Consider the following 229145-nt stretch of genomic DNA (forward strand, 5'->3'; position numbering starts at 1 on the left):
ACGTCGCGCTCCCGACGCTGATCGCGCTGCTGGAGGCCACCCTCCGGTCGCTCGAAGCCTTCCAGCGCGGGCTGGCGCTCGTCCGCCGGGAGCGCCGCGCCAGGGACCGCACGCGCGAGACCGCCGAGACGACGCGTGCGCGCGCGGACGAACTGGGCGAGCGGGCGCTCGACCAACTCGACGTCGCGCTGTCGGAACTCCAGCGGGCGCTCTCCGGCGAGGGCGCGGACGTCCCCGACGACCGCGCGCGCGACCTGCTCGTGGACGCCCGCGAGTTGCGCGACGAAGTCGACCGCCGCCTGCGCGACGCGACGGCCGGCCCCGAACCGGGCGACGAGCGGGGTCGCGCCATCGAGATCGAGGACGGATCGGACGACGCCGACGAGACCGAGGCGGACCCCTCGGTCGACGTGGACGCCGAACTCGAGACGCTCCGGGAGCGGTACGGGCCGGAGGAGGACGCGGAGGGCGGAGAGGGGAACGACGAATCGGACGACGAGGACGGCGTCGCGGAGGACGGCGACGAGGAAGACGAAGCAACCGACGACGGCGGCGACGAGGAGAACGGAACCTGACCCTCAGACCGGTTCGAACCGGTAGCCGTCCCACTCCTGGCTCTTCGGTTCCTTGATCCCCGCGCCGGGTTCGCGCAGTTCCTCGACGTAGACGGGTCGGACCTCGTCGCCGACCTCGACGTCGTCGGTCGTCAGTTGACCGATCGCGCGGACCGGTTCGCCGTCGACGTCGAACTCGACGATCGCGATGTGGTTCGGCTCGCGCACGCCCGGCGGCGTCGCGGTGCTGGTCGTCCAGGTGACGACCTCCGCGGTGTACTCGCTGAGGTCGATCGTCTCGACCGATTCGGAGCCGTCCGGACCCAGCGGGTGGCCGGGGTAGCTGATCGATCCGTCCTCGTACCGGTAGGCGTCCATCGTCATCGTGCTGCCTCCATGATGGTGGTGATCACGCAGTTACCGAACCCGCCGACGTTACACGCGAGGCCCACGTCGGCCTCGACCTGTCGCGGCCCCGCTTCGCCGACGAGTTGTTCGTATATCTCGACGCCCTGGGCGACGCCGCTGGCCCCGAGCGGGTGACCCTTCGACTTGAGTCCGCCGGAGGTGTTGATCGGCAACTCGCCGTCGCGGTCGGTGTAACCCGCCTCGACGAGTTCCCACGCCTCGCCGTGCTCGGCGAAGCCGAGCCCCTCCATCTGGAGGAACTCGAGGATGGTGAACATGTCGTGCAGTTCCGCGACGTCGACGTCGTCCGGCTCGTAGCCGCTCATCTCGTAGGCGCCCCGACCGCTCTCGACGACGCCGCTCATCACCGTCGGGTCGGGTCGCTCGTGGACGACGTGGGTGTCCGTCGCGCCGTCGATGCCCGCGATCACGGCGTACTCGTCGGCGTACTCCCGGGCGACCGACTCCGGGCAGAACAACAGCGCCGCGCTCCCGTCGGTGATCGGGCAGAAGTCGTACAGCCGCAGCGGGTCGGCGACGACGGGCGACCCGAGGACCGTCTCGACGTCGACCTCCCTGCGGAACTGCGCGTTCGGGTTGTCGACGCCGTTTCGGTGGTTCTTCACCGCGACCTTCGCGAGGCTCTCGCGGGGGGCGTCGAACCGGTCGAGGTAGTGACGGGCGGTGAGTCCGGCGAACGACGGCAGCGTGACGCCGTGTTTGTACTCGCAGGGGTGGGTGATCGACGCGATGACGTCGGTCGCCTCGGCGGTCGTCCGGTGGGTCATCTTCTCGCCGCCGACGAGCAGCGTCATCTCGCTGGCGCCGCTGGCGATCGAGCGCCAGGCGGCGTAGATCCCGGCGCCGCCGCTCGAACTCGTCTGGTCGACGCGCTCGGTGTACGCCGGGAGCGCGCCGAGGTCGTGGGCGAGGCCGTTCATGATCCCGCCTTGCCCCTCGAACTCGCCGCTGGCCATGTTCGAGACGTACAGGTGTTCGATCTCGTCGGGGTCGACGCCCGCGTCTTCGAGGCAGTCGATGCCGGCCTCCGCGAGCAGGTCGCGGATCCAGGCGTCGCGCTGCCCGAACTGGGTCATCGACGCGCCGATGATCGCCACGCGTTCCATACCCCAACGGACTCGGGACACTACTTTATATGATAGGGATTTTCCGACGGAACGAGAGGCCGTCGCGGGGACGGGCCTTCCGGTGGAACGGTTACGGCCGTGTGGCGGACGACCCTCCGTCGGGTACGTCCACTCCCGGGACGGACGTCGGTCGCGGCCCTCAGCGCACCGACCGCGTGAGCACGAACACCAGCAGCGCCATCAACAGCGACCCGAGCAGCGACTCGACGCCGGCGATCGTCCGCGCGACGGTCCCGATCGGCTGGATGTCGCCGTAGCCGAGCGTCGCGAACGTGACGATGCTGAAGTAGAGGCTCCTGAAGAACACCGACAGCAGCGCCGCGAGCGACGCCTGCGTGGGGTCTTCGAGCGAGTAGGTGATCGCCGTGTCGACCCCCACCTCGCGGATGCCGCCGGTCAGCGGGTACAACAGCGCACAGACCAGTATCAACACCAGCGAACTGGCGACGACCCGCCACGGACTCGTGCCGTAGCGCATCAGCCAGTGAGAGCCCGCGAGTTTGATCGCGCGCCGGTACGCCCCCGTCTTCCAGGCGACCCGGCGGCGCAGGTCCATCTCGCGGCGGTAGTACTCGATCGACCGGTCCGGGAGCGCGTTCTCGTCGAAGATCCGCTGGAGTTCGCGGTACGTCCAGGTCGCCCCGTCGGCGAAGTCGATCACCGCCTCGCGGTCGTCGGCCTCGTCGATCAGTCGCTCGTAGACGAGACGGTCGCCGAACGCCGTCTCGCGGTCCATCGGCGCGTCCGAGAACAGCGTCCGGTCGAGGCGCGCGTCGAGGAAGGTCGCCTCCCGCAGGTCGGCGTTGACGAACAGCGCGTCCTCGACGACCGCCCGCTCGAACGTCGCGCGCCGCAGGTCGACGTCCCGGAACGTCGACCGCCGCAGGTCCGCCCCGGTGAAGTCGACGCCCCGGAGGATCGCGCCGGTGAAGTCCGCGCCGATGAGTCGACAGCCGGCCAGCCACGTCACGCCCGCGAGCGAGACGCTCCGGAGGATCGCGCCGTCGAGGCGCTCGCCGCGGCGCGGCCGGTCCGCCTCGAACGCCTCGCGGGGTTTGCTCTCGACGTCCGCGTGCCAGACGCAGCGCTCGCCGTCGCCCCAGCGCGGCCGCCAGCAACAGACCGCACCGACGTTCCCCCTCGTCAGCTCCGGCTGCACGTGTCCGCACCGGCCGTCCGGCGGAGTTTCGTTCATGTGACACGAACGCCGGCGAGCGTATAGAATCGTGTCGGTGGACCGAGCGGACGTCCGGCCTCAGGCCGATCCCGCCGCCGGCCGCAGTTCGCTCGCCCGCGAGCGCGCCCGCGAGATCACCGACGGGCGCGCCTCGAAGGAGACGACCACGTCGTCGTCGCCGTAGGTGACGTCCTCGACGCGGGCGTTGTCGTGGATCCACGAGACCAGACTCATCGTGTCGTCGGTCATCGGGAGCACAAGCCGCTCGCGCTCCCAGTCGGGGAGTTCGGCGTCGATCCGGTCGAGCAGGGCGTCGACGTTCGTCCCCTCTTTCGCGCTCACGGCGACGGGGTTGGGCGCGAGCGCCGACAGCGCCGCCCGCTTCTCGGCGAGTTCCGCCTCGTCGACCCGATCGATCTTGTTGAGTACCGTCACGATCGGCGCCTCGTTGCGCTCGTAGAGCGTGTCGTGGCTGGTGACGAGTTTCTCGTGGATCTCGTCGACCGGTTCGCTCACGTCGACGACGAGCAAGACGAGGTCCGCCCGGTAGACCGAATCGAGCGTCGACTTGAACGACTCGACGAGCCAGTGGGGCAGGTCGCTGATGAACCCGACCGTGTCGGTGACGAGCACGTCGCGGGAGTCGACGTCCGCCCGGCGGGTCGTCGTCCCGAGCGTCGTGAACAGCCGATCCTGGGACTCGGCGGTCGCGTCGAGGTCGGGGTGGAGGTCCTCGTTCTCGTCGACGTCCAGGTCGTCGGCGAGTCGACGGAGCAGCGTCGACTTCCCGGCGTTCGTGTACCCCGCGAGGGCCACGAGGTCGAACCCGGAGTCGCGCCGGCGCTCGCGGCGCTGCTCCTCGGTGTGCTCGATCCGGTCGAGTTCGTCCTTGATCCGGCTGATCTGGGACTTGATGTCCTGCTCGCGGCTCTCGTCGTACTCGCCCAGCCCCATGAACCCGGGGTGTTCCTCGCGCTTGGCGAGGCTCACCTTCGCCTCGACGCGGGGCAGTTCGTACCGGAGTTCGGCGAGTTCGACCTGTAGCTGTGCCTTCCGGGTCTGCGCGCGCTGGCCGAAGATCTCGAGAATCAGCGTGAACCGGTCTATCACCTCGACGCCGTCGGGGAGCAGGCGCCCGAGGTTGTACGTCTGGTACGGCCCGAGTCGGTTGTCGAAGATGACCGTCGTGGCGTCGGTCGCCTCGACGGTCCGGGCCAGTTCGTTCGCCTTCCCTTCCCCCAACTGGAGGGCCGGGTCGGCCTTCCGGGCCTGGGTGACCTCGCCGACGACCTCGTAGCCCGCGGCCTCGGCGAGGTCACGGATCTCCTCGGTGTCGGGCGTCCCGGAGTCGACGCGCTTTGCGATGATCGCTCTCATGTCAGTAGGGGTGTGAAACCGCCGGGGTCGTCTTCGCTCGAACGCCGCGGGACGCACGGACCGACGGGTCCGCGGTCGCCCGGACTCGCGCGCGACGCGGGGTCGACGCTACGGACGGCGGCCCCTCACCTCGGTTGCGAACGCGACGCTCATGTCCCCGGTTACGGCCCCGACCGTCTTGAATCCCGTGCCGGAACCGGTATCGGTCCCCCGACGTGACCGATCGAGAGACAGTCGTATCACCATAACAGTCTTGTCGAACGAACGCTTCCTTCCGGTCGATGGTGGACATCGATCCGACGGCACTGGGTCTCGAGTTCGGCGGTGGCGCGGCGATCGGTGCGCTGATGGGATTCGCGGCGAAGAAGATCGCGAAGCTGATCGCCGTCATCATCGGGATACAGCTCGTCGTCTTCCGGTTTCTGGAGTCGAAAGGTATCCTCGTCGTCGACTGGGAGCGCCTCTCGGCGGGTCTCCTCAAGACCAGCGAGCGAGCGCAGAACGCGGACGCACAGTGGATCGAGCCGATCCTCTCGACGCTGTCGGTCGGCGCGGGCTTCGTCGGCGGTTTCATGATCGGCTTCCGCCGGGGCTGACCGTCGCCGGTCGGTCGCCGATCACCGGGTGCTCAACTCGTCTTTGTCCTTGACGATCCGCGTCTCGGCGGTCCCGCTCGTGTGCTCGTTGACCACGTCGTAGAAGTCGTTTTGCAGTCCCGCGGGGAACGTCACGACGCCGATCCAGGAGCCGTCGGGCTGCCACTCCTCGCGCTCCAGGTCGCCGTACTGGCGGACCTTCGCCTGGGCGCTGCCGGCGTACTCCGGCGGGATCTGAACCGCGACCGTCACCTCCTCGAATCGGATCGGGATCACCGGCCGGAGCGCGTCGAGGGCGTCGTCGACCTGCTCGCTGACCGGATCCATCGGGTCGACGGTAAAGCCCGCCTCCTCCAGGGCGTTCTCGATGCGCTCGGGCGGGTGGGGCGCGTCGTCCATCTGCGGGTTCACGGCGTTGCGAGCGATGGTGTTGATCAGCTGTTTACGCTTTTGCTCTTGCATCTCGCGGCGCTGCTCGGCCGTGATCTGGATCTCGCCGCGTTTGATGACCTCGGGGATGATCTCGAGCGGTTCCGTCGTGTCGAAGACCTTTTCGAGGTCGTTCTCGGCCGGGCGGTCGCCGCGAGAGGCGTCCTCGAAGACGTCCTCGGCGGCGATCACCTCTTCGAGGTCGCCCTCGAACTCGCCGCGTTTGATCGCGAGCGCCGCGTCGGGGTCGACCAGCACCTCGAATCGTGCCCCGTGGGACTCGAGTCGCGCCGTCACCGCCTCGTCCAGTGATATCATACGCTACGGTATCTCCGCCAGTTAAAAGAGTGTTTCCCGAAAACGCGCCTCGACGGCGATTACTCGTCGGCGGCGTCGCCCTCGTCGAGCAGGTCGTTCTCGACGAGGTACTCCTCGATCCGATCGTCGTCCAGCTGTTCGAACGACTCGGTTTCGGCGTCGACGGTGGCGAGGCCGACCTCCTTGGGCAGCAGCGAGCCGTCGTTGACCGAGGCCAGCGCGTCGAGCGCGAGGGCGACGCCGCCCTCGAGGTCCGCCTCCTCGTCGTAGTTGTCCTCGAGGAAGCTCTGGAGTTCGCCGCGGTCGGCGCCGACCGCCAGCGCCTTCCACTCGTAGGGCGTCCCGGAGGGGTCGGTCTCGAACAGGCGGGGCTCGCCGTTCTCGATGCCGCCGACGATGAGTGCGACGCCGAACGGTCGAGCGCCGCCGACCTGCGTGTACTGCTGGATGTGGTCGGTGACGGTCTTCGTCAGCGTCTCGACGCCGATCGGCTCGCCGTAGCGCAGGCGGTTGACCTGCGACTGCCGGCGGGCGAAGTCGATCAACTGGCGGGCGTCGGCGACGTGGCCGGCGCTCGCGATGCCGATGTGGTCGTCGGCCTTGTGGATCTTCTCGACGCTCGTGTCCTCGAGCAGCGGGGAGGGGATCCGCTTGTCCACCGCGAGGACGACGCCGCCGTTCGTTCGGATGCCGATGCTCGCGGTGCCGCGTTTGACCGCCTCGCGGGCGTACTCCACCTGGTAGAGTCGGCCGTCTGGCGAGAAGATCGTGATGCCGCGGTCGTACGCCTGCTGTTGGGCTTGTCCCTGCATAGTATCACGCTAAATCGTAATCGAGGTCTGTCGCGCCCGGGCCCGCGTCATCGAGCCGCGGTCGCACGCCTGCAGATCCATTTCGCGCGACGGCGACTCGGTCTGCGGTTCCGAACACGACGTTTCTCTCCTCGGAATCTTGCCCGCGTCGACCTAAATACTTTTCTTACCGTGGTGGGTTTCTCCGCTACCTCGGCCGATTACTCTTCCGGACGGGCCGGTCGGTCCGGCTCAGCGCCCGAGGTACTTCTCCTCTGCGGCCCGGATCGTCCCGCTGACGCCCCGTACCCGCACTCCGAGGGGCGCGCCGTCGATCCCGTCGATACAGGCCAGCGCCGCCCGCCCGGCCTCGACCTCGCCGTGGCGGACCCGCACGATGGCCTCGCCGGTCCCGTCGGCAAACGAGAAGCGCATCACCGTCAGGTCGGCGTCGGCGCTGCCCGGGTCCCCGAGCAGGTTCTGTCCGGCGTACCAGAGTTCGCGCTGGAACGCCCGCCGGTCGAGTTCCGTCTCTGGCGGCGTCCGGAGGTCGACCGCGAGGTAGCGCCAGTGCGGGCGCAGGTGTTTCGGCAGGTGTTTCATTCCGCGTCGGCCTCGCGCCCGCGCTCGGCGACGAGGACGCCCACCTGGTCGTGGACGCGCTCGACGGCCGTCAGCGCGAACCCCGCGTCGGTGAGCGCGTCGGCCAGCGTCCCGACCGTCGCCGGATCGTCGACCTCGGGGCTGTAGAACGGCTCCTCTGGGTCCGGTTCGCCGAAGAACATCACGTCCCCGAGGACGAACCGTCGGGGCCCGAGGGCGGCGATGGCGTCGATCGCCTCGCGCTTCTCGGCGTCGGAGAGGTGGTGCATCGCGAAGTTCGACGTTACCACGTCGACCGGGCCGTCGTAGTTCGGTTCGCGGAACGTCCCGTAGTCGAACGCGACGTTCTCGATCCCCCGCTCGTCGGCCTTCCGACGGGCCTCCTCCATCATCCCCTCGCTGATGTCCCGGCCGACGACGCGGTCCGCCTCGGACGCCAGCGCCAGCGCGATGGCGCCGGTACCGGTCCCGAGGTCCAGCACGACGCCGTCGACGTCGGCGGCGTGTTCGATCACCAGATTCGCGCAGGCGCGGTACTCCTCGGAACTGGAGTCGTCGTACTCGGTCGCCTTCTCGTCGAACCGCGCGGCGTGTTCCTCAAGGTTCCTCTTCATACCTACCGCGTTCGACCCCCGGTTCAATGAAGGACTCGGACCTGATCCGTCGGTTGCGCTCGGCCAGCCGTCCCCACTCGCGCAGGCCGTCCTCGATCCACTCGCCGGCGAAGCCGATCCGCTCCCCGACGGCGGCGAGTTCCCGCGGCGCGCGCAGCTGGAAGCGGTTCGTCGGTCCCGCGCTCACGACGTACGGCGCGTCGTAGTAGGCGACGATCTCGCGGAGCTTTCGCAGCGACTGGAGCGCCTGCACCCGCCGGCCGCCGCTCTCGCGCAGGGCGACCGAGAGGTCGAACTCGATGCGGACCCCGTTCTCGACGGCCGCCTTCGCGAGGACGTGGTTGACGTCACCCTTGCCCGCCATCGGGTGCGAGAGTACGTCCACCTTGTCGTTCTCGACGGCAAAGCGGTTCATCGCCGGCGTCCCGCCGCCGACCGCGACGATCGTATGCGACGTACGGAAGTTGCCGACCGAGCCGCTGGCCCGCTGGGGATTCTCCGCGCGGATCTCGACCCCCTCGACGACGTCCACGCCGTACTCGTCGGCGAGTTCCGCGGCGTCGTAGTCGGCTCGCGAGCCCGCGTGGTTGCGCACGACGACGCCCTCGAAGCCGTACTCGGCGGCGGTCTCGGCGAACTGGGCGACCGTGCTGTCGCCGTCGGGGCTGGCGCGGACGGCCTCGTACATACCCGGATCGAGACGGGGCTCCGACTTGGGGTTTGCGTCACGCGACAGACCGTCATCGACGCTCACCGCGGGCGACCGACGGGAGCGCGGGCCGAACTACGGAGTAGAGACTCGATCAGTTGAGGATAGATTGCGCCACCGTCGCGAGCTGGCCGTTGTCCGCTTCTTCGAGGCGTTCGTCGCCGATCTTCAGGCGCAGGCGCGGGCGGCCGACGTCGATGGGCACCTTCTCGGTGTCGATGAGACCCATGTCCTCGAGTTTGGTCTTCGTCCGGCTGAAGGTGGCCTTGCTGGCGATCCCGACGTCCTCGCCCCACTTGCTGATGTCGTACAGCAGCGCCTCGTTCTTGGCGGCGACGAGCAGCGAGATGGTGACCTCGTCCAGACCGTCGCCGTCGCCGCGGGCGGTCTCGAGCGAGTCGAGGATCGCGGTGAAGTCGGCCTCGGCCTCGGGACTGATCTCCTCGGCGAGGGTCTCCTTGACCCGCGTGATCGGCGGCGTCCGGAGGTTGAACGCCTCGGCGTCGGCCCAGCGGCTCTCGTAGGTGTCGGCCGCGGCCGCGACGAACTCCTCGTCGTCGGTGACGAGGCCGCCGACGCGGTCGCCGGCGTGGACGACCGCGACGACGCGGTCCTCGGTGACCAGCAGCGAGTTCTCCGGCGCCTGCTCGAGGGTGCGCAGTTCGAGGGCGTCCTCGGCGATGAGGTCGGCGGCGTTCGAGGCGACGATGAAGTCGTCCATCACGTCCTTGAGGGTGCGCTCGTCGGCGAGCATGTGGACGGTCGGCAACTCGCCGTCGAAGGCGGTGGCGACGGAGACGAACTCCTCGATCGCGTCCCACGAGGGATTGACCATGTAAACGTCGCCGCTGGCGTCCTCGAGGACGGTTTCGAGGATATCGTCAATCTGATGGTTAAGTAAATTCGAACCCATTTCTATGCAGAAGTAATCGCCAGCAATCTACTTAATTTTGTTGGCCGTTCGCACGTCAGAACTTCGCCTCAGTACCGTAAACCGGTGATTTTTGTCGGGAGATTTCGTCATTTCTCGATTCGCGACGCAACTTCAGCCCGAACGCCGGATAGTTCACCGCCGTTCGGTTCTGGGAGTTTCGACGTTCGGCGACCGGCTAGCGCGTGAGCGTCGAGGCGAGGTCCGTCGACCAGCGGAGGTCGCCGTCGTAGACCACCGGCGCGTCCGACCCCCGGAGAAACGCCACGAGGTCCTCGCGGGGCAGAACGGTCGTCTCCTCGGTCCCGCAGAGCCGCGCACGGTCGCCGTCCCCGACGCGCGGCCGGTAGACGGCGCCGGCCGCCCGGGTCGAGTAGCGGTCGAGCGCGAGCAGGAAGCGGTCGCCCGCGAGGGGTTCGACCGTCGCCGTCGCCGGCGGTAACCCGGCGGCCGGCGGCAGCGAGTGGGTGCCGTCGCCGACGACCGCGTAGTCTTTGCCCATCATGATCCGTCGCCGGGCGAGTCGCATCGCCCGCTCGATGCTGAAGCCGCCGACGAGCAGCCGCGCGAACGTCGCGCCGACCTTGACGGCGTGCTCGTCGAGCACCTGCGCGAACGTCACCGCGCCCGCGACGCTGCCGCGCTCGATCAGGTCGAGTCCCTCGTAGAACGAGCCACAGGCGTTGAGGAAGAACGTCTCGGCCCGACATCGGTCGAGGCTCGACGCCGAGAGGGTCCCGTCCCGACAGCGCAATCCGTCGGTCTCGCAGTGGCCGACGTAGTGGACGAAGTCGTACTCGCGCTCGAAGACGCGGGCCAGTCGCGCCGTCGTGAGCGACTCGACGACGTCCACGTCGATCGGCCGCTCCTCGCTGCACTCGCGGTAGATCGGGGCGACGTGCTCGCGCTCGCCGGCCATCTCCGGTTCGTTGACCACGACGCAGACCGACGTTCCGTCGTCCCGCCGGCGGAGGTGGTCGAGTCGGTTCCGGTAGGCCGCCGGCGCCGACTTGAAGACGTCGATGGGGACGCCGTCGGCGAGCCAGCCGTGGACCTTCCCGCCGCGGAGGTCCGGCTTGAGGACGTCGACGCTCGCGACCCGGCTCGAACTCGCCCTGACGGGTCGCTCCCCGAGAAACTCCGCCAGCGAGCGGTCGATCAGCTCCCGGCCCTCGAGTTCCGACGTCCGGGGGGTGTAGATCAGGCTCAGCCGGTCGAGCAGGAACGGGAGCGCCTCGACGTTCGCCGGCCCGGGCTCGACGTACGTCGAGAGGTGCCACTCCGGCAGGCGCCCGTCGAGCGCGCCGTCCGGAAGGTCGAGGTACGCCGCGAGCCGTTCGTGAGTCGGGGCGCGACGCAGCGACTCGGGGTCGAAATCGAGATCGGCGAGCAGGTCCCGTTCCGCGAGCCGTTCGCCGAACGGGTCGGCCTCGCGGACGAGGCAGTCGAGGAAGAACGTCTCGCGGAGGAGCCTCTCGACGTCGCGTTCGAGCCCCGGGACGGCCGAGAGCCGCCGCTCGATCCCGCGGCCGGGGAGCCGGAGCGTCGGGACGGCGCCCTCGCGGACCGCGACGGTCGCGCCGAGGTAGTACGCCAGCGGCGCGAGGACGAACAGCGCCTCGAACGACGGCGGGGCGACCAGTTCGACGCCCGCGTCGGGCGCCCGGAGGTCGTCGGGGACGTCGAAGTCGGCGCCGACCTCGACCAGCGGCGGGTGGCCGCGGACCGCCGGATCGGACCGGTCGGGGCCGTCGGTCCCGCCCGCGGCCGCGAGGTACGGCAGCGCCTCGGCGACCCCGCGGGGCGTCCCGGGGACGGTGATCGTCCCGGACGGGAACTCGCGCCGGGCCCGGAAGCCGAGGGTCGCACGGGTGCGTCCCGGAAACGAGACGGCGAGTCCCGACCCCACCGCTGGTCGGATCGTGGCCGGCCCGGAGAAACGGGCGTACGTCCGGACCGCGGCGTCGACGTCGACGAGGTACTCGCCGGCCGGCAGGTCCAGCGGTCCCGAAGCCGGGTCGAGCCGACGGCCCCCGGAGCGGCCGGCGGCGACGACCCGGGCGTCGCCGGCGGGGAGCCGGAGGCCCCGTCCGTCGGCGCGTGCCGTCCGGTCGACGGGGCGAGGGAGCGGCGAGGTCGGGCCGTCGTCCTCGACGGCGAACTCCGCGTCGGCCCCGCGGACGCGTAGCTTCGCGTCGGTTGCCTCGACGCGAAGGTGGTCGCCCGCCACCTCGCACTCGATCATTCGAATCGCCGAATGTCACCCGGGGTAGTTAGTTGTAACGGACGGTAACTTTTACCGGATACCAAAACGACGACGGCCCCCGGTTTGCCGAAGACGGGTACACTTATACATCGGCCTGTCCGGATTTCGGGTATGGAGCACGACCACGTCCGGGAGGTCGATCCCGACGTCGCCGACGCCCTCGAAGGCGAGATCGACCGACAGCGCGAGACGCTGTCGATGATCGCGAGCGAGAACCACGTCAGCCGGGCCGTCCTCGACGCACAGGGGAGCGCGCTCACGAACAAGTACGCCGAGGGCTACCCCGGCAAGCGCTACTACGGCGGCTGTCGGTACGCCGACGAGGTCGAGCAACTGGCGATCGACCGCGCGAAGGAGCTGTTCGGTGCCGAGCACGTCAACGTCCAGCCCCACTCCGGGACGCAGGCGAACCAGGCGGTCTACTTCGCCGTCCTCGAACCCGGCGACAGGATCCTCTCGCTGGATCTGACCCACGGCGGCCACCTCAGCCACGGCCACCCGGCGAACTTCACCGGCCAGCTGTACGAGGTCGAACAGTACGAGGTCGACACCGAGACGGGCTACATCGACTACGAGGGCCTCGCCGACCTCGCCGCGGAGTTCGACCCGGACGTTATCGTCTCGGGTTACTCCGCGTACCCGCGCGAGGTCGAGTGGGAGCGCATCCAGGAGGTAGCCGAGTCCGTCGACGCCTACCACCTCGCCGACATCGCCCACATCACCGGCCTCGTCGCGGCGGACGTCCACGCCTCGCCCGTGGGCGTCGCCGACTTCGTCACCGGCTCGACGCACAAGACGATCCGCGCCGGCCGCGGCGGCATCGTCATGACGAGCGACGAACACGCCGACGACGTCGACTCGGCGGTCTTCCCCGGCGGCCAGGGCGGCCCGCTCATGCACAACGTCGCGGGCAAGGCCGTCGGCTTCAAGGAGGCCCTCGAACCCGAGTTCGAGGCGTACGCCGAACGGACGGTCGCCAACGCGCGGGCGCTCGGCGAACGGCTCTCCGAGCACGGCTTCTCGCTGGTCTCCGGCGGCACCGACAACCACCTCGTCCTCGTCGACCTGCGCGAGAGCCACCCCGAGACGAGCGGCGGCGACGCCGAGGAGGCCCTCGAGGAGGCGGGCATCGTCTGCAACGCGAACACGGTCCCCGGCGAGACGCGCTCGGCGTTCGACCCCTCGGGCATCCGCGCCGGCACGCCCGCGCTGACCACCCGCGGCTTCGACGAGGACGACCTGCGGACGGTCGCCGACCTCATCGCCCGCGTGATCGACGCGCCCGACGACGAGGGGGTCAAAAGCGAGGTCCGCGAGGAGGTCGCCGACCTCTGTGCGGCGAACCCGCTGTACGAGTAGGAGTCGCGTTCGATCGTTATTCGTCGTCGCCGGCCCGGTCGACCGCCCCGTCTCCGCCCGCGGCGACGTCGAGACAGCAGTCGACGCTCTCCCTGAGCTCCCCGATTTCGCCGGCGTCGACCGACGCGACGAGGCCCGCCGTCTCGCTCACGGCGACGTGGAACTCGATGGCCCGCTCGAAGCAGCGCACCGTCGCTTCGAGGCGGCCGTGGGTGAACAGCGACTCCTCGTTCGGCCTGTCGAGGGCCTCCAGCCTGAGGTGGCGGAAGACCCGCGTGCGGTCGCTCGCGTCGTACTCGGCGTCGACGTCCTCGCGAACGAAGACGAACTCGCCGCCGTCGGCGTCGTAGTGACCGACGCTGCGCAGGGCGTCGCCGAAGCGGTCGGCGAGTCGGTCCGAGAGCGTACGAGCGAGGTCGCTCGTCATACCGGCGGTATCAGTCAGCACGACTATAAGTCCTCGGGCCGGCGCGTGGGTCACCGTGCGTTCGCGGCGCGCTCGTCCCCGTAAACGTCCGCCCGTTCGCGACCGTGCTGTCCTCCTGCACGGGGTGGAGTTCGACGGCGCGACGCAAGATGCCGCCGTGACGACCAACGGCCGTTGCACGTCCGTGCCCATTCGATCGCCTCTGACGACCTGATCTGGGCACGAACCCGAGCGTTGATTAGGCTCGCCGCCGCCCTCACGAGTATGGCCGAGATCATCGACGGGAACGCCGTCGCGAGCGAGATCCGCGACGACCTCGCGGACGCGATCGAGACGCTGGCCGACGCCGGCGAACGACCCACCCTCGCGACGGTGCTCATGGGCGAGGACCCCGCGAGCGAGACGTACGTGAACATGAAACAGCGGGACTGCGAGGAGGTCGGCATCGAGGGCGTCCACGTCGACGTCGACGGCGACGCCCCCGCCGCGGACCTGTTCGACACCATCGAGGACCTCAACGCCGACCCGGAGGTAAACGGCTACATCGTCCAGGCGCCGGTCCCGGACCACGTCGACTACCGCGAGGTGATCGGCCGGATCGACCCGCTGAAGGACGTCGACGGTTTCCACCCCGAGAACGTCGGCCGCCTCGTCGCCGGCGACGCCCGCTTCCGGCCCTGCACCCCCCACGGCGTCCAGAAGCTACTCGAGGCCGCCGGCGTCGACACCGAGGGCGCGGACGTGACCATCGTCGGCCGCTCGGACATCGTCGGCAAGCCGCTGGCGAACCTGCTGATCCAGAAGGCCGACGACGGCAACGCGACGGTGACGGTCTGTCACTCCCGGACCGAGGACCTCGCGGCGAAGACCCGCGCCGCGGACGTCGTGATCGCCGCCGTCGGCGTCCCCGAGTTGATCGACGGCTCGATGCTCTCCGAGGGTACCGTCGTGATCGACGTCGGCGTCAACCGCGTGGACGCCGATACCGAGAAGGGGTACGAACTCGTCGGCGACGTGGCGTTCGAGAGCGCGAAAGAGCAGGCAAGCGCCATCACGCCCGTCCCCGGCGGTGTCGGCCCGATGACGCGCGCGATGTTGCTCTACAACACGGTGAAGGCGGCGAGTCTCCAGACGAGCGTCGACGTCGACCTGCCCTGAACCGCGCCGGTCACGCCACCGCCAGCGAATCGAGTCTGTTTTGCGCGCGCGCGAGCGCCGCCTCGTCGCCGCGGACGCCGTCGGCGAGGTCGCGCGTCGCCGCCACCAGCGTCTCGACGGTCCGGGGTTCGACGTCCCCGTCGAGCATCTGGATGCGCTTGACGTGGTCGCCGAGGATTTCGAGGCCGCTCCGCGCGTCCGGGTCGAGCGACCGGTCCTCGGCCCACGTCCGGACGTCGCGGCGGTACTCCCGGACGGCGTTCGCGTAGGCTAACCCCCGCGCGGCCCGGAGCGATTCGGGGACCTCCGCGACGGGCGGGCGCTCGCTCTGGTCGGCGTCGCGCAACAGCGAGAGGAAGTACAGTTCCTCGTGCTCGGCGAGGCGCATCTCGCGTGCGACGACGTCCGCGACGTGGAGGAGTTCGATCGCCGCGAGGTAGGTGTCGTCGAGGTCGCGCAACTCGCCGCCGCGGACGAACCCGCGCTGGCGGACGTACTCGCGACAGCGGTCGCGGGCCCTCGCCGCGAGGTCGTCGGTCGCGACGTCGTCGACGTCCGCCCGGACGGGCGTGAGGTCGAACGTCGCGGCCGCCCCCATGTCGGTGTGCTCGGTTCGTTCGTCGAGGCCGACGCTGCGGAGGCTTCCGCAGGCCGGACAGCCCACGCTGCCGGTCTCGTAGTACGACCAGCGGGTCCCACACTCGGTGCACTCGCGCTCGCCGCGAATCTTCATCACCGGGACGTACTCGAGCGCCGGCAAAAGGCCCATCGACGCGACCGCGTGACGGTGACGGACGCCGACCGGTCACGTCGGGCGACGGTCAGCCGACGGTGACGGTCCTCGGCTGGTGACTGAAAGACAACAGGATATTAACGTTCGGCTCTTGCAGGCCACACGGCAACGTATCGGACCGTCTTATCGAAGAATATGTCCCATCGACGAACCAGTCGACGGACGTTCGTAGCCGCCGCCGGAACCGCAACCACGCTCGTCCTCGCCGGCTGTGCCGACGAGGGCCCCGGTGGAGACGACGAGACGGAGGACAACGAGACCGAAGACGAGGAGGAGGAGGGACTCAACGAGACGGAGGACAACGAGACCGAAGACGAGGAGACCGGAGACGAGACGTACACGCTGACGGTCACCGTCGAGGACGACGCCGGCGACCCGGTCGAAGACGCCACCGTCCGTCTCGAAGCGGGCGGGACGATGGACGACGGCCTCGGCGACGACGAGACGGACGAGAACGAGACCGAGGGCAACGAGACCGAGGACGGGACGGGCACCGACGACGAGATGGACGCACAGGAAGACGAGACGGACGAGGACGGCGTCGTCGAGTTCGAGGACCTCGAGGACGGCGAGTACACCGTCCACGCCGAGTCCGACGGCGAGGAGGCCGAGGACGACGTCGAGGTCGACGGCGACGACGAGGAGGTCACCCTGACGCTCGGCGACGGGATGGACGGCAACGAGACCGAAGACGACGGGTCCGACGGCGACGGCGAGGACGAAGGCGAGTAAGCGTCCGCGTCGGCTCGCGACGCACACCGCCGACGACGCGTTTCTTTTCGGCGACGCCCGCCCCGAGCGACAGCCCCGTCTGTGCGACCGGAACCGTTTTGGGGGGCGCGGTCGACCCTTCCGGTACGATGACACGGAGTTCCCGCGCTCCTGGTCGAGAAATTCTCCGCCAGTGACGACGTTCGCGTCGTCCCGTCCGACGGGTCGGTCCGCGTCGAGGTCGGTGCCGAAACGTACGAACTGAGCAGAGCGGACGCCGTCGAACTCCGCGAGGGGCTCACCGAGGCGCTGACCGACCGGCGGGAGTTCGTCGACACCGCCGCGACCCGCCGGGCCGACGGGACCTACGTCGTCGAACGCCGACGGGCGAGTTCCAGCGGTCACCGCAAGGTGTTCGACTCCTTCGACGACTGCGTCGCACTCTACGATGGCCTCCCGGCGGAGTTCACCGCCGAGGACGTCGCCGCCGGCGGCCTCTCGGGCGGGCGTCGTCACATGCTCGTCCGGCACTTCGCCGAACACCCGGCGTTCGACTGCGACCTCGTCTCGAGACAGCCGCTGACCGCGCGAAAACGCGTCGCCGACGTCGACGCGACGACGGAGGGGATCCTCGAAGCGGAGTGACTCCCGGTCCGATCGGGCGTCGTTTTTTGCCCCTGGACCCGGTACCGTCGCCCATGCGAGACGAAGCGGAGATCCGCGAGCAGTACGAGTTCCTCAAAGAGCACCTCGAGAGCGAGGAGATGCGCCACGAGGGCGTCAGGGAGATGTTCACTTATTACCGTCGCGCGCTCGGATGGGTACTCGAAGAGGAGCACATATGACCGTTTCTCGCCGACGAAATTCCGTGTAAACGTATCACGAACCGGTCCGTTGTCGGTACCTTTAAGTTCCCCGAGCGAAATGCTTCAGGTGACGCTTCGCTTGGAGGGCCGAAGCGTCAGCGGGGACCAATTCAGGGCGGCAAGCGATCGCGTGGCACTTTTCCCGCCACGCGGTTTGCTTTCCTGTTTCGTACTCACGCCGTCGAGCCACGGCTCAGTCCGGCGACCGCTCGACGGCGCCGACTCAGCGAGGAATTGTACCCGGTGAAACGCTCTGAACCCTAAACATGAACTGACGGTTATGCGATCGCCCGAAGTAATCGGTCATCACGGTTATCATTCGAGGTGAGCGCAAACGTCCGTCGTCGATAGTAATAGCGCTGTTTGCCCCGTAACGACCCGACATATTTATTAAAATTAGACAGGAACTACGATCGGTACTTACCCAATGTACGACCTGACAGGATTCCAGCGTGACTTGCTCTACGTCATCGCTGGTGAGGAGGAACCGCACGGACTGGCGATCAAGGAGGAACTCGAGGAGTACTACGAGAAGGAGATCCACCACGGACGGCTCTACCCGAACCTCGACACGCTCGTCGACAAGGGTCTCGTCGAGAAGGGGCGTCGCGACCGGCGGACGAACTTCTACACTCTGACCCGGCGCGGCCGCCGGGAACTCGAGGCGCGTCGGGAGTGGGAGGCCCAGTACGTCGACCTTTGACGCGGTCGCCGCGACCGACGTCGCCCGCGAAACGGCCGCCCGACGGCGCCGTGAGCGGCGCGATTCGCGGCCGCCCGCCGATCCGAGGTCGTACGCCGGGTACGGTCCAGAATTGCTCGAACCACAACGAATATTTTTAATCGTTGGCCGGTCCAGCGTTGGTATGGACCGAGATACGGTCGAACCGCAGGTCGACACTGTACCCGGGGAGCGAGCGAAGCGGTGGGTCGAGCACCACCATCGGTTCGCCGCTCCGAGCACCTACGTCTACGAGTTCGTCTGGGACACGCAGGCCGACGCGATCGGCCCCTTCTGCACCGACGTCGACGGCAACGTGCTGATGGACTTCACGAGCCACGTCGCCGCCGCCCCGCTCGGCTACAACAACCCCGCGGTTCGCGATCGCCTCGCGGAGTTCGACGTCGTCGACCCGCTGAAGATCGCCGGTCAGGACTTCTACGTCAGTGGCGGTTCCACTCCCGAGGACACCGAGTTCCCCGGCCCGACCCAGCTGATGGAGCGGCTGGTCGACCTCACGAGCGAGTACGACATGGACCGGGTCTTCCTCTCGAACTCCGGCGCCGAGGCCGTCGAGAACGCGATCAAGATCTGCTACGCCCGCGGCGGCCACCGCGCGTTCACCTTCGACGGCGCCTTCCACGGGCGCACCCTCGGTGCGCTCTCGCTGAACCGCTCGAAGGCCGTCCACCGGACGGGCTACCCCGAGGTGCCCGGCGTCGTCGCCCTCCCGTACCCCTCGACCGACGAGGCCTACGAGACGAAGTGGCGCACCGACGGCCCCGGCGGGAACGTCCTCGCGGACAAACTCGACCCCGAGCGGGGCGTGATCGACCCCGACGAGGTGGCGTTCGTCATCCTCGAACCGCTGCAGGGCGAGGGCGGCTACCGCGTCCCCCACCCCGAGTTCGCCCGCGACCTCGAGGCCGCCCGCGAGCGGTTCGATCTGAAGGTGATCGCCGACGAGATCCAGTCCGGTCTCGGCCGCACCGGCGAGATGTGGGGCGTCGACCACCTCGACCTCACTCCGGACGTCATCACCAGCGCGAAGGGCCTGCGCGTCGGCGCGACGATCTCCCGCTCGGACGTCTTCCCCGAGGAGACCGGACGGCTCTCCTCGACGTGGGGCGCCGGCGACGTCATCGCCTCGCTGCAGGGCGTGTTGACGATCGACGCCATCCGCGAGCAAAACCTGCTGGCGAACGTCCGCGAGCGCGGCGAGCAGTTCCGCGCGATCCTCGAGGAGAGCGACGCCGAGGGGATGATCGACGTGCGCGGCCGCGGCCTGATGCTCGCCGTCGAGTTCGACACCAAGGCCCGCCGCGAGGCGGTCGTGAAGGCGGCGATGGAGCGTGGCCTGCTCACCCTCGGCTGCGGGCACAAGACGCTGCGCCTGCTGCCCCCGCTCGACGTCACCGAGCGCGAGATCGACCTCGGCGCGGGGCTGTTCCTCGACGCCGTCGAGGACGTCGCCGAGGAGATGACGACGACGGTCTGAACTCGATTCTCAGCGGTCGCTCGGCTCGCGGTCCGTCCGCACCTCCGTCTCCCGCATCGACTCGTCGTACGTCGACCCCACGGCGATCAGGAACCCGGTCATCGCCGTCACGAGGGCGACGGCACCGATGGCGACGACAGCGACCGAGACGGCATCGCTCGGCAACACGTTCGCGGACGTGAACAGCGAGACCGCCGTCACGCCGGCGATGAGGGTCAGGAGGCGGGCGAACCGGCCGACGTCCACGCCGGTCGACTCATCCGACATATCGGGAGATGGTCGAGAGGACGCCTTCGTACTCGCCGTCGGTCGTCGAGTGCCCCAGCGAGTGGACCGACTGGCAGACCCACACCCCGGCGGTGAAGTTGAGGAACGCGACGAACGAGAGGACACCGAGGTCCCCCTCGACGAAGAGGCCGGACAGTATCGCTGCGACGAACGTCACCGCCATGATCGCGTGGGTCACGAGCGAGCGCACGCCGAAGTCCTGTAGCCGCACGAGGAACTCGAACGCCATAGCCACGACTCTCACCGCCGGCCGGTATATAGCTTGAACCAGCGACTGACCCGGAACGACCGACGCGGGTGAAATGGAGAGGGGGTCCGGTCCGGCTTCCGCCGAGGCTGGCGAAAAGCGAGCCCACGGCGCAAACGCCGGGTCTTCAGAACTGGTAGCGGCGCTCGTCGTCCAGTTGGGGGTAGTCGTCGGCGCCGGTCATCTCCTCGAAGGTCATCCCCGAGAGGTACTCGTCGTAGGTCACGTCGTAGCCGGAGCGAAGCTGGAAGTCGAGTTTGCCGGTGTCGACGGTCGTCTGGAAGAGCATGTGGATCGCCCGGCGGACGAGTTCGTCGGTGGACTCGGGCTCTAGGGCCGTCTCCAGCAAGGCGAGTTCGTTGCGGGTCTCGCGGTCGAGCGAGACGGACAGTTCGTCGCCGAAGGCGGAGTAGGACGCCTGCATCTCGTCGTTCAGGTCGTCGAGGCTCATACGGGAGTGGACTGGAGCGTGGCGTTTAGGCCTTTCGTGGTTCGACGCGGCCGCCCGGCCGGGCCGTTCCCTTTCCGAAATCCTAAACCGGCCCCCTCCCAAGGGCCGTCGATGACCGACGGGGAGTGGACGCTGCCGGACGACCTCGACGCCGTCCGCGAGGCGTTGATCGAGTGGTACGAGGCCGACCACCGCGAGTTCCCGTGGCGCCGGACCGACGACCCGTACGCCATCCTCGTCAGCGAGGTGATGAGCCAGCAGACCCAACTCGAACGCGTCGAGGAGGCCTGGGCGGCGTTCCTCGACCGGTGGCCGACGACCGCCGACCTCGCGGCGGCCGACCGGGCGGACGTGGTCGGCTTCTGGACGGCCCACAGCCTCGGCTACAACAACCGGGCGAAGTACCTCCACGAGGCCGCCCGGCAGGTCGAGGAGGAACGCGGCGGCGAGTTTCCGACCACGCCCGACGGACTGCAGGAACTGATGGGCGTCGGCCCGTACACCGCGAACGCGGTGGCGAGTTTCGCCTTCGACGCCGGCGAGGCGGTCGTCGACACGAACGTCAAGCGGGTCGCCTACCGGGCGTTCGACGTCCCGGACGACGACGGCGCGTTCGAGGCGGCCGCGAACGAACTCATGCCCGAGGGCCGCTCGCGGGTCTGGAACAACGCGATCATGGAACTCGGCGGGGTCGCCTGCACGAAGGCGCCCCGCTGCGACGAGGTCGGTTGCCCGTGGCGCGAGTGGTGTATGGCCTACGCCAGCGGCGACTTCACGGCGCCGGACGTCCCCACCCAGCCCGCCTTCGACGGCAGCCGCCGGCAGTTCCGCGGGCGCGTGATCGCCGCCCTGCGCGAGTACGACGAACTCGCGCTCGACGCGCTCGGCCACCGGATCCGCGTCGACTACGCGCCCGACGGCGAGTACGGCCGGGAGTGGCTCGTCGGGTTGCTGGCGGACCTCGAGGACGACGGGCTGGTCGACGTCGAGGCGGGGCCCGACGGCGAGCGCGTCGCGCGACTGCGGCGGTAACGGACTCGCGCCCGTCACGCGAGCAGGAGGACGCCGATCGCGACGAGGATGAACGCCGCCTTCAGCCCGACGTTGACGAGGATCACCTTCGCGCCGAACTCGGGGCCCCAGATGCCAAACTGGAAGGGGATCGAGCGCTTGACCGTCCCGACGGTCAGCGAGAACAGGCTGCCGATCAGCAACGCGACGACCGCCTGCGCGGGGGTGAGGACGTCGCCGATCATCGGGGCGACGGCGACCGCGCCCGAGGTCGGGTCGACCAGCGAGACGAGGATCGCCGGCACCGCCGCGCCCGGCAGGCCGACGAGGCCCGCGACCGGGTCGACCAGCGCGGCGGGCTCCCGGAGTCCGGCGGCCGCGAGCAGCGAGCGCAGCGCGTCGGCGCGTTCGAGCGCGACGAACACCAGCGAGTAGACGACCGCCAGCCGCGGGACGATCGAGCGCAGCCGATCGGCCGTCTCGTGGCCGGCCTCGCGGACCCGGTCCCGGTGGGTCCGCTCCGCGCTCCCGTCCTCTCCCTCCCCGCCGTCGGTGACGGTCGGATCGACGGCGTCGGCGTCGTACTCGTAGCCCCGCAGCAGGACGGCGCCGGCGACGAGACCGACGAGCGAGATGGCAAGCGAGATGCCGGCGCGCGCGCCGACGTACAGCAGGCCGGCGTGCAGGCCGAGGATGGGGACGATCACGGGGCCGTAGTAGGTGAACACGTGCTGGACGAAGCCGAAGAACGTGTTGACGACGACGGCGACGAGCGTCGCGCGGTCGTCGAGCAGCCCGGACTCGCGAAACTCCGCGAGCATCCCGTAGCCGGCGGTGACCGAGACCGCGTTCGTCAACACGGCCGCGCCGACCTCGTCGGGCAGGTTCGCCGGGTCCGTCAGGTACCGGCCCGCGCGGGCGACGACGTCGACGAGGCCGTACGCGACGGCGAGGTTCGCGAGGCCGACGCCGGCCCCGACGAGGAGCGTGATCGACAGCACGCGCGGCAGCGCGTCGGTCAGCAGGACGGAGACGATCGACGCCACGGCGATACGTAGCGAGTCGACGGAGAAATGTTCGTCGGATCGCTGACGGATCGCGGCTGGCCCCGCCGGACCCGCGGGCCGACACCGGTGTATTTGGCCCGCGAGTCCGTTACCACGGGCATGGCCGACGTGCACGTCCTCGCGATCTGTGGCAGCCTGCGCGAAGAGAGTTACACCCGGATGGCCCTCGAACGGGCGCTCGAAGAGGCCGCCCGCGCGGGCGCGACGACCGAACTGCTGGACCTGCGCGAGTACGACCTGCCGACGTTCGACGCGGACGTCGACCGGGCCGACGCCGGCGACGCGGCGGAACTCGCCCGCCGGGTCCGCGGGGCCGACGCCATCCTGCTCGGGACGCCGATGTACCACGGCTCGTACTCCTCGCCGCTGAAGACGGCACTCGACTACTGCGGGTTCGACGAGTTCCGCGACGAGACCGTCGGACTGCTCGCGGTCTCCGGCGGGGCGTTCCCGGTGACGGCGCTCGAACACCTGCGGTCGGTCTGCCGGTCGCTCAACGCGTGGGTGATCCCCCACGAGGCCGCGGTGCCCGACGCCAGCCGCGCGTTCGAGGACGGCGCGTTCGTCGACCCGTCCCTCGAAGAGCGCGTGGCGACACTCGGCGGGCGCGCGGTGCAGTACGCGAACATCGAACCGGACCCGGACTCCTTCGAGAGCGACCACAACGTCGGCGCGACCGGCAAGTAGTCAGGGGGCGAGCGTCCGCTGGAACCGCCGCTGCTGGGCGAGGAACGCGAACGCGGCGAAGACGACGAGGCCGACCTGGAACGCCTCGATACGGACGACGAGCGACCGCGGCCCGACCGACAGCGGCGCGGTCGTCACCGTCCAGTCGATGAACCACGTCGCGGCCAGCAGCGTCGTCGCGCCGACGGCGACGAGCAGCGCCGGGCCGACGGCGTGGACCGGACCGCCGCGGGGCCGGCGGGAGCCGAACACCCGCCGTTCGAGGACGAACTGCCCGGCGAGCACCGCGGTGAGTACGGCGCCGCCGGCGACGAGCCCCGAGGTTCCCCCGACGACCTCGGCGACGAGGAGCCAGAGGTGCCACGTTCCCGCCAGCGCGAGCGCGGCGGCGAGACGCCGGGGCTGGAGGGGGTCCGTCGGCGCGCTCGTCGTCGCCCCGAAGACGCCCGCCCTGAGCAACGACCCGCAAAACAGGATGCCGAGCCCTGCGAGGGCGGTCGACGTGGTCCGGGGGCCGACGACGACGAGCGTGAACCAGGCGCCGACGCCGACGGCTTCGGCGGCCGCCGCTGACGCCGCCGCGCCGACGCCGACGAGGCGCCGCCGGGTCGTCCGACCGAGCACCCCCGGCGGCCGGAACACGCTCATACCGACCTTTCGGGGACCGGGGAGTTTCGTTATGTGACCCATTATCCGGTTTCGTCGCGTCGCGTACGAACACCGTCACGATCGCGTGAATTGGCAAGCAATTTAACGCAGGCTTTCCCCGCCTAGACCGGATGCACGCGATCACGAACAGCGGGTGGATCGAGGTCATCACCGGGAGCATGTTCTCCGGGAAGACCGAGGAGTTGCTCCGCCGGTTGCGACGCGCGGAGATCGCCGGACAGGAGGTCGCCGTCTTCTCGCCGGCCCTCGACGACCGTTACGGCGAGGACCACGTCGGCACCCACGACGGCCGCCGCTGGGAGGCCGTCGCGGTCGACCCCGAAATCGAGTACGGGACGGTCGCGGCCGAACTCAACGGCGAGGAGGTCGTCGCCTTCGACGAGGCGAACTTCTTCTCGACCGGCCTCGTCGACGTCTGCGAGCGCCTCGCCGCCGACGGCCGGCGTGTGATCGTCAGCGGAATCGACCAGACGTTCCGCGGGGAGCCGTTCGAACCCCTCCCGCAGTTGATCGCCGTCGCCGAGTACGTCGAGAAGTACCGGGCGATCTGTGCCGTCTGTGGCGAACCGGCGACGCGCAACCAGCGGCTGATCGACGGCGAACCTGCGCACGTAGACGACCCGACTATCCTCGTCGGCGCCGAGGAGTCCTACGAGGCGCGGTGTCGACACTGTCACACGCTCCGGACGGACTGATCGAATGACTCGCTGGATCGAGCGACCCGAGGGCGGGCGCGAGCGCGGCCCGCGCGGACTCGCGGGGGCCTGGGTCGAGGTGCTCGTCCGCCCGCGCCGGTTCTTCCGCGCCGGGATCGCGCCGGGCGATCAGGGGCCCGGACTGACGTTCCTCGTGGCGGTCGTCCTCGCCTCGGAGGCGACGCGGTTCCTCCTCGTCGACGGCTCCTACCCCTCGCTGCCGGTGTCGCCGGCGCTCGCGGCCGTCTTCTGGCTGAGTCTCGTCGCGTTGCTGGTCGCGCCGCTTGCGCTGCACTTCGTCTCGGCGCTGCAGGCCCTGCTTCTCGCGGCGCTCGTCCCCGAACGGGCCGGAATCAGCCGGACGGTCCAGGTGATCGCCTACTCGACCGCTCCCTGCGTCGTCTCCGGACTGCCGGTCCCGGCGCTCCGACTGGTCGCCGCCGCCTACGGCGCGACGCTGCTGATCCTCGGCCTGCGGATCGTCCACGGGACGTCGCTGCCCCGCGCGGCGGCCGCCGGGGCGCTCCCGGCCCTGCTCGTCTTCGGCTACGGCTTCCGTGGCGTCGACGCCGCCCGGACGCTCGCGCTCGGGTGACGCATATTTATACTCCCGGCGGGCGGCGAGGGCGGGGGCCGACGCCCGCTTTCTCGTCCGGTTAGTCCGGTATTGTCCGGCCGGAATCGGCCGGGTAAGTGAGGTCTAACGCCGCGACGTCCGGGAGAACGGATCGAAACGTTGGACAGAACTATTTACGGGGATGTGGTCGACCGCATTATGCCCGACAGGGAACAACAGGTCAAACGCCTGTCCGAGCGCGTCGTGAAAGAGGCAGTGGGCGTCGGCATGGAGTCGTCGATGCGCGAACCGATCGTCGAGGCCGTCGAGGAGGCCGGCGGAACCCAGCCGGCGGTGCGACGGCAGCTACCGCTGGCAGGGGTCTTCCTCGGCATCGGCGCGGCCATCGGCTACCTCGCGGGGCGCGAGGAGGTCGCCGAGCAACTCGGGGCCCCCGACCTCGAATCGGTCGAGGAGCCGGAAATCGTCGAGGAGGTCACCGAGGAATTCGTCGAGGAAGCCGAGGAGGAGGAAGCCGAACCGGAATCGGGGTCCCGGCGGCTCCCCCGACTCGCGCTGGTGCTGGCGCTCGTCGCCGCGGGCGCGCTCGCCCGCCGTCGGCTGATGGGCGAGGAGGAAGAGGAGTGGGAACCGATCGAGGAGTTCGAGCCCGCGGTGGATCAGGAATCCGAGGAGGAAGCGGAGATGGAAGCGGAAGACGAGGGCGAGGCCGAAGAGGAAGAGACCGAGGAGTAACCGACCCGTTCCGGCGGTTCCGTTCGTTTTTCCGCCCCTCGTTCTTTCGTCCGTCGTCCTCGCGTCCTGCCGTCGAGTCTCGCCCGTCGAACGGCGACGCCGGAACTCGCCGCGACGAAGGAGCTAAGGGGCCGACGCCGACACTCTCCCCCAATGCAGACGACCCACCGCGTCGTCGTCGGGGACTCCCGCGACCTCGCGTCAGTCGCCGACTCGTCGGTCGAACTCGTCGTCACGTCGCCGCCGTACCCGATGATCGGGATGTGGGACGACCTCTTCGCGGACCTCGATCCCGCGGTCGCCGACGCTCTGGCGGAAGGCGAGGGCCGGGCGGCGTTCGACGCGATGCACGCCCAACTCGACCGCGTCTGGAACGAGGTCGAGCGCGTGCTCGTCGACGGCGGCATCGCCTGCGTCAACGTCGGCGACGCGACCCGGACCGTCGACGGGAGCTTCCGCGTCTACCCGAACCACGCCCGCGTCCTCCGGGCGTTCGAGGAGCGGGGGTTCGACCCCCTGCCGGACGTCCTCTGGCGCAAGCCCGCCAACAGCGCCGCGAAGTTCATGGGCAGCGGGATGGTGCCGCCGAACGCCTACGTCACCCTCGAACACGAGTACGTCCTCGTCTTCCGGAAGGGCGGCGAGAGCCGGTCGTTCGAGCCCGGCGCCGACCGCCGGTACGAGGCCGCCTACTTCTGGGAGGAGCGCAACCGCTGGTTCTCGGACGTCTGGACCGACGTCCGCGGGGAGTTGCAGGCGCTCGACGCCGCCGACGACCTCCGCGAGCGGTCGGCCGCCTACCCGCTCGAAATCCCCTACCGGCTGATCTGCATGTACTCGGCCTACGGCGACACCGTCCTCGACCCGTTCTGGGGGACGGGGACCACCTCGCTCGCGGCGATGTGCGCCGGGCGGAACTCGATCGGCTGGGAGCGCGAGGAGGCGTTCGTCTCGGTGTTCGACGACCGCGTCGAGGAGGTGCCGGCGCTGTCGCGGCGGGTCTCGCGGCGACGGCTCGAACGCCACCGGGCGTTCGTCGCCGAGCGCGGCGAGGCGGACCTCGAGTACCGCGCCGACCACTACGACGTCCCCGTGATGACGAAGATGGAGGCCGGCATCCGGCTGTTCGAGGCCGTCGCCGTCGAGCGCGACGGGGACGGCTACCGACTCGAACACGCACCGGTCGAGGGCGAGTAAGCGGGCCGAACGGGCCCCGGAGAGGCTGTACGCGCCGGCTTCGCCGTCGTACGCCGGACCTATCGATCCGTACGACCCACCGAAAATCGAACAGTCGTCCCGACTAACTAACCGATTTTTGCCGTCCGATCCACCTTTCATCCCCGTACCATGACGGTATCACGACGCAGGACGATTCAGGCCATCGGCGGCGCGGCCGGCCTGCTCGCGGCCAGCAGCCCCGTCTACGCCCGCGGCGAACACGAGGACGACGAACGCAAGCCGAAAGACGCCGGCGACCGCGCCGACGGCGGCGACGGCCCGACGCCCCCCACGACCGCGGTCCGGGTCGCACACTTCTCGCCGGACGCACCGAACGTCGACGTCTACGTCGAGGGCGAGCGGGTGATCTCCGACCTCGCCTACGGCGACGTGACGCCGTACCTCGAGGCCGAACCGGGCACGTACACCGTGACGATCACGGCCGCGGGCGACCCCGAGACGGTCGCCTTCGAGGGCGACGTCTGGCTGGGTCGCGCGTTCTACACCATCGCGGCCATCGGCGAACTCGGCGCGGGGACCTTCCGGCCGAAGGTGCTCCGCGACGCCGGATCGGCGCTCGTCCGCGTCGTCCACGCCTCCCCCGACGCCCCGGCGGTCGACGTCGCGGCCAACGGCGCGCTCGTGGCCGAGAACCTCTCGTTCGGCGAGTCGACAAACTACGTCGCGGTCCCCGCGGCGACCTACGACGTCGAGGTCCGCCCCGCCGGTTCCACGGACGCCGTCGCCACGTTCGAACTCACCCTCGAACAGGGCGTCGCCTACACGGCGTGGGCAATCGGCTACCTCGGAGGCGACGAGGGCCGCGAGTTCACGCTGCGACCGACCGTCGACGGGCCGATGGCGGCGGACGGCTGAGACGCCGACCGCGGCTCAGGCGGTCGGGCGCGCGCGACGTAACAGGGTCGCGATCCCGAGGTACGCCGGCAGGCAGACGGCGAGCACCCCGACGAGCACTCCCCAGTCCGCGAGGCCGAGCGGCACCGTCCCGAAGTACCGGTTGAGCGGCGTGTAGAGCACCGCAAACTGGAGCAGGACCGAGACGGCGACGGCGCCGGCGAGCCACGGGTTCGACAGCGCGGGCGTCTCGCGCAGCCAGCGGATGACGTACAGTTTCTCGAACTCGAGGACGACGAACCCGGTGAACACCATCGTCATCGCGTACGGGGTGACCGAAGCGGCGCCGTCGAGCGTCAGGAACATCAGCCCGAGCATGACGACGGTGGTCACGAGGCCGGTACCCCCGATCAGGCCGGCCATCTCTCGGTCGAGGATCCCCCGCTCGGCGTCCCGCGGGGGCCGGTCCATCACGTCGCCGCTCTCGGGGTCGGCTCCGAGCGCCAGCGCCGGCAGGCCGTCGGTGAGCAGGTTGATCCACAGCAACTGGACCGCCGGCAACACGAGGTAGCCAAACAGCGAGGCGACGAAGACCAGCGCCACCTCGGCGACGTTGGCGCTCAGGAGGTAGGCGACGAACTTCCAGATGTTGTCGAAGATCGCCCGCCCCCGCTCGACCGCACGCTCGATCGTCGCGTAGTCGTCGTCGAGCAAAACGATGTCCGAGGCCTGTCGCGCGACCTCGGTGCCGCGGATCCCCATCGCGACGCCGACGTCGGCGTTCTTCAGTGCCGGCGCGTCGTTGACGCCGTCGCCGGTCATCGCGACCTCGTGGCCGCGATCCTGTAGCGCGCGGAGGATACGGACCTTGTGCTCCGGCGAGGTGCGCGCGAAGACGTCGACGGACTCGACGCGCTCGCGAAGCCGGTCGTCGTCCATCGCCTCGATCTCCCGCCCTTCGAGCATCGTCGTCCCGAGGCCGAGCGACTCGGCGATGGCGGTCGCCGTCCGGACGTTGTCGCCGGTTATCATCTTCACGTCGACGCCCGCCCCCCGCGTCGTCGCGATGGCGTCGGCCACCTCCTCGCGCGGCGGATCGATCATGCCCGTCAGTCCCACGAAGACCAGTTCGTCTTCCAGCTCCTCGCCGTCGGCCGGCTCCTCGACGTAGGCCATCGCCAGCACGCGGAGAGCGTCGTCGGCGAACGCGTGGACCCGCTCCGCGATCCGCTCGCGGGCCGCCGGCGTCATCGCCGTCGGGCCGTCCTCGGTGAGCACCCGGTCGCAGCGCTCGACGACCACCTCGGGGGCGCCCTTGACGTAGCCGACGTCGTCGTGGACGGTCCCCATCCACTTGCGCGCCGAGGAGAACGGCACCTCGTCGGTCCGCGGGTTGGCCTCCCGGAGGGCGGCGACGTCGAGGCCGCGGCGCTCGGCGGCCGCGACGAGCGCGCGCTCGGTCGGATCGCCGTCGTCGGCCGTCGCGTCGTTACAGAGCGCGCCGATCCGCAGGAGGCGTTCCTCGCGGTCGGAGGGGGCCTCGTCGGTCCGCGCGTCGACGACCGCGTCGTTCACCCAGAGGCGGCTGACCGTCATCTCCCCGCGCGTGAGCGTCCCCGTCTTGTCGGTGCAGACGACGTCGACGGCGCCGAGCGCCTCGACCGACGGGAGCCGGCGGACGAGCGCGTTCTCCTCGGACATCCTGCGGACGCCGAGCGCGAGCGTCAGCGTCACGACCGCCGGCAACCCCTCGGGGATGGCGGCGACGGCAAGCGACACCGCCGTGAGCGCCGCCTGAAGCGCCGACGTCCCCCGGAGGAGCAACAGCGGCGCGACCAGCGCCGAGAGCGCGAGCACCCCGAGCCCGAGGGTCCGCCCCAGCGAGTCGAGTTCCGTCTGGAGGGGCGTGCGCGTCGCCTCGGTCGTGGCGAGTTCCTCGGCGATGTCGCCGACCTGGGTGTCCATCCCGGTGTCGGTGACGACGGCGATGCCCCTGCCGCGGGCGACGTTCGTTCCCTTGTAGATCATACACTCGCGCTCGGCGAGGGACGCGTCGGGGTCGACCGCCGCCGGCGACTTCGAGACCGGGGCGCTCTCGCCGGTGAGCGGGGCCTCGTCGACCGCGAGGTCGGCGACCTCGAGGAGGCGGGCGTCGGCGGGGACGACGTCGCCCCCGCGCAGGACGACGACGTCGCCCGGGACGACCGCCGTCGCGTCGACCTCGACGTCCTCGCCGTCCCGGCGGACGGTCGCCGACGGGGCCGCAAGCTGGCGGAGCGACTCGAGGCTGCGCTCGGCCCGGTAGTCCTGGACGAAGCCGAACACGCCGTTGGCGACGACGATGATCGCGATCAGGACCGCGTCGACGGTCTGGCCCGCCCAGACCGAGAGCGCGGCCGCCCCGAGGAGGACCCAGATCAGGGCGCTGTCGAACTGCGCGACGAAGATGTCAACCGGCGACCGGCCGCCGCCACGGACGATGTCGTTCTCGCCGTACTCGTCGAGCCGACGGCGCGCCTCCTCGGCCGTGAGCCCGTCGGCCCGCGACTCGAGGTCGTCGAGGACGCGGTCGGCCGACCGGCCGTGTGGTCGCGTGGACACGGGTGGACCTTTCGGCGGAACGGATAAAACTCCTCCCGCCGCGGAAGCCGTCGATCGACTATCCGTGCGGCGGTTTCCGGCCAGTCGAGGTGGGCACCAGCGGAGTTAATGCCCGTCCGACGAATGGTCCGCGTATGACGTTCGTCGTCCCATTCGACGCGTCGGAGCTCGCGGAGGCCGCGCTGGAACGGGCAGTCGAGTACGGCCACGCCCTCGACGAGGAGGTCGTCGTCGTGACCGTCGTCCCCGAGCGCAAGCGGTACGCCATCGAGAAGGGGTGGATCGACGAGGACGGGTCGTTCGACGTCGACGCGGTCGTCGAACGCCTGTGCGACCGCGTGGCCGCGCTGGCGCCGGACGCGTCGTTCGACTGCGAGTGCATCCGCGAGTTCCCGCCCGAGGCGGAACTCGCCGAACGGGTCGAACGGCTCGCCCGGAAACACGACCCGTCGGTCCTGTTTCTCGGCACGGACAACGTCGGCCGCATCGCGACGCCGCTGACGAGCGTCGGCGCGCACGTCGCCGACGAGGAGGTCTGTGACGTCCACGTCGTGCGCCGGCCGACCGCGCGGGGCGACGCCGACCTCGACTCCGGGGCCGACGCGGCGTCGGAGTAGCCCCGCCGGGTCGCGCCGGCCGCACCCGCCGAGCCGCCAGCCGAACCGCGTCTCCCGGACCGCGCCTCGCCGTCGAACGGCGACGGCACGTCCGCGTCCCGACAACCGCAGGCACTAGCGCTTTCACCGGCGACCGGGTACCGCGCCCGAAGGCATGAGCGACACACCGACCGACCGGTCCGCCGAGACCGGCGCGACCGCCGACGTCGAGCGGGGGCGCGACTACCTGAACACGGACGTGATCCAGTGGGTGAGCGCGCTGGCCGCGCTGCTCGGCCTCTGGCTCGTCGCATCGCCGTTCGTCTTCGAGGCGACGGAGACGGCGGTGTGGAACGACACGATGACCGGGACGGCGATCTTCCTGCTGGCCGGCTACAACTTCTACCGGCTGTCGAAAGACCGGCTGGCGAGCGTCGGCGTGGCGTCGCTCGCGGTCCTGCTCGGCCTGTGGGCGCTCGTCTCGCCCGCGGTCGTCACGATGGGCAGCAGCCAGTTGGCGACGAGCACGGCCGTCTCCGGGCTCCTCGTCGCGGCCCTCTCCGGCTACAACGCCTACGCGAACAGCAGGGCCGACGCGCCGGCCCGCGCGCGGACCCGCGCCTGACGCGCCGCGACGTCGTTTCGTTTTCGGACCCCCCGATCCGCCGGCCCCGATCCGGGGTCGGGCCTCGCTACTCCCGCCCTCGCCCGCCGACGTCGGCCGCTCCCGGGATCCGCCCCCGGGCGAGTCCGTCGCGACCGTAGTACGCGACGATCGCGACGACGACGAGGAGGTGGACCAGCAACTGCACCCCCACGACCTCCCCGACGGCGGCCTCGTCGATGACCCCCTCGACGACGATCTGATCCGGGGCGAGCGGGAGGATCACGTCGGCGGAGTTCGCCATGGCGTGAAGGACCATGACGATCAGCACGCTCCCCGTGCCGTTGTACGCCCACGCCAGGATGACCGAGAGCAGGAGGATTCCGAAGAACCAGCCGATCTGATTGACGAACGGGAACCCGGAGTGGGGCGTGACGGGCGCGAGGAAGTACGGCAGGTGCCAGCCGGCCCAGACGACGCCGATCACGAGACTCGCCGTCAGCGCGCCGTACCGGTCGTTCAGCCGGGCCTGCGCGAAGCCCCGCCAGCCGGGTTCCTCGTTCAGGCCGCCGCTCACGGTCAGCCCGAAGAGGAAGATGACGGCGAACAGGACGGGCGACGGCAGCGCCCGTCCCAGATCGACGGGGCCGCCGATCACCGCGAGCACGCCGGCGACGGCGGCCGTGATGGCGAGCGGGAGCCCCAGCGCGACGACCCACCAGTACCAGCCGACCCGCCAGCGGGTGATCTGTCGCGCCCACGCCCGGACGTCGTCGCCCCGCAGCCACGTCACCGCCGCGGCGCTCACGGGCGGGCCGAAACTCCCGACGTAGACGAGAATCGCCGCGATCCAACTCGGTTCCATGAACACCGCCGGCGCGGAGACGATCCACGTGTAGGCGTACGCGCCCACGAAGAACGCCGCGACCGGGTGGTCGTCGACCAACGGGAGCCGATCGTTCGACATCGGCGGTACCGTCGCGGACCGGGAGGATAAACGTGTCGTTCTAAATATATGTTGTCGGACCCGTCACGGGACCGCGTTTGAGATAGAGGGCTGACAGGAACCGGGGACGTGCCGGTCGTCCTCGGCCGGTGACCGCCGCGCCCTCACTCCGGGAGCGTCACGGGTTCGAACCGGCGGAGGCCGAAGTACGTCAGGACGACCGCGCCGAACCCCGTCAGCAGGAGTCCGATCGCGAGCAGGTCCCCGACGACCGGGACCGCACTCGACGCCTCGAGGAGGACCACCACGACGGCGACTCCGAGGGCCGTCGCCAGACCGACCCGCGGCGTCTCCAGTCGCCGCCCGACGAGGTATCCCAGAGCGACGACGCCGTAGGCGACCGCCGCGGCGCCGAGCAGCAGTCCGAGGAGGCTCACCGGGACGAGGACCAGCGTGAACGCCATGAAGACGAACACCGACAGGAACGTCACGAAGACGAGGCCGCCGACCGTGAGACTGATCAGCGCGTGGTCGCGCGCGGTCGCCCCGACGTTCTCCAGCAGCGTCGGCCACCGCCGGGAGAGCCACGCGCCCGCGAGCGCCAGCGCGAGCGTCGCGAGGGCGGTCGGCAGGTACGCGGCGACCGGGCCGGGATCGTTCCGCGTGACCTCGACGGCCGTCCGCTCGGCGACGACGGCCCCGTCCGCGGTACGTTCCGTCCCGGCGACGTGCTGGAGTCGTCCCTCGATCGCCGCGCCGTCTTCGAGGGCGAGCACTCCGGCGAGTTGCGTCACGTCCCCCGCGACGGTCCCCTCGACTCGCAACTCGCCGCCGATGACGTAGACCGGGCCCGGCACCTCGGCGTCGGGGGGAACCGTGACGGTCGCGTCCCCCACGATCAGCGCCCCCCGGTGGTCCGTGACCTCGTGATCGCCTTCGATGACGAACTCGGCGGTCTCGACGTCGGCACCGCCCGCCGAGAGCAGCAACAGCGCGAGGATCAACAGCGGGATGAGTTCCAGTTTCACGACGCGGACACCCCCCGGGCCAGTTCAACCATCCGGTGGACGTACAGCGCCACCGGCAGCGAGACGACCAGCAGCAGCGCCAGCGCGTTCACGTACGTCAGGTGAGTCAGCAGCGGCAGGCCGATTCCCTCGGAGTACAGCGCCAGCGCCGTGCTGAGAAACGTCGCCAGCCAGCCGGCGATGCCGACGCCGAGGGCGGTGTGCGTGCCGACCGTCTCGGGCGTCGAGAGGTCCGGCCAGAGCGCGAAGTTGAGCGTCGTGTAGAAACTGACCGCGAGGACGTAGAACATGGGCATCAGAAGCGGCGGGGTCCCGTCCGAGCCAAACCGGATGTGGAAGACGTACTGGAGGTGGGTGAACGCGAACAGGCCGAAGACCCAGAGGAACAGCCACTTCCGGTCGAAGCTCGTGTACAGGACCCCGGCGACGAACGCGCCGACGAGGTGCACGCCGGCGATGAACAGCCGAGTCCCCACCTCCGGAGACTGCCACGACGTGTAGATGTAGATCGGTGTCTCGATGATCCTGAGGAAGCCGAGGCTGTCGACGAAGAAGACGCCGAACATCAGCGCCACGAGCCCCCAGAACGTGGCGCTCGTCGTCCGAATCGGCTCCGGGCGGCAGAACCGGCCGGTCCCGAACGCCTCGTGTTGTCGCGCGAGGGCGTCGACGAACGGGACGCGACGCAGGGACAGCACGCCGAGGACGACGACGGCGGGGGCCATCGCGGCGGCCATCACGGCGCTGAACTCCTCGATGCGCCACTCCATCGGGTACAGCGCCGCGGCGAAAAACGAGAGGCCGGCCACGGCCGCGGCGACGTACCCCCGGTCCCGGACGGGAACGAAGTCGATCATGAAGCTGAACGTCACCGGAATCCCGACCCCGAGCGGCAGCGCACAGACCGCCACCCAGAGCCCGAACTGCCACGGGGAACGCACGTACGGCGCGGCGGCCGTCAGGACCAACTGGACGAGGACGACCGCGAACAGCAGGCGCAACTTCGCGTACAGGTCGGCGCTCGTCCCGCGGCGGTCCATCAGGACCCCGCTCGTCACGGCGACGACGAGCGTCAGGAGCGCGAGCGCCGCCATCGCCATCGAGACCGTTCCGGGGGGCAGGCCGACGAGGCGCGTCCCGAGGTCGATCAACCCGAGTTGGACGAAGGTGAGGTTGTAGTAGTAGCCCGCCGCGAGCGCCGCCACGTAGATCAGGTACCCGGAGACGGGGACCCACCGGCGCTCGCGAACGAACTCGATCAGTTTCATTCACCGAGTGGTGGTCGGCCGGGGAGATAAAATCATCCGATAGGGAACACGTTGTCAGCCGAGACACGTTACCGCGTTCGAGAGACGGAGTCGACAGGACCGCGTGAACGGGCAGCCACGGGCGGATGCGTCGGTGGGCTGTGAGGCGGACGGTCGCTTCGCTTCGGAGAGGTCCGTCGAGACCCGGGAACGTGACATCGAACGGAGCGCCTCGGCGGCGTCTGAACGCACCGTCACACCCGCCGTCGGCGAGTGGCGGGTTCGTCACGTCGCCGTCGACGACGTGGGTCGACGCCGTAGAAGTCCCGCAATCGCCGCGGGTGACGCAGTTGGTCCCCGGAGAAATACCGGGCCATGCTATTTGAGGGTCACACGTGTTAGACCACTTATGCCCCCGGATGGGCCTCCTTCCGACGGGAATTCCCGTCTCTCTACGGACTTACAGGCGGGAGTACGACACTGGGGTCCAGCGATCGCCGTGAGTCTGACGACGTTCATCGTGGTCCTCAACGCATCCCTGATGAACGTGGCGATCCCCACGATGGTAGACGACTTCGATACCACGGTCACCGTGATTCAGGGGGCGGTTTCACTCTACTCGCTGGTGACGGCTGCGCTGATTCTCCCGGCCGGTACGCTGCCGTCCCGACATAGTATTCGGCGTGTACTGACGGTCGCACTGATCGCCTATGCCGGCGGGACGGTGGTGGCGTCGATTAGCTGGAGTACGACGGTCCTCTACGTCGGCTGGTCGCTCATCCAGGGTGCCGCGGCCGCCGTGATATTCCCCCTGACGTTTACCGTCCTGATAGTCAGTTACGAAGACGACGACCGGGCGAAGGCGTTCGGACTGTTGGCTGGCGTTGGCGGGGTTGGATCGACTCTCGGACCGATCATCGGCGGCGCACTGACCACGTACGCGAGTTGGCGGTGGGGATTTACGCTGCAACTCGTCGGTGTGGGGGTTGTTCTCTTCTTCGCTCAGTACGTGAGTCCGAACCCGCTCTCAGAAACGCGCGATTCGCTGGACAGCGGTGGGACGGCGCTATCCATCGTCAGCGTGACGTCGCTCGTCACTGGATTCGTTCTGAGCGGGAAGTACGGGTGGGTAGTCCAACGGCGGCCCTTCTTCGTCGGCGAGATGCAGTTCAATCCGCTCGGGACGTCGCCGGCGATCTGGTTTCTCGGGGGCGGACTCCTCGCGTTCGCCGCGTTCGTCCAGTACGAACGCCGAATGGAACGTGCCGGGAAGTCACCGCTCGTTCCGCTGCACGTACTGACGAACCGGACGTTCTTGTCCGGTGTCATCACGTACAATCTCCGTTCGATAGTCTCGGCTGGCTTCCTGTTTATCGTCCCGGTCTATCTCCAGGCGGTACTCGGATACACCGCCTTCGAGACTGGGCTCGCGTTGTTACCGTATTCGCTCGCATCGATCCTCTTCTCGACGTTTTCGACTAGCTGGCGCAAGTACATCTCGCCAAAGACGCTCATCCAGATCGGTATCGTGTGTATTGGCGTTGGACTGGCGCTGTTGTACGAGCAGACGGGCCCCGATCAGACGATCAGCAGGATGGTTATCCCGGTGGCGCTGTATGGAACCGGCGTCGGACTCATACTGGCACAGATCACCAATATGACGATGTCGGCCGTGCCGACCGCGGACTCCGCCGCGGCATCCGGAGTCCTGAACGTGAGCTACTCGATCGGGTTCTCCCTGGGGACGGCAGTCGTTGGCTCGTATTTTCTCGGACACTTCTACGGCGGCGTCGTCGATAGAGTGCTCCGAGCGGAACACGTGACCCTTTCGACGGAGCAACGAAACGACCTGGTGATCGCTCTCGAAGATGCCGCAGAGACGGCGACCGAAGCCACGCAGCAAGACTTCCTGAACCAACTCACTCCCGTCCAGCGACAGTTGCTCGAGGGCATCTTCGAGGCTGCGATGTTCGACGCGCAACGGGCGGGGCTGCTCCTCCTCGTACTGGTCGTGTTGCTCCTGCTCGTCGCATCGACGTTCTTGCCGCGGCAGATACCGGGAGGCGACGACGAAACCGACCAGCCCGAATCGTCCCGGGGTTCGACGCGTGAGTCTCCCGACACGGCCGTGGAGGACTAACCGAACCCACCAACCCGGACACCGCGGATGCGAGCCGTCGTCCTCTCGGTCGACTCGGGGCGGTTCGAGGGATGTCAGACGGTTACTACCGATCCACTCGGGACGACGTCGGCCGTGACCGCGCCGGAGTCCGGTCGTTTGCCTCCAGGAAGGAACGAGTGGGTCGGGGTGGATTCGAACCGCCGACTTCCCCGGAAATTCGGCCGTACAGGCCCGCTGTGGCGCGATTCGGAATCAAACAATGCCCGAATCAATCGCGCCAGACGAAGCAGTCGAACTGTACCTACAAGACCGCAAGCCCGAGGGAACGAAGCCGACGGACAGGAATCACACGTATCTCAACCGCTTCCTCGAGTGGAGTGTGTTGATCGCTCACAGTCACATCGACCGCCCGTAGGAGTGTCGTAGCGTATACAGTTACGACAGCCGGTATGAATTGCAGTATATATCCTGTAAAACGTTAGCGGCGGGGACGTTCTATCTCCGACTGCAATGAAACGTCAGGCACACCCGTTAGGTCGGCAGCGATCCGGTGGACGAGCCATGACTCCACTACCAGCAGTTCAGGCGAGTACAGACCGGAGGACGGCCCACGATCGTTCCCGAACGAACGTACCGCTGGAGGGATCGTATGCCCGGTGAACGGACGCCACACGTCGCCGAGCGCGAAGCCCACGTCGTCGGCGGCGGCATCGCCGGACTGGCGGCCGCCGCGTTCCTGATCCGCGACGGCAACATGCCCGGCGAGAACGTTCATCTCTACGAGAAACTCGACGTCGTCGGCGGGGCCCTGGACGGTGCAGGCAACCCCGACGACGGGTACGTTACCCGCGGTGGGCGCATGTTCAATTTACCCGTCTACGAGTGTACCTGGGACCTCTTCCGGACGATCCCGTCGCTGGAGGACCCGAGTACCTCGGTCACGGCGGAGATGAAAGAATACAACGAGATCCACGAGACCTACGCGGAGACGCGGCTGGTTGAGGACGGCACCCGCCTCGACGCCTCGCAGTACGAACTGAAGATGCGCCACCGGATCTCGCTGGTTCGACTTCTGCTGACACCCGAGGACCGACTCGGAGACACCCGGGTCGAGGAGTGGTTCGACGACGACTTCTTCGAGACGAACTTCTGGTACATGTGGGCGACGATCTTCGCCTTCCAGCCCTGGCACAGCGTCGCCGAAGTTCGGCGATACATGTACCGTTTCTTCCACGTATTCCCCGGTCTACACACGCTGGAAGATGTCGACCACACCAGGTACAACCAGTACGATTCGATGGTCCTGCCGCTTCGGCGCTGGCTCGAAACCCGTGGCGTCGACTTCCAGCACGACTGTCGCGTGACCGACATGGACATCGTGACTTCGCGAGCGGGTCGAACCGTCGAGCGACTCCACTACGAGACCGACGACGGCACCGAGAGCGTCGTGGTCGACCCGACGGATCTGGTCTTTTTCACCAACGGTTCGATGACCGACGGCTCGGACCTCGGATCGTGGGACGAAGCGCCCGAAACGAACGAGACGGGTGCCTCCTGGGAGTTGTGGAAGTCGATCGCCGAGGACAACCCGCAGTTCGGCGATCCCGAGGTCTTCGCGGGCAACGTCCAGGAGACCAAGTGGGAGTCGTTTACCGTCACGCTGGAGAACACCGACCTGTTCGATCACATCGTCGAGTTCACCGACGAGGAACCGGGCAACGGGCTGGTGACCTACGTCGACTCGTCGTGGCTTCTGTCCACCGTCCTCGTACCCGACCCGCACTTCGCGAACCAGCCCGACGACGTGAAAATCCTCTGGGGGTACGCGCTGTTCCCGGACCGGGAGGGTGACTACGTCGACAAGAAGATGTCCGAGTGTACCGGCCGGGAGATCCTCGAAGAGATCGCCTATCACGTGCAGTGTGAGGACCGCCTGCCGGAGATCCTGGAGGACGTGGACTGCGTGCCGTGCATGATGCCGTTCATCACGGCCCACTTCCAGCCCCGCGAGCCCGGCGACCGTCCCCCCGTCGTTCCCGACGGCTCGAACAACCTGGCGTTCCTCGGGCAGTACGCCGACCTCCCTCGGGACGTCGTGTTCACCGTCGAGTACTCGGTGCGGACGGCGATGACTGCCGTCTACGAACTGCTCGACCTCGATGCGGAGATTCCACCCGTGAACAAGCACTACCGCAAGCCGGGCGTACTCGCGGATGCAGTGAGCGCCTCGTTCGATTGACTGACAGCGGCCGTGCCGTTTCCTGTCACGGCCCGTTGCCCGTTCGATGGGTTGGGGCGGACAGAACGCGAGGAACGAGTTGACTCTTCGATGTCGTTCGTGCGTCGGAGACGCTCTCTACTGGCGGTCCGTGAGAACGATGAGCACGGACAAAGACGATCTCGAACCGCTCGATCCCGAGACCGGGGTTGAGCTGTTCCTCGAACACAAGGCGACCGACTGCACAGACTCGACCGTCCGGAACCACCGGTACCGGATGAAGAAATTCCTGAACTGGTGTGACGCTGAGGACATCGACAACCTAAACCACCTGTCGGGCCGTGACGTTCAGCGTTTCCGACTCTGGATCGCCGACGACGACGATGTCAACGCGCTCACAATGAAGAACCTGATGTCCGGGTTCCGCGTCTTCCTCAAGTGGGCTGGCTCAGTAGAAGCGGTTCCGGAGAACCTCTACTCGAAGCTGATGATCCCTCGCGTTCGACGGAGCGAACAGAGCAGCGAGAAGATTCTCGAAACCGAACGGGCAGAGGAGCTCCTTGAGCATCTCTCACGGTACGAATACGCGTCGATGCATCACGTCCTGTTCGCCCTGCTCTGGGAGACCGGAATACGCATCGGAGCCGCGAATTCGCTCGACTTGACCGACGTGGACTTCGAAAGCGAGCGAATCGAACTCGTACACCGTCCCGATCAAGGCACGACGCTGAAAAACGGGAAGAGCGGTGAGCGGCTAATCGCTCTGTCGCCCGAACTCACGGAGGCACTCAAAGAGCACGTCGAAACGTTCCGACACGACGTCGCTGACGCCCACGGACGAGACCCGTTACTGACCACGGAACAGGGACGGATGACTCGGAGTACGATCCGTCGGAAGGTGTACCAGGTCACTGCGCCGTGCTACCTCCGGAAGTCGTGTCCCGACTGTCACCAGGGCCAGGATAAGAAATGCCAGGAAGCAGTCGGTCCGCACGCGATTCGCCGCGGCAGCATCACGCACTTCCTCACGGAAGACGTGCCGGTCGAGGTAGTCAGCGACCGAATGAACGTGAGCCGGAAAGTGCTCGATAAGCACTACGACAAGCGATCAGCGGAGGTGAAACTGGAACAACGCCGCGGATACCTCGACGAAATCTGAGGACACCGTCCAGTAACCACTTGCCCCAATTTTCTGAGGGTCCACATCACTTTGCGCCGATCACACCGTCTCGGAAGCGTAGCGAGTGACCACTCGGGTTCTTCTGTTGCCCGGCCTCACCTATCGATATGTCATCTACTGAACCCGGCTCCGAGTGGCGCGTAGAATGGGCCACACCGACGCCAAGCGACGACGGCTATCTCGATAACATCGTACTGAGCCGCGAACAAGCGGTCGAGTACGGCGACGAGCTCGTGATGTCGCTACGAGTGGACGGGTCGATGCTGCGGGAGCGAGGACTCGATCCTGACGAACCGTTCGCCTGGAAGATCGAGGATGGAGAGCTACTAACCAAACAAATCGCTCGCCAGACGTTTGAAGAAGTCGCGGAAGCCGACCGTAACGACTCCTACCACGCTCGTCAAGTGCTGGAACACAGGGCCAAGCGACGGATTCGGAATTCTCAGTAGTAATCGTACACATAGAGCATCGTGATGGTGGCGTTCGCCATTCTGCATCGTCTCGATCCCATGCATATGACGTCAACCTGTGACTGATTCACAGCGTGCAGGTGCCTCAGGAGCTGGTTAGAGCACTCCGCTGGGAACCAGACCGAGGTTCACGAGGTTGAACGCTATCAACCCGACGAACAGCGTGTAAGCGGTCGCACCTTTTAGTACCCGTCCGCGGCTCGGCCGAAGCGCCGTCCCGGGACTGGAGGTCAGCGCTCCAAATTCCCGGCGGAGGCGACGTAACATCTGCCCACTAGCAGCGATTCCAGCGAACACCGGTACGAGTACCGGGTGCAACGGGCTCGTGAACCCGTCGGAGAACCGGTCGAACGTCGCCTGATCCTCAGGCGGCGACTCTTCAGTCCCTTGTTCGGACTGCTCCTTCGCTGTTTCCGTCTCCTCCGCCTTCGACTCCGTCGATGCACTGTCCTCTCTGTCTGCGTTGTATTCTACGAGCGCTTCCGTGTCTACGGTCCCGTCGCTGTTGAGGAACATCTCTACGAGCTCCCCTGCGTCGATGGTTGCCTCAGGGTCGCCGTAGCCGTCGAATATCTTCTCCAGTACCTCAAGGCGGTGCTTCCGTTTCCGCTCTTCAGATCGCCTATCGTAGTGTTTGTTCAACACCGGGACCGACACATCAACGCGGTCGGCGAGGTGATCTTTCGGTTCACCGCTCTCGATCTGGTGTTCTATGGACCACCGCCGAAGTGGGTGTGGGCTGTGACTGGACGGACAGTCGGACGCGTATCGGCTCTTTGTGGCTTTACACGTGTCTATGCTCCGGTCGTACGGACACTCCCCCGAGAACTCGCAAGGGCGTGTGAGCTTGTACAGGTCACGTCGAATCGTCGTGATTTCTGGTCGGCCGTTCTCCGTGGTCAACAGTGGCTTCCGCCCGAACTTGTCTTCCACGTCGTGACGCTGCGGGCTGTTCAAATAGCGACGGATCAGCTCGGCGAGCCCCCTCGAAATGTTCTGATGGCGTTGCCCGTCCGTGCCGTTTTTCAGCGGCGTTCCGCGCTCGTCCGGAAACCCTCTCTCGGGGCGATGTCGAAGCCGAATCACCTGCTCCTCAACGTCCACATCCCTAACGTCGATTGCACGGATCGCGCCGACTCTGTTCCCGAGTTCTTTGATTAGGCGGTACTCGACGTGTCGACGTGAGCATGGTTCGTGTGTTTCGAGGTAGTCGAGCGCTGCCTCAACGAGTTCGTCGCTCGGCTTCTCGTCCGACACGTCTTCATCGTCAGGAACATTCGGAATCGGTGTCTTGTTCGGCACGCTCGGATACACCGCTTCGATCTCGACACAGTAAACCAGAAACCGACGCACGGCGCTCATAATCCCGTTGAGGCTCACGGTGTTGTTGTCGGAGGTGTTCTGACACCAGTTCTTGAACTGTCGCAGCTGACGACCTCTGATATTGTTCATGTTCTCAATCCCATCTTCCTCGGTCCACTCGACGAAGAGTTCAACGACGTCTTCGATGGTCCGTCGAGTCGCGTACCTGGCGTTCTCCCGCTCATCCAGATACGTCTCTTTGGCCTCCTGAGGAGTGATTGGTTCCAACGTATGTTCTCTCATCGTTCAGGTGCACCGGCATATTAACCAGTTGTATATAATGGCTGGCCCTGAGCCGATAATATATAAAAACCCAGGCCAGGAGGCCCCGATATTGAGGAGTTCTACAGTCGTAACTGATCTGTGTATCGCCCCGTAGTCATGCGATTACAAAACAACTGTCGCACAGACATCGTCCAGGAGCCTTTCAGCGGCCGAGTATATAAACGAACGCAATGATTCGGAGGAACGAGTCGATGGTTTCCTCTCATTATCAACTAGGAAACAATCACCACAACTTCTTCTTCAGAACCCTCGGTAATGAAATCGTGATTTCCAAAATTAGATCTTAAAAACGCCGCTGACACGCGTGATGACATCCGACTCTTGGAGTTATCTGACCTGCTGGCCACTGATACGAACGCGTAGCAGGGAGTGTCGGTAGCCTACAGGAACTCATCAACGGTGACGTCTCTCCAGTCGGGGAGGACGTTGTTCAATTCCTCTCGGCGGAAGATGCCGTCTCTCGTTCCGAACACTGCCCGGATATCATCTAGATTCAGGTACGGTTCCCGGAGACGGAGTACCATAAGTTCCTCAAGTAAATCAGCACTGAGGAATACGATACTCTCTACGGCAGTCGTCTCGCGGAGCTCACGGAGCGTGCCCTGATCGGGATTAGTGAACGTGGAGGATACGATAGCGAAGTAGATGCGACGAACGCCTTGATCGCGCAACTGCCGCGCGTGGGTCTCGATGTACTCTCGAATCGCCCGGTCGTCCGTGGCGATGGAGTAGCCGTCACCGCGGACTTTTGCGTCGTAGATGATGGCGTAGTCATTTCGAACGGCGGTAGCGATACCGTCAGGCTGACGACCGGATCCCTGCCCGAGTTCTTCGACATCGAAGCCGAGGATTCGGAACGAGTGGTGGAGCTTCTCCTCGAAGACGACGGCTAGATCTCTGTCTTGCTCTTCGTATTCTGCTTCAGTCTCACTGTCTCGTTCTGCGACAGCGCTTAGGTCAGAGACGATAGGTGGGAGGAAGCTGGCGAGAACATCTTCCTCCTGAGAACTGCCCGTCGGATCTACGTCCTCTTCCTCATCTGCTTCCCACTCTGGGCGGAGTTCTCGATCCCAGTAGATCGCATTCGAGATGTCTCGGTATTCCCAGTCGGCATCTGTCGTTTCTGTGGCACGGTCGATTAACGCGTCCAGTGCTTCGATGAATTCGACGTAGTCCTCACCGTATTCTCCATCCTGTACGAACCGGTCGTGATCTTCTAAGTAGCGCTCACTTGTGACGTAGAAGACAGGATACTCGGTCGGCGCTTGAAGATGCCAGAAGTAACTGAGAAAGAACATCGCAGGCTTGTAACGAGGCTCTGCATCGATGCTGTTGTCGCGGTAGGTTTGCGCCAAGTCGGCGTGCGCATTGATTCGCTCCGCAGCCTCGGCCCTTGACTCGGGCTTGGGGAGAATCTCTCGTAGGTGGACAGCGAGCTCCTCCTGATCGGGAGTTGCGTTCCACATCTGGTTGAAATGCATCTGCCCGTTGAACCCATCAAACCCCCAGTACGGGTGTTGCTTGTTGAGGCCGTCGTTGCGCGGTTTAAATTCCTCAAGCGCAATTTCCCCGTCGAGAAACTGATTCAACAATGGAAGGAGACGTTCATCCCGAACCTGATCGCGCTTCTCATTGCGCTCACGATATCGTGATTGCGCTCGGTCGCTCTGAAGAAACGCTTCGAACAATTCAGAGGGATCGGTCATTGTTCCCACAATATCCCGGCGGAGACAAAAACCCACGCGGCAGAGATTGTAAGCTCCGCGCGCGTTTCAATCCGGTTCTTGAGTTGACTCACTGTTGTTTATCGAACTCCGCAGCCTTCTCTGAGAGTTCTTCCAGACGCTCTGAGAACTCGTTGTCCCACTCCGTTCCAAATGCACGGTCGTACAGTCTCGGCACGAGTAACAACCCCATCCACATCATTCGTTCCTCTATCTGAGAACGGTTGAGTTGCTGTATATCCTGACTTAGAACGTCGGCGTCACCGGTATTATCGAGAACAAGGGCGAGCAAATTGACGTCCTCAACAAGAGCCACTGTCGCAATATCCGCCAACCCAGCTCCGATATCTCTAGATAGGTTCGAGTAGCCGACTGTCCCAGAATCCAGTTCCCGTTCCTCACTCAGTATCTCGGTCAGGTACTCCATTGAACGCCCGCTAAGGAACCCTCGGCGACTCGCTGCCGTCCCTGTCGGAGGTATCTGGTCTGTGTCGCCCCCGATCTCAGCGAGCGGGTGGCCACATTGGCCGCAGTAGTAGTGCTCATCCTTTACCTGCTGTCCACAGTTCGGGCAGTATGACATACGCTAACAATGGCTTTCTTCGTTCTTAGCGATGAGCATAGCCTGCTGAATTCAATCCGACCTGCGGTACTGCAGCCACGTGAACCGTATCTTACCAGACGATGACCGATAATTGCAGCCACCACGGTCATGACTACACCCTCGTCACCATCGGCGTCATCTCGTTACGTAGACATCGGTGTAAAACAGCATTAGAATCCCGAGGTGCGGATTTGGAACATTCGTCACATCCGTAATGTACGGACGAAACAACCGTGATATGAGTATCAATAGCAGACTGAGAGCACGACCATATTGCATAGATTTCGCTTGCAGCCCTTCGGTTTTGGACGATTCACGCGCAGTTCCAATTAGATCGGAGAGATCCGGTATTGACACCACACGGACAATTGCCAGTCACCGGTAGATCTTCCGCACCCAAAACCAACTGCGGAACCCCTTCAGACTACTGTGGAACGGAACGTGAGCATCGCCTCAGAGACCAGTATAACTAGTGTATTGTACCCCATTTAGGGGTGGTGGCGTGGGTACCGCGGAAGGTGTGATTACCAATTTTTTGATAGTATGTAGTCGGTGTCGATGGTTGTGTCGGCGTCGCCGAGTGTGTCGTTCCAGAGGGCAGAGGTGGTGGTCCAGGTTGGGATGCTCCAGTTTGTGCGTTCGTATGCGTCTTCGATACGCGCTTGGCCGGTGGTGATGTTCGGGTCGGAGCCGAACGGTCCTTTTGGAAGTTCCGCATTCAGTGACTCGTGGGTATGCCAGTGATTGAATACGCGGTAGGCCGTCGTTCGGGAATCGAACACGACGTAAGGTTGCATCCCTTCGTCATGTAGCCGGTCGAGTTTTCTGTACGTGTCTCGGTGAAGTTGCCAGTTATTGTGGTCTGTCATCGCTTCTCCGACGTAGATGACGTCGTCGTCGTCCTTGCTGGCGATATCAACGGTGTATCCACGGATGTCACGGTATGTTTCGACGACACGGCCGCGGTGGCGTTCTCGAACGGTTGCGAGGCCGACGGCGACGCGATGAGGCAATCCTTCGTTGGGGTCGCCGCGGAGAGACGGGAGGTCTGAGTGCTGGTTGATGAGAGTTTTCCCTTTCAGCGTTGGACTGTACCAGACCTTCTTTCTGAGGATGGATTTCGGGGCCGTGTAGACTGACGCACTTCGTCTGTACCACGAGTGGTCACCGAACGCGCGTGCGATCTCATAGTCGTGTTCGGGGTCGACGACGAGGCGCTTGAGCTCAGTCTGATCGAGGTCTCCGAAGATGTCTATCCAACTGGGTAGCTTGTCTCTGAGGAGGTGGTGTCCGCGGACAAGTTCACCGTTCCACAGGTTGGCAAGTCGGGTTAATGCTGTTTTTCGGTCGGGGGTGATGTCCATCGATCTGATCGCATCGTTGGTGGCGACCACGTCGACGGTGCCGTCTCTTGTTGGGGTGTCCGGGCGGTGCCAGGGTGGGAGCTCTTCGATGTCGATAGTTTGTCGAGTCGGGTCGTAGCCTTTGAGCGCTTTGAGGTAGTCTCTGGTGACCCACGCGACGTTCGGAGCTGGGGCTGAGCTTGTGATCAGGACGAGGTCGTCAAGGTCGGCAGGGTAGCCGGGGTCGTAGTCTTCCAGCGGCCACACGTCGGGGTTCGGGTCATCGGGCTGTGGATTGAAGTCCCCGAATTCATACACTTCGTCTGGTGATTCTCGAACCATCCCGCCCCATCCCGGGAGGAGGCGGATATCCCTGTCCGGGAAGTCTAATTCTGGAGCCATACTCTCCCAGTCCAGTGACGGAGTGCTCGGTTCGTCCGTATCGTACGGTGGGCCTCTCGACATACACTCGGTATGACCGTTTGACGTTTAATACTCAGGACTGGGACGCTCCAAAGAGAGATTAGACTGGCTATAGGCGTCTGAGAAGGCTTCGATAGGTACGTTGATTCCGTCGGTGTTGCTGGGTTATGGAGGTTTCATCGCAGAAACTTTCTCACCAATTACTCGGGTGAGTCGGGTTGGTTTCGCACGTGTGATGACTGACGGTGCGTGAGTTGAGCCAGCTACCCACCGAAGGATTTCTTCGCCCGATATTGGAGCGTTCCTTTCTCACAGAGTTACCATCGAGAGCCGCTCTAACGCAGAAGCAACGCAGAAGCAAGTACACTCGGCAGTAGCGAAGTGTTATTTACACGGCGTACCAGACCGATTTGATCAAGTCGGGTCTTGGAGGTGGTTTCGAACGCCGAGCGTGATCGACTCGACACACCCGGCGATGCCTTTTGCGGGCGAAGAAACGTTTCACCACGGGCCACTTCTCGTCAACGACAGGAGGAGTGGTGAAGCGTTTCTTCGGCTCCTGACGGTCAGTCATCGTCTCCCCAGATGTCCAAGTCGATGATCAGCGCCTTCTGTTTCTGCTCGTGGTTATTCTGCGGGCTTGGTTTCTCGTGCGGTCGGTGCGTGACTCCGTCCTTCTCATCAGCGAACCGGTCGATGTAATTCGATGCCATTCGCTTCGTCTTCCCCGTTGCTTGAGCGATGTTGTCGCAGTGGAGTCGGACGCGATTCTCTGAGAGGGAGTGATCTGGGTTGGATTGTAATCGGCGTGCTGCTTGGAGCGTCGCGTACCATGCTTCCGCTGGCCCCGCTGCTTCTCTGCTCCCTAATTCATCGATGATGTCATCGTGGCGAGCGACCGTTCGCTCTATCTCATCAATGTCTTCGCTGAACTCACCGACCACTGCTCGCTGCTGGAGTGGACTGTCTGAGTAGTTGTCTAGCTCAGTGCCTGTCAGCACCTGTAGCAGGTGGTTGATCTCGACGTTCCCGGGCTTTTTCGAGTCAAGTTCCTCAACTGTTGCGCGGAGGTCCTCGATCTCTTCTCGCAGTTGCTTCCCGGGCTTTTTCGAGTTAAGATCCTCAACTGTTGCGCGGAGGTCCTCGATCTCTTCTCGCAGTTGCTCTATTTCATCCATTCGCAACCCATCTTATTGCCCTTGGGGGGTACAAAAGTGAGCCGTGAGATCTAATCCGATCTTTGCAATTTACCCCCTCGATTCACCACGGAAAATCCGGTTCCATACTCAAATATAAACTCTGAGAAAACAGCCGAGTTAGCTGGTTCACACCTATCTCTTTCATACGCTTAACGCCACTTTCAAGATCTCAGGCACTCGATCTCGGCACTGCGGTACATATCACGTTCCGTGGAATTAGAAGCGAATAAGAAAGGGAATCAGAACGCAGAAATCGCAGTTCTAATTCCTCGTTTCCATCAGCGGTTTCCTGCGTGCCGTGTTGTCCGGGTGTCGACAGGGGGTCTCTCCAATCGTCGCTTTCCACAGGGCCTGTGATGCGAGGCGCATCGCCACTGCGGACACAGGATCCTCCGCCGGGGTGTCGGGCGAAGAATAATCACACAAAGCGTCCACGGTCAGTATATGACTAATTACCCTTCTGAGTCGTCGCTTCTGGTGAATGCGACGCAGCAACAGCTAGCAAAGGGTGACTTTGATGCAGGGGTCGCTATCGTCCCGACGCAGCATGAGGAAGCCGAGGGGGGATACGACATCGAATTCAGTACCGCATCACGGCTCGAACTCCAGTACAAGGCCGTCTACAGTGAAATCGACGACCGCACCTTCGACCCCGGACACCCGCAGACAGCAGTCAAATTCCCGTTTAACGGCCAACAGGCCAAAACACTACTCGGCCGCGCTCCGCTCCCCGGACTCACGTTCTACGCACTCCCAGTCGTCACTGACCTCACCGGCCTCGGCGACGTGCTAGGCACGACCGTCTTCCTCGACGTCGAAGCATTCGCCACACTCCCAAAACACCAGGACGACCTGCACGAGTACACAGCGTTCTGGGTGCCAGTACGCGGATCCAGCCCGACATTCTCATCGGTCTACCTCAAAGACAAAACCGAACCGCGGTACTCAGAGCCACGCGCGTACCATCGTATCGACTCCGACTTCCTCTACACGTGGTCGGAGATCAAGACGCTCACACGCGCGACGCTCGTTGGTGCCCCACTCCGAACACACAGCAGTACAGCCCCAACTGCGGGGTACCAGCAGCTACGCGGATACGAGAGTCAATTACTGGACTCCCGATTCCCAGGGAACCTGATAGATAGAGAACCGCTGTTTGAGCCCGATAATGGGGACGTCCTTGGAGCTGTCGTCAACGATGTTGAGCGTCGTGGTCGAGAGGTACGCGACGCGATTACTCAAGCACGGCCGACGCGGGACTCCCTTACCCAGTCTCAAAAGGAGGTCTTGCAATCGCACGAGTACTTGCTTGAACCCGAGGAGCGGGATGTGAGCCGGCGTGCTTCAATCCGTGCGGCGCTGCTGACGTACCCAGACGACGAGCAGGACGGAGAAGACTCAGACGAGCCGTCACCGGTAATCGATTACTCTGGCCTGGATCCACGACAGGGATCACGCTACCGCCAGTATCGGTACTTAGCATGGGGCGAGGCCGCTACTCCACTCACCGTTCCAATCGGATTCACATCGGACTGAGGCTCACAGACGCGGCCGGGCAAACTCTCCCGCAGGTTACACTGAGACGTCCTCCGCGACTGTCGCCTCATACAGCCGGTCGATACTCTCGACCAACTCCGGGTTTTCGACAGCAACTTCCCGGACAGCTTGGGCCAAGGCGTCCACGTACGCGTCGAAGAAGTCGGCGTGGGCATCGACGTTGATGGGGTACTCAGCACGGAGGAGATTCGACTTGTTACCCGTAATCGTGAACTTCGTTCCGTCAATCGCCTCCGCGATTTCCGCGTGGGCGTCACTGAACCGCGTGGCGAAATTATCATAGAAGCTATCGTGGCCCGACGGCGCGTTTCGAAGGTACACAACCAACGTGTGATCCCGGACCGCTTCCGTTTGATGCCAGTCAAGCCGGTGGACCAGTCCAACCCGCGCGTTCGGTTTCGTCGCATCCGCAACCGCTCGACTCTCATCCAGTTTCGTCCACCACTCCCTGGGGAATAGCCACGACCAGTCGGACTTCCCTTGACGGAACGTCCACTGCCGACGCTCACCCGACTTCATCTCCACCCGGACCGCGGCGTACTCCTCCGGCACATCTGCATCCTCAATTAGTTCAGCATCATCCAGCGTCTGCGCCAGCCGCCGCCCCCACGCCGATTCAAACTCCGACCACTCCTCCTCAAACGCCGCCTCTAAGTCAGAGATCACACCGTAGTTTTCGACATACAGTTCCACCATCTCTTGCTGATTCTCCTGGTACTCAGTCATCGTGAGTTCACTCCGAATCGTGTCGACGAAGTCTTTCAACTGCGCCGTGGTTCGCGCCGGATACTCATCGTAACTCTCCATCAAGAACGACTGCAACTCTGCCGCCAGCCACTCCCACGAAACATGCACAAATTCGTCTGCAGCCGGCGACGACGCCGACTCAGGGGCCAAAAACACGTAGTGCTGGCCGTCAGTAGGTACGTCGGCTTTGTCAAGCCCGATCCCGCCGAACGAATCGACGCCAACGTACCGATCTGTCTGGTCTTCTCCTTCTGCCGCGTGGACTTTCAACTCCCAGCAGATGAACCACTCATCGGACGCCCACATCACGACGTCTGGAACGCCATCCGACGTGGACACCTCTTGTGCAATCTGTATCTCATCGATGTCAAACCGCGAAAACGCGTACTCCGAATCATCACGGGCAGACAGCGCAGCGAGTACATGTTCTAAGACAGCGTGGTCGAGCCCATGTGAAGCGTCAGGCGTCAGAAAATGAACGAGGAACTGCTGCCAGTCACGCTCTTGCGTGCTCCGGCCAAGTACCTGCAGCGTGGTCGGTGGAGGCTCTTCGGCCTCCGGGAGCGCAGCAAGTCGCCGCTGTATCTTCGTCAGTTCCGTTGCGATGCTTCGGCTCATACCCTTCAGTCTCCTACGACGAAAATCAAAGTGACGCCGTCACATCGCAGAACACCACTTTGCCACGAGGCATAAACACCTGGACCGCGCGGACCGGTGAAGCCGAAACCGACGAATCGCTCCCCAACCGCTCCATCAAGTATGCGGACACCCACCCCAACAGCAACGCCCATTTGTCGCAGAGAGACATCTCTAGTGCCACTCAGAAGGATTACTGACACAGCAGATACCCGGCGGAGAGAACGCTCAGTATACATCGTCGATACCGGGCACTGTTATTACACAGCGGACGCAACGACCCTGCTAGCATGCAGCGCAGGTTCCGCGTCGGCGAGCAGTACCGCGACACCGGGAGTTATCGCAACTCTGCCGACCAGTTCCTGCGCTGGATTCGCGGCCCACTCGAAGCGGGCATCAAAAACACCGGCGGCATCCGAGATCTCAGCGCCAGTCGATCTGAGACGCCCGCAGCGCTCGTCCTCGTCTCGAACGACAGCGGCATCTCCCAACACGACGATCCGTGGGAAGACACGCTCGCCGTCAACGCCGGCTACATCAGTTACTGGGGCGACGCCAAAGCCGACAACCCGTACGACGACTCCAGCAAGAACCAGAAAATCAAGACGGCATTCGACCGGGCCGCAGCTGGTCAACGCGAGGAGGTCCCGCCAGTCCTCGTGTTCCGGAAACCCGAATCCGGCGTCGTCGAATTCTGCGGGCTTTGCATCCCGGACCACTTCGAAGTCCGCTCCTATCAAGACGACACCGGCACGCAGATCCCGAACTACCTCTTCCACTTCTCGATCCTCAACACCCAGTCCGTCCCCGTCACATGGCTGCACGACCGCGCCCAACTGAACGATGACAACCACGCCCCAGACGTCTGGACACGTTGGGTCGAAACCGGGAACGTCGCGCAATGGCCGACCGGTGAAACCCTCGACCAAAGCGGTCGGATCCGACGCTACGAAACCGCCGAAACCATCGTGAGCGACGCCTTCCGTGACAACGCCTTCGACCGCTACGGCCACGCCTGCACCATGACCGGCATACGAGAAGCAGACCTCCTGGACCTAGCACACATCCTCCCACGAAGTCAACACCCCGACCTGGCCGAGCACCCAGAAAACGTCCTCGTCTTGAACTCGCTCCACCACCGCGCGTTCGACGCCGCCCTGTTCACTATCGACAGCGACCACCGCATCCGAACCAGCCCATCCTTCGACCCCGCCCACCCGTTCCTCCAAGAAACCATCGTCAACCGAGATGGCGAGCAACTCGCATTCCCGCCTGACGCGCAAGTACGACCGACATTCCTCGAAGAACTCAACACCGGGCTCTCGTGGCTATAGACGAACATAGAAATAGACCGCATCAGCGAGCAATTGAATTAGTTTCTCAGAATTGGAGGTCCGGTGGTTCCTCAAACGGAAGTGCAGTGATGATCTGATCCACAATATCAGCCACTGGCTTGTTATCTTCAAGTGCCTCCTGGAGAGCTTCGAAGTACGCGTCTGGATCGCCGGGTGTGTATTCATAAGCGCCGTCTTTTGACTTCAGCATGTATTTGTTCCGACGGCTGGGCGAACCGATCTCCATAGTCTCCGGTGTCCGACTCTGGATAACGCCCTTGTTTTCATTCCAACATGATTTAATCGAGTCGTTTGCGTCACTCCCTCCTTCGATTTCGAGGTTGAGAACTAGTACGCCCTTTTGAAAATGTTCCCAACGTGGTTTGTGCTCGAAATGGACATCGATATCTAGGTCGTCGTTCTGCTTCCAGTCTCTGCGATATATTTGTCCCCAACCCGGAGAATCACGGTTTTCTCTATAGTGAATTGCCCAGTTTTCATCCCAGAAGTCCGGTTGGTAATCGCCAGTGGATATGGTACTAACCCATTCGTGGGCTAAGTTCCGAGCGACAAACTCCTTGCCCGCCTCGTTAGCAGCGCGGATTTCGTCTCGATGTTCAATGTACTCATCTTTCAATTTCCGATAGGTTCTGTCGTCCTGATCCATGTTTGTCTTGTATGAAATTAGCTCACGATAGTCTCTCAACTGCTCAATGCTTCGAATGGGATAGTGACCGTTTGGAGGGGCCGTTACCGTGTCTATCGCTCTAGCGATCTCGTTCCAAGTAACCATCGCAAACTCGTGGTCGGCATCGGCATCTGGCGGGAATCCTGTTGGTTTCTCAGTATCAATATAGATGTAGAATCGTCGTTCAGGGTCATACTCTGTTACATCCAAGTTGCTGAATTCGGAGGCTTCAATATACCTTCTCAGCTGTCCAGGGTCGTAGCTCGCGTTGACTTTCAATTCAAAACAGATGAACCATCTCTCGGGCTGGTAGATGAGGATGTCTGGCCGACCTTCGTCGCCACTAGCTTCAGTTTCTATTTCGACAAGATCCCAGTCGGGATGCAACAGATTTCGCGTAAAGCCCGTTTCCTCTGATACTATCTCTAGAACTTCTTCTAAAACAGCTCCTCGGAAGCCATGAGGTTTGGATGGGTCAAGGAAATACGCAAGATACGCCTGCCAGTACCGTTCTCTATTCCGTCGTCCGAGGATACGAAGTGTTGGCCAAGGACGGCGAATGTCTCCACGCTCAGTAAGCGCTTCCACCCGTTGAGCGAAATCCCGAAGATCTGATACGGTTTTGTCTACGTCCCGAGACTCCACATCCACCATGCGAACTTCATTGAACAGACCATTAATAAAACTGCATAGCGGGGTTCGGAAATTGACTGACGCTGATATGAGCGTTCTTTCCGCGCCGGTATCACTCCAACATGAGTTGCTCTGCCAGTGATTCGAGTTCCTCGGCCGCATCGAGAGCAGCAAGCCACCGGTCAGGAAGTGTTGATGCTCCGAACCGTGCACCGGCGACTGCGCCCGCTACCGCGCCAATCGTATCGGTGTCGCCGCCACGGTTGACCGCGGTCACAATCGCCTCCTCAGCACTCTCGGCGAATAATCCATCGTGGAGTGCTGTTTGCAGCGAATGGATGACGTACCCTGACGTCTCTAACGTGCGGGGTGACTCACCGCGGGCGAGTGGTTCGAGCGCTGCTACGAGTTCGTCAGGTGCGTCGGAACCGACGTAGTCGAGAGCGTCTTCCAACGGCGTAGCTACGCTGTCGAGCAGGCCGGCTATGGTAAGATTCAGAACTGCACACCCGTACGTGCACCGCGGATCAGCGTGTGTGATCTGCGAGGACTGCCGGCTCACTTCGGCGAGTCGTTGCCAGTCCGTCGCGTACGGGATAGCGAGCGGCGCGCACCGCATCACGCTCCCGTTCCCCGCGTTCTGGCCTTCCGGACTTTGCTCCCAGACCTGCTGACCGGCCTCGTCCCACTCGTCACCGCGTTTGAGCCGGGTGAGCGCCCGCCTTGTCATCCCTCCAATGTCGAACGGGCCAGTGTCGTACCACGCAACGAACTGATCAGCGACATCCGCCGGATCGAACGTTTGTTGTTCGACGAGACTACGAGCGATACACAGTGCCTGTTCGGTATCGTCAGTGATTGTCCCAGCGGGCTGGTTCCATGTGCCGTGCCCAATCATCTCGTCGAACCGCCCGTGTTCAGCGCTGATTTTCGATGCAGACTTGAACTCCACCGGTCGGCCAAGCGCATCCCCACACGCCAACCCCAGAAGAATCCCACGGGCTCGGTCCGAATCCATACCTCACTCAACGACTACCGCTGAGAAAAATGTAGGGCGGCAGTCACTCGTCGGGTTTTGTGCCGGTGCGGAGGTTCTCTCGGTAAGCCGCCCACGCTTGATACATCTCGACTTTCTCGTCCTCTGTCATCGTGTCGTGTTCATCAGGGTCGTAGAACGGGAGTTCGTCCTTGTCGGGCATCGCCATCACTCGCCCGAGTGGGTACAGTTGCTCGTAGTAGTGTTCCAGCACCCACTCTTCGCCGTGCTCCTCAACCGCTTGCTGGATGTACGGGGCAGCCTCCGGGTAGTCGTCCGTAAGCGAGTCAGTCATTGTAAGCGGGTGGTCGTGCCGCGGTGTTCGTCTCCGATTCGTCGTCCATACTGCCGGTCACGTGTCCGTGTATTCGGCGAGTGAATGGTCGAGACTATCGGTGACCCACTTACCGATCTGGATGAGGTCAAACGCCTCAATCGGGGTGTCGAGCGCATCGGCGAGCGTAGACCGAACTCCGGGTGCGAGCTCGTCGATGGGGATCGCGGTGAGGGTGTGCTGGGTGAGGAAGTAACTGCTCGCCAAGCTCGTCGGGGCGATGACGATGACGTTCTCCCCCTCAGCGTCGGCAAGCGCGAGTTCCGCATCTCGACGCTGGAACACCGTCGCATCAAGCTCCTCAACGGGGAACAGCACGCTCGCATCCCCGTGCTCAATACTCGCCCCCGCCGACCGAAAATGCCCATTGAGCATAACTATTGAAGAATATATTCCTACAGAGTATTATACTTGTGGTGGAATGCTGTACGGCAACAGGCCTCAGCCCTCAATCGCTTACCGTGGTCCCACGAACTGTCAATCACAGAGAGGCAGCGGCCACGAACCCTACGGACGTCTATCGGGCAGTCGCTAGACTGTGTTGGCGATACCGGTGAAGTACGAATGAGCGATGTCCAACTGATCCCGATCAACTTCATCGGCTTCCGCACGGAAATGGAATAGCGCGTTTCGAGTCTCCCGAATATCCTCAAGTAGATCTTCCACCATTGAGCGTTCCTGCGTTAACCGAGATGGAAGCTGCTCCAGGTTCCTCGTCATGAACAGGCGATACTCGTCGAACGAGAAATCATCGAGCCGCTCAGGGGGATCGTATCGGTCGTCATTCTCAGCACGGGGAGCGAACGCTTCCTCCATGCATTGGTCTAAATCATCGACCGACTCCCGGAAGATATGCCGAAGGCTTTCCTCAATCTCACCAATCTTCAGAAACGGATCGACTTGAACTTCAAGGAAATACAGGATATCATACCGCGTCAGAATCCCTTCAAGCCCATCCGAATCACCAATGAGGACAAAATCATCCTCAGCAAATGTCTTGAACAACTCGAAAATATCGTGGTCAGGATTGACAAACTTCGGTGACGTATTCAACGCAATCTTCACCGAAGTTTCCTCGACACTCACATCCTCCATCGATTTCACGTACCTCGCAATCGACTTGTACGTCACAACGCCCTCGACCCCGTACTCGCTCTCCACCGGGAGCTGGTCAAAATCGTTGTCCAGCATCATCTCCAACGCAGTCTGAATCGAATCGTCGATATCGACCGTCACTGGCTCATCCGGCGACGCGGCTGTACTATGAGACAAGACATCGTCCGCCGTGAAGAACTGCATATCTACGCCAACCCAGTGTAGAACTAATTACCTTATGCAGCCACCCCAATCTCACACGGCGGGGGTCAGGGAAGGTAGACCGAATAGTCCGACGGATTCATCGACTCCAATTCAAACGACGTGAGCCCGTCGAAGAACTCCTCAATAACCGTGATGAGATGGTGGAAATCAGCGATCAAGGCATGCATCATCTCGTTCGGATTCTGCTCCTCAACCTCATACCCCCAGAAGTCCTCAGGCGGAATATCGAATTTCCCGACCGACTCGTACGTGATCGTCATGTCGAAATCGCTGACGAAGTTCTCCTCAATCTCGAACTCGTAGCTTCGACTCCCAATCCCGGTAGAGATCGTGAACTCGCGCCCGTCCCCAGTTCCCCGGTAATCTGCGATACGCCACTCATTCAGCTCTGGTGTTCCGGTCGTGTGGAACGAGACGCGTAACCCGTTGCTATCATCGCTCGTGTCCCCACTCGCAGCCTTCACCTCTGCTACCTCCCATGGGTGGTCGTCGTATTCCTGCAGACGAGTCTGTAGGTCGGGGACAAGGGAAAGAGACTCTCGATACTCAGACCGGGTCGTGTAGTGCAGATCAAACAGTCCACCATCTTCGTCTGGGTCGTAGTCGTCGTCTTTGATGCTCTCGGGTTCCCACGCATCCAATCGTTCCTCTACGTCGTCGCTGAAGCTGGGCTTGTCCGACAGTTCCTCCAACAGGCTCGTGATCGAAGGCGGTGTGGTCCCGCTGGACTCGTCACCAGACTCATCGGTGAATTTCTCGCGGAGATTCTTGACCCGGGACTGGTACTGCCCTCGGTAGTCCTGGGTGAAATCCAAGATCTCAGCAATATCTCCCTCTGTCAACCCGGGGCCTGCTGCATCACGGAGGTCATCAGGATCGAGGTCTGACGGGTCTCCCTGCGGCCCGGATTTCTCCGTCCAGTGCAGTCCGACGTCGTACAGCGTCCACGTCAGGTCTTTCGGGACTTGAACCCCACCGCTCGGACCTTTCCTCGTTGGTTTGTACCCGATTTGCCGGTAGATCTCCTCCGTGACCTCCGGTGCCTGCAGCGGAATCGGATGGCTCCGACCAGACACCCGTGCATGAACGTAATACCCGTCCCTCTCATTCGAATCAGCATATTCCTTCAAAACCGCCATACGGCCACCTTGTCGTGATGTGTCATATACCCCTAGTTCTCCCGCGGCCGACTCCCCCAATGCCCACCAGGAACTCCTGTACGAGACCACCTGCGAAAACGAGTGGGTGAAACTCTTAATTGATGATCGGTTCCAGCAGTCGTGCTGAATGGAGCGCGCAAGTAGGTCACCCCTCTAAATACTGCTATGCCAACGGTGGTCTGCTTCCATAGACAAATGGTTCAGGATTCCGATCACCCCTACCATCCCTCCGCTTAAATGTCAGTTACTCATATATGCCGGCAAAGACGGTGCCACGTGGCCATGTTCGGAAAGATGCAGTCCGGGCTAACTCAACTTTACGCACAGAATCGGGGAGGAGTCACAGATACCGGAGAATACTCTGCCCGCGGGATTTCACGGACTGTGTACTGGTTCCACGACGAGAGCAAACGGATGGGTGACTACTCTCCCTTTGGCACACTATTACTGAACGAGCAAGCCAAGGAGGATTTCTCAGAAGACGTGGTCGACTACGTATTCCTCCACGAGGTCGGTCACGACCAGATGGGATTCATCGGAAGGACCCTGTTCTGGATATTCTACCTCACGTTCGGCCTGCTCCTTCTCGCCGGGATAATAGCCTTACCACGAACCCTCGTTGCAGCCTTCCAGTTCGCACCTTCCACAGTTATGGTACCCGCGTATCTGGTCGCAGGGATTGGGATCACCGTCGCCGCCATGCTTCCGTTCGCAGCCGTTTGCTGGATCGATGAGACACTGGCCGAACTCTTTGCTATCTCCAAGATTGGACGATCACAGTATCGGTCCGTACTCGACGAGGTTAAGGAGGAGTCAGATGCTGGACTCATTCGCAGGATTCGCCTCCGAATTCAGTACCCACCTGAATCATTGATCCTCTGGATCGCACGTAAGCGAGGAATCGGCAGCCAATAGAATCCTGGATTCGTGAGAAAGTTTATGAGAATCTATCTGAAAAAGACCAGGTAAGAAATGGTGGGTGTGTTCGGGTCGATCCGATACGTCATCAATACCTATCTCAGTAGTGCCGTCGGGAACTTCTTCCAGTTCGGCCGCCAGCAACTCGGTCTTCTCGTAGTACTCACTCTCGCCGGATCAGCACTCCTCGGCGTCTCACCGGTAGAAGCCATCAAAACAGTTGGAGCGATAAGTCTACGCCGAACTACCGCTCTCTGGGGGATTACCTCTGTGCGACGAGCTGTCACCACCGGACTAATCGAGATTCTAGTCTGGGAAGGAATTGCCTTCCTCGGGTGCGCTGTCAGCGGCTTCAGGCTGTATCAAAACACGGACTGAACCACAACAATCCCTGAATTCAATTTCTGGACTGTCCGAGCATGGCCGAGTTCTGACGCTGAGGGTTTCAATAGGGCCGAACGGTGAAAAGAGAAACCTGTGGATTTGGGCCAAAGGGCAGCAGGCCGCGAATCTGATCAGTCGTCGCTCCCGACTGGTCCGAGTCGTCGAACTCGCCCGGCCTCCACGAGCCGTTTCAACCCGTCTCGGGTCGGCCACCCCCACGGTGCTTCCTCCACCTGCTGATTTGGCGCAATGGCGCGGAAATGGGACCCGTAGCCGTTCGTGACGAGGCGGCGTTGACACCCGGCGATCTCGAACATCCCGAGATCCAACCCGTCGGCGAGCCGACCGATGTGAGCCGCACCCGCTCGATACCCCAAGATCAGCTTCGGACGGAACTCAGCCATGCTTTCTACGGGAAACTCGTAATTCTTGTACGTGATTGGCGTCCCCAGTTCCAACACGTCTCCCCACGGGTCGTACACGCCGAGTTCGAACGGCTCCGCTAACTCAGGTTCGAGCGCCTGTCGGGCTGCCCGTCGCTGATCGTCGTGATCCGTGTGGAACACCCAGTACATCACGAACCCTAACCGGAGTGCCTCCCGCGTCTTCTCCCGGTACGGTTGCTCCGACCCCGCCACGAACTCAATCCACCGATTCACCCCTTCACCGAGAATCATGCAATCCGGCACCCGATCCGCGACCGTCCGCTCAAACCGATACTCCCCCGGGAACCACGGGTCTCGCTTCTCACGTTTCCGCCGGTCCAACGCCACCTTCCCCCACAAATGCTCCGGCGACTCACTGCCCGCCGACCGCAACCGGTCCGGACACCCCCAGATCTCAAACTCACGCATCCACAACCCACCCCGTCAACACCCAGCTCATTCGCCTGCCCTCGTTGGTGTCAACGACTTCACGCCGAAATCCGACTTGCTACAGTACCGTTCAGCGACCCGGCCAAGCGCCTGCGTCCGCAGCACGTCCGCCACGTTGTGCAAGGTGAGCTCTGCGAACCACCCGTTCTCGAACGCCGCCACAGCCGCCTCACTCCCATCGAACGGATCCACAGCACCGTACTCGCCATCACACAGCACCTCGTACACTCCGGCCAGGTCTCGATGCTCCTCGCCGTCAACGGTCGTGTTGAACCGGTCGGCGACGACCGACATCACATCCGCGTACGCCACATCAGCGAACGGCCACGCCACCCCGAGCCGTGCGTACCGCGTCCGGAGGAACGGCACGTCGAACCCGCCGCGCCACCGCTCCCCATTATACGCGACCAGGAGCACGTCCGACCCGCAGAGCCGATCCGCAACGAACCCAGACACGGCCACGAGCAACCCTTCCTCAGACGCGTGCGTCGACACGTTCACCACCGCATCCGTCGCTGCCTCCACCTCACTCGTCACGTCACCGGGCGGCCGACCGCCCGTCTGCACGAACACGCGCACCCTCATCGACAACCCGAACCCGACCACCGTCACTTCGTCCTCGACGTCGAATCCGGTCGTCTCGATGTCGAACGCCACTTGCTCCAGCACCACTACGACTCACCTCCTGCCGCGGCAACTCCGCGCTCCGGAACCCGATCCTCACCCGCCGGGCGAACACGGAACTCACCGAACCCGAGGCGAGAATGCGTCCCCACACGCAGCACGCCGTTCTTCGCCGTCTCCACCGGGTCATCACCAGCATACCGGACGACCTGTCCGTGATCCACCGTCTTTACCGCGTACGTCTCATCACCATCCACGAGCCGCGTCTCCCGACGACGCAGCCCAGTCGATGACGGGGCATTCGTCTCCCCTGTATCGACACGCCACCACCACGGCACGCTCTGCGAATCGCCACTCGGATGCTCCGAATCCATCACGTACGGAGACACCAACTCGATCCGGCACGACTCCGCGCTCGACTGCGCTGCTTCCAACCGCGAGTAGTCCAGCGACTCCAAGTCCACGAGTTGCGTGTCGACTAGCGACAGTTCACCGAACCCGTAGTTCCGCGCGCCGCCGACCTGCAGCCCGTCGAGCACATCCTCAGCGACCGGCACAACCTCGTCATCGCCCCGGCCTCCGTGCAGGTAGCAGTGAACGTACCACGACACTGAGCGCCGCCGATTCCGTTGCCCGGCCGGTCGCCCAAACCAGCACGTCCCATCGAACGACACCCGATCACCGTGCCGTTGCAGATCGTAAGCGTTGTGCGCGTCCCGCGACCGTGACGACAGTAACCATCGTTGCGCCGGGTCACGGAACACGAATAAATCCTCGTACGAGGTAACGTCAGGCAGCGACTGCCCGAGTTTGCCTGCGTACCCGTCTTTGGAGTGTTGCTCTGGGTACTCTCCGTACTCGCCCGGTAGGAACACGCCGTGACTCACGTGCAGCGACCGACGCGTCTCAGCATCGACCTGCCGCGCAACAGCGTTGAACAACGCGTTCCCCGTCACGAAGTACGGATGCCCGAGATACTGCCCATCCAGCTCGAACAACACCTGCTGGAGCCGCGTCATGCACAACCCCCCGTGTTTCCAGTCCACACACTGATACGACGCGACACAACTTCGACGACACCCCACGGGACACACACGCTCTTTCCAGCGTCACGACCGGGACAGCGGCTGTAGCTAGCGAACCATCGAACCGGGGCACGACGATCTCGACCGGTGCGTGTCCGGACCCCCCACACCCTGTTTCCAGTGTCTTTCACCACTCGCCGCGACTCGACACACACCCCATTTCCAGTGTCCTCACACGCCTCGTTTCCAGTGCCACGGGCGCGAGACCGGCTCTCGTCATCGAACACGGTACACACGTCACGCATCACGCCCATCACCTCCCGTACCAGCAGCCACTGGATCCAACGCCGCGACGTACTCTTCGATGAACTGGAGCGCCGCCGACCACGACCGGACCCGTCGTAGTTGCGCATCGAGCACCCGCCACCGACGCGCCCTATCCACATCGAACGGGACCGCCGGCAACCGCGCCCACACGTCAGCAAACGACCGCGCCGGCGCGCCACCAAGCCGCGCCGCCGGACGATCACCCGGCTCACCAGTCACGTGCACCGCGAACCCCGACGTTACCAGCACCGTGCGATGCGGCACGACCGCTGGCCCAGTAGTCCCGTCACGCTCGCTGACCGCAAGGAACAACTCATCGAACTCGAACCCCGACCGGTAATTATCCAGCAGGGCAGCTGCCAGCAGCGTGTGGTACTTCAACGACGTGTACGGATAGTACGGAGACTCACTGAACAACGACGTCACCACCGAATCCAGCCACGCCGAATGCAACGCCTCGGCATCCTCCACGCTGATCAGTTCGGTTAACGACCCGCCGACATCACCGACCGGCTCCACCGTCGACGCCACCTTTCCGGTCAGCAGCGACACCCGAAACCACGACTCGTGCGCATCCAGCGTCTGTTCTGGTTCTCCGCGCGGCCGGCTGAGTAACGCCGCATCCCGATCCGCACCCAACGGCACCTGCTCGTTCACCCGCATCCCCCGGAACGAGTCTTCAGCGTGCTCGTGACCACGCATCCGCGCCTTGTGGATATCGTGCCTGTACACCGCGACCATCGGATCCACACCCGAGTCACCCGACTTCTGCTTCGACACGAACGGGCGGATCGACTCCGACGGCGGCTGCAACGACTCCTCACCCGAGTCACCAGGATCCGTCACGCCGACCCACCTCCCGGCACCGCAACGTCCCCATCACGCGCCGCCACACGCGCCTGCAACGCCCGCACGAACGCCGGACGACACTCAGCCGCCCACATCTCATCCTTCTCCTCCATCGCCTGCGTCACCGCCTGTGCCCTGTTGAACACACGGCGGACCTCCTGCTCACTGTACAGCGGGTTAATCACCCAGACGTCAGCGATGCCAGCACCGAAGTTCCGAGCGCCACCGACCTGGAACTCGAACTGATCACTATGCGCGTCGAGGAACGACACCGCTTCTAACAGTAGGCCGACGAACTCCGGCTTCAACTCTCGGAGCGTCAGCTTCCACGTCCCCTCGACGTTCCCGAGGACATCCCGGTCCGCTTGCCGGAGCGGCTGGCCACCGTCCTCCTTGTTCCGCGACCGTACCTGGTTCGAGATTTGTCGGAAGTGTGCCTCCGCCTCTCCGTCCAGGACATCCACCTGTCTCCGGATTGGTGAAAACGACACCGGGCGACGCAGCAACGTCCCCGGCTTATCACCGAACCCACCAAACAGGTCGTAGATCACACACCCATCGTCGTGTTCGTCGAGACACGAACCCTTCTCGTGGTAACCCGAATCGAGGTCGCGCTCGTACACGTTCGCACGCATGTAATCAGCGTCCGGTTCACCCGGATGACACGCCGTCGTCCCAGCAATCTGGAGCACCTGCTCACAGCCGTGCCGCAGCCACCCAGACAGCGTGAACGGGCTGATTTGTCCTTCAATCTGATTCATCGGATCGTCCGCCTCGTACCGATCCGCCGACGCATGATGCCGATCCGTGACGATTCCGTCTCCTGGGGAGAGCAGATCAATTTCGAGCCCCACGTACACGTGCGGTAGCAACATCTCCTCCACCGACCGCGGCAGGTCCAACTCGACATCGAGATGCGAATCCACGAGCGCCGACTCGCTCGACGTCATCGCTCACCACCCCAGAACAACCCGCGAACCACGCCGCCATCTGGTCGACCCGCACGACGTTGCGCCTCACCCAAAGACACCTTCGCAGGCGATTCAGGCGTTTCCTGTGCCTCAACATCAGACGCGACGTTTGCAACCGAACCACCATCTGGGACCAGACGGACGGACTTCGTCGCCGCCGCACTTACCGCCACAACTTCCGGCGAGAGCAACACCGGCCACGACGACTGCGTCGCGCCATCGCTGCACCATCCAACACGACCCTCAACCACCAGTTCACGCACACCCAGCGTATACTCCTCGGGAAGCTCGTGCGCTTCACCACTGCACACCACGTAACCGACCTGAAACATCACCTCTCCGGCTGGACGAAACACGTACACAACAACCGATTCACCCTCACGAAGAGGCGAGCCGCACACTTGACACGTCGCGACCCCTTCCCCGAGCGAAATTTTTTCCAGTTGGTTTATTTCTTCAGTGAAATCTCGATCCGTGCCTTCTTGTCGGTCTGGAATTGAATCCTCCATTGGGGTTACCTCGGATTACCAGGAAGCCCCGCCCGCGTGCTCCACCACGCGGGTATCCTCTACGCTGGATCTCCCGTTGGGCCGGGCTTCCTTATCCAATGCATTAGCACGCATTGGTAAAAGCGTTACCATTGCATTAGGATGCATTGGGTGCAAGAGATTAAACCCCTTCTACAGGTAGATGCAATGGATGGAGTAATGCCCAAAGATCGAGATGAGGAGACGGGGAAATACACCGAGCGGTATACTCGGGAGCAATTTCTCTCTGCCTTAGAATCATTAGGGGGATCAGCGGGTACTCAGGAAGTAGCCGACGAAGTTGATTGTGCCTACAGAACTGCTCACGCTAAACTCACTGAATTGGAGGAAGAAGGAAAACTCACTTCTCGAAAGGTTGGGAACGCTAAGCTATGGGAACTAGATTCTTCTGAAGATGGATAACTCCGATTCTCCTTCGAGCTCACGGTGGGGTGACCAATTGTGAAAGTCGTGAATATGGTCGGTTCGGGCTCGCTCCATCTTGAGATTGATCTTGAAACACTCTCTGACGAAATCGGTCAACCTCGGGCTCGATATGACCCTGATAAGTATCCTGGCATGTATCTTCGATTCGAGGAAGATGGCCCGCTGATCACTGTATACAGGACTGGCAAATACATCATTACTGGACCAACTTCTGAGGAGGAGCTGTTCGACCTTCGGGAACAGTTCCTGAAGTTCCTGTCCGATATGGACGTCACTGGAAATGCGACTGACGAGTGGTTCTCCGTTCAAAACTACGTCTGTACTGAAGACCTCGGCCAGACTCTGAATCTTAATGCACTCGCTATCGGATTGGGACTGGAACGGACGGAGTACGAACCCGAACAATTCCCAGGCCTCATTTACCGTCCTGAAGGATACGACGGGGTAGTTCTGCTCTTTGCTACCGGCCGCGTCGTGATTACCGGGTGTCGGAGTACAGATGCGGCAGAACAGATATTCACCGACCTGAAGGACGATTTGACGGAGTTTGTTTGAATCGGGTAACTCGCGTTCGCATATGGGATGCTTCTCCGATCAAATCAACATTTAAGTCGGGTGCAGGAGCAAGGTGCTGTATGTCCATTTGCCTCGTCCAATCGAACATTTCCACCAAACTCATCATCCATGACTGACGAGCAAACCAAAGAGATTCGGCGGCGTTTAGACGAGGACCTCTCTCTAGGTGAATTCGAACGCGATTACCGCTCCACGGGAGAGGCAGCAACGCAGTTCTTCCAAGACCTCTTCGTTCAGGTCCTCAACTTCGAAGAGACGACGTCACCTCTTGGTGACGCAACCTGGCAGGACATCCCTGTTCACGAGTGGCCGAACACAGCTCGGGCAAATGCCGCTCGGCTCTTCGCCGAATCAGGGAACTTCCGCGTGATCTATGTCGAACTGGAGAAGCTGACCCGGACAGCCGAACGGAATGCGATCCAGAGCCTCACTCGGTCGGACAAAACGAGTGGCTGGGCTATCGATGGTTCCTTCCTAACTGTATTCCACGCACCTGATGAGGACGTCTGGCACCTCGTCACTCCCTACGAGGAGGGGACGGACGACATCACGACTGGACGTCCAGTGCTGCGCAGGTACACGCTCGGTGAGGGTGAAACTCACCGCACCGTCGCCGACGCGCTGTCGAATATGGACGCCAGCAAGGGGCGGCTGGCAGAACGTATCGACGAGGCATTCCGAGTCAAGCCAGTTACCAAGGACTTCTACGAGAATTACAAGAACGCGTTCGACACGCTCACAAAGGAACTTCGTAGGAAAGGACTAGGAACGGAGGATGCCGACCGGTATGCGCACGTGACGCTTAACCGGTTGATGTTCTTTTATTACATTCAAAAGAAGGGCTGGATCGGTGAGCGGAAAGACTTCGTCCGCTGGTTCCACGAACAGTATGAAGAGTCCAAAGATGAAGACGTATTTCATGAGAAGTGGCTCTCGGCACTTTTCTTTGATGGGATGAATCAGCCAGAAGGGAAGAGTACTGATGCGAACCTCCCCCCCGAGGTAGAATCGGCCGTTACTGGATTACCGTATATGAACGGCGGACTCTTCCAACCAACTGATGAGGACGAGCTTGATGCTTTCTTATCTGATGCTGCGTTGAATTCGGTTATTCGTGGGTTCCTTGAACAATACAACTTTACGATCACCGAGGAGAGTCCGTACGATATTGATGTCGCTGTGGACCCAGCGATGCTCGGGAAGATCTATGAATCTCTGATCGCGGAGGAAGAACGCGACGAGGCGGGCATCTTCTACACGCCGCGTATTGAGGTTGACCTGATGTGCCGACTATCTTTATATGAACAGTTCTGTGATCACGCTAACGACCTCACGGCCGAACATCGTCACCAAATTATCCGGTTCATATTTTCCGAGCCTCAGAACTGGGACTCTGAGGAAGCAGGTCAGACTGAAGCTCTGGAGGCCATCCTATCCGATCTTCGTATTGTTGACCCGGCGTGTGGAAGTGGTGCGTTCCTTGTCGGGATGAAACAGGTCATCCTCGAACTATACCGGAAATTAGGCGTTGAGCCGGACTACGAACTGAAAGAACAGGTAGTTAATGAAAACCTCTATGGCGTGGATATAAAGGGTTGGGCAGTCCGAGTCGCGGAGTTCCGATTGTGGTTATCTCTAATTGAGAGCGCCGACACTATTCCGGAAACACCCGTTTTACCGAATTTCCGATATAAATTGCAAGTCGGAGATAGTATCATACAAACGATTGATGAAGAACGGGTGTCGTTGGACAGTCTTGAACGAACGGTCTCTGGCCAAACAGGAGAACTGATAGAGGAGTTGACTAACCTGAAAGATCGATACTTTGAGGGTGAAAGTGGCCTGTGGGACGACATCCAGGCCAAACAACGCGAGGTCCTTATACAACATATTGAATCGCGGATTGAAGAATTAGAGAATACGACCAGCCAGCAGACATTAACTGGGGGAATTACGGAAGAGTCCGAAGCTGAAGAAGCAGAAATTGAGCAACGAATTGCATCTTTGGAGGAAACCAAGACAGCCGTCGGTGAAGCTTCTGATGATGACTTATTCCTCTGGGATCTCGGGTTTCCCGAAGTGATGTTAAACGGTGGGTTTGATATTGTCATCGGGAATCCGCCGTATGTCCCAAAAGGCCGGATTAATGACGTGAACGAATCTCGGTCCGATTACAAGTCTGATCTGCAAGCATTTGTCGAGGACACGTATGGAGAATCGATTTCGGGCCATTCTGACCTATTTGTCTACTTTTTCTACAAAGGTATTGACCTCTTGCGACCCAACGGAACGCTCACATACGTAACGTCAAACGCGTGGCTTAGTCAGAACTACGGGTCGGACTTACAGGAAAGTCTGCTTAAGCATACCTCACTCAAGCGAGTGTTGGATAATCAAGTTCAGCGTACCTTCTCTGATGCGGATGTGAACACAGTCATAACGAACCTGAACAAAACTCAAAACAGCGAGTTGGATGACTCAGTGTCGTTCATTTCACTTGACCGTCCATACGAATCTCTTATAGATTTATCCACTATTGACCGGATGCTGTCGACAGATGCCTCTACGGACTCAGTGGCGTACAATGGCGAGTCTTTCCCCGTACATAGTGAGGACGAATTCCACCGGTATCTCATCCCAGAGGATACCCTCTGGCGGCTTGGTGGAGGTACTGTTCTTGACCCGAAGGATGGCCAGCGTAATCACCTTCACAACGGCGATCAGGTCCAGCCAGCAGGAACCTACTCAAATGGGAACTGGGGTGTATTCTTCAGGGCACCACTCATCTATTTCGAAATTTTAGAAAAATGTGAAAATATCGAAGACGCAGAATCAGTCGCAGCTAAGATTAGACGTGGGATCACAACTGGTGCAGATGACTTCTTCTATCTCCCACTACCCGGACATTCATCGAAGTTCTTTGAGTCCGAGTTTGACGATCAAACTGGTGATCTCCATCTCTATCTGAAGGATGAAGAGGTTAAGACCAATTTCAAAGAACAAGGGTTCACCGTTACCGAGCCTATGTTCACAGTCGAGCGTGAGTACGTTGCAACCACAATTGATGGTCTCCCCGAAGAATTTGTTGACAGTTCGCTTACTTTCTCTGCTAACGGTCAAACGTACATACCGAATGTAGTATTGCAATCTCCAGAAGAGACCTCTGGTGTTTCGCTGTCACCAGAGGAGTTCAACTATCTGGTTCTCATGGCTCATGGGTCCAAATCAAGCCTTCAGTCAGGTGTACAGGAATATATTGAGTGGGGTGAATCTTGGGAGCCGGCTAGGTACAGCAAGTATCCAAATCGGAACTTGGTACAGGGCCGTGGTGGTAACTGGTACGACCTTGCACAGGAGAAGTTCACCCCTGATGTTGTAACCTCCAAGAGAGTTGATAAGCGTGTGATTGCCGCTGCAAATGAGATTGGAGCTTATGCAAATCAAAATGTGCAGTGCATTAACTATGATGGGCCTCCATCCGGAATAGCGGCTGTAATGAACTCGTCATTAGCCTGGTTGTCAATCGAAATAGTTGGGAATCGTGGTCTTGGAGGTGGTGCACTTGAGATCGGTGTATCACCCCTAAAACGTGTAAAAATCCCTGTCCCCGATGATAACATATCTGCGGAGGAGTACCGAGCGGCGTTGGATGATAAGGATCTCTCACAAAGTATCTACGAACAATTCGGGGCCGAGGAGCCGGAAGATGTAACGTTGGAGACTATGTCACCTGGACGGCGTACTGTTGACGAGCTTGTACTTGGAGAAATACTAGGGCTCTCTGAGGATGATCAAGTTAAAATCGCTCAAGAATTGCTTCGAATAGTCAAGAACCGTATTGCGAAGTCAGAGAGTACGTAACTGTGAGCGAAAATATTCAAATAATCGATAACAAGCGCTACTCCCACCTAGACGAGGTATTGAAATCAGGGCTCGAAAGCGACGGTGTTGACCGGGTAAGAATCGCTGTCGGATACCTCTATATGAGCGGTCTGAAGCGACTTCGTCCTGAACTGGATGAATTCCTCGACAATGGCGGTACGCTCCAGGTCCTGATGGGGAATCCGGATCAGCAGGGTTTGGACGAACTCATAGAGGCCCATCAGAACCTCCGTCTCACTGGAACGAAGTTCAAACAATCACAGAATGTCAAGTGGAGTGAGCGCACAGAGATTCGCGCTGAAACTGCGAATAACTACTCGAACCAACTGCTCTACGAGAATCCTACTGCGGAGAATCAAGCGTTTTTCACAAAACTGATCGACTGGCTGGAACAGGGACGTATTCAGCCTAAGTTGTATCTTCAGGAGCGGTTTCACGCGAAGGCGTACCTCTTCGAGAAAGACGAAGGAGACATCTTCACCCCCAAAGACGTCGGCGTCGTTGGCTCGTCGAACCTCAGCCTCAGCGGCCTCCACAGCAATACAGAACTCAACGCCCCGGTCTACAACGAGAGGGTTACCCAACTGAAGGAGTGGTTCGATGACTTGTGGGACGACGCCGTTGAATTCGATGCCGATCTGCTGGACGCGTTTGAAGACTCGTGGGTTTCGAACAATCCTGGGCACGTCTCAACAGATGATGAACCACCGGCACTTCCGGGTGAGTCGCTTCCAGACGACACGGTAGAAACACTTCGGGATGTCAGTGCGGGAACTGGGCTCCCTGCACCGTACTTGGTGTACGCGAAGATCCTCTATGAACTGTACAAGGAGACGTTGGAGACTGCTGAGGACTACCTGCAGTCGTTCGACGTGTACGAGGACCTCTACGAGTTCCAGCAGTGGGCAGTGAATCGCGGGATCCGAATCGCCAACAAGTACGACGGGGTTCTGGTCTCCGACGTTGTCGGGATGGGGAAGACGTTTGTTGGCCTCGGGCTTCTCGAACACTTCCACGCCCGGAATCGGCTCCGTGGGAACAAGGGGAAGATGCTGATCATCTCGCCGAAGCATCTCCAGCCGATGTGGGAGCGGATGGTCAACAAGCAGTACAACTTCAACGCGGAGGTGATCAGCCTGGGGATGGTGTCGAAGGAGGATTTCCACGAGACGCTACTTGAAGAGCACGACGACGCGTCAGTGTGTCTCGTCGACGAGGCGCACCACTTCCGGAACGACGATACGCATCGGTACAATAATCTACAGGCGTTCCTGCCGACGGTCAATCAGACGATTCTCCTGACTGCGACACCGTATACGAAGAGTGCGTGGGACGTGTATAATCAGATCAAGCTGTTCCACATCGAAGACCTCACGCAGATCCCGATTACGCCGCCGAACCTCTATGACTTCACGAAGATGGCGGAGAACGATGAAACGGATCTCTCGAACCTTCTGAGTCACGTGATGGTGCGGCGGACTCGACAAGACATCATCGACCAGTACGGCGAGGAAGACGAGGAGGGTCAAGTGTACCTCCAGATGGGTGGGGAACGACGGTACCTCCCGGACCGGAACTTACAAACGGTCGATTACAATCTGCACGAGACGTACTCGACCGCAGACGGCGTCAATGATTCTCTGTATGATGCGATTGTGGAGACGCTGGAGGACCTCACGTTCGCTCGGTACTCGCTTGGACAGGAAGACTACCTGAAGACTGGGTACGCGAACCAGGACCCGTATCAAAACCTCTCCTCGATGGGGAGGAGCATTCGTGGGTTGATGAAGTCCAACCTTCTGAAGCGGTTGGAAAGCAGTGTTCATGCCTTCTACACGTCGCTTACCCGGATGCTGCGGAGTTACCGGATGTTCCGTGATCTCCTTGATGAGGGGACTGTGGCTGTCGGAAGCGATGTCTCGGAGCTCATCAACAGTGGCGAGCAGATCGACACCATTCTTGAGGAGATCGATGAGATGGTTGAGGATGGAGAATACGCGGCTTACCAAACGGAGGCCTTCCATCTCGAAGAGCTGAAGCGTGATCTTGAGACTGACATCCAACTCTTGGCTGAACTGCAAGACACCTTGGAGCCGTTCCATCAGGACATCCAGGATGACTACGCGATGGATGACAAGGTTGAGCAGCTCCGGCAGCTTCTCGGGAATCTCCGTATTGGGTCACATGAGATTCTCCAACGCGGTGACCGCGCTGAGAAGCTGATCGTGTTCACCCAGTTCACAGATACGGTGAAGTACCTGGAAGCTGCGTTTGAGCAGTTCCAAGATCGGGGACTGCTCTCTGATGACGTTCGGTTTGCAAGTGCGACCAGTGATACCTCGAACGTCGAGAAGCTCATTCAGCGCTTCGCCCCTGAAGCGAATGATGCGCGAGACAAAATCGACCCGAGTGACGAGATTGACGTGTTATTTGCAACCGACGTGGCAGGGGAGGGGGTCAATCTTCAGGATGCGAATTTAGTGATCAACTACGATCTGCACTGGAATCCTCTCCGTCTAATTCAGCGGATTGGTCGTGTTGACCGTCTTGGAAGCGGGCACGAAGACATCTATGCACTCAATTTCCTGCCGGAAACGGAACTCGAAGAGGAACTCGGTATCGTTGACCGCGTTGAATCTCGGGTTCAAGAGATTAGTAACGTCCTCGGTGAAGACGGGGAGATTCTGAGTCCGGAAGACAACGTGAACCGGTCGTACATGGAGGACATCTACGCCGAGGAGGACATTGAGAAGGTCGAAGACGACGTGAACGAGATTATTGGGAGCGACGACCTTATCGGTCCCGCGAGTAGCCTACAGGACCTCAAACAGGAGTACCCAGATCTCCTTAGTTGGTTGGATGATCGTGACGGGATTCGGAGTGCGATGGAGTGGGATCGAGAGTACGACGGCGTCGTCATTGTCTACCGGCAAGGAGACTACACGACCCCATACCTCGTGACGTTCCCAAGCGAAGGAGGGCAAGACCTCGCCTCACAGGAAAAAGACACCATCGTCGAAACCATCACGTGTCCCGTCGATGAACCAGTCGCGTCCGTTGACGCAGAGACGTTCGACAGTCGCTACGAACGGGCTGTGCAAGTGGCGCGGACGGAGTTCGGCGATGACATGGGTAAGCGCCGTCAATTCCAGCGAGAAGCTCGCCAAGGTGCAAGTATCGACCGAGACTACGTGGTTGACGAACTCGGAGAGGTTGCGTCGTCTGTAGAGAACACCGACCAACAGCGGACACTAGCGCAGTTCCAAGATATCGTTGAGACTGTCTCGGCAGACCAGATCCTCAACGAATTCAGGGACCTTCGGAACGGGGAAGTTACGGGTGAAGAGCTGGTGGCTGCTGTCCGGGAGATCATCTCTCGGTACAATCTGCAAGAGAAATACGAAGAACGGCAGGAGTGGGCGGAAGAGCAGGAAGAGCCTCCGCACGTCGTCGCGGGGATGTACCTGAAGGGCCAAGAGTAGACCACAGCGCGCCGCGCTGAGGTTCAAATACGATTACGCTCAACTTGGTTGTGTGAGTCAGTTAGAGCAACTTCCCACGACCGATTCTGGGCACGTAGTGAAGCGACACGCAATCGACTGGCTGAGTGGTCTTGATGAGGCTTCTGAACAAGAGATTCGAGAGTCAGTCATCGAGAAACCTAACGGCTTCACCGGGAGCAAATACCCAACCGAGATATCTGACATTCGAGTCACGGGGTCCCCAGATTTTGTTGAAGCAGTCGGAAGCCTGTTCAAACCGCTCCTAAAGTTCGAAGGAGAAGAGACACGGCTCGAAATCAATCTTCAACGGACCGAAGACCGAGACACAGGGGAATTGACTGATAACTACGCGCTCTATTTGTCTGTAGCCGAACGGGGGTAGGAAACGGAATTCTCGTTCGGTTGATGCTCTTAATCGTTGATGTGAAGAGGGAACCCATTTTCCGACCGGATTCGTAGATCTCCTTAGAATACGTGCATCAACGCACAGGAGGTTCAATAATACCATGTTGGAATGTTTAGGACGGAGCGTACCGCAGTCACTCGTTACCCACTACTCGGCGAGGAAGGACCGCCGTGTTAATTAATCAGATTGGGTCTATAGCGGTGCTATTCGTCCGGTTCTGGTTCCAGTTGTTTTCCGGGGAATACTGGATCGCGGTCTGCCTGTCCAGCCTTTCCGATCAGTTCGGCACTGACAGCACCAGCGATGTCTGCCAGCATCTCTCTGTGGAGTAGCTCGCCTCCGTGCGCGAACGCAACGATGTCTATCAGACTGCGAAGAAACGACTGTGTATCGTACGTCAGGAGATCTCTGTGAACGATAATCAGTTCATCGTCGTGTTCGCAGGTCACCATCCTCGATGGATCTGTTGCCCGCAGTGATTCCGAAACTTTCGCTTCCCACTCCTCACCCGGTAGGGCAACCCACGAGAACACGTCGTGGCGCAACTCCCACGTCTCCAGTTCCTCATCGTTGAGATCATCCTCGCCGACAAACTCGTAGCTGAACGACTCTTTGTACTCCTCACGGTATTCTTCGGCCCCACGGATCGGGTCGCCGTTGACGTCAGAGGTGTCCTCGATATCCGGCTTGATTCGGTCCGGAATAGTTACAATCTCATAGCCGTCCGCGCGAGCATTGTCGAACAAGTTCTGACTACGATGCTGCTCGTCATGTGTCGCCACCACGACGTCCCGTTCCGCGTTCAGAATCTTGACCGCGTGGACCTGCACCGGTTTCCAGTCTAACTCGTCGTGTGTCTCACCCGTCACAAACGCGTTCAAATCATCGACTAGCCGCGATGCCACAGTCTCTGATTCACATGCTTGCAGGATTTTCTTCACTCGCGTTGAGTACGCTGTCCGCCCCACGTTCGACCGCTCACGATTCAGTGCGTCGTTGATTTTCTTCGTCGTGTTCGTGATATTGTAACTAAACAGGAAGTTCGGCTCTGACGCCACACGAAGCCCACTCACGAACACCGACGCATCCTCAGTCTCAGAGACTTCGTATACGTCACCGAATCGGGTCTGTTCCAGTAGTTCTGCGTCAGTGTAATCAATGAAGTTCTGCTTTGCCGCCTCGATATCTTCGTCCGTGATCCCGTCCAGCACGACCTCTGTGCCTTTGATATCTTTCTCCGGAGGGTGTATCTCGACGTGAAGGGTCTCGATTTCTTCGAATCCGTGTTTCGGGGCTTCCTTTACCGTGAACGTGTTGTGCGGTGAATGAATCGTAATGTCGATGCCGTGCCGGTGACAGGTCGCAATTGCGTCCTTGATCCCGACGCCGAACTTCCCGATCACTTTGTCAGGGTTGTTCAGCTTCTCTTCGTCTTCGGCTTGGGTGAGATGCTCGTACCGGAATCCGCGCCCATAGTCTCGGATATGCCATGTGCCGTCGTCGCTATAGATATCAGGATCATCCGTGTCCGTGAGGGCGGCTTCGTCCAAGGCGTTTGCAATGATTTCGCGTGCTGCGTCTGCTGGCCCCCACGCCTCAAGGACTTCCTCCATATTCAAGTCAAATTCCCGTGTTGAAGTTGACATACCAATCTGGTCGCTATACAGTCAGATAATACTAATTATCGGAACGGATGTCTGAATCGTACTGTTATGAGGCAGCCTTTATTGAATCCCTATTCACGTCTGGTGAGTTGCTGAGAAGGCAGTCTCTCACTAAGGGAGATCACGTCCGGAGCGTATTCCTGATGATCAGGATCTGCCTCATCAGGAGTATCACAGGGCACACTGGTAGGTCGTTGTAGTACTGAGTGACGATGTGGATTCAGTCACTGCTGGCGTGCGAGATGCTCAGATTTCCTGGGTCGCATTTGATTCATGTGAGACGGATGACTTTCCGTGGCGTGATTTGCGGCCACGAGTCGGTGACTCCTCACAAGCGTAATTTCCGCAGCTCTCGACCAGCTTCAGAGTTGCTCTTCCTAGGGAAAGGATCATCATCCAGCTCTGTCACTGTTTCTTCATGCCTCCGGATCGGCTCCGTAGTATCGTTCCGATGTTTGGTGGTGGGACAAGGTACGTTGAGACGCTGGATGTGATTCTTGAGTTCGTTGAAGCGCATCAGCCGACGACCGACGAACTCGTCGGATGGCATCGGGGCTCATTCCAGAACGTGTCCAGTCGAGACTCAATTATGCGGCGGGTGAGTTATCTCCAACAAGCCGGGTTTCTCCACCAGACGAACGACTACTGGAATCTCGGAGATGCTGGTCGGGAGTACGTTGAGCAGGGTGATGTGGCGACGCTGCTGCGAATTATGTGTGATCGGAACGTCGGGCTACGGAGTCTCATGTATGCGTTGGCTGCTGGTCCGATGACGCTCGGAGAAGTGAGTGAGCAGCAGCTCGATACACATCCAGAGTTAGGGTGGAGCCGTGGGGAGACAGATATGGCGAAGCAGCGGGTGAACTGGCTGCGGAGCATGGGACTCGTTGAGAAGCGTGGCGACGAGTACGCGTTGACGGATGACGGTCTACAGTTCGTTGAGCGTGCGGTGGAGGAGTGGGCGGATTCTGACTGGACACCATCGGTGAGCGATGACGGGATAGTTGCTGGGACGTACGAAACGACTGCCCACGCACGGTCGGTCGATCCGGAGTTCCGTGCGGCCGTGTTGTCCCGTCATGACCGGAGGTGCCCGGTGTCTGGGGTGGATCATCCCGGCCTGTTGGACGTGGCGCATGTCCTGTCGTGGAGTGACTACCCGGAGTACAGGGCCGATCTTTCGAACGTGTTGGCGCTCAGTAAGACGCATCACGCGGCGTTTGACCGGGAGCTGTTCACGATTGACCAGGACTACCGATTGCGTGTGAATCCTGAGTTCGAGACTGAGAGTGACGTGTTACAGCGGACGATTATTGACCGCGAAGGGGAGCGAATCTCGATTCAAGAAGAGAGCCTGAACCCGCAGTACGTCACACAGCACAATTCATCGCTTGCGTGGCTGTGAGAGCGAGTATTGGTGGTAACACTGAGCTGATCAGAGAGGTGGAGAGAACGTCGCTCTTGCCGGTAAACGTGCGAGGGATTTGTCGTCAAAGGTGGTCGTTGTACCAGGCGAGTGTTTCGCCATATTGGAGTCCATCGGTCGGGGTCTCGATTGTAATCGTGGCGTCAGCGTCATCGAGCAGCGGGATTAGTTCGTCGTAGTAATCGCGGCCGGCGTGGAACACCAATTGCGTTCCGTCTGTGAGCAACCCATCATCTTGGAGCTGAGTGTAGACCGTTTCCGACCAGTCTCGTTTCCGTTCGACCGATGCGCCGCTTAGAGTGTCGTCGTATGGCTCGATAGGTTCGCCATCGGGTTCGAGCAGGCCGTGTTTCGCTGAGAGGATGTACCAGTCATCGTGATTTGCTCTGGCGTACTGTCGTGCTTTCCTGAAAAACGCAGATTCGTCATACAGGTCTTGTGGTGGTGCTGCGTGCTCACGCTTGCTCTTCGTGCAACTCAAGAGACCAATTTCCATATGGTGCACGGTAGCGCTGGACTGAAATAAACCCGGGTGGGAATCGCCCAGTAAATCACCTACCGCACTAGTTTGAGATGGTGTCGTGCTCAACGGAGTGTTCTAGTGCCCACTTGTTGGTGAGGACGGCGTCTTTGTCGTCTGTTCCGCCATGTGTGAGGAGTCCGATGTGACGGAGGTGGTATTTGAATTGGAAGTGAATGCCGGATTTGTACACGGTCGGATCCGTAAGGACTGATTCGTTGATTTCGCCGTCGGCGGTGAGCACGTCTTCACGCCGGGATTGGGTGAAGAACACTTCGACGGTGAGGGGTTGGTTGATGCGGGAGGCTTCTCGGGCGACGGCGTCGATGGTTGCGGGGTTGATGCCGCGTTGGTGGAGGCGTTCGAGGGCTTCGATGATGAGTTGTGTTGGGTCGTACTGGATGGCGACTGAGCGTGCGAGTTGCGCCCAGCGGGGAGCAAGTGTCGTGAATCGGGTTGACCGGCCTTTCCACGAGTCGAATTCGTTGAGGGCGGCAGCAACGGTCCCGTGTTGGGCACGGGCGAAGCGGACGACTTCTGCACCGAGGTGCGTGAGTGTCTCTCCACCGGGCTGATTATCGACGAGACCGAGAAGGATTGCCCCGCGGCGACCACCTGAGACGCTGTTGATCACGTGTTCGGAGTAGATGTCAGCGGTGTCGCCATCTGCAGCGAGGGCGAGTGCGTACCCGAGGTAGTTCTTCGGATGGTTCACCGGGAAGCTGCCTTCGGTAAGTCGGTGCGTCGTGGCCTGAAATCGGATGGCGTCGATAGTAGTGGAGAAGTCACCGACGCCGGTGATGCGGGCAGGTTCAACGAGCGTTGCGTCATGCGGGCTTTCGACACCGATGACGCCGATGTTAAGATCGCGGGCGAGGGCACGTGCCTGGTCAGAGATGCTCTGGATGGGGGCGGCGACGTACCCGATGTTAACTTCGGACAGGTGGCCGTGCGCCTGGTTGATTCCGGTTCTGACGTCGGCGGCGCTCGGGTCGGTGTTGTGGCCTTTCGCTTCGATGACGGCGACAGGGGTCGTCGCGGCGTCAGCGTTCAGCACTTCGAGAGCAGGCATCCCCACGCCGAGGAGGTCAGGCTCACCGTCGGCAAGACGAATCGTGTTGTATGGTGCGAGACGACGACGCAGATCGTCCGGGATTTCCCACCCGCCCCACGTCGGCTTGGTGAACTGGGTTTCAGTGACAGCGTAATGGTCTGGGCTCGTATCCAGATCAGGGTAGAGAGTGTCCTTTGCGGCAGCGAGAACGGTGGGTTCGGTGAGAGTAGCTGCCATTGCTACAGCCGTTCTCAACCTGTCGTCATTAAAGTGGGCTGTGCAGGACGGTTATCGACGCGAGTACAGGCCCTGATTCGAGTGCAGAACGGTGAGAGGAGCGTTACTTGTCGTTCGGGTCGTAGATCTTCCGGATCCACGCGCCTTGGGCGAGCTTCAACTGTATCTCTTCGCCGGCTGGCCAGAGGTTGTCGAAGCCGCCGAAGACGTAGCCGCAGCCTTCGTCGAGGGTGATGTCGTCGTTGAAGACGACGCAGGGGCGTTGGACGTCGCCGCGGTCGCTGTTGCCGAGCATGACTTTCTGGTGTGGGGTGTGGCTGTTGAGGTCGATGGTGTAGTTGACGAAGGCTTTCGTTTTGATGAAGCCGTTCGTGCCGTCGAACTCGTCGATGTGGAGGAACGGTGGGCTGCTCATCGGTGCTCACCTCCGCGGATGACGGTGACTTGCCCGCAGGTTTGGACGGCGGGTTGTGGTTCTCCGCAGGTTGGGCAGCGCGTGTCGGTGATCGGGTCTACGAGGTCGTCGCAGGCGTCGCACATCACGAGGCCGGTCGTGTTGAGGCGACCGTCGTTGATGAGGACGGTTCGGAGCCAGCCGTCGCGGACGAGCATGAGTGCGTCGACGGGTTCGTAGAGGCGGGCGTGGCTGCAGCGGGCGGCGGGAGCGTCGACGGGTTTGGCGGCGCGCCAGGCGGCTTCGAGCGGGCGGTCGGTGGTGAAGCGTTCGTGCCAGCGGTCGCGGGCGTGCTGTTTGATCGGCGGGAGATACGTCTGGTCGAGGTTGGTGTAGCTGGACATTGGTCGTAGGAGCCGCGTGTGGTGGTGCGTCGCCGTTTCAGTGCCAGTGGCTGCTTAGGGGGTGTATCTGCGCTGGCCAGTGTTGCCACTGGGCGCGGTGATACGAACTGGTGTAGAGACCCTGCGAGGTGAGCCGTCGAGAGGGATGGAACTCTCTGGGGGGAGTGTCGAAGGGTCTCTAAGGGGCGTCGCTGGCTAACGACGAGAAGCGATGCGTGAACCTCGCGCGTACGATGGAGTGTACATCGAAGCGGTTGGCTGGGTCGAAGCCTCGAAGCTCGCGTGCGTAATGGAGTACCCCTTCGTAGGTGAAGCAGAGTCTTCGTGAACTGGCCACTTCTGAAGAGGAGTTACGAAGGGGCCAAGTTGGACACCTTGCTTGACGAAGGGCTGGCGAACTCCGCGCGTTAATTGGCAGCCGGGCCGTCGTCCCGCCTTATGGCGGAACCGACGACCGACGACCCTCATCCCGCATATTGTCGCAGGGAATACTTAAAGGAAAATCACTCATAGACATTCCAACTCCCTAATATAATTACCACCGAGTATTTACCGGCAGAGGAAGGGGGTATCTATATCCGATGAGACTTCGTTAGCGGATGCAACGGGCAGGTAGCCGCAGTCACAGTGGGAAGTGATCGTGTTTTTTGAGTTCCCGTTTGACGAGCTGGGATACGCTGTAGAGATCGGATTTCGAAACCTCTTGTTCCTCCAGCAGCGTTTGGAACTCGTCTTGTTCCAGCATCCGCGGCGGGAGTCGGTCGGCATCGAGATCCGGCAAGGCCTCCTCAGGGATCCGATTGAACCGGTCCCACTCGACGACGACTTTGATCGTGGCGAGAGCAACTTTTGACAGGCGTTTCTGCCGACCGAACCGATCAAGATTCATCGTCGTCATCGCGGTGACTGCCGCTTGTTGCTGATGAGCGGGGAGATCGAGAGCCGAGCAGAACGCCTCCGTCACACGAACCTTATCACGGACTGCCTCACGGGTGCTGTGATTGCCGTCGGAACGATGCCGGCCTTCATTATGCCGAATGAGTTTCTCTACCTCTCCGCCAGCACTACCGATACCGACGCGAGTCTCACCAAACGGATCGTACCCCGAGGAATACGCATCCGGGGAATGGTCGCGCTCCTGTTGACGGGAGGGCTGGAGCTCTGGAGTTTCATCGACTTGAGAACCGTCTGTCTCCTCTGACTCAGTTTGATCTCCGGCGGTGACTTTCTCACTCACGACTATGTACCAGCTATAAACAAAACAACTACCAGGACACCCTATAATTCTTGCTCGGCCTGATTCGAAGGCAGACCCCGGCCCTCCCCGTCGTACTGCAGGAGTGATTAGGAGTAGAAGACGACGGGGCGGCGGTCGCCGCCGTGTTCGTCGTCGGGGAGGTGTTCGGCGAGGTCGTCGCGGTCTTCGTCGCCGAGGAGTTGGTTGAGGACGTCGATGGCGGAGGCGCGGAGGAGGGGTTTGTTGTCGTTGCCGCAGTTTTCGTCGAAGGTGCAGGCAGGGCAGCCGTTGGGTTGGCCGCAGTTGCAGTCCCGGAGTTGGTCGCGGGCGCGTTCGGCGAGGGCTTCGAAGTTCTCGTAGATGGCACGGGCGAAGCCGAGGCCGCCGTCGACGCCGTCGTAGATGAACCAGCCGGAAGCGGTTCGACCAGTAAGTTCCTGGGTGCGTTGTTCGAGGGCGTGCGTGGCGGCTTCGAAGGAGTCGCCAATGGAATCGGTGATGTCGTCGTATTCAGGATGGCTGTAGTGGGTGTCCATGACGAGCGTGGCGAGACCGCCGAGGTCGTTCTTGTCGACGCGGAGTTCGAGCGGGGCGGTTTGGATGGTGGCGTGTTCGGCGGCGTGGAGCCCAGCGATGTACCCCAGGTGGGCGATGCCGGTCTCTTCTGGATCGACGCCGGTTTCGACGCCGTAGTCCTGGTATTTGTGGGTGAGGGCGGTTTCGACGTCTTCGGGGACTTCGACCCAGCAGAGCTGTGTGTCCATCAGGATCGGCGGGGTTTCCGTCGGGATTGCTTGTTGTTTCGGGTCGCTGTTGCCGATGTAGAGCTGGTCGTATGAGTGGTGGTGGACGAGGACGGTGCCGCGGCCGAAGTGGAGTGTGAAGCCGTTGACCTCGCGGGATGCTTCGGATTCGGCGTCGAGGACGTTGACCTTGTTTCGGGTGCGGGTGTAGTACTCGCAATCGACTGGTTGGAGTTCGATGATGGGTTGCGGACGGTCCTCGTCCATGTTGACGACTTCGAACTGCTGGCCGTTCTGGAGGCGGACTGCGCCTTCGTGGTAGTCGCGGTAGGCGCGGTTCTGTTCGATTGGTTCTAAGTCGAGATCGTCGGGGAGGCCCCATTTCTCGCGGTCGACGTCGTCTGCGAGTTGGAGGCGGTAGTCCGTCCCGGTGGTGCCGTACAGGTTGACGCGTGTCTGTGGGCGGCTTGGGCCGGAGTAGTGGACGGCGGCGTCGAGGTAGCCATCTACGAACCCAGCTTCACGCCACATCTTCACGGCGGCACGGAGTCGGTCTTCGTCGGCGAACGTGTCGATGTCTGATTCGCCAAGGGCGATTTCGTCGGCGGCGGCGAGGACGTGGGTTGCGAAGACGGAGTTGTTCGAGGTGTCGACGACGGCGTCTTCGACGTCGTTTTCGAGGAGGTACTCGGGGTGGGTGAGGATGTACTGGTCGAGGGTCCGGTGGTCGCCGACGAGGACGGCGACGCTGCGGCTGGCTTCGCGGCCGGCGCGACCGATGCGTTGCCAGAAGGATTGTCGCTGGCCCGGGTAGCCCATGAGAACGGTCGCGTCGAGGCTCCCGATGTCGATGCCGAGTTCGAGCGCGGATGTCGTGGCGAGCCCGGTGAGGACGCCGGTTTTGAACTGGTGTTCGCGGGAGTGCCGCGTGCGGCGACCGAGCCCAGCGTTGTACGCTTCTCGCCCAACGGTGGTCGAGCGGTCGTACTCCCGTGGGTTGGTTCGGCGGTGTTCGTCTGCGCGTTGGATGCTGAGTTCGGTGAGTTTGCGGCTCTCGCAGAACAGTAACGTGCGGATGTCGCGCGAGGTCAGATGGTTGAACACTTTCGGCGCTTCGACGCTGGCCGGAACGCGCTCGGCGACGAACTCCTCGTCGTCTTCCGCTTCTGAGTCGGTTCCGTCGTCGATGTCGATCTCGAATGACTCCTCGTCGGGCGTGGCGTCTCGGGTTTTGTCCCGTGGCGGTGGGTTCCAGAGGATAACGTCGCGGGGGCCGTGTGGTGAGCCGTCGTCGTCGATGACGGTCACGGGGGCGTTGATGAGTTCCTCGGAGTGGTCGCGCGGGTTGCCGATTGTGGCGGAGGTGAGGACGTACTGTGGGTTGCCGCCCCAGTAGTCGGCGACGCGTTGCATCCGGCGGAGGATCCACGCGACGTGCATGCCTTCGATGCCGGTGTACGTGTGTGATTCGTCGATGGCGATGAGGTCGAGCGCGCTGTAGAAGCGACTCCACTTGTCGTGGTGTTCGAGGTAGACGTTGAGCCCGGCGAAGTTCGTGAGGATGACGTCAGCTTGCTCGCGGATGGCGCGCCGCCCGTCTGTGACGTCCCCGTCGTAGATTTCGACGCGGATGTCTAACCCGAGTTCGTCGTACAGGTCGTCGAGGGCTTCCTGCTGGTCTTTGGTGAGCGCCTTCATCGGGTAGACGCACAGCGCGGTGGAGGCGTCGTTCTGTTCGGTGGCTCTCGTCCCGTCGGGGTTGAGGACGCCGGCGTCGAGGAGGTTTCGCGCGATTTGCAGGCCGTAAATGTGGGTTTTCCCGCTGGAGGTGGAGGTCGTGACGGCGACGTTGTCACCTGTTTCGAGCGCGTTGAGGGCGTCGGCTTGGTGGCTGAACAGGTCGTACGGGTACGGGTCGGCGAGTTCCGGGCGGAGGACCTCCGCGGTTGGGGTGGTGTCCGCTGATTCTGCGGGGAGTTCGATGGTTTCGATGTACTCTGAGTCCGGGGTGAGACCGACGCGGGGGAACGTGTCGATGATGGTGTCGGCGTCAACGTCGGTGCGAGCGGTCGCGTCGGTTGAGGTGGTGTGGTCACTCATTGTTAGAAGTCGGTGAGGCCGGCTTGCTGGCCGGTTGCGCCGCCGGTGCCGCTGTCGGTCATGTCGCGGCGTGTGGCGTTCGTGATGGCTTGGTAGACGTGCCAGAGCGCTCGGCAGTCGTCTTCACAGTAGGCCCTGTGACGGTCCCAGTCCAGTTCGGCTGCCGGGGAGTCGGGGTTCCGCATGAATTCCTGGTATGCGGCTGCGGTTTGCGCACCGGTCAGTCCGGTTCCGGCAGAGTCGTAGCCGAGCGCGCGAGCGACATGGTCGAGTTTGTTCGTTCGACCGGGGAGGAGGGCGTTCCCGTCGCGGACGGCCCATTTGTACAGGTCGTAGGTCCAGACGTCCTCCCATGCATCGACGTACTCGGGGAGGTGCTGTTCAAGGAACTGGGAGATGTGCGGATAGTCAAACTTGTACCCGTTCCATGTGAGCACCGTCCTGTCCTGGTGGTTGGCAATGAACCACGTTATGAACGCTTCGAGGACTGGTTTTGGATCCTTCGGGTGTTGCTTCTCGATGAACGCTTGGTAGGTGTCGGTTGCCGGGTCGTAGACGCCCAACTGCCAGATAATGGTGGGTGACAGGCCGTCGGTTTCGATGTCGAGGCAGAGCGGTGGGCGGTCGTCGCGGGTCTTGACTGGTGTCTTGTTCGTGAGGACGATTGGTTCGCCGGTGTCGATGACGTCGGCGTGAGCGTGTATCTTTTCCGCCGTTGTCTGCCCGATTCCGGGCAGGTCGGTGAGGGTACTGAGTGCGAGGTTCTGGACGTCGGTCGTTGTTTGACAGCCCTGTGTGCGGAGTCGCTGGGCAGTGGATTGGCCGACGCCGTTCAACGCTCTGAGGCCGAACTGGTCGGCGTCGACGGCTTCTGCTGCGATGGACCCGCGGGCCGTACAAGTGTACTGTGCGAACATCGCACCGCCGTGGTCTGTGGCACCGAGTCCGGACATCGGGACGTGGACTGAGGAGTGGTTGTGTGGCAGCTCCCATTCGTGGTAGTACTCTGCTGGTTGCCCGCCGGCGAGGACCGTGACTGGTTCGGGCAGGGTGGCGCTGATCGCCGCCAACTGCTCGGCGTGCGGCAGGGTTGTCGAGAGGGTCGTTGTATCCCACTCGACAGTGAGTTCGGGGACGAACAAGAAAGTCGCCGCCCCGGAGCCTGTCTGCCGCTCACCTGCTTCCAGTTGGGTCTGGAGGCGAGGGAGGACATCCCCGGTTTGGATGGCGAGGATGTCTATCGTCTCGGATGGTGGAGCGGCGTCGGGGGCTTCGTGAACACCGGCATCGGGGGAGTACCGGTAGTGGTGGACGCGGGTTTCGCCACGACCGAGTTGTGGGTGCAAAACGGGGATATCCCGGGCCGCATCACGGGCGGTGGCCTCTGCAGTCGGAGTTCGGGGCCCCGGGATCGTGATGAGTCCCGGACTGAAGTACCGGACGGCGTCCCGGACTGCGGGCTGTGACACGCCGTCGAGCGTCGCTGCGGGGAGTGACAGTAACTCCAAGGGTGTATCGCCGTCCGTGGTCCAGTCAGTATCGCCTGTCATGGGTGTCGGTTAGATGAACCCGATTTTGTCGCGGAGTTTGTTCGTCGGTGGGAGGTGTTTGCGAGCGGCAGCGGCGCTTGCCAGATCGGCGTACATCGTCGTGATGGGGAGACGCGCGGTGGCGTTCGATGCGCCGATGTGCGCTTGTGACAGGAGGTACGTTTGTGCAGCTAACGTCTCGATGGGTGTCTCGCCTTGGACGCGTTCGACGGTGATAGGTTGGGGAAGGCCGGTGCCTTCTCTGCTAGCGAGGGTTTCGGGCTCACCGAAGGTGGCGACGATGGCTTTGGGAAGGTCCTCGTAGATGGCTGCGGTCGCTTTCTGTGGCGTGTCGAAGTGCGCGCCGCTGTATTTCAGGACGCGGGCTGGGGCCTGCTTTCGGATTTCGACGACGTCGTACGCGACATCGAGTTCGGTGAGGAATGTCTCGACGTCGCTGAGGTCTTCGTTGGCGAACCCGTCCCGGTGGATCGTGATGTGGTTCGGGTACCGGTCGTACCGGGTTCGGAACCCCATCACGGCCTGTTTGACGATCTCTTTGAGTTCCTTCGGCGGAATCTTCTCCCCGGACTGCGGTCGGGAGGAGGTGTACCCAAGGACGGCCCCGTCAGCGTGGATCGCGGTGGTTGCGGCAGCGAGATGGATGTGGTTCCCGTCGGCTGATTCGTCGTACTGGTGGGTGACGTCGATACCGAGGTGGAGTTCGGAGTCACCAGGCAACGCACGCTCGATAGTGAACGGGATTCCGCCGGCAGCCGCGACCAGTCCGAGGGCGATGTTGATGATCGTGAAGGGCTCGTCGAGCGTCGCTTCGTGGGCGAACTGGCTATTGAGGTCTTTCGTGGCGAGGACCTTCTTCACCTCGTCGTACACACGTCCCGGTTCAACCGTGTCGAAGTACCCGGTGTTCTTCGGCGGGAGCGTGCAGAACACGGCGTCGTAGTCGTGATCGTCCGGGATTTCAGCGGCGATCTCCATGCCGAGCTGGTCGGCCGACATCGTCGCGTCGAAGGTGACCTCTTCGACGTCGTCTGGCGGGGCCCCGATCTGTTCGAGCTTGCTTTTGAGCGTAGACCAGCCCCGTTGGATCCGGTCGTCCCGTTTTTCCATCCGGATATGGCACACGCGGAAGGGATCCGGTGCTTCGTACACGCCGAGGCGGGTAACGTCGCTCGGGTGTGTCCCGGTCTGCCCGTTACTGAACTGGAGCACGTCTGCTTCCGGGTCGAAGAGCCCTTGAACGGAGATGTTCTCATCGCCGAGCAGCGGGTCAGGTTCGAACTCGATGGTGTGCCCGTCGAACTGGAGTGGGCCGAGCTGTTCGACGAAGCTCTCTGCGTTCGAGATGCACTGCTGTGCGGACAGGCGTGTATTGAGCCGCTGTTTTTCTGCGAAGTCCGGTGCGAATCGAGAGAGGTTCTCAGGGTGCCCTTGGAGTGCGAGGAGTTCCGGTGGGAACGCCATCTCGGTTCCATCGCCGCGCTGACGGACCGTCCAGATGACTTCTCGGTCTGCGTTCTCGATATCGTTGACTTTCGCTGGATCGACCCAGGGCTCTTCGCGGTGATACTGGACGAGGCTCTTGTTGCCCTCGATGTGGAGCTTGTCGGTGACGGTTTCTGGGCCGACGCCGATGACGTACAACCCCCTGTCTCGGTAGGAGGGTGTCACCCGGAGTCCCGGGTGAATCTCGTCGTCGTCGAGCTGGTCGAGCGTCCGGTCGGAGAGGATCCGGTGGCGGTAATCGACGTGCAGGTAGGCGGCACGCGAGGGGAGTACCTCGACGGTGAGGTTGTACCGCTCGTGGAGGCGGAACCCTTCCTTCTCGATGACCGGGTCGATCTCCAGGATCTTGTCGATGCCGTGGATATCGTACTGGTCGCGTTTCGCGTCCTTGAGGACTTCACCGAGCATTTCGCCGAGGATCTCCCGGTCATCCGCGTCCGCGTAGACGACCGGTCGAGTGCCGACCTCGTTGATCTCGAAGCGAGGCAGGTCCACGCGTTCGTGCGCGAGTTTCACCAGGGACACGAGCTTGAACGCGCTGCCGACGACGACCGGTGTTACATCGAGTTGCTGCCGGACTTTGCGGCGTGCTTTGTACGTCGCGCGGAGCGTGTTCTGCCCTGAGGGCCGGTATCCTCGCTTCGGAACAAGTTCGTACTCGTAGACGTCGTAGTCCGGCAGATTATCTGTGGCACGGAACGTCGTGAGGCCGTGGTAGCCGCTGTCCGCGGACGTATCGGGGGTTTCGGCGAGCCCGTCTTCAAGGGCTTCCTCGGTGGTCGGGGGACCCTCCAGTTCGAGGAGTTTAGCATCGCTCTGGACGGTGAGGTTCTGGTATTTCGTCCCGTCGTTGCCTTCGTCGATATCGTACTCGACAGCGGTGATGAGGTACGTGGCTCCTCTGTCGTAGTCTTCGTCGTAGATCTCCGCTGGTGCGGAGTTCTTCCACATCGTGATGGTCCGGTCGTCGCCGCCGCCGTCTGTGAATTTCAGGTTGCGGCGTGGGTACTGACCTTCGTTCTCGAAGACTGTGTCGAGGGTGAAGCGGACAGCGTAGGTGTCTCCGACCGGTACGTCGTTGAGTGAGTTCTCGTCGAGGTTGACTGGTTTCATTGTGCGGCCTCCGTTGCTGGGAGACATTCTGCAGGCGCTTCGACCGTGACCTGTTTCCCTTGCAGCTGGTCGAAGTTCACAACAGCGTCCTTGGTCGCTAGGATCTGACCCCGGACACCGAGCACCTCTGACTGTAGTCCTTCGTCCACGGTGAGTCCTGGGAGGGTGCTGACGGTCGCATCGTCCCCGGCGAAGTGAGCGGGGATTCGAACAATTCGGTCTTCGAGAGCGGTCTCGTCACTGGGGAGCGTCGAGAACGGTTCCAGCGGCCCTGTGAGGACATCGCGGCACGACTCGACGGCTTCCGTAAGCGCGTGTTTCGGCTCGTCCAGCGGGTCGTACCACTCCTTCGTCGATGCTGTGGACACGACGGCTTCCAACGCGTCCTCAACGGTGCCGGCGACGCGGCGGTTCGGTGTTCGTGCGACGATCATGCCGTGCGTCGCGCCCTGTTCCGCCCAGCGACTCGCGGCACGATCTGCTTGCGTGATGCCGGCTTTCACGCTGTCTTTGGCGACGAGGTACACGACGAAGTTGTGCGCACACGACCGTCGTTTAAACGATGGGAACGGGCAGTCCTGATACGTACAGGCTGTTCCGGGCGTGTAGACGCACTGTTGGAACGGTGGCTTCGACTGGCACTCCTCACACGGAGAGGCGTCAGCTCGGTCACCGCAGTGCTGGCAACGGAATCCGGGCTGGACGTCGATGCGAATCTCTTCTCCGACGAGTCCGGCGAGGTCGATTGGGCCGTCAGTGTCAGCGAGGTACAGTCGGGGTTTCCCCCGCGACCAGGAGACCATCGTTGGGTGACCACTCACGGTCGCGCGCGAGGCCAGCTTGGTCGGGTGCTGACCGGTCATTTGTACCCTCCGAGGGTACCCTGGAAGTCAGACGGGCTCCTGTACGGGTCGATGATCTCGTCGGTCAGGTATCGCATCGCCTCTGCCTGGATCGCCATCTCGATTTCGCGGCCGTAGAGCGTGATGCGACCGGTGTCGTCGAACCCGACTTCAACTTCGATGTTCCGGTTCGGAAGGTCGACACGAACCTGTTCGAACGTGTCCCCGAAATACTGCTCCCACCAGTCCGTCTCCCGCAGGTCGCCCCGGTCTTGTGCCGACACGTGGTCCGGTCGTTCGCGTTTGCTCGGACTGACGTCGACACGCTGGACGCGGCTGGATTCCTCGATGACTGTCCGAAGATCCTCCTCGTCGAACTCCACGGTCTCGAATTTTACGTCCTCATCGAGAACCGCAGCGAGTGTCGTGAGAATCTCCTGTTCGACCTCCTTGGTTGCCTTTGCGATGGCCACGTACCCGTTCTGGAGGAAGAGGACCGCGTACCGGTCGGCGCGTTTCGTTTGTTCGGTGCCTTCGAGCGTGGTCAGGTCGGTGTACGTCTCACGACCGTATTCCGCCCAGCAGATCCCGTCTGCGCCCACCTTGAACGTCTGTGGAAGCATTCCGCTGCGAAGGTCGGCGTCCGAGTTGAATGCCGAGGTGGCCTCGATTCCGGCTTCGATTGCTTCCGTGTCGATGCTCTCGTCGCGTAGTGGCACAATCTTGTAGCTAGCCATCGAACTCGGCCTCCTGGTTGATTCGTCGTTGGATGAACGGTTCCAGCGTCTCGGTCACACGATAGAACGCGCGCCGACCCTCTCGGTCGCGTTCGACAAAGCCTCCGTCGCTGAGTTCCCGGAGGTGATAAGAGATGGTCGATTTGTCGCGGTGGAGTTCCTCGACCAACGTGCCCGGTTGGACACCTCGATCATTTGGCAGCTGGAGGATCTGTTTCAACACCGTGAGCTTCGACTCCGAGAGGTCCTGGACGCGAGCGCTCGCATCGACCAAGTGGAGTCGGTCGGCAGCCGAGTTCGTGGCTGCGACGTCTCCTGGCTCCAGTTCTTTCCGAAACGCCTCTTGAAGCGACTCCAAGGCCAGGGTGTGAATCAATCGCGGGATCCCCTCACTTAGCTCGTGGATACGGTCCACGGTTTCCGAGGGGAGTGTAAATTCGTTCTCGGAGAGCACCTCGAAGATGATTCGCAGCGTCTCGTCGGTGTCTTTGCGGGGGAACGCATCGAGGTGGATCTCGTTCGAGGGCGGGAGCGCATCTTGCACACGCCCTCGGTTGACGGCCCACCGTTCGGGCGTCCAAGTCGTTACGAACAGGCCGCTGTCTACGGCTCCTCGAAGTTCGTCGAGTGAGGTTTCGATTCGTTTGTCTAGCCCGCAATCATCGATGCAGACGATTGGGGTTTCGAGCTCGGTCAGATCGTGAGCGAACTCATCGAGGAAGAATCCGTCGTCGGCCTTCTTTCCGAGAGCCGTCGCGTCGATGAGCTTCGTATCGATGTCTGCGGAAAGTTCCGTGAGAAACGAGACGACCGTGTGGAGTAACTGGGTCTTCCCGATCCCGGACGGTCCGATTACAGGAGTGTGGTAGACGTCCTGTTGCCGGGTTACAAAGCCCGCGTACTCACCGATCTCGTCTAGCGCGTCGTCGTGATTGACCGCTTTCTCAGGGTGATTTTGGAAGTATTCTGTGAGTCGTTCGTAGCTAGCTTGCTCTGGTTGGAACTCGTGATCGGACAACCAGACTTCGTAGCTCCCGACGCGCCCCTGTTGCCCGCGTTCGAAGGCTTCTCGGAAGCGGTTTTTCTTGTCTTCGTCGTCGTTACCTGGGTCCATCAGTTCCAACGCCTCAAACTATCCAAGTTGAGCAAAACTATTAAAACCTATTGGTTAGATGGACTGTATGTGGAAGCCACCATGTTAACGCTGACTCACATCGCGGATACGCACCTCGGCCACCGACAGTACGGGTTGAAACAACGAGAAGACGACATGGTGTCAACGACACGCGCGGCACTGCAAGAGATGGTCGGCGAGCGCGACACGGACGCCATCCTACTTCCCGGGGACCTGTTTCACTCCCGGGATCTCCGCCCGAAAGTCCTCGACCAGGTCGAACAAGAGCTCAGCCGAGTACCGGACGACGTGCCGGTACTGGTGTCCCGAGGGAACCACGACGAGAACCTAACCCCGCGCGAGGTGACGTGGCTCAATTACCTCCACCGGCGCGGCCACATCGTGTTTCTGAAGGCGGATCTGGAGGCAGACTCGGAGACTGCCCGCTTCGAACCGTACAACCCGGAGGATCCCGGTGATCACGCCGGGTTCTACGACATCGAGGTCGCGGAGTTCGACGGTCCAGTTCGCGTGTTCGGGCTCCAGTGGCGAGGCGCACGAACAGGGCAAGCGTTGCAACAGGTGGCACACGGGATTCAAGCGACGAACGCCGAGCACGGCGAACCGGCGGCGACCGTGCTACTGGCACACTTCGGCATGGAGGACGAGGTCCCGACGTTAGGCGGGACGGTGACCCACGCCGAACTCCGCGACGTGAAAGAGCACGTCGATTACCTCGCACTCGGGCACATTCACAAGCGGTACGACGCTGCTGGGTGGATCTACAACCCCGGATCCCCAGAAGCCCACAACACGCGCGAGGGCCACCACGACTGGGAGCACGGCTACCATTCGGTCGCGTTGACAACCACCGAAGACGAGGCCGAGACCGCAGTCGAGTACGAGGTGGACCACCACCCGACCAAACGGCGACCGTACTGCCGGGTTGAGTTCGATGTCACGGAGTACGACTCACCAAGCGAACTCGAAGCCGGGTTCCAGGACCACGTCCGCGGGGAGCAATCGCGGATTGATGAGTACTGTCGGAAAGAGGAGTTCACGGCGCAGGGTGACCCCAGAGCGCCGATCATCGACCTGCGGTTCAGCGGAACGTTACAATTCAGTCGCGGGGACTTCCGGACGGACGAACTCGCGGAGTGGGCAAAAGAGGAATGCAGTGCCCTGTACGTGCAGGTGAACACTGGGATCCGGACGGCGGACGTCCAGCAACTGATCTCGGAGATCGACGAGGACGAGGTCTTTCAGGATGGCCGGTTGAACACGGCGGCGCTGGAACACCGCGTGTTCGAGACGATAGCGAAGGAATCCATCTACGACAAGCAGGCCGAAGATGTCGCCGAGGTCCTAGGGAACGCACACCAGATGGCGCAGGCCGAAGAGGCCATCGAAGACATCCGTGATTCTGTGAGTTCCGCACGGCGAGACTTGTTCCCGGAGTTAGCTGACGATGTTGTGCTCGACATCGATGAGGATCCGTTCTCGGACACGGATACTGACGGCGAGGAATCGGGTGATGGTGGAGCGAGTGGAGAAGCTGACGATGAGGCGGAGGTGATGCAACAATGAAAATCACCGAGGTTGCGTTAGAGGATATCAAGTCGTACGAGGGACGGACAGTCGTGCCGATTGAGGGTGGTGTGACGGCGATTCTCGGTGAGAACGGCGCAGGGAAATCGACGATTCAGGAAGCGATTGGCTTCGCGCTGTTCGATTCGCTGCCGTTCAACAACAAGGACTTCGTGCGCGAGGGTGCGAGTTCCGGAACTGTCGAGGTTACCTTTGAACAAGAGACCTCGGAAGGCCGGAAACGCTTCCGTGTGACGCGCTCGGCAGGGCGTTCGAGCTACGGTGTTCACCGCTACGATTCCGAGAACGACGAGTGGATTGACCAGGACATCGATTCCAAATCCCAGCTCGTCAAGTGGTTGTGCGCCCAGTTTGGCGTTGAAGACAAAGACGAACTGCAGAGCCTGTGGGAGTCGTGTATCGGCGTTCCGCAGACGCGGTTCCTCTCTGACTTCGCGCAGCGACCCGCCAGTCGGAAAGCGACGTTCGATGCGCTGCTGAACCTCGACGCGTACGAAGAGTCCTGGAATCGTCTCAAGGACATTCCGGACGCGATTGAACGGGAGGAGCAGAAGCTCCGTGAGGAGATAGCAGGGCTCACGAGTACGGTGCAGGACCTGCCAGACGAGCGGGCGAAAGCGGAATCGCTGGCTGATGAGGTCGAATCAATCGAAGCCGAGATTGATCGGAAGACCGACGAGCTGGCTGAGAAAGAAGCGGAGCACGAAGAGTTAGAGGCCGTCCAGGACGAAATCGAAAACCTCGAACAGGAAGTCCGGTCACAGGAGCAAGAGATCGAGGCGACCGAGGGAGAGCTGGAAACTGCTGAGCAGGAGCTTCGCGCCGCTCAGAAAGCACAGGAAAAGTGTGAGGAGAACCGTGAGGGGTATCAGCGGCACGAGGAAGCGAGCGAGCGGCTGGACGAGCTAGAGGAACGAGAGAGCGAACGAGACGCGCTTGCTGAGCAGAAAGCCGAACAGAAACAAGAGGTCTCGTCGGTCGAATTCGAGGTGAACCAGCTCGAAGACGACTTAGAGACGCTGCAATCGGCGCAGGACACGCTGGAGGAGCGCGAGGACGAGAAACAGCGGTACGAGGAACTCGACGAGAAAATCAACTCGCTACAGCAACGTGAGGACGAGGTCGAGGAACTGCAGGACCAAATCGACGAGTTCGCTGGAGACATCGCCGAGAAGCAAGCGGAGGTCGAGTCGCTCGAAGCGAAAGTCGAGGCCATCGAGGAAGAGTGGGAGGCGACGACGCATCCGGAAGAACTCGACGACGAGATTAACCAGCGGAAGGCGCGTCGACAGCAACTGCAGAACGAACGGGAACGACTCGAAGAGCAGTTGGAACGGTTACGAGATACGGATGTGGATGCGCCGTGTCCAACGTGTGACCGGCCACTGAAGGAAGAACACCGGTCGGACGCAATCGACCAGCGCGAAGAACGGATCGAAGCCATCGCCACAGAACGTGCGGAGTTCAGCGAGGAACTCTCCGATCTGCGTGACCGTCGGGAGGAAGCGCGAGACGTCAAGCGACGCGCCGACAAGCTCCCGGTCCACCGTGAGAAGATCGAGTCGTTGGAAGCAGAGATCGAGGACCTCCAGTCAGAGAAGTCGGAGACGAAGGAGACGCTAGAGGGCCTCGAAGAGGAACTGGCGGAACTGCCAGAGCTCGAAGCAGAGCGAGAGGAACTGCAGGAAGCGCATGACGAATACGAGACTGCGGAGTTCCGAGTGCAGGAGCACGCGGACGTCCCTGACGAATTAGAGGAGAAACGCGCAGAGCTTGAGGCTGCCAACTCGCAGTTGGAGGACATCAACGACGAGTTGGCGGAATACGAAGGGCTGGACGAGAAACTGTCTGAGGTCAAAGAGACACTGGAGGAGACCGAGTCGGCGCATCAGACGTACATCGAGCACAAGCAACAGGCGTCTCAGGTAGAGGAGCGGCAACAGGCCGTTGACGAGACGGAAGCGGAACTGGCCGAGCTCAAAGAGGCTCTCGACGAGACGGAAGCCGAACTCGAAGAGACGAGAGCAGCGTTCGACGAGGAGCGGCTTCAGACGCTTGAGTCGGACATCGATGACCTCAAAGGCGAGATACAGCGGGCGAAAGGATCCCTGGGTGAGAAGAAAGAGAGCCTCCGCGAGGCACGCGGGGAGATCGAGCGTCTGGAGGCGAAGTTAGAGGAGCGGCAGGAGACGCTCCAACAGTTGAAGGAGTTGAAAGCTGATCAGCAGTTCGCGGACTGGGTCCGGGAGAACGTTCGGGAGGCCGGGCCGAAGATGCGAGAAATCATCACCGACCGGATTGGGGCGCGGGCCAACGAGTTGTTCCGGACGATCCGCGGTGCGTCTGCCGAGACGCTTGAGTGGACGAGTGACTACGAGATCGTCGTTCACGACGCGGACGTGACGAAATCGTTCTCGACGCTGAGCGGCGGTGAGAAGATGGCAGCCGCGCTCGCAGTGCGGCTCGCCATCCTCGAACAACTCGCATCCGTCGGTGTCGCGTTCCTGGACGAACCGACGGCGAACCTCGACCGGGAGAAGAAACGAAACCTGGTCTCGCAGCTGAAGCAACTGGATAGTTTCGAGCAGCTCACCGTCATCAGTCACGACGAGACGTTCGATTCGATGACGGACTACACCATCTCGGTGACGAAAGACCGGCAGACGTCGGAGGTGACGGTGAATTAATGCCGATTGACAAACGCGGGGTCGCCACTGAGTTAGAGGCCAACGTCGAGACGATAGAAGCGTACCTGGAAGACGACTCTGGAATCGTCGAACGCTACCAGGACGCGTTCCAGCGCCTCCCTGACGAGTGGACGAGCGGGGAGATACGGGCGGCCTTACAGGACGTGTCGTATCCGGGCGCGCACCCGACAGACGCGTTCGATGACGCGACCAGCATCATCGTCCCGCACGACGAGAGTGACGAGTGGGAGAATCACGAGGAGGTCAACGAGTGGGCACGGAGCATCGTCCGCGACATCCCCGTGATGGCCGTCGACGGATCCCAGTTACCGCCGACGACGCAATTCAACGTTCCTCTCGCGTACGTACAGTCGGCGTGGGCGGTGAATCACCACCACGCAGAAGGGCGGCTCGACCGAGGTGTCGAGGGTCGGTTGCTCACCCCTGACGAAGTGACGCAGGAATCGGACGACGGCGACTATCGGTTCGTCGACTCACAACTCGTCGGCCATCATCGCTACGAACACGAGGGACAGCTCCTGATCGAGAAGTTGTCGGATCTGGCCGCTGCCCGAGATGCGGGCGATATCGAACACACGCCAGTCGTGTTCTACGACGGGCCGTTGATCGCGTCGTTTGCGAATCCATTAAAGCCTGAAACCCGGGATCGATACCTCTCGACGCTGAGTCGAGTGATTGCCGCGAGTCAACATCACGAAATCCCGCTGGTGGGGTACGTTGCTGGGTCGAGCGCAACGGAACTGGTGAAGATGACGCGCCTCCTCTGGCGTGAGGAGTTCGAAGATGATCGCGTCATCCCAGACGCGCACGTGCTGACAGAGTTGATGAGCCCCTGGGGAGACACGACACTCCCGTTCATCTCGAAACGCGACGGGAGTATCGACGCCTTACAGGCAACCTACGAGGGTGAGTCGTACGAGTTCCGCGACGACATCCTGTTCTCATACCTGAATGTGCCGCCAGGCGCTGGGCTTGACCGTATCGAGTTCCCTGGGTGGCTGTGTCGAAGCGACGGCCCGGCCGAGTACGAGTCGATGTACGAGTACACCGTCGAGATCGTCCGCGCAGAGGCCGGTATCGGGCGCGGTTACCCGGAAATTCTCCAGCAGGTGGACAGCGATGCGGTGCTGGATCACCAGGACCGCCAGCAGTTCCACCGAGTCGTACAGCGCTGGGCCGAATCGAACGACGTCCCGTTGGAATGGAACGCCAAAGCACTGAGCAAGGAACTCCGCCGCCGATGACAAACGAGATCACCATCAAGACGACTGACGCACCGCTCGCTCGACCACCACGCAGCACTACGGAGGTGACCCTATGACAGAATCAGCGACAGACTCGGACAGCCCGGATCTCGATTCGTGTGTCCGGATTGGGAGCATCGTTTCCTCGAACAGCCATCTCGACTACGTCGTCGAGATTTTCAAAGAGCGTGACTGTGACCGGCCGCCAGAGCTCCACGAGCGCGAGTTCGGGCAACCCGTGTTCATCAAGAAAGTCATCGATGGCACGGAACACGCGGTCATGGGCGTAATCTATGACACGAAACTCGTTGATCCTGACCAAGGCCGCACTGGTCCGCGGCTAGCCCAAGACGACCAAGCCCAGTTCACGCCGGGATACATCGAGGAGCGAACGACCCTCGCAGGCGTAGCGTTACTCGGGACAGCCGTCATCACCGACGACCGAACAATCACGGATCCAACCCACCGGATGCCGCGGTGGACCTTAGAGGTCGACGACACCGTCTACCAGTGCCCGGACGAGGTGACAGTCTCCTTCCACACCGTCGACGAGCAAATCCAACTGGCCTACCTTGACCGACTCGTCGATATCGCGGGTGACCTTGGTGCGGAAGTCATCGTCGCCCTCATCGACCGGCTCCGGGGGATGCTCCCCGAGGATGACCCGAACCAGCGAGTGCTGGACGTGGTGGAACAGAACATCGAGTGGCAGGCCCACGAGCGCCGGGGGGTGGTCTGATGCCCCGGAAGCAATCGGTCGTCGGCACCGTCGCCGGACCTGGAGAGGATCCGAACGAGTTTGTCTTCGTCACCCCGGCGGACAAATCCATCAAAACGGGGGAATTCATCACCTACACGGTTTCCGTCGACGGGGAGAACCGGTCGGTGTTCGCCCGCGTGACGAACCGCGAATTGATTCGCGGACTCCCGGACGGCTTCCTCGCAGACCCGGAAGTCGGTCCAGATACCGTCGCAGCAACGCTCGGCGTGCAGACCGACGACACCGAACTGTACCGACTCAGGGCGACGGTCATCGGGTACTACGACACCGACATGACCACGTTCGCCAATCCGCGACAGCTCCCGTCTCCGGGAACGCCCTTGTCGATTGCACCTGATCAGCAGCTCGAAACCGTTCTTCCGAACCTCGGGTGTGAGACGGACAGGGCAGACGTGACCGAGCTGGACGGAACTGCGTACCTCGGCTGGCTATTGAATCGGTCGCCCGAAGCGACGAACATCCACGTTCCGATCAAGGAATTCGCCTCGACGCACCTGGCGATTCTCGCATCCACGGGCAGCGGGAAATCGTACACAGCGTCCGTGTTGATTGAGGAGATGATGCGTCCGAGCTCCCGTGCATCCCTGCTCGTATTCGACCCGCACGGAGAGTATGATACTCTCGCAGAAATGCAGGGTGACGAAGCGTTCCAGGGCGAGGACGGATACGAACCAGAGGTCGTCTACTACGACCCCGAGCGGCTTCGCGTACGCATTTCGGAACTGGACATTGGCGATGTTATGGCCGTCTTGGACAATCCGAGTAACCGAATGCAAGAGCGACTGTCGACGGCATGGCGCGCGATGCAGCGACAGGAGAGTCGGACGTGGGGCGTCGATGAACTCATCGCTGAGATGCACCGAATATACGACGACGATGACGCGAGTGTCGGTGCACTAGAGTGGCGGCTCCGCCGCTCGATAGAGCGGAACGATCTATTCCACCCTGAAGACAACGTCCCACTGGACGAAATCGTGGACCCTGGCCAGTGTACCGTCCTGCAGATGGATACGCTGGATCGGTGGAACCAGCAACTCATCACGACCGTGCTCCTGCGACGGATGTACCGGGAACGTCTCGATGCCGTCCGAGACCGCGACTCCCAGATCGAGCACCCGATCTTCGCGCTGTTCGAAGAGGGGCATCGGTTCGCACCGGCCTCGGGTGACGCCCCCTCGCTAGATATTATGCGTACGATCACGTCCGAGGGGCGCAAGTTCGGATTCGGGCTGGGAATCATCAGTCAACGTCCTTCAAAGATCGATCAGGACGTGCTGTCGCAGTGTGGCACACAGATTTCGATGCAAATCAAGAACCCGAACGACCAAGACGCGATCAAGAACTCTGTCGAGGCGGCAGGTGAAGATGTACTCCGCGAGTTACCCGGCCTGACGCCCGGACAAGCGGTCGTCTCTGGTGACGCGATGAACACGCCAGCGCTGATTCAAGTCCGGCGTCGACACACATCTCACGGGGCAGAGAGTCAGGACGTCATCAATGCTTGGCGTGAGGCGTACGATCAGCGCCAGCGTGAACCAACCCATTCGGAGTCCGCTGACTTCGGTGAGGGAGATTCGACGGGGGTACAGAGTCTTGATTGAGCGAGATCGGCGGTTCGAGACAGCCGCTGCGGAGCGTGACTCCTGTCGAGACACCGTGAGCAGAACGAGCGTCCCACGTATCGAGTAAACACAGTCAGGACAATGGATGAGATAACAGCGAAGATTTCGTTCGATAAGTACGCTGATATGCCGGAGTTCTACGGGTCCGGCGAGGCGGGGTATCGGTTAGCGATGGTGAAAAAGCGCGAAGACTTTCTCGACCTGTTCGAGGGAGCCCGCCACGTAGATGCGGTAACGTACGCTGAGACACCGGAACTCATGGTTCGGATGCTGACCGAGTACGACATCGATTCGCTCGACGTGCTGGTCGGGAATGCTAACGACTACGCCAATCAGGTCAACGATGTCTCAACCGCGCGGTCGCTCGTTCAGCTCCGGCAGGACGACCGGCTGACTGTTCGACTGAAGAATCGGAAGATCGTCCACTCAAAGATGTACCGTATCGTCATGCCGGACGATACGGTGAAGCTCGTTCATGGGTCTGCGAACCTGTCCGTCAACTCGTGGGAGTACCACACGAACCAGATCTCGATCATCACCACTGAGGTCGGGACGGAGCTTGATGAGGAGTTTGCAGCGTTTATCGACGAGTACCGAGAACGCTACAGTAGCCAAACGCTTCTTGACGGGCTGGTCGAAGCCATCGAAGACGCAGATACTCCCGAAGAGCGCGAAAACCGCATCGAGTACTGGGTCGGGTCAGGAGATTTAGACGTGAGCGATACGGCCGCGCTCAACCAAGACGCGACGGAGGACCTGAAAGAGATCGCAGATCGAGTAACGGCAGCAGTCGATGACCCTGAGGAAGCGGATGAAACAGTCGCATTCGTCGATGAGCCGGAAAAGGCCGACCGGACCGTCGTCAAACCAGATGGATCGGGTGACGACGATGACACAGATCCGAACGACCCTTCGGAAGCAGAGAGCGACAGCGAGGAATCACCCGATGTGGGACTCGTCGAATCAGACCACGAAACGGCCCTTACCAAGACGTTAGACCGACCCCGGGTTCGGACGCCGGAGAAGAAAATCCGAATGGGGACCAGTAAAGTGGACAGAGACGTCGCCGACGAGTTCAGCTCTACGCTCCGTTCTCGCGGTGCGACTGTCGAGGATCATAGTATTACAGCGCCGCTGAGCGCCTACAACAACCAAGTTCGGGAATCAACGGAAATCCCCACTATGTCCGTCGTCCCTGAAGCCGAGCAGGTGATCATCGGCGATGATGAGGACCTAATCTTAGTCGCTACGGATCCGCCGACCCCCGAGGTTCTGGACCATTGCCTCGATACTATCGAGTCCTACGTCGAGACGGTGGAAAACCACGGGTACACCCAGACACCGACCGCCGTAATGGCCCAGATGTACGAAGCGTTCCTCTACGGCTTCTGGGCTCCGTTCGCCAACCAATACGCCGAGGCGCTCTCGTCCCCATCGCGGACCCTCGACAACGTCCTGCAGCACCTGTACATCGAAGGGAACAGCGACGCCGGAAAAGACAAACTCACCGAATACATCCTCCGGCTGGTTTCGGACAACACAGTCATCTCCGGAGTTGATGCAGACGACGTGGGTGTTGATGAGATTCGCGGAGTTCGGGAGTGGGACACCTGTTTCCCGTACGCGATTATCGACGCAGAGAAGGGCAAGATCGAGGGGTGGAGCCCGATCCGAAACTACTGGGGTGATTGGACGCCGACCAGTGTCGATCAGCCGTGTCTGATTTTCACGACCAACGATTCACTACCGAAATCGGAGTTCCGGAACCGAATGAAGATTCTCAGTATGGGCGTGTCATTCCCCTCGAACCCAGAGGATCCTGGGTTCCATGCGGCGCAAGACGATCTCGCAGAAGTGTTAGAGCGGGAAAACCCGATATTCAGCTACGTGGCTCGCCGGATGCTAGCAGAGCAGCCGTGGACCGAAGGCAATGGCACCGTGGAAGACGTCCGCCAGATCTTCTGTGACTTCTACGAGGAGGCGGGTCGAGAACCTCCGGAGTACTTCCCTGCTAACGAGCCAGCGGAGCAGATGTACGATACAGGGCGGCTCAAATGGCAGCGCGACATCCAAGGTGGTCGTGTCGAGTTCGAATCAGAACCCGATGGCATGAACGCTGATTTCGACCGGGAGGATTGGGAGGTCTACGACTACGAGAAACGACTGGACAAGCGGTTTATGTCCGATAAATCCGGGACGAGTGTCTACATCGGAGCACCGGAAGATTTCGCTGAATGGGTTGGTTACTCAGTGGACGAACTCCTCGATGGACCCGCAGAAAATGGTGAGGTCACCAACCAGCCGGCAGAATCAAACGAAACTCCCGATGAAGCAGACTCACCTGGCTTCTTCCGACGACTACTCGGCAGCTGACTCACGGTACATACTTCACCACTACTGAGCAGGATAGCTGACTGTACTTGACATCACCTTCAGTTCGGTAAGTAACCCGGCTCGATTCCCAATAGGAGTGCGTTGTCTGTCCATCCGGAATGAGTTGAATGGGGCGAATTTTCCTGCCGGAGTAGGTGACTCTCAGCCATCCGACACCCATCATATCTATTACCTGAATAGGGAACGGGGGGTGTCCAGAATTATTTGAGGCCTACAGCCGATCTCAAGCAGTATCTTCGGACAGCCCCACGGGGTGTGTCCAGAAAAACCCGACAGATGAATATCAGAAGATTTCGATTCTACATCAGGCGATTCCGAACATTTCATTGCGGCCCTGCGTAGGACAGACGCCCCGTCGGAGAATGTGGCATAATTTCGCGTCGATTTTCGCTTTAGAACTGGGTAAATTGGGGGATTCGGGGGTTAGAGGGCTGAGTTTTAAAACGGGGTGGCTCATGAAGCCGAAGCACTCCGATGACAATTCAACGGGACAGATTTCGCCGAGTAACATATCACACCTATGCGGCTGTCGATAGGGAACCAGAAATATCTGTAACCGGTATCGCCGCCACGTCACCACTTGCTCAGTCACAATCAGAGCCGCCGAGAAGCGACTCTGTGAGTACTGGGTTGAGGAACGAGTCGGCCTACACCGACGACCTCGTCAAGCGATTAGAAACAACTGCTGCAGATCTTGAGTCCAGAATCGCGGACCCGTCACCCGAAATGCAAGCAGCAGTCGAGTCATGGTGTGGCCTCAACGGATACGTTCCCAGTGACGACGCGACACCTTCGATCATCGCTAACCAAGCGGTGTTCGGACTCCTGTTGAAGGCCACGCTCCACGAATGGTACCATCGACGCGGCGACCTCCCGGAATTCGAAGGCAACGCACACGAACAGTTCAAGATCGCTTACGAGGAAACCGGTGACTCGGCGTTTACTGCGTGTGCATTAGATGAGATCCTCTGGGGTGTCGAAGCTAACACCGTCGCCGTCACAGAAGCACGAACTCAGCTTCTGGATTCCACGCAGCCAGCAACGGATATCGGACGTCTGTACGAGACGTTGGTTGCCAGGGAACATCGTCGGGTTCTCGGGCAGCACCGAACACCGACGGAACTTGCAGAGTTGATGCGAACTTGGGCAATCAGCAGTGAAGACACCGTACTTGATCCTGGGATGGGTGCTGGCCAGTTGTCGGCACCGTTCCATCCGGATTGGGAGATCAGTACTGATCCAACCCGTGTGTATGGGGTTGATCGCAGTCCACTTGCAGCGCTCATGGGAGGAGTTGCACAGGCGATTTCCGGGCAACAGCACGAGACCCGTAGAACTGATTTCTCCGAGTTGGATCCAGCGGACTTAACTCAAGATGTGGACGCAGTCCTGTGTAATCCGCCCTACACGCGTCACGAATCGCTCCCCTCGGCGTACAAAGACAAACTCAACGAGCAAGCCGAGAATCAAACGGGATTAGAGATCCCGGAAACGTCCCCGCTGTACGCGTACTTCTACTACCATCTCGGACAGTTCCTCGACACAGGGGATCGGGCGGCCGTCCTCACGCCTCATCACTTCCTCTCACGGGGTTTCGGTGAGCCCCTCAAGCAATTCTTGCTCCGGGAATTCGACATCAAGGCGCTTCTTTTGGACAATCCAGAGAACGAGTCGAAATTCGACACGGCGCAGACGACCAGTATGGTCGTGCTCCTCAAAGCGATTGATAATGAAGCGGATGTCGGGGTAACACGGTTCATTCGTGTCGACAGGGATCCTGGCGTTCAGACGAAACTGGAGGCAGCTCGGGATGGTAACTCTGGAAAGACGGACTGGGGGGTCATCAACTGTATCGAGCAGTCGGAGCTGAGCCCAGAGGGGCGATGGGATAATCTGTTCTATCCGAACGCTGTCGAGTTGCCTGACCTACCGCCGCTTTCAGATATTGCGGATGTCCATCGCGGGTTGCAGACCGGTGAGAACGATTTCTTCTGTCTCTCTCCGGATCAAGTCGATGACTGGGGAATCGACCCGCAGTACCTGTCACGAATCGTTCCAAGCCGGCGGTACGTCGATGGGTATGATATCCGCTCAGACGACTGGGACGACTACGATAGACATGGGCGGCCAACGTGGCTGCTCTACCACCTTGACCAGATAACGGGAGTCCCCGAAACGACCTATGACGACGACACTGGGTGTGCCCACTGGACAGAAGACTCACTGACCACGGATGCAGCAACCCCGATTATCGAGTATTTGCGGTATGGCCTGACCGGCCACGAATCACTCTCGACGAGGTCAACAGTACATGGGCGGAATCCATGGTACCGAGTAGAGCGCGGTGATACCGCACCGATCCTCGTGACGTCGACAGGCCGATCAGGATTCCGCGCGATACACAACGAGACAGACGCTAAGCATCTGAACAGGTACTATGGAGTCTATCCGGATCCTGAAATAACTCAGCAGGGCCAGAAGGCGCTACTGGCGTATCTAAACTTTGTCTTCGGCGATATCGGAATCTCTCAGCAGCGACGGGGACTCGTAGATGGGTTACCGAAGGTTGAACCTGGGGACGTGAAAGACATCCCAACAATTGACCCGAGAGAACTACCCAGTAGCGTCGTTGCCACGCTTGCCGGGTGTTTCGATGATCTCTGTGAGGCAGCGAGAAATGACCGAGATGAAGCGCCGACAATGGATCGGATTGAGTCAGTACTTCACCGTCTCCTGTGACGTACGGTAGTTCCGGTTCACGTAACTAGGTTCGTTTGGTCTGAGGGCTGCCCGTACCTATCGGCTTACAGTGCCACTTGACTACGTATCTATGTACTTGAGTATGTACGTGGGTACGTACACGGCCGTGTACATGGCCTCGACACTGAGTTTTTTCAGGGATGGTTTCTTTGTCGACGCCGATGTTTCGACGGTCGTTCCTCAAGACTGTCTCGGTGGTATCGGCATTGCCGTTAGTTCCCGATAGGTTCGCACCCAACAATCCGCCGGCGATACCGTCGGAGCGAAACGTCCTCTTTTGGTATCACTTCTATTCGGCAATTCAACGCGACCGTCCGATGAGTACTGAACGGGCGCGACAGCAGACGGTGTCGGAAGTAGCGCTTGAGGACATCTCTGAGGAGAAAGCTACTCATCTCCTGAGACTAGCGAACGATGGCGTGTACGAGACAGAAGACACTCCAGAGTGCTGGCGTGGAATGTTCGAAGAGATGGAACAGAAGCTGTCACGGTGAGAGAGCAGTATCATCGTGTTACTGAGACGCCGTCGCAGTCTGCCGACACCGAGATACGTACTCACTAACGCTCATAAATAATACACGAGTGCGTATGCGAGGATGTAGATGTGTCGGTGGTTCACTTTCGAGAAACCATTCGCTTTGTGGAGGCATCGTATCGATGCTCGTTCTTCCTGCCGTCGAAGCGGATCGGGTGATGACAAATTGGGCGCTCCGTGTGAGCGAACATTCTGATGCTACGCGGGCAGTCGAGAACAGATCAGCACCTCCTTTTTTATGTGATGGGGCACTGTCAATAACTGGATCGCCGTACGGAGGTACTCCGCGTGCAACGAGCGAATGAGTTCACGACCTCGAAATCTACGCCGTTATTGCCGACTCTTCCGTTAGAACCTTTGAAAGTCGAGATAACGGCCGAATACAATCCGTACGTGCCGCGTATGGGTTGGGGCGGATTTGAACCGCCGACTTCCTCCGTGTGAAGGAGGTATCATAACCGGACTAGATCACCAACCCGCGTCCGGTCGTACCCGGTCGCGGGACTTAAGAGCTTCCTTTCGACGGGAGCGGCTCACGCCGTCGCACGGCGCGTCTCGAACCGGCGGCGGGCGGTTCCGAGCGTCTCGCGGGCCCCACCCTCGGCCCGGCGCTCGACGGTTCGAACGCGCTCGCGGACCCCTTCGATTCGGCTGGGCTCGGGGTCGGCCTCGGGTTCGCGGCCGAGCAGGCGGCGGACCCGGGCGGCCGCCGGCGCGAGGGACTCCTCGACCCCCAGCTTCGCGTGTTCGGCGGCTCGCTTCTGGTAGTAGACGGCGTCTTCGAAGTGCTTGTTCACGATCGTTTCACGCAACAAATAGGTCGCGAGAGTATAAAGTCCTTTCGCAGAGAACGTAATTCGGTACGGCGGGCGAGGCCGTGCTCTATGCGACTCTCGCAGGTGAAAGAGTGGTCAGTACTCGGGTTCGTCTTCGCGTTCGCCGTCGCGCTGGTTGACGACGCGCGCGAGCGTGAACAGGCCGTCCGAGAGGCGGTTCAGGTACGTGACCGCGTGTTCGTTGACGTTCGCCTCGGCGGCGAGCGCGACGGCGCGGCGCTCGGCCCGCCGGCAGACGGTCCGTGCGTGGTGGAGTTTCGCGCCGGACTCGCTTCCCGTCGGGAGGATGAACGACCGGAGCGGTTCGAGTTCCTCGTCGTACTCGTCGATCCAGTCTTCGACCGTCTCGACGTGGTCGGCGCGCACGACGGGGTCGCCCTCGTCGGGGTCGGGATTGGCGAAGTCGGCCTGCACGACGTGGAGGTGGTTCTGGACGGTGGCCAGCCGTTCGTCGACGTCGTCGTAGCCGGTCGGCCGGACGGTCCCGACGAGCGCGTTGAGTTCGTCGACCGTCCCGTACGCCTCGATGCGCGGGCTCGCCTTCGAGACCCGCGTCATGTCCCGGAGGTCGGTGTGTCCGTCGTCTCCCCGGCCGGTGTAGATGGGCATACCCGAGCGGACGGAGGCTCGTCACTTAACTTCGGCGTCGAACGGATTTCCCGTCGCCGAGGACTCGGCCGGGACGGATGTCTCACTCTTCGAGCACGAGCCCCCTGACGAGCATCGAAATCGACACGTCCCGGACGTCTTCGTAGTAATCACGCGACGAGGCCTGATGGTCGCTGATCAGGAGAATTATCGGCTTCAACAGCCGGTAGACTGTCGTGGGATCGAGATCCGATATCGGGCCGTTCGACCGTTCTTGAACGGCCTCGATCAACGGAAGGCCGCCGTCGAAGAGGTCCTGTCGCGTCTCTTCTAACTTTTCGGGGGAGACACCGCGGATCGCATCGCGGGGGTGATTCTGCGAGAACGCCTGTTGCATGTACGGATTTTCCTCGTAGAATTCGACGTGGCTGTGAAAGAACTGTTCGAGTTGCTCCCGGGGGTCGTCTCTCTCGGCTAGGTCCGCACGCAACCGATCGGTGAACGACTCGATCTCCTGTCTGTAGATTTCGAGGTAGAGTTCCTCCTTGCTGTCGAAGAATCGGTAGAAGGTGGGCTTCGCGATGCCGACCGGTTCGGTGACGTCGATAACTCTGGTCCGATCCGGACCGACGGTGAGCAACTGCTCTCGACCGGCCTCGATCAACTCCGTCCGTATCTGTTCCCGTTCCTCGTCGCTGAACCCGCTCATATCTAGCGGTGCGTGCTATAACTTCATAATTGATTCGGTCACGGGGTAGAACCTCATGACCGAAATAGTTATGGAGTTAACGAGCCACGTCTAACACATGAACGTCCAGGGGAAAGACGAACCCACGCTCCGGTTGACGGAGCCCGCGGCCGCCGACCTCCCGAAAACCGGCGGTAAAGGGGCGAACCTCGCGAAACTCGTCGACGAAGGACTGCCCGTCCCGGACGGATTCTGCGTGACGACGACGGTCTATCGAACCCTCGTGGACGACCGGGAAATCGCCGCCCGTATCGACGACCTCGAGGACGTAGCCCCGACGGCGACGGACGAATTGCGCGAGATCGCATCGGAGATCAGGGAGCGAATTCGGTCGAAGGAGTTGTCCGAAGGCGTCGAACGGGCGATTGCGGACGAACTGGACCCCGGGCGATCGTACGTCGTCAGATCCAGTGCGACCGCCGAGGACCGACCGACGGCCTCGTTCGCCGGTCAGCACGAAACGATACTCGACGTGACCGGCATCGAAGACGTTTCCGAGGCGGTTCTCGAATGCATGGCCAGCCTGTTCGCCGATCGGGCAGTCACCTACCGTGGGACCAACGACGTCCCCCACGACGAGGTGGCGATGGCAGTCGTCGTCCAGCGACTGGTCGACGCCGACGCGTCCGGCGTGCTGTTTACCGCCGATCCGACGACCGGTAAGCGGACGACCGCCAGCGTCGAAGCGGCCCCGGGACTCGGCGAGGCGGTCGTCTCGGGAACGATAGCGACCGACAACGCCCGTGTCGATCGAGAGAGCGGCGAACTCGTCGAGTACCGCGTCGGCGATCGCACCGACGGTTCTGCCAGCACCGAGACCGGTCGCGTTCTCACCGACCGACAGGTGACAGAACTCGTCTCGTACGGCGAGACGATCGAGCGAGCGTTCGAAACGCCACAGGACGTCGAGTGGTCGATCGCCGACGGGCAGTTTTGGATCCTGCAGGCGCGGCCGATCACCACGCTCTTTCCGATCCCGTCGCCGTCGCCGGACGACGACGGACTGCACGTCTACTACAGCTTCAACCACCGGCAGGGGATGACCGAGCCGATGCCGCCGCTGGTCGCCGACTACTGGCGGCGCGTCACCGCCACGACGACGGCCAGGATCGGCTACGACCTGCCGACCGGCCCGGTCTCCACGACGGCCGGCGGGATCGTGTATCTGGACGTGACGCCGCTGGTCCGCTCGGATCGGCTCGCGTCCCGACTGTTCGACTCCCTCGCGGAGTTCGACCGCGAGGCGATCGGCCCGCTCGAAGACGTCCGCGAGCGCCGGGGCGACGACCTCGCCGAGATCTCGCTGCTCCGCGGCGTCTCGCCGATACAGTCGCTCTCGACCGCGAGCCGGCTTCTCCCCGCCGTCGTACGGTCACTGGGTGCGATCGTTCGGGGACTGGTGACCCGCTCGTACGACCGGGTGCCACGGCGAAGCCGGGAGTGGGCGGATCGGGCTGCAGCACGGGCGATCCGCGACGTTCGCGAGGGGGAGACCCGCCGCGACCGCATCCGGCTGCTGATCGACACGTACGAGGAACTCTCCCTCGAGGGCGTGGAACAGGCGTTCAAGCTCTGGAACGTGTACTTTTACAGGGCGGCGTTGGAGCGGCTCTGTCCCGGCGCCGACGCGGAGTTCGAGGCGCTCCAGCGGGGCCTGCGCGGGAACGTCACCACCGCGATGATGCTCGAACTGGGCGACGTCACCGACGTGGCTCGCGACCGTCCGGCGGTCGAACGGGCGCTGAAAGACGGTCGCGATCTGGAGGCGATCCGCGAGGTCGACGGCGGCGAGACGTTCGTCGACGCGTTCGAGGATTTCCTCGACGGGTACGGGTTCCGGGCGCCCGCCGAGATCGAGTTCAGCAGGCCGCGATACCGCGAGGATCCCGCGCCACTGCTGGACACCGTCCGCGCGTCCCTCGAAACCGGCGATCGGGGCGACCACCGAAACCACGTCCAGCGGCTGGAGGCCGAAGCCCGGGAGGCCATCGACAGTCTCGAACGGAACGCCGGTCGCGGCCGCTTCGGATCGATCCGCCGGCGACTCGTCCGCCCGTTCGCGCGGCGGTACCGGAGCTACCGCTCCATGCGGGAGACGCCCAAGTACGCCTTCTCGCAACTCCTGGCGGAAACGCGCCGACAGGTTCTCGCGGCCGGCGAGCAACTGGAACGCGAGGGCGGCCTGGAAGACGCCGAGGACGTCTGGCTGTACGACTTCGACGAGTTGCTGACGGCCCTGGAGACGCCGGACCGGCCGCTCGACGTCGACCTCGACGCTCGTCGGGCCGAGTACCGGCGACACCAGCAGCTTCGCGCCCCTCGCGTCATCGCGAGCGACGGGGAGATCCCTCGTGGGGAGTCACCCGCCGAATCGGACGCCGATCGGCTCGTCGGGACGCCGACGGCCGGCGGGGTCGCCGAAGGAACCGCCCGCGTCGTCCGCGACCCGAGCGACGCGACCATCGAGTCGGGTGAGATTCTCGTTGCCCCGCACACCGACCCGGGCTGGACACCGCTCTTTCTCAACGCGGCGGGCCTCGTGACCGACGTCGGCGGCGAGATGACTCACGGGTCGCTGGTCGCACGGGAGTACGGGATCCCGTCGGTCGTCGTCGCCGGAGCGACCGAGACACTCGAAACCGGACGACGAGTCCGCGTCGACGGCGACAGCGGCGTCGTCGAACTGCTCGACGAGGAGTGACGACCGCCGAGGGATCCCCATGGGACCGATCGCCGCGGTGATTCGGATCGTCTCGAAGCGGATCGAGCGCGACGATCTGGTGGCCACGTTCAAATTTCTCGGCATCGTGACGGTGCTCCCGTTGCTTCCGAACGAGGGACTCGACACCCTGTTCGGAGTGAACCCCCGCCACGTCTGGCTGGTCGTCGCGTTCGTCGCCGGGTTGAGCTTTCTGGGCTATCTCCTGTCGAAGGTCGTCGATCCGAAACGGGCGATCTGGCTGTCCGGGGTCGTCGGCGGCTGTCTCTCCTCGAGTTTGGCGATCGTGTCCCTGTCGGAGCAGGCGAGGAGATATCCGGAATTCGCCGCCGTCTACACGGTAGCCGCCGCGACAGCGTCGACGATCCTGTTTCCGCGACTGTTCGTCGTCGTCGGCATCGTCAGTCCGTCGCTCGCGCGCTCGCTGGCGGTTCCGTTCGTCGCCATGACGGGGGTCGGTGCCATCGTGACGGTCCTCCTGTGGCACCGCGTCCGCACCGACGACTTGCCGCCGATCGAACTCGACACGCCGTTTCGCGTGCGTCCGGCGCTGGCGTTCGGCGCGCTCGTCGCAGTCGTCATGGCCGCTCTCGATACGTTCGACCCGGCAATTCCGTCGGCCGCCGCCCGGAGTGGGGTCGTTCTGATAGTGGCCGGGAAATCGGTGAAGAACGTGGGCATCGCGTGGGTGGCCGGTGCGTCGAGAATGGCGCGGGCGGTCGCCGCGCTGTCCCTGTGCAGTACGGCCCTCGGAACGGCCCTCGTCTTCCTCCCGTAAACGAGTTCGCCGCCCCGCGCTGGGTTTGGGAGTCGAGCCGTCGTAACTCGGTGACGAGTTGCTCCGGATCGGGTGCCGGAGCCAGCATCGCTCCTTCACGGCCGGGCAGTACGCTCGACCGTGATCGGGTCACCACCCCGTCGAGTGTGTCGATCCGAACGGGTTGTGGGTCGACTCGTGGCCGGCCGACGCGCCCGGTTACGTATATCGGAATGTGGTTTATTTTCCGCCGGCCGTGTGGCTCGGCCGCGAAAATCAGTACGTTAAACTCGCTCGGGCCACGACGGGCGGGTATGGCTCTGGAACTCGACCACGAGTGCCCCAACTGCGGCGAGCGGACCTTCTACCGCGCCGCGAGCACGACCCTGCACCTCGGCGAGAAGGTCAAGTGGCACTGCCCGGACTGCGACTACGGGTTCGTCACGATCAACGGCATCGACTCGAGCACCACGTAATCGGCCACCCGTTTCGCTCCTCGCGGCCGCGCACACGACCCGCGTACGCGCCGGATCGACGACCCTTTTCGAGGCGTTCACCCCCGGGTACGAGGCCGGAGGACGGGTTTCTCCGGCGCCCCGGCGATCTCGCACGACCCGCTCTGCCGTCGGGTCGACGGCCGCCGCCCGTCCGAGCCGGCCGCGTCGACCGGGGGACTGACCGGCCGTATCGGATCTCTTGGGACGTCTGTCGTAGGTTTTCGGGGACGTCGCCCGCGTTCACCACGACCTGAATAAACTGCATACGGCTATACGAATTCGGCCGGCGACCCCACCCGGTTCGCGAGCGCGGTCGCGCCGCGAGGGGTGAAACCGCCGGCGGACGGGCGTCTCGGCGGACGACGTCTCGAACGGAAAACGACGGGCGATCGGGAGCGGTTCGGCCTACGCCTCGTCGAGCGCCTGCCAGGAGAGCCGCGGGTTCCGCGCGGCGCTCGTCTGGTCGATCCGGCGGGCGGTCGTCCGCTCGGGCGCGGCCTCGAGGCTCTCGTCGTCCTCCCCGGCGACCGCCCGGAAGGCGGCCGCGAGGCGGTCGAGGGTCTCCTTGCTCTCGACCTCGGTGGGTTCGGTCATCAGCGCCTCGGGGACGATCTCGGGCCACTTCGTCGTCGGCGGGTGGACGCCGTAGTCGAGCATCCGCTTTGCGACGTCGGCGGCGTCCTGCTCGCCCGCGCTGGCGACGAACTCGTGGTGGAACGGCTCGTAGGGCACCTCGTAGTCGATCCGGCTCGCGAGGTAGTTCGCGTTGAGGACGGCCTTCGCGCTCGCGTCGCGCAGTCCCTCGTCGCCGAGGCGGGCGATGTAGGCGAACGTCTTGACGAGCACGAGCCAGTTGCCGTGGAAGCCGTGGACGTGGCCGATCGTGTGTTCGGGTTCGAACAGTTCGTAACTCGTCTCGCTCCCGCTCGGCCCGTCTTCGCGCACGCGGGGTGCGGGCAGGAACGGCGCGAGGTCCTCGACGACGCCGACCGGGCCCGCGCCGGGGCCGCCGCCGCCGTGGGGCGTCGCGAACGTCTTGTGGACGTTGTAGTGCATCACGTCGAAACCCATGTCGCCGGGGCGAGCGCGCCCGAGAAGGGCGTTGAGGTTCGCCCCGTCGTAGTAGAGCAAGCCGCCGACGTCGTGGACCATCCCGGCGATTTCGGCGATGTCGCGCTCGAACAGCCCCAGCGTGTTGGGGTTGGTGAGCATGAGCGCCGCGGTGTCCTCCGAGAGGGCCGCTTCGAGGGCGTCGAGGTCGACCCGGCCGCCGTCGTCGCTGGGCAGCGAGACGACGTCGTAGCCGCCGAGCGCGGCGCTCGCGAAGTTCGTCCCGTGGGCGCTCTCCGGGACGATCACCTCGTTCCGGTCGCCCTCGCCGTTGTGCTCGTGGTAGGCCGCGGCGACGCGGATGCCCACGAACTCGCCGGCGGCACCCGCCGGCGGCTGGAGGGTGACGGCGTCCATCCCGCCGATCCGGCCGAGGTAGTCCTGCAGCCGGTACATGAGTTCGAGGGTCCCCTGGATCGACGCCTCCGGGCGGTCGGGGTGGACCGCGGCCGACGGGAGGGCGGCGACGTCCTCGGTGAACTTCGGGTTGTACTTCATCGTACACGACCCGAGCGGGTAGGGACCGGTGTCGATCCCGTAGGTCATCTGCGAGAGGCGCGTGTAGTGGCGCGCGAGTTCCGGTTCGGAGAGTTCGGGCAGTTCGAGCGACTCGCGGGTGAGGTCGTCGGGCAGCGGCGAGTCGTCATCGTCGATCTCGACGCGCGTGCTGTCTTTCTCCGAGAGCAGCGGTTCGTAGCGGCCGTCGCTGACGTACCGCGCCTGATCGTACCGGGCCCGGTCGTCGCTCATCGGACCACCTCCGCGAACGTCTCGGCGAACGCGTCGAGGTCCTCGTCCGGCACCCCCGCGACGCAGAGTTGGAGTTCGTGGTCGCCGACGACGTGGACGGCGAAGCCGCGCTCGGCCAGATCGTCGGCGATCGCCCGCGCGGGCTGGTCGACGCGGGCGACGAACTCGCGGAAGTGGCGCCGGTCGTGGACGGGTGCGATCGCGCCGACGACGTCGTCGACGCGGTCGGCGAGGTCCTCGGCGCGGGTCACGCCGCGTTTGGCGAGGTCGACCAGCCCCGACGGGCCGAGGACGGCGGCGTGGATCGCCGTCCGGAGTGCGACCCACGCCTGATTCGTGCAGATGTTGCTCGTCGCGCGCTCGCGGCGGATGTGCTGCTCGCGCGTCTGCAGCGTGAGGGTGAACGCGCGGCGGTCGGTGGCGTCCTCGCCGACGCCGACCAGCCGCCCCGGAACCTGCCGGAGGTACGCCTCGCGCGTGGCGAACAGGCCAAGCCCCATCCCGTAGCTCGTCGGGAGGCCGAGGACGCTCGCGTCGCCGACGACGACGTCGGCGCCGACGTCGACCGGCCGCTGGAGCAACGAGAGCGCCACCGGGTCCGAGCCGAGGACGAACAGCGCGTCGTGGTCGGCGGCGAGGCCGCCGACGGCGTCGAGGCGCTCCTCGATCGTCCCCCTGATCGTCGGGTTCTCGGCGTAGACCATCACGACGTCGTCGTCGACCGCCGCTTCGAGGGCGGCGACGTCGACGTTCGCGTCGTTGGTGGGGTACTCCTCGACGACGAGGTCGGTGCCGGCGACGTAGTTCTCGAGGGTGCTGCGTCGCCCCTCCAGCAGGAGGTCCGGGACGAGCACCCGGTGGCCGCTCGCGTCGCGGATCCGACCTGCGAGCGTCGCGGCCTCGCCGAGCGCCGTCGCGGCGTCGTACATCGAGCAGTTCGCGACTTCGAGGCCAGTCAACTCGACGAGCAGCGACTGGTACTCGAACAGCGCCTGCAGGAACCCCTGCGAGACCTCCGGCTGGTACTGGGTGTAGGAGGTCAGAAACTCCGAGCGGTCCGCGAGGTGGTCGACCAGCGAGGGGACGTAGTAGCCGTAGTGGCCCCTGCCGAGCAGTTCGGTCGGGTCGTCGTTGCGCTCGAGGATCGAGCGCACGAGCCGACGGGTCTCGCGTTCGCTTCGCGCCTCGATGCCGAACTCGTCGTCGAACCGCACGTCCTCGGGGATGTCGAAGAGAGCCTCGACGGAGTCGACCCCGACCGCATCGAGCATCGCCGCGGCGTCAGCGTCCGTGTGGGGAGCGTACGGGCTCCCCGTGGCGTGTGATCCGTTCATGGTACCTGAGAGAGTCCCGGCCGAATAGCGCTATTGGTCGCCCGCAGTCGGCCGCGGGTTTCGTTCCGAGACACGTTACGCGGTACTTGTGAGCACGGGGTAATGAACGCACCTCTTTCGCACCCGGTCGGCGCGGTCGAAAAGAGAAGCGACGCGGGAGTTCGAGGATCGCCGGCTTACTCGACGTAGCGGTACTTGCGCTCGCCCATCCGGCCCCAGCCGTCGAAGACGAACTCGGCCTCGGGGGTCGTCAGCTCCTCGATGTCGACGTCCATCTCGTGGTTGTGCGCGTCGTGGATCTCCTCGTACTCCTCCCAGGCGAGTTCGTACCGGGAGTCGAGCTGTTCGTCGACGTTGAGCTGAGCGAGCTCCTCCTCCCAGCCTTCCCGGACGGTCTCGGCGTGGATCTCCGCCTGCGCGCCGCTGCCGTAGGAGCCGAGGAGCAGGGTCTCGCCGGCGAGGTCGGTCCCCCGCTCGAAGGCGGACTTGAGCGCGCTCGCGCGCGCGACGTGGACCGAGCCGGTGTACCAGTTGCCGACCTCGCGGGCGATCGACAGCGTCGGTTCGATCGTCTCGGCGTACCACTCCCGGTAGGGGTCGGTGCCCTTGAGCCCGTCCATGTAGTCCCGCAGGGCGTCGTGGTAGGCCTCGTCGTCGTCGAACGCCTCGGGGCGGGGCTGGCGGCCGATCTCGTCTGCGAGTTCCTCCTCGATGGCGGTATCGCGGGTCATGTGCCGGTAGCCGAGTAGCGCGGCCTTCCGAACCATCCCCGGGAACGGGGTGTGAAACGGGATGAACGCGAAGTCGTCGGGGTGGGTGTCGCCGGCGACGCTCTCGTAGTCTTCGAGGGCCTCGCGCATCCGGGCGAGGTAGACCTGCACCGAGCGCTTGCCGTCGACGCTCGGGAACTGCTGGTTCGGCTTGAGGAAGTCGGTCTCGTCGGCCGAACCGTACCCCTGTTCGGGCGAGAGTTCGACGAGGGCCGGGTCCTCGTCGATGAGCATGGCGACCGCGCCGGCGCCCTGGGTGGCCTCGCCGGGGTCGTCGCGGGCGTACAGCGCGGTGTCGGTCGCGATCACCAGCGCCGCGCGGCCGCGGTTGCGCCCCGCGCGGATCCAGTTGTAGGCGTCGTCTAGGCTCTGGGTGCCGGCGATGCAGGCGAACTTGCGCTCGCCCTTGTTGGCGTGGTGGAAGTCACCGTCGAACACCTGTTCGAGACAGCCTGCGACGTACGTCGAAACCGGCTTCGAGTTGTCGAAGGCGCTCTCGGTCGCGACGTCGATCCGGCCGATGTCGTCCGGTTCGAGCCCTTTCCGGTCCATCAGCCGGTGGGCCGCGTTGGCGGCCATCGTGACGATGTCCTCGTAACTATCGGGGAACGAACTCGCGTTCAGCCCCAGTCCTTTCGTGTACTTCTCCGGGTCCTCGCCCTTCTGTGGCGCGAACGTGCCGGGAAGGTCCAGCCGCAGGTTCCCCGTCCAGACCTCGATCGCGTCGATGCCGACTGCCGTCATATCAGTACCATACGAGAGAACCTACAAGGTATTGTCGTTCCCGGTTTCGACGATCGACGTATATCGTTTCCGGATACGACGGCCGGCAACTATCGATCCGGTCCCGCTGGCGGCCGCCGGGCGCCGTCGCTCGGGGGCGTCGGATCGAGAAGAATCGAACGGGACAGAGCGGTTACTCGTCTTCTTCGACGACCTCGGGGTCGCTCATCGCGCTCTGGAGGCTGTCGAGGCCGTTGACCCACTCGGTGACGAGGCCGTACTCCAGTTCCTCGGCGAGGGACATGTCGAGGTCCTCGCCGTCGATGATCAGCGTGCCCGCCTGGGCGGCGTAGCTGAGCGCGGCGTCTAAGTCCTCCTCGGCCTCGGCGTCGGCGGCCGCGCCGACGAAGTCCCGGACGCTCCCCTCCTCGGCCGGGCCGCTGGCGACGTACTCCTCGGCGGCGACGAAGACGCAGACGAGGCTCGTCTGGACCCCGTCGACGAGCATTCGCTTCTCCTCGTCGTCGATGTCGACTTCCGAGAGAACGATCTCGCGGACGTCGGCGAGTTCGTCGAGGGCTTCCTCCCGGTCGAGTTCCCCGTCCTCGTAGGCGGCGACGATCTTGGCGACCGCGATCGCCGTGTCGTCCTGGAGATTCAACAGCAGGCGCGCAGACGACTCGTCTTCCGGATCGATCTCCTCGTCGTCGATCCGGTCGATCCAGTTCTGCCACCGTTCTGCCGAGTAGAACTCGGTGGGGGGATTGCTCATACAGCAACCTACACCGGCCGCTTGAAATGCCTTTCTCTACCCGTACGCGCCCGAACCCGTCGGCGCGCTATCGTCCGTCACGTCGCGCGGTTTCACGGTCGAGCGTCGCCTCGGTGTCGATCCCGTACACGCGCCGGGGCGTCTCGACGTGTGCGTTCCGGACCGCCTCCTCGTGGCCCTCCTCCAGCAGCCAGGCGACCCGCCGTGGCACCGTCTTCGGTCCCAACACCGCGCCCGGCCGGTCGGGGTCGTCGACGAAGTCCGTCTCCATCAGGAACGGCTCGCCGCGCTCGGCGGCCACGCGCAGGCGATCCTTCTCGCTCATCACGCTCGGCGTCGGCCCGGCGAGGCGGCCGCCGGCGTAGTGTTTGACGACGCGGTGGGGTTCCATCCCGGCCGCCGCGGCCCAGTCGGCCACCTCGGTCATGTCCTCGCCCGCCTCGGCGTGCAGTTGCACCGCGCAGTCGAGTTCGGCGCCGCGCTCGAACGCCCGGCGCATGACCGCGTTCGAGGCGTCCCAGACGGCGTCGTCGACCTCGTAGTGGGGTCGACCGGACTTCAGCGCGAGCGCCTCCCCGCGCTCGACGTACGCCGCGGCGACGTCGATCCCACCCTGCATGATCTCGCGGGCCTCGTCGGGGTCGTAGCCGCGCTCGTCGACCAGCCGCGAGATCAGCCCGGGGTGGACGCCGAGCACCGGCCACGCGCGCCCGGGGAGTTCGGCGGACGCCTCCTCGACGATCTCGATCGTCCGCTCGAAGACGGGCCGGAAGTCCTCGCCCTCCTCGGCCTCGACCCCGAGGTGCCACGAGGGTTTGTTCACGACCAGCAGGTGGGTCCCGCCCACGCGCGCGAAGTCCGTCACGGCCGCCAGCCCGTTCCCGCGGTCCGGGTCGAGGTGGAGGTGGTCGTCGAGCACCGGCGTGTCGACGTCGATCATACGCGCCACTGGGCGGTCGGCGGGGGAAAAGGCTCCGACTCGCGACTCACGATTCCAGGGTGACCGCCTCGTCGGCCGCGTTCCGCAGGGCGTCCGAGCGGCCGTACGCGCCGGGGGCGATCGCGACGGTCGCGACGCCGGCCCGGCCCGCGTACTCGAGGACGGGCTTGAAGTCGGTGTCGCGGGAGGCGACCGCGAGGACGTCGACCGTCCCCTCGGCGACCAGCGCGGTCGCGTCGACGGCGAGTTTCACGTCGACGTCGCCGCTGGTGACCACGACCTCGAAGCCGCGGGCCTCGGCCGCCTGCACGAGCCCCGGGGTGGCGTGCTCGTTCAGGTAGAGTCTGATGACGCCGACCCGGCCGAACTCGCGGGCGACGCGGCGCAGGTCGTCGAGGTCGACGTCGAACTCGTCGCGGAGCACGTTCGGCCCGTCGACGACGAGGCCGACCGTGCGATCGGCGCTCTCGGGGGCGAGACGGGCGCGAACGCGGTCGAACATACGCCGGCTTACACCGAGTCCGGGATAGGTGTGACGAATCGCGCCGCGATTCGCCCGCCGGCGGCCGGGCCGCCCCACGTTTCGGGAATTACTTCCGGAAATTATTAAATCTAACAATCGTTTACCGGGGCTCGAAGCGACGGGATTCTCCGCGAGCGGCGAACCGAGGATTCGGCAGAGACGTTCTCTCGAAACCGATACTCATAGCTGTCGGGAACTCGACATTAAATTTCACAACGTTTAGTAACGGTTTAATACCAGTTCGTGATCGATTCTGGCGTCCTATGTCAGAGGACACCACGGGTAACGTAGACAGGCGAAGCGTACTGAAAGCCGCGGGCGCCCTCGGCGCCTTCCTCGGGTTCAGCGGGACGGTCTCGGCGACGCCGGGACGGGACCCCGGACCGAAGAAAGACGAGATCCTCGTCGGCGTCTCGGCGTCGGCTACGAGCACCGAGGCGGCGGTGGCGGGAGCGATTCCGTCGAACGCCGAAATCGTCCACACGAACGAGACCCTCGGGTACGCCGCGGTGAAGGTCCCGTCGGACGCCTCGACGCAGGCTCGCGAGGACTTCAAGCGCAACGTCCGCAAGGAGAAGCACGTCGAGTACGCGGAGGAGAACGCGACCGTCGAGGCGTTCTACGTCCCGAACGATCCGCGGTACAGCGAGCAGTACGCGCCCCAGCAGGTCAACTGCGAGGGCGCGTGGGACACCACCCTCGGCGACTCCGGGGTCACCATCTCCGTCATCGACCAGGGGATCCAGTACGACCACCCCAACCTCGCGGAGAACATGGACGGCAGCGTCTCGAACTACGGCCGGGACTTCGCCGACGACGACGGCGACCCCTACCCGGTCAACGCCGACGAGAACCACGGCACCCACGTCGGCGGCATCGCCGCCGGCGGGACCGACGACGGCGAGGGCCACGCCGGCATCTCGAACTGTTCGATGCTCTCGGCGCGCGCCCTCGACGAGAGCGGCGGCGGTTCGTTGTCGGACATCGCCGACGCGATCCAGTGGTCCGCCGACCAGGGCGCCGAGGTCATCAACATGTCGCTGGGCGGCGGGGGCTACTCGGACACGATGGCCAACGCCTGCCAGTACGCCTACGACGCCGGTTCGCTGCTCGTCGCCGCCGCGGGCAACGACTACGGCGGCAGCGTCTCCTACCCGGCGGCGTACGACACGGTCGTCGCGGTCTCGGCGCTCGACGAGACCGAGAGCCTCGCGTCGTACTCCAACGTCGGCCCCGAGATCGAACTCGCCGCGCCGGGCAGTAACGTGCTCTCGACGGTGCCGTTCGACGGCTACGAGGAACTCTCGGGCACGTCGATGGCCTCGCCGGTCGTCGCCGGCGTCGCCGGCCTCGCGCTCTCGGCTCACTCCGGGCTCTCGAACGAGGAACTGCGCCAGCACCTGAAAAACACCGCCGTCGACGTCGGCCTCTCGAGCGACGAGCAGGGTTCGGGCCGCGTCGACGCCGACAACGCGGTCAACACCGACCCCGGCGACGGCGGCGGCGACGACCCCGACGACCCAGGCGAGGAGACGACCACCGTCCAGGACTCGCTGTCCAGTTCCTACGACAGCGACTGCTGGTCGTACGCCTGGACCTTCGACACCCCGAGTCAGGTCGTCGTCGAACTCTCCGGGCCGGCCGGCGCCGACTTCGACCTCTACGTCAACGAGGGTCGGGCCCAGTGCCCGTCGACCTACGACTACGACTACGCCTCCTACTCGTGGGACAGCCAGGAGGAGGTCGTGATCGACTACCCCGACACGTCGACCGACCTCTACATCCTCGTCGACTCCTACAGCGGGAGCGGCAGCTACGATCTGACGGTCACGGAGTACGAGGGCTGACGCGACCCCGTCGTCGGCACCCGACGCCTTCTCGCCGTTTCTCGCGCCTTCGATGTCGCGACCGACGAAAAGAACTTACTACCCCGAGCGTGTCGGTCCGAGTATGCCGCTGCAGACGCCGCCGTTGCGCGGGTTACACGCCGACCGGGGGGCGAAGTTCACCGAGTTCGGCGGCTGGGACATGCCCGTCGAGTTCGACTCGATCCGCGAGGAACACGAGGCCGTCCGGTCGGCCGCCGGCATCTTCGACGTCTCGCACATGGGCGAGATCCACGTCACGGGTCCGGACGCGACGACGCTGATGGGGCGGCTCACCACGAACGACGTGACGGCCCTCGACGTCGGCGACTCCCAGTACGCGGCTATCACCGACGAGGACGGCGTCATCGTCGACGACACCGTCGTCTACCGGCTGCCCGACGAGGACGACCGGCCGGCGTACCTGTTCGTCCCGAACGCGGGCAACGACGAGGCGACCCACGAGCGCTGGCTCTCCTACCGCAACGAGTGGGGCCTCGAAGCGACCGTCGACAACCGCACCGACGAGTACGCCATGTTCGCGGTGCAGGGACCCGACGCCACCGGCCTCGTCTCCGACGCCGCCGAGGGGTCGGTGACCGACCTCTCGCGGTTCGAGGCGCGGTACGCCACCGTCGCCGGCGTCGAGTGCTGGACCGCCCGCACGGGCTACACCGGCGAGGACGGCTTCGAGTTCGTCGTCCCGTGGAACGACGCGGAGACCGTCTGGTCGGCGTTCGACTGCCAGCCCTGCGGGCTCGGCGCCCGCGACACGCTCCGGATCGAGGCCGGCTACCTGCTGGCCGGACAGGACTTCGACCGCGAGTCGAACCCGCGGACCCCCTACGAGGCCGGCATCGGCTTCACCGTCAAACTCGACACCGAGTTCGTCGGCCGCGACGCCCTCGAACGCGTCAAGGAGGAGGGCGTCGAAGAGAAACTCGTGGGCTTCCGGCTGATCGACCGCGGCGTCCCGCGCCACGGCTACGACATCACGAACACCGAGGGCCGGGTGATCGGCACCGTCACGAGCGGCACCATGAGCCCGACGCTCGGGTCGCCGATCGGCATGGGCTACGTCCCGGTCGAGTACGCAGAGCCCGGAACGACCCTGCGCGTCGTCGTCCGCGGCCAGTCGAAAAAGGCAAGAGTTGAAACGATCCCCTTCATCGAAACAGTATAATGAGCTTCGACGTTCCCGAGGACCGACGGTACATGGAATCGCACGAGTGGGCACTGGAGACCGACGACGTCGTCCGCGTCGGCATCACCGAGTTCGCACAGGACGAACTCGGCGACGTGGTCTTCGTCGAACTCCCCGACGAGGGCGACGACGTCGCCGCCGACGAGGAGTTCGGCGTCATCGAGTCGATCAAGGCGGTCTCGGACCTCTACGCGCCCGTAAGCGGCGAGGTCGTCGGCGTCAACGAGGCGCTGTTCGACTCGCCGGAACTCGTCAACGACGACCCCTTCGGCGACGGGTGGATGCTCGAAATCGACCCCGCCGACGAGTCGGAACTGGCGGACCTCCTCTCGGCCGACGAGTACGAGGACCAGATCGCCTGAGCGCCCGTCGCGGCCGCTCGCCCTCTTCACTCCAGCCGAACCAACTCGTCGAGTACGTCTTCGAGCGGCGCCGTCGTCAGCGACAGCGAGTAGCCGTCGATGCGCGCGAGGTCGGGGGCGTGTTCCCACAGCGACTCCTCCTCGATCCCGTGGAGGACGACGGCGTTCGGCGTCGGGTTGACGACCCGGAGGGCGACGGCCACCGACTCCCCGCGGGTGACGCTCGTGAACACGAGCGCGCGGTTCGTGCTCTGGCCGTAGAGCCGGAAGAACTCCTCGCTCGACAGCTTCGTGATCGCCCGGACGCTGTCGACGACGGTGTGGCCGCTGACCCGGTCGGTGTCGCCGCGGGTGATCTCGGTCGCGTCGATCGCGTCGTAGAGGCGGCCGAGGCGGATCGACGTGGCGTACTCGCGGAGGTCGTAGACCACGTCGCTCTCGAACCCCGCCGAGAGGACGCGGCCGTACTGGCGGATGCGGTCGCCGCCGCGGCGCTCGTCGATCGCGAGCAGGCCCTCGACGAGGCGCCCGACGACGCCGATGCCGGGGCTCTCCCGGCGGCCGCTCTCGTAGTCGGAGATCACCGACGAGGAGACGCCGAGTTCGTTCGCGAGGTCGGTCTGGGAGACGTCGAAGTCGGTGCGCCACTTGCGCAACGTCGCCCCCGGGTCGTCGCTGAGAGTGATCTCGCCGGCGATCTTCTCGGCGAGTTCCTCCTTCGGTCCACGTCCGCCCATACCGGGGGGTCGCCCGGTCCGCTCAAGTAGCTACCGGAGACGCGCCGGGTCGCGCGAACCGGTCGGACGCACGAACAGTCAAGGGGATCCACGCCTAGGCGGTCGGGTATGCCGTCAACCGTGGTCCACGTCGCCCTCGCCGGGATGATGGGCACCGCCCTCCTCGGCGAGGAGTTCGACGCGAAGGCCGTCGCCGTCGTGATGGCCGCCTGCGCCGTCGTCGACCTCGACACGCTCGTCGGGATCTACGTCCCGGGAACCCACCGCGCCGCCTTCCACAACCTCTGGATCGTCCTCGTCCCCGCCGCGTTGCTGTGGTGGGACTGCCGACTGCGCGAGGCGTCGGTCGTCCTCGGGCGGTGGGGCACGCGCGGGCGCCGTATCGTCTGGGTGACCCTCGCGACCCTGTTGTTCGCGCACGTCCTGCTCGACGCCTTCTTCAACGGCGTCAACCTCTTCTGGCCGCTGCACGACCGCTTCTACGACCTCTCGGGGGAACTGCTCTACAGCGACCAGCGCGGACTCGTCCAGACGTTCGTCGAGTTCGAGTCCGGCGCGGGCGGGACCGCCGTCTCGGAGTCGACCGTCCGCGGGACGACCGCCGACGTCCACTACTCGACGGGCTTCGACCCCACCCGCGACGACCCGCCCGAGGACGTCGAGCGGATCTTCCCCATCGCCAACGGCGGCGAGCGGTTCGTCCTCACGGTCGCCGGCTTCGTGACCGTCCTCGTCCGACTCTTCGAGGAGCGGCGCAACTGAGCCGGGGCGACCGACAGAACCACGACCCCGCGAGGGAAACGCCGACCATGGACGCGGAGTACGAGATTCGACCGTACGATCCCGACGCCGACCGCGAGGGGCTGTGGGCCCTCAAGCGGGCGTTCGAACTCGGCCTCGGCGCGGGCACCGGCGGCGACGAGAAGGCACGGACCTACGAGGACAAACTGACCGACGACTACCGCGCGGGCTACCTCGAATGGGTCGACCGCTGTGTCGCCGAGGAGCCGCGGGCGGTCACCCTCGCCGAGTCGGGGGACGACCTCGTCGGCTACGTCTTCGTCCTCCCGGAGTCGCTGTCGTACGTCTGGGACGCGGCGATCCTGAACGAACTGTTCGTCCGCGAGCCCCGCCGCGGGACCGGCGTCGCCGACGACCTGCTGGAGGCCGCGCTCTCGGTCGCGCGGGAGCAGGACCTGCCGCTCGACCGACTGGTGCTCGACGTCGACGAGGAGAACGAGCGCGCGCGGGCGTTCTACCGCCGCCACGGCTTCGAGGGCTGGGGCGAGATGGTCGCCCGGAAACTCTAGTCTATCGCCGTCGCGAGCACGCCGCCCATCGCGCCGAAGACGAGCGGGTAGACGACGCCGGCGAGCAGGACGGCCGGGATCGGGTCGGGCCGGATGACGCCGGCGTCGACGGTCACGCCGAACGCGACGACGCCGACCACGGCGAGGACGACGTAGCCGAGACAGACCGTCGCGCCCGCGACGGCGGCGTCCGCGACCGTCTCGAACTCGGCGCGGCGAACCCGCGCGACCGCGAAGCCGGCGACGAGGAGCAGCGCCGGCGGCAACAAGGCGAGCAGCCACAGCGAGCCGTCGTCGGCCGCGACGTAGTTGGCGCTCGACGGCGACCCGCCGAGAAAGCCCGGCACCTGCACGTCGACGGCGTGGGCGTTGTAGAAGACCCAGCCGACCAGCTTCCAGTCGGTCGCCTCGTCCGTGAGGAACGCGAGCAGGTCCGTCCGCCAGTCCGCCCGGAGGTCGTCGACCGTCGCGAGGTACGTGACGAGGTAGCCGAGCGTCCACGCCGCGACGCCCGCCGCGGCGCCGCTGGGGAGGGGAATCGGGGACCGGTAGCGTTCCGTCATGCGACCGCCTTCCGCCGACCCCGACAAGTGTTTTCCGGAACGGGTCGAAACGTCACGGTCGGCTGACATTCAGACGATCCGACCGGTCACTCGCCGGTCGCGTCGCCTTCCTCCGGCCGCTCCGCCTCGTCCGCCGGCGTGACCCGCTCGCGGATCCACGCCAGCGCGGCGTCGACCTCGGCCTCGTCGGTGCCCGAGACCCGGATCCGCCCCGGCGCGTCGCCCTTCGTCGGGTAACTTCCGAGGGAGACGTCGAACCGCTCCGGCGCGCCCGCCAGCACCGCCCCGAGCGCGCCCTCGGGGGTCGCGGTCAGCAGCGACTTCGAGACGACGTCGCCGGCGAACGCCTCGGACACCCGGTCGAACATCTCGCGCATCTCGTCGGGGAAGCCGGCGAAGACGTAGACGTTCTCGACGACACAGCCCGGCGCCCAGCCGCTCTCGGTGAGCAGCGCCCGCGCGCCGGCCGGGAGCGTGGCCCCGCGGTCGAGGTCCAGTTCGAGGTCGTGGTCCGCGAACAACTCGGGTCGCTCCTCGCGGAGGCGGGCGGCCTTCTCCTCGAGGCGGTCGCGCACCGCGGGCCGGACCTCGAGGTCGCGGTCGAGGGCCGCCGCGACGGCCTCGACCGTCACGTCGTCCGGCGTCGCCCCGAGGCCGCCGGTGACGATCACGGCGTCGAACGCCGCGCGCCACTCGCGGACGGTCTCGGCGATCAGGTCGCGGTCGTCCGGGATCGTCAGGATGCGGCGGACGGTGCCGCCGCGCTCCGCGATCCGCGCGGCGAGCCACGAGGCGTTCGTGTTCGTCGTCTCGCCCGCGAGGAGTTCGTCGCCGACGGTGACGATCGCGACGTCCATGGCGAGGGCTTCGGCGCCCGCGCAGTTAGCGTCTCCGCCGGGTGCCGGCCCGCCCCTCGCCGGCGGGCGTTCGCGAGGGCCGCGGCCCGTCACTGGAGCGCCTTGTACGGGACGTACGCGGCGAAGAAGCCGACGTAGGCGGCGGCGACGGCGGTGGTGATCGGCGAGCGCCCGAGGACGACGACGAGGGCGACGACGAGCGGGCCGGTCAGCAGGAGCGAGTCGAAGACGGGGTCGTTGGGGCCCGTCTCGGACACCCAGTCGACGACCAGCGACAGTCGGGCCCTCATCGGTACACCCCTCCGCGGCGGAACAGCGACCGCAGCGTGACCAGCACGGGGATGATCTCGAGACGGCCGATCCACATGTTGAACAGGAACATCACCTTGCCCGCCGTCGGGAGCGTCTCGGGACCGGTGATGCCGGCGGAGAGGCCGACGTTGCCCTGCGCGCTCGCCACCTCGAAGAAGACGTTTTCGAGGGAGTACTCGCCGGCCGGGAGGGCAGCGAGGAGGACGAACACGCCGACGACGAGGAAGACGAACCAGAGGACGGCGATGATCGCCGCCTCCTCGATCTCGCGGGCGGCCTCCTCCTCGGAGAGGCGGCGGCCGTTGATCTTCAGGCGGCGAACGGCGGTCTTCGGGTAGAACACGTCCGAGATCCGGTGCTGGATGCCCCGCATGAGCGTGAGCGCCCGGATCAGTTTGATCCCGCCGACGGTCGACCCGGCCGCCGCGCCGATCACCATCGCGAACGTGACCGTCAGTTGGGCCTGCGCCGGCCACCGCCCGAGCGCGACGTTGGTCGCGTCGACGGCGGTCTGAAAGCCCGTGCAGGTGGCCGCCGAGACGAACTGGAAGAGGCCGTACCGGAACGCCTCGAACGGCGAGTCGTACGTCCCGCTGGTGTAGACCAGCGCCCAGAGCAGCAGCGATCCCGCGCTCATGTAGATGAACACCCACCGGGTCTGGAGGTCGCGGTAGAGGTTCCGCAGGTCGCCCCGGAGGATGAGGTAGTGGACGGGAAAGGCGATGCTGCCGGCCAGCATCACGGGCACCAGCGTGAAGTCGATGACGGCGCTGTCGTAGGTGGCGATCGACTCGTCGGTGACCGAGAAGCCGCCGGTCGAGAGGCCGGTCATCGCGTGGTTGATCGCGTCCCAGATGGGCATCCCGGCGAGCCACAGCAGGAGGATCGCGACGAACGTAAAGAGGATGAAGATCCACCAGATGGTCTGGACCGTCGAGACGATGCTGGGGTGGATCCGGTCCGACCGCGCCTCGCTCTCGTAGAGGGTCAGCGACCCGCTGCCGGGCCGTGCGAGGATCGCCGTCGTGAGGACGATCACGCCCACGCCGCCGACCCACTCGCTGAACGTCCGCCACCACTGGAGCGTCCGCGGGAGCACCGCCTCGTCGTCGACCATCGTCAGTCCGGTCCCGGTGAACCCGCTCATGCTCTCGAACAGCGCGTTGAGCGGGCTGGTAAACGCCGCGAGCGTGCCCGTCCGCGCCGGCGCGCCGAGGACGGCCGGCGCGAGCGCGAGTTCGGCCGTCCACGCGATAAACAGGAACGGGAGCGAACCGAAGACGGCGACCGAGAACCAGCCCAGCGCGGCGATGATCATGCCGTGGAGTTTGCCGGGATCGGCGGCCTCGCGGAACGCGTTCGCGAGGGTCCGCCCCAGCGCGAACGGCAGCAGGCCCGCGGCGACCATCGCGGGGACGGCGTAGTACTCGCCCCACGCGAGCGAGACGAGCGCCGAGGCGAACATCAGGCCGGCCAGCGCCTGCAGGATCCGGCCGACGTCCCGCGCGATCGTCTTCGTCGCCTCCTTCATGCTGAACTCGTGGGTCCGCCCCCATTATATACACGCCGAAAGAGACGTTCCGCGCGCGACCCGCCGGGGCCCGGCGGCGCGGTCGTTTCTCCCGACGACGCGAGTCCCGCCATCGTTACCGGCCGAACTGTGCGGTGAGTTGCGGATCGGCGCCGAACGCCGAGTAGACCGTGACGAGGTCCCCGGGGTGAATCCTCGTGTTCCCCTTCGGGGTGATCGGCGTCTCGGCCTCCTCGCGCTCGACGGCCACGATCAGGACGTCGTCGGGGACGATCCCCGCTGCGGCCGCCTCGGTGAGCGTCTTGTCGGCGATCGGGGCGCCCTCGGCGACGGAAATCTCGAACACCTCGGCGTCCTCGGTGATCCGCATGTAGTCGACGATCGCGGGGCGGTCGACCGCCCTGAACAGGTGCTCGGCGATGAGTTCCTGCGGGTTCTCCATGATGTTGACGTCGATCTGCTGGTACAGCGCCATGTGCTCCGGGTTGTGGACGACCGAGACGATGCTCGGGACCTCGAACTCCTTCGCCAGCAGGCAGATCATGATGTTCGTCGCGTCCTTGTCGGTCGTCGTGACGATGGCGTCGGCCCGCTCGATGCCGGCGTCCTCGAGTGTCCCCTTGATCGTCGCGTCCGCGTTGAGGACCAGACAGTCGTAGCTGTCGGCGATCCGGTCGGCCCGCTGCTCGTCGTTCTCGATGACGACCACCTCGTTTCCCGAACTGGTCGCGATGTCGATGAGCGGTCTGCCGATGTCGCCCGCCCCGACGACGATGATGTACATACGGACGTGGTTGACGCGGTTCCGTTGAAAACGTATCGTCTTCCCCGTCCGCCCGACGACCGCCGGCCGGGAATCGGCGCGGCACCTAAGACGGCGGCTTCCCAACGTGGGGGTATGCCCGACGACGTCGACGCGTCGGCGGCGGAGCAGACGCTGCCGGACGACGTACGCGAGACCATCGACGACCTCAACGAGGCGGAACTGCGCGCGGTGATCGACTACGCGCAGGCCCGCCGCCAGGAGGTCCACTCGACCGTGACCGACCGACTCGAAGTGGGGCCCGGCGAGGAGATCGTTCGCGCCGAGGAGCGGCCGGGATACACCGAAGTCGTCGTGCGACTGACCGGCGAGAACGAATCCGACGACGACGCGGCGAACAGGTACCTCTACCACGTCCGCGAGGAGCCCCACGTGAACGGGGAGACCCGCCTCCACTGGGAGTACATCGGCCGGGTTCGCGAGTGAAGCGGCCGTTCGGTCCCGGCGACCCGTTCGCGGTCCCGCCGCTCCGTCTCAGAGCGAGACGTCCTCGGGGCTCACTCTGACGAACTGCCGACTCTCACAGAGTCCACACTCGGGCGGAGGGTCCACCCGTGCGTAGACGACGCCACACGTTTCGCACGCGTAGAACGGGCGTCGTTCGTGTTCTCCCGGTCTCGTCATGCGTGTCTGGTCCGTTGTGTGGTGCGCGGTTCGGATCCGGACGGACACGGTCGACTGACGGGATCCAGCCTCATTATTCTCTCTCCGACGGGTTCCTCTCCGGGACGCGCCCCAGGAGGACGACGACGTCGTCCACGAACCCCGCTATCAGGGGATCAGACGCGACCTTTCGAGGCGACTCTACGAGCGGATGGCCGAGACCGACGATCCGCTCCTCGACGGCCCCGTCGTCCCGGGCGATTACGACGAGATCCTGTCGTGGCCCCACGACGCCCCGTGAGCGCCCGCCGCCCGGTGAGCGACCGCGTCTCCGTCCCGCCCCGGTCGCCGCGGGTGCGACGACCCGCTCACGACCCCGGCCCGATGTCGTCGGCGACGGCCAGTTCGAGGAGGAAACTCGACGCCGACACGACGTCGCCGATGCCGACCGTCCTCGCGGGATCGTCGACGACGCGGTTGGGACAGGCGACGACCGTCGGCGTCCGGAGCGCGCCGTCGTCGGTCGTCGCGCCGACGTGGTCCGCGAGGAGTTCGATCGCCTCCCGTCCCTTCGCCGACGGCTCGTACGTCGCCCCCGTCGCGAGGTCCTCGGGAGCCGCGACGTCGCCGCGGGCCGCCTTGGTCGCGGCGTTGACGGCGGCGAACGCCAGTCCGCGTCGGACCGCCTCCGGAGGGAGGTACGAGTCCATCACCGCGAGGTGGTACTGCATCGCGTGGACTCGAATGCAGTCGACGCCGAGGGCGTCCCGCAGCGCGGAGAGCATCCGGTAGTGGGTGACGATCTCGCTCGCTTCGAACGGCGTCTCTTCGGTCGGCTCGGCCCCGGTCACGTCGAGGTCGGCGTCGTCGTGGAGGAGGGCGAGTTCGCGGGTGTCCGTGCCGACGACGTTCGCCTCGGGGAGGATCCGCTCGTAGATGCTCGCCCTGAGGTCGTCGTCGTGCGTGACGGCGTACTCGACGTGGACGTGGAGGTCGCCGCCGGATCGCAGCCGGCGGACGACGTCCCGCGCGTGCCGGTGCGCCCGCGCGTAGTCGTGGTGCTCGGGGACGAGGTTGTGGTACCCCGCCAGCAACGCCCCGTCGACTACCTCGCCGACCTGATCGGCGTGCGCGTCGAGGTCGCCGGCGCGCAGGTCGAACTCCGGCGGCCTCGACGCCGCGATGAACCGCCCGTTCTCGGTCGCGCGAACGCCGAAGAGTTCGTCGCCGACGGTGAACTCGAACACCCAGTTCGTCTTCGTTCGCTCGGCGGTGGGGGCGTCGGCGAGCGGAACGAACCGCACCCGGCCGTCCTCGACGCGCGGATACCGCACCGCCTCGGGACGCCGAAACAGCGATCGCTGGCGGTCCGACAGCAAGTAGGTGTACGCGACCGGCGACGCCCCCAGCGTTGCGGCGAGGTCGGTCATGATCCCCGTCTGCCCGCCCATCCGCCGGCTGTCGGGTTCCAGCTTCGACTCGATCCTGCCGGCGAACGCGTCCGTCATCGCGGCTTCGTCGCCCCGTCCGGCCGCCATCGCGTGCGTGATCCCCGCGGCGAGGTCCCGCGTCGAATCCAGCCGACTCGGGGGCGGCTCCACCCCGGGCGCGGCGGGTCGTTCGAGGGACGACGCCAGTTCGTCGTCGACCCGAACGATCGCGTCCACGTTCGCGTTGTACGCGACGAACACCGACAGCCCGTCCAGCGCCCGCACGTCGGATTCGAAACCCGCGTCGGGTGACATGGCACGACCGACTCCCATACCCAGCGGGTTAACGCTGGCCGGTGGTCCGGCCGCGAGGGTCGTCCGTCCCCGCCGGTCGGTACCCGCGTGTAAGGTTTACCACCGAGGTCATGGGAATCGACCCCGAAGACGCTCTTCCCGCTCGGGGACGCGGCGGTCGTCGACGAGGGAGCCACGCTCGGCGGGATCGACCTGTACGACGCGATGACCGGCGCGTACACCCGGATTCCCGGCGTCCCGTCGGAGTGATCGCCGCGGCGTCGTCGACCCGACGCGGCCGTCACGGGGACGCGGCGCTCACGGGAACGCAAAACACCGGAACGTCGGCCCCCCGGACGACGTTTTCGGTGACGCTCCCGAGGAACCACTGCCCGATCCCCGTCTGCCCGTGGGTCCCCATGACGATCAGATCGGCGTCGCGGTCGCTCGCGTACGCGAGGACCACCCGCGCCGGCGGCCCGGTCGCGATGGATTCGGAGACGCCGACGTCAGCCTCCTCGGCGCGCTCCCGTACCGCCTCGAGCGCCGCTTTGCCGTGGCGTTCGAGCGCGCGAATCAGGTCCTCCGGCGCCCGGTCCCCGGAGAGGCGGCTCGTGTCGACGGAGTACACCGCGTGGACCATCGATTCCAGCCGGGTCGCCAGAGCGATCCCCCACTCGGTCGCGATCGCGGCCCCGTCGCTGCCGTCCGTCGGCAGGAGCAGCCGTTCGAGCGCGACCTCCCCGGGTTCGGAAACGCCCGCGTCCGGGGGAACGGCGAGGACGGGCGTTCGCGCCGTCCTGAGAACGTTCTCGGTGACGCTCCCGAGGAGCACCCTGTCGAGCCCCGTTCGGCCCTTCGTTCCCATGGCGATGACGTCGATTTCGCGGCGGACGGCGTACTCCCTGATCGCCTGGAACGGGGTCCCCCACCTGACCGCGGTCGTGACGTCCAGTTCCTCGTCGTAGTTTCGCGCCGCGTTCGCGACCGCCTCGACCGCTTCTTCCGCGCCCTCTTCGAGCGACGAGCGCACCGCGTCGTCGGACTCGACCGGGCCGTTTCGTGGCCCCACGACCGAGAGAACGTGCACGTCGGCGCCGATCCGCGAGGCGAGTGCGACCCCGACGTTCGCTCCGGCGAGCGCTCCCGTACTGCCGTCCGTCGGTATCAACGTCGATTCGATGGGCTCGCTCATGGTAGTCGTTCGCCACCGCCGTGGATAATTGTGTAGGTCCGCGGCCACGCCTCCGGGCGCCGTCGCGTCAGCGATCGCGGTCCAGAACGTCGACGAACTCCTCGAAGAGATCCGCGATCTGACGGGGGAGGAGAAAGCGGTCGCGGACGTGCGCTCGCCCGTTCGCGCCGAACGCCGTTCGCCGGTCCGCGTCCTCGAGGAGGGTGACGAGGTGAGCGGCGACGCCCGGGACGTCGTCGGGGTCGACGAGGTAGCCGTTTCGCCCGTGTTCGACCTGCAGCGGGATGCCGCCGACGTTCGAGCCGACGACGGGCGTGCGCTTCCAGAGCGCCTCGGAGACGACGAGGCCGAACCCCTCGCGCAACGACTTCTGGACGACGACGTCGGACTCCCGCTGTAAGACGTTCACCCTCGTATCGGGGAGGTCGGCAAGCACGTGCACGTCCGGATCGTCGACCGCCGCCTCGGCGACCCGTTCGTATATCTCCAGTCCTTCCGGATCGTCGCCGGCCATCCCGCCCGCCAGCGCCAGCTGGAGCCCCGGAACGCGCTCGCGGGCCCGGCGAAACGCCTCCAGGGTACCGAACTGGTCCTTCCACGGGTCGAACCGCGAGACGTGCGTCACGAGCGGCGCGTCGAACGAGAGGGGGTCCATCCGGTCCCGTTCGGCCGCGATCGTCTCCTCGTCGAGCGAGCGGTTCTTCTCCGCGAGGGGATCGATAGACGGGTGGACGACGCTCGTCGTCGGCGCCTCGACGTTCGCCTCGTACGCCGACCGGCTGACGATCGCGTGATCGACCCGGCTCGTATAGCCGGAGACGAACGTCAGGTACTCCTCGACCGGGTCGGTGAGGTCGACGTGACAGCGCCAGACGCAGGGCGCGTTCGGCATCGTCTCTCGGAACTGCTCGAGCATCCCGAGTGGCTGTGCGTCGTGGATCACGACGAGATCGTACGCGTCCCCGATCTCGGCCGCGTTTCGCTCCGTCACCGCGCGATACGTCGCTTTCATCGCCTCGGTGAGCGGGGACTCGGTCCCCTGAAGCCCGTTGTGGATCGCCTTGGTCACCTCGAAGAACTCGTCGGTGGCGTCCATGGCGAGCCAGTCGGTGCGGACGCCGAGCGATTCGCAGACGGGAACGATCGACCGGAGCAACTCCGCGACGCCACCGCCGGTCGCCGTCGAATTGACGTGGAGGACCCGGACGTCCGACAGGGAGTCGGCGAGCGTTCGCAGTCGCTCGATCCGGTCGCGATCCGTCACGGAGGCGTACATCTCGATCGATCGCTCCGGCAGTGACGGAGTGTGCATCGTCCGTACCCGTGGTACGACGGCCGCGGTATCAGTTGCTTGGGTGGGAGCGAACGCCGTCAGTCCGTGGCGTCTCTACTCGACCGCTCGTCGTACGCGGGCGGGCGAACGGCGTGACTGAGGCCCGTCCACTCGTCGACCTCGAACTCGTAGAACTCGGTCTCGATCCGCTCGCTCGCCGTCTGGATCAGTTCCGGCCGCCACGCCGGGGTTTGCGACGCCGAGAGCGCCGCCCGTTCGTCCTCCGACAGCCGTCGAACCGTCCCCGTGAGGAGGACGCTTCGCCAGTGAAACATCGTCTCGGCGTTGTAGACGAGGAAGCTACAGCCGTCGGCCCGGTCGGCGAGGTCCGCCTTCCGGCTGTCCTCGTCCACGAGAAACGAGAAGTAGAGACTCGTTCCCCCGTCGTATCCGAACGACATGGGGAGGAGATACGGTACCCCCGGCGCGGGGAGCCCGAGCACTCCCACGTTCCGAATCGAGAGGAAGCGCTCGATGTCCTCGTCGTCCATCCGTTCGATCCCGTACGCACCGAGTTCGTCGACGGTCATCCCGAGTCGAGGTACGGTTCCGACCGCCATAAACCGAACACGGGGGTCGAATCCGCGCTCACCGCAGGTGGGCCACGAACCACTCGCCCGCGTGATCGGCGACGAAGTTGTTCCGCGGACTGTGCCTGCTGTGCCGCTTCCGTGCGCGAACAGGACGAGGCCGGTCGCTCCGTCCGGTACGATCAACTCCCCCTCGAGTTCGACGCCGTCGACGGCGACCGTGACGATCGAGTTGTCGTTTGCCCCCATCGACGATGGTTCGAGAGCCACGCTATTGAGTCCGGAGGGGCGGTCCGTGACGGCTACCCTCCGAACTGGCCGACTCCGGGGTCGCTGCTCACCCGACCGTCAGTATCGGGTGTGGCGTTCGCCGGAGGACCCGGGCCGTCGTACTTCCGAGAAAGCCCCCCGCGGCGCCGCCTCGGCCTCTGGTCCCCATCACGACGAGATCACCACCGACTCCGTCGGCGTACTCGACGATCTCGTCGTGGGGGACCCCCCGGAGAACGTCGATCCCCACCGACAGGCCGCGGTCGCGCCCCTCCGTGGCGATCGATTCCACGGCGTTCCGGCCGCCGTCTTTCAGCAGGCCGACGATGCTCCGCGGCGCGTCCGCGAGTTCGTACGTCGTCGCGTCGACGACGTAGGCGACGTACACCGCCGAATCGTACGCCTCGGCGGTTTCGAGCCCCCGTTCGGCGGCGCGCTCGGCGGCGTCGCTCCCGTCCGTCGCGATCACGACGCGGTCGTACTCGATCGAGTCGACGTCGGTCCCGTCCCCGTCGGCCACCGGGACGGCAAGCACCGGTGAATCGGTCCGGGTGATCACGCGTTCGGTCGTGCTCCCGAGTCGCACTCGTTCGGGCCCGGTTCGACCGTGGGTCCCCATGACGATCAGATCGACGTCGTGCTCGTCCGCGTACTCGAGGATCGTTCGGGAGGGCGTTCCGTCGCGGACGGTTCGCGTCGCGTCGACGCCGAGTTCCGCCGCCCGGTCCGCGATTCGTGCGGTGGCCTGCCGTCCCCGTTTCTCCAGCGGTCGGCGCACTCGTTCACGCTGCGTGCGGTCGAGACCGGCGGGCCCGGGTTCGGCGTCCACGACGTGAAGAACGTGTACGGCGGCTCCGAATCGCCGCGCGAACTCGAACGTTCGGCTCACCGCGCCGTCGTCACCGCCGCTTCCGTCTACCGGAACGAGAATGGTCGAGTACATCCGGATCCCCGGTCACGGTACGTTCCCGACGCACATGAAACGACCACGGTGGCGGTCGTCCCGGTTCCGACTCCGCCGGTCGCGGTTCGTCGAAGCCACGTCGGAGGTGCTACGTTTCGATGGGTGGCACTTTATTCGGCCGGCGAGCGTCGGTATCCGCGATGGCCCGAACGATCGAACTCGACGACGCCCTCGCGGAACGAATCGAAAGCCACCTCGAAGAGGACGAGACGATCGAGGAGTTCATCGAGGAACTGGTCGCGATCTACGAACAGGAAGGCCGGTTCCTCCAGGAGGGAGCGTAGGCCGACGGGTCGTCCCGTCGGAGGTGACGACGGACCCGGCGTCTCGACGTCGAGACAGCGGTCGAACCCGACGGCGTCCACGAGGCGCTCTCGCCGGGACGCCCCGGTGAGTGCATCCCAATCTTCTTTTTGTGACTCGGCGACTACACCGTGTATGCGCACATCCATCGCCGAACGGACCTTCTCGAACGAGTTCGACCGATCTACGCACACGGTACCCGTACGACATGACTGACTGGACGGAGAAGTACCGCCCGACGACGCTGTCGGAGGTCCGCGGGAACGACAAGGCCCGCGACCAGTTGCGCGAGTGGGCGCAGACGTGGGACGACCACCGGCAGTCGGTGATCGTCCACGGCAGCCCCGGCGTCGGGAAGACCTCGGCGGCGCACGCGCTGGCCAGCGACATGGGGTGGCCGGTGACGGAACTCAACGCCAGCGACGACCGGCAGGCCGAGGTGATCGACCGCGTCGCGGGCGAGGCCTCCAGGAGCGGCACCTTGTTCGGCGGCAGCGGCGGCCGCCGACTCGTGATCCTCGACGAGGCGGACAACTTCCACGGCAACGCCGACTACGGGGGCTCGCGGGAGGTCACCCGCGTCGTCAAGGACGCGAACCAGCCGATGGTGCTGGTCGCAAACGAGTTCTACGACATGAGCAAGTCGCTGCGCGACGCCTGCGAGACGATCGAGTTCCGCGACGTCTCCGCGCGGTCGATCGTCCCCGTCCTGCGGGACATCTGCCGCAAGGAGGGCGTCGAGTTCGAGGAGGAGGCGCTGCGAAAGATCGCGGAGGCGACAAGCGGCGACCTCCGGTCGGCGGTCAACGACCTGCAGGCGATCGCCGAGGAGACCGAGAAACTGACCGTCGACGACGTCGTCACCGGCGAGCGCGACCGCACCGAGGGCATCTTCGACTTCCTCGACGCGCTCATCAAGGAGGAAGACGCCGAGGGCGCGCTCCGGGCGTCGTACGACGTCGACGAGAACCCCGACGACCTGCTCAACTGGATCGAGGACAACGTCCCGAAGGACTACGCGGGGGCGGAACTGGCCGACGCCTACGAGTTCCTCTCGAACGCCGACCGCTGGCTCGGCCGGGTGCGGGCGACGCAGGACTACTCGTTCTGGCGGTACGCCTCGGACAACATGACCGCCGGCGTCGCGGCCGCCCGCCGCGAGCAGAAAGGGGGGTGGACGCGGTACGGCCCGCCGAGTTACTGGTCGAAACTGGGCCGGACCCGCGGCACGCGCGACCGGCGCGACGCGATCGCAGAGCGCGTCGCCGAGCGCGAGGGTGCCAGCGTCGCGACCGCGCGCAACGAGGTCGTTCCGTTCCTCGCGGCGATGACCCACCACTGCAAGAACCGCGACCTCACGGTGCGGATGGCCGCCGCCTACGACCTCGACGCGAAGGAGGTCTCGTTTATCACCGGCAGCGGCGCGGACACGAACAAGGTCCAGTCGATCGTCGAGGAGGCCGCGGAACGACGCGAGGAGGAGGCCGTCGAGCACTCCGGGAGTGCCTTCCACGGAGCGACCCGCGCGGACGACGCCGGCGACGCGGACGGCGACGACGAGTCCGACGACGGCCAGCGGACCCTCGCCGACGCGGGCGGGCCGGACGGGAGCGAAGACGCCAACGTGGACGCGGACGACGCCGAGGCCGACACCGACGACGACCAGTCGGGCCTGAACGACTTCTTCTGAGGCCGCGGCCGGCGTCGACTGTCGGCGAGCGGACTGGTCCCCGCGCCGACCGACGACAGTATTACGTCGGTCGACGGTGACGGTACGCCTGACCATGGCACCGAGTAGCAACTGCCCGCTCTGTGGCGAGTCGTACGGCGAGAAGGGCGACCTGCGGGTCCACCTCGAGGTCGAACACCGGAAGTCCGAACTCGCGCGGTACCTGCTCGCGGCCGACGACCGGTCGGCCGATCCGGTGGCGTCGCGGGAGGCGGTCGACGACGAACCGCCGGCCCCCTCGCTGTGAGCGCCGGCCGACAGGTCAGCGCGCGTGACGACACGCCGAAGTGCGACCGCCTCCAACCGACCCCATGGAGTTGCTGTGGGCGCTCGCGATCCTGCTCGTGTTAGCGTTCGCGCCGACGGCGTGCTTTCTGCTGCTCCTGCGGGGCCTCGAGTACCTCCGGGACGACGCGCTCATCCAGGAACTGCAGGCCACCCACGACCTCGAGGTGACACACCCGTTAGACGCCGGCGGCCGCTCGGACTCGTCCGACGGCGCCACGCTCGTCACCTGTCCGGCGTGTGGCTCGCGCACGCCCGCGGCGTTCGAGGTGTGCGTCGTCTGCGACGCCCGACGGGGGTCCCCGCCGAGCCGTTGATCGGCGGTCTCACGTCGGGAGACGTGACGTTTCGGGTGCGACGACGGTCGGATGCCAAAATTTAAATCTTTTGGCCACTCTACCGCTGGTACGTACTGACATGACCGACAGCACGACCGACGAGAAGCCGGGCGGCGGGGGGGTCGAACTCGGTCCGAGCGCCGACGAGCTATTCGGCGAGATCGAGTCGGAACCGGTCGAGGGGCGGGTCGAGTACGCGTCGGGTGACGGGGACGACGAGGCGGTCGAGGACCAGACGGCGGCGGACATCTTCGACCAGCTTCGCGCGGAGGCCGACGACGACGCGGCCGACGACGTCCTCGCGGACGAGACCCCCGAGGACATCATCGCCAGCGCCGACGACCCCGACCCCGAACCGGACGACGACCTCGTGGCCGACGGGGAGGCGCTCGACGACCTCCTGCTGACCGGCCGGACGGAGGGCGAGGAGTTCCTCTGGGTCGACACCGGCGACGGGGACGCGTCCGGGGAGGCCGCGGAGGACGAGGCCGAATCGGCGGCCGACGACGCCGAAACGGGAGGTTCCGACGCGGTCGACGGGGACGAAACGGCCGTCGACGCGGCCGACGACGCCGGGTCCGAACCGGGGGCGGGCCCGAGCGCCGATGCGGCCGAGACGGCCACGGGCGACGGCGTCGACGAGACCGTCGAGCGACTCGCCGAACTCCGGGCGGCCGCCGACGAGGGCGAGAAGGGGGACGACGGACGCGACGAACCTGCCGCCGTCGACGCCGACGCGGCGGCGTCCGCGACCGACGCCGGCCCCGAACTCGACGTCGGCGAGGCGACCGGCGCAGCCGTCGACGACGAACCTGCCGCCGAACCCGAGGTCGACGGCGAATCCGAACCCGACGTCGACGGACTCGACGTCGACCTCGACGACGGATCTGCCCACGAGGCCGCCGACGACGGCGAATCCGAACCCGAAATCGAGGTCGACCCCGACCCCGACGTCGACGCCGATCCCGACCCCGACCCCGAACCTGATCCCGAACCCGACGTCGACGCCGACGAATCCACCGCCGGCGACGAGCGCGCCCGCGACGACGCCGACGCGACGAACGACGGCGATTCCGACGCGACGGGCGGCCTCGGGTCCGTCGTCACCGACGTCGAGAGCGACGTCGACGCGGACGAATCGAGCGACGACGAGTCGGGCGGGTTCTTCGCCTGGCTCCGCTCGAAGCTTCCCTTCTGACCGTCCGGTCTCTCGGTCGTACCCGTCGGATGCGAGCGGTCGCCGCGTGCGGTCGTCACGGCTCACGGACTCGAGTAGCGCGTCGGGCGCGAAAACGAGGGAGAGACGGACCGCGGCGTCAGGAGAGGAACTCTTCGATGTGGTCGGCGACCTCCTCGGGGGTGTCGCCGACGGGGACGCCCGCGTCGTTCAGGGCGTCGATCTTGCTCTCGGCGGTGCCGGTGCCGGAACCGGAGACGATGGCGCCGGCGTGGCCCATGCGCTTGCCCGGCGGGGCGGTGCGGCCGGCGATGAAGCCCGCGACGGGCGTGTCGACGTGTTCGTCGATGAAGCGGGCAGCTTCCTCCTCGTCCTCGCCGCCGATCTCGCCGCACATGACGATCGCTTCGGTCTCGGGATCGTTCTCGAACAGTTCGAGAGCGTCGACGAAGTCGGTGCCGATGATCGGGTCGCCGCCGATGCCGATGGCGGTGGTCTGGCCGATCCCGCGCTGGGTGAGGTTGTCGACGACCTGGTACGTGAGGGTGCCCGAGCGGGAGACGAGGCCGACCTCGCCGTCGGCGAAGATGTTGCCCGGCAGGATGCCGAGTTTGGCCTCGCCCGGCGTGATCAGACCGGGGCAGTTCGGCCCGACGAGGCGGGTGTCGGTCTCGGTGAGGCGCTTTTTCACGCGCGCCATGTCCTGGGTCGGGACGCCCTCGGTGATCGCGACCACGAGGTCGAGGTCGGTGTCGAGGGCCTCGAACATCGCGTCGCCGGCGAACGCCGGCGGGACGAAGACGACGGAGGCGTCGACGTCCTCCTCCGCGACGGCCTCGTGGACCGTGTCGTAGACGGGCACGCCGTGGACCTCCTGACCGCCCTTGCCGGGGACGGCGCCGGCCACGACGTTCGTGCCGTACTCGAGCATCTGTCCGGCGTGGAACTTGCCCTCGCCGCCGGTGATTCCCTGTACCACCACGCGCGTGTCGTCGTCGACCAGTACGCTCATTGGTTCACCTCCTCAGCGTACGCGACGGCACGCTGAACCGCGTCCTCGAGGGTCTCCTCGACCGTCACGAGGTCCTCGTTCAGGATCTCCATGCCTTCCTCCCAGTTCGTCCCCGCGAGGCGGACGACCACGGGCTTTGGGATCTCGTCGAACCGTTCGAGCGCCTCGTTGATCCCCTTCGCGACCTCGTCGCCGCGGGTGATCCCGCCGAAGATGTTGAAGACGACGGAGTCGACGTTCTCGTCGGAGAACACCATGTCCAGGGCGTTGGCGATCCGCTCGGCCTTCGCGCCGCCGCCGACGTCGAGGAAGTTGGCGGGTTCGCCGCCGTAGTAGTCGACGAGGTCGAGGGTCGTCATCACGAGCCCCGCGCCGTTGCCGATGATGCCGACGTTGCCCGAGAGGCGGACGTAGTCGAAGTCGTACTCGTCGGCCTTCCGTTCGAGTTCGTCGCCGCCGGCCGCCTCCTCTTCCATCTCCGCGAGGTCGGGCTGGCGGAAGAGGGCGTCCTCGTCGACGTTCATCACGGCGTCGGCCGCGACGACCTCGTCGTCGGCCGTGACCATCAGCGGGTTGATCTCGGCGTCGGAGCCGTCCTTCTCGTCCCAGAGGTCGTACAGCGTCGCGAGGACGCCCGAGACGTCGCGGGCGACCGCCCGGTCGACGCCGGCGTCGTAGACGGCCTTGCGGGCCTGGTAGGGGTGCATCCCGAACGCGGGGTCGACGTGCTCGCGGGCGATCGCGTCGGGGTCCTCAGCGGCGACCTCCTCGATGTTGACCCCGCCGCGGGTCGAGACCATCGCGACGGGCTTGCCCTCGCCGCGGTCCATCGTGATCCCGACGTAGAGTTCGTCGGTGAAGTCGACGGCCGCCTCGACCAGCACGCGGTCGACGCGGTAGCCCTTGAGGTCCATCCCGAGGATGGCCTCGGCCGCCTCGCGAGCCTCGTCCGCGTCCTCGGCGAGTTTGATCCCCCCGGCCTTGCCTCGGCCGCCGACCTGTACCTGCGCCTTGATCGCGACCGGGTAACCGATCTCCTCGGCCGCGGTCAACGCGCCGTCGACGTCCGACGCCAGTTGTGACTCCGGCGTCGGGATTCCGGCGTCGGCGAAGACCTCTTTCGCCTGATACTCGTGAAGCTTCATTGCGCACTCGAAAGGCGGTTCCGCCGTTGCTTAAATCATGGCAGTTTCGTCTCGCGCCAGTGCCCGCGACCGCGTTCGACACCGCCGGCCCGTTCCGGAACCGCGGGAGCGACCGCTACCTACTACCCCTCCTCGCCCCGAGTGTCGCGTATGCAGGTCATCGGCGTCACCGGCCCCTCAGACTCCGGCAAGACGACGCTCGTCGAGCGACTCGCGGCCCGACTCGCCGACCGCGGCACCGTCGCGACGGTCAAGCACATGACCCACGCGCCGGACGTCGACACCGAGGGCAAAGACACCGCACGCCACCGGGAGGCCGGCGCGGGGACGACCTACGGGATCACCGACGAGGAGGGCTGGTTCGCGACCGGCGAGCGCCTCGGTCTCGTCGACGCGCTCGAACGCCTCGCGCCCGCCCACGAGTACGCCCTCGTCGAGGGCTACGGCTTCGCCTCGCTCCCCCGGGTTGCCCTCGACGGCCGGCCCGTCGAGGGCGACGACCGGTGGGGACGGATCGTCGCCAGCGGCGACGGAGTCGACGACGTCGACGTCGCGGAACTGGTCACGACCGTCGACGCCCTCGCCCCCTTCGAGACGCTCGCGTCGCTGCGCGCACGGACGGCGGCCGCCGACGGCCGGCCGGTCGTCGGCGCGCGCGCGACGGTCGACGCGTCGGCGGGGAGCGACGGCGCCCTCGCCCGCGTCAGCGCCGCCCTCGACCGACTCGACGCCCGCGACGTCGCGGGCGTCCGGACCCTCCGCACGCACGTCCAGCCGGGGGTCTTCGAGGGGGAGCCGGCGACCGCGCTCGCCGTCGCGACGGTCGACCGGCCGGACGCGCTCGGCGGGGCCGCGGCGGCGCTGGTCGACGCCCTCGACGGAGTCGGCGACGCGGCGGACGTGACGGTCACGACGGGGGACGGCTCCTGACGCAAACCCAGAGTTGAAGGCCGCGCCGCCCGTTCTTTCGTCCGAGTAACCGTCCCGTGATCAGCCGGACTTCCCAGGGACTGCGGCGGTGGGCGTCGTCGCCGACGACCCTCCTCCTGTTTCTGGTACACAGCAACCTCCTCATCTCGCTGTCGGCGGCGAGCGTCGCGGTCACGACGGTCGTCCTCGCCGACCTCCCGCTCCGGCTCCTGCCCGTCTGTATCGTCTTCGCCGTCACGCTGTTCGTCTACAGCTTCAACCGGCTGGCCGACCTCGACGAGGACGAGCGAAACGTTCCGGGCCGGGCGGCGTTCACGCGGCGGTACGGCCCCGTCCTGTTCGCCCTCGGGGTCGCCTGCTACCTCGCCGTCTTCGTGCTGGCGGTCGTGTGGGACCTCCCCGGCGCCCCGCTGCTGGTCGTCCCGTTCGTCGTCGCCATCCTCTACTCGACGGTCGGGTTGAAACGGCTGTTCCTCGTGAAGAACCTCACCGTCGGGGTCGCCTGGGGGCTGATCCCGCTCGGCGTCGGCGTCTACTACGACGCTCTCGGCTCGACCGAGATCCGGTTCCTGTTCGGCTTCGTCACCGCCGTGCTGACCATCGCCGCCGTCGTCTTCGACGTCAAGGACATCGAGGGCGACCGGGCCGAGGGGATCCGGACCGTCCCCAACACGTTCGGCCCGCGGGCGACCCGGATCGCCACCGCGGCCGCGACCGTCGTCGTCTCGGTCGTCGTCCTCGGGTTCGTTCTCGCGGGCGTCCTCGGCCGGGGATTCCTCGTCTTGCTCGCGTTTACCGCCTACGTCTTCGGGTACTGCCTCGCGGCGACGCCCGACCGCGGCCCCCTCTTCTACGGCTTCGTCGTCGACGGCGAGCACGTCTTCCTCGCCGCGCTCGTGCTCGTGCTGGATGCGACGGCGTGGTAATTCCGAAACCATTGGTTATCGGTATATGCTATAACCAAAAGATGTATGTCGTCCGGGTCCGACCTACGGACCGTTCGCAGGGGAGTCGGTAGGTGGATACGGTCTCGACGCATCGCCTGCGGACCGGTTCGCGTTTTGGCACCGACGACGGCCCAGAGCCCCGCCTCCGCCGCCGAACCCGGTGTTTGCCCGGTAATCTCGAATTCGACGGGGGTAAAATAAGTCGAATATGGAAAAATATAAGGTCGGTCGAGATTACCGCTGCCCATGGGCATACTCAATGACCTGCTCGACCGGGTGACCGGCGACGGAGACGACGAATCGACCGACGACGAACCGGAGGAAGAGGAGTAGCCGTCGACTCCGGTCCCCCGTCGCAACGGCCCTCGGCGGCGGCCGGACGGGCCCTGTCCCGTCGGCCGTTCACACGCGCGACCGACGGTCCCGTCCCGCCGCCGACGCGAACATCGATCCCAACGTCACGTCCCGGCCGCCGGACTCCCCACCCTGTTCCCGGCGGCCGGACACGACGGGCCCTCGCCCGTCACCGATCCTCGAACGTCGGGCCGTCACCGCGAGCGTCGCGGCTACCCGCCGACGGCGCCGACGTTCGTTAGCACAATTTACCCCACCGTGAACAAATTGAACCACAGAAAGCTATAATACTATCCAGTATAGCTCACCGAATATGCGGCTCATCGACAGACTGCTCGGCCGGAACGAGGACGAACCGAACGAGAAAGCGGAGCAGGAGATCGAAGTCGAAGAGGCGTAGGCGCCGGTACCGGACGCTGCCGGAGTCGTGACGGCGTTCGTGGACGCACGCGGCGATACCGGGCCACGGCGCGGGAGACCGCGCCCGGCGCGGGCGCCCCGCGTCACGCGGACGTCGCGACCCCGTGGGGACCGCGGTACCCGTCCGATCAACGGCCTGTCACCGTGGACGGGCGCTCCCCGGCGCTCCTTTCTGCGCGAACGCCTGCCGATCCGAGACCCCGATCCGTCGTTCGAGCGCGACCCGCGAGCGGCGCCCGCCGCGACGCTCGCCGGTCGAAAACCGTGCGTGGGCGTCGGGCGACCCTCGATTCAGTCCCGGGCCAGCGCCGTCCGGACGAGGGGGAACCACGCCCCGAGGACGGCGCCGAACCAGACGAGCGCGACGTAGCTCTCGAGGTGGCGGTACGGACGCGGGTAGGGGATGCCGGCGACGACGTCGAGCCAGAGGGGTACGCCGTAGGCGACCACGCCCAGCCAGAGCAGAGTGCCGTAGGCCACGCCGAGGCAGGCGCCGAGGAACGGACTGCGCAGCGCCGCCACGACCGGCAGCGGTGCGTACCGGAGCCGCGCGACGGTCGTGAGGACGGCGACGAATGCGGCGCCGACGACGAGGCTGTGGGCGAACACCAGCGCCCACCCGCCGAGGGTCCCGTCGATCCCGTACAGGCCGGCGAGTGCCCCCAGCAGTCCGGTGTCGACGAGGACGCCGGCGACGGCCACGCCGGCGATCAGCGCGGCGACCACCGTGCTGACGGCGGTCGCCGCCGCCGATCGTTCGTGGGATCGTGACTGTCCGTACGCCATGAACGATCCATACCGGCAGGGCCGCAAGAATCTATCTAAATCTCGCGTGACTGTCTCGCGCGTCGAGAGTTCCGGCGTCGAGACGGGCCCCGGCCGCGCCGAAAAGCGCGCCGGCACGCCCGCGACGGCCGACCGATCGGTTCTGGAGACGGTCGCGGCGGTGGGAAGCTTTATCCGACGGCGATAGAGAGTGAAGACGCATGGACACGTCGAGACGGACGCTGCTGCGCGTCGGCGCCGCCGCCGGCGCGGCCGCGCTGGCCGGGTGCATCGATTCGATCGGGGACGTCGGCGGCGACGGAGGACCGCCGACGAACTTCTCGTGGCTGTACGACCCCACAACGCTGACCGACGTCGGGAGCCACGGGTTCCTCACGGTCGACGTCGACGCGATCCGCGAACACGAAGAGCACGTCCCCGAGGAGGTGTGGAACGAACTCGAGGCGCTCGACGAGGAGGTCGAGAACGTCGACATCGAGGAGTTCGACCACCTCACCGGGGTCGGCTTCGCGGGCAGCGACTTCGCGAGCAACGGGGCCACCGTCGTCGCCTCCGGGTCGTTCGACGCGGCGGCGATCCGCGCCGAGTTCGAGGCGGACGCCGACGCCGACGTCCTCGCGGAGACCGAGTGGTCCTACGAGGGCTACGAGGGCTACCACGTCGAGGAAGCGGTGGAGTCGTGGGAGTCGGGGGCCGACGACGACCGCTACCAGTCGTTCACGGTCGGCCTGACCGACGAGCACGTCGTCGCCGGCTACGTCCTCGACGACGACCTCCGCAGCGACGAGGCGGTCGAGACGGCGATCGACACCCACGGCGGCGACGGGACGCCGTACTACGAGAGCGACGACGCCGTCCGGGCGCTCGTCGACGGCATCGGCGACGCCGAGATGGGGGCCGGCGCGGCCGTCGACGAGGACCTGCTCGCGGAGGGGATCGCACAGGCCGACCCCGAGGTCCGCGACGCCCTGCGCGACCTGACGGCGTTCGGCCTGCGGACCGCCCTCGGCGAGGACGTCGAGACGGGGCTCGTCCTCGTCTACGCCGACGCTGACGCGGTCTCGGCCGACGCGATCGAGTCGCTCGTCGACGACCTCCGCGAGGACCCGACGTTCGACGACTCGGTCGAGGACGTCTCGGTCGCCGTCGACGGACGGACGGTCACCGTCACGGCGACCGTCGACGGCGAGACGTTCTGGGAGGGCGTCCAGACCCCGCTGCAGGGGACCTCGACGAGCGCGCAGACGGCGATCGGGGAGGACACCGTCGAGGGGTCCACGACGACGCCGTCCGTCCCGATGGTCAGCCTCGAATTCGACTACGATCCGGCGGCCGAGACGGTCACGATCACCCACGCCTCGGGCGACGCCTTCGACGCCGACGCCGTCTCGCTCGCCGGCGACGTGCAACGCGACGACGTCCCCGGCTGGGAGGGCGAGGTGACGGTCGGCGACTCGACCGACGGGATCCCCCTGCACTCCGGCGAGATCGTCACGGTGGTCTGGGCGGACGACGGGGCGACGATGGTGCTCGGCCAGTTCTTCGCACCCTGACGGTCGCCGGACTACTGACCGTCCTCTCGTTCGGCCGTCGGACGGACGACCCGCCGCTCGGGGTACAAGCTATAACTCCGACTCCGGTGTGAATTGCGCTGGTACGCATGTACGATACGATCCTCGTTCCGATCGACGGCAGCGACCGCGCCAACCGCGCCGTCGAGTACGCGCTGTCGCTCGCCGACCGCTACGACGCCACACTCGACTCGCTGTACGTCGTCGAGACCCACCGGTACGGCGAACCCGCGCTGAGCAGCGCCGAAATCGTGATCAACGAACTCGAAGACCGCGGCGAGGCGGAACTCGAAGCGATCGCCGAGCGGGCCGACGACGCCGGCATCGAGTCCGCGTGGACCCTCCGTCACGGCGCTCCCGCGGCCGAGATCCTGACCCGGGCCGACGAGGTCGACGCCGACCTCGTGGTCCTGGGCCACCAGGGGCGAAGCCACACGCGCACCGACCGCATCGGCAGCGTCGCCGAGCGGGTCGTGCGCGACGCCGACCGGCCGGTGCTCACCGTCTGAGCGGCCGGACTACCCGTCTGCGGGCTCTTCCTCCCGAACGATCGTCACCGATCCCGGCGAGCGGCGGGCGACGCGCTCGGCGACGCTCCCGAGCAGGAAGCGCGCGAGTCCGCGGCGGCCGTGGCTCCCGAGGACGACGTGGTCGACGTCGCGTTCCTCCGCGCACCTGATTATCGTCGGCGCCGTCCGTCCGATCTCGGCCACCGTCTCGACCTCGACGTCGTACTCGCCCGCGAGCGCCTCGGCCTCGGCCAGCAGTCGCTCGGCGGACTCCTTCGACCGCTCGAACGCCTCCTCCGAGTAGTAGAAGCCGTCCATGCCGTCCCCGGTGGACCACTCGCGGGGGTCGTTCACGTGGAGCACCAGAACCTCGGCGTCGGGGTACGTCGAGAGCGCGTGGCGAAGGGCGGCGGTCGACTGGGACGATTCGTCGAACGCGACGAGGATTCGGGTCGCCATGGGCGTCCGATCGACGCCCGAGGATAAAGTCCTGACAGCGTCGGACGGAGATCACCGGATCAGCGTGACGCGAACCGGCGCGCGGAACGCCACCGCCTCGGTGACGCTCCCGAGCAGGAGCCGCGACTCCTCGTCGCGGCCGTGGCTGCCCATGACGATCGCGTCGATATCGTGATCGACGGCGTAGTCGACGATCTCCCGGTCGGGCCGGCCGACGACGGTCTCGGTCTCGACGTCTGCGCCGCGGTCGGCCGTCGTTCGCCGGACGTCCTCGAAGAGGTCCGCGGCGTGTTCGCGCGCACGTTCGTACCATTCCGCGGAACCGTGAATCGGCTCGACGCCGGTTTCGAAGGGGACGCCGTGGACGCTGTAGCCGACGTCGGTCGGGTCGACGACGTGTAACGCGACGACCGTCGCGTCGGGGTGCTCTTCGAGCGCGACTTCGAGCGCCCGTTCGGACAGCGGCGAGCCGTCGACCGGAACGAGGATGCGATCGACCATCCGGTCGGACTCCACCGGGCAGTGGCAAAAAGGTCCCGTGCCCGCGGCCGAGGTCCGACGACGGGCCGTCGTCGGTCACCGGGCGTCCGCCGCCGCGGCCTCGACGACCTCGCCGGTCATCGACCAGCCGTCGTCGGCCGGTCCCTTGCGGCCGACGAGGATCGCGTCCCCGTCCTCGCTGGAGACGAACCGGTAGGTGGCGCCGGCGTCGTCCTCCCGGGTCGCCTCGGCACGGAACTCCCGCTGGAAGAACTCCGCGGACGAGACGCGGAACACGGCTTCCGTGCCGTCGTCGAGCGCGAGCCTGACGGGGTCGGGCGTCACGTTGTGGATTCGCTTCGCGATCGGGTTGAGGTCGGCCATGCCGGACGAGACGCTCGACGCGGACGAGACGGTTTCGGTCGGAATCGACACGTCTCCGCGGAACGAATTGCCGGTATCTGTGACGATCGCGGGGTCCCGCTTCTCCCGCAGACCGGGCGCTCGGGCACCCGAGGGCGTGGCCGGCCACCGCTCGCCCGTCACCGATCCCCGCGTCGACGTTCCGGGACCGAGTAGTTGATGAAACTTCCCAAGAGTTGTTAATTTATGAGTGAATCAGAGCGGCTGGAGCGTTTCGCGGTGACGGCGACGGCCGAGAGCGGGACGAGGACCGCGGTGACGACCCGCGGGTTCGAGTTCGTCGTCGACGAACCGGACGACCTCGGCGGGACGAACGAGGGGCCAAACCCCGTGGAGTACCTGCTGGGCGCCTGGGCGGGCTGTATCAACGTCGTCGCACACACCGTCGCCGACGAGCGCGACGTCGACCTGCACGACGTCGACGTCGAACTCGAAGGCGAACTCGACCCCGCCGCGTTCATGGGGATGGCCGACGACGTCCGCCCGGGCTACCAGTCGATCGAGGTGACCGTCCACGTCGACGCCGACGCCGACGAGGAGACGCTGCGCGAACTGCTCGCCGAGGTCGAGGACCGCTGTCCCGTCGGGGACAACATCGAGAACGACACGCCGGTGACTCTCACCCTCGACGCCTGACCGTCGCCGGGCGGCGCCGGACAGTCAGGCGTCTTCGATCCGTTCTATCGCCTCGTCGAACCGCTCCGGCGGCTGAGCGCCGACGAGCGTCCCGGCCGTCTCGGACGCCGGGTCGAAGACGACGAACGTCGGCGTCCCCGTGATCCCGAACGAGCGCGCCAGTTCCGCGTCGGCGCCGACCGCTTCCTCGAACGTCGACCGGCGATCCGCGAGACACGTTTCGAGCGCGTCGGCGTCGACGCCCGGGACCGAGCGCGCGTACCCGACGAGCGCGTCGGCCGCGGCCCACCCCGAGTTCTTCTCGCCCTGTTCGTCGAAGACCGCCGCGTGCCAGTCCCAGTAGACGTCCGGCTCCGAGCCGCGAACCTGCTCCCAGACGCACCGCGCGGCGACCGCGGCGGTCATCGAGTCCGCCCCGAAGTACGGCACCGGGACGAAGACGATGCGGACCCGGCCCGGTTCCACGTGCGTTCGGACGACCTCCGGGAGGGTCTCCCGTTCGAACCGCTCGCAGAACGGACACTGGAAGTCCGTCCAGTAGTACATCTCGAGCGGCGCGTCGGGCGACCCCATGATCGGCTTTCCGGTCAGGTCGACGCCGAGTCCGGACGTCTCGTCGCTCGCGTGAAACGACGGGGACAGGTCGTGTGCCGCGTCCTCGTCCGACCGCGCGCGGTAGTAGGCGGCTCCGCCGCTGCCGAGCGCCACGACCGATCCGGCGAGGAAGGCGCGACGGGACGGCTGATCGAGCGTCATTCGTCGTGTCCGGTTGCCGTCGCCGCCCCGTAACGGACTCGCCGATTCGCTGGGTCAGCAAATCGGAGTCGAACCTTTCAGTCGGTCGGCCGTTCGTTCGGACCGGATGTTCGCCCGCGACTCGATCCGGCGATACCTGACGAACCTCTCTGCAGCACTGTCGTACCCGTTCGAGACGTGGCGGGGGACGGTCGGGCTGGTCGTCGCGACGCTGGCCGTCTACGTCCTCCTGATCCTGAGCACGATGCCGACGTTCTCGCTCCAACTGCTCGGCGACGGTCTCCGCTGGTTCGACTACGCCCTCCTCTCGCTCACGGAGACGGTGTACCGGACCGACGGGGCGACGGGTCTCGCGGTCGTCGCCCTCTACGCCCTGCTCTCGGGCGTCGCGATCGTCAACACCGTCGCACAGCTTCGACTCGTCGGCCCCTCCGGCCTCGCCGACGTCTCCGGCGTGCTCCCCGGCGTCCTCGCGTCGGGCTGTGCGAGTTGCGGCGCCGGCCTCCTCGGCTTCCTCGGGTTCGCCGGCGGCATCGCGGCGCTCCCGTTCGACGGCGCGCTCCTCCGCGTCGGCGGCCTCTTCCTGCTGGCGTTCTTCCTCGGGCGGGCGGGCCACCCCGAACGCTGCGCGCTCGCGACGGAGGTGGGCGAGTGACCGACCTCGCCCCGTCGATCCGGCCGGGTCGACGCGCGGTCGCGTGGGGCGTGGCCACCGCCGTCGGCGTGTTCTCGCTGTTCGGACTCGTCACCGGCCTCGTCCCGAACCCGCTCTACGTCCGGATGGTGCCGCGGACGCCGACCGACTACCTGTTGCTCGCGCTGACCGCGCTGCTCGCGGGCGCGTACGTCACCCAGCGGCTGGCGGCCGCGTCCCGCGAGGACGCGGACGGACGCCTCGACGGGGACGGCGCGGACCGCTGGGCGGTCGGCGGCCTGATCGGCGGGTTCCTCGCCGTCGGCTGTCCGGTCTGTAACGCCGTCCTGCTCGCGCTGTTCAGTTCGTCCGCGCTCATGACGTACTTCGATCCGCTGCGGCCCCTCCTCGGCGCGCTCTCGGTCGCGCTGCTGGCCGGGCTGATCGCCGTCCGCCGCCGGCGGTCGTGTCCGACCTGCGAGCCGTGACGGCTCGACCGTCGCTCTCGGGCGACCGTTCGCGGGTTCCGAAAACCGTCGGCTATTTGTCCGCGCGTCGTGACCACGAATCCGTGCAACGGGAGGGAGACGCGACCCCGGGGGACGTATTTCAGCTCCTCGCGGACGAGTACGCGCGGCGGATCCTCGTCGCCGCGGATCGGCGGCCGATGACCGCGAAGGACCTGAGCGACGCCTGCGACGCGTCGCTCGCGACGGTGTACCGTCGCGTCTCGACGCTTACGGAACACGACCTCCTCGAAGAGCGGCGGTCGATCGGACCGGACGGCACGCACCGAAGCGAGTTCGAGACGGTGCTCGAAGGGCTCCACGTCGACCTCTCGGAGGGGGAGTTGACGCTGACCCTCGATACGCGCGACGAACTCGCGGACAACTTTACGTCGCTGTGGGACGACCTCCGGGGGAGTAGATGATCGAGGCGCCGCTCGTCGTCGCCAAACTGATCACGCTCGCGCTGAGCCTCGTCGTCGCGTATCTGGCCTTCCACGCCTACCGCCGACACGGGCGCGAGCCGATGCTGTACGTCTCCGCCGGCTTCGTGCTCATCGGCGCCGGCGCGATCTGCGAGGGGCTCATCTACCTCGTCTTCGGGACCTCGATCCTCTCGGCCGGGCTCATTCAGGCGGCGATCGTTTCGAGCGGACTGGTCCTCGTCCTCGTGTCGCTGACGAAGTGAGCGTCGACTCGCCGGCAGGCGGCGCGTGCCGTTCGCGCTACCGGACGTGGACGCGCGTCACGTGGCCGCCACAGCCACACTGCTCGACGTACTCCCAGTCGGCGTCGCCGCCGAAGGCGTCGGCCAGCGTCTCGTACAGGTACGTCGAGGGGTGGCCGTGGTCGCCGTGGGTGACGAGGTTGACGTGGTTCCCGGGCGCGGTGTGCTCGACCGCCTCGACGGCCTGCCGCTCGACCAGCGCCCGGTTTCCCGCGTGCCGAGGTTTCTCCAGGTTCGCCGACCAGGAGTTGTCGTGCGTTCGGTCGGTGACCGGTTCGGCCTCGTCCTCGTGTGCGGCGGTCATACGCGTCGGTAGGCCGTCGCGACCGAAAGGCGGCGTCCCGAATCCGTTCGGCCACACGACGTGGTTCGGAGCCGCCGTCGGTCACCGCTCCCCGCCGTCCGGGGAGGACGGACACCGACGCGCGAGGGTCGTGCCGAGGACCGCCGCGGCGCCGGCGAACGCCGCGAGTACCGCGAACAGGACCGTCGGCGTCGCGTACGTCAGGACGATGCCGGCGAGGGTCGCGCCCAGCGCACCGACGCCGAACAGCGCGGCGTAGGTGTAGCCAAACGAGAGGCCGCGCACGTCGGCGGCGGTGTACGCCGAGACGACCTCCTGGTTGATCGGCGAGACGCCGAAGACCGCGAGGCCGAGGAGACCCGCGACGACCGCCAGCGGGACGAGCCCGGCGGTTGCGGCCGGGACGAACGCCAGCGCGAGGGCCGCCAAGAGGCCGTAGGCGCCCACGAGCGCGCGCTCGGCCCGCACGCGGTCGACGACGCGCCCGCCGACGTACTGGCCGAGGCCGCCGAGCAGCAAGAGCCCCGAGTAGACGTACTGGCCGGACTCGAACTCGCGGCCGGCGAGTTCGACCGCCCCGAGTCGCGGCACGTCCGCCAGCACGTCGGGCAGGAACGTCAACACCCCGCGGTAGTAGAGCCCGTAGAGGATTCCGATCGCGAACACGACCGCGAACCCGCCCGCGAACAGCGCCTTCGTCCCGGCGACGAACGCGCCGAGGTCACGGATCTCGCCGCGGCCGTCGCCGTCGCTCGCGAGCGCCGCGTTCCGGGCCTCGCTGCCGGCGGTCTCGTCGAACTCCAGGCGCACGACGAGCAACAACGCGACGGCGACGGGCGCGACGAGCGCGGCGGCGACGACCCGCCAGTGGACGAACGCGAGCAGGGTCGCCGCCAGCAGCGGGCCGACCGCGACCCCGACGTTGCCCGCCGCGCCGTGGTAGGCGAACGCGGTCCCCCGCGCTTTCGCCCCGCGGCTGAGCAGCGACAGCCCCGCCGGGTGGTAGAGGCTCGCGGACGCGCCCCACGCGAGCAGGGCGACCGTCAGGACGGCGAGGTTCGGCGCGACGCTGACGGCCGCAAACGAGGCACCCATCCCGGCCAGACAGCCGACGACGAGCCGCTTCGAACCGTACCGGTCCGCGAGCACGCCGCTCGGGAGGGCGCCGAGCCCGGTCAGCGCGTAACTGGCGCCGACGACGGCGCCGAGCGACGCCGCCGTCGTGGTGTAAACGTCGAGCCAGACGACCACGAAGATCGGAATGACCAGTTCGTACGTGTGGAACGCGGCGTGGCCGACCATGGCGAACGCCGTCAGCGCCCGGTCGTTCGCGTCCATGGGTGTCCCCTTCGAACGATCGACAGTAAAACCCGAGGTGGGGCCGGCGGCCCTTCTCGCATCGATCCCCCTCCCGCTCTCGCCGGCCGCCCCTTCAAGAGGAGCGCCGTCGTAGCCCGATACATGTCGGCCGACGACCCCCTGATTCGGACGCTCCTGATCGTCGTCGCCGCGATCGTCCTCCTTCCCGTCCTCGCGATGGCGTTTATGATGCCGATGATGGGGCTGTGGGGCGGACACGTGTGGAACGGGGGGCTGTGGGACGGCACCGGTGCGGTGTGGACGTGGCTACTGCTGTCGCTTCCCCCGCTGATCGTACTCCTCGCGCTCGGCTACCTCCTGTACCGCGCGCTCCGCGGGTCCGGCGGACGGCGGCCCGACCCCGCGATCGAGGAACTGCGGGCCGCCTACGCCCGCGGCGAGATCGACGACGAGGAGTTCGAACAGCGGCGCCGGCGCTTGCGCGAGGAGACGTGAGAGGGTATCCCCGGTCTCCCCCGGCCCCCGACCTCGCGGGTCGGCTTCGACAGCGGCCCGGAGTCGCCCGATCCGGACGGCGCCCTTCCGGCGGACCTCCTGTGGGTGAGTCGGGAGGGGTGCCAGCCGACGACCCCGAGGGCGGCGAGGACGCCGATGGCGACGGAGACGTCGAGTACCTCGACGAGGTCCGCGGTCGGCCCGACGGGGTGTGACAGCCCATTGACTCAAACACAGTAACGTGAATCGTCTGACCAAATGTTAGATATACGATACATTTATCAGCGTCGCATACGACGTCTTCGGTGTGACGAGCAGACGGATACCCTGGATCGAGGAGTCCGGTCGCGAACTCCTTCGCTCGCGGGGAGATATCGGGGACGGCCTACAGCAGGGGGAACACCGGTGATCGTGAACGCACCGCACCGACGGTACAGCGGCGAGCAAGCGATGGAGGGGCGGTAACCGTGGCTCCGGTCGAAATCGACGACGTTCGGCTCTCGTACGGCGACGTGACGGCACTGGACGGGCTCTCGATGGCGTTCGATCCGGGATTCAACGTCGTTCTGGGGCCGAACGGCGCGGGCAAAACGACGCTGTTTCGCGTCGGCGCCGGCCTGCTTCCGCCGGACGGCGGCGACGTAACGATCGACGGGACGGATCCCTTCGCGGACCCGTCGGTGAAGACCCGAATCGGGTACTTGCCACACGGCACGCCACTGAACGGCCAGCTGACGGTCCGTGAGAATCTCGACTACTGGGGGCGCGTACTCGGCCTCGACGCACGGACCCGGGCGGAACGGATCGAGCGGACGACCGCCACGATGGTCGTCGACGGCCTCCTCGACCGGTCCGCGACGGAGCTGAGTCGCGGTCAACGCCAGCGGGTGACGATCGCCCGGCTGTTGCTCGGCGATCCGCAAGTGCTGTTCCTCGACGAACCGACGACCGGACTGGACCCGAGCGCGGCGAAGGCGCTCCGGAATCAGTTAGCGGGCCTGGCTTCGGAGGGGCGAACCCTCTGTTACTCGACGCACAACCTCTACGAGGCCGAACTCCTCGCGGACGAACTCGTGGTCATCAAAGACGGGCGGGCCGTTGCCCACGGACCGAAAGACGAACTCGTCGGGCGCCTCAGAGGGGAGGGGGCGCGGGAGATCCGCATCGAGGCCGCCGTGGACCCCGAGACGTTCACCGAAATCGGGGTCGAGGCGCGTGACGTGCGGGACGGCTGGGTCGTGACGCTCCCGGCAGAGTGGTCCGTGAGCGATCTCGTCACGTCGCTCGTCGGGCACGGCGTCGCCATCGAAGCCGTCCACGAGGAGGAGGCGTCCCTCGAAGAACTGTACAGTCTGCTGACCGAGGACGAGGAGGTGAGGGCCCGATGAGCGCGACGCCGGGCTGGCGGACGCTCGCGAGAGCCGTGGTCTGGAGCGAACTCCGGGGGCGCGGCTGGCGGCTGTTTGCCTTTCCGGCCGGAGCGGGCCTGCTCTTCCTGGGTCTGCTCGGCGTCACTGCCGTCTCTCCCGGCGTACTCACGGGTACGACCCGCGAAACGCTCGCCGTGCAGGCGGGCCACTACTTCACCGGGATGGACAGCGACACGGCGCTCTTACTCGCGATGCTGGTCATTCAGGGGCCGTACTTCGTCGCCATGACCGGGGCGGTCCTGTCAGTGCTCATCACCCAGACCGGCGTCGGACAACGGCTGGCCGCCGGTGAACTGGAACTCCTGTTGAGCGGCCCCTATCGCGAGCGGGAGGTGTTCGTCGCGCTGGTCGCCGGATCGTTCGTCCTCGCGTTGCTGATGATCGGCGTGCTGGTGGCCATCGCCTTCGGAGGATCGGTACTCGTTCTCGCGTGGGCCGACGTGTCGCTGACGACGGACGCGTTCCGGCTCCTCGGAACCGGTCTCCTGACACCGATCCCGCTGGCGCTGTGGACGACGTTCCTCGCGGTCGTCGTCTACCTCCGGTTTCCGGACACGCCCGTCAACGGCACGGAACCCGGCAACCTCCTCATACTGGTCGGCATCCTGCCGGCGGTGTCACTCGTCGTCGTGCCCACCGCGGTCCCCTCGATCGACCCGCTCCTGCTCTCGGTCGGTGGAATCGCCGTCTCGCTGGCGGCCGTCGGAATCGGCTGGGTCAGCGTCAGACAGTGGCTGGACGTAAAGACGCTCTTGTAGACACTGTCAGCAAAGTTCTATATTTATAAGTTCTTTTAGCCTGTCGAATCTTTATGTCCTCTACCCGGAATTATGAGGTATGTCCAGTGCGGCGGCACTCTCAGAGCCACAGGTCCTAGCTCACGCCAAACGTCGACTCTTTCCTAACCCTGACGAGCCGAACACGTACTCGGTCGTCGATACCCAGTTCGCGATGGAGGAATGGCTCTCGGGCCAGCCCGTTTCACCCGACATCCGCGAGCAGCTCGCACCGTTCAATCACGTCCGGCTGGGAACGGGCTACCCGGATCTCGTCGGTGTACGCCCCCTTGAGTCGGACCTCCTCGCCATAGAACGTTTCGGTGACCAGCCGCCACTGGTCGCTGTCGAGGCGAAGGGGTATACCGGCTCTGATACGGTCGATGTCGAACGCGGCATCGTTCAGGCGTATGATCGCCTCCACGAAGCGAACGCCGCCTACGTCGCGGCACCTAGCCGAGCCATCTCACCGTCAGCGCAGACGCTCGCTCGTGAACTCAACGTGGGTGTCCTAGGCGTTGACACAAGTGGAGACGTAGAGCCGCTCGAAGTCCCGCGCGTCGTCGGCAACCGGACCTCCGACGACGCGACCGCCATCCGCTTCCAAGCTACGGCTCAGGGCGTTGCCAACAAGTCCTTCGGGCTGAACCACCCGAAGAATTACCTTGGCGTTCCGCTCGCGCTGTATCACCCTGACGACACCGACGAAGTACTCGCCAAATACGTTGTCCGAGCCACAGACGATGCTCGTCGAGGTGCTGCGTTCCTTGGGCTGATTGAAGAGCGTCCTGATCGTGTTGATCTCACACCACTTGGCGAGGAGGTGGTCCGGTTTGCGTTGAGTCAATACGAATCAGTCGGCGCTGCACTGAACGTCTTTGAAGAGTGGCAGGGTTCACAAAAACGGTTCTCCGACCTGGCCCCAGAGTGGGGATTGCTTACCAGACGGGTGGTCTGGACGTATCCGGCGACGCAGATCCTCGTCGAAGAACTCCAAACGATGCACGATGATGGGATCCACGAACCGTCACTCGTTGACCTTGTTGAGTGGTTGCACATCCATCATCCAACGTTTACAGTCGAACTGTTTCTGCGCGGAACGGATGACGTCCGGAGCCGAGTGCTTGACGCAGAGGGTAACATTCAGGCGGACGAACTTGTAGACGGAAACGTTTTTCATTCACCGACGGTCTTCCAGCTGAAAGCGATGCTGTATCACGGCGGAATACTTACCGAGCGAGGTGCGGAGCCTCATCGGCTCACTCCCCAAACTGACGTCTGGCAATTACGCGAACCATTGGATTTCAATCCCTCTAATACTGAGTAGCAGAGCAATCCATGATATTAGTCCAACATTATGCAGAATCTGATAGGAGGGTCGTGCGAGATACAACGCGCATATCGGTCACAGCTAAGTAGCTAATCAGCGCCAACTTCGAAGTTCCGGCCTTGTTTAGACGCGCGGAGTGACAGTCTGTTCCTTTGAGGTGACATGATTGTGCCACCTTTCTGTCACGGACAAACCCACCGGAACGCGGAAAGGAAGGAGTGCTCCGACGGGGATTCGAACCCCGGTCATTGCCTCGAGAGGGCAATATGATTGGCCGGACTACACTATCGGAGCCCGTCTGACTGCACTCGTCCGTTGTCCGGTACGATGTTTAAGGGTATCGTTTCGGTCCGGGAATGCAGACCGTTCGCACAGCGTCACTCGTCGAACGGCGACTTGGTGGCCTCGGGTTCGAACCCTTCGAGGCTGATGATGTTCTCGCGGCCGACGCGGAGTTTGCTGATGGTCCCCTCGTCCTCCATGTCCGACAGCAGCATGCTCACCTTCGACTTCGACCAGCCGGTCTCCTCGACGATGTTGACCTGCTTCATCCGGCCGCCGTTCTCGCGGATGAGTTCGACGACGCGGTCCTCGTCGGTGAGCAGTTCCTCCTCGGAGATGGGATCGGGGTCGGACGCCGCCCGGTCGTCGGCGGCCTCGGCTCCACCGGCGGGGGCCTCCGGCGGGGAGCCGTCGTCGCCGCGCTCGCGCGAGCGGAACCAGACGAACGCGCCGCCGAGGCCCGCGACGACCGCGAGCAGGCCGCCGACGAGCAGCCACGAGCGCGACTCCCCGTCGGGGCCGGTCCCGTCGCCGCCCGGGGACGCCGTCGGCTCTTCGAGGACGATCCGGGGCTGGCCGTCGAGGAACTCCCGCTCGCCTTCCCACGTGATGGAGGTGGCGTCCTCGATCGAGGCGGTGTTGTACTCGGGTTCGGGCAGGGCGCTCGTAACGACGAGGTCGTCGCCGGGGACGATCACGAGTTTCTGATCGGCGCCGATGTAGAGGCCGCCGTCGAAGACGTCCCCGACGACGACCCGGCCGTCGTCCTCGACCTCGGCGAAGCCGGTCCACGTGAACGACATCTCGACGACCCCCTGCGTGTTGAGCCGCCGTTCGACCCCGGCCGAGCGCTCGAAGTCGGTCGCCTCCATCTCCCGGCCGGTCTCCTGTGCGCCGGCGTCGGTGAGCGCCGCGGCCTGCTCGGTGAAGCTGACGTAGAAGTCGGTCTCTTCCTCCTCGAAGCGATCGGCGAACGTCTCGAAGTTCTCCCGTTCGGTCTCGTTCGTGAGGAGCCGTTCGTGGCGGAACGTCCACTCGGCGGTTCCGTTGCCGTGGACGGTGATCTCGAAAGTCGTGCTGTCGAACTCCGGGGAGGAGACGGCCGCGGTCCGGTCCGTCGACGTGACAGTCGCCGCGCTCGCTGGCTGGCCGTCGCCGAGGCCGACAGCCGCGACCGGGCCGCTCGCGCCCGCGACCAGAAGAAAGAGCGCGACGACCCCGGCGAGGACCGACCGATTCATTCGTCTACCACTTCGTGCCGCGAGTAAAAGAGCTTGTGAATGGCCTCCGGCGCGACCACTACGTCCGGTGAACGGTTCCGTCGGTCAGCACGTGCGTCGGCGCCTCCCAGGCGGTCGGATCGTCGAGCGGGTTCCCGTCGAGGACGACGAGGTCCGCCCGGTAGCCGGCCTCGACGCGGCCGACGTCCGACAGGCCGAGCAGCGAGGCGGCCTCGACGGTGGCTGCCTCGAGCGCCGCCGCCGGCGAGAGGCCGTGGTCGACGAGGTACCCGAGTTCCGCGGGGATCGAGCCGAACTCGTTGAACGGCGTGCCGGCGTCGGTCCCCATCGCGATCCGGACGCCCGCCTCGCGGGCGTGGTCGAAGGCCTCGTCGAACGCGTCGAGCGCGGTCTCGGCCTTCGCGACGGCCTCCGCGGGGATGCCCGCGTCGCTCCCGGCGTCGACGATGGAGTGGAGCGCGCTCGCCGTCGGCACCCATCGGGTGCCACGCTCGGCGAGCAGGTCGGCGGCCGCCCGGTCCATGAACGTCCCGTGTTCGACGCTGTCGATCCCCGCCTCCGCGACGGCGACGATCCCCTCGCGGCCGTGGGCGTGGGCGGCCGACGGCACGTCGGCGGCGTCGGCGACAGCGGCCGCGGCGTCGAGTTCCGCGCGGGTCAACTCGGGCGCGCCGGTGCGCGTCCCGGGCGTCAGGACGCCCCCGGTCGCGATGCACTTGACGACGTCGGCGCCGCGTTTGAGCTGTTCTCGCGCGGCCGCGCGAACCTCGTCGGCGCCGTCGGCCTCGCGGCCGAACCAGTGGCCGTGACCGCCCGTCATGGTGACGGCCTCGCCGGCGGCGACCACCCGCGGGCCGGGGATGGTGCCGTCGGCGACGGCGCGGCCGGCGTCGACGGCCATCGACCCCCAGCTTCCGAGGTCGCGGACCGTCGTGACGCCCGCGTCGAGCGCCCGCCGGAGGTTCGCCGCGACCCGGTAGGCCCCGGCGTACGGGCTCTCGGTGCGGTAGGTCGAGACGTCGGGCCGGCCGTCGAACGCGAGGTGGACGTGTGTGTCGATCAGACCGGGCGCGACGAACCGGTCGGAGACGTCGAGTTCGCGGTCGGGGTCGGCGTCGACGTCGCCGACGGCCGCGATCGATCCGCCCTCGACCGCCACGTCGGCGGTCCGTGCGCCGTCGGCGTCGACGACCGTCCCGCCGCGGAGTACGAGCATGGATCACACAGTACGCGCGGGCGACAAAATACTCCCGGCTGACGCCGGCGCCGGCACCGACGCCGACGTGTCGACACCGACAAACCCCCGGGTTCCGTACCGGTGGCTATGATCTCGAACGTGGCCCAGGGCGTTCGGGCGTTCACGAGCAACGTCTTCCTCGTCGGCGGCGACCGGCCCGTGCTGGTCGACCCCGGGGCGAACTTCGACGTCGTCGAGCGACTCGACTCGCGCGTCGACGACCTCGACGCGGTCGTACTCACCCACACCCACCCGGATCACGTGGGGAACCTCGCGGCGGTGAAAGGGGCCTTCGACGTCGAAGCGTGGGGGTTCGACCCGTCGATCGACGGCGTCGACCGCGCGGTCGACGACGAGGAGACGGTCCGGCTTGGCGACCACGAGTACGTCGCCCTCCACACTCCCGGCCACAAGGACGACCACCTCTGTTTCTACGCCGAGGAGCCGGGAATCCTGTTCGCGGGCGACCTCGTCTTCCAGAACGGCGGTTTCGGTCGGACGGACCTCCCCGAGGGCGACCGGGAGACGCTGATCCGGAGCATCGACCGCGTGCTCGACCGTATCGACCCCGACCTCGCCGAACTCCACACCGGCCACGGCCCGAGCGTGACCACCGACCCCTACGGCCACGTCGAACTCGCGGCCCGGATGGCCCGGCAGACCTAGCGGCCGGCGACTTCGAGCATCGCGTCGTAGGCGTCCGCGTACGCCCGCGCGACGCGCTCCGGGTCGCGCCGGTCGTCGCTCCCCAGCGGCGGGAGGGGGACGCGTGCGACGGGGTCGAGGTAGTCGATCACGTCCGGCACCCGCTTCTCGAGGCGGCCGTCCTGCGGGCTCGATCGGGCGACCTCGCAGGCGCGCCAGTAGCGGTCGCCGCGGTAGATCCGCGCCCGCCGGGGTTCGACGACGGCGACGGCCGCCACGCGGGCGGGATCGAGCGACCGGAGCGGACGGGCGACGTCGCCGTAGGACTCGACGACCGCGAGGTCGGCCGCCTCGACCTCGGCGGCCAGCGCGTCGAGCGCGGGGGCGTGGCGTCGCTCGACGGCCGCGTTCAGTTCGTCGACGGTCTCGACGGCGTCGGCCGCCCCGAGCGGCAACCGTTCCTCGACGGCGGCCGGGAGGTCGGCCGTCGCGTTGACGACGTACGTCTCCTCGCCGGGCCGGCCGATGCGGTCGACGACGAACTCCCGGTCGGACCGGCCGAGCAGCCCCGTGCCGCCGTCCGGCGCCGGCTGCCAGAGCCGGTGGACGGGGTTGAGCGCCTCCGGCTCCCGGCCCCGACCCTCCGCGGCGGCGAGTCGCGCGGCGTCCTTGCCGTAGAGGCGGCCGTCGGCGAGCGCGCGCCGGCAGTCGTCGTGGTCGAACCAGAAGTCGTTGCCGGCCCGGGGCTTGTAGCCCGCGCCGCCGACCCGTTCGAGCAGGCCGACCGAGAAGGTGGTCTTGCCGGCGTCGACGCGGTCCGCGCCGGCGACGAGGAAGATCATTCTTTCAGGCCGTAGAAGCCGGGTTCGTCGTCGCTGCGCGGTTCGGCGACGACGAGGTCGTCCGCGTTCGTCATGATCCACGGGATCGCCCAGTCGAGCAGGACGTCCTCGGTCTCGCGGTCGATGTCGGCGTCGGGGTCGAGCCCCTGCAGCAGGCGCGCGATCTCGTAGACGGTGTACATCCGGTCGCCCTCGAGCAGTTCGTCGGCCGTGTAGAAGTCACAGGGGTGTAGCTGGTCGAACTCGTCTTTCGAGACTGGCATACCCATCGATACCCCCGTGAGGTCCCTAAACGGTGCGGTTTCGACGCCTCACCGTCGGGCTCGCTCGATCCGGACGAGCCCGTCGTTCCACACTCGGAGCAGCGGTTCTTCGTCTCGTACGTGCACCCACAGACCGGACAGCGGAGGACCGGTCCGTCCCAGCGCCGTCACCGCCTCGATCGGCCCCGCACCCGATCGACCGAAGGGGTCGATCCAGCGAGTGGGAATCACGGGTCATCATTATTCACGTCCGTTTCCTTCCCCCGCGTATGGGCTACTGGAAACGGCTCCTCGAAGTCGACCTGACCGGCGGCGACCACGGGACGGAACCGCTCTCGGAGGAGTTCGTCCGGACGTATCTGGGCGGGGCGGGCTTTACGACGCGGCTCCTCTACGACGAGGTCGGCCCCGACGTCGACCCGCTCGACCCGGAGAACGTCCTGGCGATCGCGCCGGGACTGCTCGTCGGCCCGTCGGTGCCGACGGGATCGAAGACGACCTTCGGGTTCAAGTCCCCGCTGACCGGCGGTTACGGCAAGTCGCTGGTCGGCGCGAAGATGGGCGACCAGCTAAAACGCGCGGGCTACGACGCGCTCGTCGTGAAAGGGGCCTGCGAGGGGCCCTCCGTCCTCGTCGTCGACGACGAGGAGGTGCGCATCGAACCGGCCGACGACCTCTGGGGGCTCGACACGCGGGAGACCCACGAGCGCCTCGAAGAACGGTACGGCTCCGGCGTCCGGTCGGCGGTGATCGGCCCGGCCGGCGAGGCGGAGTCGCGCATCTCGATGATCGAGTGCGAGGACCGACAGGCCGGCCGCGGCGGCCCGGGCGCGGTCATGGGCTCGAAGAACCTCAAGGCGATCGCCGTCAGGGGCTCGAAGGACGTCCCCGTCGCCCGGCCCGAGGAACTCGAGGAGCTAAACCGGAAGTGGCGCCTCGAGACGACCGGCCGCGGCGAGATCGAGATTTCGGGGACGGGCGACGCCTCGGTGGACGTCCAGTACGGCACCGGGGAGGCCTTGGACGCGAAGAACACCGCCCTCGGGATCTTCCCGACGCGCAACTGGCAGTCGGGGTACTTCGAGCGGGCCTACGAACGTCTCGACGATCGGTCGGCGGACCGCATCTCTATCGACCCCCGCCACTGGACCGAGGAGTACGTCGAGACCAAGCGGCCCTGTCCGTACTGTAGCAAACCCTGCAGCCAGTGGTTCGAGGCCGAGGACACTGCGTACGGCGACGTCGCCGTCGACGGGCCCGAGTACGAGACCCAGTACGCCCTCGGGGGCAACGTCGAGGTCGACGACATCGAGGCCGTCGCGAAGGCCAACGAGATCTGCGACCGCCTCGGTCTGGACACCATCGACGCGGGCAACGCCATCGCGTGGGCCATGGAGGCCGCCGAACGGGGGCTACTCGACGAGTTCGACGCCGACGTCGAACTCGAATTCGGGAACGCGGAAACCGTCCTCGAACTCCTCCGGCGGATGGGCCGCGGCGAGGGCGACCTCGGCGAGTTGCTGATGGACGGGCACGTGCGGGCGGCCCGGCGGGTCGGCGCCGGCGAGGAGTTCGCCGTCCACGTGAAAAACCAGTCGCCGGCCGGCTTCGAGCCCCGCGGCATCAAGGGGATGGCCCTCGCCTTCGGCGTCTCACCGCGCGGGGCCGACCACCTCACCTCCTGCCTGTACGCCCTCGAGATGAACGGGAACTTCTGGGAGTTCGAGAACTACGACCGGACCCGGATGGACGGGAAGGCTCTGGCGCTGAAGTCGATGGAGGACCTGATGGCGGTCTACGACGCCACCGGGATCTGCAAGTTCACCCGCGGGCTCACCCTCGCGGAGGGGGTCCGCGAACTGGTCAACGCCATGACCGGCTTCGACCTCACCCGCTCGGAACTGCTCACCGCCGGCGAACGAACCTACAACCTCTCGAAGGCGTTCAACGTCCGCGAGGGGTTCGGCCGCGAGGACGACCGGCTACCGCCGCGGTTCACCGAGCCGGTTCCCAACGGCCCGAACGAGGGCGAATCGATCGACGAGGAGCGCTACGAGCGGGAACTCGACCGGTACTACACCGCCCGCGGCTGGAACGTCGAGGGAGTGCCGCTGGCCGAGACCCTCGCGGAACTCGACCTCCCCGACGTGGCCGAAGCGGTGGGCGTGACGAACGAACTCCGGGCGTAGGCCCCCGGTGGCCGACTCACTCGGCCAGCGCCGCCGCCACCGCCTCGACCGGGTGCGGGGGCCGGTCGCGCCCGTCGAAGTCGCCGATCTGGGTCCGACAGGAGGCGCCGGGCGCGACGACGACCTCCCCGTCGCTCGCGTCGAGGCGCTCGCGCAGTAACTCGCCGATCGCCAGCGAGAGGTCGTGGTGTTCGGCCTCGTAGCCGAAGCTACCGGCCATCCCGCAGCAACCGGAGTCCAGCGGGTCGACCGCGTAACCCGCCCGCCGGAGGACGCCGACGGCGTGGTGGTCGGCGCCGCGGGCCTTCCCGTGACAGTGGCCGTGGTACGCGAGCGACGTCGCCGGCGCGTCGAACGAGAGGCGCTCGTCGAGGCGCTCGCGGTCGAGGTACTCGCAGACGCCGTAGGCGTTCGCGGCGAGGCGGTCGAGGCGGTCGTCCGAGAGCAGCGAGGCGTACTCGTCGACGACCATCGACGCGTCAGACGGTTCGACGAAGAGGACGGACCACCCCGCCTCGACCCGCGGGGCGAGCGCGTCGACCAGCGCCTCGGCCCGCTCGGCCGCGAGGTCGAGTCGTCCCTGCGAGTAGGCCGCCCGTCCCGTCGGCCCGAGGTCGGGGACCTCCACGCGGACGTCGGCGGCTTCGAGCACCTCGACGGCCGCCTTCCCCGGGTTCGGGTACGAGTAGTTCGTGTACGTGTCCGGGAACAGGAGGACGCGGTCGGTCGCCCGCGCGGAGTCCACGCGCGGGCCACCCCTGGCGTCGAACCACCCGGTCAGCGACTGCCGGCGGAACGCGGGGAGCGAGCGGTCGGCGGCGACGCCGAGCGTTCGCTCCAGCAGCCCGCGGGCGCCCGGGAGGTCGGCCGCGCGGTTCGCGACCGGGGCGAGCGCGCTCCCGAGCGCGGACAGGCGGTCGACGTTCGAGAACAGCCGCTCGCGGAGGCTCACCCCCTCGCGGTCGTGGTACTCGTGTTTCACCTCCGCCTTGAGTTTCGCGAGGTCGACGCCGGTCGGACAGTCGCTCTGACAGCCCTTGCAGCCGATACAGAGGTCGAGCACCTCACGCTGGAACCGCTCGTCGTACAGTTCCTCGGGATCGAGTTCGCCCGAGATGGCCGCCCGGAGCAGGTTCGCCCGCCCCCGGGTCGTCGCGATCTCTTCGTCGGTCGCGCGGTAGGTCGGACACATCACGTCGCCGCCGGTCTGCCGGCAGGTGCCACAGCCGTTGCAGAGTTCGACGAGGTGCGAGAACCCCCCATCGTCCGCGAAGTCGAGGGTCGTGGCGGGTTCGAGCGAGGCGTAGTCCGGGCCGTACCGGAGGTGTTCGCGGACGTCGGTCGGGTCGTCCTCGCGGTAGACGACCTTCCCCGGGTTCATGAGCCAGTCGGGGTCGAACGCCGACTTCACCTCCCTGAACGCCGCCCACAGGTCGGGGCCGTACAGCTTCGGGTTGAACGCCGTGCGCGCGAGGCCGTCGCCGTGTTCGCCGGAGAACGAGCCGTGGTGGTCCAGCACCAGCGAGGTGACGTCCTCGGCGATCGAGCGCATCGTCTCGACGCCGTCCTCGGTCTTGAGGCTCAGCACGGGCCGGATGTGTAACGTCCCGACCCCCGCGTGGGCGAAGTAGGCCGCGGTCGTGTCGTGCTCGTCGAGGATCTCCTGAAAGCCCGCGACGTACTCGGCGAGTTCGTCCGGCGGGACGGAGGCGTCCTCGACGAACGGGTACGGCTTCGGGTCGCCCTCCATGCTCATCAGCAGGGGGATGGCCGCCTTGCGGAGCTTCCAGAGTCGATCCTGCTCCTCGGTGGAGAAGGCCTCGACGGCCTCGAACGCCGCGCCCCGGTCGACGAGGTCGGCGGTCGCCGCGGCGACCGCGTCGGGGAGGGCGCCGACCGTCTCGTCGTCGAACTCGAGCATCAGCGCCGCCTCGGTGCCGTCGGGGATCGCCGCGGCGTACTCGGCGTACTCCGGGGAGTCGGCCGCCAGCCGGAACACCTCCCGGTCCATCAGTTCGACCGCGCTCGTCCCGAGGGAAAGCGCGTCGGGCACCGCCGACAGCGCTTCCAGCAGGTCGTCGTAGCAGGCGACGACGAGCGCGGTCTCGTCGGGCCGGGTGACGAGCGAGAGCGTCGCCTCGACGACGACGCCGAGGGTCCCCTCCGCGCCGACGAGGAGTTTCGAGAGGTTGACGACCCGCTCGCCGCCCTCGCGGTCGTCGTCGGCCGCCCCGGTCTCCCGCTCCCGGATCACCTTCTGCAGGTTGTAGCCGCTGACGCTGCGCTTGAGCTTCGGGTACCGCTCTTCGATCTCCTCGGCGTTGTCCTCGACGACGGCCCGGACGGTCCGGTAGATGGCGGCCTCGCGGTCGTCCTTCGAGACGATCCGCTCCCACTCCGGGCTATCGAGGACGACGTCCCGCGTGCGGATCAGCGAGCCGTCGGCGAGGACGACCGCACACTCCTCGACGTAGGCGTCGGTGATCCCGTAGCGCACCGAGTGGGCACCCGTCGAGTTGTTGCCGATGCCGCCGCCGATCGTCGCCCGGTTCGAGGAGGCGGGGTCGGGCGCGAACCGCAGGCCGTGGGGTTCGAGCGCGTCGTCGAGGTCGTCCTGAACGACCCCGGGCTGGACGACCGCGCGCCGTTCCTCGGGGTCGACGTCGACGATCCCGTCCATGTGCCGCGAGAGGTCGAGGACGATACAGCCGGGGCCGACGGCCTGCCCGGCGAGCGACGACCCGGCCCCCCGCGGGAGTACCGGCACGCCGTGGTCGCTCGCGACGCGGACCGCCGCCCGAACGTCGTCGACGTCCCGCGGGAAGACCACGCCCGCCGGTTCCGCCCCGTAGACGCTCCCGTCGGTCGCGTAGAGCACGCGGGTGTACTCGTCGAACCGGACGTCGCCCTCGCAGGCCCGTCGGAGGTCGGCGGCCAGCCGACGCGACGCGCCCTCGCCGCGGTCGTCCGAGGTCGGTTCCGTCCCCGCCGTCGCCGGCCGCGTCGCGTCCGACGGACCGGAGTCCTGCGCTGCCATAGGCGCCCCATCGACGGGGACCGTGTTAAAGTGTGGTAGCCGCTGGCACGTGACGGGGGTGGCAGCCGCGACGCTGGGCGGCGCGACGTCGAAAAAACGTGAGGGCTACGGCTCGTCGCCTACTCGAAGTGGTCGAGACACTTCTGGTACTCCTCGCTCACCTTGTCCCAGTTGATCACGTCGAAGAAGCCCTCGATGAAGCTGCCGCGATCCGGGCCGTAGTCGTAGTAGTAGGAGTGCTCCCAGACGTCACACGCGAGGATGGGGTGGGCACCCCACAGCGCGTGGAGGTCGTGGCGGTCGACCTTGAGGTTGCGAAGCCGCTTCGCGACGGGGTCGTACACCAGCAGGGCCCAGCCGCCGGCGGCGCCCGCGGCGGCCTCGAACTCGCCTTTCCAGGCCTCGTAGGAGCCGAAGTCGGCCTCGATGCGGTCGGCGAGGTCGCCCGAGGGCTCGCCGCCGCCCTCGGGGGACATGTTCTCCCAGAACAGCGTGTGCAGGTAGTGCCCGCAGCCGTTGTGGGTCACGTTCTCCATCGCCGCGGGCGTCGACTCGAAGTCGCCCTCCTCGCGGTTCTGCGCGAGTTCCTCCTCGGCGGAGTTCAGGCCGTTGACGTAGCCCTGGTGGTGTGTGTCGTGGTGCCAGGTGACGACCTGTTCGGAGATCGCCGGCTCCAGTGCGTCGTAGTCGTACGGAAGGTCCGGTAGTTCGTGCTCAGTCATGATGGAACACCCGTGTTCGGTATCGTTCGCTCGCCTGTTAAGTTTTGAGGAGTGATACGGTACCACGCCGCACCGACGCGGTCCCGTACCTCGGTTCGGACTCCTCCCGGCGGTACCACCACAGGCGACGTGTTAAACCTTTCACGCGAGCGGCGGCTCGAACGGCGAGGACGGCGAGAACGCGGCGCCGGACCCGTCAGGCCAGTTCCTTGTGCTGGGCGTGTTCCAGCCACTCCTCGAGCGAGGGCTGGCGCCAGTAGCGGACCGTCTCGCTGCGCGCGTCGTGTTCGACGATCCCGGCGTCCTCCAGTTTCGGCAGGTGGACGTGCTGGAGGGAGGTGAGGACGTGCAACCGATGGTCCTCGGCGTGCTCCGGCGGCGCTTCGAGCGCGACGACGTGATCCGCGATCTCGTCTACCGTCGCCACGCCGTCCGGAGCGTCGTACAAGTAGTACAGCGCGTACCGTCGTCGCTGGTCGGAGAGGACGTCGAACACCAGGTCGAGCGACGGGAGCGGCCCCGCGGCCACCGCCGCGGACTCCCGCTCGGAGTTACGCATCCGCGAACCACCTACCGTGAGTTACCATTCGAAACCACCACGCACCTCTACTACAGCCGTCACATTAGCTGTTACGTGTGTCTCTAACGTGACGTTTACTCGGGGTGTCGCACGCGGGCAGGCGTCGGAAAACGGCGTCGTCGACACTTCTCCGTGCCGGATCGGGGCCGCGGCGGCAGAAGGCGCCGGCTACCGACTACTCGTACAGCCAGGCCGCGTCGTGCTGGTCGTAGTCGATCAGTTCGTCCTCGTCGAAGTGGATCGCGATCTCGCGCTCGTTGGCGCCCTCGTCCTCGTGGTCGGCCGCGTGGACGACGTTCCGGCCGAGGTCGAGCGCGTAGTCGCCCCGGATCGTACCGGGATCGGCTTCGAGCGGGTCGGTCGCGCCGATCATCCGGCGGACCTGACGCGTGGCGTCCTGTCCTTCCCAGACCATCGGGACGACGGGGCCGGAGGTGATGAAGTCGACGAGGTCGTCGTAGAACGGCTTGTCCTCGTGTTCGGCGTAGTGTTCCTCCGCGCGCTCGCGGGGCATGGTCTCGACCTTGATGCCGACGAGTTTGAGCCCGCGCTCTTCGAGCCGGGAGACGACCTCGCCGACGAGCCCGCGCGCGAACGCGTCGGGCTTGACCATCACGAAGGTGCGCTCGTGCTCGCTCATTCCTCGTCCTCCACGGCTTCGGTTTCGGCGGCCTCGTCCTCGTTCTCGGCGTCCTCGGCCTCGGTCGACGGGACTTCCTCCTCGACGTCCTGCTCCGTATCCTCGGTCTCCCCGGCGACGTCCTCGTCCTCGCTCCCGGCGCCGGCGGACTCGTCGGCGGGCGTCTCGGCCTGAGCGGGACCCTTGCCGCGGCGGCCCTCCTCGGTCCACTCGAGATCGCGGGGCTCGCGGCCGAGCATGTAGTTTTTCTCCGCCTTCGAGTTGACGAAGTGGAGTACGGTGCCGTCGTTGCGGACGTACATGATGCCCGTGCCGGGCTCGATCTCCTCGCCCGTGTAGTCGCAGGTGCGTTTCTCGACCATTATTGCCCTCCGATCGAGTCGGCCTCGCGGGCGGTCTCGCGAAGCTGGAGTACGTCCCCCTCGCGGACCGGCCCGAGGCAGTTTCGGGTGATGATACGTCCCTGGTTCTCGCCCTCCTTGATCCGGCACTTGACCTGCATGGCCTCGCCGTGCATGCCGGTCTTGCCGACGATCTCGATGACCTCGGCGGGCGTGGAACCGCTTTCTCCCTCTTCAGCGCTCATCCAGAGTCACCTCAGTTGAGTTCCTCGACCTTGTCGGCGATGTCGTCGACGTCGCCGGAGGCCTCGCCCGCGTTGACGATCGCCGCGGCGGCCGAGCCGACTTCGAGGCCGGCGGCGTGACCGACGTCGTCCTGCGTCTCGATGAAGACGACGGGAATGCCCTTCTCGTCGGCCAGTTCGGGGAGGTGCATCACGATCTCCTCCGGCGAGACGTCCTCGGCGACGTAGACGAGTTCGGCGTTGCCGCGCTCGATCGCCTTCGTCGTTTCGTTGGTTCCTTTCTTCACGCTGCCCGTGTCTCGTGCGACCTCGAGCGCCTCGAGGGCGTCGTCCTGGAGGTCGGCTGGGATCTCTGTGGTTACGTAGACTGCCATTGGTTGTTCACCTCTCCTACGCGCGGGCTCGCGCTCCCCTGCCGTCCGGAGTCGGGAGACTCCGTGCCGGGGCTGGATCCCGGCGGAGGTCCTGTGCGGCTAGGAGCATCATCAACCCCGCGTAGGGTGTACGACTCAGTAACGCTGCCCCCCTTAAAAGCCCTTTCAAACGTTCGAGGGGGTGCCAACCGTCCGCATTCCCAACAGGCCCGACCGACCGGGGAGTATTACGGTCGGGCGACCCAACGACCCCGCATGGAGCCACCGGTGCCGGCGCTGGCCGCCGACCTGCGCCGCGAGGCCCGCCGGGCGAACGAGCGACGCCTCCTCGTCCTCGCCGGCGACCGCGAGCGCGGCTACGAGGCGCTCGCCGCGGCCCTCGACGCGCTCCCCGTGGGCATCGCCGAGACGACGCTCGTCGGCCCCGAGGATCGCCTGCGCTGCGAGCACGTCCCCCAGTCGAACGCCGGCCGCCTGCTCGGAACCACCCGCGAGGTCGTGATCGTCGACGCCCACGAGGCGCTGCGCCCGAACGCGCTCGGGCGCGTCGTCGGCGCGGTCGACGGCGGGGGACTGCTCGTCCTGCTCGCGCCGCCGCTCGACGCGTGGCCCGACCGCCGCGACGCCTTCGACGAGTCGCTGGCGGTCCCGCCGTTCGACGTCGACGACGTCGCGGGCCGGTTCCGCACGCGGCTGGTCGAGACGCTCCGGGCCCACCGCGGGGTCGCGACCGTCGACGTCGACGCCGGGACGGTCGAAGACGACGGGCTGACCGACCCGCCGCCCGCCCGGCCCCGAGCGCCGGTCGAGCGGCCCGCCGACGCCGCGTTCCCGGCGGCCGCCTACGACGCCTGCTACACGCGCGATCAGGCCGACGCGCTCGCCGCCTTCGAGGCGCTCGACGCGGGGCCGGCCGCGGTCGTCCTCGAAGCCGACCGCGGCCGCGGCAAGTCCAGCGCCGCCGGTCTCGCGGCGGCCTGCTTCGCCCTCGACGGCGAGGACGTGCTCGTGACGGCCCCCTCGCGGCGCAACGCCGCCGAACTGTTCGCCCGCGCGCGGGAACTGGTCGCGGCGGTCGAGGGCGACGCGCCGGCCGACGACGACGTCGAGACCGCCGCGGGCGGCCGCGTTCGCTACCGCGACCCCGCGGCCGCCGTCGACCGGGCCGCCGACGCGGACGTCCTGCTGGTCGACGAGGCCGCGGCGCTGCCCGTCCGGCGCCTCGAATCGCTGCTCGCGGCCGACCGGATCGGCTTCGCGACGACGATCCACGGCTACGAGGGCGCCGGCCGGGGCTTCTCCGTGCGCTTCCGCGAGCGGCTGGCAGCGGGCGAGCACGCGGTGACCGACGTCTCGCTCGCCGAACCGATCCGGTACGCCGCCGGCGACCCCGTCGAGGTGTGGGCGTTCCGCGCCCTGCTGCTCGACGCGCGCCCGCCCGTCGAGCCGGCCGTCCGCGGCGCGGCCCCCGACGCCGTCTCCTACCGGCGGCTCGACCCCGACGCCCTGCTCGACGACGAGCGACTGCTGCGGGAGGCGTTCGGCCTGCTCGTGCTCGCCCACTACCGCACGGAGCCGGCCGACCTCGCGCGGCTGCTCGACGCCCCGAACCTGGAGGCGCGCGCCCTGCTGTTCGACGGCCACGTGGCGAGCGTCGCGCTGCTGGCCCGCGAGGGCGACCTCGCCCCGGAAGACCGCGCGATGATGTACGAGGGCGGGCGCATCCGCGGGAACATGCTCCCGGACGTGCTCACCAGTCAGCTCCGCGACGAGGCCGCGGGCGAGCCCGCGGGGCTGCGCGTCGTCCGGATCGCCACCCACCACGCGGTCCGCTCGCGGGGACTCGGCTCGCACCTGCTTTCGCGCGTCCGCGCGGAGTTCGCGGACGCGGTCGACTGGCTGGGCACCGGCTTCGGCGCGACGCCCGGCCTGCTCGACTTCTGGGCCGACAACGGCTACGGCGCGGTCCACCTCTCGACGACGCGCAACGACGCGAGCGGGGAGTACTCGGCGCTGTTGCTCCGGCCGACGAGCGAGGCGGGCCGGCGGTTGCGCGACCGCCACGCCGACTGGTTCGCGCGCCGGTTCCCCGCGGTCTGCTCGGACGCGCTGTCGGACCTCGACCCGGACGTCGCGCGCGCCACGCTCCGGAGCGTCGCGGCGACGCCGCCGCTGTCCCTCGACGACCGCGAGTGGCGCGTCGTCGCCGGCGCGGCCTACGGCCCCGGCCTGTTCGACGTCGACCCCGGCCCGTTCCGCCGGCTGATCGTCCGCGCCCTCGTCGAGGACCCCGACGGCGTCGCCCTCTCGGCCCGCGAGGAGCGCCTGCTCGTTCTTCGGGGGCTGCAGGGGCGGCCGTGGCCGGCGGTCGCCGACCGACTCGGCTACCACTCGCCGGGCGGGTGCATGCGCGCGTTCGGCGACGCGCTGGTCCCGCTGGTCGACCGCTACGGCGGCGAGGCCGCCAGCGAGGTCCGCGAGCGCTTTTAGGCGAACAGTCGGCGCAACAGCGGCTCCGGCGTCGCCCGGAGCAGCCACGAGACGAGCCGCCACCGCCGGGTGACGTAGACGTGGCGCTTGCGCTTCCGGATCGCGCGGGCGATCTGTCTCGCCGCGGTCTCCGGCGAGCACATCCAGAAGAGGTTCTCGCCCATCGCCATCTCCGTGTCGACGAACCCCGGTTCGACGGTCGTGACCGCCACGTCCGTCTTGCGGCCCGCCTGCCGGTGGCGCAACCCTTCGAGGTAGGTCGAGACGAACGCCTTCGAGGCGTTGTACGCCGGCGCCGCGCCGTTGCCGAACGCCGACGCCACCGAGGAGATGCCGACGAGGTGGCCGTCGACGTCGCTCGCGCAGACCGGGTTCGCCTCGAAGTACTCGACGGCCGCGGTCGCGAGCGCCGCGAAGCCGCGGACGTTCACGTCGATCGTCTCGCACTCCGGGCCCCACTCGAGGGCGGGGTTCTCGTGGCCGATGCCGGCGCTGAGGACGACCACGTCGACCGACGGCATCGCGTCGGCGAGCTGAAAGAACCCGCGCCGGGCGTCCGCGGTGTCCCTGAGGTCCAGCGTCGCGACGTACGCCTGCGTCGGCAGCGACGCGCCGATCTCCCGCATCCGCTCCGTTCGCCGGGCCGCCAGACCGATCTCGTACCCGTCGGCGGCCAGTTTTCGAGCCAGCGCCTCGCCGATCCCCGACGAGCCGCCGACGATGATCGCTCCCCTTGTCACGTTCGACCGTTCTCGCTCGGGAGCATAATTGTCGGCATTCGCGGCAGTCCTTCGGCGCCGGTCGCGAGTATCGTCGGCCCCCGAGTTCGACTTGCACACCCGGGCCCGAGCGCCCGCGGACGGTACGCCTTTGACCCGTCCCGTATTTCCCACGAGCATGGTCGACGCGGTCACGGTCGTCGCCGTCGCGTTGCTCGTGGGTGGGGTCGTCGGCACGGTGGTCCCGCTGGTCCCCGGCGGCGGCCTCTCGCTCGCCGGGGTGTACCTCTACTGGTGGGGCTCGGGGTTCGCCGCGCCGGGCCCGCTCGCGCTCGCCGTGCTCACGCTCCTCGGCGTCCTGACGCTGCTCGCGGAGTACTTCGCTGGGTCGGCCGCCGCCCGCGCCGGCGGCGCCTCGTGGCGGACGACGGCGGTCGCGGCCGCCGTCGGGGTCGCGCTGATGATCGTCGCCGGCCCGCTGGGGCTGCTCGTCGGCCTCTTCGGGACGGTGTTCCTGCTGGAGGTCGCCGCCGGCGGCGACGTCGACCGCAGCGCGCGGGCGGCCGGCTACGCCACCGTCGGCGTCCTCGCCTCGACGGCGATTCAGGTGTTGCTGACGACCACGATTCTCCTCGGCTTTCTCGTCGCCGTCTTCGCCCTCTAGCGGCGAAAACGCCGTAACGCCGGCGCGCGTACGGCCGCGCATGGAGTGTTCGGAGGAGGGCTGTGACCGCCCCGCCGCGGTCGAGTTGCACGTCCCGTGGGACGACAACCGGCTGGTCTGCGCGGCGCACGCGCGGGTGCTCGGCCGACAGGACGGCGTCGTCGCGGACCCGTTGCCTGACAGCGCGGACGACCTGCTGGAGGAGAAGTGACCGCGGGAGATCCGGGCGGGGACCGTAGCCGCCGAACCGGATCGGTGCCCGTGCTTTCGAACGACCGCCCGTCGACACCCGACCGGCGGGTCCGGGTGAATCTCGCCCCGGGTGGGACGGCGCTCACCGGCGCAGGACCGTCTCGCCGACTACCCCCAGGGCGACTCCGCCGGCGACCGTCCCGGCCAGAACGACCGTCCCCTCGTCGAAGACGAACGCCTCCGGAACCGACGCGAAGGGGGTGACGAACGGGAGCGCGACCGCGGCAGTCAGGAACGGTCTGGGGTGGACGCCCGTCGCGGCGGCGACCCCGAAGCCGATCGCCGGACTCGTGAGCAACAGCCCGAGCGCGAGTTGCTGGGGGAACGCGGCCGTCTGGTACCAGTACGAGGAGGAGTCCACGATGAGCACGACGAGCGTCATCGCGAACAGGAAGCCGAGACTGACCAGCCAGTGGCGCCACGCGTCGCGCTCGATCGCGACGGGGGCGCCGCGACGACGCGCGACGAGCAGTCCGACCACGGCCGCGGAGAGAACCGTCAGGACGGCGAACGCGCCGAGGGCGACCTCCACGGCCGTCGGATCGTCGCGGATCGACGGCGCGATCACGAAAGCGGTAACGACCCCGAGCGTGGCCCCGGGGACGAGCGAGCCGACGCCGAGCCGCACGCTCGCGACCAGCCAGACGCCGGGTACGAACACCAGCGGGAGCCACAGGGCGAAAAAGGTCGCGTCGCTCGCCGGCAGCGGGAGGATCGTGGCGGCACCGACGAGTCCGTACAGCGCTCCCGTCGGTACGACGAGACCGTAGAGGAACGCCAGGAGGTCACGGCGCCCGAGACCACCGACCGCCATATACGTACCTTTCGCCGACAGGTTATATCGTTTGTCGTCGTCGAGAGGACGGGTTGTAGTCGGGTGGATCTAGGGCCAATCGAACGGGGCGTCGCTCACGGCGGGCCGCCGTCACACCGTGACGGGGACTGCGGCGACGCCGGGGCCGACGCGCGAGCGCTCAGGGGTGCGCGTAGTAGACGACCGTCTCGTCGTCCTCGTGGCGGTCGACTCTGACGAAGCCGACGCGCTCGAACTGGACCACCTCGTCGGTCGGGGATGCCGCGACGCCGGGTTCGGCCCGCCCCGAGACGTCGCCGTCGACCGTCCGCATCCGGACCGGCACGCTCTCGCCGGCCGGAACCCAGTGGACGACGTCGACGCCCTCCTCGCGGACGACCTCGATGTCCTCGCCGGTGTACTGCAACGCGTCGCGGGTGTACCGGAAGGGGCCGAGGCCCTTCAGCCAGACGCGCGCCTCGCGGTCGGGCAGGTCGTCGGCTTCGATCAGGACCGCGTCGCCGACCGGAATCTCGCGGACGCCGCGCTCGGCGTGGTCGGGGTGCAGCGGCGGGTTCGCCTCGGCGGGCGCGTCGCCGGCGAGCTGGACCTCGACGCCGTCGCGGACGAAGAAGCGCCGGTCGGAGTCGTCGTCGATCAGGTCGCGGTTGTTCGCGTAGATCGAACTCATCGCGAGGTCGACGTCGCTGGTCGAGGTGCCGAGTTCGACCATCGCGTCGGTGATCGCCTCGCCGCGAATCCCGCGGCGCCGGAGGCTCTCGAGCGTCGGCGCGCGCGGGTCGTCCCAGCCGTCGAGTTCGCCCGCGTCGATCAACTCCGTGATCCGCGAGGTGCTCATCTTCACGTCGTACTCGTCGACCTGGACGTGGCCCCAGTGGACGACCTCGGGGTACTCCCAGTCGAAGTAGTCGTAGACGAACCGCTGGCGTTTCGCCGAATCCTGCAGGTCGATGCCGCGGATGATGTGGGTGATCCCGATCAGGTGGTCGTCGATCCCCGACTGGAAGTCGAGCATCGGCCAGCACCGGTACTCGCTGGCTTCCTCGCGCGGGTGAGGGGTGTCGACCATCCGGAACGCGACCCAGTCGCGGAGCGCGGGGTTCTTGTGCTCGATGTCGGTCTTCACGCGGAGGACCATCTCGCCGGCCTCGTACTCGCCGTCGACCATCGCCTCGAACTCCTCGCGGACCGTCTCGACGCCCTTGTCGCGGTGGGGACACGGCTCGCCGGCGTTTTTCAGCTCCGAGAACTCGTCGCCGGGACACGAGCAGGTATACGCGCCCCCGCGGTCGATCAGGTCGCGGGCGTGCTCGTAGTAGGTCTCGACGCGGCCGCTCGCGCGGTAGACCGCGTCCGGTTCGAAGCCGAGGTACTCGACGTCTTCGAGGATGGCGTCGTAGGCGTCGAGGTCCGGCCGCTTCGTCTCGGGGTCGGTGTCGTCGAAGCGGACGCAGAACCAGCCGTCGTAGCGTTCCTTGTACGTGCCGATGACGGCGGGCATCCGGGCGTGGCCGACGTGCCACGGCCCGTTCGGGTTCGGCGCACAGCGCATCCGGACCTCGTCGTAGTCGTCGGCGTTCGGCAGGTCCGGCAGGGCGTGTTCGTCCCCCTCGTCCTCGGCCTCGATCGCTTCGAGTTCCTCGGGGGCGAGTTCCTCGAGGCGCGCACGCTTCTCGTCGTAGTCGAGGTCGTTGACCCGGCCGACGACGCCCCCGACGACCCCCGGCACCTCGTCGGCGTGCTCGCGGAAGTCGGGGTTCTCGCCCATCAGCGGCCCCATGACGGCGCCGACGTTCGCGTCTCCCTCGTGCTTGACGGCGTTCAACAGCGCGTGTTTCTCGGCTTCGCGCTCGACGCGCGTCCGTAACTCGTCGTCCATTGGCGGGAGGTTTACCCCGCCAGTTCAAAATCCCCGCGGTGTCGCCTCGCCGCCGCGGATCGGCGTTCGCGCGGCGGCGAGGCGACCGAGCTAGCTGAAACGGAAGTTGTACCTTGGAAAACTTGTTAGTAAGCCGGAACCGTCGCATCGCGCATGATACAACGGAGACGGGTGCGAACGGTTGCGACGCTCGCGGTCGCGGCGATGCTCGTGCTCGCCGGCTGTTCGGGCGCACAGGACGCCGGTATCGGCGGCGACGACGCCGGGGACCTCGGCTACGCCGTCGGCGGCGCACAGGACGTCGACAACTTCCGGGACAACGTCGAAGCGGGCAACCTGCCGCTGCGATCGGACGTCACCCACGAGGGGCTGTTCTACGACTACTACTTCGAGACGGGCGATAGAGACTGCGAGGAGCTGTTCTGTCCGGCCTACAGCCGGGCGGTGACGGCCGATCCGCTCTCGAACGAGACCGAGCGGTACCTCTCGGTCGGGCTCAACTCCAACGTCGACGCCGAGGAGTTCGAGCGCGAGAAGCTCAACCTCGTGGTCGTCCTCGACGTCTCCGGGTCGATGGACTCCGGGATGGCCGAGTACCACTACGACCGCGACGACCCCGAGGCCGAGCGACCCGAGACGAAGCCGAAGATGGAGGCCGCGAACGAGGCGACCGTCGCGCTCCTCGACCAACTGGAGGACGAGGACCGCTTCGGTCTCGTCACCTTCGAGCGTCGGGCCGAGACCGTCGTCCCCCTCGAACGGCTGGACGAGCGCGACCGCGAGGCCCTCGCGGACGACGTGCGCTCGATCGAGGCCGACGGCGGGACGAACCTCGAAGCCGGGATGGACACGGCCCGCGAGATGGTCGAACCGTACGCCGACGAGGAGGGTTACGACACCCGGATCGTCTACCTCACCGACGCGATGCCGAACGTCGGCGACACGAGTTCCGGCGGGCTCGAATCCCGCCTCGAAGCCGACGCCGAGCGCGGGATCCACTCGACGTTCGTCGGCGTCGGGATGGACTTCAACTCCGAACTCGTCGATCGGATCACGGCCGTCCGCGGCGCCAACTACTACGCCGTCCACTCCGCCGAGGACTTCGAGGAGCGGATGGGCGAGGAGTTCGAGTACATGGTGACCCCGATGGTCTACGACCTCGAACTCGCCGTCGAGTCGAACGGCTACGAGATCGAGGCGGTGTACGGCTCGCCCGACGCCGACGGAGCGACCGGCGAACTCATGTCGGTCAACACGCTGTTCCCCTCGCCGACCGAGGACGGCGCCAGCAAGGGTGGGGTCGTCCTGCTGGAACTGAACCGGACCGGCGACGACCCCGACCTCGCGTTGACCGCGAGCTACGAGGACCGCGACGGCGAGCGCCACGAGACGACCGAGCGCGTGACGTTCGACGACCGCGAGCCGGAGTACTTCGAGACCGACAGCGTCCGCAAGGCCGTCGCCCTCTCGCGGTACGCCACCCTGATGCAAAACTGGATCGACCACGAGCGCGCCGCGCTCGCCGGCGACGACCCCGAGGTCCCCGACGACGGCCTCGAACGGACCGACGCGCCCGACCTCGGCCAGTGGGAGCGCCAGTCGGCGGACCTGCGGGTCTCGCCCGCCTACGCCGAGCGCATCGACGACTTCCGCGACCACTTCGCCGCCGAGGCCGACGCTATCGGCGACGACTCGCTGGAGCGGGAACTCGAGGCGATGGCGACGATACTCGAAGCGGCCGAGGACGCCGACCCGGCCGACGACGGCGCGGACGGCAACGAGAGCGCCGACGACGAGAGCGCCCTCGTCGCCCCGCCGGCCGACTGATCGGCGAGCGTCCGGGCCGGGATACGCCCCCGGCCATCGACAGCTATATGACACGCGACGGGCACGCTCAGCCATGGATCCCCTGTTCGTTCCCGGCGTCCCCGGCGCTCCCGAACTGCTGGTGCTGCTGGTGCTATTCGTGATCTACCTCGCGATCCCGATCCTCGTCATCGTCGCCCTCTTCTACTTCCTCGACGGCAAGCGCGGCTACGAGGAGCGGATCGCACGACTCGAACGGCGGGTCGAGAAGTTAGAGGACGAGCGCTGAACGCTCAGTAGCCGCGCTCGATCAGGTAGTCCGCGATGTCACACAGCAGGTCGCGCGCCTCGTTGTCCGGCAGGACTTCGAGTCGGTCTTTCCCGCGCGCGACGAGGTCGCGGGCCGTCTCGTTTGCGTACTCGATCGAGCCGACCTCTTCGAGGGCGGCGACGGCCTCGTCGATCTCGGCCTCGGTGACGGCCTCGACGCTCGTCGTGTCGACGAGGTCCTCGGCGTCGACACCGTGTTGATTGGCGTGGACGGTGATGAGCGTCCGCTTGTTCTCGACGAGGTCGCTGCCGCGTTGTTTGCCGAGTTTCTCGCTCGGCACCGTCAGGTCGAGCACGTCGTCCTGGATCTGGAACGCCCGGCCGACGTCGAGGCCGTAGCCGTAGAGGGCGTCGACGACCTCCTCGTCGGCGCCCATCAGGATCGCGGGCAAGCAGGCGGAGGCGGCGTACAGCACCGCGGTCTTCTGCTCGACCATCTCGAGGTACTCCTCGGGCGTGACGTCCTCGCGGCCCTCGAACTCCACGTCGAGCGACTGCCCCTCACAGATCTTCGTGCAGGTCGTCGCGAGCACGTCGAGCGCCCGGACGGCCCGCTCTGCGGGCGCGCCGGTTTCGAGCAGGATCTCGAACGCCTTCGAGTAGAGGGTGTCGCCCGCGAGGATGGCCGTCTCGAGGTCGTACTCGCGGTGGACGGCCGGCACGCCGCGCCGGAGGTCGTCGTCGTCCATGATGTCGTCGTGGATCAGCGTGAACGACTGGATGACTTCGACGGAGACGGCGGCGGCCATCACGTCGATCTCGTCGCCGCCGAGCGTCGGGAACGCGTGATAGTCCCGCGAGACGGGTTCGACGTCGGCAAGCGACTCCGCCGTCGTGAGCAGGACCGTCGGCCGGAGGCGCTTGCCGCCGGCGTCGAGCAGGTACCGCGAGGCCTCGTAGAGACGCTCGGGCCGACGGATCGGCAACTCCTCCGGGATGGCCTCGTTGACCAGTTCGCGACGCTCGCTGACCGCTTCGAGCACCGCCTTCTCGCGTGCCTCTGGGGACGTCATATCAGTCGACCAGCTGGATCAGGTTGCCGTTTCGCGTGACGTGGACGTCCCGTCCCATCTTGTACCCCTCGCTCTCGCAGAGGTTGACGTACCCCGAGAAGCCCTTGAGGTCCTGGTGGGCGGGGATGACGTGCTGGGGCTGGAGCGCGTCGAGCATCTCGTAGTGGCCCTCCTGGTTGAGGTGGCCCGAGACGTGGATGTCGTCGTAGATGCGCGCGCCCTGCATGCCGAGGAGTTTCTCGGCCTGGTAACGCTGGCCCTCGTTGGTCGGCTCCGGAATGACCCGCGCGGAGAAGACGACCTTGTCGCCGTCGTCGAGTTCGTAGGGGGTCTCGCCGCGGGCCATCCGCGTGAGCATCGCGCGCGGTTCGCCCTGGTGGCCCGTCACGACGGGCAGGAAGTTCTCCTTGCCCTCGTTCATGATGCGTTTGAACGTCCGGTCGACGGACTTGCGGTGGCCGAACATCCCGAGGTCGGTCGGGAAGTCGACGAAGTCGAGCCGTTCGGCGGTGCCGGAGTACTTCTCCATCGACCGGCCCAGCAGGACCGGCTGGCGCCCGATGTCGTCGGCGAACTCGACGAGGCTCTTCACGCGGGCGATGTGGGAGGAGAACGTGGTGGCGACGATGCCGCCGTCGTAGTCCTCCATGCTGTAGAGGACGTCACGCAGGTGTTCGCGGGCGACCCGTTCGCTCGGGGTCCGGCCCTTCTTGTTCGCGTTGGTGCAGTCCTCGATGTAACAGAGCACGCCGTTGCCCTCGCGTCCGATCTCGCGGAAGCGCTCCATGTCGATCGGATCGCCGATGACCGGCGTGTGGTCCATGCGCTTGTCCAGTCCGTAGACGATCGACCCCTCGGGCGTGTGGAGGACGGGGTTGATCGCGTCGATGATCGAGTGGGTGACGTTGACGAACTCGAGTTCGACCCCGTGATCCCCGATCGTCATCGTCTCGCCCGCCTCCATCTTGATCAGGTCGTTCTCGACGCCGAACTTCTGCTCGCCCTCGATCTGCTGTTTGACGAGTTCGATCGTAAACGGCGTCGCGACGACGGGCGCGTTGTACCGGTGGGCCAGCTTCGAGATGGCGCCGATGTGGTCCAGGTGACCGTGGGTCGGCACGATCGCCTGCACGTCGCCCTCCAGATCCGACATGACCCGATCGTCCGGGATCGCGCCCATGTCGATCAGGTCCAGACTGTGCATCCGTTCTGTCTCGACGTTGTCGTGGATCAGAACCTGCGAGAGGTTCAGTCCCATGTCGAAGATGACGACGTCGTTTCCTGCGCGGACGGCAGTCATCTGCCGTCCGACTTCCTCGTAACCGCCTATCGTTGCGATTTCAATTTCCATGGTTGTAGCACTGAAAGCCGCGTGTGGGCTCTCGTCGAAACGGTCCGCGGACTCCCGGTTACGCAGGCCCAGGCACCTTCCAGCGCGTCGGCCGCAGTCCCGCTATGCGTTCGGGATCGCTCCGGGCGGACACACGGCGAGGCCGATGTGCCCGCCACGCGAACGCACTTGCCCGCGGGTTTCGCTACCTCACTCTACACACCCGGACGTTAAAAACTCCGTGGGTTGGTCGCGCGACAGGTCTCCGGGAGCGACCGTCCGCGCGCCGGCGGGTGATTCGGCGGGCGGTGAGCGCGGGACCGGACGCTCAGTAGTAGTAGAGGTCGAGTTCGTGACCGCACTCCGTGCAGTGCTCCGCTCGCCCTCGCAGCCGGTTGTCCCCCGGGCCGTCGACGTCCAGTATCCCGGTGCCGGGAGGGATGGCCGCGGAGATCGTCGCGTCGCAGTTCGGGCAGCCGATCCGCATGCTCGCCCGTTCGGATCGAGACATGCCCGACGCGTTATCTACCCCCCCGGATAGTTATCCGAGACGTAACCCGACCGCCGAACGCCGGCGTCGAGTCGGGCGGCAGTATCACACGCGTTAACCCGCCGAACCGTGCCGAATCGTCGCCCTACCGGGCGCAGCAGACCGGTCACGCCTCGAAAGAGACGGGCTCGAACTCGAAGAATGCGGTCTCGTAGCCGTCGTGGCGTGCCACCTGCGGCGGGGCGTCGACGGTGACCGTCACCTCGTCGCCCGCCTCCAGCCCGTCGACCGGGACGCCGTAGTGGTGGCCGAACTCGCCGTCGAGCGTCTCCCGCAGCGGTTCGTCGGCGACCGCCTCGCCGTCGCGCTCGACGGTCGCGCTCAGCGCCGTAAACGGGAGGCTAACGTCGTTGTACGGCGTCCGCGGGCAGACCGCGAGGTACGACGACGCGTCGCCGGCCAGCCGGTCCGCGTCGGTTTCGAGGACGGAAATCGCCGCGTCCGCGCTCGAGGCCGTCCCGAGGTGCCGACCCGGGAGGTCCTCGACCGGCCGCGCTCGCGAGGTCGGCGGGTGGACCGTCCCCGCCTGCCCCTCGTCGTGTCCGCCGTCGCCGTGGGGCATCGGTTCGAGGGCACCGCGCGAACCCTGCCGGTCCGCCTCGATCCGGCGCAACTGGAGGTCGTGGATCGCCGCCCGGCGGTACTCGAAGTCGACTTCGAGGGTGGCCGCCGACTCGAAGCGGCCCGCGAACGCGCCCGTCCGGCGGATGGCGCCGACCGGGCCGACGCGCGCCCGCGCGGTGTACTCACCCTCGTCGGACAGCGAGACGTTGTCGCCGTAGTGAAAGCCCATTCGCTGGGAGAGCATCGCCCACGGGTTGACCGTGCGGACGGACTCGCCGTCCCGGCGGACGTCGAGGCTCACGTCCGTCGGCAGGATCGTCCGCGTCTCGGCGTCCCAGACGGTGACCATGAGGTGGAGGCTGTCGTCCGCGTCCACGTCGACGCGCTCGCGCTCGCCCGCGACGAGCCAGAACCGGTGGGGGAACGTGTAGGTGAGCGCGACGGCGTACTCGCCGTCCGTCGTGGTCCCGTAGGTTCCCATCTCCTCCTCGGAGGCGGGGACGTAGACGGCGTCGGGGCGGTCCTCGACGAGCGGCGCCCCTTCCCAGGCCGACCGCTCCTCGAAGCCCAGTCGTTCGAGACAGCCCGCGAGCGCGAGGCCGCCGGCGACTGGGGCGTCACGGAGGAAGCGTCGACGGTTCATCGCCGGGAGCTACGGTCGAGGGGACAAAACGCCTGTCGTTTCGACCGACGCGAGCGCCCCGGGCGCGGCAGGGCGCTCAGCCGCCGACGTACGGCGGGGCCGCCGTCGGCAGCGAGAGCAGCCAGAGGCTCGCGGCGGTGTAGCAGACCATGACGGCGACGAACGGGTACTGGCTGCGGATCGCCTGCAGGCGGCCGGGGAAGCGGTCGAGGGCGACCGCGTGGGCGACCCAGACCGCGAGCAGGTGGCCCGCGAGGACGAACGCGGTCTCGAGGCCGCCCACCCACCCGGGAGCCGCGAGCACCGTCGGGTTTACCGGCGGGGAGAGGGGGTTCGCGAGCGCGGCGAGCGTCGCGGGCGCCAGCGAGACGGCGAAGGCGACGTAGTGGGCGAGGTGGTAGCCCGCGGCGACGGCGAGCAGCGGCGGGGCGAACAGCCGCGCCAGCGCGGGCGCGGCGAGGAACGTCGGCGCCGTCCGCCGCGAGAGAACGGCCGCGAGCCGATAGAGGCCGAGGAACAGCGCGAAGCCGGCGAGGAAGACGAGGAGGTAGCCGGCCCGCGGCGGGACGCCGGCGGCGACCAGCCCCTCGATCGTCCGCGCGCCCGGGGGCGTGACGACGAAGCCGTTGAACGTCAGCTCCCAGACGACGAGGACGACGAACGCGACCTCGCTCGCGTCGGCGACGACGCCCCCCTCGCGCAGCCGCGACCCGGGTAGTGACAGCCGCAGGCCGTCCCCGTCGCGCCGGAGCGGCGCGACGGCGCCGTACAGTCGAAAGAGGACCGCGAGCGGGTCGCCCCGGCGGAACCAGATCCGGGGCGAGAACGCGAACGCGCAGGCGACGGTGACGGCCGCGTACCCGAGGGTCGCGGTCGCGAGCGCGCGCGGGTCGGTCGTCACCGGGGCGAGCAGTTCGAGCAGGAGCAGGGCCGCGAGGCCGACGACCGCGGGCCAGGATCGCAGGCGCTCGGGGTACGCGACGACCCCGTCGGCGCCGGCGGCCCGCGAGAGCGCGCCGGCGAGGGTCCGGAACGGGTCGACCGCCGGCCACGGGTTCGCGACGAGGAAGGCGACCATCGGCAGGACCGACCGCAGGCCGACGAACGCGAGCAGGACCGCGAGGTTCGCCGTCGGCGTCCGCGGCCCGTCGAGGCCGACGAGGACGACGGCCGCGAGGCCGGCGACGCCGAGGCCGCCGGCGAAGCGCCGGACCGGTCCGCGGGGGAGCCACGTCGCGACCGGCCGGGACCGGCCGTGGAGGGCGTCGACGAACGCGCGGTCGGTGACGAGCGCGGCGAGCAGTCCCGAGGCGCCGACGGCCGCCGCGCCGGTGAGCACCGAGAGCCACGTCGGCACGGTCAGCGTGCGTCCTTCGCCGAGGCCGGCGGCGACGTTCGAGGCGTCCGCCGGGCGGGTCGCCGCGTACAGCGCCGCCGCGGCGAGGGCGACCGCCAGCGCGGCGCGCGTCGAGTGCCGTCCCATCGTGGGCGACGTCCACGCCCGGCGGGATGTAGCTGTCCGGGGGTCGCGCCCCGCGAGACCGGGCCCGGGCGGACGGATCGGGCGGCGAACCAACGGACATTTCATCGTTCGCTCCGTTCGATTCGAACATGGACAGGCGCACATACCTGCGCTCGCTCGGCGTCGCGGGTGTCGCCGCCGGAGCGGGCTGTCTCGGCTCGGTCCCCGGACTCGGCGACGACGAGACGGTCCTCGACCCCCCGGAACAGTCGCTCGCGGGGGCGTCCCACCCCTCCCACGGCGACGAGATACCGGCGGTCGAACTGCCGGACCCGCTGACCGGCGAGACGGTCTCGACGGCCGACTTCGAGGGCGAGCGGGCGTACCTGCTGACGTTCTTCTACACCTCGTGTCCGGACGGGGCGTGTCCGGCGCTTCTGTTCCACCTGCGGGCCGCGCAGGCGGACGCGACCGAGCGCGGGTACGCGGACGACATCGCGTTGCTCGCGCTGACGTTCGACCCCGACCGCGACACCCCGGAGGAACTCCGGACGTACGCGGACCAGCAGGGCGTCGACCGCGAGCCCGGCAACTGGCACTTCCTCCGGCCGGAGGACAACGAGGCGGCCAGAGAGATCGTCGACGGCGAACTCGGCGTGCCGATCGAGCGGACCGACGACCCGGACGCCCTCACGGACGACGAGGGTGGCGACCACGGGGACGGCGGCGACCACGACCACGGCGACTACATGTTCGTCCACCCGAACCTGATCCTGCTCGTCAACGAGGACGGGGTCGTCGAGCGCGCGTACCCGAACGCGTGGACCCGACTCGACACCGACGACCTGCTCGCGGACGTGCGGACGGTGGTGGGTGACTGACCGATGCGCCGCAGGGAACTCGTCGCCGGCCTCGCGGGCGCCGGGGTACTCGCCGCGGGCGGCTTCGTCGCCGCCCGCGGGGTGCCCTCCCCCGAGTCGCTCGGGGACGAGGGAGGGGACGAAGGCGACGCCGAGTCCGACGACGCGGACGAGCCCCTCGACCCGCTTGAGATCGAGACGATCGACGCCCGGGGAAGCGAGGCCGGCTCCGTGGTCGTGCCCGCGCCCGACCGGCCGACGTTCGTCGACTTCTTCGGGACGTGGTGTCCGCCCTGCATCGAGCAGATGCCGGCGCTGGCGGAGGCCCACGAGCGGGTCGGCGACGAGGTGCTGTTCCTCTCGGTGACGACCGAGTCGGTCGGCCGCTCGATCACGCGCGAGGAACTGGCGGCCTGGTGGGCCGAACACGACGGGAACTGGACCGTCGGCCTCGACCCGAACGTCGACCTGGCGATGCAGTGCGAACTCGCGGGCTACCCGTGGGCCGCCGCGATCGACGCGGACGGGCGGCTGCGGTGGGCCGACGGCGGGATCAAGACGGCCGACGAACTCGTCGCCGGGATCGAACGGGCGACGGAGAGATGACCGACGCGACACTCCTCCCGACGGTCGCCTTCGCGGTCGGCGCGGGCGTGGCGACGTTCTTCTCCCCGTGTGCCTACCCGCTGTTGCCCGGCTACGTCGGCTTCTACGCGAGTCGGTCCGACGGGGAGCGCGTCACGCTCGGGGGCTCGCTCGCGCGCGGGCTGATCGCCGGCGCGGGCGTCCTCGCGACGTTCGCCGTCCTCGTCGGGGCGTCGTTCTGGATCGGCCACGCGACGCTCTCGAACGTCGCGCTCTTCGAACCGATCGTCGGGGCGATCCTCGTCGTCTTCGGCCTGCTCGTGGTCCTCGACCGGGCGCCCTCGCTGTCGATGACGCTGCCGAAGCGCCGGTCGAGCGTCCTCGGGTTCGGGGTCTTCGGCGCGGGCTACGCGCTCGCGGCCGCCGGCTGCGTCGCCCCGCTGTTCGTCGGCGTGATCGGCCGCGCGCTGTCGATGCCGCCGGGCGACGGCATCCTCGTCCTCGGGACGTACGTCGGCAGCATCGTGTTGCTGATGGTCTCGCTGACGGTCGTCACGGGGATGGGGCTGCTGGCGAACGCGGGTCGACTCGCCGCCTACGGTGGGCTCTTCAAGCGGGTCGCCGGCGCCCTGATGATCGTCGCGGGGCTCGGACAGCTCTACCTCTCGATCGTCGTCCTGAACGTGCTCTGATCGCCGGCGACAATCGGTCACTAACGCGGGATACGGTAGCGATAGTTAATCCCCGCGGCGACGGACTCTCCCCACCGTGAGCGCTCGTCCTCGTCCGGGGGTGGGTCGCCGGTGAGCGACCGCCCCGCGCTCGAAGCCGGCGACGTCGTCCGGGTGCTCGTCGTCGGCGACACGGAGCGGGCGGCGGCGGCGACGGGCGCGCTGGAGTCGCGGCTGGCCGACCGGGCGGTGCTGCGCGCGCGGACGGTCCCCGAGGCGCTCGCCGTCCTCGACGAGCGCGAGGTCCGCTGTATCCTCTTCGAGTTCGACCCCGACGACTCGGGAGCGGCCCTCCTCGAACGGCTCCGGGAGGCGGCGCCGTCGGTCCCGGCGGTCGCGCTCGCCGACGACGAGGACGCCGCGGCGGCCGTCGCCGCCGGCGCCGACGACGTGCTCGCCCCCGACGCCCCGCCGGCGGTCGTCGTCGCCCGCGTCGGGACCGTCGCCGAGCGGCGCCGCCTCGAAGCCGAGCGCGAGTCGGCGTCGCCGGTCGCCGCCCGCGCGGTCCTCGAAGCCGCCGCGGCGCCGGTGTTCGTCCTCGACCGGGACGGCGACGTCCGGTACGCGAGCCCCGCCGTGGCGGACGCGCTCGGCCACACGCCCGGCGAGGTGGAGCGGCGCCCGTTCGCCCGCCTCGTCCACCGCGACGACCGGGCCGACGCGACCGGCGCGTTCGAGTCGGTCGTCGCCGGCGGGACCGACGCCCGGGCGACCGAACGGCTCCGGCTCTCCCGGGCCGACGGGGCGTGGCGCGTCGCCGAGGCGACGTACGCGAACCGCCTCGCCGACCCGGCCGTCGAGGGCGTGGTCGTCACGGTCTCGACCCCGGCGGCCGGCGCGGCCGGGACGCCGGCCGCGCTCGACCGCCTCGACGCCGCGTTCCTCGCGCTCGGACCCGACTGGGGGCTCCGCGAGGTCAACGCGGCCGCCGCGGACCTGCTCGACGCCCCCGCCGACGACCTCGTCGGGACCGTCCTCTGGGACCGCCTCCCCGGGTCGGTCCGCGGGAGGTTCCACGAACGGCTCCGCGAGGCCCGCGAGACCGCCTCGACGGTCGCGTTCGAGGTCGACTACCCCGGGCGCGACGAGCGCCTCGCCGTCGAGGCCCACCCCGGCGAGGACGGCGTCTCGGTCCTCGTCCGCGAGGCCCCGGCGGCCGACGCGGCCGCCCGCGAGGCCCGCGAGCGCGCCGCCGACCTCGAAGCCGTCGTCGACGCGCTCGACGCCGGGGTGTTCGTCATCGAGAGGGAGACCGTCGCGTTCGCCAACGAGCGCCTGTTCGCGTGGTGTGGCGCCGACGCGCTCGTCGGCCGCGAGGCGACGGCGCTGTTCGACGAGGAGGCCGTCGCGGAGATCCGAGAGCGCGCCCGCTCGCGCGTGGTCCGGCTAACCGACCCCGTCGAGGCGACCCTCGCGGCCGAGGACGGGCCGCGACGGGTGTCGGTCGCGGTGACGCCGCTGCCGGGCGAGGAGCGGGCGGTCTGTGTCGTCCGCGACGCCGCGGCCCGGCCGGCGGCCGAGTCGGCGGCCGTCCTCGAACGGCTGGCCCGGCGCCTGCGGGCGGCCGAGACGGGGTCGGAGGTCGGGCAGGCGGCGACCGACGCCGTCCGCGACGGACTGGCGGCCGACGTCGCCGGCTGTTACGCCGCCCGCGAGTCGGAACTCCGGCCGGTCGCGGTCGCCTCGCGCGAGGGCGACCCCGTCGACCTGCCGACGGTCGGCCGCGGGAGGACGCCGCTCGACCGGACGCTCGAACGCGGCGAGGCGACGGTCCACGACGGCCCGTCGCTCGACGCGTTCGCCTCGCTGGTCGGCGAGCGGCCGGCGCGGGCGCTGACGGTCCCCGTCGGCGACGACCTCGTCCTGTTCGCCGCCGCGGGCGCCGCGCCGTCGGGGACGGCCGACCTCGCGTTCCTCTCGGCGGTCGCGGCGGTCGCCGAGGGGGCACTCGCCCGGATCGGGAGCGAGTCGCGTCTGGAGAGCCGCGACCTCGAACTCGCCCGGACGGCGGCGCGTCTCGACCGGCTTCGGACGCTCGGGGAGCGGATCCGGGAGATCCACCGGTTGCTCGTCGACGCCGACTCCCGGGCGGACGTCGAGCGGGGCGTCTGCGACGCGTTAGCGGCGCTCGAGTGGGTCGACCTCGCGTGGATCGGCGAGGTCGGCGCCGACGGGGTGTCCGTCCGCGCGGCGAGCGGCGACGAGGGCTACCTCGAATCGGTCGCCGTCGCCGTCGACCCCGAGGGGGAGCCGGCGGGGCGGGCGGCGGCGACGGGGGCGCCGACGGTCGTCGACGCCGTCGCGAGGGCGGAGCGCGGCCGCGGGTGGCGCCGGGTGGCGCTGGACCGGGGCCTCGAATCGGTCCTCGCCGTGCCGCTCGCGGCCGACGGCGCCGCCTACGGCGTCCTCGCGCTGTACGCGAATCGGCCGCTCGCGTTCGACGCGGACGCCGTCGACGCGATCGAGTCGCTCGGGCGGACGGTCGCCCACGGCATCACCGCCATCGGGCGCAAGCGGGCGCTCGTCGCCGAGACGGTGACCGAACTCGAGTTCGTCGGGACCGACATCGACGACCCGCTCCCGGCGATCGCCCGGGCGGCCGGGCGCCGCCTCGAATTGCGGACGGTGGTTCCCCGCGCCGACGGGGGGTGGTCGATCTTCGCCGCGGTCGACGGCGACCCCGACCCGGTCCGCGAGGCGGCCGCCGACCTCGACGGGATCGACGCGGTCGACGTCGTCGCCGAGCGCGAGGACGGGAGCACGCTGGAGGTCGTCGCGTCGGGACCGACGCTCGTCGAGACGCTGGCCGACCGCGGCGCGGCCCTGCGCTCGATCGCGGCCGACGCCGACGGGACGCGGTTCGTCGTCGAGGTGCCCCCGGAGGCCGACGTCCGCTCGCTCGTCGACCTGCTCGACCGCGAGTACCCGGGGACGGACCTGCTGGCCCGCCGGGAGCGCGAGCGGCCGGCGCGGACCGCCCGATCGTTCGACGCCCACCTGCGCGAGCGCCTCACCGACCGGCAGTTGCGCGCGCTCGAAGCGGCGTACTACGGCGGCTTCTTCGAGTGGCCCCGCGAGCGCACTGGCGAGGAGGTCGCCGCCTCCCTCGGCGTCTCCCAGCCGACGTTCAACCGGCACCTCCGTACGGCCGAGCGAAAACTGTACGCGCTGCTGTTCGAGGGCGACGACCCCGGCCGGTAGTAAGATCGTATTGGGGCCCTCTCGCGGCGGAAAGTGTCCGTTTATCGGTCACCCGCGATCCGGGATCGGCCGGCGGGTGAATAGGTATAGCCCCCGCGACCGGCGCGGTTTACACACGTAGCGTCCACGGTCATGCCTCCGCGGTTGCATTCCACAACACATGCTTGAGCGAGCGATAAGGATCGCTTATCGCGGCGAACGCGCCGCCCTCTCCCGCCGCGGTCGCCGCGTCGTCCGCCCGCGAAGTCGTAGCCGTCCTCCAGTCGCCCGGAGGGGCCACGCGTGAGCACCGACGCCGCCGACTCGCGGTCGGCCGGCGTGCAGTCGCGGGCCGACGGCGGGATCATCGCCGAAGTCCGCCTCGACCACCCCGACCTCGTCCTCCGGCCGACCCTCGAACGGCTCCCGACGGCGGTCGTCGAACCCGAGTACTGGACCACACTCGACGACGGGCGCACGCTCGCGTTTTTCACGGTCTCCGAGACGTCCTACGACGAGTTCGAGGCGGCACTCGACGTCGACCCGACGGTCGCGGACCCCGCCCTCGTCGACCGCTACCCCGACCGACGGATCTACCGCGTCGAACTCGTCGGCGGGACGGTCGGCGTCGTCGCCGCGACGGCCGAGTGCGGCGGCCGAATCCTCGACCTCGTCGGGAACCGCGACGGCTGGACGGTCCAGCTTCGCCTCCCCGACAGGGAGTCGCTGGTCGCGCTCAACGAGTTCTGTCGCGAGCGCGGCGTCACGTTTCGGGTGAACCACCTCCGGCTGTCGGACGACGGCGAGGACGGCGTCGTCGGCCTCACGCCCAAACAGCAGCGGCTGCTGACCGTCGCCTACGAGGAGGGCTACTTCGACGTGCCCCGGGGCATCTCCCAGGACGAACTGGCGGACCGACTCGACGTCTCGAAGTCGGCCATCTCCCAGCGGCTCCGCCGGGCCATCGCGCAGTTGTGCGCGTCGTCGATCGGGAAGCCGTAGGCGGGTGCTCGCTGACGGCGCGAGGCATCGCCGCGAACGGTCGTGAACGTTCGCGCTCGTGGTTCCTCGTCGGGGTTTCGAGCGGCCGACGGTAAGCCGTTCACAACGATTCGTACGCCGAGTATTCCGCCCGTCAGGCCGGTCGTACGGCCGTTCGGCGGGCGATACGGCGGCCGTTCGGTTGACATACCTCTCCTCGCGGCCGCCGCGCGGTTGACACTCGTCGACATATCCATCGACGGTGGACGTTCGGTCACCTGCGACCGATCGAGCGGTCCGGTCGTGGACTATTCTCTCGGTTCGGAAGACGATCGACGGCCGGCCGTTACCCTCGCGCTACGGGGATCGTAGCCTATCTATAGTAATGGGTCGGGCAGGACTGAGTTGGTATCATGTCCGTGCACCGTTCGCCGTCTCGAACAGTCGCCACGGACGTCCGACCGATCATGACACGACGAACGTCCGGCGCCGTCGACGCGCCGACCGCGCACGCCGGCGCCGTCCACGGGCGGCGTCCGGCCGGCAGGACGGCGACGCCGGAGACGGTGCGACGCGAGGTGACTCCCTGATGTGTGGAATTATCGGCCGCGTGGGGGACGGGGACGCGCTCGAACCGCTGTTGACCGGCCTCGAAAACCTCGAGTACCGCGGCTACGACTCCGCCGGCGTCGCCGTCCAGAACGGCGCCGGCATCAAGGTACAGAAGCGCTCCGGCGAGGTGTCGGAGCTGAAACGGACGATCGACGGCGACCCCCCGGAGGGCGAGGTGGGGATCGGTCACACCCGCTGGAGCACCCACGGGCCGCCGACCGACGCGAACGCCCACCCGCACACCGACTCGACCGCCGACGTCGCCGTCGTCCACAACGGCATCATCGAGAACTACGCGACGCTGCGCGAGCGGTTGCGCGAGGCGGACCACGAGTTCACGAGCGACACCGACACCGAGGTCATCCCGCACCTGATCCAGCAGTACCTCGACGAGGGGTACGGTAGCGAAGGGGCCTTCCGCCGGGCGATCGACGAACTCGAAGGAAGCTACGCCGTCGCCGTCATGCTCTCGGGCGACCACTCCCTGTACGCCGCCCGGCAGGGGTCGCCGCTGGTCGTGGGGATGCAAGACGAGGAGTTCTTCCTCGCCAGCGACGTGCCGGCCTTCCTCGAATATACCGACGACGTCGTCTTCCTCGAGGACGGGGACGTCGCGGTCGTCAGGCCCGACGGCGTCGAGTTCACCGACGTCGAGGGGAACCCCGTCGACCGCGAGCGACAGACCGTCGACTGGGACCCCGAGCAGGCCGGCAAGGCCGGCTACGACCACTTCATGCTCAAGGAGATCCACGAGCAGCCGACGGCGCTCGCGCAGGCCATCGAGGGCCGGACCGACCCCGACGCGGGGGCGATCGACCTCGACGGGTTCGAGTCCGGGACCTTCGAGGACGTCGAGCGCGTCCAGCTCGTCGCCTGTGGCACCTCCTACCACGCCGCGCTGTACGGCTCGCTGCTGCTCAACGCCGCCGGCGTCCACGCGACGGCCCACCTCGCCAACGAGTACAGCGTCGCCGCGCCGCCGACCGACGGGGGCTCGCTCGTGATCGCGGTCAGTCAGAGCGGCGAGACCGCCGACACGCTGGGGGCGCTCAGACGGGCCGAACGGGAGGGGGCCCGCACGCTGACGGTGACGAACGTCGTCGGTTCGACGGCCGCCCGCGTGGCCGACGACGCGCTGTTCATCCGTGCCGGCCCCGAGATCGGCGTCGCCGCGACGAAGACCTTCTCCTCGCAGGCGGTCATGCTCGCGCTGCTGGCCCGGCGCATCGTCGCGGACCGCCGCGGCGACCCGGGAACGGATCTCGGGGCGTTCCTCGCGGAACTCGAACGGATGCCCGACCGCATCGACGACCTGCTCGAAACGTCCCACGCAGCGGGGATCGCCGACCGCTACCTCGACAGCGACTCGTACTTCTTCATCGGCCGCGGGCTGGGCTTCCCCGTCGCGCTCGAAGGGGCGCTGAAGTTCAAGGAGATCACCTACGAGCACGCCGAGGGGTTCGCCGCCGGCGAACTGAAACACGGGCCGCTGGCGCTGGTGACGCCCGAGACGCCGGTCTTCGCCGTCTTCACCGGCGAGGAGGACGAGAGGACGCTGAAAAACGCCGAGGAGGCCCAGGCCCGCGGCGCGCCGCTGGTCGCGGTCTGCCCGGAGGACCACCCCGCGACCGAGATAGCCGACGCCCACCTCGGGATTCCCGACACGGACTCCGATCTCGCCGGCCTCTTCGCGAACGTCCAGCTCCAGCTGGTCGCCTACCACGCCGCGGACCTGCTCGATCGCCCGATCGACAAGCCGCGCAACCTCGCCAAGAGCGTCACGGTCGAGTGACCGCGCGGCCCGTTTCTACGGCTCCGTTGAAATTCTCGGCAGATGATATATGTCAGTCGTGCTAAATACATAGCGCGTATCGGTCGCGCTCTCGAATACGTATTGACAGAGTAGACGGTGAAGTGGAGTTACGGCAGGTCAGTATCGCAGTACGTACACACCGACGCACCCGGTTCGTTCGGGGTTCCACACTCAGGACAGTTCTTCCGATTCGTTCCGCTGGTGGCGCTACCCGCGGAGCCCGGGGCAAACGTCAACACGCTCCCAAGAAGGTGGAATCCACCCCCGAAAAGAACGTATCCGAAGGGGCCAATCATCTCGGCGAGTGGGACGAATAAGAGGGGCCACTCCAGCGGTGACCAGTGCTGGGCCGAACTGCTCCATACGCAAATTCGTCCAGAATCCGGGAAATGATTTTCCTCGGATAGAACACACTCAAGTGAACTCTGTTGGTAAATACAGCCTCTGGGCCTCGTTCAGACTGCGCTGTGTCCGCGTCTCGTCGTCGCCATCACCAACTACGAACGAGGAGACGATCCGGGCAGCACCGTGACCACGGTGTGGGAGACCTTCTATGACATCCTCGTATGAGTCAGTGTGCTCCTGATTTACTTCCCGTGAGTCCCGGAATTTTAAAGTATATATAATCGGTCATCTCTACCAATGGTCAACAGTTTTGTCATTTCGCTCAGTAGTATCGTATTCGTGGCGGTGGGGCTGATCACGTTGAACAAGGGCCGTACGGCGCGGGCCGAAAGCACCCGGATGGAGGAAACCGAGACGACGACGATCCACAACCTGAAACCAGGGCCGGTCGAGGTTAAGGGGACTGTACACGGGACCGACGATGCGACCCTCCAGCAGTCCCCCATCGACGGGACGGAGGCGTTAGCCGTCCACGTCGAGGTCAAAGAATTGCACTCGGACGGCAACGGCCCGGGCAACTGGCAGACCATCTTCGAGGACCAGACGGCCGAACCCATGTTCATCGACGACGGTACCGGCGAGGTACTGGTCGACCCCCCGGAAGACGGCGGGTTGAACCTCGATCAGTCGGAATGGAGAGTCGAAGCCGGCGACGACCCGCCGGAAGAGATCCGCACGTACGTCGAGAACGAGCCCGCACTCGATCTCCCGGATGGCGTCGACATCGGTCCATTGAGCACCGGCGAGCGCCGGCGCTACCTCGAGGGCACACTCGAACCGGGCGAGGATGTCTATCTCCTCGGAACCGCTAGGGAGACCGAGGCGGGCTGGGACAATCGCGAGTACGTAATCGACGAGCCGACGTCCGATTGTGACTTCATCCTCTCGGACAAGTCGGAGGCCACGCTGATAGAGGAGGGGCGGAGCAGTGGCCTCGTCTTCCTGGCCGCTGGCGCGCTCATGACCGTGATCGGGCTGGCTTCACTCGTCTCGCCATTCCTGTCGGTATAATAGCAGCTGTCACTACTTCTGATGCGGAATCGTTCGTCGACGACCAGGGAGTCAACCAGTGTTTCAGTCTCTTCTTCACTGTCGAACCAAGCCATATCAGTACAGCTTTCGGCGCAATGGAGTCGTGTCCCACGCCCCCCTGACTTGATCTGTAGGGAGCAACCGTACTGTGATCCAGAATTGTCCGACATAATTGTGTACTCGTTACAGGAAAACCCCGCGTATGCTTGCCCTCCAAAGTTCACCACTTTCGCTTGGTCCCCCAGTCGCCGTACTCATCACGCTCGTTCTCATCGGAAGTCTCGTCGGAGCGGTAGGAAGTGCGGTAGCCCGCCGTCTCCCGAATCCTGTCGGAAAGTACCGCCTGCTGTACGGGGCCGTGCTCTTCCCGTTTACATTGCTATCCTACGGCGTTCTGGCCCTCCTCGGGTTCGGTCCTGCGATCAGAGCCCTCTTTCCCACTGGTTCGGGTTTCCTCAGCAGCATCCTCACCGATTTCATCACCTTTCTCGCCACAGGTTTCGTCTGGCTCGTGGCCTACGCACCCACGATACGTGGCGTCCGCGACGTACGAGATGTGGAGGTGACAACGAGCGCAGCTCTTTCGAAGATGGGGCGATACGTAATCGGATTGAGCGCCGTCCTCGCAGTCGTGATCGTCCCGCTTCAAGCAATCCCATCCGAATCATCTCCCCTCGTCTTGGCAGTTGGAGTTGCGGCCATCGCCATCATTTTTCTCTACGCTTCTCCGTGGCTCTTTCTGCTACTCCGCCCAACACGGGAACCAACCGAAGACGTCGCTAGCCGAATTGCGACGCTCCGTTCCAGAGCTGGCCTCGACGTCCGGGATGTCAGAGTCCTCGACACAGACGACGAACAAACAGCTAATTCGCTCGTCCGTGGTCCACCGAACTATCGCCGGCTGTTCCTCACGAGTACGTTCCTAGATCTGCTCGACGATAAGACTGCAACTGCACTCTTGGCGATCGAGGCAGGGCGGCTCGACACTCGCGTCTTCGAAATCAGAGTAAGTACTGTGATCGTGGCTGGCATCGCCCTCATTGCGTCTCTGACCGGGGTTGGGTCAAGATGGCTCTTACTCGGGCTCTCGGTCAGCGTACTACTCTTTGGGTTCTGGCTGTCCCGGCGACAAATCCGGGCAGCCGACGAATACGCCGCCGAACGGGTAGGCGAATCCGCGCTCTCGGACGCCCTCAATCGATACGCCGGCGTTCACGCAATTGAACCAACCCGTCGACGATTCCCGAACCCGCTATCAGCCAACGTTCCTCTTGGCGATCGAATTGATCGGGTCAGTACGTCGACTGATGCTGAAGAGATAGACAGCTAAAGTAGTAGAATCGAACTCGTCTGGCGTTCACTTCCGTGTTTTACTGCCAGCGAGCCGCCCGGCCAGTCCAAGCAGTATCAGCCCCGAAACGCCCGTAATAACGACCGGTTCTATCGGGGTATGGGTCGTTCCGGAAAATTTAATTCCCCACTCTATCCAGTGGATACCGACTATACCGAGGGCACCAGCCACGCCGAGATGCCACCCGGTATGGTAGCCGTCGGTTGCCCAGCGGTGAACGAGGTGCGCACCGGCGGTACCGACCAGTCCGAGAAGAAAGAGTTCTGCGATAAAAACCACTGGCTCAACCGCTTCCGGGTAATGCAGCCCCAGTATCGTGGTAACCCTCTTCGGATTGGACGGAAAGAGAAGCGACCATCGCCACGGGCTTTCGAGCGTGTCGAGTGGAGCCGCCGCTCGAAGACCGTACACCCCTGCAAGGAGTACCGTAGCGAGAGTGGTATTCCGGATAAACGAGCTCCACCGTGTATGCATCACCCATATTTCAGTCTACTATGTTATAATTCTTTGTCTGTACGTAGTGGTCAGTAACGTCGCAAATCGAGTCGAATCTCGTGGCACATTCGCGCCTCGTATTCAACACGACCGCTGAAAACCGTCACCGGCGGAGGATTTCAACAGGGCCGTTTCTACCGGTCCCGGCCGACCGTCTCGCCGGGGGTCGTCGTCGCGCCCGCCGACAGCCTCAGCCCGGGCGTGAGGCTCGTGTTGATGCCCGTCTTGACGCCGTCGCCGGCGACGACGCCGAACTTGCGCCGGCCGGTCGAGACGCGCTCGCCCTTGACGGTGAACCGGACGGCGTCGTCGTCGTGGCGCAGGTTCGCGACGGTCGTGCCGGCGCCGAAGTTGACGTCCCGGCCGAGGACGCTGTCGCCGACGTACGAGAGGTGGCCGACGGTCGCCCCCCGCGAGAGGACGCTGTTTTTCACCTCGACCGCGTGGCCGACCGTCGAGTCCTCGCCGAGCAGCGTCGCCCCGCGGACGTAGGCGTTCGGCCCGACGCTCGCCCCCGAGCGGACGAGCGCCGGCCCCTCGATCACGACGCCCGCTTTCACCGTCGCGCCCGCCTCGACGACGACGTCGCCCTCGAGGACCGCCTCCTCGCTGACGTCGCCGTCGATCCGCCGCTCGAGGTCGCCGAGTTTCCACTCGTTGGCCGCGAGCAGTTCCCACGGCCGGCCGACGTCCAGCCAGCCGTCGAGGGTGACCGGCGAGACGGCGTACCGGTCGATCACGCGCGCCAGCACGTCGGTGATCTCGCGCTCGCCGCGCTCGCTGGCGGGCACGTCGAGCCACTCGCTCGCCTCGGCGGGGAAGGCGTACGCGCCCGCGTTCGCGAGGTTCGTCGGCGGGTCGTCGGGCTTCTCGACGATGTCGGTCACGGCGCCGTCGGCCGTGCTGAGGACGCCGTAGTTACGGGGGTCGTCGACCTCGACGGCACAGACCGCCGGCGCGGCGGAGAAGAGGCGATCGATCGCCGCGGGGTCGTAGAGGTTGTCGCCGTTGAGCACCGCGAACGGCCCGTCGAGGTGCTCGCGCGCCGCGTTCACGGCGTCGGCCGTCCCCGCCCGCTCCTCCTGGACGGCGTACTCGACCGGCACCCCCCGGTACTCCGGGCCGAAGTACTCCCGGACGGCGTCGGCCTCGTAGCCGACGACGAGGACGACCTCGTCGGCCCCGGCGTCGACTGCCGCGTCGACGGTGTGGGCGACCAGCGGCCGGTCGGCGACGGGCAGCATCGGTTTCGGGAGCGACTCCGAGAGCGGGCGGATGCGCGTTCCCTCGCCCGCCGCGAGAACGATTGCGTTCATCAGTACTGCGTACATCCAACACGGGCATAATTATACAGATGGTACTGTCCCCCGAAACCGCCGCCTGCGGCGACTTTCGGGGGTCGTCCCCCGACGTCTCCCGCCGGCCGGGGTCGACCCGCGTTCGGGACCGACCCCGGACGACGACCAGTGCGGGCCGCCCGGTCGCCCCCGAACCGCGGCTGAAAGCCGGCATTTCTTCAGGAAAGACTGAATTTCTCCGGGACGTGAACGGGGTGTGCGAGACTCGCGTCCCCGTTCGCGCAGCCGAGTTTCACGGGTGAACGAGTCGTTACGGTCGCGCCGTTGCAGTTATGCTACCTATAGTAAATATCGTACTATCACTATCCGGTTGTGATGTCGACGGAACCAACCGACGCGAAGTGGACCCCCATGGCGTCCTCCCGGAAGACGACCGCTCCCCGGTGTGTCAACTGCGGTAACCAGGTCACGCGGCAGTTCGCCCGCGTCTTCGGCGACAACCGCGACGTCGTCCACGCCTGTCCGGAGTGTTCGACGTATCGTGAGATGAAGACCTCCGACTTCATCCCGGAGGAACTGCGGTAACCCCTCGCTCGGCCCTCCCTTTCTCGGCGGCTCCCGTCGCGTTCGATCCCGTCCCCCCGAGCGACGCGGGCCTCAGCCGGCCGCGTCGGCGACGAGCGCCGTCGCCGTCTCGTACAACTCCTCGGCCCGGCGCTCCTCGCGTGCCTCGGCGGTGACGCGGATCACCGGCTCCGTGCCGCTGGCGCGCAGGAGGAACCAGCCATCCCCGGCGTCGACGCGCACGCCGTCTAACGTGTCGACGTCGTCGTACCGGTCGAGCACGCGCTCGCGAAGGCGCTCGACGACGGCGGCCTTCTCGTCGACCTCGATCGAGGTCCGCCGGATGGGGTAGGTGTCGACCGCGCCGACCAGCGCCGACAGCGGCCCCCGCTCGGCGACGAGTTCGGCGAGCCGACAGGCCGCCAGCGGCCCGTCCGGGCAGAGCGTCTCCTCCGGCCAGATCCACGCCCCGCTTGGCTCGCCCCCGAAGACGACGCCGTCGTCGGTCGCCCGCTCGGCGACGTAGACGTCGCCGACCTTCGTGCGGGTCAGCGACGCGCCGCGGGCCGTCAGGGCGTCCTCGACGGCGAGGCTGGTGTCGACCGGGGCGGCGACGCGGTCGCCATCGCCGGCGGCGTCGCAGGCGAGCAGCGCGAGCAGCGCGTCCTTCGGGACGAACGTCCCGGTCTCGTCGACGGCCATCGTCCGGTCGGCGTCGCCGTCGTGGCCGATCCCGAGGTCCGCGTCGGTGTGCTCGACGACCGCCGCCAGCATCCCGAGGGTCTCCCGGGTCGGCTCGCTCGGCCGCCCCGGGAAGGTGCCGTCGGGCTGACCGTTCAGCGTCGTCACCGAACAGCCGAGGTCGTCGAGGACCGACGCGGTGATCTCGCCCGCGCCGTTGCCCACGTCGACCACGACCTCGAGCGGTTCCGGGAGCGAAACCGCCTCCCGGATCCGGCGCGCGTGGTGTTCGATCGCCCCCTCTCGCTCGGCGCGCGCGCCGAGGTCGTTCCACGGCCGGAGGTCGTACTCGTCGGCCTCGACGCGCCGTGCGATCGCCGCCCGCCGGTCGGGGCCGAACGCCTTCCCCGAGGGGGTCCAGAGTTTGATCCCGTTGTCCGTCGCCGGGTTGTGCGAGGCGGTGACGGCGACGCCCGCGTCCGCGTCGAGCCAGCCGACCGCCCGGGCGATCGTCGGCGTCGACGCGACCCCCACTTCGAGGACGTCGGCGCCGGTCTCTCGCAGGCCGGCCGCGAGCGCGTCGACGAGCAGGTCGCCGCTCTCGCGGACGTCGCGCCCGACGACGACGCGTTCGTACCCCTCCGATCCCACCGCCCGCCCGACCGAGAGGGCGAGGGCGGCGGTCACGTCCTCGCCGACGGTCCCGCGGATGCCGCTCGTTCCGAACATGGCGGACGGTCGCCGCCGTGGACGGTTACTATGTGGCAACTAAAACGGCTCCCGGCCGGCGTCGGACGCTCGATCCGGCCGTCGGAACCGGTCACGGGCCGCCCGCGACCGGGTTAGCGCCCCCCTAGATTTCTGAACGATCATCGCCGTACTTACGTCGACGCGCCGTCGTTCCGACCGAGGTCAACGGCGTCCGGTCCCGCGACGTCGTCGCGGTCGCGGTCCCCGGCCGGAGCCACACGGCGCCGCCGACGCGGCGTCCGCTCCCCACCGACAGCCACCATGAGCGCAACCGACCAGGAGACGGACGGTAGCACCGAGCAGCGAGACCCCGCCGTCGGGGACCTGCCGCCGAGCGCGAAACTCGTCTACAAGGTCCTCGAGTACGAGGGGGCGATGACCCAGGAGGGCATCGCCGAGGAGTCCCGGCTCTGTCCACGGACGGTCCGGTACGCGCTGGGAAAACTCGAGGATCGAGAACTGGTATCGAGTCGGGTCAGCCTCGAAGACGCGAGACAGTCGGTCTACCGGCTGGCCGACTGACGAGGCGGTTCGAGTCGGCTCACCGGATCTTCTGGTAGCGATCGATCAGCAGGTCGATGCCGAACGCGCCGGCGGTGATCGTGTAGTGGGGCTCCAGCCGCGGGTTGAACTTCGCCTTGTACCGGTTGATACTCGGGACCCCGGCGCCGACGAGGTCGTAGCGGTCGATCCCGTCGCGGAGGCCGTCGCGCATGACGTACCAGTCCAGCAGGTCGTTGATCGAGAGGTCGACGTCGACGTCGGGTTTGACCCCGCCCTGCCAGCGGTAGCGCGTCGTCTCGGACTCGGCGACGAGGATGCCCCCGAGGAACTCGCCGTCGGACCGACAGACGTACGGCCGGATCGTCCCCTCGGGAAGTCGTTCGTACAGCGAGCGGGCGAACCACGCGCTCAGGTGGAACGGCCGGTTCTGGTTCTCGTAGCGCGTCCGCACCTGCTCGACGATCCGCTCGACGTCGTCGCCGTCGCCCTCCGTGACGACGTAGTCGTCCTCGGGGGCGTTGCGGACGTTGCTGCGGGCGTCGCTGCTGAACCGCCCGAGGAGGTCGTCCTCGGACCCGTCGAGGTCGACGACGTAGGTGTAGCCGGGTTCAACGTCGTAGTCGTTCCAGGTGAACGGCCGGAGGTCCTCGAACTCGGCGACGACGAACTTGCTGTACATCGGCGACAGTTCCTCGTCGATCCACTCCAGACAGCCCTCGACGAACCGGCGCGTCCGCCGGTCGGCCTTGCGCTGTTTCAGCTTGTCGACGTTCAGCAACGCGGGGCCGAGGTAGCACGTCCACGCGTACGGCGGCGGCGAGAACGCGCCCCTGATCGGCCCCTTCCGGTAGGCGAAGACGGGGAAGAGCCCGACCGCCTCCTGACCCTTGAAGCCGGCGAGGGCGTGGGCGGTCGTGTTCGTCTCCTCGGCCTGCAAAGCGAGGGCCTCGGCGCGGTAGAAGGGGTTCGTCCCGCGGGAGCGTTCGACGTAGCGGTTCCACTCGTCGGCGTCCGTTTCGAGGTCGAGTTCCCTGACGTCGACGCTCATAGGTAGCCCAGATCCGAGAGCCGATCTTCCACGCCCGCGTCGTCGGTGGCCGTGATCGGCTCGGGCTCGTAGTCGGGGTACTCGGCGCGCTCGCTCGGTTCGACGACCGAGAGCGCCCCGCCGTCCATCTCGGCGTCGACGGGGACGCCGAACAGCGAGCAGATCGTCGGCGCGACGTCGAAGATGGTCGCCCCCTCGATCGAGACCCCCTCCTCGAAGGCGGGCCCCGCCGCCGCGACGACGCCGGTGCGCTTGTGGTTCCACGGCTCGACCGGGTCGGCGAACTGCTCGCCGTCGAGGCCGGCGACGATGGCGGTGTCGAACGCCCGCGGCACCGTCAGGATATCGGGCGCCTTCCCGATCTCCGGCCCCTCGAAGTACGTCTCGCGGGGCTCGACCGCGTCGAACATCGGCTCGCCGTCGGGCGTCCGCACGTCCGACAGCGCATCGATCAGGTCCGCGCGGACCGACTCGTACTCGGATTCGGGCACCTGCCCGCTGGGCTCGCGGCCCTCGAGGTTGATCCGCACGCCGAGTTCGCTCTTCGAGCGGACGTACGCCCGCGACTCGGGGAAGTCGACCTGCTCGCTGGCCGCCCGGATCCAGTCGTTCGGGACCCGCCGGCCGATCGGTTCCGCGAGGCCGACGGTGTCGAGCGCGCCCGCCACCCGCTGGGTCGTGATCCCGAACCGCGCGGCGACGTTCATCGCCCGTTCGAGCGCGCCCGTCTCGTGGTCGCCGGCGTCCTCGCCCTCGAGGAGGTCGTTCTCCCAGGCCCGCGACCACGTGGGCATCCCCTCGCCGCCGCTGCGGGCGGCGACGTCCCCGCGGGCGCGGAGGAACTCGTTGACGCGGAACTCGGGGCCGCGGACCCTCCCGATCCCGTGGTCGCTGACGACGAGGACGTTCTCGGGGTCGACCTCGCGGAGCGTCGCGGCGAGTTGCCGGTCGACGGCCCGGTAGACGGCCTCGATCGCCTTCTTGTCGCCCGGTCGCTCGTGGAACACCGAGTCGGTCTGCTGGAACTGCAGGAAGCCGAAGTCGGGGGCGAACCGGCGACAGAGGTACCGGAACGCCTCCCCCCGGAGTTCGATCGTCCGCTCGTAGCCCTCGATCGAGGCGTGTGGCTCCGGGCCGCTCTGGGGGTAGACCCGGTAGCCGCCGCAGGCGACCTCGACGTCTTCGAGAATCCCCTCGGGGTGACACGGCGGGTCCTCCGGCGCGGTCATCCCGGGGATCAACGCCCCGTCGAACTCGCGGGCCGGGTGGGTGACGGGGACGTTGACCACGACGCTCGAGAAGCCGTGGTCGCTCAGCAGTTCCCAGACGGCCCGCTCCCGGACGTGGGTGGCGTTGACGACGTCCCAGTCGTAGCCGTCGAACGAGAGGAAATCGAAGACGCCGTGCTTGCCGGGGTTCTTCCCGGTGTACAGCGAGGGCCAGGCGCTCGCGGTCCACGGCGGGATCTGGGACTCGAGCGGTCCCGTCGACCCGACGTCGAACAGCCGACGCAACGTCGGCGTCTCGCCCGCCTCGAACAGCGGCTCGAGGACCGGCCGACACCCCGCGTCGAGGCCGACGACCAGGAGCCGCATCTCGTCGTCCGAACCTTCCATGGGCGGACCGTAGACCAGTTCGGGCTTTGTTATGCGACCGCTGTCCCCGCGTAGGTGCGGGCTGTCTCGCGCCGCGACGCGGCGTCGAGCGCCCGGTTCGGCACGTAAGCGGCGCCTGCCGCTCGGGCCACCGGAGTACGCGCTCCATCACTAAGGGAAGCCGCGTGATACGGCCCCCCATGCCTGCACCGGAACCGCCCGCGACCGATCGTTCCCCGCTGCGAGGTGACGCCCCGGACCACGACTCCCGCGCCCGGAACGGATGATCGGCGAGTCGCCCTCGCTGGTCGCCTGGTCGCTCTCGGAGCCCCGCCCGGCGGACCTCCGGTCGTTCCTCGACGTCCACGCCGACGCCTACGAGTGCTACGGCTCCGGAAAGGTCGCCCTACGAGACGGCCTCGCGCCGCTCTCCGAGCCCGGGGAGAACGTCCTCCTCCCGGCGTACCTCCCCGACGCGGTGGCCGAACCGCTCGCCGAACTCGGCCTCGAAGCGCGTTACTACGCGATCGAACCGGACCTCTCGCCGGACCTCGCGGACCTCGAATCCCGCGTCGACGAGGGGACCGTCGCCGTCCTCACGGTCGACTACTTCGGCTTCCCGACCCCCGACTTCGAGGCGGTGGCGGCGCTCGCCGACGAGCGCGGCTGCTACCACGTCGACGACAACGCCCACGGGGCGCTCAGCGTCCACGACGGGACGCTGCTGGGCACCCGCGGCCACCTCGGCATCGCGAGCCTCCGGAAGCTGTTCCCGGTTCCCGACGGCGCCGTCCTCTACCTCGGCGACGACGGCGTCGCCGACCGCTACGAGCCGACCGCCCTCGCCGGCGTCGCCGACGGGGTCGACGCCGGCGACTGCCGGTTCGTCCTCAAGTCGCTCGCGGCCGACCTGCTCGACCGGAACGCGCTAGTGAAGGAGTCCGTCGAGTCCATCGCTGGCCGCCGCGGCGGCGCCGGCGACCCGGGCGAGCGGTACGAGGCGGCGAAGACGCGGATGTCGCGGCTCACCGCCCGCGTCGTCGCCGACGTCGACCCCTCCGGGGTCCGGGCCGCGAGGCGGACGAACTACCGCGTCTGGCGGCGACTCCTCCGGGACCGGTCCGACGTCGAACCGCTGTACGAGACGCTCCCCGAGGGGATCTGTCCGCAGGTGTTTCCCGTCCGCGCCGAGCGGCCGCGGCGGCTGCTCGCGGCGCTCGAACGCGGCGGCGTCGAGGCTCACACCTGGCCGCGGCTCCCCGCGGTGGTCCGCGGCGGGCCCGCCTACGGGACGGCGCGGCGGCTCTCACGCGAGGTCGTCGCCCTCCCGGTCCACCAGCACGTCGAGCCGTCGGCGATCGAAGAGGCGGGCGCGGCGCTCCGGCGGTGACGGCGGTCAGCCGTCGTACTCGAGGGACGCGAGTTCTTCGAGGAACCCGTCGTCGACGGCGTAGGTCCCCTCGCTCACCCGGTCGAGCACCGAACGCGTGCGCAGTTCCGAGAGCAGGCTCTGGACGGCCACCGTCGAGCGCTCGACCCGGCGCGCGAGCCGCCCGGTTTCCATCGGGCCGTCGCGGACCAGTTCGGTCACGAGCCGTCCGGCGTCGGCCTCCGAGCAGCGCGAGTCGGCGGCCGCGCTCGCGAGGCGCTCGGCGATCCGCGGGCTCTCCAGCAGTTCCGAGAGCGGGCGCTCCTCGGCGGCGACCGTGATCCCCGGCAGGCCGTCCGCACCGGCGTCATCGGCCGTCGACGCCGCGTCGGGGTCGGTGTAGCCGAACTCCAGGGCGTCGCCGTCGCCGTGGATGATCCGCGCCCCGTCCTCGTCTGCCGTCCCCGCCGTGTCGGCGAGTTCCCGCAGGCGCTCCCGGAGGGCCTCGTTCTCGCTTTCGAGCGACTCGACCCGCTGGGTGCGGGCGTCGAGTCTCCGTTCGAGTTCGTCGCGTTCGGCCCGGAGGGCGTCGCGTTCGGCCCGCACGTCGTCCAGTTCGTCGTGGAGTTCGTCGCGGCGTTCCTCCAGTTCGACGAGTTCGTCGTGGAGCCGACGCAACTGCCCGCCGCCGCCGTCCGGAAGCTGGCTCTGGACCGTCTCCGGCTGGCTGAGCGCGTCGGCCATCCGGCGGGCCGCCTCGGAGACGTCGCGGGCGGAGTCGAGTTCCGCCTGCAACTCCTCGATCCGCGACTCGCGGCGTTCGAGTTCGGCCTCCAGTTCCTCGATCCGGCTCTCCTCGGTTCGCTTGCGCTCGGATATCTCCTCGAGGTCGCCGACGAGCGCGTCGGAGACGGACTTGAGATCGGGCCGTTCGAAGTCGTCGAGGCCGGGCGTCGCGCCGGCGTCGAACGTCCGCTTGCGCCGGAACTGCACCTTGCGGACGTCGACGTCGGTCCAGTCGGTCTGGACGTACGCCTGCCCGTCGTCGAGGTCGGAGACGAGTTCGGCGTACTCGGTGTCGATGATGCGGCCGACGACCTTCGTGTCGTTGTCCCACGTGAGCCGGTGCCAGACGAGCCAGTTCGCCTGCGTGATGAAGTCCTTCTTGACGTCGGCCGGTCGCTGGCTGATCCCGAGGATGCCGAGGCCGTGTTTGCGCCCGCGCTTGCCGATCTTGATCAGCATCTTGCCCGTCTCGCCGCCGCCACCTTTCTGCGGGAGGTACTCGTGGACCTCCTCGACGACCAGCAGGAACGGCTTCTTGAGCTTCTTCTCCTTGACGAACAGCTGTCGGGCCGTCTCGCGCAGGAGTTCGTCGGCCTCCTCCTCGTCGAGGTAGCCGGAGACGTCGAGGATGACCGGCACGTTCTCCTCCAGGGCGATGTCCGCCATCTGCTCGGCGTGTTCGGGGCCGATCTGGATGTCACACTCCTCGTCGGCGCCGGCGTGGAGCATCTCGTACTCCTCTTTCAGACCGTAGTACTCCCCGTCGGTGTCGACGATCAGGAGCGGGAAGCCGGCGTCGAGCAGTTCCTCGGCGATCACCGACGCCGTGTTCGACTTCCCGCTGCCGGACTTGCCGGTGACGAACCCCCGTCCCGTCAGTATCTCGACGACAGGCAGCGTCACCTCGTTGCCGCGTTCGGACTCGCCGACGACGATCTCGCGCTGCTCGCTCACGGCGCCCCCACCCCGGTCGTTCGGCGCTCGGTCATGTCGTCCGAACAGTTCCGTCCGGACACCTTGAATATTGGCCTCGCTTACACGATCGGAAAGGCCTGCCAACGAGTGGCAGTGGCGGGAAACTATTATGTGAGACCCTCCGAATGTGTGGGGTACGCGGTCGCCCCCGAGGCGACCGGAACCGACCATGACCACCGTCACGATTTCCACGATCCGCTCGCCGGCGCTCGGTAGCGCCGCGAAGCGGGTCCCGGACGCCGACCCGTATTGCGGGTCCAGTCCGTTCGCACGTGGCGGGGTCTCGGGTCGGTCGAACCCGTCGACTTCGGTCGACGCGAACCCCGTCCGCGCCGCGTAGGTCCGTATTCTCGGTCGGACGGGTCGTCCTCACCGTGGCCACCCACCCTCGACGGTGGCCACCGTCTACGATTCTCCGGCCAGCGGACCGCGCGGCCTCCCTCGCGGGTCGCGCGGGTCAGCCCCGCCGCCGAGTTCGACTCTCGGCGAGGGACTCATGGCACGAACCAGCCGAACCGTCGCCGCGACGCTCGCCGTGCGCGTTCCCGTCAACGCCGCCGGCGACCTCGTCGACGGCGCCGCACGCATCGTCGAACGAATAGACGCAGTCGAGCGCGTCGACGAGCCCCGGATGAACGGCCTCGCGCCCGGCCTGAACGACACGACCGTCCGCCTGCGCGCCCGGGTGACCGTCGCGGTCGGCGACCGCGGCGAGGACGTCGCCGTCGCGAGACGCGAACTCGAAGCTGGCGTCGGCGTCGCCGACGTGGCCGACGTCGAGGCCGTCGACCCCGACGCGACCCTCGCCGGTCGCGCCCGGGTCGGCTAGTCGTCGACGGTCCGCTCGCGGACCGCGATCCCCTTGCGGCCGAGGTGCTGGAGCTGGCGCCGGGCGAACTCCTCCTCGCGGGTCCCCCGCGTGGCGAGCACGTAGACGAGCGCGCCTCCCGCGGGGCGCATCGTCCGGCCCGCTCGCTGGGTGCCCTGACGGCGCGACCCGCCCAGTCCCGAGGCGACGATGGCGAGGTCGGCCGTCGGGAGGTCGATCCCCTCGTCGCCGACCCGGGAGACGACGAGCAGGTCGCGCTCGTCGGTCCGGAACTCCTCCAGCAGCCGTCGTCGCTCGTGGTGGGGCGTCTCCCCGCTGAGGAACGGGACGTCGAGGGCGGCCGCGATCTCCCGGCCCTGGTCGAGGTAGTCGGCGAAGACGAGCGCCTTCGCGTCCGGGTGCGCCGAGAGCAGGTAGCGGACCTCGTCGACTTTCCCCGAGTTCTCCGCGGCGATCCGGTAGCGCTCGCGGCCGTCGGCCGAGCCGTAGGCGTTTCGCTCCTCCTCGTCGCCCCACGGCACGTACCGGATTTCGAGTTCCGGTTCGGCGACGAAGCCGGCGTCGAACAGCGCCTCCCAGTCGGTGCCGATCGGCGGGCCGACGAGCGTGAAGATCTCCGTCTGGCGGTCGTCCTCGCGGATCGGGCTCGCCGACAGCCCGAGGCGGTGGCGGGACTGCAGTTGCGTGCTCCGGCGGTAGACCTCGCTGGGGACGTGCTGGCACTCGTCGAAGATCACCAGCCCCCACTCGCGGTCGTCGAACAGCGAGCGGTGCCGGTCCATCCCGGCGATCTGGTAGGTCGCGACCGTCACCGGGCGGCGTTCCTTGACGCCGCCGTGGTACTGCCCGACCTGCTCGGGGTCGAGGGAGGTAAACTCCAGCAGCGACTCCTCCCACTGGCGCGCGAGGTCCCGGCTCGGGACGAAGATCAGCGTCTCGCCGCCGACGCTCGCCATCGCGCCCATCGCGGCGACGGTCTTCCCGCTTCCCGGCGGGCCGACGAAGACCCCCTCGCCGGCCTCCTCGAAGCGGTCGACCCACGTCCGCTGGTAGTCCCGCAGGCGAACGCGCAGGTCGACGTCGAGGGGGTCGCCCGATTCGAGCGAGCGCTCGTCGCGCACGGGGTAGCCCGCCTCGTAGAGGACGCGCTTGATCGCCGCCTCCGCGCCGTCGCGCACCCAGTCTTCGGTCTCGGAGATCGGCGCGTGGACGTGCTCCTCGTCGAGTTTCTCGCGGGCGACGTTGCCCATCACCTCCGGGCTGCGGGCCGCCAGCACCGTGTAGCCGTCCGGGTGGGTGTAGAGGCGGAACTGCCGGGCGCGGTCGAACTGGCTGCGTACCCACTCCTCCAGACGCTCCGACCGTCGCCCGAGCGCCTGTCGCATCGTGCGCGCGAGCGCGTCGAAGGAGTCGTGGGGGGCGCTCCAGACGTCCTCGGGGCGGACGACGTACCGGTAGCCGCCCTCGCCGTTGGCGTCCGCGAGGTGGGCGAACTGCGACAGTTGGGCGCGGGTGAACTGGTCCGGGTGGTCGACGACGACCTCGCGGCGCTTCGGGAAGACGACGACGCGCTCGCGGGCGGTCAGGTCCTCGAGTTCGCGCGGGAACCAGACCACGGGGTCGGTCGAGACCGAGAGGCGTTCGACGTCGCCGCGGTCGGCGAGCGCTTCGAGGGCGTCGCTGACCGCCGCCTGCGAGCGGTCGAGCGCGCGGGCGACCTCGGCGGCGGTCACGACCGGCCGGCCGGCCCGCTGACAGGCGTCGTGGAACGCCGAGAGGTCGAGGGCGGCGTCCCCGTCGTCGGGACCGTCCCCGGACGGGTTCGACGCCGGCGGCTCCTCGGGTCGCTCCGAACGTGGAGGGCGATCGTCGGTCACTACCCGACCGTATCGGCGTGAGTCGTAAACGGATTTCGTTCGTCCGGCGCGGCGTCGACGGCCGGTCGGGGGTCGGACCGCCGGCGGGCGAACCCATATGCGGCTGGCCGGCGTACGGGCACGTATGTACCGCGCGATCCTCCCGGAGGGGCAGATCCTCTGTGACCGATACGAGCGCAACGATCAGGGCGTCGAGCTCTACAACGCGAACGACCGGTTCATCGCGTTCGTGCCGTACTCGAACCTGCACGCGCTGCTCGACGAGGACGTCTACAGCGAGGACGAGCGGTCGATCATGTAGCCGGCGCCTGGTCGATGGCGTCTAGCTGTTCGCGGTAGCGGTTCCGGACGGTGACGACGGTCGTCTGTGCGGTCTCCGCGACCGCCCGCTGGGGGATGGTCTCGTCGCAGAGCAGGCCGGCGGCGTAGATCGCGGCGGCGGCGTAGCCGGTCGGTGACTTCCCCGAGTGCAGTCCCTGTTCGGTCGTCCGGTCGATGATCTCGATGGCCTTCGTCTCGACGTCCTTGCCGACGTCGAGTTCCGAGCAGAATCGGGGGACGAACTGGCGGGGGTTCGTCGGTTCGAGGTTGATGTCGAGTTCGTCGGCGATGTAGCGGTATGTGCGGCCGATCTCGCGCTGGTCGACCCGCGAGACCGCGGTCACCTCCTCCAGACTGCGCGGGATGCCCTCCTTGCGGCAGGCGGTGTAGAGCGCCGAGGTCGCGACCCCCTCGATCGATCGGCCCCGGATGAGGTCGCGCTCCAGGGCCTGCCGGTAGATGACGCTCGCGGTCTCCTTGACCGGCGTGGGGACGCCGAGGGCGCTGACCATCCGGTCGATCTCCGAGAGGGCGTACTTCAGGTTGCGCTCGCCGGCGTTTTTCGTGCGGATGCGTTCCTGCCAGACCCGGAGCCGGTGGAGCTGGCCGTGCTTGTCGGCCGACATCGAGTGGCCGTTGGCGTCGCGGTTGCGCCAGTCGATGGTCGTCGTCAGCCCCCGGTCGTGCATCGACTGGGTCAGCGGCGCGCCCACGCGCGAGAGCTGATCGTGTTCCTCGGCGTTGAACGCGCGCCACTCCGGACCGTAGTCGATCGGATCTTCGGTCAACACGAGGCCACACTCCCGACAGACCCGTTCGCCGCGGTCCGGGTCGTGTACGATCGTGTCGGTCTCGCAGTCCGGACACCGACCCGTCTCCGACTCGGCGGCGGCCTGTGACTCGTATCGGGCGTGATCGCTGCGGGACCGCGTCATCAGTAGCCGGTGGGAATCCGCGCGCCACTGTAAGGGGTTCACATGGTTTCGGGGGAAACACCGACTTACTCCAGTCGACGGCGCGCCGACGGAGAGGTAAAGAGAGCGGAGAGTGCAGGCGTCGCGTCCGCCGTCCCGGAGCGGACGCGAACGACGCCGAAACCGCGTCCCATCGGTACGAGCGGGCCGGGTGACCGCCGCCGATCACCCTGCCCACCGTGGGAGACGTGAACGATCGACATGAAACGTCCGCATCGTTCGCGGCCCCGCCGCCGATAAATCCGGTCTTCACCGGGTAAACGGGTCTTTCGTCGCCGAACCGTCGGCCAACTTTATACTCGTCACGGCGTACCCGTCAGGCCGTCAGCCGTGTCTCTGCCACCGCCGCACGCCGACGCCGCCGGACCGCCCCGCGGACGCCGCCGGGTCCGACGACCTGCCCAGGGCTGTACGCCCACGATACGCCCGGGCAATCGTTCGATACCGCGGGCCCGTTCGAGCCGCGATTCGCTCGCTCGGAGCGCGCCGTCAGCCGGTCGAACGTCGTTCCCGGATACGCCCGGAAGTCCGCCCGTACAGGCTTTGCAGCCGGTGCGAAACGTGGCCGTGCTTAAGAGTCTCACCGTTGGCCTCCAAAATGGTGTGTCAATCGTGACTGCGAGCGAGCCTTCGACGGTAAAGCGGTTGCTCTCGGCGCTTTCCCGGGGAGAGGCGTCGAACCGGCACGAGCAGCGGCGTCAGTGCGCTCCCCCCGACTACGAGGGATACCGATAATGTCGTCGATCGACACCTCGCTGCCCGAGGAGATCACGTCCGTCACCGACGCGGAGGACGACGGACGGCTCTCGAAGGACGTCATCTTCGAACTGCTGAAGAACCGCCGCCGACGCGAGGTCCTCGAGTACCTCCTCGAAGCCGAGGGGACGGTGACCCTCGGCGAACTCGCCGAACAGATCGCCGCCTGGGAGAACGACACCTCCGTCTCCGCGCTCAGTTCCGACCAGCGAAAGCGCGTCTACGTCGCCCTCTACCAGACTCACCTGCCGAAGATGGACGACGCCGGCATCGTCGACTACGACCAGGACCGCGGTCTCATCGAACTCTCGGACAACGCGGACCTGCTCCTGATGTACCTCGACACCGACGCCCACCGGCGCGACCGCTGGGACCGCTGGTACGCCGCCGCCAGCGTCGCCGGCGCCGCGCTCGTGGGCGCTGCCGTCATCGGGCTCCCGCCGCTGTCGGCCGTCTCGACCGCCGGCGTCGCTGCCGGCGTCGTCGCGGCGTTTCTCGTCCTCTCGTTTTCACACGTCGTCGTCAACCACCGCTCCCAGCGAGCCGTCGACGGCAAACTCTCCCGCATCGAGTGATCCGAGAAGGTTTTTTACGACCGACTTCGTACGTACACACGGCTCCCGACGACCGTCATCCAGTACCGGAGCAGTTCGCGTGCCAGCAACCTGTTCCCGGCGCGGGAGCCACCTTCTGTCGAGACGCCGCGCTCGCGAGCCGTCGGCGTCGGCCGCGACTCGTGGGGCGACGCGTCCGCCCGCCGCGAACGCTTACTGCTCGCGGACGTTGTAGTCGACGTGAACGCGCGCGTCACCGGAGACGGTGACGTCCTCCGGATCGCCGTCGAACCAGTAGGCGTCGAGCCAGCCGCCGACCGAGCCGCGGACGGCCCGGCCCTCGACGACGTCCTCGTCGTCGATCGAAGCGCCGCGGTGGTCCGACTTGCGGACGCGGCCGTCGACCGCGAACGAGTAGCGACTCCGCCCGTCGGCCTCGCGGCCGTCGAAGACGATGGCGTGTGGCAGGAGGTCCTGGTCGCCGTACTCGTCGGGGTCGATCGCCTCGCCGTCGAGCCTGACGGTGGCCTCGCCGCTCGTGAACGTCACGTCGGTCAGCGCCCCGGAGAACCGGAACCGCTGGGTGCCGTCGGTGACCGAACTCTGGACGGTCGATCCGGAGATCACCGTCGCCTCGTCGTTCGGGTCGTCGTCGCCGTCGATCTCGATCGTGCCGTCGACCGTGATCTCGAAACTCGAGGGACTCCCGTCGCCGACGACCTCGAGGACGTGGGGGAGCGCCTCGCCGTACTCAAAAGGGTCGACCACCTCACCGTCGAGCGTGACGGTCGCGGGGCCGTCGACGGTCAGCGATTCGAGGTCGCCGTCGAAGCGGTAGGCGTCCTTCCAGTTGGCGACGACGCCGTGGACGGCGCCGTCGTCGATCTCGTCCTCGTCGTCGATCGAGGCGCCCCCGTCGTCGGACTTCTCGACCGGGCCGTCGACGACGAACTCGTAGCGGGTGACGCCCGCCTCGGAGCCCTCGACGACGAGGACGTGGTCGGGCCCGCCGTCGAACTCGTCGGGGTCGATCTCGACGCCGTTGACCCGGACGGTCGCGGGGCCGTCGACGGTCAACTCCTCGAGTTCGCCCTCGAAGCGGAAGGCGTCGAGCCAGTTGGCGACGACGCCGCTCGCGCGCTTGCCGTCGACCGTGGCCTCGGCGTCGATCGTCGCGTCCTCGTCGGTGCTCGGCGCGACGTCGCCGGAGGCCGCGAACTCGTAGCTCGTGTTGTCGCCGGCGCCGCGGCCGTCGAAGACGATGGTGTTCGGGAGGATCCGTTCTTCCTCCTGCTCGCCGGCGGAACTCGACCCGCCCGCGGCGGCCTCCGCGGCGGAGGTCGGACAGCCCTCGGGGACGAATTCCCGGGGGTTCGAGCCGTTGCCGCCGCGGAAGTTGATCGATCCGCCCTGAACGGTACGGGTGCCCTCGTCGCCGTAGCCGCGGTCGTACTCGGTGTTCGAGACGTTCAGGACGCCCCCGCGGGCGTGCAGCGAGTAGTGGCGGCCGTTCATCGCGAGGTGGCAGTTCTCCACCTCGACCGGACCGGGGGCCCACCCCCAGACGCCGCGACCGTCCTTGTGTCGCTCGTCGTTGACGGCGACGCTGTTCGTCACCTTCCCCTCGGACAGACGGAAGTGCGAGACCCAGGAGTTCGCGGAGTAGCAGTTGTCGATGTGGATGGTGCCCCCGCCATTGCCGCCGGGCGCGGAGCAGTAAAAGGAGTTGTCGCCCATCTCCTGGATGTTGACGTTCCGGATGTCGATGTGACCGCTGTGCTGGGGGGCGACCCAGAGGCCGAGGCCGTGGCGGTGGCCGGCAGTCGCGCCGTCCCCGAGGTAGACGTTCTCGATCAGCGACCGGTTGCCGCCGCGGTCGGAGACGCCGAGGACGGCGTTCGCGTCGCCGATCCGGCCCTTGATCCCCACGTTGCGGATCGTCCAGTTCGTCCCGTGTGCGATGATCTGCGGCCAGCAACCGCCGGCCGTACAGTCGATCAGGACGTTCTCGAACGTCTCGCCGTCGTCGACGAAGAACTGTCGCTTCTCGCCGCGCGAGAGTTTCACGACTTCGTAGTCGTCCTCGTCCGCCGCGGCCGTCGTCGCGGCCGCGGCCGTCGTCGCCGCCGCCGCGGCGGCCGACCCGGCTAGCTTCAGGTACGAGCGGCGGTGGAGTAATCCACCATTACGCCCGCGATCGGCGCTCTCGCGGCCGATTCCGGCGGGTTCGTCGTCGTCGTCCAGTACCGAAGGTTCGCGTGCCATGCATTCGGGTAACCTCGGGATTCCCCCATAAACATTTCGTTCTCTCCACTATTAAAATTTACATACATTCTCTTGTTACTGGAGGATCGTTCAGAATATCTTCTACGTTTAGCAAGGATTATTAGGAGGCGGCGGCGGGTTGGCGCTCGGTAATACCGTATTACCGGTTTCGGGACGGACGGCCGGCCGCGAGTCGTGACGAGGAACCGTCAGGGTCGGCCGCCGCGGGCCGCTCAGTCGAGATAGCCGAGCGAGCGCAGGCGCGTCTCGACCTCCTCGCGGTCGACGGTCCCGTCGGGGTCGTCGTCGCTCTCGGCCTCGACGCGCCCGAGGACCTCCTCGAGGACGTACGTCACGTACTCGTCTGCGGTCTCGAACTCGGTGCGTTCGATCCGCGCGTCGACCCGGTCGACGAGGGGCGTCGGGAGTTCGACGGCCGTCGCCCGGGCGTCCACGTCAGCGTCGGTGAGGTTTCGCTGCTCCATAGCGTGTCCGTCCGGTTACTGTCCAATCGCATTGTTATTCCGCGGGTACCGGACGTTCGGCTCGCGACATCGTTCGTACCCGGAATATAATTTTCCCGTCACTTCCGCCGGCTCGCGGTGCCGCCCGCCCGCTCGACGCCCGTCGGACGGAACCCGGGCGATAACAAAGGACCGACTCCGCGTCGTGACGACCCATGACGGAACCGCGTGACGTCGTCCTGATCACCGTCGACAGCCTGCGCGCCGACCGCTGTGGCTTCATGGGGGGCGGGGCCGACGTGACGCCGACGCTCGACGCGCTGGCCGCGGACGGCCTCGTCTTCGAGAACGCCGTCGCCCCCGCGCCGGAGACCAACGGCTCGGTCGCGACGACGTTCACCGGCCAGTACTCGAACCCGAAACTCGAGTCCGACCTCTCGAACTACACCGAGCGCACTCGCGAGCACATGAGCGCGCTCCGGACGATTCCCCAGCGGTTCTCGGAACTCGGCTACGAGACGGCCGGGATCACCGCGAACCCGTGGACGTCGCGGTACTTCGCGTTCGACCGGGACTTCGACCGCTTCGAGGACACGATGGACGACAACCTCTCGAAGGGGCTCGTCGCCGAGGGGAACGACCGCGGACTCGCACGCGACGTGCTCGCGCAGGTGCTCAACTGGTGGCAGGGACAGGATATGTTCATGTCCTGGGAGTCGCTGTACGACGAGATCGAGACGACCCTCGCGGACCTCGAGTCGCCGTACTTCTGCTGGATCTTCCTCGTCGACGTCCACATGCCCTACTTCCCCGGCGACGGCTACCGCACCCGTTCGCGGCTGCTGACCTACCCGGCGAACGCCTCGCTGTTCGTCGGCAAGTACGAACTCCCGCTGCAGTCGCTGTTCCACGACGTGCTGGTCCAGTCGTACGACGACGCCGTGCGGTACACCGACGCGTTCTTCGAGCGGTTCCTCGACGACGTCGAGGGCGACCCCCTGATCGCGGTCACCAGCGACCACGGCGAGGGGTTCGGCGAGGACGGCATGTACGGCCACGGGCCGAAGGTCTCCGAGGAGGCGCTGCACGTCCCGCTGGTGGTGGCCAACGGGCCCACCGGCTCTGTCGAGCGGCCGTTCTCGCTGCGCCGACTCCCGTCGCTGCTCACCGCGCTGGCGACCGGCGACGCCTACGAGGACCTCCTCGAACCGGTCGTCGTGGGCCGCAACTACGATCCCGCCATCGCCGTCCGCGGCCGGCGGTGGCGCTACGTGTGGCGTCCGGAGGAGCAACGCGTCGAACTCCGGGGAGACGACCCGTTCGAGTGGGAACCGGCCGACGTCCCTGAACTGGCGGCCATCGGCCGGGACGTGGTCGAGGCGTTCCTCGAGAGCGAACGGGAGCGAAAGCGGATCATCGACGCCGCGTCGGACGTGGCCGCGAGCGCGGCGCTTTGAGGGGGCGGCGATCGAAACCGCTCGCGAGCCCGCGAACCCACGCGCGGAGTGAGAGGGAGTTCGGGAGCGGAGAGCCGAACCGTCGGCGGGGATCGAAGGCGGAGGGCCGAGTCGTCAGCGGAGCCGTCAGTCACGGCCGCCGGAGGCGGCCTCCTCGGGGCTCGTGGGGACGCCGTCGGGGACGACGTCTTCGGGGTTCGAGCCGTTGCCGCCCGCTTCGCTGATGTCGCCGCCGTTGGGGAGGATGCCGTCGCCGTTCCAGTCCGTGTTGCGAATGGTCACGGTCGAGCCCCGGCCGTTCGCGCCGCCGACGACCGCGTAGTGGCGGCCGTTCGTCGCGAGCTGGCAGTCGTCGATCGCGACCTCGCCCGGTGCCCAACACCAGACGCCGCGACCGGCGTAGCCGTCCTCGTCGATGCAGACCGTCGAGTTCGTCACCTTGCTCCCCTCGGAGCCGATCCGGAAGTGAGAGATGCGACAGTTGGCCGCGTAACTCGAGTCGATGTGGACGGTGCCCCCGCCCTTGCCGCCGGGCGCGGAGGCGTAGATGCCGTTGTCCGAGAACGCCTGTACGTTGACGCGCTCGAAGTCGATGTGGCCGCTGTGCTCGGGGCTGACCCAGATGGCAGTCTCGGCCGTCGAGTGGCCGGCGTTGGTGCTGCCGTCCCCGAGGTAGACGTTCTCGAACGTGCTCGTGTTGCCGCCGGTGTCCGAGACGCCGAAGACGGCGCCCGGCTTGCCGACGTCGAGTTCCCCTTTGACCGCGACGTTGCGGATCGTCCAGTCGGTGCCGTGGGCGGCGACCGTCACGCGGGCGCCGGGAGCGGTGCAGTCGAACAGAACGTTCTCGAACGTTTCGCCGCTCTCGACCCGGATGGTCCGGTCCTCGCCCGCCGAGATCGTGATGGTCTCGTACTCCTGCTGGGCGGCCGCGGTGCCGGCCACCGCGGCGGACGACGCGCCCACCGCGGCGACGGCCGCCAGCGAGCGGACGTACGAGCGCCGCGTTAACCGCGAATTACGGCCGGCGGTCGGGAGGGACGCGTCTTCGGTCGTAGGGGGTTCATGCGGCATTGCGTCCGGGTAATAAGCAGTTGGGCCCATAAACTTTTCCTTATTGACGGGGTTAAAATTTACTGAAGATTTTTAGATCTATATGGAACCGCTAGCAAACTATGACGGTTCGTGCGTGAACGAACGACCGTCGGGTCCGGTCGACCGTCGGGACCGCGCGAACGAAAACCGTCTATTACGCGGGCGGTGGAGCCGTTCCGAACGAGTAATAGACTATTATCGGCCGGTTTCGCGGTTCGGGGCGGACGATCAGCGGGTGTCCTGTTCGGCGAACGTGACGGTCCAGTTCCGCGGGTCCGCGATGGCCCGGTCGGCGACGGTCCACTCGTGGCCGTCGTCGGCGGCGATCGGGTAGGTCACCTGGGTCGTTCGGACGGTGAACTCCGACAGCGGCGGCGACTCGTCCGACCGGAAGCCGAACCGCGCGAGGAGGTCCCGCGGGACCGCCCGGCCGCTCGCCGCGAGCAGGTCGGCGTCGCGTTCGTCCTCGACGATCCGCTCGACGATCGCGACCAGTCCCTCGCGCCTGCCGTCCGCCTCGGCGAGCGGGACGACGTCGGTGAGACACGTCACGAGGGCCCCGTCGCGGACCTGCGTCCCGGCGATCACCCCAGCGATCGGTTCGCCGCCGCGGCGTGCGACGTAGGCGTCGTACTCCCACTTCGGGTTCTCGAACCGCCAGCCGTAGAACGTCTCGTTCCGGTTCGCGTGGAGCGTCGGCGGGACCGACCGCTCGTAGAGGTCGACGAAGACGCCGACCGGGACGTCGTCGAACCGCTCGACGGTGACGCCGCTCGTCCGGGGAGCGGTCGCCTCGCGCCCGCGCAGGTACAGTCCCATCGGCCCCCGCGAGAGTTTCGCCAGTAGCCGCAGGCGGTCGTCCGCGCCGTCGCCGATCAGGGCGTCGGGGTGCTGGACGCGGTAGAACGTCGGCACCTCCTCGACGATCCGCCAGCCGTGTTTGAGGCTGCCGTTGAGCGTGGCCTCGTTCGGGAAGTTGAAGAACAGCGACGGGTCGCGGTCGCGGTACCGTTCTTTCATCCGCTCGGTGGTCCGCGAGTACAGTCCCCGCCGGCGATGGTCGGGGTGGACCATGACGTCCGCCGGCTGGAACCCCCGCAGCCTCCGGTCGCCAGCGCGCAACTCGAGGGCGAAGCAGGGCTTCGTCCCGACGACCTCGCCCTCGAACGTCGCGAGCACGATGGGGACGTGGTCCGCGTAGGGGTTCTCCTCGTACTTCCAGCGGAACCACTCGTCGTTCCGGTCGCCGAGCACGAGGTCGTACAGGTCGAGAAAGCCCTCCCGGTCGCGGGCCTCGTAGGGCCGGATCACGTAGGGGTCGTCCCCGGCGTCTACGTCCGCGCGCTCGCTTTCGGTCTCGGTCGTCGCCTCCGCCGCGTCGTCGCCGGGCTGTGAGCGTTCGGTGGCCATCGTGTCCTCGTTCGGATCAGTCCTCGGGCGTGCCGCCGTCGGAGACGCCCACCTTGCCGGAGTCGCCCTCGACGACGCCCTCGACGTCGGCCGCCGGGTCGGTTTCGAGCAGTTCGCCGCGGTGCTCGTCGAGCAGGGGCGCGCGCTCGCCCGGCGACGGCGGCGTCTTCGTCATCTTCAGCGGCGTCCCCGCGATGGTGACCGTCCCCTCGGCGTCCGGCAGGGCCGACTCCACCAGCATCTCCCGCCGCTCGGCGTGTTCGCACTCGTAGACGTCGGCGACGGTCTGGACCGGGGCACAGGGGACGTCGTCGCCCAGCGCCGAGCACACCTCGTCGACGGTCCGGTCGGCGACCCAGTCGCCGATCGCCGCGCGGAGTTCGTCGCGCGCTTCGAGGCGGTCGCGGGCGTCGGGGTAGTCGACGACCCACTCGGGGCGGCCCATCGCCTCGCAGAGGCTCGCCCAGTGGTTGTCCCCGAGGGCGGCGACGACGACGTAGCCGTCCGCGGCCTCGAAGGCGTTGTAGGGAAACAGCGTCGGGTGGGAGTTGCCCTGTCGCTTGGGCACCTCGCCGGTGTAGGAGTACTGGTAGACGGCGCGCTCGGCGAGGCTGATCATCGCGTCGTACATCGCGGTGTCGACGAACTGGCCGACGCCGGTCCGGTCGCGGTAGTGGACGGCCGCGAGGATGTTGACGGCGTGGAGGACGCCCGTGAAGATGTCGCCGATGCCGAAGCCGACCTTCGTCGGCGGGCCGTCCTCCTGTCCGGTGAGGTGCATGATCCCGCCGAGCGCCTGCGCGACGAGGTCGAACGCCGGTTCGTGCTGTTTCGGGCTCTCGCCGGTGCGCGGGTCGCCGAACCCCCGCATCGAGGCGTAGACCAGTTGCGGGTTGATCTCGGCGAGCCGTTCGTACTCGAGGCCGAACTTCTCCATCGTCCCGACGCGGTAGTTCTCCACGAGGACGTCCGCCTCCTCGACGAGCGATCGGAAGTGCTCGCGGTCGGTCTCGTCGGTGAAGTCGAGTTCGAGGCTGCGCTTGCCGCGGTTGACGCTCTGGAAGTAGCCGCCGAAGCTGTCGTCGTCCTCGTGAAACGGCGGCGTCTCGCGGACGAAGTCCCCGCCCGGCGGTTCGATCTTGACCACGTCCGCGCCCAGATCCGCCAGCAGCATCGTACAGTACGGTCCACCGAGGACCCTCGTCAGATCGAGCACGCGTAAGTCGTCGAGGGCTGGCATGTGTCGTATCAGGCAGGAAGGGTGTGTCGGGCTTTGTTATGGAGGTTACAAGGCTAAAACCCCGCCCTTCAGGGCGGGGATACAGCCGACAATTCCTCCACAATCCACCGTCGATGGCAAGGCAGGATATTCCACGTTCCAGTCGTTACTTTTAATGCTGAATTTACTATAAGTTCTTATGAACACAGTACGATGCTGGAGACAACCCGTACCTATCGGGCGAAAATCGTCAATCACCAACAGGTGAGTGACGACCTCGATGACTGCGGATACTCAGCGTCCAAACTGTGGAACGTCGCTCGCTACCACGCCCAACAAGTGTGGGACGAAACCGGTGAGATTCCGTCCGAAGCCGACCTCAAGCGCGAATTAAAAGCCCACGAACGCTACAGTGACCTCCATTCTCAGTCAAGTCAGCGCGTTCTCGAAGAACTCGCTGAGGCGTTCAACGGTTGGTTCAAAAAGCGCAAGAACGACGACACGGGCGCGAATCCTCCCGGCTACCGAAAGCGAGGTGACAACCATCCGCGCTCCACCGTGACGTGGAAGCAGAACGGCATCAAGCACGACTTTAAGCACAACAAACTCCGTCTGAGCAAGGGCTTCAACCTGAAGGCCCACCGCTCGGACTTCATCCTCGCAGAGTACGAGACGCGCCCGGACGTGACCGTGGAGAACATCCAGCAAGTACGAGCCGTGTGGAACGGCGACCGCTGGGAACTCCACCTTGTCTGCAAAGTCGAAATTCCCGTCGAGGACGCACCCGGCGATAACGCGGCGGGTATCGACCTTGGTATCAAGAACTACCTCGCAATCGCCTACGATGACGGTGAGGCTGAACTATATCCGGGGAACGTCCTGAAGCAGGACAAGCACTACTTCACGCGAGACGAGTACGAAACTGAAGGCGAGTACGGGCCGTCACGTCGTGCCCTTCGCGCTCGGCAGAAACTCTCGCGTCGAAAAAACCACTTCCTGCACGCCCTCGCCAAACACATCGTTGAGAGGTGTATCGACCACGATGTTGGTCACATCGCCATTGGGGACTTGAGTCAGATTCGAGAGAACGAGAACGGCGAGGCTCGAAACTGGGGCAGGCATGGCAACAAGAAACTCCACGGATGGGAGTTCGACCGTTTCACGACGCTCTTGGAATACAAGGCTGGTGAACACGGTATTCTCGTTGACCGCACGAGCGAGCGGGACACGAGCAAGACGTGTTCGTGCTGTGGCCGGAAGCGTGACGCGAATCGTGTGGAGCGTGGCTTGTACGTCTGTGAATCGTGCGGAGTGACGATGAACGCAGACGTGAACGGTGCAGTGAACATCCGCAGAAAGATAACTCAGAGTCCCCCGACGGGGGATATGGGTAACGGTCGGTTGGCACGGCCAGTAGCCTACCTGTTCAACCAAACCTCGGGGCGTTTCGCACCGAGCGAACAGGCGAGTTGCGAACCGTAATATCCCAACGCTCGGGAATCCTCGCCCTTCAGGGCGGGGAGGATGTCAAGCATCTTCTTCGGCGTGTAAGCTATGCAAACCGTCAGACCGCCCCGTCGACGGCGTACATCCGGAACTCCTCGTTTGAGACGACTTTGTCCACGTTCGGGTCGGTCGCGATGCCTTCGAGGGCCTCCTCGTCGTGGTTGAGTTCGCGGTAGACCTCGTGTTCCCGCGTGGTGTCGTACTCGGTGACGACGAAGTAGTAGTCCAGTCCGCCGTATGCGCCGCTGTAGTCCCCCCGTTCGAACGTCTCGGGGGCGACGGTCCCCTCGCCCCCGGCGACGTAGGACGTGTCTTCGGTGGCGGCGACGCCGTATAGCCCGTCGACGAACCGCTCGGGGGAGTAGCCGTACCCGGCGTACGCGACGTCCTCCCGCGGGTGCTCGAAGGCGGACTCGTAGCCGGTCATCTGCTGGTCGGTGACGTGCTGGCCGGCGGTGTAGATCAGCGGCGACGCGAAGACGGTCAGCAGCGACAGCACCAGACAGGCCCCGAGGAAGACGGCCGCGAGCGCGTTCGACCCCGGCGTCGTCAGCGGGCGCGAGAGCCAGCCGAAGCCGCTGGCGAGGGCGACCCCCGCGAGGATCGTCACGACGACGTAGATGAACCCGACCTGCCTGAACGCCATCGTCGGCGTCCCGAAGAAGTAGACGAGGAAGATGCCGCCCAGCGGGAACAGCGAGGCGCCGAGGTAGGTGACGAACGTCCGCGTCTCGGCGTCGGCGCTGGTCCGCCCGAGCCACGTCAGCAGGACGTGGCAGGCGACGATCAGCCCGATCACCGCGGCGACGAGGAACATGAGCGCGAACAGTTCGGCCAGACTGCCGCCGATCTCGGCGAGCGAGGCGCCCCGCTGGTCGACCTCGGCGCCGCCGCCGATGTCGCCCTCGAAGAGGCCGTAGACCAGCCCGGAGAACGCACGCCGGAACCGCTCGTTGCCCGCGACCCAGGCGGCGAACAGCCCGCCGAGGAGGGCCGTGTGCGCGTACGCGGTCGGCTGTTCGAGGATCGGGTGCTCGTCCAGCCGCCGGCGCGCGAGAAACTGCACGCCGCTGATCGCGGCGAACAGCACGACGACGTTGATCATCTGCTGGGGGTGGACGAGCAGCAGGCCGGCGCCGGCGAGGACCACGAGCACGCTGAACGGCGAGACCCCGAGCGGGAGCCGTTCGAGCGCGGTCCGTCGGCGCAGGTAGGCGACGCCGGCGAAGACGACCACCGGCACGAGAAACAGCGCGTTCGAGTTCGTGTGCACGCCCATGTGCGTCGAGACGTTGTTGATCGGGAGGACGAACCAGGAGGCGATCGCCGCGAAGCCGGCCGCCGAGGCGCTCCCGGTGATGTCCCGCACCGTCAGCGGGACGAAGACGACGAACGGGACGAACAGGAGGACGACCGAGAGCAGCAGCGCCCGTTCGAGCGAGACGCCGCCGGCGAGGTGCAGCGCCGACGCGATCGAGTGTACCGCGGGGTAGAACAGTTCGTGCGGGAGCATCGTCCCCTCGACGAAGTCCCGCGCCCAGCCGAGGTGGGTGAGCGCGTCGCCCATCCCCGCGAAGCGGTAGCCCCTGACCGCGGGGAGGCTCACGATCGCCGTGACGCCGGTCGCCCCGAGGGCGATCCCGAGCGCCTGATACCGGCCGCGGCGGGCGATCGTCACGACGAGGGCGACGGCCATCGCGACGCCGATCCCGACCCACGTCGCCGTCGGGGTTCCCGAGTAGATCGACGCCTCGTAGCCGGTCGCCGGGTTCTGCCACGCCGCGAGCACTCCGCCGGCGAGCGCGAGAAAGCCGATCGCGAGGAGGACGTTCAGGCGCGGCCGCCTCATGGCGTCACCTCGTACGATCCGTTGCCGTCAACCGCAGTGACGATACGCATGGGGTGACGGTCACGTATCCGTGTATCGGGTTTGTTATACGTCTCATACCCGCGGCGCGGCCGGCCGGCCCGGCGCCGGCGTGGCCGCCGCACGGTCTACCGGCGCGGATGCGGGCGTGTAGGGGCGGGCTACGGCGCGAGCGCGGGGCACCCGGCGCGTCGCGTCTCGGTAGCCGGCGGCTGACGCCGGCGTCGCCGGCCGGTACGCCCATCCAACCGTGGCTACGGGGCGGTTTCCGCCGTTCGACGGCGGTCAACGATTCTCCCGATTTTTGTACCGTTTCGTCGTGGGACCGGCACGGACCCCTCCGGGCGCCACGCACATGTCATCGATACGCATCGACACCCTCGCCGCCGACGGTACCGTCCTGCACTGTGACATCAGCGCCAGCGCCGACCTCGACCGCTTTTTCAGCGGCGAGGCCCTCGAGGTCCGGTACGACGTCCCGATCGAGGACGTCCCCGAGGGCGTCCTCGCGATTCCGGTCCTCGCGCAGATCTGTCCGGTCGCGTGGACTCGCGGCGCCGACGTCTACGTCGACGAGGTCGACGCGACGTTCGCCCGCGCGCTAGAGGACGTGAAGGCCTCGCTGCTGGCCATGCACGACTTCCTCGACGGGGGCCGGCTCTACGCCCGGCGGGTCGTCGACGCCGACCCCGACGCCGGCGGCGAGAGCGCGCTCCTGTTCACCGGCGGCGTCGACTCGACGTGTTCGTACGTGCGCCACCGCGAGGAGCGGCCGCGGCTGGTGAGCGTCCGCGGCTGGACGATCGCACCCGACGCCCGCGACGACGAGAAGTGGGATGCGGTCCGCTCGCGGGTCTCGCGGTTCGCCGACGAGCGCGGCGTCGAGACCGACTTCGTCGAGGCGAACATGCTCTCGTTTCTCGACCACCCGATGCTGCTGGCGCACTTCAGCCGGCGCGTCGACGGCGGCTGGTACAGCTCCGTCGGCCACGGTCTCGGGCTGTTGGGCCTCTGTGCGCCGATGGCGTACGCCCGCGGCGTCGAGGACTTCTACGTCGCGGCCACCCACTGGGAAGGGATCGACCTCGAATGGGGCTCCCGACCCGACGTCGACGAGTACGTCCGCTGGTCGGGGACGCGCTGTCACCACGACGCCTACGAACTCACCCGTCAGGAACGCGTCGACCTGATCGCCGACTACGTCCGCGAGGAGGCCCCCGGCCTCGAGTTGCAGACCTGTAACGTCCGGATGGACGGCAACTGCGGCGAGTGCGAGAAGTGCTACCGGACCGCCGTCGGCCTCCGGCTGGCGGGGCTCGACCCGTCCGACCACGGCTATTCGTTCGCCGACGGCGACTACCGGGAGATCCGCCGGTCGTTCGAGCGCGGCGAGTGGATCCTCGGGGAGGACGAGCGACACATGTGGGCGGACATCCGCGAGCGCGTCCGCGAGACGGAGCCGCGGTCGACCCCCGAGCGGGCGTTCTTCGTGTGGCTCGAGGGCGCCGACCTCGAAGGGCTCGTCGCCGAGGCGGAGTCGCCGCTGCACCACCGGCTCTTCCGCGCGGGCGCGCGGAACGCACCAGTGACCGTCTACGACGCCGCGTATCCGGCGCTGAAGGCCGTGAAGACCGGCGTCGACCGCGTTCGATCGCGGTAATCAGCCGTCGTCCTCGGACTCCACGTCGACCTCGATCGGCTGGACGTCGGACTCCTCGTCGTCCCCGCTGCCGACCGGAATCTTGGTCCGGAGGTCCGCGGCGAACGACTGGACCTGATCGACCAGCGTCTGTACCTCCTCCTCGAACTGCTCGACCGACCGCTCGACGTAGTGGACCCGGCGCGCCGGGATCCGCCGGACGATGTCGTTGCCCTCCTCGTCCTCGTCGGTCTTGACGATCCAGTGGTCCTGGAAGTACGCGACGTGTTCGTTCGGGACCGTCTTCCGGACCGTCCCCTCGTCGGGGTCCTCGTAGACGATGGTCGCCTCGCCGAGGTCGCGTTCGAGTTCGAGGTCTTCCTCGACCATACCGGCGGTCCGTCCGCGACCGGGGTAGAGTCGTTGCTTGCGAACGAGGCGCTCGCGTGGGGTCGGCCGACAGAGCGGGGGCGGCGACTGGCTCACTCCATGTAGCCCAGCCCCTTCAGCCGGTCCTCGACGTCGGTGAAGTCGTCGTCGACGGTGCCGTCGCGGTCGGCCCGCGTGACCTCGACGCGCTCGACTTTCGTCCGGGCGGGCGCGGCGTCCTCGCGGAAGGCGTCGAAGAGCACGCGCCCGTCGGCGTTCTCGGGGACCGCACTGCCGATGCCGTGGAGGAGCGTGGGCGCGACGTCGACGACGCGGGCGCCTTTCAACTCGGCGTCGGGTTCGATCGAGGGGCCGCGACAGAGGACGATCCCCTCCGCCCGGTGGCTCGCGACGGTGCTTCCCGTGTCGCCGATCGGCTCGTCGGCGATGGCGTTGCGCGTCTCGTAGATCCCGCGGCCGTTGACGATGAGGTCCGGCGAGCGCTCGTCGGTCGGGAACAGGTCGTCGCCGTCGAAGACGTCGAGGATGCGCTCGCCGTCCTCGTCGGTGACCGACTCGAAGAGGTCGACGAGTTCGGCTTTCACCTCGGGCACCCGGCTCGGCGGCACGATGCCGTCGTCGAACCGTTCGGTGTCGTTGACGTAGCAGTTGCCGGCGTCGTGGACGAACGCGATCGTCGCGTCGTAGTCGACGTCGTAGAGGGCGTGGTCGCCGGGGATCTGCTCGGCGACGGAGTCGACCAGCGACCGCGGGAGCGCCGAGACCAGCAGTTCCTCGGAGACGCCGACGCGGTTGAGCGCGCCCATGACGGTCTCCCGGGAGATGCCGAGGCTCGCGAGCGCCCCCCGCGTGCCCGCGTCGTCGCGCTCGACGAGGTAGCCCTCGCGTTCGAGGTAGTAGTTGACGTAGACGAGCCGTTCGATCGGCCCGAAGCCGTGGTCGGAGACGACGTAGAGGTCGGCGTCGCGCTCGTCGACGTACTCGATCACCTCCCCGAGGAGGTCGTCGAGTTCGCGGTAGTGAGCGCGCAGTTTCTCCTCGTCCCAGACGAGATGCTGGAAGCGGTCGGGAGCGGTGTAGACGAAGAAGAACAGTCGCCAGTCGTCGTGGCGCTCCATCAGCAGCCGCATGAGTTCCCGGCGCGTGTCGAGCATCTCGTCGACGGCGGCCGGGAACTCCTCGAGTCGGTCGGCGTAGTCGGGGTAGTTCAGGCTGATCCGGTAGTCCGGGATGCGCTCGCGGACCTCCTCGGCGAACTCCGGCGGGTGGGCGAACTCCGAGTCGACCGAGGGGGTCATCATCCCCGTGACGAGCGTCCCGTCGACCTCCGTCGCCGGGTAGGTCATCGGGACGTTGCCGACGACCGCCGGCGAAACCAGTTCCCACAGCGCCGGCTGGGCGAGGTCGTGGCTGGTGTACATCCGGTGTGAGTACGACGACGAGAGATTCTGGAAGCCGTAGACCCCGTGTTTGTCCGGCCACACCCCGGTGGCGATCGACGGCCACGCCAGCGGCGTCGTCGGGGGCCGCGTGCTCTCGAGGCTCCCGGCGGCCCCCTCCTCGCGCATCCGCGCGAAGTTTGGGAGTTCGCCCTCGTCGCTCCACCGCTCGATCAGGCTCCACGGCACGCCGTCGAGTCCGAGCACGAACGCTCGCCCGGACGCAGGGGTAGATCCACTCATGATTACGATTTCAGCGTCAGCGACGCCTGCTGTGGTCGAAGTGGCGGGATGCCCGCTTTGTTATACGGCGGTTGCAGGACGGAAACGATCCCGAACCCGACACACTCCGCCGACGCTGATGGTCCGAAAATTCGGCCGCTCGCGGGCACAACGCCAGTATGCGGCGCCCGACCGCGAACAGGCCGATCATAACAAAATCCGCCGTTCGATTCCGTCGTGATATGCAACAGGTCACAGCGTGGTGGGTTCCGTGGGGAGCGTAGTCATCTCGCTGGACGCCGAACTCGGCTGGGGCTTTCACGACTTCGAGACGCCGCCGACGAACCGCGTCGAGAACGGCCGCCGCGGCTGGCGGGTGATGCTCGACCTCGCGGCGGAGTTCGACGTGCCGGCCACGTGGGCGGTCGTCGGCCACCTGATGCTCGACGCCTGCGACGGCGAACACGCCGACCACCCCGCCCCCGAGGGCTGGTTCGAGCGCGAGCGGACGACCTGGCGCGACCGCGAGGAACTCCGGTTTGCCCCCGACCTCGTCGAGGCGGTCCTCGACTCGCCCGTCGACCACGAACTCGGCTGTCACTCGTTCTCGCACGTCCTCTTTGGCGACCCGGCCACCTCGCGGGAACTCGCGACCGCCGAACTGCGCCGCTGTCGGGAGATCGCCCTCGAGTGGGACCGGTCGCTCGACTCGTTCGTCTACCCGCGCAACGACGTCGGCCACCGCGACGCCCTCGTCGAACAGGCGTTCTCGGCCTACCGCGGCCGGTCGCCGACGCCCGACGGCGTCCGGGGCGTCGTCGAGTCGGCGGTCGGCACCCGGTCGCTGCTGGTCGAACCCGAACTCGACGAGTTCGGTCTCGTGAACGTCCCCGCCTCGACGTTCCTGTTCGGCTTCGAGGGGCGGGCCAGAACCGTCGCGGAGTCGATCTGGGAGGACCCGATGGTCGCCGTCGCCCGCCGCGGGATCGACGAGGCGGCGGCCGGCGACGGCGTCTACCACATGTGGCTCCACCCGAACAACCTGCGCGGCCCGCGGGACGACGAGCGGATGCGGGCGATCCTGCGCTACCTCGACCGCCGGCGCTCGGAGACCTCGCTGGCCGTCGAGACGATGGGCGAGGTCGCCCGCCGCGTCCGCGCGACCGCGAGGCCGACGAACGCGAGCGTACCGGCCCGCCGGCGGTAGGTCGGAACCGGCGCGGTCACGCCTCGGTTCGGGGACCCGAACTCGACGCGGCGGCGGGGCGACGGGAGCGACCCGCCGCCCCCTCGGTGCCGACCGCGCGACGGTAGACCGCGAGCATCGCGTCGGCAGTCGCCTCGAGGCTCACCTCGCGGGCGGCCTCCCGGCCGTTCGACCGCCCGCCGCGTTCCAGGACCTCGGTCAGGCCGTCGACGAGTTCGCGGTCGGTCGTCGCGACCGTCGAGGGCGCGACGCCGGCGAGGCGCTCGCGGACGTCGCCGACGTCCGTTGCGACGACGGGGACGTTACAGGCCAGCGCCTCCTTGACCGAGTTCGGCGACCCCTCGCTGTGTGAGGTCAGCAAGAGCGCGTCCGCGGCGTTGACGTAGTCGGGGACGGCGGCGTGGTCGACGCCGTGGACGGCCCGCAGGCGGACCGGGCGTTCGAGGCGCTCGTCGACGGCCTCGACGACGCGACGCGCGAGCGGGTAGTTCTTCACCTCCCGCTCGGGCGCGTACGGGAAGAGGACGTGGTACTCGTCGTCGCTCCAGCCGACGGCCTCGCGGGCTACCGACCGGGATCGTGGGACGAACCGGTCGAGGTCGACCCCGTCGGGGATCACCTCGCAGTCGACCCCGAGCGCCTCGCGCATCGCCTCGGACATCACGACGACCTCGTCACAGAGCGGCGCGCAGGCCCGGCTGACCGGCGCGACGGGGCCGTGGACGTCCGACCCCCACAGCGAGAGGACGACCGGCGTCCGGACCTGTGCGAGCGCCATCGGCGCCGTCAGCCCGTAGTGGGCGTGGACCAGGTCGTACCCGTCGCGGGCCTCCCGGAGGACCTCCGGGACGAACCGGAGGTAGTCGAGCGGACTCCGGGAGTTCCCGGCGCCAGCCTCGCCGCCCACCGCGAGCGTCTCGAAGGTGACGCCGCGCTCCTCGAGGGCGCCCACCTGCTGGTTCAGAAACGGCGCGTCGGCGCTGTTCGTGAGGGTGAGGACGTGCATCTCCGGCTACGTACTCCGGGGTCGCCCCGTCGCTTTGTTAACGGCGACCTTCTCGGGCCGCCGCGGCCGCCGCGGACTCGTCCGGCGTTCCCGGTCAGTGGTTGCGCGCACAACGCTTATTCGCGCTCGCGAAAAAGTGGGGCCAGCGAGTTCTATGGGACTTTCAGATCTCCTCTCTGACCTGTGGCCGGGCGAGGGCACCGACGCCACGCCGGAGGCCGGCCCCGCGGACGGGACCGCCCGGAGTGCCGTCTACGAGTGTCGAAACTGCGGGACGACGGTCGACCCGGGGACGCGGCGCTGCCCGAACTGCGGCGCCGAGGAGATCGCTTCTTACCGGGTCGACTGAGTCGCCGGCCGTATCAGTCGGCCGACAGGGGGTCCGAGCCGCTCGATTCCGGGATCCACCGGCGGACGAACGGGATCTCGATCCCGGCCGCGTCCTCGACGAGGTCGACGACGACCCGGTCGTCGGGTTCGTAGCCGGCGACGATCGCGAGCGCGACGAGCGAGGCGAGGCCGCAGGCGACGAGGAACGGGAACAGCGTCAGCGGCGTGATCGTGATCCACGGCGAGAGCAACACGGTGGTCGGGAGGACGATCACCGGGAGGCCGACGTAGGCGCGGACCGCCGACGGCGAGAACGGGGTGATCCCGTACCGGACGGCGAGGACGCCACAGATGACGAGGTGGACGGTCAAAAGCGAGGTGACCGAGGCGACGCTCGCGCCGACGATGCCGTACTGGGGGATCAACAGGAGGTTGAGCGCGACGTTCATCGTCAGGCCGGCGACGTTGCCGACGGCGATCCAGGTGGTCGCGCCGACGGCCGACAGCGTCTCGCGGTCGCGGCCGGCCGCGGCGCTGACGAAGAAGCCGACCGCGAGGATCGGGAGGATCTGCCCGGCCGCGGTGTACTCCGGACCGAAGACGATCCGGATCGCGTCGGCGGGAAAGACCACGAGCAGGACGAACGCGGGGAAGGTGACGACGTAGACCCACTTCGTCGTCGTCGCGTAGATCGAGTCGACCTCGTCGCGCTCGCCCTCGGAGTCGAGTCGGGAGGCCATCGGCAGGTAGAGGAAGCCGAACGCGGTGAGCACGACGAGCAGGCCGCCGGCGAGCGGGTAGGCGGCGTCGTAGAGGCCGACCTCGCGCGAGGTGCGGAAGTAGCCGAGCATCAGCGTGTCCGTCCGCGTGAGCAACACGCCGACGACGGTCGACACCACCAGCGGCGCCGAGAAGCGGACGAGTTCGCGCGTGTGCGTCCGAACCGACCCGCGAAGCGGCAGCAGCCGCGACAGCAGGTAGTGACCGACGACGAACGTGAGCACCGCCGCCAGGAGGTAGGCGATTCCCGCGGCGACGATGCCCATGCCGGCGACGATCAGCGCGGCGATCAGCCCGATCCGCAACAGCGGGTCCAGCAGGTCGTGGGCGGCGGTGTAGTAGACGGTGTTCTCGTGGCCGCGGACGGCCGCGATCGCCACGCGGAAGCCGACGACGAACGGGAGCGCGACCGCGAGCACGCGGACGTAGGTGACCGCCACGTCGGCCTCGAACAGCCGGTCGGCGAGAAACTCCGCGCTCGTGAACAACGCGGCCGCGAACGCGAGCGCGAGCGTCATGGTCACCGCCAGTCCGCTGACCCAGACGCCGCGGCGGTCCTCGACGTCGTCGTACCGCGGGACGAACCGCGAGACGCCCTGCGTACAGCCCGCGAGCGCGAACGTCGTCGCGAAGGTAAGCAGCGCGATGCCGATGCTCACCTCCCCGTAGGCCTCCGGCGAGAGCAGTCGGCCGACGACGACCCGCTCGCCGAGTTTCGCCGCCGACGCGACGATCCCGCCGACCATCACCAGCGCCGCACTGGAGAGCAACGCCGACAGTTCGCTCGCTCGCTCCGACATCAGAGGTAGCCCAGGTCTTCGAGGCGTTCGGTCACGGCGTCGTCCTCACCGTCGCTCGACCGACCGCCCGCCGTCGCGTACGCGACTTCGCCGTAGTCGGCGCGGGTCGGTTCCGTCGCGAGCAGCCCCGGCGGAACCTCGCCGGTCATCGCCGACGGGACTGGCCGACCGAGCAGCGCCATCGCGATCGGCGCCACGTCGGTCAGCGAGAGGCGTTCGGGCGCCGGGCCCGCGACGTCCGGCCCGGCGCCGAGGAAGACGCCGTCGCGCTTGTGGTCGTGGTCGTCGACCCCGATGAACCGCCGGCCGTACAGCGCCGTCGAGACGGTGTGGTTCATCCCGGCCGGCAGGAAGCAGACGTCCGGCGCGCGCGACGCCGCGGGGCCGTCGTAGAGCCGTTCGCGCTCGCAGACGAACTCGAAGGCGGGGTCGCCGTCCGGCGTTTCGAGGTCCGAGAGGATCCCGATTAGCTCCTCGCGCACGTCGTCGTAGTGCGACGGCGGGACGACCCCCTCGGGTTCGCGGCCGGCGAGGTTGATCCGGACGCCCATGCGGGTCCCGTCGGGACAGTACGCCCGCGAGTTCCGCCAGTCGACGCTCTCGCCGGCGACGTCGCCGATGGAGGCGGGCGCGATCCGGAGGAGAGCCTCGCCCAGTCCGACGCGCTCGGCGGCGTCGTAGACGTCGACGGGGCTGACGCCGACCCGGTCGGCGAGGCGGCCCCCCGCGAGCAGCGCCCGTTCGAGCGCGCTCGGCTCCGGGGCAGTCTCGACGCCGACCAGCGACGACTTCTCGCTCGACAGCGTCGGCCGCTCGTCCTCGTCGGCCGGTTCGACGAAGCCGTGCTCGCGGAGCACCTCGTTGACGTAGATCCGGTAGCCCGTCACCGGCCCGATGCCGTGGTCGGAGCAGACGACGACGTTCGTCCCCTCGCCGACGGCGTCGAGGACGTCGCCGAGGAACCGGTCGGCGGCCTCGTAGACCGCGCGGAACCGCTCGTCGTCGTCGAAGTTGTGGAACACGGCGTCGGTCTTCTGGACCTGCAGGACCGCGAGGTCCCACTCGTCGTCGAGCAGTTCGAGGCCGGCCCGCCGGCGCTGGTCGAGCAGTTCGAGGTAGCCCTCGAACTTCTCCTCGGGGTCGTCGGAGATTTCGCCGCGGGAGTAGATCGCGTACTCCTCGCCGATCGCCGCCGAGAGCGCCTCGCGGATCGCCTCGGGGTGGCCGGGTTCGTCGTCCGGCGCGAGGTAGCCGGGGACTAGCGTCCCCTCGATCGGGTCCGCCGGGTGGGTGACGGGGACGTTCATCACGATCGACCGCGCGCCCGCCTCGGAGAGGTAGTCCCACAGCGCGGGCCGGTCGACGTCCCGGCGGGTGACCAGACTCCCCTCGTCGGGGTAGGTGTCGTACTCGAAGAAGCCGTAGACGCCGTGGTGACTCGGGTCCGTCCCGGTGTACATCGACGGCCACGCGCTGCCGGTCCACGGCGGGTGAGTCGATTCGAGCGGCGCCTCGACGCCCCGCTCGCGGAGGGCCGCGAAGTTCGGCAGCGAGTCGGCGTACCGGTCGAGGTACGTGAAGTCGAGCGCGTCGAACCCGAGGACGACCGTCCTCGTCATCGGCTCACCTCCCGACGGGACCGGACGCGGGCGGCGTCGGTCCCGTCGATCCGCCGCACGAACGGCTGACTCGGTGGCTGCATCGTCCGGGGAGAACACCGAGCCGTCCTTTGTTATCGATCGGTTTCAGTCGGGCGTCGCCGAGTCAACGCGTGCGTGTCTCGGTTCGGGGGTGCCTACCGCCGCCGGAGCGGGGTCAGCGGCGGGGGCGGCCGCCGTCGGTCCGCCGCGGCGTCGGTGTCGCCCGGTCGCGGCCGCCCTCGTCGTAGACGACCGGCCGGTCGCCGGCCGCGCCGCCGAGGACGTACCGGCGGTGGTCGGTGTCCGCCAGCGACAGCGCGTCCCGGCCGTCGACCACGA

210 protein-coding genes, 2 tRNA genes and 4 pseudogenes (2 of these 216 cut by a window edge) are annotated in these 229145 nt (G+C 66.1%); 94 read left to right on the plus strand and 122 right to left on the minus strand.

Annotation, left to right across the window (positions count from 1 at the left end; translation table 11 throughout):
- Positions 1-575, plus strand: the 3' portion of a protein-coding gene (locus NKG98_RS03900; RefSeq protein WP_254768358.1) for a DUF7547 family protein. The gene continues 172 nt to the left of window position 1, outside the view; the window shows 575 of its 747 coding nt (coding positions 173-747); its start codon lies beyond the left edge, outside the window; it ends in the stop codon at positions 573-575.
- 3 nt (positions 576-578) lie between these two features.
- Here the strand turns inward: NKG98_RS03900 and NKG98_RS03905 are convergent, their stop codons facing one another.
- The 4 genes from NKG98_RS03905 to hflX all read right to left on the minus strand — a co-directional run bounded on the left by NKG98_RS03905 (position 579) and on the right by hflX (position 4664).
- A complete protein-coding gene (locus NKG98_RS03905; protein WP_254768359.1) occupies positions 579-938 on the minus strand; it encodes a Zn-ribbon domain-containing OB-fold protein in 360 nt (119 codons plus the stop codon).
- Positions 935-2089, minus strand: a complete 1155-nt coding sequence (locus tag NKG98_RS03910) for a thiolase family protein (RefSeq protein ID WP_254768360.1) — start codon at positions 2087-2089, stop codon at positions 935-937. Before NKG98_RS03910 ends, NKG98_RS03905 begins: the two co-directional genes overlap by 4 nt.
- Positions 2090-2249: 160 nt before the next feature.
- Positions 2250-3269 (minus strand): pentapeptide repeat-containing protein, encoded by a 1020-nt coding sequence (locus tag NKG98_RS03915; protein WP_254768361.1) that lies wholly within the window; start codon positions 3267-3269, stop codon positions 2250-2252.
- 96 nt (positions 3270-3365) lie between these two features.
- Positions 3366-4664: a GTPase HflX gene (gene hflX / locus NKG98_RS03920; RefSeq protein ID WP_254768362.1), complete on the minus strand. Its 1299-nt coding sequence runs from the start codon at positions 4662-4664 to the stop codon at positions 3366-3368.
- 281 nt (positions 4665-4945) lie between these two features.
- On the opposite strand from hflX, the gene NKG98_RS03925 reads away from it, so the two are divergent.
- Complete coding sequence (locus NKG98_RS03925; RefSeq protein ID WP_254768363.1) at positions 4946-5260, plus strand: FUN14 domain-containing protein; 315 nt, start codon at positions 4946-4948, stop codon at positions 5258-5260.
- A gap of 21 nt (positions 5261-5281) precedes the next feature.
- On the opposite strand, the gene NKG98_RS03930 is transcribed toward NKG98_RS03925, so the two are convergent.
- The 7 genes and pseudogenes from NKG98_RS03930 to NKG98_RS03960 all read right to left on the minus strand — a co-directional run bounded on the left by NKG98_RS03930 (position 5282) and on the right by NKG98_RS03960 (position 11900).
- Positions 5282-6007 carry a ribosome assembly factor SBDS gene (locus NKG98_RS03930; RefSeq protein WP_254768364.1) on the minus strand — a complete coding sequence of 242 codons (726 nt, stop codon included), beginning with the start codon at positions 6005-6007 and terminating at the stop codon, positions 5282-5284.
- A 59-nt stretch (positions 6008-6066) separates the two neighbouring features.
- On the minus strand, positions 6067-6819 hold the full coding sequence (gene psmA, locus NKG98_RS03935) for an archaeal proteasome endopeptidase complex subunit alpha (RefSeq protein WP_254768365.1): 753 nt from the start codon (positions 6817-6819) through the stop codon (positions 6067-6069).
- 4 nt (positions 6820-6823) lie between these two features.
- A pseudogene (locus NKG98_RS03940) lies at positions 6824-7401 on the minus strand (Rpp14/Pop5 family protein).
- The gene (locus NKG98_RS03945; protein ID WP_254768366.1) at positions 7398-8015 is read right to left on the minus strand and encodes a class I SAM-dependent methyltransferase; all 618 of its coding nucleotides are present in this window, start codon (positions 8013-8015) and stop codon (positions 7398-7400) included. The pseudogene NKG98_RS03940 and the gene NKG98_RS03945 overlap by 4 nt, the downstream one beginning before the upstream one ends.
- The gene (locus NKG98_RS03950) at positions 7999-8703 is read right to left on the minus strand and encodes an RNase P subunit p30 family protein (protein WP_254768367.1); all 705 of its coding nucleotides are present in this window, start codon (positions 8701-8703) and stop codon (positions 7999-8001) included. The genes NKG98_RS03945 and NKG98_RS03950 overlap by 17 nt, the downstream gene beginning before the upstream one ends.
- Before the next feature lie 115 nt (positions 8704-8818).
- Positions 8819-9637 carry a transcriptional regulator TbsP gene (tbsP, locus tag NKG98_RS03955; RefSeq protein ID WP_254768368.1) on the minus strand — a complete coding sequence of 273 codons (819 nt, stop codon included), beginning with the start codon at positions 9635-9637 and terminating at the stop codon, positions 8819-8821.
- A 196-nt stretch (positions 9638-9833) separates the two neighbouring features.
- Positions 9834-11900 carry a hypothetical protein gene (locus NKG98_RS03960; RefSeq protein ID WP_254768369.1) on the minus strand — a complete coding sequence of 689 codons (2067 nt, stop codon included), beginning with the start codon at positions 11898-11900 and terminating at the stop codon, positions 9834-9836.
- 132 nt (positions 11901-12032) lie between these two features.
- Between NKG98_RS03960 and glyA the strand changes: the two genes are divergently transcribed.
- Positions 12033-13280 (plus strand): serine hydroxymethyltransferase, encoded by a 1248-nt coding sequence (gene glyA / locus NKG98_RS03965; protein WP_254768370.1) that lies wholly within the window; start codon positions 12033-12035, stop codon positions 13278-13280.
- A gap of 16 nt (positions 13281-13296) precedes the next feature.
- Here the strand turns inward: glyA and NKG98_RS03970 are convergent, their stop codons facing one another.
- The gene (locus NKG98_RS03970) at positions 13297-13707 is read right to left on the minus strand and encodes a DUF7522 family protein (RefSeq protein ID WP_254768371.1); all 411 of its coding nucleotides are present in this window, start codon (positions 13705-13707) and stop codon (positions 13297-13299) included.
- Between the two features lie 264 nt (positions 13708-13971).
- Between NKG98_RS03970 and NKG98_RS03975 the strand changes: the two genes are divergently transcribed.
- Positions 13972-14865 (plus strand): bifunctional methylenetetrahydrofolate dehydrogenase/methenyltetrahydrofolate cyclohydrolase, encoded by an 894-nt coding sequence (locus NKG98_RS03975; protein WP_254768372.1) that lies wholly within the window; start codon positions 13972-13974, stop codon positions 14863-14865.
- 10 nt (positions 14866-14875) lie between these two features.
- On the opposite strand, the gene NKG98_RS03980 is transcribed toward NKG98_RS03975, so the two are convergent.
- Complete coding sequence (locus NKG98_RS03980) at positions 14876-15598, minus strand: DUF7117 family protein (protein ID WP_254768373.1); 723 nt, start codon at positions 15596-15598, stop codon at positions 14876-14878.
- Positions 15599-15793: 195 nt separating this feature from the next.
- Between NKG98_RS03980 and NKG98_RS03985 the strand changes: the two genes are divergently transcribed.
- The 5 genes from NKG98_RS03985 (at position 15794) to NKG98_RS04005 (ending at position 19454) form a co-directional block, all read left to right on the plus strand.
- Positions 15794-16390 (plus strand): hypothetical protein, encoded by a 597-nt coding sequence (locus NKG98_RS03985; protein WP_254768374.1) that lies wholly within the window; start codon positions 15794-15796, stop codon positions 16388-16390.
- Positions 16391-16630: 240 nt separating this feature from the next.
- Entirely contained in the window at positions 16631-17014 is a 384-nt protein-coding gene (locus NKG98_RS19070; RefSeq protein WP_425504405.1) for a DUF7528 family protein, read from the plus strand.
- Between the two features lie 53 nt (positions 17015-17067).
- The gene (locus tag NKG98_RS03995) at positions 17068-17214 is read left to right on the plus strand and encodes a hypothetical protein (RefSeq protein ID WP_254768376.1); all 147 of its coding nucleotides are present in this window, start codon (positions 17068-17070) and stop codon (positions 17212-17214) included.
- A gap of 448 nt (positions 17215-17662) precedes the next feature.
- The gene (locus NKG98_RS04000; RefSeq protein WP_152942641.1) at positions 17663-17938 is read left to right on the plus strand and encodes a PadR family transcriptional regulator; all 276 of its coding nucleotides are present in this window, start codon (positions 17663-17665) and stop codon (positions 17936-17938) included.
- A gap of 163 nt (positions 17939-18101) precedes the next feature.
- Positions 18102-19454, plus strand: coding sequence for an aminotransferase class III-fold pyridoxal phosphate-dependent enzyme (locus tag NKG98_RS04005; protein ID WP_254768377.1), 1353 nt, complete (start codon positions 18102-18104; stop codon positions 19452-19454).
- Positions 19455-19463: 9 nt separating this feature from the next.
- Here NKG98_RS04005 and NKG98_RS04010 read toward each other — a convergent pair.
- Positions 19464-19905: pseudogene (locus tag NKG98_RS04010) on the minus strand (hypothetical protein).
- Positions 19906-20116: 211 nt separating this feature from the next.
- On the minus strand, positions 20117-20440 hold the full coding sequence (locus NKG98_RS04015) for a ribbon-helix-helix protein (protein ID WP_254768378.1): 324 nt from the start codon (positions 20438-20440) through the stop codon (positions 20117-20119).
- Between the two features lie 111 nt (positions 20441-20551).
- Between NKG98_RS04015 and NKG98_RS04020 the strand changes: the two genes are divergently transcribed.
- Positions 20552-21472 carry an HhH-GPD family protein gene (locus NKG98_RS04020; RefSeq protein WP_254768379.1) on the plus strand — a complete coding sequence of 307 codons (921 nt, stop codon included), beginning with the start codon at positions 20552-20554 and terminating at the stop codon, positions 21470-21472.
- Positions 21473-21486: 14 nt separating this feature from the next.
- Here NKG98_RS04020 and NKG98_RS04025 read toward each other — a convergent pair whose 3' ends face one another.
- Positions 21487-22497, minus strand: a complete 1011-nt coding sequence (locus NKG98_RS04025) for a nucleoside recognition protein (RefSeq protein ID WP_254768380.1) — start codon at positions 22495-22497, stop codon at positions 21487-21489.
- Positions 22498-22617: 120 nt separating this feature from the next.
- Between NKG98_RS04025 and NKG98_RS04030 the strand changes: the two genes are divergently transcribed.
- Complete coding sequence (locus NKG98_RS04030; protein WP_254768381.1) at positions 22618-23205, plus strand: NADPH-dependent FMN reductase; 588 nt, start codon at positions 22618-22620, stop codon at positions 23203-23205.
- Here the strand turns inward: NKG98_RS04030 and NKG98_RS04035 are convergent, their stop codons facing one another.
- Positions 23206-23853 (minus strand): hypothetical protein, encoded by a 648-nt coding sequence (locus tag NKG98_RS04035; RefSeq protein ID WP_254768382.1) that lies wholly within the window; start codon positions 23851-23853, stop codon positions 23206-23208.
- Positions 23854-23984: 131 nt separating this feature from the next.
- On the opposite strand from NKG98_RS04035, the gene NKG98_RS04040 reads away from it, so the two are divergent.
- From NKG98_RS04040 to NKG98_RS04060, 5 genes are all read left to right on the plus strand, one after another.
- Positions 23985-24569: a thymidine kinase gene (locus NKG98_RS04040; RefSeq protein ID WP_254768383.1), complete on the plus strand. Its 585-nt coding sequence runs from the start codon at positions 23985-23987 to the stop codon at positions 24567-24569.
- A 4-nt stretch (positions 24570-24573) separates the two neighbouring features.
- The gene (locus NKG98_RS04045; protein WP_254768384.1) at positions 24574-25164 is read left to right on the plus strand and encodes a YIP1 family protein; all 591 of its coding nucleotides are present in this window, start codon (positions 24574-24576) and stop codon (positions 25162-25164) included.
- Between the two features lie 180 nt (positions 25165-25344).
- On the plus strand, positions 25345-25881 hold the full coding sequence (locus tag NKG98_RS04050) for a hypothetical protein (protein WP_254768385.1): 537 nt from the start codon (positions 25345-25347) through the stop codon (positions 25879-25881).
- Between the two features lie 153 nt (positions 25882-26034).
- Positions 26035-27078 (plus strand): DNA-methyltransferase, encoded by a 1044-nt coding sequence (locus NKG98_RS04055; RefSeq protein WP_254768386.1) that lies wholly within the window; start codon positions 26035-26037, stop codon positions 27076-27078.
- A gap of 150 nt (positions 27079-27228) precedes the next feature.
- Positions 27229-27975, plus strand: a complete 747-nt coding sequence (locus tag NKG98_RS04060) for a DUF4397 domain-containing protein (RefSeq protein WP_254768387.1) — start codon at positions 27229-27231, stop codon at positions 27973-27975.
- A 15-nt stretch (positions 27976-27990) separates the two neighbouring features.
- Here NKG98_RS04060 and NKG98_RS04065 read toward each other — a convergent pair whose 3' ends face one another.
- Positions 27991-30555, minus strand: a complete 2565-nt coding sequence (locus NKG98_RS04065; protein WP_254768388.1) for a cation-translocating P-type ATPase — start codon at positions 30553-30555, stop codon at positions 27991-27993.
- Positions 30556-30689: 134 nt separating this feature from the next.
- Between NKG98_RS04065 and NKG98_RS04070 the strand changes: the two genes are divergently transcribed.
- Entirely contained in the window at positions 30690-31172 is a 483-nt protein-coding gene (locus tag NKG98_RS04070; protein ID WP_254768389.1) for a universal stress protein, read from the plus strand.
- Positions 31173-31326: 154 nt separating this feature from the next.
- On the plus strand, positions 31327-31776 hold the full coding sequence (locus NKG98_RS04075) for an SPW repeat domain-containing protein (RefSeq protein WP_254768390.1): 450 nt from the start codon (positions 31327-31329) through the stop codon (positions 31774-31776).
- Positions 31777-31843: 67 nt separating this feature from the next.
- Here NKG98_RS04075 and NKG98_RS04080 read toward each other — a convergent pair whose 3' ends face one another.
- From NKG98_RS04080 to NKG98_RS04090, 3 genes are all read right to left on the minus strand, one after another.
- Positions 31844-32722, minus strand: a complete 879-nt coding sequence (locus NKG98_RS04080; protein ID WP_254768391.1) for a CPBP family intramembrane glutamic endopeptidase — start codon at positions 32720-32722, stop codon at positions 31844-31846.
- Positions 32723-32865: 143 nt separating this feature from the next.
- Positions 32866-33729, minus strand: a complete 864-nt coding sequence (locus NKG98_RS04085) for a hypothetical protein (protein WP_254768392.1) — start codon at positions 33727-33729, stop codon at positions 32866-32868.
- Positions 33726-34997, minus strand: a complete 1272-nt coding sequence (locus NKG98_RS04090; protein ID WP_254768393.1) for a hypothetical protein — start codon at positions 34995-34997, stop codon at positions 33726-33728. The genes NKG98_RS04085 and NKG98_RS04090 overlap by 4 nt, the downstream gene beginning before the upstream one ends.
- A 478-nt stretch (positions 34998-35475) precedes the next feature.
- On the opposite strand from NKG98_RS04090, the gene NKG98_RS04095 reads away from it, so the two are divergent.
- The 4 genes from NKG98_RS04095 (at position 35476) to NKG98_RS04110 (ending at position 40945) form a co-directional block, all read left to right on the plus strand.
- Complete coding sequence (locus NKG98_RS04095; protein ID WP_254768394.1) at positions 35476-37116, plus strand: MFS transporter; 1641 nt, start codon at positions 35476-35478, stop codon at positions 37114-37116.
- A gap of 631 nt (positions 37117-37747) precedes the next feature.
- Positions 37748-39337, plus strand: a complete 1590-nt coding sequence (locus tag NKG98_RS04100) for an oleate hydratase (protein ID WP_254768395.1) — start codon at positions 37748-37750, stop codon at positions 39335-39337.
- A 139-nt stretch (positions 39338-39476) separates the two neighbouring features.
- Positions 39477-40475: a tyrosine-type recombinase/integrase gene (locus tag NKG98_RS04105; protein WP_254768396.1), complete on the plus strand. Its 999-nt coding sequence runs from the start codon at positions 39477-39479 to the stop codon at positions 40473-40475.
- A 128-nt stretch (positions 40476-40603) separates the two neighbouring features.
- Positions 40604-40945: a hypothetical protein gene (locus NKG98_RS04110; protein ID WP_254768397.1), complete on the plus strand. Its 342-nt coding sequence runs from the start codon at positions 40604-40606 to the stop codon at positions 40943-40945.
- Between the two features lie 117 nt (positions 40946-41062).
- Here NKG98_RS04110 and NKG98_RS04115 read toward each other — a convergent pair whose 3' ends face one another.
- From NKG98_RS04115 to NKG98_RS04135, 6 genes and pseudogenes are all read right to left on the minus strand, one after another.
- Positions 41063-42571, minus strand: a complete 1509-nt coding sequence (locus NKG98_RS04115) for a site-specific integrase (protein WP_254768398.1) — start codon at positions 42569-42571, stop codon at positions 41063-41065.
- A gap of 422 nt (positions 42572-42993) precedes the next feature.
- A complete protein-coding gene (locus tag NKG98_RS04120) occupies positions 42994-44319 on the minus strand; it encodes a restriction endonuclease FokI C-terminal domain-containing protein (RefSeq protein ID WP_254768399.1) in 1326 nt (441 codons plus the stop codon).
- Positions 44320-44407: 88 nt separating this feature from the next.
- Entirely contained in the window at positions 44408-44764 is a 357-nt protein-coding gene (locus tag NKG98_RS04125; RefSeq protein WP_254768400.1) for a hypothetical protein, read from the minus strand.
- Positions 44765-44851: 87 nt separating this feature from the next.
- Positions 44852-44920 (minus strand): annotated as a pseudogene (locus NKG98_RS19075) (zinc-ribbon domain-containing protein); the annotation flags it as partial.
- 545 nt (positions 44921-45465) lie between these two features.
- Positions 45466-46749: a hypothetical protein gene (locus NKG98_RS04130; RefSeq protein WP_254768401.1), complete on the minus strand. Its 1284-nt coding sequence runs from the start codon at positions 46747-46749 to the stop codon at positions 45466-45468.
- Positions 46750-47273: 524 nt separating this feature from the next.
- Complete coding sequence (locus NKG98_RS04135; RefSeq protein WP_254768402.1) at positions 47274-47885, minus strand: hypothetical protein; 612 nt, start codon at positions 47883-47885, stop codon at positions 47274-47276.
- A gap of 465 nt (positions 47886-48350) precedes the next feature.
- Between NKG98_RS04135 and NKG98_RS04140 the strand changes: the two genes are divergently transcribed.
- Complete coding sequence (locus NKG98_RS04140) at positions 48351-49442, plus strand: hypothetical protein (RefSeq protein ID WP_254768403.1); 1092 nt, start codon at positions 48351-48353, stop codon at positions 49440-49442.
- 36 nt (positions 49443-49478) lie between these two features.
- On the opposite strand, the gene NKG98_RS04145 is transcribed toward NKG98_RS04140, so the two are convergent.
- Positions 49479-50828 (minus strand): PD-(D/E)XK nuclease family protein, encoded by a 1350-nt coding sequence (locus tag NKG98_RS04145; protein ID WP_254768404.1) that lies wholly within the window; start codon positions 50826-50828, stop codon positions 49479-49481.
- A 308-nt stretch (positions 50829-51136) separates the two neighbouring features.
- Here NKG98_RS04145 and NKG98_RS04150 point away from each other — a divergent pair, with 308 nt between their 5' ends.
- Entirely contained in the window at positions 51137-52180 is a 1044-nt protein-coding gene (locus tag NKG98_RS04150; protein WP_254768405.1) for an HNH endonuclease, read from the plus strand.
- Between the two features lie 46 nt (positions 52181-52226).
- Here the strand turns inward: NKG98_RS04150 and NKG98_RS04155 are convergent, their stop codons facing one another.
- The 6 genes from NKG98_RS04155 to NKG98_RS04180 all read right to left on the minus strand — a co-directional run bounded on the left by NKG98_RS04155 (position 52227) and on the right by NKG98_RS04180 (position 57330).
- Positions 52227-53522 carry a PD-(D/E)XK nuclease family protein gene (locus tag NKG98_RS04155; protein ID WP_254768406.1) on the minus strand — a complete coding sequence of 432 codons (1296 nt, stop codon included), beginning with the start codon at positions 53520-53522 and terminating at the stop codon, positions 52227-52229.
- Positions 53523-53613: 91 nt separating this feature from the next.
- Positions 53614-54519, minus strand: coding sequence for an ADP-ribosylglycohydrolase family protein (locus NKG98_RS04160; RefSeq protein ID WP_254768407.1), 906 nt, complete (start codon positions 54517-54519; stop codon positions 53614-53616).
- Between the two features lie 43 nt (positions 54520-54562).
- Positions 54563-54832: a DUF8110 family protein gene (locus NKG98_RS04165; protein ID WP_254768408.1), complete on the minus strand. Its 270-nt coding sequence runs from the start codon at positions 54830-54832 to the stop codon at positions 54563-54565.
- 57 nt (positions 54833-54889) lie between these two features.
- Complete coding sequence (locus tag NKG98_RS04170) at positions 54890-55246, minus strand: DUF8165 family protein (protein ID WP_425504381.1); 357 nt, start codon at positions 55244-55246, stop codon at positions 54890-54892.
- 156 nt (positions 55247-55402) lie between these two features.
- Positions 55403-56170 carry a CBS domain-containing protein gene (locus NKG98_RS04175; protein ID WP_254768410.1) on the minus strand — a complete coding sequence of 256 codons (768 nt, stop codon included), beginning with the start codon at positions 56168-56170 and terminating at the stop codon, positions 55403-55405.
- A 65-nt stretch (positions 56171-56235) separates the two neighbouring features.
- Positions 56236-57330 (minus strand): hypothetical protein, encoded by a 1095-nt coding sequence (locus tag NKG98_RS04180; RefSeq protein ID WP_254768411.1) that lies wholly within the window; start codon positions 57328-57330, stop codon positions 56236-56238.
- Between the two features lie 303 nt (positions 57331-57633).
- On the opposite strand from NKG98_RS04180, the gene NKG98_RS04185 reads away from it, so the two are divergent.
- On the plus strand, positions 57634-58266 hold the full coding sequence (locus tag NKG98_RS04185) for a hypothetical protein (RefSeq protein ID WP_254768412.1): 633 nt from the start codon (positions 57634-57636) through the stop codon (positions 58264-58266).
- Positions 58267-58323: 57 nt separating this feature from the next.
- A complete protein-coding gene (locus tag NKG98_RS04190; protein WP_254768413.1) occupies positions 58324-58647 on the plus strand; it encodes a hypothetical protein in 324 nt (107 codons plus the stop codon).
- A 137-nt stretch (positions 58648-58784) separates the two neighbouring features.
- On the opposite strand, the gene NKG98_RS04195 is transcribed toward NKG98_RS04190, so the two are convergent.
- From NKG98_RS04195 to NKG98_RS04220, 6 genes are all read right to left on the minus strand, one after another.
- Entirely contained in the window at positions 58785-59507 is a 723-nt protein-coding gene (locus NKG98_RS04195; RefSeq protein WP_254768414.1) for a hypothetical protein, read from the minus strand.
- Between the two features lie 27 nt (positions 59508-59534).
- Positions 59535-60200 (minus strand): 3'-5' exonuclease family protein, encoded by a 666-nt coding sequence (locus NKG98_RS04200; protein ID WP_254768415.1) that lies wholly within the window; start codon positions 60198-60200, stop codon positions 59535-59537.
- The gene (locus NKG98_RS04205; RefSeq protein ID WP_254768416.1) at positions 60200-61171 is read right to left on the minus strand and encodes a hypothetical protein; all 972 of its coding nucleotides are present in this window, start codon (positions 61169-61171) and stop codon (positions 60200-60202) included. The genes NKG98_RS04200 and NKG98_RS04205 overlap by 1 nt, the downstream gene beginning before the upstream one ends.
- Positions 61172-61474: 303 nt before the next feature.
- On the minus strand, positions 61475-62245 hold the full coding sequence (locus NKG98_RS04210; RefSeq protein WP_254769419.1) for a DUF8168 family protein: 771 nt from the start codon (positions 62243-62245) through the stop codon (positions 61475-61477).
- 101 nt (positions 62246-62346) lie between these two features.
- A complete protein-coding gene (locus NKG98_RS04215) occupies positions 62347-63303 on the minus strand; it encodes a hypothetical protein (RefSeq protein WP_254768417.1) in 957 nt (318 codons plus the stop codon).
- Positions 63300-63833 carry a DUF8112 family protein gene (locus NKG98_RS04220; protein ID WP_254768418.1) on the minus strand — a complete coding sequence of 178 codons (534 nt, stop codon included), beginning with the start codon at positions 63831-63833 and terminating at the stop codon, positions 63300-63302. Before NKG98_RS04220 ends, NKG98_RS04215 begins: the two co-directional genes overlap by 4 nt.
- 480 nt (positions 63834-64313) lie before the next feature.
- On the opposite strand from NKG98_RS04220, the gene NKG98_RS04225 reads away from it, so the two are divergent.
- The 4 genes from NKG98_RS04225 (at position 64314) to NKG98_RS04240 (ending at position 72641) form a co-directional block, all read left to right on the plus strand.
- Complete coding sequence (locus tag NKG98_RS04225) at positions 64314-64853, plus strand: TATA-box-binding protein (protein WP_254768419.1); 540 nt, start codon at positions 64314-64316, stop codon at positions 64851-64853.
- Between the two features lie 129 nt (positions 64854-64982).
- Positions 64983-68735: an Eco57I restriction-modification methylase domain-containing protein gene (locus NKG98_RS04230; RefSeq protein ID WP_254768420.1), complete on the plus strand. Its 3753-nt coding sequence runs from the start codon at positions 64983-64985 to the stop codon at positions 68733-68735.
- A 2-nt stretch (positions 68736-68737) separates the two neighbouring features.
- Positions 68738-72238, plus strand: coding sequence for a helicase-related protein (locus tag NKG98_RS04235; RefSeq protein WP_254768421.1), 3501 nt, complete (start codon positions 68738-68740; stop codon positions 72236-72238).
- Positions 72239-72290: 52 nt separating this feature from the next.
- Entirely contained in the window at positions 72291-72641 is a 351-nt protein-coding gene (locus tag NKG98_RS04240; RefSeq protein WP_254768422.1) for a hypothetical protein, read from the plus strand.
- Positions 72642-72868: 227 nt separating this feature from the next.
- Here NKG98_RS04240 and NKG98_RS04245 read toward each other — a convergent pair whose 3' ends face one another.
- Positions 72869-74311 carry an ATP-binding protein gene (locus NKG98_RS04245; RefSeq protein WP_254768423.1) on the minus strand — a complete coding sequence of 481 codons (1443 nt, stop codon included), beginning with the start codon at positions 74309-74311 and terminating at the stop codon, positions 72869-72871.
- 220 nt (positions 74312-74531) lie between these two features.
- Between NKG98_RS04245 and NKG98_RS19160 the strand changes: the two genes are divergently transcribed.
- Positions 74532-74669 carry a DUF8139 family protein gene (locus NKG98_RS19160; RefSeq protein ID WP_484593358.1) on the plus strand — a complete coding sequence of 46 codons (138 nt, stop codon included), beginning with the start codon at positions 74532-74534 and terminating at the stop codon, positions 74667-74669.
- A gap of 78 nt (positions 74670-74747) precedes the next feature.
- Positions 74748-75734 (plus strand): HNH endonuclease, encoded by a 987-nt coding sequence (locus tag NKG98_RS04250; protein WP_254768424.1) that lies wholly within the window; start codon positions 74748-74750, stop codon positions 75732-75734.
- Between the two features lie 85 nt (positions 75735-75819).
- Here NKG98_RS04250 and NKG98_RS04255 read toward each other — a convergent pair whose 3' ends face one another.
- From NKG98_RS04255 to NKG98_RS04305, 11 genes are all read right to left on the minus strand, one after another.
- A complete protein-coding gene (locus NKG98_RS04255; RefSeq protein ID WP_254768425.1) occupies positions 75820-76251 on the minus strand; it encodes a DUF6884 domain-containing protein in 432 nt (143 codons plus the stop codon).
- A 67-nt stretch (positions 76252-76318) separates the two neighbouring features.
- The gene (locus NKG98_RS04260; protein ID WP_254768426.1) at positions 76319-77566 is read right to left on the minus strand and encodes a hypothetical protein; all 1248 of its coding nucleotides are present in this window, start codon (positions 77564-77566) and stop codon (positions 76319-76321) included.
- 103 nt (positions 77567-77669) lie between these two features.
- Entirely contained in the window at positions 77670-77981 is a 312-nt protein-coding gene (locus tag NKG98_RS04265; RefSeq protein ID WP_254768427.1) for a hypothetical protein, read from the minus strand.
- The gene (locus NKG98_RS04270) at positions 77978-78364 is read right to left on the minus strand and encodes a DUF8122 domain-containing protein (protein ID WP_254768428.1); all 387 of its coding nucleotides are present in this window, start codon (positions 78362-78364) and stop codon (positions 77978-77980) included. Before NKG98_RS04270 ends, NKG98_RS04265 begins: the two co-directional genes overlap by 4 nt.
- Positions 78365-78986: 622 nt before the next feature.
- Positions 78987-79601, minus strand: a complete 615-nt coding sequence (locus NKG98_RS04275; RefSeq protein WP_254768429.1) for a hypothetical protein — start codon at positions 79599-79601, stop codon at positions 78987-78989.
- 107 nt (positions 79602-79708) lie between these two features.
- Positions 79709-82444, minus strand: coding sequence for a DEAD/DEAH box helicase (locus NKG98_RS04280; protein WP_254768430.1), 2736 nt, complete (start codon positions 82442-82444; stop codon positions 79709-79711).
- Positions 82445-82446: 2 nt separating this feature from the next.
- Entirely contained in the window at positions 82447-83994 is a 1548-nt protein-coding gene (locus NKG98_RS04285; RefSeq protein ID WP_254768431.1) for a ribonuclease H-like domain-containing protein, read from the minus strand.
- Positions 83995-84003: 9 nt separating this feature from the next.
- Complete coding sequence (locus NKG98_RS04290; RefSeq protein WP_254768432.1) at positions 84004-86613, minus strand: Piwi domain-containing protein; 2610 nt, start codon at positions 86611-86613, stop codon at positions 84004-84006.
- A complete protein-coding gene (locus NKG98_RS04295) occupies positions 86610-87416 on the minus strand; it encodes a DUF2797 domain-containing protein (RefSeq protein ID WP_254768433.1) in 807 nt (268 codons plus the stop codon). The genes NKG98_RS04290 and NKG98_RS04295 overlap by 4 nt, the downstream gene beginning before the upstream one ends.
- A 56-nt stretch (positions 87417-87472) precedes the next feature.
- Complete coding sequence (locus NKG98_RS04300) at positions 87473-88192, minus strand: hypothetical protein (protein ID WP_254768434.1); 720 nt, start codon at positions 88190-88192, stop codon at positions 87473-87475.
- Entirely contained in the window at positions 88185-89315 is a 1131-nt protein-coding gene (locus NKG98_RS04305) for an ArsR/SmtB family transcription factor (RefSeq protein WP_425504383.1), read from the minus strand. Before NKG98_RS04305 ends, NKG98_RS04300 begins: the two co-directional genes overlap by 8 nt.
- A 60-nt stretch (positions 89316-89375) precedes the next feature.
- Here NKG98_RS04305 and NKG98_RS04310 point away from each other — a divergent pair, with 60 nt between their 5' ends.
- The 8 genes from NKG98_RS04310 (at position 89376) to NKG98_RS04345 (ending at position 102917) form a co-directional block, all read left to right on the plus strand.
- The gene (locus tag NKG98_RS04310; protein ID WP_254768435.1) at positions 89376-90893 is read left to right on the plus strand and encodes a metallophosphoesterase family protein; all 1518 of its coding nucleotides are present in this window, start codon (positions 89376-89378) and stop codon (positions 90891-90893) included.
- Positions 90890-93601, plus strand: a complete 2712-nt coding sequence (locus tag NKG98_RS04315) for an AAA family ATPase (RefSeq protein ID WP_254768436.1) — start codon at positions 90890-90892, stop codon at positions 93599-93601. The genes NKG98_RS04310 and NKG98_RS04315 overlap by 4 nt, the downstream gene beginning before the upstream one ends.
- Positions 93601-94866: a DNA double-strand break repair nuclease NurA gene (locus NKG98_RS04320; RefSeq protein ID WP_254768437.1), complete on the plus strand. Its 1266-nt coding sequence runs from the start codon at positions 93601-93603 to the stop codon at positions 94864-94866. Before NKG98_RS04315 ends, NKG98_RS04320 begins: the two co-directional genes overlap by 1 nt.
- A gap of 73 nt (positions 94867-94939) precedes the next feature.
- Entirely contained in the window at positions 94940-95605 is a 666-nt protein-coding gene (locus tag NKG98_RS04325; protein ID WP_144858415.1) for a DUF8166 family protein, read from the plus strand.
- The gene (locus NKG98_RS04330; RefSeq protein WP_254768438.1) at positions 95605-97248 is read left to right on the plus strand and encodes an ATP-binding protein; all 1644 of its coding nucleotides are present in this window, start codon (positions 95605-95607) and stop codon (positions 97246-97248) included. The genes NKG98_RS04325 and NKG98_RS04330 overlap by 1 nt, the downstream gene beginning before the upstream one ends.
- 102 nt (positions 97249-97350) lie before the next feature.
- Positions 97351-99642, plus strand: a complete 2292-nt coding sequence (locus tag NKG98_RS04335; protein WP_254768439.1) for a phospholipase D-like domain-containing protein — start codon at positions 97351-97353, stop codon at positions 99640-99642.
- Positions 99643-100137: 495 nt separating this feature from the next.
- Positions 100138-102402 carry an N-6 DNA methylase gene (locus NKG98_RS04340; RefSeq protein WP_254768440.1) on the plus strand — a complete coding sequence of 755 codons (2265 nt, stop codon included), beginning with the start codon at positions 100138-100140 and terminating at the stop codon, positions 102400-102402.
- Between the two features lie 338 nt (positions 102403-102740).
- Positions 102741-102917 (plus strand): hypothetical protein, encoded by a 177-nt coding sequence (locus tag NKG98_RS04345; protein WP_254768441.1) that lies wholly within the window; start codon positions 102741-102743, stop codon positions 102915-102917.
- 444 nt (positions 102918-103361) lie between these two features.
- On the opposite strand, the gene NKG98_RS04350 is transcribed toward NKG98_RS04345, so the two are convergent.
- The 4 genes from NKG98_RS04350 to NKG98_RS04365 all read right to left on the minus strand — a co-directional run bounded on the left by NKG98_RS04350 (position 103362) and on the right by NKG98_RS04365 (position 105091).
- Positions 103362-103436: transfer RNA gene (locus NKG98_RS04350), tRNA-Val, on the minus strand.
- Between the two features lie 55 nt (positions 103437-103491).
- Entirely contained in the window at positions 103492-103770 is a 279-nt protein-coding gene (locus tag NKG98_RS04355) for a DUF7553 family protein (protein WP_254768442.1), read from the minus strand.
- Positions 103771-103869: 99 nt separating this feature from the next.
- Positions 103870-104403 carry a cob(I)yrinic acid a,c-diamide adenosyltransferase gene (locus NKG98_RS04360; protein ID WP_254768443.1) on the minus strand — a complete coding sequence of 178 codons (534 nt, stop codon included), beginning with the start codon at positions 104401-104403 and terminating at the stop codon, positions 103870-103872.
- 82 nt (positions 104404-104485) lie between these two features.
- Complete coding sequence (locus tag NKG98_RS04365) at positions 104486-105091, minus strand: TetR/AcrR family transcriptional regulator (RefSeq protein WP_254768444.1); 606 nt, start codon at positions 105089-105091, stop codon at positions 104486-104488.
- A gap of 97 nt (positions 105092-105188) precedes the next feature.
- On the opposite strand from NKG98_RS04365, the gene NKG98_RS04370 reads away from it, so the two are divergent.
- From NKG98_RS04370 to NKG98_RS04380, 3 genes are all read left to right on the plus strand, one after another.
- The gene (locus NKG98_RS04370; RefSeq protein WP_254768445.1) at positions 105189-107831 is read left to right on the plus strand and encodes a PEP/pyruvate-binding domain-containing protein; all 2643 of its coding nucleotides are present in this window, start codon (positions 105189-105191) and stop codon (positions 107829-107831) included.
- Between the two features lie 19 nt (positions 107832-107850).
- Positions 107851-108627: a DUF4010 domain-containing protein gene (locus NKG98_RS04375; protein WP_254768446.1), complete on the plus strand. Its 777-nt coding sequence runs from the start codon at positions 107851-107853 to the stop codon at positions 108625-108627.
- 293 nt (positions 108628-108920) lie between these two features.
- A complete protein-coding gene (locus NKG98_RS04380) occupies positions 108921-109082 on the plus strand; it encodes a DUF7838 family putative zinc beta-ribbon protein (RefSeq protein ID WP_254768447.1) in 162 nt (53 codons plus the stop codon).
- 426 nt (positions 109083-109508) lie between these two features.
- Here NKG98_RS04380 and gcvPB read toward each other — a convergent pair whose 3' ends face one another.
- The 6 genes from gcvPB to NKG98_RS04410 all read right to left on the minus strand — a co-directional run bounded on the left by gcvPB (position 109509) and on the right by NKG98_RS04410 (position 116004).
- Positions 109509-110963, minus strand: a complete 1455-nt coding sequence (gene gcvPB / locus NKG98_RS04385) for an aminomethyl-transferring glycine dehydrogenase subunit GcvPB (RefSeq protein WP_254768448.1) — start codon at positions 110961-110963, stop codon at positions 109509-109511.
- A complete protein-coding gene (gcvPA, locus tag NKG98_RS04390; RefSeq protein WP_254768449.1) occupies positions 110960-112297 on the minus strand; it encodes an aminomethyl-transferring glycine dehydrogenase subunit GcvPA in 1338 nt (445 codons plus the stop codon). The genes gcvPB and gcvPA overlap by 4 nt, the downstream gene beginning before the upstream one ends.
- 176 nt (positions 112298-112473) lie before the next feature.
- Positions 112474-113811 carry a hydroxymethylglutaryl-CoA synthase gene (gene hmgB, locus NKG98_RS04395; RefSeq protein ID WP_254768450.1) on the minus strand — a complete coding sequence of 446 codons (1338 nt, stop codon included), beginning with the start codon at positions 113809-113811 and terminating at the stop codon, positions 112474-112476.
- Positions 113812-113983: 172 nt separating this feature from the next.
- Positions 113984-114562 carry a DUF2150 family protein gene (locus tag NKG98_RS04400; protein WP_254768451.1) on the minus strand — a complete coding sequence of 193 codons (579 nt, stop codon included), beginning with the start codon at positions 114560-114562 and terminating at the stop codon, positions 113984-113986.
- A 67-nt stretch (positions 114563-114629) separates the two neighbouring features.
- On the minus strand, positions 114630-115502 hold the full coding sequence (locus NKG98_RS04405) for a TatD family hydrolase (protein WP_254768452.1): 873 nt from the start codon (positions 115500-115502) through the stop codon (positions 114630-114632).
- Between the two features lie 46 nt (positions 115503-115548).
- Positions 115549-116004 carry an NYN domain-containing protein gene (locus NKG98_RS04410; RefSeq protein ID WP_254768453.1) on the minus strand — a complete coding sequence of 152 codons (456 nt, stop codon included), beginning with the start codon at positions 116002-116004 and terminating at the stop codon, positions 115549-115551.
- Positions 116005-116288: 284 nt separating this feature from the next.
- Between NKG98_RS04410 and NKG98_RS04415 the strand changes: the two genes are divergently transcribed.
- The 3 genes from NKG98_RS04415 (at position 116289) to gcvH (ending at position 119456) form a co-directional block, all read left to right on the plus strand.
- Positions 116289-117872 (plus strand): S8 family peptidase, encoded by a 1584-nt coding sequence (locus NKG98_RS04415; RefSeq protein ID WP_254768454.1) that lies wholly within the window; start codon positions 116289-116291, stop codon positions 117870-117872.
- A 103-nt stretch (positions 117873-117975) separates the two neighbouring features.
- A complete protein-coding gene (gene gcvT, locus NKG98_RS04420; RefSeq protein ID WP_254768455.1) occupies positions 117976-119073 on the plus strand; it encodes a glycine cleavage system aminomethyltransferase GcvT in 1098 nt (365 codons plus the stop codon).
- On the plus strand, positions 119073-119456 hold the full coding sequence (gcvH, locus tag NKG98_RS04425; protein ID WP_254768456.1) for a glycine cleavage system protein GcvH: 384 nt from the start codon (positions 119073-119075) through the stop codon (positions 119454-119456). Before gcvT ends, gcvH begins: the two co-directional genes overlap by 1 nt.
- Before the next feature lie 26 nt (positions 119457-119482).
- Here gcvH and NKG98_RS04430 read toward each other — a convergent pair whose 3' ends face one another.
- Positions 119483-120193, minus strand: a complete 711-nt coding sequence (locus tag NKG98_RS04430; protein ID WP_254768457.1) for a helix-turn-helix domain-containing protein — start codon at positions 120191-120193, stop codon at positions 119483-119485.
- Positions 120194-120301: 108 nt separating this feature from the next.
- Here NKG98_RS04430 and NKG98_RS04435 point away from each other — a divergent pair, with 108 nt between their 5' ends.
- Together NKG98_RS04435 and NKG98_RS04440 are read left to right on the plus strand one after the other, a co-directional pair.
- Positions 120302-120955 carry a metal-dependent hydrolase gene (locus NKG98_RS04435; RefSeq protein ID WP_254768458.1) on the plus strand — a complete coding sequence of 218 codons (654 nt, stop codon included), beginning with the start codon at positions 120302-120304 and terminating at the stop codon, positions 120953-120955.
- 47 nt (positions 120956-121002) lie between these two features.
- Positions 121003-121503 (plus strand): GNAT family N-acetyltransferase, encoded by a 501-nt coding sequence (locus NKG98_RS04440; RefSeq protein ID WP_254768459.1) that lies wholly within the window; start codon positions 121003-121005, stop codon positions 121501-121503.
- On the opposite strand, the gene NKG98_RS04445 is transcribed toward NKG98_RS04440, so the two are convergent.
- The 5 genes from NKG98_RS04445 to NKG98_RS04465 all read right to left on the minus strand — a co-directional run bounded on the left by NKG98_RS04445 (position 121500) and on the right by NKG98_RS04465 (position 125550).
- Positions 121500-122066 carry a DUF7978 family protein gene (locus NKG98_RS04445; RefSeq protein WP_254768460.1) on the minus strand — a complete coding sequence of 189 codons (567 nt, stop codon included), beginning with the start codon at positions 122064-122066 and terminating at the stop codon, positions 121500-121502. The two genes, NKG98_RS04440 and NKG98_RS04445, sit on opposite strands and share 4 nt — an antisense overlap.
- 86 nt (positions 122067-122152) lie before the next feature.
- Positions 122153-122923, minus strand: a complete 771-nt coding sequence (locus tag NKG98_RS04450) for a competence/damage-inducible protein A (RefSeq protein WP_254768461.1) — start codon at positions 122921-122923, stop codon at positions 122153-122155.
- Between the two features lie 89 nt (positions 122924-123012).
- Entirely contained in the window at positions 123013-123213 is a 201-nt protein-coding gene (locus NKG98_RS04455; RefSeq protein ID WP_254768462.1) for a hypothetical protein, read from the minus strand.
- Complete coding sequence (locus NKG98_RS04460; RefSeq protein WP_254768463.1) at positions 123210-124766, minus strand: TrkH family potassium uptake protein; 1557 nt, start codon at positions 124764-124766, stop codon at positions 123210-123212. The genes NKG98_RS04455 and NKG98_RS04460 overlap by 4 nt, the downstream gene beginning before the upstream one ends.
- A 115-nt stretch (positions 124767-124881) precedes the next feature.
- A complete protein-coding gene (locus NKG98_RS04465) occupies positions 124882-125550 on the minus strand; it encodes a potassium channel family protein (protein WP_254768464.1) in 669 nt (222 codons plus the stop codon).
- Between the two features lie 114 nt (positions 125551-125664).
- Between NKG98_RS04465 and NKG98_RS04470 the strand changes: the two genes are divergently transcribed.
- Both NKG98_RS04470 and NKG98_RS04475 read left to right on the plus strand, forming a co-directional pair.
- Complete coding sequence (locus NKG98_RS04470; RefSeq protein ID WP_254768465.1) at positions 125665-126015, plus strand: hypothetical protein; 351 nt, start codon at positions 125665-125667, stop codon at positions 126013-126015.
- 295 nt (positions 126016-126310) lie between these two features.
- A pseudogene (locus NKG98_RS04475) lies at positions 126311-126493 on the plus strand (sulfatase family protein); the annotation flags it as partial.
- Between the two features lie 67 nt (positions 126494-126560).
- On the opposite strand, the gene NKG98_RS04480 reads toward NKG98_RS04475, so the two are convergent.
- The 5 genes from NKG98_RS04480 to NKG98_RS04505 form a co-directional block, all read right to left on the minus strand.
- Complete coding sequence (locus NKG98_RS04480) at positions 126561-127937, minus strand: ADP-dependent glucokinase/phosphofructokinase (RefSeq protein ID WP_254768466.1); 1377 nt, start codon at positions 127935-127937, stop codon at positions 126561-126563.
- A gap of 280 nt (positions 127938-128217) precedes the next feature.
- Positions 128218-129111 (minus strand): universal stress protein, encoded by an 894-nt coding sequence (locus NKG98_RS04485; RefSeq protein WP_254768467.1) that lies wholly within the window; start codon positions 129109-129111, stop codon positions 128218-128220.
- Positions 129112-129178: 67 nt separating this feature from the next.
- The gene (locus tag NKG98_RS04490; protein ID WP_254768468.1) at positions 129179-130423 is read right to left on the minus strand and encodes a glycosyltransferase; all 1245 of its coding nucleotides are present in this window, start codon (positions 130421-130423) and stop codon (positions 129179-129181) included.
- 59 nt (positions 130424-130482) lie between these two features.
- Positions 130483-131244, minus strand: coding sequence for a pyridoxamine 5'-phosphate oxidase family protein (locus NKG98_RS04495; protein WP_425504385.1), 762 nt, complete (start codon positions 131242-131244; stop codon positions 130483-130485).
- A gap of 67 nt (positions 131245-131311) precedes the next feature.
- On the minus strand, positions 131312-132187 hold the full coding sequence (locus tag NKG98_RS04505) for a universal stress protein (RefSeq protein WP_254768469.1): 876 nt from the start codon (positions 132185-132187) through the stop codon (positions 131312-131314).
- A gap of 161 nt (positions 132188-132348) precedes the next feature.
- Here NKG98_RS04505 and NKG98_RS04510 point away from each other — a divergent pair, with 161 nt between their 5' ends.
- From NKG98_RS04510 to NKG98_RS04530, 5 genes are all read left to right on the plus strand, one after another.
- A complete protein-coding gene (locus tag NKG98_RS04510) occupies positions 132349-132492 on the plus strand; it encodes a DUF7557 family protein (protein WP_254768470.1) in 144 nt (47 codons plus the stop codon).
- A gap of 227 nt (positions 132493-132719) precedes the next feature.
- On the plus strand, positions 132720-134201 hold the full coding sequence (locus tag NKG98_RS04515) for a replication factor C large subunit (RefSeq protein WP_254768471.1): 1482 nt from the start codon (positions 132720-132722) through the stop codon (positions 134199-134201).
- A gap of 94 nt (positions 134202-134295) precedes the next feature.
- Positions 134296-134487 carry a C2H2-type zinc finger protein gene (locus NKG98_RS04520; protein WP_254768472.1) on the plus strand — a complete coding sequence of 64 codons (192 nt, stop codon included), beginning with the start codon at positions 134296-134298 and terminating at the stop codon, positions 134485-134487.
- 64 nt (positions 134488-134551) lie between these two features.
- Entirely contained in the window at positions 134552-134842 is a 291-nt protein-coding gene (locus tag NKG98_RS04525) for a zinc ribbon domain-containing protein (protein WP_254768473.1), read from the plus strand.
- Positions 134843-134942: 100 nt separating this feature from the next.
- On the plus strand, positions 134943-136061 hold the full coding sequence (locus NKG98_RS04530; protein WP_254768474.1) for a hypothetical protein: 1119 nt from the start codon (positions 134943-134945) through the stop codon (positions 136059-136061).
- Between the two features lie 118 nt (positions 136062-136179).
- Here NKG98_RS04530 and sucD read toward each other — a convergent pair whose 3' ends face one another.
- Entirely contained in the window at positions 136180-137052 is an 873-nt protein-coding gene (sucD, locus tag NKG98_RS04535) for a succinate--CoA ligase subunit alpha (RefSeq protein ID WP_254768475.1), read from the minus strand.
- Positions 137049-138197 carry an ADP-forming succinate--CoA ligase subunit beta gene (gene sucC / locus NKG98_RS04540; protein ID WP_254768476.1) on the minus strand — a complete coding sequence of 383 codons (1149 nt, stop codon included), beginning with the start codon at positions 138195-138197 and terminating at the stop codon, positions 137049-137051. The genes sucD and sucC overlap by 4 nt, the downstream gene beginning before the upstream one ends.
- 150 nt (positions 138198-138347) lie before the next feature.
- Between sucC and mobB the strand changes: the two genes are divergently transcribed.
- Together mobB and NKG98_RS04550 are read left to right on the plus strand one after the other, a co-directional pair.
- Positions 138348-139127: a molybdopterin-guanine dinucleotide biosynthesis protein B gene (gene mobB / locus NKG98_RS04545; RefSeq protein ID WP_254768477.1), complete on the plus strand. Its 780-nt coding sequence runs from the start codon at positions 138348-138350 to the stop codon at positions 139125-139127.
- A gap of 56 nt (positions 139128-139183) precedes the next feature.
- Complete coding sequence (locus NKG98_RS04550) at positions 139184-140053, plus strand: UbiA family prenyltransferase (RefSeq protein ID WP_425504386.1); 870 nt, start codon at positions 139184-139186, stop codon at positions 140051-140053.
- Between the two features lie 1086 nt (positions 140054-141139).
- On the opposite strand, the gene NKG98_RS04555 is transcribed toward NKG98_RS04550, so the two are convergent.
- Positions 141140-141634, minus strand: a complete 495-nt coding sequence (locus NKG98_RS04555) for a hypothetical protein (RefSeq protein WP_254768478.1) — start codon at positions 141632-141634, stop codon at positions 141140-141142.
- A gap of 200 nt (positions 141635-141834) precedes the next feature.
- Here NKG98_RS04555 and NKG98_RS04560 point away from each other — a divergent pair, with 200 nt between their 5' ends.
- On the plus strand, positions 141835-143187 hold the full coding sequence (locus NKG98_RS04560; protein ID WP_254768479.1) for a hypothetical protein: 1353 nt from the start codon (positions 141835-141837) through the stop codon (positions 143185-143187).
- A 107-nt stretch (positions 143188-143294) separates the two neighbouring features.
- Positions 143295-143714 (plus strand): universal stress protein, encoded by a 420-nt coding sequence (locus NKG98_RS04565; protein ID WP_254768480.1) that lies wholly within the window; start codon positions 143295-143297, stop codon positions 143712-143714.
- A gap of 9 nt (positions 143715-143723) precedes the next feature.
- Here NKG98_RS04565 and NKG98_RS04570 read toward each other — a convergent pair whose 3' ends face one another.
- From NKG98_RS04570 to NKG98_RS04580, 3 genes are all read right to left on the minus strand, one after another.
- The gene (locus NKG98_RS04570; protein ID WP_254768481.1) at positions 143724-144173 is read right to left on the minus strand and encodes a universal stress protein; all 450 of its coding nucleotides are present in this window, start codon (positions 144171-144173) and stop codon (positions 143724-143726) included.
- A 51-nt stretch (positions 144174-144224) separates the two neighbouring features.
- Positions 144225-144674 (minus strand): universal stress protein, encoded by a 450-nt coding sequence (locus tag NKG98_RS04575; RefSeq protein WP_254768482.1) that lies wholly within the window; start codon positions 144672-144674, stop codon positions 144225-144227.
- A 75-nt stretch (positions 144675-144749) separates the two neighbouring features.
- Positions 144750-145037 (minus strand): DUF8072 family protein, encoded by a 288-nt coding sequence (locus NKG98_RS04580; RefSeq protein ID WP_254768483.1) that lies wholly within the window; start codon positions 145035-145037, stop codon positions 144750-144752.
- Positions 145038-145262: 225 nt separating this feature from the next.
- Here NKG98_RS04580 and NKG98_RS04585 point away from each other — a divergent pair, with 225 nt between their 5' ends.
- Positions 145263-145712 (plus strand): OsmC family protein, encoded by a 450-nt coding sequence (locus tag NKG98_RS04585; RefSeq protein ID WP_254768484.1) that lies wholly within the window; start codon positions 145263-145265, stop codon positions 145710-145712.
- Positions 145713-145736: 24 nt separating this feature from the next.
- Here NKG98_RS04585 and NKG98_RS04590 read toward each other — a convergent pair whose 3' ends face one another.
- Positions 145737-146468, minus strand: a complete 732-nt coding sequence (locus NKG98_RS04590) for a DsbA family protein (protein ID WP_254768485.1) — start codon at positions 146466-146468, stop codon at positions 145737-145739.
- Positions 146469-146574: 106 nt separating this feature from the next.
- Here NKG98_RS04590 and NKG98_RS04595 point away from each other — a divergent pair, with 106 nt between their 5' ends.
- The 4 genes from NKG98_RS04595 (at position 146575) to NKG98_RS04610 (ending at position 148296) form a co-directional block, all read left to right on the plus strand.
- Entirely contained in the window at positions 146575-147123 is a 549-nt protein-coding gene (locus tag NKG98_RS04595; protein WP_254768486.1) for a hypothetical protein, read from the plus strand.
- On the plus strand, positions 147120-147590 hold the full coding sequence (locus tag NKG98_RS04600) for a hypothetical protein (RefSeq protein ID WP_254768487.1): 471 nt from the start codon (positions 147120-147122) through the stop codon (positions 147588-147590). The genes NKG98_RS04595 and NKG98_RS04600 overlap by 4 nt, the downstream gene beginning before the upstream one ends.
- A gap of 83 nt (positions 147591-147673) precedes the next feature.
- Entirely contained in the window at positions 147674-148033 is a 360-nt protein-coding gene (locus tag NKG98_RS04605) for a winged helix-turn-helix domain-containing protein (RefSeq protein WP_254768488.1), read from the plus strand.
- Positions 148030-148296 carry a DUF7521 family protein gene (locus NKG98_RS04610; protein ID WP_425504387.1) on the plus strand — a complete coding sequence of 89 codons (267 nt, stop codon included), beginning with the start codon at positions 148030-148032 and terminating at the stop codon, positions 148294-148296. The genes NKG98_RS04605 and NKG98_RS04610 overlap by 4 nt, the downstream gene beginning before the upstream one ends.
- A gap of 37 nt (positions 148297-148333) precedes the next feature.
- Here the strand turns inward: NKG98_RS04610 and NKG98_RS04615 are convergent, their stop codons facing one another.
- Positions 148334-148639: a CGCGG family putative rSAM-modified RiPP protein gene (locus NKG98_RS04615; RefSeq protein WP_254768489.1), complete on the minus strand. Its 306-nt coding sequence runs from the start codon at positions 148637-148639 to the stop codon at positions 148334-148336.
- 81 nt (positions 148640-148720) lie between these two features.
- Entirely contained in the window at positions 148721-149977 is a 1257-nt protein-coding gene (locus tag NKG98_RS04620) for an MFS transporter (RefSeq protein ID WP_254768490.1), read from the minus strand.
- A 123-nt stretch (positions 149978-150100) separates the two neighbouring features.
- On the opposite strand from NKG98_RS04620, the gene NKG98_RS04625 reads away from it, so the two are divergent.
- The 4 genes from NKG98_RS04625 to NKG98_RS04640 all read left to right on the plus strand — a co-directional run bounded on the left by NKG98_RS04625 (position 150101) and on the right by NKG98_RS04640 (position 153987).
- A complete protein-coding gene (locus NKG98_RS04625; protein WP_254768491.1) occupies positions 150101-150454 on the plus strand; it encodes an SHOCT domain-containing protein in 354 nt (117 codons plus the stop codon).
- Between the two features lie 467 nt (positions 150455-150921).
- Complete coding sequence (locus NKG98_RS04630; RefSeq protein WP_254768492.1) at positions 150922-151842, plus strand: ABC transporter ATP-binding protein; 921 nt, start codon at positions 150922-150924, stop codon at positions 151840-151842.
- Complete coding sequence (locus NKG98_RS04635; RefSeq protein WP_254768493.1) at positions 151839-152642, plus strand: hypothetical protein; 804 nt, start codon at positions 151839-151841, stop codon at positions 152640-152642. The genes NKG98_RS04630 and NKG98_RS04635 overlap by 4 nt, the downstream gene beginning before the upstream one ends.
- A gap of 79 nt (positions 152643-152721) precedes the next feature.
- Entirely contained in the window at positions 152722-153987 is a 1266-nt protein-coding gene (locus NKG98_RS04640; protein ID WP_254768494.1) for a hypothetical protein, read from the plus strand.
- Between the two features lie 222 nt (positions 153988-154209).
- Here the strand turns inward: NKG98_RS04640 and NKG98_RS04645 are convergent.
- From NKG98_RS04645 to NKG98_RS04655, 3 genes are all read right to left on the minus strand, one after another.
- A tRNA-Glu gene (locus tag NKG98_RS04645) sits at positions 154210-154284 on the minus strand.
- Between the two features lie 83 nt (positions 154285-154367).
- Positions 154368-155513, minus strand: coding sequence for a DUF7343 domain-containing protein (locus NKG98_RS04650; RefSeq protein WP_254768495.1), 1146 nt, complete (start codon positions 155511-155513; stop codon positions 154368-154370).
- 58 nt (positions 155514-155571) lie between these two features.
- On the minus strand, positions 155572-156729 hold the full coding sequence (locus NKG98_RS04655) for a metal-dependent hydrolase family protein (RefSeq protein ID WP_254768496.1): 1158 nt from the start codon (positions 156727-156729) through the stop codon (positions 155572-155574).
- A gap of 108 nt (positions 156730-156837) precedes the next feature.
- Here NKG98_RS04655 and NKG98_RS04660 point away from each other — a divergent pair, with 108 nt between their 5' ends.
- Positions 156838-157416: an MBL fold metallo-hydrolase gene (locus NKG98_RS04660; protein ID WP_254768497.1), complete on the plus strand. Its 579-nt coding sequence runs from the start codon at positions 156838-156840 to the stop codon at positions 157414-157416.
- Here the strand turns inward: NKG98_RS04660 and NKG98_RS04665 are convergent.
- On the minus strand, positions 157413-158237 hold the full coding sequence (locus NKG98_RS04665; protein ID WP_254768498.1) for an ATPase: 825 nt from the start codon (positions 158235-158237) through the stop codon (positions 157413-157415). The genes NKG98_RS04660 and NKG98_RS04665 overlap by 4 nt on opposite strands.
- Positions 158234-158500 carry a DUF5827 family protein gene (locus tag NKG98_RS04670; protein WP_254768499.1) on the minus strand — a complete coding sequence of 89 codons (267 nt, stop codon included), beginning with the start codon at positions 158498-158500 and terminating at the stop codon, positions 158234-158236. Before NKG98_RS04670 ends, NKG98_RS04665 begins: the two co-directional genes overlap by 4 nt.
- Before the next feature lie 269 nt (positions 158501-158769).
- Here NKG98_RS04670 and NKG98_RS04675 point away from each other — a divergent pair, with 269 nt between their 5' ends.
- Entirely contained in the window at positions 158770-160689 is a 1920-nt protein-coding gene (locus NKG98_RS04675; protein ID WP_254768500.1) for an aldehyde ferredoxin oxidoreductase family protein, read from the plus strand.
- A gap of 16 nt (positions 160690-160705) precedes the next feature.
- Here NKG98_RS04675 and NKG98_RS04680 read toward each other — a convergent pair whose 3' ends face one another.
- The 7 genes from NKG98_RS04680 to rpl7ae all read right to left on the minus strand — a co-directional run bounded on the left by NKG98_RS04680 (position 160706) and on the right by rpl7ae (position 166628).
- Positions 160706-163726, minus strand: a complete 3021-nt coding sequence (locus tag NKG98_RS04680) for an FAD-binding and (Fe-S)-binding domain-containing protein (RefSeq protein ID WP_254768501.1) — start codon at positions 163724-163726, stop codon at positions 160706-160708.
- Between the two features lie 119 nt (positions 163727-163845).
- The gene (sod, locus tag NKG98_RS04685; RefSeq protein ID WP_254768502.1) at positions 163846-164448 is read right to left on the minus strand and encodes a superoxide dismutase; all 603 of its coding nucleotides are present in this window, start codon (positions 164446-164448) and stop codon (positions 163846-163848) included.
- A gap of 196 nt (positions 164449-164644) precedes the next feature.
- Positions 164645-165007 (minus strand): DUF7344 domain-containing protein, encoded by a 363-nt coding sequence (locus NKG98_RS04690; RefSeq protein WP_254768503.1) that lies wholly within the window; start codon positions 165005-165007, stop codon positions 164645-164647.
- A gap of 196 nt (positions 165008-165203) precedes the next feature.
- A complete protein-coding gene (ndk, locus tag NKG98_RS04695; protein ID WP_254768504.1) occupies positions 165204-165668 on the minus strand; it encodes a nucleoside-diphosphate kinase in 465 nt (154 codons plus the stop codon).
- On the minus strand, positions 165665-166030 hold the full coding sequence (locus NKG98_RS04700; protein WP_254768505.1) for a 50S ribosomal protein L24e: 366 nt from the start codon (positions 166028-166030) through the stop codon (positions 165665-165667). Before NKG98_RS04700 ends, ndk begins: the two co-directional genes overlap by 4 nt.
- Positions 166030-166254 carry a 30S ribosomal protein S28e gene (locus tag NKG98_RS04705; RefSeq protein ID WP_254768506.1) on the minus strand — a complete coding sequence of 75 codons (225 nt, stop codon included), beginning with the start codon at positions 166252-166254 and terminating at the stop codon, positions 166030-166032. Before NKG98_RS04705 ends, NKG98_RS04700 begins: the two co-directional genes overlap by 1 nt.
- Before the next feature lie 11 nt (positions 166255-166265).
- Complete coding sequence (gene rpl7ae / locus NKG98_RS04710; protein ID WP_254768507.1) at positions 166266-166628, minus strand: 50S ribosomal protein L7Ae; 363 nt, start codon at positions 166626-166628, stop codon at positions 166266-166268.
- Between the two features lie 255 nt (positions 166629-166883).
- Here rpl7ae and tmcA point away from each other — a divergent pair, with 255 nt between their 5' ends.
- Positions 166884-169118: a tRNA(Met) cytidine acetyltransferase TmcA gene (gene tmcA, locus NKG98_RS04715; protein WP_254768508.1), complete on the plus strand. Its 2235-nt coding sequence runs from the start codon at positions 166884-166886 to the stop codon at positions 169116-169118.
- Here the strand turns inward: tmcA and NKG98_RS04720 are convergent.
- Positions 169115-169858 carry an SDR family NAD(P)-dependent oxidoreductase gene (locus tag NKG98_RS04720; protein ID WP_254768509.1) on the minus strand — a complete coding sequence of 248 codons (744 nt, stop codon included), beginning with the start codon at positions 169856-169858 and terminating at the stop codon, positions 169115-169117. The genes tmcA and NKG98_RS04720 overlap by 4 nt on opposite strands.
- 157 nt (positions 169859-170015) lie before the next feature.
- On the opposite strand from NKG98_RS04720, the gene NKG98_RS04725 reads away from it, so the two are divergent.
- Positions 170016-170501, plus strand: coding sequence for a DUF456 domain-containing protein (locus NKG98_RS04725; protein WP_254768510.1), 486 nt, complete (start codon positions 170016-170018; stop codon positions 170499-170501).
- 40 nt (positions 170502-170541) lie between these two features.
- Positions 170542-170712, plus strand: a complete 171-nt coding sequence (locus tag NKG98_RS04730) for a DUF8014 family protein (protein ID WP_254768511.1) — start codon at positions 170542-170544, stop codon at positions 170710-170712.
- Positions 170713-170835: 123 nt separating this feature from the next.
- Here NKG98_RS04730 and NKG98_RS04735 read toward each other — a convergent pair whose 3' ends face one another.
- Positions 170836-171567 (minus strand): hypothetical protein, encoded by a 732-nt coding sequence (locus NKG98_RS04735; RefSeq protein ID WP_254768512.1) that lies wholly within the window; start codon positions 171565-171567, stop codon positions 170836-170838.
- 160 nt (positions 171568-171727) lie between these two features.
- Positions 171728-173446 (minus strand): glutamate--tRNA ligase, encoded by a 1719-nt coding sequence (locus NKG98_RS04740; protein WP_254768513.1) that lies wholly within the window; start codon positions 173444-173446, stop codon positions 171728-171730.
- Positions 173447-173599: 153 nt separating this feature from the next.
- Here NKG98_RS04740 and NKG98_RS04745 point away from each other — a divergent pair, with 153 nt between their 5' ends.
- Together NKG98_RS04745 and NKG98_RS04750 are read left to right on the plus strand one after the other, a co-directional pair.
- Positions 173600-175273, plus strand: a complete 1674-nt coding sequence (locus NKG98_RS04745) for a vWA domain-containing protein (RefSeq protein WP_254768514.1) — start codon at positions 173600-173602, stop codon at positions 175271-175273.
- Between the two features lie 73 nt (positions 175274-175346).
- A complete protein-coding gene (locus NKG98_RS04750; protein ID WP_254768515.1) occupies positions 175347-175541 on the plus strand; it encodes a hypothetical protein in 195 nt (64 codons plus the stop codon).
- Between the two features lie 4 nt (positions 175542-175545).
- Here NKG98_RS04750 and idsA3 read toward each other — a convergent pair whose 3' ends face one another.
- The 5 genes from idsA3 to NKG98_RS04775 all read right to left on the minus strand — a co-directional run bounded on the left by idsA3 (position 175546) and on the right by NKG98_RS04775 (position 181165).
- Positions 175546-176595 (minus strand): geranylfarnesyl diphosphate synthase, encoded by a 1050-nt coding sequence (idsA3, locus tag NKG98_RS04755; RefSeq protein ID WP_254768516.1) that lies wholly within the window; start codon positions 176593-176595, stop codon positions 175546-175548.
- 1 nt (position 176596) lies between these two features.
- On the minus strand, positions 176597-177946 hold the full coding sequence (locus tag NKG98_RS04760; protein WP_254768517.1) for a ribonuclease J: 1350 nt from the start codon (positions 177944-177946) through the stop codon (positions 176597-176599).
- Between the two features lie 307 nt (positions 177947-178253).
- A complete protein-coding gene (locus NKG98_RS04765) occupies positions 178254-178436 on the minus strand; it encodes a hypothetical protein (RefSeq protein WP_254768518.1) in 183 nt (60 codons plus the stop codon).
- Between the two features lie 145 nt (positions 178437-178581).
- Positions 178582-179682 carry a DUF7350 domain-containing protein gene (locus NKG98_RS04770; protein ID WP_254768519.1) on the minus strand — a complete coding sequence of 367 codons (1101 nt, stop codon included), beginning with the start codon at positions 179680-179682 and terminating at the stop codon, positions 178582-178584.
- A 76-nt stretch (positions 179683-179758) separates the two neighbouring features.
- A complete protein-coding gene (locus NKG98_RS04775) occupies positions 179759-181165 on the minus strand; it encodes a hypothetical protein (RefSeq protein ID WP_254768520.1) in 1407 nt (468 codons plus the stop codon).
- A 128-nt stretch (positions 181166-181293) separates the two neighbouring features.
- Here NKG98_RS04775 and NKG98_RS04780 point away from each other — a divergent pair, with 128 nt between their 5' ends.
- From NKG98_RS04780 to NKG98_RS04815, 8 genes are all read left to right on the plus strand, one after another.
- Positions 181294-182025, plus strand: coding sequence for an SCO family protein (locus NKG98_RS04780; RefSeq protein ID WP_254768521.1), 732 nt, complete (start codon positions 181294-181296; stop codon positions 182023-182025).
- Positions 182026-182028: 3 nt separating this feature from the next.
- On the plus strand, positions 182029-182610 hold the full coding sequence (locus NKG98_RS04785) for a TlpA family protein disulfide reductase (protein ID WP_254768522.1): 582 nt from the start codon (positions 182029-182031) through the stop codon (positions 182608-182610).
- On the plus strand, positions 182607-183281 hold the full coding sequence (locus NKG98_RS04790) for a cytochrome c biogenesis protein CcdA (protein WP_254768523.1): 675 nt from the start codon (positions 182607-182609) through the stop codon (positions 183279-183281). Before NKG98_RS04785 ends, NKG98_RS04790 begins: the two co-directional genes overlap by 4 nt.
- A 111-nt stretch (positions 183282-183392) precedes the next feature.
- A complete protein-coding gene (locus NKG98_RS04795; RefSeq protein ID WP_254768524.1) occupies positions 183393-186521 on the plus strand; it encodes a bacterio-opsin activator domain-containing protein in 3129 nt (1042 codons plus the stop codon).
- A 282-nt stretch (positions 186522-186803) separates the two neighbouring features.
- A complete protein-coding gene (locus tag NKG98_RS04800) occupies positions 186804-187502 on the plus strand; it encodes a helix-turn-helix domain-containing protein (protein WP_254768525.1) in 699 nt (232 codons plus the stop codon).
- 568 nt (positions 187503-188070) lie between these two features.
- The gene (gene glmS, locus NKG98_RS04805) at positions 188071-189885 is read left to right on the plus strand and encodes a glutamine--fructose-6-phosphate transaminase (isomerizing) (protein WP_254768526.1); all 1815 of its coding nucleotides are present in this window, start codon (positions 188071-188073) and stop codon (positions 189883-189885) included.
- Positions 189886-190590: 705 nt separating this feature from the next.
- Entirely contained in the window at positions 190591-191322 is a 732-nt protein-coding gene (locus tag NKG98_RS04810) for an E3 ubiquitin ligase family protein (RefSeq protein WP_254768527.1), read from the plus strand.
- 223 nt (positions 191323-191545) lie between these two features.
- Positions 191546-192673 carry a M48 family metalloprotease gene (locus NKG98_RS04815; protein WP_254768528.1) on the plus strand — a complete coding sequence of 376 codons (1128 nt, stop codon included), beginning with the start codon at positions 191546-191548 and terminating at the stop codon, positions 192671-192673.
- Between the two features lie 27 nt (positions 192674-192700).
- On the opposite strand, the gene NKG98_RS04820 is transcribed toward NKG98_RS04815, so the two are convergent.
- Both NKG98_RS04820 and glmU read right to left on the minus strand, forming a co-directional pair.
- Entirely contained in the window at positions 192701-193168 is a 468-nt protein-coding gene (locus NKG98_RS04820) for a hypothetical protein (RefSeq protein WP_254768529.1), read from the minus strand.
- Positions 193169-193323: 155 nt separating this feature from the next.
- A complete protein-coding gene (gene glmU, locus NKG98_RS04825; protein WP_254768530.1) occupies positions 193324-194505 on the minus strand; it encodes a bifunctional sugar-1-phosphate nucleotidylyltransferase/acetyltransferase in 1182 nt (393 codons plus the stop codon).
- Positions 194506-194862: 357 nt separating this feature from the next.
- Between glmU and NKG98_RS04830 the strand changes: the two genes are divergently transcribed.
- A complete protein-coding gene (locus NKG98_RS04830; RefSeq protein ID WP_254768531.1) occupies positions 194863-195072 on the plus strand; it encodes a DUF7563 family protein in 210 nt (69 codons plus the stop codon).
- A gap of 72 nt (positions 195073-195144) precedes the next feature.
- Here NKG98_RS04830 and glmM read toward each other — a convergent pair whose 3' ends face one another.
- On the minus strand, positions 195145-196461 hold the full coding sequence (gene glmM, locus NKG98_RS04835; RefSeq protein WP_254768532.1) for a phosphoglucosamine mutase: 1317 nt from the start codon (positions 196459-196461) through the stop codon (positions 195145-195147).
- A gap of 282 nt (positions 196462-196743) precedes the next feature.
- On the opposite strand from glmM, the gene NKG98_RS04840 reads away from it, so the two are divergent.
- Complete coding sequence (locus tag NKG98_RS04840; RefSeq protein ID WP_254768533.1) at positions 196744-197004, plus strand: MarR family transcriptional regulator; 261 nt, start codon at positions 196744-196746, stop codon at positions 197002-197004.
- 19 nt (positions 197005-197023) lie between these two features.
- On the opposite strand, the gene NKG98_RS04845 is transcribed toward NKG98_RS04840, so the two are convergent.
- Both NKG98_RS04845 and NKG98_RS04850 read right to left on the minus strand, forming a co-directional pair.
- Entirely contained in the window at positions 197024-198034 is a 1011-nt protein-coding gene (locus NKG98_RS04845) for a lipid II:glycine glycyltransferase FemX (protein WP_254768534.1), read from the minus strand.
- Complete coding sequence (locus tag NKG98_RS04850) at positions 198031-199650, minus strand: alkaline phosphatase family protein (protein ID WP_254768535.1); 1620 nt, start codon at positions 199648-199650, stop codon at positions 198031-198033. Before NKG98_RS04850 ends, NKG98_RS04845 begins: the two co-directional genes overlap by 4 nt.
- A 262-nt stretch (positions 199651-199912) precedes the next feature.
- Between NKG98_RS04850 and NKG98_RS04855 the strand changes: the two genes are divergently transcribed.
- Entirely contained in the window at positions 199913-201019 is a 1107-nt protein-coding gene (locus tag NKG98_RS04855) for a DegT/DnrJ/EryC1/StrS family aminotransferase (protein ID WP_254768536.1), read from the plus strand.
- Between the two features lie 6 nt (positions 201020-201025).
- Here NKG98_RS04855 and NKG98_RS04860 read toward each other — a convergent pair whose 3' ends face one another.
- Positions 201026-202738 (minus strand): ATP-binding protein, encoded by a 1713-nt coding sequence (locus tag NKG98_RS04860; protein WP_254768537.1) that lies wholly within the window; start codon positions 202736-202738, stop codon positions 201026-201028.
- 517 nt (positions 202739-203255) lie between these two features.
- Here NKG98_RS04860 and NKG98_RS04865 point away from each other — a divergent pair.
- Positions 203256-203588, plus strand: coding sequence for a hypothetical protein (locus NKG98_RS04865; protein ID WP_254768538.1), 333 nt, complete (start codon positions 203256-203258; stop codon positions 203586-203588).
- Here NKG98_RS04865 and NKG98_RS04870 read toward each other — a convergent pair.
- On the minus strand, positions 203585-205465 hold the full coding sequence (locus NKG98_RS04870; RefSeq protein WP_254768539.1) for a DEAD/DEAH box helicase family protein: 1881 nt from the start codon (positions 205463-205465) through the stop codon (positions 203585-203587). The two genes, NKG98_RS04865 and NKG98_RS04870, sit on opposite strands and share 4 nt — an antisense overlap.
- 124 nt (positions 205466-205589) lie before the next feature.
- Between NKG98_RS04870 and NKG98_RS04875 the strand changes: the two genes are divergently transcribed.
- Positions 205590-205766: a hypothetical protein gene (locus NKG98_RS04875; protein ID WP_254768540.1), complete on the plus strand. Its 177-nt coding sequence runs from the start codon at positions 205590-205592 to the stop codon at positions 205764-205766.
- Here the strand turns inward: NKG98_RS04875 and NKG98_RS04880 are convergent.
- A complete protein-coding gene (locus NKG98_RS04880) occupies positions 205759-206721 on the minus strand; it encodes a transcription initiation factor IIB (protein WP_254768541.1) in 963 nt (320 codons plus the stop codon). The two genes, NKG98_RS04875 and NKG98_RS04880, sit on opposite strands and share 8 nt — an antisense overlap.
- 773 nt (positions 206722-207494) lie before the next feature.
- Here NKG98_RS04880 and NKG98_RS04885 point away from each other — a divergent pair.
- Positions 207495-208091 (plus strand): DUF7344 domain-containing protein, encoded by a 597-nt coding sequence (locus NKG98_RS04885; protein WP_254768542.1) that lies wholly within the window; start codon positions 207495-207497, stop codon positions 208089-208091.
- Positions 208092-208283: 192 nt separating this feature from the next.
- Here NKG98_RS04885 and NKG98_RS04890 read toward each other — a convergent pair whose 3' ends face one another.
- Together NKG98_RS04890 and NKG98_RS04895 are read right to left on the minus strand one after the other, a co-directional pair.
- Entirely contained in the window at positions 208284-210335 is a 2052-nt protein-coding gene (locus tag NKG98_RS04890) for a right-handed parallel beta-helix repeat-containing protein (RefSeq protein ID WP_254768543.1), read from the minus strand.
- A gap of 233 nt (positions 210336-210568) precedes the next feature.
- Positions 210569-210820 carry a hypothetical protein gene (locus NKG98_RS04895; RefSeq protein WP_254768544.1) on the minus strand — a complete coding sequence of 84 codons (252 nt, stop codon included), beginning with the start codon at positions 210818-210820 and terminating at the stop codon, positions 210569-210571.
- A gap of 194 nt (positions 210821-211014) precedes the next feature.
- On the opposite strand from NKG98_RS04895, the gene NKG98_RS04900 reads away from it, so the two are divergent.
- Positions 211015-212256: a sulfatase gene (locus NKG98_RS04900; RefSeq protein WP_254768545.1), complete on the plus strand. Its 1242-nt coding sequence runs from the start codon at positions 211015-211017 to the stop codon at positions 212254-212256.
- A 126-nt stretch (positions 212257-212382) separates the two neighbouring features.
- Here the strand turns inward: NKG98_RS04900 and NKG98_RS04905 are convergent, their stop codons facing one another.
- From NKG98_RS04905 to mct, 3 genes are all read right to left on the minus strand, one after another.
- The gene (locus NKG98_RS04905) at positions 212383-213330 is read right to left on the minus strand and encodes a hypothetical protein (protein WP_254768546.1); all 948 of its coding nucleotides are present in this window, start codon (positions 213328-213330) and stop codon (positions 212383-212385) included.
- A gap of 249 nt (positions 213331-213579) precedes the next feature.
- Positions 213580-214761, minus strand: coding sequence for a GNAT family N-acetyltransferase (locus NKG98_RS04910; protein WP_254768547.1), 1182 nt, complete (start codon positions 214759-214761; stop codon positions 213580-213582).
- 16 nt (positions 214762-214777) lie between these two features.
- Positions 214778-216001 (minus strand): succinyl-CoA:mesaconate CoA-transferase, encoded by a 1224-nt coding sequence (mct, locus tag NKG98_RS04915; protein WP_254768548.1) that lies wholly within the window; start codon positions 215999-216001, stop codon positions 214778-214780.
- Between the two features lie 192 nt (positions 216002-216193).
- Here mct and NKG98_RS04920 point away from each other — a divergent pair, with 192 nt between their 5' ends.
- The gene (locus tag NKG98_RS04920) at positions 216194-217462 is read left to right on the plus strand and encodes an RNA-guided endonuclease InsQ/TnpB family protein (RefSeq protein ID WP_254768549.1); all 1269 of its coding nucleotides are present in this window, start codon (positions 216194-216196) and stop codon (positions 217460-217462) included.
- Positions 217463-217544: 82 nt separating this feature from the next.
- Here the strand turns inward: NKG98_RS04920 and NKG98_RS04925 are convergent, their stop codons facing one another.
- A complete protein-coding gene (locus NKG98_RS04925) occupies positions 217545-219335 on the minus strand; it encodes a hypothetical protein (protein ID WP_254768550.1) in 1791 nt (596 codons plus the stop codon).
- A gap of 373 nt (positions 219336-219708) precedes the next feature.
- Between NKG98_RS04925 and NKG98_RS04930 the strand changes: the two genes are divergently transcribed.
- Positions 219709-221013 carry a hypothetical protein gene (locus NKG98_RS04930; protein WP_254768551.1) on the plus strand — a complete coding sequence of 435 codons (1305 nt, stop codon included), beginning with the start codon at positions 219709-219711 and terminating at the stop codon, positions 221011-221013.
- On the opposite strand, the gene NKG98_RS04935 is transcribed toward NKG98_RS04930, so the two are convergent.
- Both NKG98_RS04935 and NKG98_RS04940 read right to left on the minus strand, forming a co-directional pair.
- The gene (locus NKG98_RS04935) at positions 221014-221382 is read right to left on the minus strand and encodes a hypothetical protein (protein ID WP_254768552.1); all 369 of its coding nucleotides are present in this window, start codon (positions 221380-221382) and stop codon (positions 221014-221016) included.
- A 92-nt stretch (positions 221383-221474) separates the two neighbouring features.
- On the minus strand, positions 221475-223064 hold the full coding sequence (locus NKG98_RS04940) for an alkaline phosphatase family protein (protein WP_254768553.1): 1590 nt from the start codon (positions 223062-223064) through the stop codon (positions 221475-221477).
- A 241-nt stretch (positions 223065-223305) separates the two neighbouring features.
- Between NKG98_RS04940 and NKG98_RS04945 the strand changes: the two genes are divergently transcribed.
- Entirely contained in the window at positions 223306-224250 is a 945-nt protein-coding gene (locus NKG98_RS04945) for a polysaccharide deacetylase family protein (RefSeq protein ID WP_254769424.1), read from the plus strand.
- Between the two features lie 16 nt (positions 224251-224266).
- On the opposite strand, the gene NKG98_RS04950 is transcribed toward NKG98_RS04945, so the two are convergent.
- Positions 224267-225256, minus strand: coding sequence for a glycosyltransferase (locus NKG98_RS04950; RefSeq protein ID WP_254768554.1), 990 nt, complete (start codon positions 225254-225256; stop codon positions 224267-224269).
- A gap of 154 nt (positions 225257-225410) precedes the next feature.
- Here NKG98_RS04950 and NKG98_RS04955 point away from each other — a divergent pair, with 154 nt between their 5' ends.
- Positions 225411-225605: a zinc-ribbon domain-containing protein gene (locus NKG98_RS04955; RefSeq protein WP_254768555.1), complete on the plus strand. Its 195-nt coding sequence runs from the start codon at positions 225411-225413 to the stop codon at positions 225603-225605.
- Between the two features lie 13 nt (positions 225606-225618).
- Here NKG98_RS04955 and NKG98_RS04960 read toward each other — a convergent pair whose 3' ends face one another.
- The 3 genes from NKG98_RS04960 to NKG98_RS04970 all read right to left on the minus strand — a co-directional run.
- Positions 225619-227166 (minus strand): flippase, encoded by a 1548-nt coding sequence (locus NKG98_RS04960; protein WP_254768556.1) that lies wholly within the window; start codon positions 227164-227166, stop codon positions 225619-225621.
- Positions 227166-228785, minus strand: coding sequence for an alkaline phosphatase family protein (locus tag NKG98_RS04965; protein WP_254768557.1), 1620 nt, complete (start codon positions 228783-228785; stop codon positions 227166-227168). Before NKG98_RS04965 ends, NKG98_RS04960 begins: the two co-directional genes overlap by 1 nt.
- 196 nt (positions 228786-228981) lie before the next feature.
- Positions 228982-229145, minus strand: partial view of a nucleotide sugar dehydrogenase gene (locus tag NKG98_RS04970; protein WP_254768558.1) — the end only. It continues 1264 nt past the right edge of the window; only the last 164 of its 1428 coding nucleotides appear in the window; its start codon lies off the right edge, out of view; it ends in the stop codon at positions 228982-228984.

Source organism: Salinilacihabitans rarus, from assembly GCF_024296665.1.
Classification (GTDB): Archaea; Halobacteriota; Halobacteria; order Halobacteriales; family Natrialbaceae; genus Salinilacihabitans; species Salinilacihabitans rarus.

Coding starts and splice junctions, on each gene's coding strand:
- NKG98_RS03905 (WP_254768359.1), bottom strand. CDS start 938: ATGACGATGGACGCCTACCGGTACGAGGACGGATCGATCAGCTACCCC.
- NKG98_RS03910 (WP_254768360.1), bottom strand. CDS start 2,089: ATGGAACGCGTGGCGATCATCGGCGCGTCGATGACCCAGTTCGGGCAG.
- hflX (WP_254768362.1), bottom strand. CDS start 4,664: ATGAGAGCGATCATCGCAAAGCGCGTCGACTCCGGGACGCCCGACACC.
- NKG98_RS03925 (WP_254768363.1), top strand. CDS start 4,946: ATGGTGGACATCGATCCGACGGCACTGGGTCTCGAGTTCGGCGGTGGC.
- NKG98_RS03930 (WP_254768364.1), bottom strand. CDS start 6,007: ATGATATCACTGGACGAGGCGGTGACGGCGCGACTCGAGTCCCACGGG.
- psmA (WP_254768365.1), bottom strand. CDS start 6,819: ATGCAGGGACAAGCCCAACAGCAGGCGTACGACCGCGGCATCACGATC.
- NKG98_RS03945 (WP_254768366.1), bottom strand. CDS start 8,015: ATGAAGAGGAACCTTGAGGAACACGCCGCGCGGTTCGACGAGAAGGCG.
- NKG98_RS03950 (WP_254768367.1), bottom strand. CDS start 8,703: ATGTACGAGGCCGTCCGCGCCAGCCCCGACGGCGACAGCACGGTCGCC.
- tbsP (WP_254768368.1), bottom strand. CDS start 9,637: ATGGGTTCGAATTTACTTAACCATCAGATTGACGATATCCTCGAAACC.
- NKG98_RS03960 (WP_254768369.1), bottom strand. CDS start 11,900: ATGATCGAGTGCGAGGTGGCGGGCGACCACCTTCGCGTCGAGGCAACC.
- glyA (WP_254768370.1), top strand. CDS start 12,033: ATGGAGCACGACCACGTCCGGGAGGTCGATCCCGACGTCGCCGACGCC.
- NKG98_RS03970 (WP_254768371.1), bottom strand. CDS start 13,707: ATGACGAGCGACCTCGCTCGTACGCTCTCGGACCGACTCGCCGACCGC.
- NKG98_RS03975 (WP_254768372.1), top strand. CDS start 13,972: ATGGCCGAGATCATCGACGGGAACGCCGTCGCGAGCGAGATCCGCGAC.
- NKG98_RS03980 (WP_254768373.1), bottom strand. CDS start 15,598: ATGAAGATTCGCGGCGAGCGCGAGTGCACCGAGTGTGGGACCCGCTGG.
- NKG98_RS03985 (WP_254768374.1), top strand. CDS start 15,794: ATGTCCCATCGACGAACCAGTCGACGGACGTTCGTAGCCGCCGCCGGA.
- NKG98_RS03995 (WP_254768376.1), top strand. CDS start 17,068: ATGCGAGACGAAGCGGAGATCCGCGAGCAGTACGAGTTCCTCAAAGAG.
- NKG98_RS04000 (WP_152942641.1), top strand. CDS start 17,663: ATGTACGACCTGACAGGATTCCAGCGTGACTTGCTCTACGTCATCGCT.
- NKG98_RS04005 (WP_254768377.1), top strand. CDS start 18,102: ATGGACCGAGATACGGTCGAACCGCAGGTCGACACTGTACCCGGGGAG.
- NKG98_RS04015 (WP_254768378.1), bottom strand. CDS start 20,440: ATGAGCCTCGACGACCTGAACGACGAGATGCAGGCGTCCTACTCCGCC.
- NKG98_RS04020 (WP_254768379.1), top strand. CDS start 20,552: ATGACCGACGGGGAGTGGACGCTGCCGGACGACCTCGACGCCGTCCGC.
- NKG98_RS04030 (WP_254768381.1), top strand. CDS start 22,618: ATGGCCGACGTGCACGTCCTCGCGATCTGTGGCAGCCTGCGCGAAGAG.
- NKG98_RS04035 (WP_254768382.1), bottom strand. CDS start 23,853: ATGAGCGTGTTCCGGCCGCCGGGGGTGCTCGGTCGGACGACCCGGCGG.
- NKG98_RS04040 (WP_254768383.1), top strand. CDS start 23,985: ATGCACGCGATCACGAACAGCGGGTGGATCGAGGTCATCACCGGGAGC.
- NKG98_RS04045 (WP_254768384.1), top strand. CDS start 24,574: ATGACTCGCTGGATCGAGCGACCCGAGGGCGGGCGCGAGCGCGGCCCG.
- NKG98_RS04050 (WP_254768385.1), top strand. CDS start 25,345: ATGCCCGACAGGGAACAACAGGTCAAACGCCTGTCCGAGCGCGTCGTG.
- NKG98_RS04055 (WP_254768386.1), top strand. CDS start 26,035: ATGCAGACGACCCACCGCGTCGTCGTCGGGGACTCCCGCGACCTCGCG.
- NKG98_RS04060 (WP_254768387.1), top strand. CDS start 27,229: ATGACGGTATCACGACGCAGGACGATTCAGGCCATCGGCGGCGCGGCC.
- NKG98_RS04070 (WP_254768389.1), top strand. CDS start 30,690: ATGACGTTCGTCGTCCCATTCGACGCGTCGGAGCTCGCGGAGGCCGCG.
- NKG98_RS04075 (WP_254768390.1), top strand. CDS start 31,327: ATGAGCGACACACCGACCGACCGGTCCGCCGAGACCGGCGCGACCGCC.
- NKG98_RS04080 (WP_254768391.1), bottom strand. CDS start 32,722: ATGTCGAACGATCGGCTCCCGTTGGTCGACGACCACCCGGTCGCGGCG.
- NKG98_RS04090 (WP_254768393.1), bottom strand. CDS start 34,997: ATGAAACTGATCGAGTTCGTTCGCGAGCGCCGGTGGGTCCCCGTCTCC.
- NKG98_RS04100 (WP_254768395.1), top strand. CDS start 37,748: ATGCCCGGTGAACGGACGCCACACGTCGCCGAGCGCGAAGCCCACGTC.
- NKG98_RS04105 (WP_254768396.1), top strand. CDS start 39,477: ATGAGCACGGACAAAGACGATCTCGAACCGCTCGATCCCGAGACCGGG.
- NKG98_RS04110 (WP_254768397.1), top strand. CDS start 40,604: ATGTCATCTACTGAACCCGGCTCCGAGTGGCGCGTAGAATGGGCCACA.
- NKG98_RS04115 (WP_254768398.1), bottom strand. CDS start 42,571: ATGAGAGAACATACGTTGGAACCAATCACTCCTCAGGAGGCCAAAGAG.
- NKG98_RS04120 (WP_254768399.1), bottom strand. CDS start 44,319: ATGACCGATCCCTCTGAATTGTTCGAAGCGTTTCTTCAGAGCGACCGA.
- NKG98_RS04125 (WP_254768400.1), bottom strand. CDS start 44,764: ATGGAGTACCTGACCGAGATACTGAGTGAGGAACGGGAACTGGATTCT.
- NKG98_RS04130 (WP_254768401.1), bottom strand. CDS start 46,749: ATGTCGAGAGGCCCACCGTACGATACGGACGAACCGAGCACTCCGTCA.
- NKG98_RS04135 (WP_254768402.1), bottom strand. CDS start 47,885: ATGGATGAAATAGAGCAACTGCGAGAAGAGATCGAGGACCTCCGCGCA.
- NKG98_RS04140 (WP_254768403.1), top strand. CDS start 48,351: ATGACTAATTACCCTTCTGAGTCGTCGCTTCTGGTGAATGCGACGCAG.
- NKG98_RS04145 (WP_254768404.1), bottom strand. CDS start 50,828: ATGAGCCGAAGCATCGCAACGGAACTGACGAAGATACAGCGGCGACTT.
- NKG98_RS04150 (WP_254768405.1), top strand. CDS start 51,137: ATGCAGCGCAGGTTCCGCGTCGGCGAGCAGTACCGCGACACCGGGAGT.
- NKG98_RS04155 (WP_254768406.1), bottom strand. CDS start 53,522: ATGGTGGATGTGGAGTCTCGGGACGTAGACAAAACCGTATCAGATCTT.
- NKG98_RS04160 (WP_254768407.1), bottom strand. CDS start 54,519: ATGGATTCGGACCGAGCCCGTGGGATTCTTCTGGGGTTGGCGTGTGGG.
- NKG98_RS04165 (WP_254768408.1), bottom strand. CDS start 54,832: ATGACTGACTCGCTTACGGACGACTACCCGGAGGCTGCCCCGTACATC.
- NKG98_RS04170 (WP_425504381.1), bottom strand. CDS start 55,246: ATGCTCAATGGGCATTTTCGGTCGGCGGGGGCGAGTATTGAGCACGGG.
- NKG98_RS04175 (WP_254768410.1), bottom strand. CDS start 56,170: ATGCAGTTCTTCACGGCGGACGATGTCTTGTCTCATAGTACAGCCGCG.
- NKG98_RS04180 (WP_254768411.1), bottom strand. CDS start 57,330: ATGGCGGTTTTGAAGGAATATGCTGATTCGAATGAGAGGGACGGGTAT.
- NKG98_RS04185 (WP_254768412.1), top strand. CDS start 57,634: ATGTTCGGAAAGATGCAGTCCGGGCTAACTCAACTTTACGCACAGAAT.
- NKG98_RS04190 (WP_254768413.1), top strand. CDS start 58,324: ATGGTGGGTGTGTTCGGGTCGATCCGATACGTCATCAATACCTATCTC.
- NKG98_RS04195 (WP_254768414.1), bottom strand. CDS start 59,507: ATGCGTGAGTTTGAGATCTGGGGGTGTCCGGACCGGTTGCGGTCGGCG.
- NKG98_RS04205 (WP_254768416.1), bottom strand. CDS start 61,171: ATGACGCGGCTCCAGCAGGTGTTGTTCGAGCTGGATGGGCAGTATCTC.
- NKG98_RS04210 (WP_254769419.1), bottom strand. CDS start 62,245: ATGGTCGCGGTGTACAGGCACGATATCCACAAGGCGCGGATGCGTGGT.
- NKG98_RS04215 (WP_254768417.1), bottom strand. CDS start 63,303: ATGACGTCGAGCGAGTCGGCGCTCGTGGATTCGCATCTCGATGTCGAG.
- NKG98_RS04220 (WP_254768418.1), bottom strand. CDS start 63,833: ATGGAGGATTCAATTCCAGACCGACAAGAAGGCACGGATCGAGATTTC.
- NKG98_RS04230 (WP_254768420.1), top strand. CDS start 64,983: ATGACTGACGAGCAAACCAAAGAGATTCGGCGGCGTTTAGACGAGGAC.
- NKG98_RS04245 (WP_254768423.1), bottom strand. CDS start 74,311: ATGTCAACTTCAACACGGGAATTTGACTTGAATATGGAGGAAGTCCTT.
- NKG98_RS04250 (WP_254768424.1), top strand. CDS start 74,748: ATGCCTCCGGATCGGCTCCGTAGTATCGTTCCGATGTTTGGTGGTGGG.
- NKG98_RS04255 (WP_254768425.1), bottom strand. CDS start 76,251: ATGGAAATTGGTCTCTTGAGTTGCACGAAGAGCAAGCGTGAGCACGCA.
- NKG98_RS04260 (WP_254768426.1), bottom strand. CDS start 77,566: ATGGCAGCTACTCTCACCGAACCCACCGTTCTCGCTGCCGCAAAGGAC.
- NKG98_RS04265 (WP_254768427.1), bottom strand. CDS start 77,981: ATGAGCAGCCCACCGTTCCTCCACATCGACGAGTTCGACGGCACGAAC.
- NKG98_RS04270 (WP_254768428.1), bottom strand. CDS start 78,364: ATGTCCAGCTACACCAACCTCGACCAGACGTATCTCCCGCCGATCAAA.
- NKG98_RS04280 (WP_254768430.1), bottom strand. CDS start 82,444: ATGAGTGACCACACCACCTCAACCGACGCGACCGCTCGCACCGACGTT.
- NKG98_RS04285 (WP_254768431.1), bottom strand. CDS start 83,994: ATGACAGGCGATACTGACTGGACCACGGACGGCGATACACCCTTGGAG.
- NKG98_RS04290 (WP_254768432.1), bottom strand. CDS start 86,613: ATGAAACCAGTCAACCTCGACGAGAACTCACTCAACGACGTACCGGTC.
- NKG98_RS04295 (WP_254768433.1), bottom strand. CDS start 87,416: ATGGTCTCCTGGTCGCGGGGGAAACCCCGACTGTACCTCGCTGACACT.
- NKG98_RS04300 (WP_254768434.1), bottom strand. CDS start 88,192: ATGGCTAGCTACAAGATTGTGCCACTACGCGACGAGAGCATCGACACG.
- NKG98_RS04315 (WP_254768436.1), top strand. CDS start 90,890: ATGAAAATCACCGAGGTTGCGTTAGAGGATATCAAGTCGTACGAGGGA.
- NKG98_RS04320 (WP_254768437.1), top strand. CDS start 93,601: ATGCCGATTGACAAACGCGGGGTCGCCACTGAGTTAGAGGCCAACGTC.
- NKG98_RS04325 (WP_144858415.1), top strand. CDS start 94,940: ATGACAGAATCAGCGACAGACTCGGACAGCCCGGATCTCGATTCGTGT.
- NKG98_RS04330 (WP_254768438.1), top strand. CDS start 95,605: ATGCCCCGGAAGCAATCGGTCGTCGGCACCGTCGCCGGACCTGGAGAG.
- NKG98_RS04335 (WP_254768439.1), top strand. CDS start 97,351: ATGGATGAGATAACAGCGAAGATTTCGTTCGATAAGTACGCTGATATG.
- NKG98_RS04340 (WP_254768440.1), top strand. CDS start 100,138: ATGACAATTCAACGGGACAGATTTCGCCGAGTAACATATCACACCTAT.
- NKG98_RS04345 (WP_254768441.1), top strand. CDS start 102,741: ATGAGTACTGAACGGGCGCGACAGCAGACGGTGTCGGAAGTAGCGCTT.
- NKG98_RS04360 (WP_254768443.1), bottom strand. CDS start 104,403: ATGCCCATCTACACCGGCCGGGGAGACGACGGACACACCGACCTCCGG.
- NKG98_RS04365 (WP_254768444.1), bottom strand. CDS start 105,091: ATGAGCGGGTTCAGCGACGAGGAACGGGAACAGATACGGACGGAGTTG.
- NKG98_RS04370 (WP_254768445.1), top strand. CDS start 105,189: ATGAACGTCCAGGGGAAAGACGAACCCACGCTCCGGTTGACGGAGCCC.
- NKG98_RS04375 (WP_254768446.1), top strand. CDS start 107,851: ATGGGACCGATCGCCGCGGTGATTCGGATCGTCTCGAAGCGGATCGAG.
- NKG98_RS04380 (WP_254768447.1), top strand. CDS start 108,921: ATGGCTCTGGAACTCGACCACGAGTGCCCCAACTGCGGCGAGCGGACC.
- gcvPB (WP_254768448.1), bottom strand. CDS start 110,963: ATGAGCGACGACCGGGCCCGGTACGATCAGGCGCGGTACGTCAGCGAC.
- gcvPA (WP_254768449.1), bottom strand. CDS start 112,297: ATGAACGGATCACACGCCACGGGGAGCCCGTACGCTCCCCACACGGAC.
- hmgB (WP_254768450.1), bottom strand. CDS start 113,811: ATGACGGCAGTCGGCATCGACGCGATCGAGGTCTGGACGGGGAACCTG.
- NKG98_RS04400 (WP_254768451.1), bottom strand. CDS start 114,562: ATGAGCAATCCCCCCACCGAGTTCTACTCGGCAGAACGGTGGCAGAAC.
- NKG98_RS04405 (WP_254768452.1), bottom strand. CDS start 115,502: ATGATCGACGTCGACACGCCGGTGCTCGACGACCACCTCCACCTCGAC.
- NKG98_RS04410 (WP_254768453.1), bottom strand. CDS start 116,004: ATGTTCGACCGCGTTCGCGCCCGTCTCGCCCCCGAGAGCGCCGATCGC.
- NKG98_RS04415 (WP_254768454.1), top strand. CDS start 116,289: ATGTCAGAGGACACCACGGGTAACGTAGACAGGCGAAGCGTACTGAAA.
- gcvT (WP_254768455.1), top strand. CDS start 117,976: ATGCCGCTGCAGACGCCGCCGTTGCGCGGGTTACACGCCGACCGGGGG.
- gcvH (WP_254768456.1), top strand. CDS start 119,073: ATGAGCTTCGACGTTCCCGAGGACCGACGGTACATGGAATCGCACGAG.
- NKG98_RS04430 (WP_254768457.1), bottom strand. CDS start 120,193: ATGGGCGGACGTGGACCGAAGGAGGAACTCGCCGAGAAGATCGCCGGC.
- NKG98_RS04435 (WP_254768458.1), top strand. CDS start 120,302: ATGCCGTCAACCGTGGTCCACGTCGCCCTCGCCGGGATGATGGGCACC.
- NKG98_RS04440 (WP_254768459.1), top strand. CDS start 121,003: ATGGACGCGGAGTACGAGATTCGACCGTACGATCCCGACGCCGACCGC.
- NKG98_RS04445 (WP_254768460.1), bottom strand. CDS start 122,066: ATGACGGAACGCTACCGGTCCCCGATTCCCCTCCCCAGCGGCGCCGCG.
- NKG98_RS04450 (WP_254768461.1), bottom strand. CDS start 122,923: ATGGACGTCGCGATCGTCACCGTCGGCGACGAACTCCTCGCGGGCGAG.
- NKG98_RS04455 (WP_254768462.1), bottom strand. CDS start 123,213: ATGAGGGCCCGACTGTCGCTGGTCGTCGACTGGGTGTCCGAGACGGGC.
- NKG98_RS04460 (WP_254768463.1), bottom strand. CDS start 124,766: ATGAAGGAGGCGACGAAGACGATCGCGCGGGACGTCGGCCGGATCCTG.
- NKG98_RS04465 (WP_254768464.1), bottom strand. CDS start 125,550: ATGTACATCATCGTCGTCGGGGCGGGCGACATCGGCAGACCGCTCATC.
- NKG98_RS04470 (WP_254768465.1), top strand. CDS start 125,665: ATGCCCGACGACGTCGACGCGTCGGCGGCGGAGCAGACGCTGCCGGAC.
- NKG98_RS04480 (WP_254768466.1), bottom strand. CDS start 127,937: ATGTCACCCGACGCGGGTTTCGAATCCGACGTGCGGGCGCTGGACGGG.
- NKG98_RS04485 (WP_254768467.1), bottom strand. CDS start 129,111: ATGAGCGAGCCCATCGAATCGACGTTGATACCGACGGACGGCAGTACG.
- NKG98_RS04490 (WP_254768468.1), bottom strand. CDS start 130,423: ATGCACACTCCGTCACTGCCGGAGCGATCGATCGAGATGTACGCCTCC.
- NKG98_RS04505 (WP_254768469.1), bottom strand. CDS start 132,187: ATGTACTCGACCATTCTCGTTCCGGTAGACGGAAGCGGCGGTGACGAC.
- NKG98_RS04510 (WP_254768470.1), top strand. CDS start 132,349: ATGGCCCGAACGATCGAACTCGACGACGCCCTCGCGGAACGAATCGAA.
- NKG98_RS04515 (WP_254768471.1), top strand. CDS start 132,720: ATGACTGACTGGACGGAGAAGTACCGCCCGACGACGCTGTCGGAGGTC.
- NKG98_RS04520 (WP_254768472.1), top strand. CDS start 134,296: ATGGCACCGAGTAGCAACTGCCCGCTCTGTGGCGAGTCGTACGGCGAG.
- NKG98_RS04525 (WP_254768473.1), top strand. CDS start 134,552: ATGGAGTTGCTGTGGGCGCTCGCGATCCTGCTCGTGTTAGCGTTCGCG.
- NKG98_RS04530 (WP_254768474.1), top strand. CDS start 134,943: ATGACCGACAGCACGACCGACGAGAAGCCGGGCGGCGGGGGGGTCGAA.
- sucD (WP_254768475.1), bottom strand. CDS start 137,052: ATGAGCGTACTGGTCGACGACGACACGCGCGTGGTGGTACAGGGAATC.
- sucC (WP_254768476.1), bottom strand. CDS start 138,197: ATGAAGCTTCACGAGTATCAGGCGAAAGAGGTCTTCGCCGACGCCGGA.
- mobB (WP_254768477.1), top strand. CDS start 138,348: ATGCAGGTCATCGGCGTCACCGGCCCCTCAGACTCCGGCAAGACGACG.
- NKG98_RS04555 (WP_254768478.1), bottom strand. CDS start 141,634: ATGGCGTACGGACAGTCACGATCCCACGAACGATCGGCGGCGGCGACC.
- NKG98_RS04560 (WP_254768479.1), top strand. CDS start 141,835: ATGGACACGTCGAGACGGACGCTGCTGCGCGTCGGCGCCGCCGCCGGC.
- NKG98_RS04565 (WP_254768480.1), top strand. CDS start 143,295: ATGTACGATACGATCCTCGTTCCGATCGACGGCAGCGACCGCGCCAAC.
- NKG98_RS04570 (WP_254768481.1), bottom strand. CDS start 144,173: ATGGCGACCCGAATCCTCGTCGCGTTCGACGAATCGTCCCAGTCGACC.
- NKG98_RS04575 (WP_254768482.1), bottom strand. CDS start 144,674: ATGGTCGATCGCATCCTCGTTCCGGTCGACGGCTCGCCGCTGTCCGAA.
- NKG98_RS04580 (WP_254768483.1), bottom strand. CDS start 145,037: ATGGCCGACCTCAACCCGATCGCGAAGCGAATCCACAACGTGACGCCC.
- NKG98_RS04585 (WP_254768484.1), top strand. CDS start 145,263: ATGAGTGAATCAGAGCGGCTGGAGCGTTTCGCGGTGACGGCGACGGCC.
- NKG98_RS04590 (WP_254768485.1), bottom strand. CDS start 146,468: ATGACGCTCGATCAGCCGTCCCGTCGCGCCTTCCTCGCCGGATCGGTC.
- NKG98_RS04595 (WP_254768486.1), top strand. CDS start 146,575: ATGTTCGCCCGCGACTCGATCCGGCGATACCTGACGAACCTCTCTGCA.
- NKG98_RS04610 (WP_425504387.1), top strand. CDS start 148,030: ATGATCGAGGCGCCGCTCGTCGTCGCCAAACTGATCACGCTCGCGCTG.
- NKG98_RS04615 (WP_254768489.1), bottom strand. CDS start 148,639: ATGACCGCCGCACACGAGGACGAGGCCGAACCGGTCACCGACCGAACG.
- NKG98_RS04620 (WP_254768490.1), bottom strand. CDS start 149,977: ATGGACGCGAACGACCGGGCGCTGACGGCGTTCGCCATGGTCGGCCAC.
- NKG98_RS04625 (WP_254768491.1), top strand. CDS start 150,101: ATGTCGGCCGACGACCCCCTGATTCGGACGCTCCTGATCGTCGTCGCC.
- NKG98_RS04635 (WP_254768493.1), top strand. CDS start 151,839: ATGAGCGCGACGCCGGGCTGGCGGACGCTCGCGAGAGCCGTGGTCTGG.
- NKG98_RS04640 (WP_254768494.1), top strand. CDS start 152,722: ATGTCCAGTGCGGCGGCACTCTCAGAGCCACAGGTCCTAGCTCACGCC.
- NKG98_RS04650 (WP_254768495.1), bottom strand. CDS start 155,513: ATGAATCGGTCGGTCCTCGCCGGGGTCGTCGCGCTCTTTCTTCTGGTC.
- NKG98_RS04655 (WP_254768496.1), bottom strand. CDS start 156,729: ATGCTCGTACTCCGCGGCGGGACGGTCGTCGACGCCGACGGCGCACGG.
- NKG98_RS04660 (WP_254768497.1), top strand. CDS start 156,838: ATGATCTCGAACGTGGCCCAGGGCGTTCGGGCGTTCACGAGCAACGTC.
- NKG98_RS04665 (WP_254768498.1), bottom strand. CDS start 158,237: ATGATCTTCCTCGTCGCCGGCGCGGACCGCGTCGACGCCGGCAAGACC.
- NKG98_RS04670 (WP_254768499.1), bottom strand. CDS start 158,500: ATGCCAGTCTCGAAAGACGAGTTCGACCAGCTACACCCCTGTGACTTC.
- NKG98_RS04675 (WP_254768500.1), top strand. CDS start 158,770: ATGGGCTACTGGAAACGGCTCCTCGAAGTCGACCTGACCGGCGGCGAC.
- NKG98_RS04680 (WP_254768501.1), bottom strand. CDS start 163,726: ATGGCAGCGCAGGACTCCGGTCCGTCGGACGCGACGCGGCCGGCGACG.
- sod (WP_254768502.1), bottom strand. CDS start 164,448: ATGACTGAGCACGAACTACCGGACCTTCCGTACGACTACGACGCACTG.
- NKG98_RS04690 (WP_254768503.1), bottom strand. CDS start 165,007: ATGCGTAACTCCGAGCGGGAGTCCGCGGCGGTGGCCGCGGGGCCGCTC.
- ndk (WP_254768504.1), bottom strand. CDS start 165,668: ATGAGCGAGCACGAGCGCACCTTCGTGATGGTCAAGCCCGACGCGTTC.
- NKG98_RS04700 (WP_254768505.1), bottom strand. CDS start 166,030: ATGGTCGAGAAACGCACCTGCGACTACACGGGCGAGGAGATCGAGCCC.
- NKG98_RS04705 (WP_254768506.1), bottom strand. CDS start 166,254: ATGAGCGCTGAAGAGGGAGAAAGCGGTTCCACGCCCGCCGAGGTCATC.
- rpl7ae (WP_254768507.1), bottom strand. CDS start 166,628: ATGGCAGTCTACGTAACCACAGAGATCCCAGCCGACCTCCAGGACGAC.
- tmcA (WP_254768508.1), top strand. CDS start 166,884: ATGGAGCCACCGGTGCCGGCGCTGGCCGCCGACCTGCGCCGCGAGGCC.
- NKG98_RS04725 (WP_254768510.1), top strand. CDS start 170,016: ATGGTCGACGCGGTCACGGTCGTCGCCGTCGCGTTGCTCGTGGGTGGG.
- NKG98_RS04730 (WP_254768511.1), top strand. CDS start 170,542: ATGGAGTGTTCGGAGGAGGGCTGTGACCGCCCCGCCGCGGTCGAGTTG.
- NKG98_RS04735 (WP_254768512.1), bottom strand. CDS start 171,567: ATGGCGGTCGGTGGTCTCGGGCGCCGTGACCTCCTGGCGTTCCTCTAC.
- NKG98_RS04740 (WP_254768513.1), bottom strand. CDS start 173,446: ATGGACGACGAGTTACGGACGCGCGTCGAGCGCGAAGCCGAGAAACAC.
- NKG98_RS04745 (WP_254768514.1), top strand. CDS start 173,600: ATGATACAACGGAGACGGGTGCGAACGGTTGCGACGCTCGCGGTCGCG.
- NKG98_RS04750 (WP_254768515.1), top strand. CDS start 175,347: ATGGATCCCCTGTTCGTTCCCGGCGTCCCCGGCGCTCCCGAACTGCTG.
- idsA3 (WP_254768516.1), bottom strand. CDS start 176,595: ATGACGTCCCCAGAGGCACGCGAGAAGGCGGTGCTCGAAGCGGTCAGC.
- NKG98_RS04760 (WP_254768517.1), bottom strand. CDS start 177,946: ATGGAAATTGAAATCGCAACGATAGGCGGTTACGAGGAAGTCGGACGG.
- NKG98_RS04765 (WP_254768518.1), bottom strand. CDS start 178,436: ATGTCTCGATCCGAACGGGCGAGCATGCGGATCGGCTGCCCGAACTGC.
- NKG98_RS04770 (WP_254768519.1), bottom strand. CDS start 179,682: ATGAACCGTCGACGCTTCCTCCGTGACGCCCCAGTCGCCGGCGGCCTC.
- NKG98_RS04775 (WP_254768520.1), bottom strand. CDS start 181,165: ATGGGACGGCACTCGACGCGCGCCGCGCTGGCGGTCGCCCTCGCCGCG.
- NKG98_RS04780 (WP_254768521.1), top strand. CDS start 181,294: ATGGACAGGCGCACATACCTGCGCTCGCTCGGCGTCGCGGGTGTCGCC.
- NKG98_RS04785 (WP_254768522.1), top strand. CDS start 182,029: ATGCGCCGCAGGGAACTCGTCGCCGGCCTCGCGGGCGCCGGGGTACTC.
- NKG98_RS04790 (WP_254768523.1), top strand. CDS start 182,607: ATGACCGACGCGACACTCCTCCCGACGGTCGCCTTCGCGGTCGGCGCG.
- glmS (WP_254768526.1), top strand. CDS start 188,071: ATGTGTGGAATTATCGGCCGCGTGGGGGACGGGGACGCGCTCGAACCG.
- NKG98_RS04815 (WP_254768528.1), top strand. CDS start 191,546: ATGCTTGCCCTCCAAAGTTCACCACTTTCGCTTGGTCCCCCAGTCGCC.
- NKG98_RS04820 (WP_254768529.1), bottom strand. CDS start 193,168: ATGCATACACGGTGGAGCTCGTTTATCCGGAATACCACTCTCGCTACG.
- glmU (WP_254768530.1), bottom strand. CDS start 194,505: ATGAACGCAATCGTTCTCGCGGCGGGCGAGGGAACGCGCATCCGCCCG.
- NKG98_RS04830 (WP_254768531.1), top strand. CDS start 194,863: ATGTCGACGGAACCAACCGACGCGAAGTGGACCCCCATGGCGTCCTCC.
- glmM (WP_254768532.1), bottom strand. CDS start 196,461: ATGTTCGGAACGAGCGGCATCCGCGGGACCGTCGGCGAGGACGTGACC.
- NKG98_RS04840 (WP_254768533.1), top strand. CDS start 196,744: ATGAGCGCAACCGACCAGGAGACGGACGGTAGCACCGAGCAGCGAGAC.
- NKG98_RS04845 (WP_254768534.1), bottom strand. CDS start 198,034: ATGAGCGTCGACGTCAGGGAACTCGACCTCGAAACGGACGCCGACGAG.
- NKG98_RS04850 (WP_254768535.1), bottom strand. CDS start 199,650: ATGGAAGGTTCGGACGACGAGATGCGGCTCCTGGTCGTCGGCCTCGAC.
- NKG98_RS04855 (WP_254768536.1), top strand. CDS start 199,913: ATGATCGGCGAGTCGCCCTCGCTGGTCGCCTGGTCGCTCTCGGAGCCC.
- NKG98_RS04865 (WP_254768538.1), top strand. CDS start 203,256: ATGGCACGAACCAGCCGAACCGTCGCCGCGACGCTCGCCGTGCGCGTT.
- NKG98_RS04875 (WP_254768540.1), top strand. CDS start 205,590: ATGTACCGCGCGATCCTCCCGGAGGGGCAGATCCTCTGTGACCGATAC.
- NKG98_RS04880 (WP_254768541.1), bottom strand. CDS start 206,721: ATGACGCGGTCCCGCAGCGATCACGCCCGATACGAGTCACAGGCCGCC.
- NKG98_RS04885 (WP_254768542.1), top strand. CDS start 207,495: ATGTCGTCGATCGACACCTCGCTGCCCGAGGAGATCACGTCCGTCACC.
- NKG98_RS04890 (WP_254768543.1), bottom strand. CDS start 210,335: ATGGCACGCGAACCTTCGGTACTGGACGACGACGACGAACCCGCCGGA.
- NKG98_RS04895 (WP_254768544.1), bottom strand. CDS start 210,820: ATGGAGCAGCGAAACCTCACCGACGCTGACGTGGACGCCCGGGCGACG.
- NKG98_RS04900 (WP_254768545.1), top strand. CDS start 211,015: ATGACGGAACCGCGTGACGTCGTCCTGATCACCGTCGACAGCCTGCGC.
- NKG98_RS04905 (WP_254768546.1), bottom strand. CDS start 213,330: ATGCCGCATGAACCCCCTACGACCGAAGACGCGTCCCTCCCGACCGCC.
- NKG98_RS04910 (WP_254768547.1), bottom strand. CDS start 214,761: ATGGCCACCGAACGCTCACAGCCCGGCGACGACGCGGCGGAGGCGACG.
- mct (WP_254768548.1), bottom strand. CDS start 216,001: ATGCCAGCCCTCGACGACTTACGCGTGCTCGATCTGACGAGGGTCCTC.
- NKG98_RS04920 (WP_254768549.1), top strand. CDS start 216,194: ATGCTGGAGACAACCCGTACCTATCGGGCGAAAATCGTCAATCACCAA.
- NKG98_RS04925 (WP_254768550.1), bottom strand. CDS start 219,335: ATGAGGCGGCCGCGCCTGAACGTCCTCCTCGCGATCGGCTTTCTCGCG.
- NKG98_RS04930 (WP_254768551.1), top strand. CDS start 219,709: ATGTCATCGATACGCATCGACACCCTCGCCGCCGACGGTACCGTCCTG.
- NKG98_RS04935 (WP_254768552.1), bottom strand. CDS start 221,382: ATGGTCGAGGAAGACCTCGAACTCGAACGCGACCTCGGCGAGGCGACC.
- NKG98_RS04940 (WP_254768553.1), bottom strand. CDS start 223,064: ATGAGTGGATCTACCCCTGCGTCCGGGCGAGCGTTCGTGCTCGGACTC.
- NKG98_RS04950 (WP_254768554.1), bottom strand. CDS start 225,256: ATGCACGTCCTCACCCTCACGAACAGCGCCGACGCGCCGTTTCTGAAC.
- NKG98_RS04955 (WP_254768555.1), top strand. CDS start 225,411: ATGGGACTTTCAGATCTCCTCTCTGACCTGTGGCCGGGCGAGGGCACC.
- NKG98_RS04960 (WP_254768556.1), bottom strand. CDS start 227,166: ATGTCGGAGCGAGCGAGCGAACTGTCGGCGTTGCTCTCCAGTGCGGCG.
- NKG98_RS04965 (WP_254768557.1), bottom strand. CDS start 228,785: ATGACGAGGACGGTCGTCCTCGGGTTCGACGCGCTCGACTTCACGTAC.